213 protein-coding genes, 4 tRNA genes, 1 rRNA gene and 1 pseudogene (2 of these 219 running past the window's edge) are annotated in these 227,983 nt (G+C 59.2%); 92 read left to right on the plus strand and 127 right to left on the minus strand.

Annotated features, from left to right (window positions below; all coding sequences use genetic code 11):
- The 7 genes from ACA066_RS24455 to ACA066_RS24485 form a co-directional block, all read right to left on the minus strand.
- Positions 1-778 (minus strand): 16S ribosomal RNA (locus ACA066_RS24455) (it extends 759 nt beyond the left edge of the window).
- A 544-nt stretch (positions 779-1,322) separates the two neighbouring features.
- Positions 1,323-1,943: a protein-methionine-sulfoxide reductase heme-binding subunit MsrQ gene (gene msrQ, locus ACA066_RS24460; protein WP_497696959.1), complete on the minus strand. Its 621-nt coding sequence runs from the start codon at positions 1,941-1,943 to the stop codon at positions 1,323-1,325.
- Positions 1,943-2,956: a protein-methionine-sulfoxide reductase catalytic subunit MsrP gene (msrP, locus tag ACA066_RS24465; RefSeq protein WP_497696960.1), complete on the minus strand. Its 1,014-nt coding sequence runs from the start codon at positions 2,954-2,956 to the stop codon at positions 1,943-1,945. Before msrP ends, msrQ begins: the two co-directional genes overlap by 1 nt.
- Before the next feature lie 58 nt (positions 2,957-3,014).
- Positions 3,015-3,869, minus strand: coding sequence for a CDP-diacylglycerol--serine O-phosphatidyltransferase (gene pssA / locus ACA066_RS24470; protein ID WP_214378733.1), 855 nt, complete (start codon positions 3,867-3,869; stop codon positions 3,015-3,017).
- Positions 3,870-4,013: 144 nt separating this feature from the next.
- Positions 4,014-5,030 carry a ketol-acid reductoisomerase gene (ilvC, locus tag ACA066_RS24475; RefSeq protein WP_007948647.1) on the minus strand — a complete coding sequence of 339 codons (1,017 nt, stop codon included), beginning with the start codon at positions 5,028-5,030 and terminating at the stop codon, positions 4,014-4,016.
- Positions 5,031-5,078: 48 nt separating this feature from the next.
- The gene (gene ilvN / locus ACA066_RS24480; protein WP_003205610.1) at positions 5,079-5,570 is read right to left on the minus strand and encodes an acetolactate synthase small subunit; all 492 of its coding nucleotides are present in this window, start codon (positions 5,568-5,570) and stop codon (positions 5,079-5,081) included.
- A 2-nt stretch (positions 5,571-5,572) separates the two neighbouring features.
- Positions 5,573-7,297 (minus strand): acetolactate synthase 3 large subunit, encoded by a 1,725-nt coding sequence (locus tag ACA066_RS24485; RefSeq protein WP_497696961.1) that lies wholly within the window; start codon positions 7,295-7,297, stop codon positions 5,573-5,575.
- Positions 7,298-7,698: 401 nt separating this feature from the next.
- Between ACA066_RS24485 and ACA066_RS24490 the strand changes: the two genes are divergently transcribed.
- A complete protein-coding gene (locus ACA066_RS24490) occupies positions 7,699-8,121 on the plus strand; it encodes a DUF4124 domain-containing protein (RefSeq protein WP_497696962.1) in 423 nt (140 codons plus the stop codon).
- A 108-nt stretch (positions 8,122-8,229) separates the two neighbouring features.
- Here the strand turns inward: ACA066_RS24490 and ACA066_RS24495 are convergent, their stop codons facing one another.
- The 3 genes from ACA066_RS24495 to mrcB are packed head-to-tail and all read right to left on the minus strand — an operon-like array spanning position 8,230 to position 11,625.
- Positions 8,230-8,565 carry a YqcC family protein gene (locus ACA066_RS24495; protein ID WP_462007497.1) on the minus strand — a complete coding sequence of 112 codons (336 nt, stop codon included), beginning with the start codon at positions 8,563-8,565 and terminating at the stop codon, positions 8,230-8,232.
- Complete coding sequence (locus ACA066_RS24500; RefSeq protein WP_497696963.1) at positions 8,565-9,284, minus strand: tetratricopeptide repeat protein; 720 nt, start codon at positions 9,282-9,284, stop codon at positions 8,565-8,567. The genes ACA066_RS24495 and ACA066_RS24500 overlap by 1 nt, the downstream gene beginning before the upstream one ends.
- A gap of 16 nt (positions 9,285-9,300) precedes the next feature.
- Complete coding sequence (gene mrcB, locus ACA066_RS24505; protein WP_497696964.1) at positions 9,301-11,625, minus strand: penicillin-binding protein 1B; 2,325 nt, start codon at positions 11,623-11,625, stop codon at positions 9,301-9,303.
- Positions 11,626-11,742: 117 nt separating this feature from the next.
- Here mrcB and ACA066_RS24510 point away from each other — a divergent pair, with 117 nt between their 5' ends.
- The 3 genes from ACA066_RS24510 to ACA066_RS24520 all read left to right on the plus strand — a co-directional run bounded on the left by ACA066_RS24510 (position 11,743) and on the right by ACA066_RS24520 (position 14,252).
- On the plus strand, positions 11,743-13,299 hold the full coding sequence (locus ACA066_RS24510; RefSeq protein ID WP_497696965.1) for a bifunctional aminoglycoside phosphotransferase/ATP-binding protein: 1,557 nt from the start codon (positions 11,743-11,745) through the stop codon (positions 13,297-13,299).
- Positions 13,300-13,390: 91 nt separating this feature from the next.
- Complete coding sequence (locus ACA066_RS24515; RefSeq protein WP_497696966.1) at positions 13,391-13,735, plus strand: pentapeptide repeat-containing protein; 345 nt, start codon at positions 13,391-13,393, stop codon at positions 13,733-13,735.
- A gap of 244 nt (positions 13,736-13,979) precedes the next feature.
- Complete coding sequence (locus ACA066_RS24520) at positions 13,980-14,252, plus strand: TfoX/Sxy family protein (protein WP_007971093.1); 273 nt, start codon at positions 13,980-13,982, stop codon at positions 14,250-14,252.
- A gap of 322 nt (positions 14,253-14,574) precedes the next feature.
- Here the strand turns inward: ACA066_RS24520 and ACA066_RS24525 are convergent, their stop codons facing one another.
- Genes ACA066_RS24525 through ACA066_RS24540 form a run of 4 tightly spaced genes read right to left on the minus strand, consistent with a single transcriptional unit; the run spans position 14,575 to position 18,121 of the window.
- Positions 14,575-15,432, minus strand: a complete 858-nt coding sequence (locus ACA066_RS24525) for a ChaN family lipoprotein (RefSeq protein ID WP_497696967.1) — start codon at positions 15,430-15,432, stop codon at positions 14,575-14,577.
- Positions 15,433-15,450: 18 nt separating this feature from the next.
- Positions 15,451-16,218 carry a heme ABC transporter ATP-binding protein gene (locus ACA066_RS24530; protein ID WP_497696968.1) on the minus strand — a complete coding sequence of 256 codons (768 nt, stop codon included), beginning with the start codon at positions 16,216-16,218 and terminating at the stop codon, positions 15,451-15,453.
- Positions 16,218-17,201 (minus strand): FecCD family ABC transporter permease, encoded by a 984-nt coding sequence (locus ACA066_RS24535; protein ID WP_497699954.1) that lies wholly within the window; start codon positions 17,199-17,201, stop codon positions 16,218-16,220. The genes ACA066_RS24530 and ACA066_RS24535 overlap by 1 nt, the downstream gene beginning before the upstream one ends.
- 50 nt (positions 17,202-17,251) lie before the next feature.
- The gene (locus ACA066_RS24540; RefSeq protein WP_497696969.1) at positions 17,252-18,121 is read right to left on the minus strand and encodes a heme/hemin ABC transporter substrate-binding protein; all 870 of its coding nucleotides are present in this window, start codon (positions 18,119-18,121) and stop codon (positions 17,252-17,254) included.
- Positions 18,122-18,287: 166 nt separating this feature from the next.
- Between ACA066_RS24540 and ACA066_RS24545 the strand changes: the two genes are divergently transcribed.
- Positions 18,288-18,605 (plus strand): Rieske (2Fe-2S) protein, encoded by a 318-nt coding sequence (locus ACA066_RS24545; RefSeq protein ID WP_497696970.1) that lies wholly within the window; start codon positions 18,288-18,290, stop codon positions 18,603-18,605.
- On the opposite strand, the gene sfsA is transcribed toward ACA066_RS24545, so the two are convergent.
- Together sfsA and ACA066_RS24555 are read right to left on the minus strand one after the other, a co-directional pair.
- A complete protein-coding gene (sfsA, locus tag ACA066_RS24550) occupies positions 18,602-19,315 on the minus strand; it encodes a DNA/RNA nuclease SfsA (protein ID WP_497696971.1) in 714 nt (237 codons plus the stop codon). The genes ACA066_RS24545 and sfsA overlap by 4 nt on opposite strands.
- Positions 19,315-20,487, minus strand: a complete 1,173-nt coding sequence (locus ACA066_RS24555) for a pyridoxal phosphate-dependent aminotransferase (protein WP_497696972.1) — start codon at positions 20,485-20,487, stop codon at positions 19,315-19,317. Before ACA066_RS24555 ends, sfsA begins: the two co-directional genes overlap by 1 nt.
- A 334-nt stretch (positions 20,488-20,821) precedes the next feature.
- On the opposite strand from ACA066_RS24555, the gene dksA reads away from it, so the two are divergent.
- The 16 genes from dksA (at position 20,822) to ACA066_RS24635 (ending at position 41,896) form a co-directional block, all read left to right on the plus strand.
- Complete coding sequence (gene dksA, locus ACA066_RS24560; RefSeq protein WP_007902025.1) at positions 20,822-21,262, plus strand: RNA polymerase-binding protein DksA; 441 nt, start codon at positions 20,822-20,824, stop codon at positions 21,260-21,262.
- Between the two features lie 204 nt (positions 21,263-21,466).
- The gene (gene gluQRS, locus ACA066_RS24565; RefSeq protein WP_497696973.1) at positions 21,467-22,363 is read left to right on the plus strand and encodes a tRNA glutamyl-Q(34) synthetase GluQRS; all 897 of its coding nucleotides are present in this window, start codon (positions 21,467-21,469) and stop codon (positions 22,361-22,363) included.
- Positions 22,364-22,440: 77 nt separating this feature from the next.
- The gene (locus tag ACA066_RS24570) at positions 22,441-22,617 is read left to right on the plus strand and encodes a hypothetical protein (protein ID WP_003176118.1); all 177 of its coding nucleotides are present in this window, start codon (positions 22,441-22,443) and stop codon (positions 22,615-22,617) included.
- Entirely contained in the window at positions 22,601-25,555 is a 2,955-nt protein-coding gene (locus ACA066_RS24575) for a sensor histidine kinase (RefSeq protein WP_461990988.1), read from the plus strand. Before ACA066_RS24570 ends, ACA066_RS24575 begins: the two co-directional genes overlap by 17 nt.
- A 22-nt stretch (positions 25,556-25,577) precedes the next feature.
- Positions 25,578-27,014 (plus strand): sigma-54-dependent transcriptional regulator, encoded by a 1,437-nt coding sequence (locus ACA066_RS24580; protein WP_497696974.1) that lies wholly within the window; start codon positions 25,578-25,580, stop codon positions 27,012-27,014.
- Between the two features lie 798 nt (positions 27,015-27,812).
- On the plus strand, positions 27,813-29,213 hold the full coding sequence (locus ACA066_RS24585) for a polynucleotide adenylyltransferase PcnB (RefSeq protein WP_497696975.1): 1,401 nt from the start codon (positions 27,813-27,815) through the stop codon (positions 29,211-29,213).
- A gap of 3 nt (positions 29,214-29,216) precedes the next feature.
- Entirely contained in the window at positions 29,217-29,702 is a 486-nt protein-coding gene (gene folK, locus ACA066_RS24590; protein ID WP_497696976.1) for a 2-amino-4-hydroxy-6-hydroxymethyldihydropteridine diphosphokinase, read from the plus strand.
- A 441-nt stretch (positions 29,703-30,143) separates the two neighbouring features.
- The gene (panB, locus tag ACA066_RS24595; protein WP_497696977.1) at positions 30,144-30,944 is read left to right on the plus strand and encodes a 3-methyl-2-oxobutanoate hydroxymethyltransferase; all 801 of its coding nucleotides are present in this window, start codon (positions 30,144-30,146) and stop codon (positions 30,942-30,944) included.
- The gene (panC, locus tag ACA066_RS24600) at positions 30,941-31,801 is read left to right on the plus strand and encodes a pantoate--beta-alanine ligase (protein WP_497696978.1); all 861 of its coding nucleotides are present in this window, start codon (positions 30,941-30,943) and stop codon (positions 31,799-31,801) included. Before panB ends, panC begins: the two co-directional genes overlap by 4 nt.
- 195 nt (positions 31,802-31,996) lie before the next feature.
- Entirely contained in the window at positions 31,997-32,377 is a 381-nt protein-coding gene (gene panD / locus ACA066_RS24605) for an aspartate 1-decarboxylase (protein ID WP_084323050.1), read from the plus strand.
- Between the two features lie 220 nt (positions 32,378-32,597).
- Positions 32,598-34,262, plus strand: coding sequence for a glucose-6-phosphate isomerase (gene pgi / locus ACA066_RS24610; protein ID WP_497696979.1), 1,665 nt, complete (start codon positions 32,598-32,600; stop codon positions 34,260-34,262).
- A gap of 200 nt (positions 34,263-34,462) precedes the next feature.
- A complete protein-coding gene (gene acs, locus ACA066_RS24615; RefSeq protein WP_497696980.1) occupies positions 34,463-36,400 on the plus strand; it encodes an acetate--CoA ligase in 1,938 nt (645 codons plus the stop codon).
- Positions 36,401-36,561: 161 nt separating this feature from the next.
- The gene (locus tag ACA066_RS24620) at positions 36,562-37,431 is read left to right on the plus strand and encodes an oxygenase MpaB family protein (RefSeq protein ID WP_497696981.1); all 870 of its coding nucleotides are present in this window, start codon (positions 36,562-36,564) and stop codon (positions 37,429-37,431) included.
- Positions 37,432-37,538: 107 nt separating this feature from the next.
- The gene (locus ACA066_RS24625) at positions 37,539-38,555 is read left to right on the plus strand and encodes a class I SAM-dependent rRNA methyltransferase (protein WP_497696982.1); all 1,017 of its coding nucleotides are present in this window, start codon (positions 37,539-37,541) and stop codon (positions 38,553-38,555) included.
- Between the two features lie 93 nt (positions 38,556-38,648).
- Positions 38,649-41,600, plus strand: a complete 2,952-nt coding sequence (locus tag ACA066_RS24630) for a DUF748 domain-containing protein (RefSeq protein ID WP_497696983.1) — start codon at positions 38,649-38,651, stop codon at positions 41,598-41,600.
- A complete protein-coding gene (locus ACA066_RS24635; RefSeq protein WP_497699955.1) occupies positions 41,600-41,896 on the plus strand; it encodes a DUF2845 domain-containing protein in 297 nt (98 codons plus the stop codon). Before ACA066_RS24630 ends, ACA066_RS24635 begins: the two co-directional genes overlap by 1 nt.
- A 274-nt stretch (positions 41,897-42,170) precedes the next feature.
- On the opposite strand, the gene ACA066_RS24640 is transcribed toward ACA066_RS24635, so the two are convergent.
- Both ACA066_RS24640 and ACA066_RS24645 read right to left on the minus strand, forming a co-directional pair.
- On the minus strand, positions 42,171-42,527 hold the full coding sequence (locus ACA066_RS24640) for a BON domain-containing protein (protein WP_497696984.1): 357 nt from the start codon (positions 42,525-42,527) through the stop codon (positions 42,171-42,173).
- Positions 42,528-42,856: 329 nt separating this feature from the next.
- Positions 42,857-43,273, minus strand: coding sequence for a pilin (locus ACA066_RS24645; protein WP_497696985.1), 417 nt, complete (start codon positions 43,271-43,273; stop codon positions 42,857-42,859).
- 225 nt (positions 43,274-43,498) lie between these two features.
- Here ACA066_RS24645 and pilB point away from each other — a divergent pair, with 225 nt between their 5' ends.
- The 6 genes from pilB to ACA066_RS24675 all read left to right on the plus strand — a co-directional run bounded on the left by pilB (position 43,499) and on the right by ACA066_RS24675 (position 48,897).
- Entirely contained in the window at positions 43,499-45,199 is a 1,701-nt protein-coding gene (gene pilB / locus ACA066_RS24650) for a type IV-A pilus assembly ATPase PilB (protein WP_497696986.1), read from the plus strand.
- A 2-nt stretch (positions 45,200-45,201) separates the two neighbouring features.
- On the plus strand, positions 45,202-46,419 hold the full coding sequence (locus tag ACA066_RS24655; protein ID WP_497696987.1) for a type II secretion system F family protein: 1,218 nt from the start codon (positions 45,202-45,204) through the stop codon (positions 46,417-46,419).
- 1 nt (position 46,420) lies between these two features.
- A complete protein-coding gene (locus ACA066_RS24660) occupies positions 46,421-47,293 on the plus strand; it encodes a prepilin peptidase (RefSeq protein ID WP_497696988.1) in 873 nt (290 codons plus the stop codon).
- Entirely contained in the window at positions 47,290-47,913 is a 624-nt protein-coding gene (coaE, locus tag ACA066_RS24665) for a dephospho-CoA kinase (RefSeq protein WP_497696989.1), read from the plus strand. The genes ACA066_RS24660 and coaE overlap by 4 nt, the downstream gene beginning before the upstream one ends.
- Complete coding sequence (gene yacG, locus ACA066_RS24670) at positions 47,910-48,110, plus strand: DNA gyrase inhibitor YacG (RefSeq protein ID WP_060543361.1); 201 nt, start codon at positions 47,910-47,912, stop codon at positions 48,108-48,110. The genes coaE and yacG overlap by 4 nt, the downstream gene beginning before the upstream one ends.
- A 232-nt stretch (positions 48,111-48,342) precedes the next feature.
- Positions 48,343-48,897, plus strand: coding sequence for a magnesium transporter (locus ACA066_RS24675; protein ID WP_497696990.1), 555 nt, complete (start codon positions 48,343-48,345; stop codon positions 48,895-48,897).
- 51 nt (positions 48,898-48,948) lie between these two features.
- Here ACA066_RS24675 and ACA066_RS24680 read toward each other — a convergent pair whose 3' ends face one another.
- The 5 genes from ACA066_RS24680 to ACA066_RS24700 are packed head-to-tail and all read right to left on the minus strand — an operon-like array spanning position 48,949 to position 53,986.
- On the minus strand, positions 48,949-49,266 hold the full coding sequence (locus ACA066_RS24680; protein ID WP_497699956.1) for a cytochrome C oxidase subunit IV family protein: 318 nt from the start codon (positions 49,264-49,266) through the stop codon (positions 48,949-48,951).
- A gap of 13 nt (positions 49,267-49,279) precedes the next feature.
- Complete coding sequence (locus ACA066_RS24685) at positions 49,280-49,993, minus strand: heme-copper oxidase subunit III family protein (protein WP_497696991.1); 714 nt, start codon at positions 49,991-49,993, stop codon at positions 49,280-49,282.
- 6 nt (positions 49,994-49,999) lie between these two features.
- Positions 50,000-50,692 (minus strand): cytochrome c oxidase subunit 3, encoded by a 693-nt coding sequence (locus ACA066_RS24690; protein ID WP_497696992.1) that lies wholly within the window; start codon positions 50,690-50,692, stop codon positions 50,000-50,002.
- Positions 50,689-52,464 (minus strand): cytochrome c oxidase subunit I, encoded by a 1,776-nt coding sequence (gene ctaD / locus ACA066_RS24695; RefSeq protein ID WP_497696993.1) that lies wholly within the window; start codon positions 52,462-52,464, stop codon positions 50,689-50,691. The genes ACA066_RS24690 and ctaD overlap by 4 nt, the downstream gene beginning before the upstream one ends.
- Positions 52,465-52,513: 49 nt before the next feature.
- Positions 52,514-53,986, minus strand: coding sequence for a cytochrome c oxidase subunit II (locus ACA066_RS24700; protein ID WP_497696994.1), 1,473 nt, complete (start codon positions 53,984-53,986; stop codon positions 52,514-52,516).
- A 310-nt stretch (positions 53,987-54,296) separates the two neighbouring features.
- On the opposite strand from ACA066_RS24700, the gene ACA066_RS24705 reads away from it, so the two are divergent.
- The gene (locus ACA066_RS24705) at positions 54,297-54,632 is read left to right on the plus strand and encodes a hypothetical protein (protein WP_497696995.1); all 336 of its coding nucleotides are present in this window, start codon (positions 54,297-54,299) and stop codon (positions 54,630-54,632) included.
- A gap of 55 nt (positions 54,633-54,687) precedes the next feature.
- Here ACA066_RS24705 and ACA066_RS24710 read toward each other — a convergent pair whose 3' ends face one another.
- Positions 54,688-55,377 carry an energy-coupling factor ABC transporter permease gene (locus ACA066_RS24710; RefSeq protein ID WP_497696996.1) on the minus strand — a complete coding sequence of 230 codons (690 nt, stop codon included), beginning with the start codon at positions 55,375-55,377 and terminating at the stop codon, positions 54,688-54,690.
- An 870-nt stretch (positions 55,378-56,247) separates the two neighbouring features.
- Between ACA066_RS24710 and ACA066_RS24715 the strand changes: the two genes are divergently transcribed.
- Entirely contained in the window at positions 56,248-56,490 is a 243-nt protein-coding gene (locus ACA066_RS24715; protein ID WP_497696997.1) for a DUF2790 domain-containing protein, read from the plus strand.
- An 18-nt stretch (positions 56,491-56,508) separates the two neighbouring features.
- Here the strand turns inward: ACA066_RS24715 and ACA066_RS24720 are convergent, their stop codons facing one another.
- From ACA066_RS24720 to ACA066_RS24735, 4 genes are read right to left on the minus strand one after another with little or no spacing between them, the layout of a single operon-like run.
- Complete coding sequence (locus ACA066_RS24720; RefSeq protein ID WP_214378803.1) at positions 56,509-57,156, minus strand: methyl-accepting chemotaxis protein; 648 nt, start codon at positions 57,154-57,156, stop codon at positions 56,509-56,511.
- Entirely contained in the window at positions 57,153-58,421 is a 1,269-nt protein-coding gene (locus ACA066_RS24725) for an OprD family porin (protein ID WP_497696998.1), read from the minus strand. Before ACA066_RS24725 ends, ACA066_RS24720 begins: the two co-directional genes overlap by 4 nt.
- A 17-nt stretch (positions 58,422-58,438) precedes the next feature.
- Positions 58,439-59,644 carry a benzoate/H(+) symporter BenE family transporter gene (locus tag ACA066_RS24730; RefSeq protein WP_497696999.1) on the minus strand — a complete coding sequence of 402 codons (1,206 nt, stop codon included), beginning with the start codon at positions 59,642-59,644 and terminating at the stop codon, positions 58,439-58,441.
- Positions 59,641-61,008 (minus strand): aromatic acid/H+ symport family MFS transporter, encoded by a 1,368-nt coding sequence (locus ACA066_RS24735; protein WP_497697000.1) that lies wholly within the window; start codon positions 61,006-61,008, stop codon positions 59,641-59,643. The genes ACA066_RS24730 and ACA066_RS24735 overlap by 4 nt, the downstream gene beginning before the upstream one ends.
- A 231-nt stretch (positions 61,009-61,239) precedes the next feature.
- Here ACA066_RS24735 and ACA066_RS24740 point away from each other — a divergent pair, with 231 nt between their 5' ends.
- The 5 genes from ACA066_RS24740 (at position 61,240) to ACA066_RS24760 (ending at position 64,696) form a co-directional block, all read left to right on the plus strand.
- Positions 61,240-61,866: a DUF1780 domain-containing protein gene (locus ACA066_RS24740; RefSeq protein WP_214378809.1), complete on the plus strand. Its 627-nt coding sequence runs from the start codon at positions 61,240-61,242 to the stop codon at positions 61,864-61,866.
- Positions 61,863-62,390, plus strand: a complete 528-nt coding sequence (locus ACA066_RS24745; RefSeq protein WP_497697001.1) for an MOSC domain-containing protein — start codon at positions 61,863-61,865, stop codon at positions 62,388-62,390. Before ACA066_RS24740 ends, ACA066_RS24745 begins: the two co-directional genes overlap by 4 nt.
- Positions 62,391-62,444: 54 nt before the next feature.
- Positions 62,445-62,618, plus strand: coding sequence for a DUF3094 domain-containing protein (locus tag ACA066_RS24750; protein ID WP_032830895.1), 174 nt, complete (start codon positions 62,445-62,447; stop codon positions 62,616-62,618).
- Positions 62,619-62,678: 60 nt separating this feature from the next.
- Positions 62,679-63,977 (plus strand): NAD(P)/FAD-dependent oxidoreductase, encoded by a 1,299-nt coding sequence (locus ACA066_RS24755; protein WP_017340832.1) that lies wholly within the window; start codon positions 62,679-62,681, stop codon positions 63,975-63,977.
- A 320-nt stretch (positions 63,978-64,297) separates the two neighbouring features.
- Positions 64,298-64,696, plus strand: a complete 399-nt coding sequence (locus ACA066_RS24760; RefSeq protein WP_497697002.1) for an HvfA family oxazolone/thioamide-modified RiPP metallophore — start codon at positions 64,298-64,300, stop codon at positions 64,694-64,696.
- A gap of 81 nt (positions 64,697-64,777) precedes the next feature.
- Here the strand turns inward: ACA066_RS24760 and ACA066_RS24765 are convergent, their stop codons facing one another.
- The 20 genes and pseudogenes from ACA066_RS24765 to rluD all read right to left on the minus strand — a co-directional run bounded on the left by ACA066_RS24765 (position 64,778) and on the right by rluD (position 84,067).
- Positions 64,778-66,775, minus strand: coding sequence for a polysaccharide biosynthesis protein (locus ACA066_RS24765; protein ID WP_497697003.1), 1,998 nt, complete (start codon positions 66,773-66,775; stop codon positions 64,778-64,780).
- Positions 66,776-66,826: 51 nt separating this feature from the next.
- Positions 66,827-67,789 carry a UDP-glucose 4-epimerase family protein gene (locus ACA066_RS24770; protein WP_497697004.1) on the minus strand — a complete coding sequence of 321 codons (963 nt, stop codon included), beginning with the start codon at positions 67,787-67,789 and terminating at the stop codon, positions 66,827-66,829.
- A gap of 7 nt (positions 67,790-67,796) precedes the next feature.
- The gene (locus tag ACA066_RS24775) at positions 67,797-68,693 is read right to left on the minus strand and encodes a UDP-N-acetyl glucosamine 2-epimerase (RefSeq protein ID WP_497699957.1); all 897 of its coding nucleotides are present in this window, start codon (positions 68,691-68,693) and stop codon (positions 67,797-67,799) included.
- 71 nt (positions 68,694-68,764) lie between these two features.
- A pseudogene (gene wbpA, locus ACA066_RS24780) lies at positions 68,765-69,214 on the minus strand (UDP-N-acetyl-D-glucosamine 6-dehydrogenase); the annotation flags it as partial.
- A gap of 667 nt (positions 69,215-69,881) precedes the next feature.
- Positions 69,882-70,661: a cephalosporin hydroxylase family protein gene (locus ACA066_RS24785; RefSeq protein ID WP_497697005.1), complete on the minus strand. Its 780-nt coding sequence runs from the start codon at positions 70,659-70,661 to the stop codon at positions 69,882-69,884.
- Positions 70,662-70,672: 11 nt separating this feature from the next.
- Positions 70,673-71,458 carry a class I SAM-dependent methyltransferase gene (locus ACA066_RS24790; protein ID WP_497697006.1) on the minus strand — a complete coding sequence of 262 codons (786 nt, stop codon included), beginning with the start codon at positions 71,456-71,458 and terminating at the stop codon, positions 70,673-70,675.
- Entirely contained in the window at positions 71,455-72,690 is a 1,236-nt protein-coding gene (locus ACA066_RS24795; protein WP_497697007.1) for an NAD-dependent epimerase/dehydratase family protein, read from the minus strand. Before ACA066_RS24795 ends, ACA066_RS24790 begins: the two co-directional genes overlap by 4 nt.
- Positions 72,687-73,712 carry an ATP-grasp domain-containing protein gene (locus ACA066_RS24800; protein ID WP_497697008.1) on the minus strand — a complete coding sequence of 342 codons (1,026 nt, stop codon included), beginning with the start codon at positions 73,710-73,712 and terminating at the stop codon, positions 72,687-72,689. Before ACA066_RS24800 ends, ACA066_RS24795 begins: the two co-directional genes overlap by 4 nt.
- A complete protein-coding gene (locus ACA066_RS24805) occupies positions 73,705-74,820 on the minus strand; it encodes a DegT/DnrJ/EryC1/StrS family aminotransferase (protein WP_497697009.1) in 1,116 nt (371 codons plus the stop codon). Before ACA066_RS24805 ends, ACA066_RS24800 begins: the two co-directional genes overlap by 8 nt.
- The gene (locus ACA066_RS24810; RefSeq protein WP_497697010.1) at positions 74,817-76,040 is read right to left on the minus strand and encodes a class I SAM-dependent methyltransferase; all 1,224 of its coding nucleotides are present in this window, start codon (positions 76,038-76,040) and stop codon (positions 74,817-74,819) included. The genes ACA066_RS24805 and ACA066_RS24810 overlap by 4 nt, the downstream gene beginning before the upstream one ends.
- Positions 76,037-76,588: a dTDP-4-dehydrorhamnose 3,5-epimerase gene (gene rfbC, locus ACA066_RS24815; RefSeq protein WP_497697011.1), complete on the minus strand. Its 552-nt coding sequence runs from the start codon at positions 76,586-76,588 to the stop codon at positions 76,037-76,039. Before rfbC ends, ACA066_RS24810 begins: the two co-directional genes overlap by 4 nt.
- A complete protein-coding gene (rfbG, locus tag ACA066_RS24820; RefSeq protein WP_497697012.1) occupies positions 76,585-77,664 on the minus strand; it encodes a CDP-glucose 4,6-dehydratase in 1,080 nt (359 codons plus the stop codon). The genes rfbC and rfbG overlap by 4 nt, the downstream gene beginning before the upstream one ends.
- Entirely contained in the window at positions 77,661-78,431 is a 771-nt protein-coding gene (gene rfbF / locus ACA066_RS24825; RefSeq protein ID WP_497697013.1) for a glucose-1-phosphate cytidylyltransferase, read from the minus strand. The genes rfbG and rfbF overlap by 4 nt, the downstream gene beginning before the upstream one ends.
- A 451-nt stretch (positions 78,432-78,882) precedes the next feature.
- Positions 78,883-78,959, minus strand: a tRNA-Pro gene (locus tag ACA066_RS24830).
- 95 nt (positions 78,960-79,054) lie between these two features.
- A tRNA-Lys gene (locus ACA066_RS24835) sits at positions 79,055-79,130 on the minus strand.
- 5 nt (positions 79,131-79,135) lie between these two features.
- Positions 79,136-79,212 (minus strand) — tRNA-Pro (locus ACA066_RS24840).
- A 9-nt stretch (positions 79,213-79,221) separates the two neighbouring features.
- A tRNA-Asn gene (locus tag ACA066_RS24845) sits at positions 79,222-79,297 on the minus strand.
- 390 nt (positions 79,298-79,687) lie between these two features.
- Positions 79,688-82,252: an ATP-dependent chaperone ClpB gene (gene clpB / locus ACA066_RS24850; RefSeq protein ID WP_497697014.1), complete on the minus strand. Its 2,565-nt coding sequence runs from the start codon at positions 82,250-82,252 to the stop codon at positions 79,688-79,690.
- 130 nt (positions 82,253-82,382) lie between these two features.
- A complete protein-coding gene (gene pgeF, locus ACA066_RS24855; protein ID WP_497697015.1) occupies positions 82,383-83,108 on the minus strand; it encodes a peptidoglycan editing factor PgeF in 726 nt (241 codons plus the stop codon).
- Entirely contained in the window at positions 83,105-84,067 is a 963-nt protein-coding gene (gene rluD / locus ACA066_RS24860; RefSeq protein ID WP_497697016.1) for a 23S rRNA pseudouridine(1911/1915/1917) synthase RluD, read from the minus strand. Before rluD ends, pgeF begins: the two co-directional genes overlap by 4 nt.
- Positions 84,068-84,218: 151 nt before the next feature.
- Between rluD and ACA066_RS24865 the strand changes: the two genes are divergently transcribed.
- From ACA066_RS24865 to ACA066_RS24880, 4 genes are all read left to right on the plus strand, one after another.
- Positions 84,219-85,241, plus strand: a complete 1,023-nt coding sequence (locus tag ACA066_RS24865; RefSeq protein ID WP_497697017.1) for an outer membrane protein assembly factor BamD — start codon at positions 84,219-84,221, stop codon at positions 85,239-85,241.
- Positions 85,242-85,435: 194 nt separating this feature from the next.
- A complete protein-coding gene (locus ACA066_RS24870) occupies positions 85,436-85,669 on the plus strand; it encodes a PP0621 family protein (protein WP_084319472.1) in 234 nt (77 codons plus the stop codon).
- Complete coding sequence (locus ACA066_RS24875; RefSeq protein WP_497697018.1) at positions 85,659-87,248, plus strand: sensor histidine kinase; 1,590 nt, start codon at positions 85,659-85,661, stop codon at positions 87,246-87,248. Before ACA066_RS24870 ends, ACA066_RS24875 begins: the two co-directional genes overlap by 11 nt.
- Positions 87,245-88,585, plus strand: coding sequence for a sigma-54-dependent transcriptional regulator (locus tag ACA066_RS24880; protein WP_497697019.1), 1,341 nt, complete (start codon positions 87,245-87,247; stop codon positions 88,583-88,585). The genes ACA066_RS24875 and ACA066_RS24880 overlap by 4 nt, the downstream gene beginning before the upstream one ends.
- Before the next feature lie 103 nt (positions 88,586-88,688).
- Here ACA066_RS24880 and thiO read toward each other — a convergent pair whose 3' ends face one another.
- The 7 genes from thiO to ACA066_RS24915 are packed head-to-tail and all read right to left on the minus strand — an operon-like array spanning position 88,689 to position 95,476.
- Positions 88,689-89,789 carry a glycine oxidase ThiO gene (thiO, locus tag ACA066_RS24885; RefSeq protein ID WP_497697020.1) on the minus strand — a complete coding sequence of 367 codons (1,101 nt, stop codon included), beginning with the start codon at positions 89,787-89,789 and terminating at the stop codon, positions 88,689-88,691.
- A 56-nt stretch (positions 89,790-89,845) separates the two neighbouring features.
- A complete protein-coding gene (locus ACA066_RS24890) occupies positions 89,846-90,244 on the minus strand; it encodes a type IV pilin protein (RefSeq protein WP_497697021.1) in 399 nt (132 codons plus the stop codon).
- A 14-nt stretch (positions 90,245-90,258) separates the two neighbouring features.
- The gene (locus ACA066_RS24895; RefSeq protein WP_497697022.1) at positions 90,259-93,369 is read right to left on the minus strand and encodes a pilus assembly protein; all 3,111 of its coding nucleotides are present in this window, start codon (positions 93,367-93,369) and stop codon (positions 90,259-90,261) included.
- Positions 93,353-93,835, minus strand: a complete 483-nt coding sequence (locus tag ACA066_RS24900; protein WP_497697023.1) for a pilus assembly PilX family protein — start codon at positions 93,833-93,835, stop codon at positions 93,353-93,355. Before ACA066_RS24900 ends, ACA066_RS24895 begins: the two co-directional genes overlap by 17 nt.
- 11 nt (positions 93,836-93,846) lie before the next feature.
- Entirely contained in the window at positions 93,847-94,560 is a 714-nt protein-coding gene (locus tag ACA066_RS24905; RefSeq protein ID WP_497697024.1) for a PilW family protein, read from the minus strand.
- Positions 94,557-95,006, minus strand: coding sequence for a type IV pilus modification protein PilV (pilV, locus tag ACA066_RS24910; protein WP_497697025.1), 450 nt, complete (start codon positions 95,004-95,006; stop codon positions 94,557-94,559). Before pilV ends, ACA066_RS24905 begins: the two co-directional genes overlap by 4 nt.
- On the minus strand, positions 95,003-95,476 hold the full coding sequence (locus tag ACA066_RS24915; protein ID WP_497697026.1) for a GspH/FimT family pseudopilin: 474 nt from the start codon (positions 95,474-95,476) through the stop codon (positions 95,003-95,005). Before ACA066_RS24915 ends, pilV begins: the two co-directional genes overlap by 4 nt.
- Positions 95,477-95,607: 131 nt before the next feature.
- Between ACA066_RS24915 and ACA066_RS24920 the strand changes: the two genes are divergently transcribed.
- On the plus strand, positions 95,608-96,165 hold the full coding sequence (locus ACA066_RS24920; RefSeq protein WP_497697027.1) for a GspH/FimT family pseudopilin: 558 nt from the start codon (positions 95,608-95,610) through the stop codon (positions 96,163-96,165).
- Here ACA066_RS24920 and ispH read toward each other — a convergent pair.
- The 6 genes from ispH to murJ all read right to left on the minus strand — a co-directional run bounded on the left by ispH (position 96,134) and on the right by murJ (position 103,621).
- The gene (ispH, locus tag ACA066_RS24925) at positions 96,134-97,081 is read right to left on the minus strand and encodes a 4-hydroxy-3-methylbut-2-enyl diphosphate reductase (protein WP_084319493.1); all 948 of its coding nucleotides are present in this window, start codon (positions 97,079-97,081) and stop codon (positions 96,134-96,136) included. The two genes, ACA066_RS24920 and ispH, sit on opposite strands and share 32 nt — an antisense overlap.
- Before the next feature lie 139 nt (positions 97,082-97,220).
- Positions 97,221-97,658, minus strand: coding sequence for an FKBP-type peptidyl-prolyl cis-trans isomerase (gene fkpB / locus ACA066_RS24930; protein ID WP_010467538.1), 438 nt, complete (start codon positions 97,656-97,658; stop codon positions 97,221-97,223).
- Between the two features lie 7 nt (positions 97,659-97,665).
- Complete coding sequence (gene lspA, locus ACA066_RS24935) at positions 97,666-98,178, minus strand: signal peptidase II (protein ID WP_017340852.1); 513 nt, start codon at positions 98,176-98,178, stop codon at positions 97,666-97,668.
- Positions 98,171-101,002, minus strand: a complete 2,832-nt coding sequence (gene ileS, locus ACA066_RS24940) for an isoleucine--tRNA ligase (RefSeq protein ID WP_497697028.1) — start codon at positions 101,000-101,002, stop codon at positions 98,171-98,173. Before ileS ends, lspA begins: the two co-directional genes overlap by 8 nt.
- Positions 101,003-101,953: a bifunctional riboflavin kinase/FAD synthetase gene (ribF, locus tag ACA066_RS24945; RefSeq protein ID WP_497697029.1), complete on the minus strand. Its 951-nt coding sequence runs from the start codon at positions 101,951-101,953 to the stop codon at positions 101,003-101,005.
- 129 nt (positions 101,954-102,082) lie between these two features.
- On the minus strand, positions 102,083-103,621 hold the full coding sequence (murJ, locus tag ACA066_RS24950) for a murein biosynthesis integral membrane protein MurJ (RefSeq protein ID WP_497697030.1): 1,539 nt from the start codon (positions 103,619-103,621) through the stop codon (positions 102,083-102,085).
- 252 nt (positions 103,622-103,873) lie between these two features.
- Here murJ and rpsT point away from each other — a divergent pair, with 252 nt between their 5' ends.
- Positions 103,874-104,152, plus strand: a complete 279-nt coding sequence (gene rpsT, locus ACA066_RS24955; protein ID WP_008154937.1) for a 30S ribosomal protein S20 — start codon at positions 103,874-103,876, stop codon at positions 104,150-104,152.
- Positions 104,153-104,338: 186 nt separating this feature from the next.
- On the opposite strand, the gene ACA066_RS24960 is transcribed toward rpsT, so the two are convergent.
- The 5 genes from ACA066_RS24960 to rplU all read right to left on the minus strand — a co-directional run bounded on the left by ACA066_RS24960 (position 104,339) and on the right by rplU (position 108,219).
- The gene (locus tag ACA066_RS24960; RefSeq protein ID WP_497697031.1) at positions 104,339-104,803 is read right to left on the minus strand and encodes a CreA family protein; all 465 of its coding nucleotides are present in this window, start codon (positions 104,801-104,803) and stop codon (positions 104,339-104,341) included.
- Positions 104,804-104,815: 12 nt separating this feature from the next.
- Positions 104,816-105,934 (minus strand): glutamate 5-kinase, encoded by a 1,119-nt coding sequence (gene proB / locus ACA066_RS24965; RefSeq protein ID WP_497699958.1) that lies wholly within the window; start codon positions 105,932-105,934, stop codon positions 104,816-104,818.
- 242 nt (positions 105,935-106,176) lie between these two features.
- Positions 106,177-107,400: an Obg family GTPase CgtA gene (gene cgtA, locus ACA066_RS24970; protein ID WP_008037904.1), complete on the minus strand. Its 1,224-nt coding sequence runs from the start codon at positions 107,398-107,400 to the stop codon at positions 106,177-106,179.
- A gap of 193 nt (positions 107,401-107,593) precedes the next feature.
- Complete coding sequence (rpmA, locus tag ACA066_RS24975) at positions 107,594-107,869, minus strand: 50S ribosomal protein L27 (protein ID WP_017340859.1); 276 nt, start codon at positions 107,867-107,869, stop codon at positions 107,594-107,596.
- A 35-nt stretch (positions 107,870-107,904) separates the two neighbouring features.
- Complete coding sequence (gene rplU, locus ACA066_RS24980; protein WP_003176051.1) at positions 107,905-108,219, minus strand: 50S ribosomal protein L21; 315 nt, start codon at positions 108,217-108,219, stop codon at positions 107,905-107,907.
- 240 nt (positions 108,220-108,459) lie between these two features.
- Here rplU and ACA066_RS24985 point away from each other — a divergent pair, with 240 nt between their 5' ends.
- From ACA066_RS24985 to ACA066_RS24995, 3 genes are all read left to right on the plus strand, one after another.
- Positions 108,460-109,428 carry a polyprenyl synthetase family protein gene (locus tag ACA066_RS24985; RefSeq protein ID WP_497697032.1) on the plus strand — a complete coding sequence of 323 codons (969 nt, stop codon included), beginning with the start codon at positions 108,460-108,462 and terminating at the stop codon, positions 109,426-109,428.
- 191 nt (positions 109,429-109,619) lie between these two features.
- On the plus strand, positions 109,620-109,961 hold the full coding sequence (locus ACA066_RS24990; protein WP_064675813.1) for a zinc ribbon domain-containing protein YjdM: 342 nt from the start codon (positions 109,620-109,622) through the stop codon (positions 109,959-109,961).
- Positions 109,962-110,167: 206 nt separating this feature from the next.
- Positions 110,168-110,425 carry a PA4570 family protein gene (locus ACA066_RS24995; RefSeq protein ID WP_084319505.1) on the plus strand — a complete coding sequence of 86 codons (258 nt, stop codon included), beginning with the start codon at positions 110,168-110,170 and terminating at the stop codon, positions 110,423-110,425.
- Positions 110,426-110,557: 132 nt separating this feature from the next.
- Here ACA066_RS24995 and bamJ read toward each other — a convergent pair whose 3' ends face one another.
- The 3 genes from bamJ to ACA066_RS25010 form a co-directional block, all read right to left on the minus strand.
- Positions 110,558-111,175: a BamJ family beta-barrel-assembly machinery protein gene (gene bamJ / locus ACA066_RS25000; RefSeq protein ID WP_017340863.1), complete on the minus strand. Its 618-nt coding sequence runs from the start codon at positions 111,173-111,175 to the stop codon at positions 110,558-110,560.
- Positions 111,176-111,296: 121 nt separating this feature from the next.
- Positions 111,297-111,608, minus strand: a complete 312-nt coding sequence (locus ACA066_RS25005) for a DUF6482 family protein (protein WP_497697033.1) — start codon at positions 111,606-111,608, stop codon at positions 111,297-111,299.
- A gap of 225 nt (positions 111,609-111,833) precedes the next feature.
- A complete protein-coding gene (locus tag ACA066_RS25010; RefSeq protein ID WP_497697034.1) occupies positions 111,834-112,322 on the minus strand; it encodes a TIGR00645 family protein in 489 nt (162 codons plus the stop codon).
- Between the two features lie 159 nt (positions 112,323-112,481).
- On the opposite strand from ACA066_RS25010, the gene ACA066_RS25015 reads away from it, so the two are divergent.
- Complete coding sequence (locus ACA066_RS25015) at positions 112,482-114,311, plus strand: hypothetical protein (protein ID WP_497697035.1); 1,830 nt, start codon at positions 112,482-112,484, stop codon at positions 114,309-114,311.
- 5 nt (positions 114,312-114,316) lie between these two features.
- On the opposite strand, the gene ACA066_RS25020 is transcribed toward ACA066_RS25015, so the two are convergent.
- Together ACA066_RS25020 and ACA066_RS25025 are read right to left on the minus strand one after the other, a co-directional pair.
- Complete coding sequence (locus tag ACA066_RS25020) at positions 114,317-114,658, minus strand: PA4575 family protein (RefSeq protein ID WP_017340866.1); 342 nt, start codon at positions 114,656-114,658, stop codon at positions 114,317-114,319.
- 298 nt (positions 114,659-114,956) lie between these two features.
- On the minus strand, positions 114,957-117,395 hold the full coding sequence (locus ACA066_RS25025) for a Lon protease family protein (protein WP_497697036.1): 2,439 nt from the start codon (positions 117,393-117,395) through the stop codon (positions 114,957-114,959).
- A 276-nt stretch (positions 117,396-117,671) separates the two neighbouring features.
- Between ACA066_RS25025 and ACA066_RS25030 the strand changes: the two genes are divergently transcribed.
- The 4 genes from ACA066_RS25030 (at position 117,672) to ACA066_RS25045 (ending at position 121,367) form a co-directional block, all read left to right on the plus strand.
- Positions 117,672-118,160 (plus strand): DUF3015 domain-containing protein, encoded by a 489-nt coding sequence (locus ACA066_RS25030; RefSeq protein WP_017340868.1) that lies wholly within the window; start codon positions 117,672-117,674, stop codon positions 118,158-118,160.
- Between the two features lie 215 nt (positions 118,161-118,375).
- A complete protein-coding gene (locus tag ACA066_RS25035; protein WP_497697037.1) occupies positions 118,376-120,229 on the plus strand; it encodes an Lnb N-terminal periplasmic domain-containing protein in 1,854 nt (617 codons plus the stop codon).
- Positions 120,230-120,445: 216 nt separating this feature from the next.
- Positions 120,446-120,802 carry a hypothetical protein gene (locus tag ACA066_RS25040; protein ID WP_497697038.1) on the plus strand — a complete coding sequence of 119 codons (357 nt, stop codon included), beginning with the start codon at positions 120,446-120,448 and terminating at the stop codon, positions 120,800-120,802.
- A 70-nt stretch (positions 120,803-120,872) separates the two neighbouring features.
- A complete protein-coding gene (locus ACA066_RS25045; RefSeq protein WP_497697039.1) occupies positions 120,873-121,367 on the plus strand; it encodes a GreA/GreB family elongation factor in 495 nt (164 codons plus the stop codon).
- Between the two features lie 165 nt (positions 121,368-121,532).
- Here the strand turns inward: ACA066_RS25045 and ettA are convergent, their stop codons facing one another.
- Complete coding sequence (gene ettA / locus ACA066_RS25050) at positions 121,533-123,197, minus strand: energy-dependent translational throttle protein EttA (protein ID WP_497697040.1); 1,665 nt, start codon at positions 123,195-123,197, stop codon at positions 121,533-121,535.
- Positions 123,198-123,481: 284 nt separating this feature from the next.
- Here ettA and ACA066_RS25055 point away from each other — a divergent pair, with 284 nt between their 5' ends.
- Positions 123,482-127,330, plus strand: a complete 3,849-nt coding sequence (locus ACA066_RS25055) for an EAL domain-containing protein (protein WP_497697041.1) — start codon at positions 123,482-123,484, stop codon at positions 127,328-127,330.
- Between the two features lie 239 nt (positions 127,331-127,569).
- A complete protein-coding gene (gene glyA / locus ACA066_RS25060; protein ID WP_017340875.1) occupies positions 127,570-128,823 on the plus strand; it encodes a serine hydroxymethyltransferase in 1,254 nt (417 codons plus the stop codon).
- Positions 128,824-128,954: 131 nt separating this feature from the next.
- Here glyA and yjiA read toward each other — a convergent pair whose 3' ends face one another.
- From yjiA to ACA066_RS25075, 3 genes are all read right to left on the minus strand, one after another.
- The gene (gene yjiA / locus ACA066_RS25065; protein WP_497697042.1) at positions 128,955-129,926 is read right to left on the minus strand and encodes a GTPase; all 972 of its coding nucleotides are present in this window, start codon (positions 129,924-129,926) and stop codon (positions 128,955-128,957) included.
- A gap of 163 nt (positions 129,927-130,089) precedes the next feature.
- Positions 130,090-130,287 (minus strand): YbdD/YjiX family protein, encoded by a 198-nt coding sequence (locus ACA066_RS25070; RefSeq protein WP_007895266.1) that lies wholly within the window; start codon positions 130,285-130,287, stop codon positions 130,090-130,092.
- Between the two features lie 14 nt (positions 130,288-130,301).
- Complete coding sequence (locus ACA066_RS25075; RefSeq protein ID WP_449438783.1) at positions 130,302-132,368, minus strand: carbon starvation CstA family protein; 2,067 nt, start codon at positions 132,366-132,368, stop codon at positions 130,302-130,304.
- A 159-nt stretch (positions 132,369-132,527) separates the two neighbouring features.
- Here ACA066_RS25075 and ACA066_RS25080 point away from each other — a divergent pair, with 159 nt between their 5' ends.
- Positions 132,528-132,896: a PilZ domain-containing protein gene (locus ACA066_RS25080; protein WP_497697043.1), complete on the plus strand. Its 369-nt coding sequence runs from the start codon at positions 132,528-132,530 to the stop codon at positions 132,894-132,896.
- A gap of 97 nt (positions 132,897-132,993) precedes the next feature.
- On the opposite strand, the gene radA is transcribed toward ACA066_RS25080, so the two are convergent.
- Positions 132,994-134,361: a DNA repair protein RadA gene (radA, locus tag ACA066_RS25085; RefSeq protein WP_008040321.1), complete on the minus strand. Its 1,368-nt coding sequence runs from the start codon at positions 134,359-134,361 to the stop codon at positions 132,994-132,996.
- A 668-nt stretch (positions 134,362-135,029) separates the two neighbouring features.
- On the opposite strand from radA, the gene mscL reads away from it, so the two are divergent.
- The gene (gene mscL, locus ACA066_RS25090; RefSeq protein WP_497697044.1) at positions 135,030-135,446 is read left to right on the plus strand and encodes a large-conductance mechanosensitive channel protein MscL; all 417 of its coding nucleotides are present in this window, start codon (positions 135,030-135,032) and stop codon (positions 135,444-135,446) included.
- A gap of 41 nt (positions 135,447-135,487) precedes the next feature.
- Here the strand turns inward: mscL and ACA066_RS25095 are convergent, their stop codons facing one another.
- Positions 135,488-136,264, minus strand: coding sequence for a ferredoxin--NADP reductase (locus ACA066_RS25095; protein ID WP_497697045.1), 777 nt, complete (start codon positions 136,262-136,264; stop codon positions 135,488-135,490).
- 337 nt (positions 136,265-136,601) lie between these two features.
- On the opposite strand from ACA066_RS25095, the gene ACA066_RS25100 reads away from it, so the two are divergent.
- Both ACA066_RS25100 and ACA066_RS25105 read left to right on the plus strand, forming a co-directional pair.
- Positions 136,602-137,333, plus strand: a complete 732-nt coding sequence (locus ACA066_RS25100; protein WP_497699959.1) for a helix-turn-helix transcriptional regulator — start codon at positions 136,602-136,604, stop codon at positions 137,331-137,333.
- Positions 137,334-137,497: 164 nt separating this feature from the next.
- The gene (locus tag ACA066_RS25105; RefSeq protein ID WP_497697046.1) at positions 137,498-138,622 is read left to right on the plus strand and encodes a methyltransferase; all 1,125 of its coding nucleotides are present in this window, start codon (positions 137,498-137,500) and stop codon (positions 138,620-138,622) included.
- 76 nt (positions 138,623-138,698) lie between these two features.
- On the opposite strand, the gene ACA066_RS25110 is transcribed toward ACA066_RS25105, so the two are convergent.
- From ACA066_RS25110 to ACA066_RS25120, 3 genes are all read right to left on the minus strand, one after another.
- A complete protein-coding gene (locus tag ACA066_RS25110; RefSeq protein WP_461953138.1) occupies positions 138,699-138,866 on the minus strand; it encodes a DUF2474 domain-containing protein in 168 nt (55 codons plus the stop codon).
- 89 nt (positions 138,867-138,955) lie between these two features.
- The gene (cydB, locus tag ACA066_RS25115; protein WP_497697047.1) at positions 138,956-139,963 is read right to left on the minus strand and encodes a cytochrome d ubiquinol oxidase subunit II; all 1,008 of its coding nucleotides are present in this window, start codon (positions 139,961-139,963) and stop codon (positions 138,956-138,958) included.
- A 3-nt stretch (positions 139,964-139,966) separates the two neighbouring features.
- Positions 139,967-141,406 (minus strand): cytochrome ubiquinol oxidase subunit I, encoded by a 1,440-nt coding sequence (locus ACA066_RS25120; RefSeq protein ID WP_497697048.1) that lies wholly within the window; start codon positions 141,404-141,406, stop codon positions 139,967-139,969.
- A 408-nt stretch (positions 141,407-141,814) separates the two neighbouring features.
- Between ACA066_RS25120 and ACA066_RS25125 the strand changes: the two genes are divergently transcribed.
- Together ACA066_RS25125 and ACA066_RS25130 are read left to right on the plus strand one after the other, a co-directional pair.
- A complete protein-coding gene (locus ACA066_RS25125; protein ID WP_497697049.1) occupies positions 141,815-143,053 on the plus strand; it encodes an MFS transporter in 1,239 nt (412 codons plus the stop codon).
- Positions 143,054-143,151: 98 nt separating this feature from the next.
- Positions 143,152-143,439: a HigA family addiction module antitoxin gene (locus tag ACA066_RS25130; RefSeq protein ID WP_462007576.1), complete on the plus strand. Its 288-nt coding sequence runs from the start codon at positions 143,152-143,154 to the stop codon at positions 143,437-143,439.
- Positions 143,440-143,445: 6 nt separating this feature from the next.
- Here ACA066_RS25130 and ACA066_RS25135 read toward each other — a convergent pair whose 3' ends face one another.
- Positions 143,446-143,997 carry a DJ-1 family glyoxalase III gene (locus ACA066_RS25135; protein WP_497697050.1) on the minus strand — a complete coding sequence of 184 codons (552 nt, stop codon included), beginning with the start codon at positions 143,995-143,997 and terminating at the stop codon, positions 143,446-143,448.
- A 66-nt stretch (positions 143,998-144,063) separates the two neighbouring features.
- The gene (locus ACA066_RS25140) at positions 144,064-144,510 is read right to left on the minus strand and encodes a DUF4879 domain-containing protein (protein ID WP_497697051.1); all 447 of its coding nucleotides are present in this window, start codon (positions 144,508-144,510) and stop codon (positions 144,064-144,066) included.
- A 223-nt stretch (positions 144,511-144,733) separates the two neighbouring features.
- Between ACA066_RS25140 and ACA066_RS25145 the strand changes: the two genes are divergently transcribed.
- Positions 144,734-146,029, plus strand: a complete 1,296-nt coding sequence (locus ACA066_RS25145) for an NCS2 family permease (RefSeq protein WP_497697052.1) — start codon at positions 144,734-144,736, stop codon at positions 146,027-146,029.
- Entirely contained in the window at positions 146,026-147,105 is a 1,080-nt protein-coding gene (gene trmA, locus ACA066_RS25150; RefSeq protein WP_497697053.1) for a tRNA (uridine(54)-C5)-methyltransferase TrmA, read from the plus strand. The genes ACA066_RS25145 and trmA overlap by 4 nt, the downstream gene beginning before the upstream one ends.
- A 54-nt stretch (positions 147,106-147,159) precedes the next feature.
- Here trmA and ACA066_RS25155 read toward each other — a convergent pair whose 3' ends face one another.
- Positions 147,160-147,606 carry a DUF2442 domain-containing protein gene (locus ACA066_RS25155; protein WP_497697054.1) on the minus strand — a complete coding sequence of 149 codons (447 nt, stop codon included), beginning with the start codon at positions 147,604-147,606 and terminating at the stop codon, positions 147,160-147,162.
- The gene (locus ACA066_RS25160; protein ID WP_497697055.1) at positions 147,603-148,031 is read right to left on the minus strand and encodes a DUF4160 domain-containing protein; all 429 of its coding nucleotides are present in this window, start codon (positions 148,029-148,031) and stop codon (positions 147,603-147,605) included. The genes ACA066_RS25155 and ACA066_RS25160 overlap by 4 nt, the downstream gene beginning before the upstream one ends.
- Before the next feature lie 215 nt (positions 148,032-148,246).
- On the opposite strand from ACA066_RS25160, the gene ACA066_RS25165 reads away from it, so the two are divergent.
- From ACA066_RS25165 to ACA066_RS25175, 3 genes are all read left to right on the plus strand, one after another.
- On the plus strand, positions 148,247-149,158 hold the full coding sequence (locus ACA066_RS25165; RefSeq protein WP_497697056.1) for a LysR family transcriptional regulator: 912 nt from the start codon (positions 148,247-148,249) through the stop codon (positions 149,156-149,158).
- Positions 149,159-149,293: 135 nt separating this feature from the next.
- The gene (gene aroQ / locus ACA066_RS25170) at positions 149,294-149,734 is read left to right on the plus strand and encodes a type II 3-dehydroquinate dehydratase (RefSeq protein WP_497697057.1); all 441 of its coding nucleotides are present in this window, start codon (positions 149,294-149,296) and stop codon (positions 149,732-149,734) included.
- A 5-nt stretch (positions 149,735-149,739) separates the two neighbouring features.
- Positions 149,740-150,594 (plus strand): shikimate dehydrogenase, encoded by an 855-nt coding sequence (locus ACA066_RS25175; protein WP_497697058.1) that lies wholly within the window; start codon positions 149,740-149,742, stop codon positions 150,592-150,594.
- A 130-nt stretch (positions 150,595-150,724) separates the two neighbouring features.
- Here the strand turns inward: ACA066_RS25175 and ACA066_RS25180 are convergent, their stop codons facing one another.
- Positions 150,725-151,402 (minus strand): TetR/AcrR family transcriptional regulator, encoded by a 678-nt coding sequence (locus ACA066_RS25180; protein WP_497697059.1) that lies wholly within the window; start codon positions 151,400-151,402, stop codon positions 150,725-150,727.
- Between the two features lie 102 nt (positions 151,403-151,504).
- Positions 151,505-153,406 carry a 3-dehydroshikimate dehydratase QuiC gene (quiC, locus tag ACA066_RS25185; RefSeq protein WP_497697060.1) on the minus strand — a complete coding sequence of 634 codons (1,902 nt, stop codon included), beginning with the start codon at positions 153,404-153,406 and terminating at the stop codon, positions 151,505-151,507.
- A gap of 444 nt (positions 153,407-153,850) precedes the next feature.
- Between quiC and ACA066_RS25190 the strand changes: the two genes are divergently transcribed.
- On the plus strand, positions 153,851-155,152 hold the full coding sequence (locus ACA066_RS25190; protein ID WP_497697061.1) for an MFS transporter: 1,302 nt from the start codon (positions 153,851-153,853) through the stop codon (positions 155,150-155,152).
- 198 nt (positions 155,153-155,350) lie between these two features.
- On the opposite strand, the gene ACA066_RS25195 is transcribed toward ACA066_RS25190, so the two are convergent.
- Together ACA066_RS25195 and ACA066_RS25200 are read right to left on the minus strand one after the other, a co-directional pair.
- Positions 155,351-156,229 carry a DMT family transporter gene (locus ACA066_RS25195; RefSeq protein WP_497697062.1) on the minus strand — a complete coding sequence of 293 codons (879 nt, stop codon included), beginning with the start codon at positions 156,227-156,229 and terminating at the stop codon, positions 155,351-155,353.
- A gap of 129 nt (positions 156,230-156,358) precedes the next feature.
- Positions 156,359-157,135 carry an IclR family transcriptional regulator gene (locus tag ACA066_RS25200; RefSeq protein WP_497697063.1) on the minus strand — a complete coding sequence of 259 codons (777 nt, stop codon included), beginning with the start codon at positions 157,133-157,135 and terminating at the stop codon, positions 156,359-156,361.
- 254 nt (positions 157,136-157,389) lie between these two features.
- Here ACA066_RS25200 and ypfJ point away from each other — a divergent pair, with 254 nt between their 5' ends.
- Both ypfJ and ACA066_RS25210 read left to right on the plus strand, forming a co-directional pair.
- Positions 157,390-158,280, plus strand: a complete 891-nt coding sequence (gene ypfJ, locus ACA066_RS25205) for a KPN_02809 family neutral zinc metallopeptidase (protein ID WP_497697064.1) — start codon at positions 157,390-157,392, stop codon at positions 158,278-158,280.
- Entirely contained in the window at positions 158,281-159,240 is a 960-nt protein-coding gene (locus ACA066_RS25210; protein ID WP_497697065.1) for an alpha/beta hydrolase, read from the plus strand. It begins immediately after the preceding gene.
- A gap of 7 nt (positions 159,241-159,247) precedes the next feature.
- Here the strand turns inward: ACA066_RS25210 and ACA066_RS25215 are convergent, their stop codons facing one another.
- From ACA066_RS25215 to ACA066_RS25225, 3 genes are all read right to left on the minus strand, one after another.
- A complete protein-coding gene (locus tag ACA066_RS25215) occupies positions 159,248-159,841 on the minus strand; it encodes an HAD family hydrolase (protein WP_497697066.1) in 594 nt (197 codons plus the stop codon).
- A complete protein-coding gene (tesB, locus tag ACA066_RS25220) occupies positions 159,838-160,707 on the minus strand; it encodes an acyl-CoA thioesterase II (RefSeq protein ID WP_497697067.1) in 870 nt (289 codons plus the stop codon). The genes ACA066_RS25215 and tesB overlap by 4 nt, the downstream gene beginning before the upstream one ends.
- A gap of 106 nt (positions 160,708-160,813) precedes the next feature.
- Positions 160,814-161,383: a GNAT family N-acetyltransferase gene (locus tag ACA066_RS25225; RefSeq protein WP_497697068.1), complete on the minus strand. Its 570-nt coding sequence runs from the start codon at positions 161,381-161,383 to the stop codon at positions 160,814-160,816.
- A gap of 89 nt (positions 161,384-161,472) precedes the next feature.
- On the opposite strand from ACA066_RS25225, the gene ACA066_RS25230 reads away from it, so the two are divergent.
- Complete coding sequence (locus ACA066_RS25230; protein WP_497697069.1) at positions 161,473-162,393, plus strand: histone deacetylase family protein; 921 nt, start codon at positions 161,473-161,475, stop codon at positions 162,391-162,393.
- A gap of 286 nt (positions 162,394-162,679) precedes the next feature.
- Complete coding sequence (locus tag ACA066_RS25235) at positions 162,680-163,927, plus strand: TIGR03862 family flavoprotein (protein WP_497697070.1); 1,248 nt, start codon at positions 162,680-162,682, stop codon at positions 163,925-163,927.
- Positions 163,928-163,988: 61 nt separating this feature from the next.
- Here ACA066_RS25235 and rhlE1 read toward each other — a convergent pair whose 3' ends face one another.
- Together rhlE1 and yedA are read right to left on the minus strand one after the other, a co-directional pair.
- Positions 163,989-165,323 (minus strand): RNA helicase RhlE1, encoded by a 1,335-nt coding sequence (gene rhlE1 / locus ACA066_RS25240; protein WP_084319597.1) that lies wholly within the window; start codon positions 165,321-165,323, stop codon positions 163,989-163,991.
- Positions 165,324-165,401: 78 nt separating this feature from the next.
- The gene (gene yedA / locus ACA066_RS25245) at positions 165,402-166,328 is read right to left on the minus strand and encodes a drug/metabolite exporter YedA (RefSeq protein WP_497697071.1); all 927 of its coding nucleotides are present in this window, start codon (positions 166,326-166,328) and stop codon (positions 165,402-165,404) included.
- A gap of 164 nt (positions 166,329-166,492) precedes the next feature.
- Between yedA and ACA066_RS25250 the strand changes: the two genes are divergently transcribed.
- The gene (locus ACA066_RS25250) at positions 166,493-166,939 is read left to right on the plus strand and encodes an Lrp/AsnC family transcriptional regulator (protein ID WP_497697072.1); all 447 of its coding nucleotides are present in this window, start codon (positions 166,493-166,495) and stop codon (positions 166,937-166,939) included.
- Between the two features lie 89 nt (positions 166,940-167,028).
- Here the strand turns inward: ACA066_RS25250 and ACA066_RS25255 are convergent, their stop codons facing one another.
- The 4 genes from ACA066_RS25255 to ACA066_RS25270 form a co-directional block, all read right to left on the minus strand.
- The gene (locus ACA066_RS25255; protein ID WP_497697073.1) at positions 167,029-167,544 is read right to left on the minus strand and encodes a BRO-N domain-containing protein; all 516 of its coding nucleotides are present in this window, start codon (positions 167,542-167,544) and stop codon (positions 167,029-167,031) included.
- Between the two features lie 470 nt (positions 167,545-168,014).
- Positions 168,015-168,626, minus strand: coding sequence for a 3'-5' exonuclease (locus ACA066_RS25260; protein WP_497697074.1), 612 nt, complete (start codon positions 168,624-168,626; stop codon positions 168,015-168,017).
- Between the two features lie 22 nt (positions 168,627-168,648).
- A complete protein-coding gene (locus ACA066_RS25265; protein WP_064675757.1) occupies positions 168,649-169,128 on the minus strand; it encodes a LabA-like NYN domain-containing protein in 480 nt (159 codons plus the stop codon).
- Between the two features lie 139 nt (positions 169,129-169,267).
- Complete coding sequence (locus ACA066_RS25270) at positions 169,268-170,014, minus strand: DUF2076 domain-containing protein (RefSeq protein ID WP_497697075.1); 747 nt, start codon at positions 170,012-170,014, stop codon at positions 169,268-169,270.
- A gap of 178 nt (positions 170,015-170,192) precedes the next feature.
- Here ACA066_RS25270 and ACA066_RS25275 point away from each other — a divergent pair, with 178 nt between their 5' ends.
- A complete protein-coding gene (locus tag ACA066_RS25275) occupies positions 170,193-170,867 on the plus strand; it encodes a YciC family protein (RefSeq protein WP_497699960.1) in 675 nt (224 codons plus the stop codon).
- A gap of 67 nt (positions 170,868-170,934) precedes the next feature.
- A complete protein-coding gene (locus tag ACA066_RS25280) occupies positions 170,935-172,014 on the plus strand; it encodes an endonuclease/exonuclease/phosphatase family protein (RefSeq protein WP_497697076.1) in 1,080 nt (359 codons plus the stop codon).
- A 117-nt stretch (positions 172,015-172,131) separates the two neighbouring features.
- Here the strand turns inward: ACA066_RS25280 and ACA066_RS25285 are convergent, their stop codons facing one another.
- The 5 genes from ACA066_RS25285 to ACA066_RS25305 all read right to left on the minus strand — a co-directional run bounded on the left by ACA066_RS25285 (position 172,132) and on the right by ACA066_RS25305 (position 178,051).
- Positions 172,132-172,968, minus strand: a complete 837-nt coding sequence (locus ACA066_RS25285; RefSeq protein ID WP_497697077.1) for an ABC transporter ATP-binding protein — start codon at positions 172,966-172,968, stop codon at positions 172,132-172,134.
- On the minus strand, positions 172,956-173,759 hold the full coding sequence (locus ACA066_RS25290; RefSeq protein WP_033054201.1) for an ABC transporter permease: 804 nt from the start codon (positions 173,757-173,759) through the stop codon (positions 172,956-172,958). The genes ACA066_RS25285 and ACA066_RS25290 overlap by 13 nt, the downstream gene beginning before the upstream one ends.
- A 9-nt stretch (positions 173,760-173,768) precedes the next feature.
- Positions 173,769-174,755 (minus strand): ABC transporter substrate-binding protein, encoded by a 987-nt coding sequence (locus ACA066_RS25295; protein ID WP_497697078.1) that lies wholly within the window; start codon positions 174,753-174,755, stop codon positions 173,769-173,771.
- A gap of 400 nt (positions 174,756-175,155) precedes the next feature.
- Positions 175,156-176,526: an aspartate aminotransferase family protein gene (locus tag ACA066_RS25300; RefSeq protein WP_497697079.1), complete on the minus strand. Its 1,371-nt coding sequence runs from the start codon at positions 176,524-176,526 to the stop codon at positions 175,156-175,158.
- 31 nt (positions 176,527-176,557) lie between these two features.
- On the minus strand, positions 176,558-178,051 hold the full coding sequence (locus tag ACA066_RS25305; protein WP_497699961.1) for an aldehyde dehydrogenase: 1,494 nt from the start codon (positions 178,049-178,051) through the stop codon (positions 176,558-176,560).
- 226 nt (positions 178,052-178,277) lie between these two features.
- Here ACA066_RS25305 and ACA066_RS25310 point away from each other — a divergent pair, with 226 nt between their 5' ends.
- Entirely contained in the window at positions 178,278-179,198 is a 921-nt protein-coding gene (locus ACA066_RS25310; protein WP_497699962.1) for a LysR substrate-binding domain-containing protein, read from the plus strand.
- Positions 179,199-179,365: 167 nt separating this feature from the next.
- On the opposite strand, the gene hrpB is transcribed toward ACA066_RS25310, so the two are convergent.
- Positions 179,366-181,891: an ATP-dependent helicase HrpB gene (hrpB, locus tag ACA066_RS25315; protein WP_497697080.1), complete on the minus strand. Its 2,526-nt coding sequence runs from the start codon at positions 181,889-181,891 to the stop codon at positions 179,366-179,368.
- 363 nt (positions 181,892-182,254) lie between these two features.
- Between hrpB and pmcY the strand changes: the two genes are divergently transcribed.
- Both pmcY and ACA066_RS25325 read left to right on the plus strand, forming a co-directional pair.
- Positions 182,255-182,674: a periplasmic Zn2+ metallochaperone PmcY gene (pmcY, locus tag ACA066_RS25320; RefSeq protein WP_497697081.1), complete on the plus strand. Its 420-nt coding sequence runs from the start codon at positions 182,255-182,257 to the stop codon at positions 182,672-182,674.
- Positions 182,675-182,703: 29 nt separating this feature from the next.
- Entirely contained in the window at positions 182,704-183,597 is an 894-nt protein-coding gene (locus ACA066_RS25325) for a cation diffusion facilitator family transporter (RefSeq protein WP_497697082.1), read from the plus strand.
- 38 nt (positions 183,598-183,635) lie between these two features.
- On the opposite strand, the gene ACA066_RS25330 is transcribed toward ACA066_RS25325, so the two are convergent.
- Positions 183,636-184,646, minus strand: coding sequence for a DUF6515 family protein (locus ACA066_RS25330; RefSeq protein ID WP_497697083.1), 1,011 nt, complete (start codon positions 184,644-184,646; stop codon positions 183,636-183,638).
- Between the two features lie 436 nt (positions 184,647-185,082).
- On the opposite strand from ACA066_RS25330, the gene ACA066_RS25335 reads away from it, so the two are divergent.
- Positions 185,083-185,562, plus strand: a complete 480-nt coding sequence (locus ACA066_RS25335; protein ID WP_497460559.1) for an Lrp/AsnC family transcriptional regulator — start codon at positions 185,083-185,085, stop codon at positions 185,560-185,562.
- Between the two features lie 224 nt (positions 185,563-185,786).
- A complete protein-coding gene (locus ACA066_RS25340) occupies positions 185,787-185,996 on the plus strand; it encodes a DUF2788 domain-containing protein (RefSeq protein ID WP_462007603.1) in 210 nt (69 codons plus the stop codon).
- On the opposite strand, the gene ACA066_RS25345 is transcribed toward ACA066_RS25340, so the two are convergent.
- The 4 genes from ACA066_RS25345 to ACA066_RS25360 form a co-directional block, all read right to left on the minus strand.
- Entirely contained in the window at positions 185,991-186,626 is a 636-nt protein-coding gene (locus ACA066_RS25345) for a pseudouridine synthase (RefSeq protein ID WP_497697084.1), read from the minus strand. The genes ACA066_RS25340 and ACA066_RS25345 overlap by 6 nt on opposite strands.
- Before the next feature lie 71 nt (positions 186,627-186,697).
- Positions 186,698-188,197, minus strand: coding sequence for an AMP nucleosidase (gene amn, locus ACA066_RS25350; protein ID WP_253432414.1), 1,500 nt, complete (start codon positions 188,195-188,197; stop codon positions 186,698-186,700).
- Between the two features lie 182 nt (positions 188,198-188,379).
- Positions 188,380-190,026 carry an acyl-CoA dehydrogenase family protein gene (locus tag ACA066_RS25355; protein WP_497697085.1) on the minus strand — a complete coding sequence of 549 codons (1,647 nt, stop codon included), beginning with the start codon at positions 190,024-190,026 and terminating at the stop codon, positions 188,380-188,382.
- Between the two features lie 73 nt (positions 190,027-190,099).
- The gene (locus ACA066_RS25360) at positions 190,100-192,484 is read right to left on the minus strand and encodes a 7TM diverse intracellular signaling domain-containing protein (RefSeq protein ID WP_497697086.1); all 2,385 of its coding nucleotides are present in this window, start codon (positions 192,482-192,484) and stop codon (positions 190,100-190,102) included.
- A gap of 320 nt (positions 192,485-192,804) precedes the next feature.
- On the opposite strand from ACA066_RS25360, the gene ACA066_RS25365 reads away from it, so the two are divergent.
- The 4 genes from ACA066_RS25365 to ACA066_RS25380 all read left to right on the plus strand — a co-directional run bounded on the left by ACA066_RS25365 (position 192,805) and on the right by ACA066_RS25380 (position 196,353).
- The gene (locus ACA066_RS25365) at positions 192,805-193,602 is read left to right on the plus strand and encodes a hydroxymethylpyrimidine/phosphomethylpyrimidine kinase (RefSeq protein WP_497697087.1); all 798 of its coding nucleotides are present in this window, start codon (positions 192,805-192,807) and stop codon (positions 193,600-193,602) included.
- A 32-nt stretch (positions 193,603-193,634) separates the two neighbouring features.
- Positions 193,635-194,258 (plus strand): thiamine phosphate synthase, encoded by a 624-nt coding sequence (thiE, locus tag ACA066_RS25370; RefSeq protein WP_497697088.1) that lies wholly within the window; start codon positions 193,635-193,637, stop codon positions 194,256-194,258.
- A 32-nt stretch (positions 194,259-194,290) separates the two neighbouring features.
- Positions 194,291-195,574: a glutamate-1-semialdehyde 2,1-aminomutase gene (gene hemL / locus ACA066_RS25375; RefSeq protein ID WP_497697089.1), complete on the plus strand. Its 1,284-nt coding sequence runs from the start codon at positions 194,291-194,293 to the stop codon at positions 195,572-195,574.
- A gap of 224 nt (positions 195,575-195,798) precedes the next feature.
- The gene (locus tag ACA066_RS25380) at positions 195,799-196,353 is read left to right on the plus strand and encodes a tetratricopeptide repeat protein (RefSeq protein WP_017340980.1); all 555 of its coding nucleotides are present in this window, start codon (positions 195,799-195,801) and stop codon (positions 196,351-196,353) included.
- A gap of 181 nt (positions 196,354-196,534) precedes the next feature.
- Here ACA066_RS25380 and ACA066_RS25385 read toward each other — a convergent pair whose 3' ends face one another.
- Entirely contained in the window at positions 196,535-196,864 is a 330-nt protein-coding gene (locus tag ACA066_RS25385; protein WP_007894425.1) for a DUF1820 family protein, read from the minus strand.
- A 135-nt stretch (positions 196,865-196,999) separates the two neighbouring features.
- Between ACA066_RS25385 and miaB the strand changes: the two genes are divergently transcribed.
- The 5 genes from miaB (at position 197,000) to lnt (ending at position 202,392) form a co-directional block, all read left to right on the plus strand.
- On the plus strand, positions 197,000-198,325 hold the full coding sequence (gene miaB / locus ACA066_RS25390; protein WP_497697090.1) for a tRNA (N6-isopentenyl adenosine(37)-C2)-methylthiotransferase MiaB: 1,326 nt from the start codon (positions 197,000-197,002) through the stop codon (positions 198,323-198,325).
- 198 nt (positions 198,326-198,523) lie between these two features.
- Positions 198,524-199,528 carry a PhoH family protein gene (locus tag ACA066_RS25395; RefSeq protein ID WP_497697091.1) on the plus strand — a complete coding sequence of 335 codons (1,005 nt, stop codon included), beginning with the start codon at positions 198,524-198,526 and terminating at the stop codon, positions 199,526-199,528.
- Positions 199,521-200,015, plus strand: coding sequence for an rRNA maturation RNase YbeY (gene ybeY / locus ACA066_RS25400; RefSeq protein WP_497697092.1), 495 nt, complete (start codon positions 199,521-199,523; stop codon positions 200,013-200,015). The genes ACA066_RS25395 and ybeY overlap by 8 nt, the downstream gene beginning before the upstream one ends.
- Positions 200,016-200,020: 5 nt before the next feature.
- The gene (locus ACA066_RS25405) at positions 200,021-200,860 is read left to right on the plus strand and encodes a CorC family transporter (RefSeq protein WP_084319721.1); all 840 of its coding nucleotides are present in this window, start codon (positions 200,021-200,023) and stop codon (positions 200,858-200,860) included.
- Between the two features lie 8 nt (positions 200,861-200,868).
- Positions 200,869-202,392, plus strand: a complete 1,524-nt coding sequence (gene lnt / locus ACA066_RS25410; RefSeq protein ID WP_497697093.1) for an apolipoprotein N-acyltransferase — start codon at positions 200,869-200,871, stop codon at positions 202,390-202,392.
- Between the two features lie 148 nt (positions 202,393-202,540).
- Here lnt and ACA066_RS25415 read toward each other — a convergent pair whose 3' ends face one another.
- The gene (locus tag ACA066_RS25415; RefSeq protein ID WP_497697094.1) at positions 202,541-203,302 is read right to left on the minus strand and encodes a YdcF family protein; all 762 of its coding nucleotides are present in this window, start codon (positions 203,300-203,302) and stop codon (positions 202,541-202,543) included.
- 107 nt (positions 203,303-203,409) lie between these two features.
- Complete coding sequence (locus tag ACA066_RS25420) at positions 203,410-203,730, minus strand: hypothetical protein (RefSeq protein ID WP_497697095.1); 321 nt, start codon at positions 203,728-203,730, stop codon at positions 203,410-203,412.
- Between the two features lie 279 nt (positions 203,731-204,009).
- On the opposite strand from ACA066_RS25420, the gene leuS reads away from it, so the two are divergent.
- The 5 genes from leuS (at position 204,010) to ACA066_RS25445 (ending at position 210,181) form a co-directional block, all read left to right on the plus strand.
- The gene (gene leuS / locus ACA066_RS25425) at positions 204,010-206,616 is read left to right on the plus strand and encodes a leucine--tRNA ligase (RefSeq protein ID WP_497697096.1); all 2,607 of its coding nucleotides are present in this window, start codon (positions 204,010-204,012) and stop codon (positions 206,614-206,616) included.
- A gap of 87 nt (positions 206,617-206,703) precedes the next feature.
- On the plus strand, positions 206,704-207,309 hold the full coding sequence (locus ACA066_RS25430) for an LPS-assembly lipoprotein LptE (protein ID WP_497697097.1): 606 nt from the start codon (positions 206,704-206,706) through the stop codon (positions 207,307-207,309).
- 39 nt (positions 207,310-207,348) lie between these two features.
- Positions 207,349-208,386: a DNA polymerase III subunit delta gene (holA, locus tag ACA066_RS25435; protein WP_497697098.1), complete on the plus strand. Its 1,038-nt coding sequence runs from the start codon at positions 207,349-207,351 to the stop codon at positions 208,384-208,386.
- Between the two features lie 245 nt (positions 208,387-208,631).
- Positions 208,632-208,796: an alternative ribosome rescue factor ArfA gene (gene arfA, locus ACA066_RS25440; protein WP_461953080.1), complete on the plus strand. Its 165-nt coding sequence runs from the start codon at positions 208,632-208,634 to the stop codon at positions 208,794-208,796.
- Positions 208,797-208,858: 62 nt separating this feature from the next.
- Positions 208,859-210,181 carry a lytic murein transglycosylase gene (locus tag ACA066_RS25445; RefSeq protein WP_497697099.1) on the plus strand — a complete coding sequence of 441 codons (1,323 nt, stop codon included), beginning with the start codon at positions 208,859-208,861 and terminating at the stop codon, positions 210,179-210,181.
- A gap of 95 nt (positions 210,182-210,276) precedes the next feature.
- Here the strand turns inward: ACA066_RS25445 and ACA066_RS25450 are convergent, their stop codons facing one another.
- The 13 genes from ACA066_RS25450 to ACA066_RS25510 all read right to left on the minus strand — a co-directional run bounded on the left by ACA066_RS25450 (position 210,277) and on the right by ACA066_RS25510 (position 222,856).
- Positions 210,277-211,227, minus strand: coding sequence for a S66 peptidase family protein (locus ACA066_RS25450; RefSeq protein ID WP_497697100.1), 951 nt, complete (start codon positions 211,225-211,227; stop codon positions 210,277-210,279).
- 176 nt (positions 211,228-211,403) lie between these two features.
- The gene (gene lipA / locus ACA066_RS25455) at positions 211,404-212,426 is read right to left on the minus strand and encodes a lipoyl synthase (RefSeq protein ID WP_007946663.1); all 1,023 of its coding nucleotides are present in this window, start codon (positions 212,424-212,426) and stop codon (positions 211,404-211,406) included.
- A gap of 1 nt (position 212,427) precedes the next feature.
- Positions 212,428-213,075, minus strand: a complete 648-nt coding sequence (gene lipB, locus ACA066_RS25460) for a lipoyl(octanoyl) transferase LipB (RefSeq protein WP_157712737.1) — start codon at positions 213,073-213,075, stop codon at positions 212,428-212,430.
- On the minus strand, positions 213,075-213,350 hold the full coding sequence (locus ACA066_RS25465) for a DUF493 domain-containing protein (RefSeq protein ID WP_083375686.1): 276 nt from the start codon (positions 213,348-213,350) through the stop codon (positions 213,075-213,077). The genes lipB and ACA066_RS25465 overlap by 1 nt, the downstream gene beginning before the upstream one ends.
- An 80-nt stretch (positions 213,351-213,430) precedes the next feature.
- Positions 213,431-214,588, minus strand: a complete 1,158-nt coding sequence (locus tag ACA066_RS25470; RefSeq protein WP_497697101.1) for a D-alanyl-D-alanine carboxypeptidase family protein — start codon at positions 214,586-214,588, stop codon at positions 213,431-213,433.
- Positions 214,589-214,771: 183 nt separating this feature from the next.
- Positions 214,772-215,782 (minus strand): septal ring lytic transglycosylase RlpA family protein, encoded by a 1,011-nt coding sequence (locus tag ACA066_RS25475; RefSeq protein ID WP_497697102.1) that lies wholly within the window; start codon positions 215,780-215,782, stop codon positions 214,772-214,774.
- Positions 215,782-216,792: a lytic murein transglycosylase B gene (mltB, locus tag ACA066_RS25480; protein WP_497697103.1), complete on the minus strand. Its 1,011-nt coding sequence runs from the start codon at positions 216,790-216,792 to the stop codon at positions 215,782-215,784. Before mltB ends, ACA066_RS25475 begins: the two co-directional genes overlap by 1 nt.
- A 17-nt stretch (positions 216,793-216,809) precedes the next feature.
- Complete coding sequence (gene rodA, locus ACA066_RS25485; protein ID WP_497699963.1) at positions 216,810-217,913, minus strand: rod shape-determining protein RodA; 1,104 nt, start codon at positions 217,911-217,913, stop codon at positions 216,810-216,812.
- A 31-nt stretch (positions 217,914-217,944) separates the two neighbouring features.
- Positions 217,945-219,840, minus strand: coding sequence for a penicillin-binding protein 2 (mrdA, locus tag ACA066_RS25490; RefSeq protein ID WP_497697104.1), 1,896 nt, complete (start codon positions 219,838-219,840; stop codon positions 217,945-217,947).
- A 9-nt stretch (positions 219,841-219,849) separates the two neighbouring features.
- Positions 219,850-220,317, minus strand: coding sequence for a 23S rRNA (pseudouridine(1915)-N(3))-methyltransferase RlmH (rlmH, locus tag ACA066_RS25495; RefSeq protein WP_003185785.1), 468 nt, complete (start codon positions 220,315-220,317; stop codon positions 219,850-219,852).
- Between the two features lie 9 nt (positions 220,318-220,326).
- Positions 220,327-220,821, minus strand: coding sequence for a ribosome silencing factor (rsfS, locus tag ACA066_RS25500; RefSeq protein ID WP_461953072.1), 495 nt, complete (start codon positions 220,819-220,821; stop codon positions 220,327-220,329).
- Positions 220,822-220,893: 72 nt separating this feature from the next.
- Positions 220,894-221,583, minus strand: coding sequence for a nicotinate-nucleotide adenylyltransferase (gene nadD / locus ACA066_RS25505; protein ID WP_497697105.1), 690 nt, complete (start codon positions 221,581-221,583; stop codon positions 220,894-220,896).
- Between the two features lies 1 nt (position 221,584).
- Entirely contained in the window at positions 221,585-222,856 is a 1,272-nt protein-coding gene (locus ACA066_RS25510; protein WP_497697106.1) for a glutamate-5-semialdehyde dehydrogenase, read from the minus strand.
- A gap of 189 nt (positions 222,857-223,045) precedes the next feature.
- On the opposite strand from ACA066_RS25510, the gene ACA066_RS25515 reads away from it, so the two are divergent.
- Both ACA066_RS25515 and ACA066_RS25520 read left to right on the plus strand, forming a co-directional pair.
- On the plus strand, positions 223,046-223,744 hold the full coding sequence (locus ACA066_RS25515; RefSeq protein ID WP_497697107.1) for a DNA-3-methyladenine glycosylase: 699 nt from the start codon (positions 223,046-223,048) through the stop codon (positions 223,742-223,744).
- 189 nt (positions 223,745-223,933) lie between these two features.
- Positions 223,934-225,250 carry a bifunctional DedA family/phosphatase PAP2 family protein gene (locus tag ACA066_RS25520; protein WP_497697108.1) on the plus strand — a complete coding sequence of 439 codons (1,317 nt, stop codon included), beginning with the start codon at positions 223,934-223,936 and terminating at the stop codon, positions 225,248-225,250.
- Here ACA066_RS25520 and ACA066_RS25525 read toward each other — a convergent pair whose 3' ends face one another.
- The 3 genes from ACA066_RS25525 to ACA066_RS25535 are packed head-to-tail and all read right to left on the minus strand — an operon-like array spanning position 225,251 to position 226,927.
- Entirely contained in the window at positions 225,251-225,841 is a 591-nt protein-coding gene (locus tag ACA066_RS25525) for an LON peptidase substrate-binding domain-containing protein (protein ID WP_084319700.1), read from the minus strand. It abuts the gene before it with no gap.
- Positions 225,842-225,851: 10 nt separating this feature from the next.
- Entirely contained in the window at positions 225,852-226,568 is a 717-nt protein-coding gene (locus tag ACA066_RS25530; protein WP_497697109.1) for an LrgB family protein, read from the minus strand.
- The gene (locus ACA066_RS25535) at positions 226,565-226,927 is read right to left on the minus strand and encodes a CidA/LrgA family protein (RefSeq protein WP_145318709.1); all 363 of its coding nucleotides are present in this window, start codon (positions 226,925-226,927) and stop codon (positions 226,565-226,567) included. The genes ACA066_RS25530 and ACA066_RS25535 overlap by 4 nt, the downstream gene beginning before the upstream one ends.
- Before the next feature lie 183 nt (positions 226,928-227,110).
- Here ACA066_RS25535 and ACA066_RS25540 point away from each other — a divergent pair, with 183 nt between their 5' ends.
- The gene (locus ACA066_RS25540; protein ID WP_497697110.1) at positions 227,111-227,566 is read left to right on the plus strand and encodes a MaoC family dehydratase; all 456 of its coding nucleotides are present in this window, start codon (positions 227,111-227,113) and stop codon (positions 227,564-227,566) included.
- A gap of 102 nt (positions 227,567-227,668) precedes the next feature.
- Positions 227,669-227,983 carry the start of a C13 family peptidase gene (locus ACA066_RS25545; RefSeq protein ID WP_497697111.1) on the plus strand. Its footprint extends 1,404 nt past the window's final position, so only the first 315 of its 1,719 coding nucleotides appear in the window; its start codon is at positions 227,669-227,671; its stop codon lies beyond the right edge, outside the window.

Consider the following 227,983-nt stretch of genomic DNA (forward strand, 5'->3'; position numbering starts at 1 on the left):
TGTTTGCTCCCCACGCTTTCGCACCTCAGTGTCAGTATCAGTCCAGGTGGTCGCCTTCGCCACTGGTGTTCCTTCCTATATCTACGCATTTCACCGCTACACAGGAAATTCCACCACCCTCTACCATACTCTAGCTTGTCAGTTTTGAATGCAGTTCCCAGGTTGAGCCCGGGGATTTCACATCCAACTTAACAAACCACCTACGCGCGCTTTACGCCCAGTAATTCCGATTAACGCTTGCACCCTCTGTATTACCGCGGCTGCTGGCACAGAGTTAGCCGGTGCTTATTCTGTCGGTAACGTCAAAACAGCAAAGTATTAATTTACTGCCCTTCCTCCCAACTTAAAGTGCTTTACAATCCGAAGACCTTCTTCACACACGCGGCATGGCTGGATCAGGCTTTCGCCCATTGTCCAATATTCCCCACTGCTGCCTCCCGTAGGAGTCTGGACCGTGTCTCAGTTCCAGTGTGACTGATCATCCTCTCAGACCAGTTACGGATCGTCGCCTTGGTGAGCCATTACCTCACCAACTAGCTAATCCGACCTAGGCTCATCTGATAGCGCAAGGCCCGAAGGTCCCCTGCTTTCTCCCGTAGGACGTATGCGGTATTAGCGTCCGTTTCCGAGCGTTATCCCCCACTACCAGGCAGATTCCTAGGCATTACTCACCCGTCCGCCGCTCTCAAGAGAAGCAAGCTTCTCTCTACCGCTCGACTTGCATGTGTTAGGCCTGCCGCCAGCGTTCAATCTGAGCCATGATCAAACTCTTCAGTTCAAACATCTTTGGGTTTTTAAGAAACCCTAAACTTGGCTCAGCAATCGTTGGTTACATCTTTGATTTCTCGCGGAGTAACTTGTGATGCTGATAATCTTGTTGACTATCAGTCTGACTCCACAAGCACCCACACGAATTGCTTGATTCAGTTGTTAAAGAGCGATTGGTCAAGGACTTTCGTCTCAACCGAGGCGCGCATTCTACAGCGTCCTCTGTATCTGTCAAGCGGTTATTTTCAGAAGTTTTCAAAGTTTCCTTTGCAACTTCAACCACTTGCGCTTCCGATCTCTCGTTAGCGGGAGGCGAATTCTACAGCGTTGTTCGCTGCTGTCAACACCTCTTTTTCTCCGCTTTCGACCGAGAAGATCGAACCGTCAAAAGAGCCAAACAACACCGCTCTTTCAACTCCTTCGGGGCTTCGATGAACTGAAGTAACTCGCTGCCGAAAACCGCGTAACTCTTTGTTTACCAAGGAGTTTTCCGTTTCGACTGCGCCGGAAGTGGGGCGAATTATAGACTTCCAGAATCTGCCGTCAACCCTTAATTACGCTTTTCTTGCAGAAGATGGCTTTTTAGCGTTTAAACGTGGAATTCGACGGGTTACCGGGGGTAGGCGCAGCACTAATAGCAACACCCCTATAGAGGCATAAACCGCCCACTCCTTTAGATCGGCACGCACAATCCACAACATATGCAGCAGTCCGAGCCCGAGAACCACATAAACCAGCCGATGCAACTTCTTCCAGCGAGATCCCAAACGCCGCTGACTGTAGCGATTAGAGGTCAACGCCAACGCCAACAAACAAAGGAAGCCAAGCGCCCCGACAATAATGTAAGGACGTTTGCGCAATTCGACACCCATCTGGGACCAATCGAAACCGAGAATGAACGCCGTGTAACCGCTCAAATGCAAAACCACATAAGCGAAGCACCACAATCCCAGTTGCCGACGGACAGCAATCCACCCCGCCCAACCGGTAAGTTTCTGCAAAGGCGTCATGCTCAACGTAATAAGCAGCAGCACAAGCGTCCCCAGCCCTAACCGATCAACCAGTACCTTGCCCGGATCTGGCCCCAGCACATCCGCCCAGGCCTGATAGAGCCAAAGCAACGGCCATATCGCCGCCGCGATAAAGACCGCCACTCGCCACAACGGATATCGCATCAGTAATTCTTCCGCAGATCGAGCCCTGTATATAAAGAAGCGACTTCATCCGAGTAGCCGTTGAACATTTGTGTGTCGCGCACATTGGGCTTGAACAGACCGCTCGGCAAACGCCGCTCTCGGGCCTGGGTCCAGCGTGGATGATCGACAGTCGGGTTCACGTTCGCATAAAAGCCATACTCATCCGCGGCAATGCTTTGCCAGGTGGTTTTCGGCTGTTCGCTGACCAGGCTGATCCGCACGATGGATTTGATGCTCTTGAAGCCGTACTTCCACGGCACCACCAGGCGCAGAGGCGCGCCGTTCTGGTTAGGCAATTCGCGCCCATACATACCCACCGCAAGAATCGCCAACGGATTCATTGCCTCATCCAGGCGCAGCCCTTCTACATAAGGCCAGTCGATCAAGGCAAAACCAGAGCGCTGCCCCGGCATGCTCTTCGGATCCTGCAAGGTTTCGAAGCGAATGAACCTGGCCTTGGAGGTCGGCTCCACTTCCTTGAGCAAAGCCGATATGGGAAAACCGATCCACGGGATAACCATCGACCAGGCCTCCACGCAGCGAAGACGATAAATGCGCTCCTCCAACTGGTATGGCTTCATGAAGTCTTCCAGCGCATATCGACCCGGCTTGCCCACCTCCCCGTCCACCACCACGCTCCAGGGTTCAGTTTTCAGCGCGCCAGCGTTGGCCGCCGGATCACCTTTATCGGTGCCGAATTCATAGAAATTGTTGTAGTGGGTCGCATCCTTGAATGGCGTGATCGCTTCATCCTTGACGTTGACCGCCCCCCACTTGGTAGAAGGAAGTTTCTCGGCAAACCAGGAAGGCGCCTTGCCAGGTTCGACATCCGGATAGCGCGAGGCATCGTCCGCGCTGACCCAGCCCGGCAAGCTGCTTACAGCCAAACCGGCAACGGCAGCACCCAGCACATTTCGACGAGATAGATAGAGGGATTCAGGCGTGACATCCGACTCATGGCAGTCGGATGTCTTGGGGACTTTGATCAGCATGGCAACTCCGCAGCATTGGAGGACAGATGCACCAATAGACTGCGGAGTATGAGGGAAATTACGTGTTTTTGTGCCGACGAAGACGTAACAGATATTGAACCGGGCCCGATGCTGCGTAAGCGAGGAAAACCAGCAGCAGGATGCGCGGCGGATCACTGAATACGACGGCGAACACCAGCACGACAGCAAGGATCGCCACAAAAGGTACGCGCCCTTTCAGGTCCAGCTCCTTGAAGCTGTTGTACTTGATGTTACTGACCATCAGCATGCCCGCGGCCGCGACCATTAGCGCTACCAGGAAAGACATCTTGGAGCCCTGGATGCCGTAATCACTGAATGCCCAGACAATGCCTGCAACCACACCCGCTGCAGCCGGACTGGCCAAGCCGATGAAGTAACGCTTGTCAGCGGTGCCTACCTGGGTGTTGAAACGGGCCAGACGCAATGCAGCGCCAGCGACATAAATGAAGGCGACCATCCAGCCAACCTTGCCCATATCGCCCAAGGCCCAGCCAAATGCCAGCAGTGCCGGCGCGACACCGAAGGCGACCATATCGGACAGCGAGTCGTACTCGGCACCGAAGGCACTCTGGGTGTTGGTCATACGGGCAACGCGACCGTCGAGGCCGTCGAGCACCATGGCGACAAAAATGGCGATCGCGGCAAACGCAAAATACTTGCTCGCACCAATTGCGTCACCGGCACTCAGGGCGCTCTGGGCACTCATCGAATTGATGATGGAGTAGAACCCTGCGAACAGGTTCGCAGTGGTGAACAGATTCGGCAGAAGATAGATACCACGATGCCGGACTTTACGACCTTCAGCGTCATGCCCTTCTTCGATGTGCTCATCGATGGGCAGCAGGCTTTCGGCGTCAGAAGCCTGGTTTGGCTCTTCGGGACGTTCGCTCATGGACATTACCTTGCAACGGGGTGGAAAGTTTCGACAGGTGTCTGGGACGACGGTTCGGCCGCAAACGATGCAGCTTTATACCAGAACCGGCTCCCCAAACGAAAAAACGCGGCCTAGGCCGCGTTTTCCGTACAAGTGTGCGACTTAGTTTTTAGCTTTGTCGACGATCTTGTTGGCACCGATCCACGGCATCATGGAGCGCAGTTGCTCGCCGATGATTTCGATACCGTGAGCGGCGTTGTTACGACGCTTGGCGGTCATCGAAGGATAGCCGGTTGCGCCTTCGCTGATGAACATCTTGGCATATTCGCCGTCCTGAATACGTTTCAGGGCGTTGCGCATGGCCTGACGGGACTCGGCGTTGATCACTTCCGGACCGGTCACGTACTCGCCGTATTCAGCGTTGTTGGAGATCGAGTAGTTCATGTTGGCGATACCGCCTTCGTACATGAGGTCAACGATCAGCTTCAGTTCGTGCAGGCACTCGAAGTAGGCCATTTCCGGCGCGTAGCCAGCTTCAACCAGGGTTTCGAAACCGGCTTTCACCAGTTCAACGGTACCGCCGCACAGAACGGCTTGTTCGCCGAACAGGTCGGTTTCGGTCTCGTCCTTGAAGGTGGTTTCGATGATGCCGGTGCGACCGCCACCCACGCCAGCAGCGTAGGACAGTGCAACGTTTTTGGCGTTGCCGGAAGCATCCTGGTAGATAGCGATCAGGTCAGGGATACCGCCGCCCTTGACGAACTCGGAGCGTACGGTGTGGCCCGGTGCTTTCGGCGCGATCATGATCACGTCGAGGTCAGCGCGCGGAACAACCTGGTTGTAGTGGATAGCGAAACCGTGGGAGAAGGCCAGGGTGGCGCCTTTCTTGATGTTCGGCTCGATTTCGTTCTTGTACAGAGCGGACTGGAACTCGTCCGGGGTCAGGATCATGACCAGGTCGGCAGCCGCTACAGCGGAAGCAACGTCGGTCACTTTCAGGCCGTGAGCTTCGGCTTTGGCAACAGTCGCCGAACCTTTACGCAGGCCGACAGTGACATCAACGCCGGAGTCTTTCAGGTTGCACGCTTGAGCGTGGCCCTGGGAACCGTAACCGATGATGGCAACTTTCTTGCCCTGGATGATCGACAGGTCGCAGTCTTTTTCGTAATAAACTTTCATGAAATTCCCCTATATATCCAGGCCGTTCAGGCCATTCGCTAATTTGGTTTAGATGCTGAGTACTTTGTCGCCGCGAGCGATACCGGTTACGCCGCTACGGACGGTTTCCAGAATCGACGCGGTGCCGATGGACTGAATGAAGCTGTCGAGCTTGTCGCTGGTACCGGTCAATTGAACGGTATACACGCTAGCGCTGACATCGACGATCTGCCCACGGTAAATATCGGTGGTGCGCTTGATCTCGGCGCGCTGGGCGCCGGTGGCCTTGACCTTGACCAGCATCAGTTCGCGCTCGATGTGAGCACTTTCCGACAGGTCGACCAGTTTGACCACTTCAATCAGCTTGTTCAGGTTCTTGGTGATCTGCTCGATGATCTCATCGTGGCCCACCGTGGTCAGCGTCAGACGCGACAGGGTCGGGTCTTCCGTCGGCGCCACGGTCAGGCTTTCGATGTTGTAGTTGCGCTGCGAGAACAGGCCGACTACACGAGACAAAGCGCCGGGTTCGTTTTCCAGAAGCAAGGAAATAATGTGCCGCATGATTAAGTACGCTCCGTCTTGCTCAGCCACATATCGCGCATGGAGCCGTCTTTGATCTGCATCGGGTAGACGTGCTCGCTGGTGTCGACCGAAACATCGATGATCACCAGGCGGTCCTTCATGGCGAACGCCTCTTCCATCTTCGACTTCAAATCTTTCGATTCGATGATGCGCACGCCGACGTGACCATAGGCCTCGGCCAGCTTCACGAAGTCAGGCAGCGACTCCATATAGGAGTGCGAGTGACGGCTGCCGTAACTCATGTCTTGCCACTGGCGAACCATACCCAGAACACCGTTGTTCAGGATGACGATTTTTACCGGCAAACCGTATTGCAGGCAGGTCGACAATTCCTGAATGTTCATCTGGATACTGCCCTCGCCCGTTACGCAGGCGACGTCGGCATCCGGGAAGCTCAACTTGATGCCCATGGCCGCCGGAAAACCGAAGCCCATGGTGCCCAGGCCACCGGAGTTGATCCAGCGGTTCGGCTTGTTGAACTTGTAGTACTGCGCCGCGAACATTTGGTGCTGGCCCACGTCGGAGGCGACAAAGGCATCGCCCTTGGTCACTTCGCACAGGGTTTCGATCACGGTCTGCGGCTTGATGACACTGCCGTCGCCCTTGTCATAAGGGAACAAGCCGCGATCACCGCGCCATTCATCAACCTGCTTCCACCAACTGGCAACGGACTCCTTGTTCGGGGTCTCGCCGATTTCCTTGAGGATCGCGACCATTTCGGTCAGGACGCTCTCGACCGGACCAACGATTGGCACGTCGGCCTTGATGGTCTTGGAGATCGAAGCCGGGTCGATGTCGATGTGAATGATCTTTGCGTTCGGGCAGAACTTCGCCGGGCCGTTGATCACGCGGTCATCGAAACGCGCACCGACTGCCAGGATCACATCAGCATGGTGCATCGCCAGGTTAGCGGTGTAGCTACCGTGCATGCCGAGCATGCCGATGAACTGACGGTCGGTGCCAGGGTAGGCACCCAGCCCCATCAGGGTATTGGTCACTGGCAGGTTGAGCATCTTCGCCAATTCGGTCAGCGGCGCGGAGCCACCACCGAGAATCACGCCACCGCCTGCGTACATCACAGGACGCTTGGCCGCCAGGAGCATTTCGGCTGCCTTGCGGATTTGCCCGGAGTGGCCGCGAACGGCCGGGCTGTAGGAACGCAGCTTGGCTTTTTTCGGGAAGATGTATTCGTACTTCTCGGCCGGGTTGGTCATGTCTTTCGGGATATCGACAACGACCGGACCAGGACGACCGGATTGCGCCAGGTAGAACGCTTTCTTCATGACTTCCGGGATTTCCGAGGCGTGCTTGATCATGAAGCTGTGCTTCACGATTGGCCGGGAGATACCGATCATGTCGGTTTCCTGGAACGCATCGGTACCGACCATGGTGCTAGGCACCTGGCCGGAAATGACCACCATCGGAATGGAGTCCATGTAGGCCGTGGCAATACCGGTGATAGCGTTGGTCGCGCCCGGACCGGAAGTCACCAGCACCACGCCGGCTTTACCGGTGGCACGGGCATAGCCGTCAGCCATATGGGTCGCAGCCTGCTCGTGACGAACCAGGATGTGAGTCACTTCCGGTTCTTTGAACAGGGCATCGTAGACATGAAGAAGAGCACCACCCGGGTACCCGTAGATATATTTGACGCCTTCGTCACGCAAAAAGCGGACGAGCATCTCACCGCCAGATAAAAGCTCCACGTTGTTCACCTCTAAAACGCCAGAATACCGTCCACATAAAAGGGGGACGGGTCTTAATAGGTTTACTTCTCGGCAGAGCATGAGCGACGGTGGTCGCCGACTACGTCAGCACTGACTGAGCAAGTATTGGGATCGTCCCAAGTGTTGCGGGCCTTTCCCACCCAGCGCGAGGTAACGCGTTGCGGGTGTAACAGGTCGGCGCGGGTGTGCGCCTCATGATCTGCCGAGTGGGTCTGCTTCTGGCAGTCCCTCTACAGCGGACTTTGGATTCTTCTGTTTCGTCCCCTGCAAGTCAAGTCGTCAATGTGCTTTATTGAAGTAAGCACATGAGAAAGCAAGAAAAAACCGCGAAACAGCAACTGTGTTAGCTTCAATTGCGCAACCCAATACAAGGAAATGGCATGCGAACGTTTTTCCTGACCGCCAGCCTGCTGATCGGCATCAGCCCTGTGTCCATGGCCGCCCAGATATACAAATGGGTCGATGAGCAGGGCGTTACCCACTTCGATGCACAACCACCTCAGGGCCGGGAAGCCGCTACCGTGGTCACGCCCTCCCCCTCTGCGGGCAAGCCGGCTACGCTGCCAAGCAGTAATGCCATCGGCGATCAACAGGCCATCGACAAGACAGTGAAAAAACAGGTCGCCGAGCAGCAAGCCCAGCTGAAGGTGTTCTGTGAGCAGGCGCGGACGAACCTGGCTCAACTGCAGAACAATCCGCGACTGCGGGAGGATGTCGACGGTGAGATGCGCCGCCTGACTGACGAACAACGTCAGGAGCGCACCGCCGAAGCACAGCGACAGATCACCGAGAACTGCCAGTAATAACTTGTAGGAGCCGAGCTTGCTCGCGATAGCGGCGTAACAGTCAACAGATTTGTTGACTGTTACGCCGCTATCGCGAGCAAGCTCGGCTCCTACAGAACGGCGGGGTCAGCGGGAGGCGGTGATCAGCAGGTCGAACTCTTTGAGCAGTACCTGCAACTGCCGATCCTTGCCCTGAACATTGCGGGCGGCGAAGACCATTTCGGCCATCTCCTGAATGCCCGAGGCATTGGGCAGCGGTAAATCCTGCTCGAGGATTGTTTTCATGCGCGGCAGGAAAATCCATTGCAGCCACTGCTCAAAATCCAGCGTATCGACCGAAAAGGGCTCGACACTGGACAGCGCTTCGGCAGAGGGCGAGACATCGTCCCACCATCCCTGAACGCGCAACTCGCGTTCGATCAACAGCAACTGCTCGGCAATCTTTGGAAAGCGTGCGTCCATCACGACGAAACCTTGGCCTTCTGACGGGCCAGTGATGCACCTGCGGAATCACCCTGTTTCTCACGTGCCTGGCCGATCAATTCCCACAGGCTGGCCTGAAGCGCCGGACGACCATTGGCAAACGTCAGACCGCGACGAGCGAACTGTTCGGCTTGGGCAGCATCGCCTTGAGCCATTCGGACCTGAGCCAGACGATAAAGCACTTGCGGCTCACGCGGTGCGACACGTTGAGCGCGCTCGAGACTGGAAGAGGCACCGTTAAGGTCACCACCGGCCTGTTGCTGCTGAGCGGTGGTCAGCAATGCCAACACCGGGCCATCCAACTGTTCGTCGGCAGACAGGCCACCGGCGCTCGAAGAAGGAATCCCGCTCGGTGTCGACGGCATGCTGTAGCTGCCCTGATTGATCGGCGCCGACTGAACCGGCGAGGTGTCGATCGGGCCAGACGTAATCGGCGAAGTGCTGATCGGTGCCGAGGCAACTGCTCCGCCACCTGGCACCATCACCACGACGCCGGTGTCACCTTGCGGAATCGCTTGCGCCTGGGCTTGCACAGGACGCTTGGTCGTCGTCTGGCGATAACCGCCATTTGCCGAAACCCGTTCACTGTTGGAAACGGCGCTGCCGGAATCCACAACCGGGATCGAACCGCGCTGTACGCTGGAACAACCGCTGAGCAAAGCTACGGCGGTCACCGCTGGAATCAACCACTTGTTCACTTGAAACCCTCTTTGCTTAATTCATCCAGCCCTTGACCCAATCCATCACCGTTTCACCGTTAACAGGGCTTTCGCCACCGCACGCGGCGCCGGGAGGCGGTTCGCTGCCGCGAATATACGGCATCTGCACGGCGCCTGGGCAGTTGGCATCAGAGCCTTGTCCGGTATGCGAGTCGACCCAGGCCTGAACCACATTATCCGGCTGCGGCATGTCCAGCGGCAACGGATCGGCCTTGCGCATGAAACTGGTCCAGACCTGCAACGCACCGGTGGCACCGGTAAACGGTGTCTTGCCGTTGTCGTCGCGACCCAGCCACACCACCGCCAGCAAGTCCTGACTGAAACCGGCGAACCAGCTGTCTCGCGAATCGTTACTGGTACCTGTCTTGCCCGCCAGTGTCAGGGTTTTCGGCAACACGTTGTAAACCGAACTGCCGGTGCCTTCACGCATGACTCGCTGCATCGCGCTCTGGATCAGGTAGATAGAGGCCGGATCGAAACGCTGCTGAATCTGAAACGGATAACGCTTGAGCGGCTCACCTTCTGCCGTCAATACGCTACGAATTCCGCGCATTGGTGTGTTGAAGCCGCCATTGGCGAGCGTCTGGTACATGGTCGCCACTTCGATCGGGGTCATACCGCCAGCGCCTAGCAACATCGACGGGAATGCCGGGAACTCGCGAGTCACACCCAGGCGCGCGACGGTTTTCAGGACATTTGGCACGCCCACCGCCAACCCGAGACGCGCGGTCGACAGGTTGTAGGAATGCGCCAGGCCTTGATACAGGAAAACCGTGCCATGGGAACGCCGATCATAGTTCTGCGGTTTCCAGACCTGACCGTCCGCGCCTTTGACCGAGAAGGATTCGTCCGACAGCCAACTCGTCAACGAGTACTGGCTCGGCTTCTCGAGGGCTGTCAGATAAACCGCCGGTTTGATCAACGAGCCGATCGGTCGGACAGCATCCAGCGCCCGGTTGAAACCGGCGAAGCTCGCCTGACGACTGCCGATCATGGCCTGGACCTCACCGGTTTCCGGGTTGGTCACCACCATCGCGGCTTCAACATCATCGGAGCCTTTGCGTCCGGACAAACGCTTGAACGTATCGTTGACCGAAGCTTCCGCCTTCATCTGCAAAATAGGATCGAAACTGGTGAATATCCGCAAGCCTTCTTCGGTCAAGTCTTCATCGCGATAGTCTTCGCGCAACTGACGTTTAACCAGATCGATAAAACCAGGGAACGAGCTGTCGGCCAACTTGCCACGCGTCGTCACACCCAGCGGCATTTTCTTCGCAGCAGCGATCTGCTCGGCGGTGGCGACGCCTTGTTGCTCAAGTACATCGAGCACCAGGTTGCGCCGCTCGAGCGCCCGCTCCGGGTTGCGACGCGGGTTGTAATAGGACGGCCCCTTGACCATGCCCACCAGCATGGCGACTTGATGCAGTTTCAACTCAGACAATGGCTGACCGAAGAAGAACTGGCTGGCCAGACCGAAACCGTGCACCGCTCGCTGGCCATCCTGACCGACGAACACTTCATTGAGGTAAGCCTCAAGAATTTCTCGTTTGTCGTAATGCAGTTCGAGCAACATCGCCATCATGGCTTCGGTGAGTTTACGGGTCAGGCTGCGCTCGCTGGTCAGGTAGAAATTCTTGACCAATTGCTGTGTCAGCGTGCTACCGCCCTGGGTCATCTTGCCACCAGAGGTATTGACCCAGACGGCTCGGGCAATCGACTTCGGCGACACGCCCCAATGGCTATAGAAGTCCCGGTCTTCCACAGCGACCAGGGTTTCCAGCAGATATGGCGGGACCTGATCAAGCTTGATCAGAATGCGGTCTTCGAGATTTTTCGGGTAAATACCGCCGATCATCAGCGGCTCCAACCGCACCACCGACAACTTCGAACCGTTGGTCGCCGAAAGCTCGGCCACGTAATCGCCGGAAAACCGTACGCGCACGGGCTGGGCTTTTTCCAGGCCTTCATAAAACTGGAAGCCGCGGGTGTTCAAGTCGACGGTGTTGCCGTTGACCGCCGCCGCGCCGGGGCCGTTGCTGACGCTTTCGCGGCGATAGCCCAAGGCATCGAGCTCGGTGAGGAAATCATCCTTGCTCAGCTTCTGGCCGGTGAACAGTTCGAGCGGGCGCGCGTACACCTTGGCGGGAATGGTCCAGCGCTTGCCGGAAAACTTCTCCTGGACAATGGCATCGAGGTAAACCGCGAATCCGGCGAGCACGACGAGGCCAACCAGGCTGAGTTTAATAGCCCAGCCCAGCCAGGGGCTCAGGCCTCTGGAAGGTGGTTTTTTGGGGGTGCGGGAGGATCGAGTACGAGTCATGGCGGCGGATTATACGCACTTTATTAATACTCAACAGGAGCCCGCCGAGGTTTGCGTCGGGCGGACTTGCGGCCATAATGGCGACCGTGAATTTTCCCAGACTCTGAAGGAATGCCTGTGAGCCAGTCCCTGATCGCCGCCCTGCAAAACCCGGCCCTTTACCCGCATCCGGTAGACGGGTTCCAGGTCATCGAAACCCACATCTCCTGGGTGATTCTCACAGGCCCGTTTGCCTATAAAGTGAAGAAGCCGGTCAATTTCGGCTTCCTCGACTTCACCAGCCTGGAGGCTCGCGAGCATTTCTGTGGTGAAGAGCTGCGCCTGAACCAGCGTCTGACCAATGATTTGTATCTCGAAGTGTTGCCGATCACTGGCAGCGCTGAAGCACCACAATTCGGTGGCGACGGCCCAGTCGTCGATTACGCCCTGAAAATGCGTCAGTTCCCACAAAGCCAGTTGCTCAGCACGCTGCAGGCCAACGGCGAATTGACCACTGCGCACATCGACGAGATGGCCGCACAGATTGCACAGTTCCACCTCACCGCGCCAAAAGTGCCCGCCGAACACGAAGCCGGCACGCCGGAAAGCGTCATGGCGCCGGTTCGGCAGAACTTCGAACAGATCCGCCCGTTCCTGAGCGACAAGGCCGACCTGCTGCAACTCGACGCCCTGCAAGCCTGGGCCGAAAGCAGCTTCGAACGCCTCAAGCCACTGTTTGCCCAGCGTAAGGCCGAGGGGTTCATCCGCGAGTGCCACGGTGACATCCACCTGGGCAACGCCACCGTGATCGATGGCAAGGTCGTGATCTTCGACTGCATCGAGTTCAACGAACCGTTCCGTTTCACCGACGTCTACGCTGACACCGGCTTCCTGGCGATGGACCTTGAAGACCGCGGCCTGAAAAGCCTGGCCCGTCGCTTCATCAGCCAATACCTGGAGTTGACCGGCGATTACCAGGGCCTGGAACTGCTGAACTTCTATAAAGCCTACCGCGCACTGGTTCGCGCCAAGGTCAGCCTGTTCAGCATGCCGGCCGAAGCCGACCCGGTGCAGCGCGCCACCACCCTGCGCCAGTACCGCAACTACGCCAACCTGGCGGAAAGCTACAGCACCATTCCTTCGCGCTTCATGGCAATCACTCACGGCGTTTCCGCTGTCGGCAAAAGTCATGTGGCCATGCGTCTGGTGGAAGCGCTGGGCGCGATTCGCCTGCGCTCAGATGTAGAACGCAAACGCCTGTTCGGCGAGCAAACCGTCGCGAACGATCCGCAAGCCGGCATCTATAGCGCCGACGCCAGCGCCGCAACCTACACCCGCCTGCATGAAATCGCCGCCGTGATCCTGCGTGCCGGCTTCCCGGTCGTGGTCGATGCCACTTACCTCAAGCGCGATCAGCGTGATGGCGCGGCGAAAATCGCCGAAGCCACCGGCGCACCGTTCCTGATCCTTGATTGCAACGCGCCACAAGCGGTGATCGAAAGCTGGCTGGCCCTGCGTCAGGCCGACAAAAAGGATCCGTCCGACGCCAACCTGGCCGTTATCGCCGCTCAGCAAGCCAGTCGTGAAGCCCTGACGCCTGAGGAAATTCTGTGCAGCAAGCGCGTTCAGACCAATGAAAGCGGAACCCTCGACACCGTCGTTGCGCAAATTCGCCAACGCCTGCCGGGGCTTTAAGAAAGTATTTCAGCCGTGGAGCCTTCGCCGGCTTCACGGCTGTCAAATAGTGGCACTATACTGGCGTCATAAAACCAACAGGTGATGTGACATGAGCCAGCCCAAATTTCTCGACACCCCGCTTTTTGCCTTGCTGCACAAAGACGACATCACAGGTTTCAACAACGAACGTCCAAAAGACGGACCTATCGACATGGTCGGTGGTGATTTCCGAGGTCTGGACCTGCGTGAGCTGAACGCCGAGGGCGTCGACTTTACCGATGCCTACTTCCGTTCCGCCGACTTGCGCGGCATCGACTTCACTCATTCCAATCTTGAAGGGGCCAGCCTGGCCCACGCACAGATTTCCGGCGCCTACTTTCCGCCAGAACTGAGTGCCGACGAAATCCTGATGTCGATGAATTTCGGTACTCGCCTGCGTTATCGCACCCGTTAAAAACGACCGATAACTGACATGTCCAGCGCCCCCGCCCTGCGCTGGACTGTGGGCATTTTCAGCTTGAGAACCTGACGCCCTCCTGCCTGTTCCTACCGTGTTCGCGTATTTTTACGCCGCTCATCGGACTTGCCTCTTAGAAGCATTTGCTCCGAAACCGACCAAACAATCACGCTTTTCCTACTGATGGCTACACTCCTCAGAAGCTTGCCCACGCACCGTTCGGCCGTCGCAAGGAGGCTTGATGAATGATGAACTGCAGCACTTGAAGAATCTTGGCAAGACGTCGGCGCAATGGCTGCATGCCGTGGGCATCCACAGCGCCTCGGACTTGCGTCGCCTGGGGGCGGTGGATGCTTATCGGGCTGTGCGCACACGCGGGTTTCGGGCATCCAAGGTGTTGTTGTATGCGATCGAAGGCGCTTTGATGGACGTGCACTGGAACGACATTCCTGCCGAGCGCAAGGAAGCCCTGAATAAACAGCTGGAAGCGATCTCGTCACGCCACAAGAATTGAATGGGTACAGCCGCCATGTACTTGCTGAGCCACCAGGTTACGCAGAGCGCGCTAAAGAGCACGCCTTGAAACCCAGTGTTTACGGGGCTTTTCGGCGATCTGCAGATGAATTTCAAACAAATGAAAAATCAGCGGTTGACTTGATAATGAGAATCGATATGATTATCACAACTGGTCGCGAGACTGGTCGATATTTGAAAAGCCCTTGGTTCGGACTCTCAGATATCTCCTCATCAGGCTAATCACGGTTATTTGACCCGGCTCTTGCCGGGTCTTTTTTTGCCTGTTTGTAGGAGCCGGCGTGATGCCAGCTACATGCTCACTAATTGTCGTTGCTTAGGGTTTTGCGCATCTCTGCACAGTAATCCGGCGTCGGCGTGGCAGGTGTGTACCAGACGTAATCGGCCATCGCCGCCGTGACCTCACTGCCCTGCTGCGCCAGCATCAATACCGTTGGCGCTTCGGGCGCCCCCAGATCAAGCGCGTGAATCGGCACACCCACATCCTTGCGCGCGTGATAAGCGCCGGCAAACAGCAATGCCGGCGTGGGTGCCGCCAGCAGCCGCTCAGCCATGCGTCGGTCACGTTGCTGCTGTACCGCGAGCATCGCCGGCATTTGCGAGGCGGGTAGCAGGCCGCAATGGGAATCGCTGATCTGGGCCAGTAACTCAGCCTTCACCGGTGCGGTATTGGAGCGAGCGCCGCTCAATATCGGCGGTTGGGCGTAGAAAGCACGCACCTCGACGGTGTCCAGGTTGGCGGACAGCAGTGGATACGGTTGGGTCAGGGCGAAACGGATAATCGGTCCGTACAGGTTCCAGTCCCAGCCTGGCTCCCAGGCCAATGCACCGGGCAAATCGGCGGGCGGCGTCGAGGCATGACGAACATCATCGACGCGCTGTTGTTGATCCGGCGTGAGCATTTCCAACAGCAGACTGCCTTGCGGGCGCCGCTCTCCCAGCTCCTGCAATAACCAGCGTTGCAGTTCATGGTGATCGCGATTGTCATGCTGCTCCCCCACGATCAATCGCGAAGGCTTGGCCAACCGCAATACCAATTCCTGCGTCGTCAGCGCCTGGCCGGTGCGCGCGTCGCGAATCTCGCCGACGACCGGTGGCGGCGTCGAAACATGCTGGCAAGCACTAAGCATCAGCACAGCCAGAATCACCATGACGCGCATGCACTAACTCCCATCCAGTCAGCGGGCGATGATCAGCGGATGCCCGCGCTCCGGGTGCTGTTGCACCAGCACTTCCAGCCCGAATACTGCCTTGAGCGGCTCAGGACGCAACACCTGCTCGGGAGTGTCGAGCGCCACCGGGCGCCCGCCTTCGAGCAGTAACAGGCGATCACAATAACGCGCCGCCAGGTTCAGATCATGCAGGATCACCAACACGGACGCGCCGCGATCGGCGAACTCGCGCACCGCTTGCAATGTGGTGTGCTGGTGCAGCGGATCGAGCATCGAAGTCGGCTCATCAAGCAACAGCGTTTGCCCCGCTTCGCCCGGCCAGAGTTGCGCCAGCACCCGCGCCAGATGCACCCGCTGACGTTCGCCGCCGGACAACGCCAGATAGCTGCGACCACTCAGATGCACGGCATCGGCGGCCTGCAACGCGGCGGCGACGATTTCGTCGTCCCGGACCCGGCCGCTCTGATGGGGCAAACGGCCCATACCGACGACTTCCTCGACACGAAAGGCGAAGTCCAGGGTCGAGACTTGCGGCAACACCGCCAGACGCTTGGCTCGCTGTGCACCGGTCCAGTCACGCAACTCGCGTTCATGGAGCCACACGCTGCCATGATTCGCCGGCAACTCACCACACAAGGCACCCAGCAACGTACTTTTGCCGGCACCGTTTGGCCCCAGTACGCCGAGCACTTCCCCCGGATTGAGCTCAAGCGTGATGTCCGTCAGGACGATCTTGCGGCCCCGGAGGATTTGCAGATTTTGCGTTCGCAACATCAGGCACGCCCTCGGAGCAGTAAATAGAGGAAGAACGGAGCGCCGATAAACGCGGTGACGATTCCGATCGGCAGTTCGGCCGGTGCCAGCGCCAGTCGCGCCACCAGATCGGCGAACAACAGGAGACTGGCGCCCGCCAGCACCGAGGCTGGTAACAACACCCGATGATCGGGACCCGCCAGCAGACGCACCAGATGCGGCACCACCAACCCGACAAACCCGATCATCCCCGCCGCTGCCACCGCCGCGCCAACACCCAGCGCCGTGCAAAACACCAACTCGCGCTTGAGCCCTTCGACGTCGATGCCCAGGTGACCGGCCTCCGACTCGCCCAGCAACAACGCATTCAGGGCCTTGGCCCGACGCGGCAACCACAGCGCCACGCCGACACTGATCAGCAATAATGGCCAGAGTCGCGAATAGCTGGCGCCATTGAGACTGCCCAGGTTCCAGAAGGTCAGCGTGCGCAGGGTCGCGTCGTCCGCCAGATAGGTGAACAGTCCCACTGCCGAGCCTGCCAGCGCCGTCAATGCGATACCCGCCAAGAGCATGGTCGCGACATTGGTTTGCCCGTTACGCCGGCCCAGTCGATACACCAGCGCGGTCACGCCAAGGCCACCCAGAAACGCGCACAGCGATAACAGATAAGGCCCGAAGGATTCCGGCAAACCGCCAAATACGGAACCGCCGACAATCGCAATCGCCGCGCCTAATGCCGCGCCGCTGGAAACACCCACCAGGCCCGGATCGGCCAGCGGGTTGCGAAACAACCCCTGCATCGCCACGCCCGACAGCGCCAGTACTCCGCCCACCGCCAGCCCCAGCAAGGTACGCGGCAGGCGAATTTGTCCGAGGATCAGTTCGGCCTGCTCCAGCCCGTCAGGCGCAATGGGCAAGCCGATCATGCGCAACGCCGCACACAAGGTATCGAGCAACGGCAGGCTCACCGGCCCCAACGCCAATGACAGCCAGATCGCCAACAAACACAGGAGGCTCAGCCCTATGAACAGTGTTCGGGGTTTTACCAGAACGGTCATTGGGCGGCAGCGTCGGGGTAGAAGCCGTCACTGATTTTTTTCAACGCCTGCGGCAACCGCGGGCCGAGGCCACCCACCAGCAGCGTCGGATCAAGCTCCATGACGCGCCCGTCCTTGGCGGCGCGGGTCGAGGACAGAATCGGGTTTTCCTTGAACAACGCTGCACGCGCCGCTTCACCGGTCAGTGCGCGGTCGGCAAACACCAGCACTTCAGGATCAAGACTGATCAAGGATTCGTTGGAAAAAGGTTTGTAACCGGTGTGCGTCGCCAGATTGTGCCCGCCGGCCTTCTGGATCAACCAATCGGCAGCGGTATCCTTCCCGGCGATCAGCGGTTTGCCGCCCGCGTGACCGAGTAGCACCAGTACGCCGGGTGAAGGTTGTGTCAACTGCGCTTTGGTAACGCGAATCCTTTGCTGATCGAGTTGCTGTTGATAAGCCTCGAATAATTGCGCAGCCTTGTCTTCTGCGCCGAGCAACTTGCCCAACTGCTGCAAGTTACCCTGCAACGTCGGCAGATCCGGCCGGGCCGAGAACAGTTCGACTTGCACGCCCGCCGTACGAATCTGCGACAGCACCGGCGGCGGGCCCATTTCTTCGGTGCCGACCAGAATTTGCGGGCGTAAGCTCAGGATGCCTTCTGCCGACAACTGCCGCTGATAGCCGATGCTGGGCAACGCCTTGAGGGATTCCGGATGCTGGCTGGTGGTATCGACACCCACCAGTTTCGATTCGCCGCCCAGCGCACTGACCCACTCCGACAAGGCCCCGCCGGCGCTGACCCAGCGTGGCAACTCGGCCGCCGCGGCGTGGTGGCTGACGAGGAGTCCGACACACAGCGCGGCAACGCGGGTACTCAGGCGCATAAACAGCTTCCTTTAAAGGTTTTCCCAGGCATTGAAGTGGCAGGCCAAGTATCCTCGGCGTCCGGCACCTGGACCCGACGGGCAAGGCGGCCATTTGATAATTGTTTGCATTTGAACGTCAAGCTCGGACATATCCGGTCACGAGCCGACGGAGTTGAGGATAGACATGAAGTTTCTTTGCACAGGCTCTGAGCTGGCCGATTCCAGCAGCCGCGGTTTCGACCTCGACGGCCAGAAGCTCTTCGCCGTGCGCCGGGCCGGTCAGGTCTACGTTTACATCAACCGCTGCCCGCACCGTGGCGTCGGGCTGGAATGGACACCCGACCAGTTTCTCGACCCCAGCAACAGCCTGATCCAGTGCGCGACCCACGGCGCACTGTTCTTGATCGAAGACGGCGAGTGCGTCGCCGGCCCGTGCGCCGGGCAATCCCTGACCACCGTTGCAAGCCGCGAAGACGATCAAGGCATCTGGATCAATCTTTAACCGCCGAACACCACCTCCAGACGCCGGTCGACCACCATTTCTTCGTGGGTCAAGCGCACGCCGTAAGCCAACACCTCGACCCCGCACGCCACCGCTTCTCGCAAAGCGGCCGCGTAGGCCGAATCGATTTCCTCTGCAGGACGCACGGCATCGATGCCGGTGAGGTTCACGCAATACAACTGCACCGCGCGAATCCCGTCCCGCGCCAGATGCGCCAATTCCCGCAAATGCTTGGCACCGCGCTGGGTCACCGCATCGGGAAACGCCGCGACCGATGAGCCATCGAACCCCAGCGTGACGCTTTTGACTTCCACATACGCCGGCCCGCTCGGGTAATCGAGACGAAAGTCGATGCGACTGCTTTCCTGACCGTAGGCCACTTCACGCTTCAGCTCGGTGAACCCGTTGAGTTCGCTGATGACGCCAGCCCTGAGCGCCTCTTCGATCAAACCGTTGGCTCGGCCAGTGTTCACGCAAAACAGCCGACCCTGAGGGGTTTCGCCGACTTCCCAAGTGCCCGGCAACTTGCGCTTGGGATCGTTGGAACGACTGAACCACACCTGCCCGCCCTCGACCTGGCAATTGAGCATCGAACCGGTGTTCGGGCAGTGAATGGTCAACAACTCGCCGTGAACAGTTTCGATATCGGCGAGAAAACGCTTGTAACGTCGGATCAAGCGACCTTCTTCAAGGGGAGGATTGAACCGCATCAGCCTTGCCAGCTCTTCAAGCCGCGAGCGATGCGCTCGACCGCTTCCTGCAAGCGCGGAAGGCTTTGGGTGTAGGCAAAGCGCACGTGATGGCCAGCCTGATAACGCCCGAAGTCGAGGCCCGGCGTAATTGCCACATGTTCGGTTTCAAGGAAATGCCGACAGAACGCGAAGGCATCGCCGCCGAACTTGCCGATATCGGCATACAAGTAGAACGCACCTTCGGGTTCAACGGCGATGCCGAAACCCAACTCTCGCAGTGCGGGCAGCAGAAAATCCCGGCGCCGACCAAACTCGGCGCGACGCTCTTCAAGAATGGCGATGGTCGCAGGCTCGAAACAGGCCAGCGCCGCATATTGGGCCATGCTCGGGGCGCTGATGTAGAGGTTCTGTGCGAGTTTTTCCAGTTCGCCGACCGCCGCTTCCGGCGCCACCAGCCAACCGAGTCGCCAGCCGGTCATGCCGAAATACTTTGAAAAACTATTCAGCACGAAGGCGCTGTCATCGACTTCCAGCACGCTGGCGGCATCGGTGCCGTAGGTCAGGCCGTGATAGATCTCGTCCACCACCAGATGGCCATGCCGCGCTTTGATTGCAGTCGACAGCCCCGCCAATTCGTCGCGGGTGAGGATGGTCCCGGTCGGGTTGGCCGGCGACGCCACCAGCGCGCCGACGCTGTCGTGATCCCAATGACGCTCGAGCAGGTCCGGTGTCAGTTGATACCGCACCTCCGGACCGACAGGAACAAGCTGCGCCGCGCCTTCCACCAACCGCAGGAAATGCCGGTTGCACGGGTAGCCCGGGTCCGCCAGCAGCCAGTGTTTGCCCGGATCCACCAGCAAGGCGCTGGCCAGCAGCAACGCGCCGGAACCGCCGGGCGTGATGAGGATTCGCTGTGGGTCGATGTTTAAACCGTAACGCTGTTGATAGAAGCTTGAAATCGCCTCGCGCAGCTCAGGGATGCCGCGGGCGGCGGTATAACGGGTCTTCCCGGCAGTCAGTGCAGCCTGGCCGGCCTGGATGATCGGCTCGGCGGTGGTGAAGTCCGGTTCGCCGATTTCCAGGTGGATCACGTCGTGGCCGGCGGCTTGCAGTTCATTGGCCCGCGCCAGCAGCGCCATGACATGGAACGGTTCGATCGCGCGACTGCGGGCACTGTAGGACTGAGCCATTAGCCTTCCTTCAACGGGAAAAAAAACCGATTCTACCCAAGCGCAGGAACGAGCGAGAACCTAAAGCGGTCAGACGCGTTAAGACCCTGGCCACAAACGACTCATACGAGTGCGCAAGGTTTGACTAAAATCATTAATTGATCAGGTCTCCAGCACCACCAGACAAGGCTTTGCAATCATTTGCAAGCCCTTCGGGCCACTACCTCGACATCCGGGAGTAGCGCGGTCCGATTTGATCTGGTAAGTTCGCCCGCTTGCAGCCGCAGGGCCGGCAGGTGTCGGTGATGGAGCAATCCTGCGCAGATGGATTACAAGAGTAGAGGCGGTCCATTTCATGCCCACCCAAGCAAAGCAGCAAAACCAGTCGATCAGCGGCTTCGAACCCTACAAAGAAGTTAAGGGCGAGGAGTACATGGGCAAGCCCATGCGCGCTCACTTCACCAAGATCCTGAACAAGTGGAAACAGGACTTGATGCAGGAAGTCGACCGCACGGTTGATCACATGAAAGACGAAGCGGCCAACTTCCCTGACCCGGCAGACCGTGCCAGCCAGGAAGAAGAATTCAGCCTTGAATTGCGCGCCCGCGACCGTGAGCGCAAGTTGATCAAGAAGATCGACAAGACGCTGCAATTGATCGAAGACGAAGAATATGGCTGGTGCGAGTCCTGCGGCGTCGAGATCGGCGTCAAGCGACTGGAAGCCCGCCCTACCGCCGACATGTGCGTTGACTGCAAGACCCTGGCGGAAATCAAGGAAAAGCAAGTCGGCAAGTAATCTCGACTTGAACGAAGAACGGAGCGTGCGAACGCTCCGTTTTTGTTTCTGACATTCGCTGATACCTGCTGTGACTTTTCGATCGCCATCGCGAGCAAGCTCGGCTCCTACAGGAGATTGCGCCAGCCCTTGTAGGAGCCGAGCTTGCTCGCGATAGCGGCTTCAAGCGGTGCCCCACAGGACCAGACAAAGTACCATCTCGCCATGACTGCAATTACCCCCTCAGCCTACATCGGTCGCTTCGCCCCCACGCCAAGCGGCCATCTGCATTTCGGTTCGCTGGTCGCAGCGCTGGCTTCGTACCTCGACGCGCGCGCAGTAGGTGGTCGCTGGCTGATGCGCATGGAAGACCTCGATCCGCCACGGGAAGAACCCGGCGCGCAAGCCGCCATTCTCAAGGCGCTGGAAAGCTACGGTTTCGAGTGGGACGGCGAAATGGTCCGACAGAGCGACCGGCACGACGCCTACGCCGAAGTGCTCAATCGCCTGTTCAATCATGGCCTGGCCTACGCCTGCACCTGTTCGCGAAAACAGCTTGAGCCCTATCACGGCATTTATCCGGGCCTGTGCCGCAATGCCGGCCATGGCACTGAAGACGCCGCGATTCGCCTGCGTGTGCCCGAGCTGGAATACCACTTCATCGACCGCGTGCAAGGCGAATACCGCCAGCATCTGGGTCGGGATGTCGGTGATTTCGTGATCCGCCGCCGCGACGGGCTCTACGCCTATCAACTGGCCGTAGTGCTCGATGACGCCTGGCAGGGCATTACCGACATCGTCCGTGGCGCGGACTTGCTCGACTCCACGCCACGTCAGCTCTATCTGCAAGAACTGCTGGGTTTCTCGCAACCGCGCTATCTGCACATCCCGCTGATTACCCAGCCTGACGGCAACAAGCTCGGCAAGTCCTACCGTTCGCCGCCGCTGACCGAAGATCAGGCCACGCCTTTATTACTGCGTGCATTGCGTGCGCTCGGGCAGAATCCGGGCGCCGAACTGGCGTATGCCAGCCCACGTGAAGTGCTGAACTGGGGAATCGTCCACTGGGATGCACTGAAGATCCCGCGCACACTCACCTTGCCCGAAGCGCAACTACAGTGATCACACTTGCAGTGGCGCGCCCATCCGTTACCATCGCCGCACGTTTTCGGGCACGCGCATAAAAAAGAGAGGCCGGGATGTACATCTATCGCTTGGTCCTGCTCCTGGTAGTGGGGATTTACCTGTTCTCCCCGGCCATCATGGATTGGTGGATCGACGCCACTGGCGCCTGGTATCGCCCTTATCTGCTCTGGCTGATTCTGATCGTCGTGACCTTCATCCTGCAGAGCCAAAAAGATGCCGATGAGCTTTAGCCTGACCCAGATGATCCTGATCAGCGCCGCGTACCTGGCGGTGCTGTTCGGCGTAGCCTGGATCAGCGAACGGGGCATGATCCCCCGGGCGATCATTCGCCACCCGCTGACGTACACCCTGTCGCTGGGTGTTTACGCCAGTGCCTGGGCGTTTTACGGCACCGTGGGCCTGGCCTATCAGTACGGCTACGGTTTTCTCTCCAGCTACCTCGGAGTTTCCGGTGCATTTTTGCTGGCGCCGGTGTTGCTGTATCCGATCCTCAAAATTACTCGCACTTATCAACTGTCGTCGCTGGCCGACCTGTTCGCGTTCCGTTTCCGCAGCACCTGGGCCGGCGCACTGACCACGATATTCATGCTGATCGGCGTGCTGCCGTTGCTGGCATTGCAGATTCAGGCAGTGGCCGACTCCATCGGCATCCTCACCCGCGAACCGGTACAGCATCGCGTGGCCCTGAGCTTCTGCGCGCTGATTACGCTGTTCACGATTTTCTTTGGCTCGCGCCATATCGCCACGCGCGAGAAACACGAAGGGCTGGTGTTCGCGATTGCCTTTGAGTCGGTGATCAAGCTGATCGCGATTGGCGGCGTTGGCCTGTATGCGTTGTATGGTGTGTTCGACGGCCCGCAACAGCTGGAACTGTGGCTGCTGCAAAACCAGACCGCCCTCGCCGCTTTGCACACGCCGCTGCAGGAAGGTCCGTGGCGCACGCTGCTGCTGGTGTTCTTCGCGTCGGCGATCGTGATGCCGCACATGTACCACATGACGTTTACCGAAAACCTCAACCCGCGCTCGCTGGTCAGTGCGAGCTGGGGTCTGCCGTTGTTCCTGCTGCTGATGAGCCTGGCCGTGCCGCTCATTCTCTGGGCCGGGCTGAAACTCGGCGCCACCACCAATCCTGAATATTTCACGCTGGGCATCGGCATCGCCGCCAACAGCAAGGCTTTGGCGTTGCTGGCGTATGTCGGCGGGCTATCGGCAGCGAGCGGGCTGATCATCGTCACGACCCTGGCGCTGTCCGGGATGGCCCTGAACCACCTGGTTCTGCCGCTTTATCAGCCGCCGGCCGAAGGCAACATCTATCGCTGGCTGAAGTGGACCCGCCGGGCGCTGATCGTCGCGATCATCATGGCTGGCTACGGCTTCTATCTGCTGCTGGGCGCCGAACAAGATCTGGCCAACCTCGGCATCGTCGCCTTTGTGGCAACACTGCAGTTCCTGCCGGGCGTGCTGTCTGTCCTTTATTGGCCGACCGCCAACCGTCGCGGCTTCATCGCCGGTTTGCTGGCGGGGATTCTGGTGTGGCTGGTGACCATGCTGCTGCCGCTGGTCGGCAACCTGCAGGGGTTCTACATTCCGCTACTGAACATGATCTACGTGCTGGACGACACCAGTTGGCACATGGCCGCGATCGCCTCGCTGGCCGCCAACGTGCTGATGTTCACCCTGATTTCGCTGTTCACCAACGCCAGTCCCGAGGAGGCCAGCGCCGCCGAAGCCTGCGCCGTGGACAACGTGCGTCGCCCGCAACGCCGTGAATTGCACGCCGCCTCGCCTCAAGAGTTCGCCACGCAGCTCGCAAAACCATTGGGCGCCAAAGCTGCGCAGAAAGAAGTTGAACAAGCGCTGCGCGATCTCTATCTGCCGTTCGACGAGCGCCGGCCTTACGCCTTGCGCCGCTTGCGCGACCGGATCGAAGCCAACCTCTCGGGCCTGATGGGCCCAAGCGTGGCGCAAGACATGGTCGAGACCTTCCTGCCTTATAAGGCCGGCGGCGAAAACTACGTCACCGAAGACATCCACTTCATCGAAAGCCGCCTCGAGGACTACCACTCGCGCCTCACCGGTCTTGCCGCCGAACTCGATGCCCTGCGCCGTTATCACCGCCAGACCTTGCAGGAATTGCCGATGGGCGTCTGCTCGCTGGCCAAGGATCAGGAAATCCTCATGTGGAACAAAGCCATGGAGGAGCTGACCGGGATTGCCGCGCAGCGCGTGGTCGGTTCGCGCCTGAGCACCATTGCCGATCCGTGGAAAGAACTGCTGCAAGGCTTCATCAACCTGCCTGACGAACACTTGCACAAGCAACATCTGGCGCTCGATGGCCAGACCCGCTGGCTGAACCTGCACAAAGCCGCGATCGATGAACCGCTGGCGCCGGGTAACAGTGGCCTGGTGTTGCTGGTGGAAGACTTGACCGAAACGCAGATGCTCGAAGACAAACTGGTGCACTCCGAGCGCCTGGCCAGCATTGGCCGACTGGCCGCCGGCGTGGCCCATGAAATCGGCAACCCGATCACCGGCATCGCCTGTCTGGCGCAGAACCTGCGCGAAGAACGTGAAGACGATGGCGAGCTGAAGGAAATCAGCGGGCAGATCCTGGAGCAGACCAAACGCGTGTCGCGCATCGTTCAGTCGCTGATGAGTTTTGCCCACGCCGGCAGTCATCAGCACAACGACGAGCCCGTCTGTCTGGCCGAAGTGGCCCAGGACGCCATCGGTTTGCTGGCCCTGAACCGACGCAATTTCGAAGTGCAGTTCTACAACCTGTGCGACCCCGATCACTGGGTCGAAGGCGATCCGCAGCGCCTCGCCCAGGTACTGATCAATCTGCTCTCAAACGCCCGTGACGCCTCGCCTCCCGGCAGTGCGGTGCGGGTCAAAAGCGAAGCCGGCGAACACACGGTCGACCTGATCGTGGAGGATGAAGGCAGCGGTATTCCGAAGAACATCATGGACCGATTGTTCGAACCATTCTTCACCACCAAGGATCCTGGCGAAGGCACCGGTCTGGGCCTTGCACTGGTCTATTCCATCGTTGAAGAGCATTATGGACAAATCACCATCGACAGCCCGGCTGATGTTCAAAGCCAACGCGGCACCCGTATCCGGGTGACCTTGCCGCGTCATGTCGAAGCGACGTCCGCTGTGAACTGAGACCGTCGAGAGTATCGAATCAATGCCGCACATTTTGATCGTCGAAGACGAAACAATTATCCGCTCCGCCTTGCGCCGCCTGCTGGAACGTAACCAGTACCAGGTCAGCGAAGCCGGTTCAGTGCAGGAAGCACAAGAACGCTTCACCATTCCCACGTTCGACCTGATCGTCAGTGACCTGCGCCTGCCTGGCGCGCCGGGCACCGAGTTGATCAAACTCGGCCAGGGCACTCCGGTGCTGATCATGACCAGCTACGCCAGCCTGCGTTCGGCGGTCGACTCGATGAAGATGGGCGCGGTGGATTACATCGCCAAGCCTTTCGACCACGATGAAATGCTCCAGGCCGTCGCGCGCATCCTCCGTGACCGGCAATCGGTGCAGGCCAGCGGTGAACCTGCCGTCGGCAAAGCCGCCAATGGCGCGGCGAAACCGGGTATCGACAACAGTAACGGCGAAATCGGCATCATCGGCTCGTGCCCGCCGATGCAGGATCTGTACAGCAAAATCCGCAAAGTCGCGCCGACCGATTCCAATGTCCTGATCCAGGGCGAATCCGGCACCGGTAAGGAACTGGTGGCGCGCGCCCTGCACAACCTGTCCAAACGCGCCAAGGCACCGATGATTTCGGTGAACTGCGCAGCGATTCCGGAAAGCTTGATCGAGTCCGAACTGTTCGGCCACGAAAAAGGCGCGTTCACCGGCGCCAGCGCCGGACGTGCCGGTCTGGTGGAAGCGGCGGATGGCGGCACCTTGTTCCTCGATGAAATCGGCGAACTGCCGCTGGAAGCCCAGGCTCGCCTGCTGCGCGTGTTGCAGGAAGGCGAAATTCGCCGAGTGGGCTCGGTGCAGTCGCAGAAGGTCGATGTGCGTTTGATCGCCGCGACCCACCGCGACCTCAAGAGCCTGGCCAAGATCGGTCAGTTCCGTGAAGACTTGTATTACCGCCTCCACGTGATCGCCCTGAAACTGCCGGCACTGCGCGAGCGTGGCGCCGACGTGAATGAAATCGCCACTGCTTTCCTGGCGCGGCAGAGCGCGCGGGTCAACCGTACCGACCTGAAGTTCGCCCCGGACGCCGAGCAAGCGATTCGTCATTACTCCTGGCCGGGTAACGTGCGCGAACTGGAAAACGCGGTCGAGCGTGCGGTCATCCTGTGCGAAAGCCCGGAGATTTCCGCCGAGTTGCTGGGCATCGATATCGAGCTGAGCGGCCTGGAAGACGACGAGTTCATCGGCCTGCCCCCGCAACAGGGCAACGGCGCCGGCAACAATAATCATGAGCCGACCGAAGACCTGTCGCTGGAAGACTACTTCCAGCACTTCGTTCTCGAGCATCAGGACCACATGACCGAAACCGAGCTGGCACGCAAACTCGGGGTCAGCCGTAAATGCCTGTGGGAGCGTCGGCAGCGCCTGGGTATCCCGCGGCGCAAGACCGGGGTGGCCAGCGAGAGCTGAACGGGTAACACATGACTTTGTGAAAAAACTGTTACCTCAGCTTTTTCACGTAACAGAAGCCGGGGCTTACGGTAACGAAGCCCCGGTTTTTTTGGGCCTCGAAAAAGCCGACCAGGTGACCTAACCCCTTGTTTTGCTTGGTATCGCAAAAGTTGGCACGCCCCCTGCTATATGTTTGGTACAAGAACAATAACAAGCAATGCACAAGACAATAAAAATAAGACGAATCGACTCACGCACAATAAAAACAAGACGGCGAGAGGCGCAGCTAACTGATTCTTTTGGAGAGGCGTTGTATTTGGGGCTTGCCCCACGACCAGGCCGAGAACAACAAAAACTGTCTTGAGACAGAGCCTGAACTGGTTGGATCGCAAGATCACTGCAGCACAGCGACCAAAGCAATCCGTTTGCTCTTGGCTCCCGATTGGGAGGGTCATGAAGGAAAACTTCATGACGCGGGCACTCAACAAAAACAAGAAGCCCGAAACCAATAACAAAAATAGAACATGCAACTACTTCTTGGGGAGCTTCGGCTCCCCTTGTAGTTTCTGCGATTTGGAAATCCCCAAGCCCCTGCAGGAGCGAGCTTGCTCGCGAAAAACCTGAGGGCAAAGCGCTGGGTATCTGGTTTACGCGTTATCGTTCACGACCATCGCGAGCAAGCCCGCTCCTACAGTGTGCGGCTTACAGCTCATATCTGCTGTGTCCTACACCATCCCCCGACTAAATGCTAGAATCCCCGCCCATCATGCGGTCATTCTTCGTTATGGCCGAACATTCCTTCAAACAGTGCATCCCATGCTGAAGAAGCTGTTCCAGTCATTCCGTTCTCCCAAGCGTCATACGCAACACATCCGCAGCACGCCTGAAGTGCTTAACAGCGGCCAACATTCGCTGCAAAAGGCGCAGTTCAGCCGTTACGCGGTGAATATCGTCGAACGCCTGCAGAACGCCGGTTACCAGGCTTACCTGGTCGGCGGCTGTGTGCGTGACATGATGCTCGGCATCACGCCAAAAGATTTCGACGTTGCCACTAGCGCCACCCCTGAACAGGTTCGCGCCGAATTCCGCAATGCGCGGATCATCGGTCGTCGATTCAAACTGGTGCATATCCACTTTGGTCGCGAAATCATCGAAGTCGCGACCTTCCGCGCCAATCACCCGCAAAACGACGAAGAGGAAGACAGCAACCAGTCTTCCCGCAACGAAAGCGGGCGCATCCTGCGCGACAACGTCTACGGCACGCTGGAAGAAGACGCGCAACGCCGCGACTTCACCATCAACGCTCTGTACTACGATCCGGTCAGCGAACGTATTCTCGACTACGCCAACGGCGTACACGACATCCGCAATCACCTGATCCGACTGATTGGCGATCCGAAGCAACGCTACCAGGAAGACCCGGTGCGGATGCTGCGGGCCGTGCGTTTCGCCGCCAAGCTGAATTTCGGCATCGAAAAACACAGCGCCCTGCCGATCCGCGAGCTGGCGCCGATGCTGCGCGAGATCCCGTCGGCCCGGCTGTTCGAGGAAGTGCTCAAGCTGTTCCTCTCCGGCCACGCCGCGGACACGTTCGAGATGCTGGTCGACTTGCAGTTGTTCGATCCGCTGTTCCCGGCCAGTGCCGAGGCGCTGGAATACAACCCGACGTACACCCATACCCTGATCAGCGAAGCGCTGACCAACACCGATCTGCGGATCAAGCAGAACAAACCGGTGACCCCGGCGTTCCTGTTTGCCGCCCTGCTCTGGCCTGCCCTGCCGGCTCGCGTGTTGCGCTTGCAGGAACGCGGCATGCCGCCGATCCCGGCGATGCAGGAAGCGGCGCACGAGCTGATTGCCGAACAGTGCCAGCGCATTGCGATTCCAAAACGTTTCACCATGCCGATCCGCGAAATCTGGGACATGCAGGAACGTCTGCCGCGCCGCAGCGGCAAACGCGCCGACCTGTTGCTGGACAACCCGCGGTTCCGCGCCGGTTACGACTTCCTGCTGCTGCGCGAAAGCGCCGGCGAACAGACCGATGGCTTGGGTGAATGGTGGACGGACTATCAGGACGCCAACGACAGCGAGCGCCGCGACATGATCCGCGACCTCAGCGGCAAGGAAGATGGCTCCGGCGCACCACGCAAACGTCGTCGCAGTGGTGGCGCCAAGCGCAAACGCGCCGCCGGCGCACCGAGTGCTACGGGCGAGTAATCCATGGAACGCATCTACATCGGCATGGGCAGCAATCTGGCTGACCCCGCCGAACAATTGCGCAGCGCCGTCGAGGCGCTGGCGCAGCTGCCGCAAACCGAACTGGTCGGGGTTTCGGCGTTTTATCAAAGCGACTCGCTGCTGCCTGGCCAACCGCGTTACACCAACGCGGTCGCCGCCCTCGACAGCACGCTTGCCCCGCTGGCGCTGCTCGATGCGCTGCAAGCCATCGAGAACGGGCAGGGCCGCGAACGCCTGGAACGCTGGGGGCCGCGCACGCTGGATCTCGATATTCTGCTGTTCGGCGATCGACTGATCGATGAACCCCGCCTCAAGGTGCCTCACTACCATATGCAGGAACGCGCGTTCGTTCTTTATCCGCTGGCCGAGTTGGCGCCGGTGGATTTGCGTTTGGCGGATGGGCGCGCGCTTAGCGAATTGCTCGAGGCATGCCCGTTCGTCGGGCTGGAACGCCTCTCCCGAAATTGACAAAAATCCCCTGGGGGAGTGAGCCCCTGTGGCGAGGGGGCTTGCCCCCGTTCGGCTGCGAAGCAGTCGTGAAATCATTGCATTCGGTAAACCTGACACACCGGGTTTGCAGGTTTTAGGGCCGCTTCGCGACCCAACGGGGACAAGCCCCCTCGCACAGGAACTCGCTCCCACAGTTTTTTTGTGTCGGGCATAAGATCTGCGGCTGCTGAATCGCATCAGTTACTCCGGTAACACCCCATCCGTAACAACGCGGTAACACACGCAATTGACTTCCCGAGTTCTCCTCACGACTATAGGCGTCCCGCTGCCGCCAACGCGGCGTTGAAGGGCGCAATCCAGGCCTTAAAAGCACGACAACAGACCGTGCGCCTGTATTTAACGAAGAATCACGCGCGTTACTCGCAGTAGTTTCCACAGCGCCTGAATGAGGAACTTTTCATGCCAGCCATCACCCTGACCACTCTGCAAGGTCTCAAGCAAAAAGGTGAAAAAATCACCATGCTGACCTGCTATGACGCGACCTTCGCCCACGCCTGCAATGAGGCGGGTGTCGAAGTGCTGTTGGTGGGCGACTCCCTCGGCATGGTTTTGCAAGGTCACGACAGCACCCTGCCGGTGACCACTGCTGAAATGGCTTACCACGTCGCTGCCGTCAAACGCGGCAACACCGATGCGTTCATCCTTGCCGACCTGCCCTTCATGGCCTACGCCACCACTGAACAAGCCATGACCAACAGCGCCCTGTTGATGCAAGCCGGTGCGCACATGGTCAAGGTCGAAGGCGCGCTGTGGCTGGCGGACTCGATCCGTCTGCTGGCCGAGCGCGGCATCCCGGTGTGCGCGCACATGGGCCTGACGCCGCAATCCGTGAACATTCTGGGCGGTTACAAAGTCCAGGGCCGTAGCGAGAACCAGGCACGGCAGATGCGCGCAGACGCCATCGCCCTGGAACAGGCCGGTGCCGCCATGCTGCTGCTCGAGTGCGTACCGAGTGAACTGGCTCAGGAAATCACCCAAGCCGTGGGGATTCCGGTGATCGGCATCGGCGCCGGCAGCGGTACCGACGGCCAGGTCCTGGTGCTGCACGACATGCTCGGTCTGTCGATCACTGGCCGGGTGCCGAAATTCGTGAAGAACTTCATGAACGGCCAGACCAGCATTCACGCAGCCCTGACCGCTTACGTCACTGAAGTCAAAGCCGCCACGTTCCCTGGTATCGAACACGGATTCTCTGCATGAACACCGTAAAAACCGTACGCGAACTGCGGGCCGCCGTGGCCCGCGCCCGTAGTGAAGGCAAGCGCATTGCCTTCGTGCCGACCATGGGCAACCTGCACAGCGGTCACATCGCACTGATTACCAAAGCCAGCCAACGGGCGGATTTCGTGGTCGCGAGCATTTTCGTCAACCCGCTGCAATTCGGTGCCGGCGAAGACCTCGACAAGTACCCGCGCACCCTCGCGGCAGACCAGGAAAAACTGCTCCAGGCCGGTTGCCACTTGCTGTTCGCGCCGACCGTTGAAGAAATGTACCCCGACGGCATGGCCGGCCAGACTCGCGTCAGCGTTCCGCAACTGTCCGAAGGCCTGTGCGGTGCCAGCCGTCCGGGGCATTTCGAAGGTGTGGCGACGGTGGTCAGCAAACTCTTCAACATGGTTCAGCCCGACCTGGCGATCTTCGGTCAGAAAGACTTCCAGCAACTGGCGGTGATTCGCGCGCTGGTGCATGACCTGAACATGCCGATCCAGATCATCGGCGAGCCGACGGTCCGCGCGGCCGATGGCCTGGCTCTGTCGTCGCGAAATGGGTTTCTCAGTGAAGAACAGCGGGCGATTGCGCCGGTGGTGTATCGCACGCTGGCCTCGATTGCCGATGCCATTAAACAAGGTGAGCGCGATTATCCGGCGCTGATCGCGGCACAACAGCAGCAACTCGAAGTCGCAGGCCTGCGTACCGATTACCTGGAAATCCGGCATGCGCTCACATTGCGTCCGGCGACGGCGGAAGATCGGGACCTGGTGATTCTGGTGGCAGCTTTCCTCGGCACCACGCGGTTGATCGACAACCTGCACCTGAACCTCAACGCGCCCGCCTGAACACCGCAAAACCCTGTAGGAGCCGAGCTTGCTCGCGAAAGCGGTGTGTCATTCAGCATTGATGTCGACTGATCCACCGCTTTCGCGAGCAAGCTCGGCTCCTACAGGGTCCTGCGTTGCCTCGCCCCCTTATTGCCGCCCTTTAAGCCTTCGGGCAAACTGCCCGCCGTTCGATTCCGACCTGGGGAAACACTCATGCACGCCATCATGCTCAAGGCCAAGCTGCATCGCGCCGAAGTCACCCACGCAGTTCTCGATTACGAAGGTTCCTGCGCCATCGATGGCGAATGGCTGGACTTGTCCGGCATCCGTGAATACGAACAGATCCAGATCTACAACGTCGACAACGGCGAACGCTTCACCACCTACGCGATTCGTGGCGAAGCCGGCTCGCGCATGATTTCGGTCAACGGCGCAGCGGCGCACAAGGCCAAGGTCGGCGACCGTGTGATCATCTGCGCTTACGCTCACTACAGCGAAGCCGAGCTGCTCAACTTCAAGCCGCGCATGCTGTACATGGCGCCGGGTAACGAGTTGAGCCACACCAGCAATGCCATTCCGGTTCAGGTTGCCTGACCGAACCTTCTCTTCCGTTTGTCGGACCGTTCCCTGCTTGGTGTATAAAAAAGTACCGGGAACAGGTCAGACAAAGTCAAGACAGATCGCAGCGCGAGGTTTACTGTATTCGCCCTGTGCCATGAAATCGTGTCGACGCAGTTGACCGGACGCCCACCCACAGCGCTCCGGGATTTTTAGTGTTCAAAAGGCCGTTCAAGTAAAAAGGAAACCCGCAGCGATGGCGTACTACCGCACTCCTCACGACGTGACCGCTCTGCCCGCCTGGCAAGCGCTGAATGACCACCGCCAAGCCATGCAGGATTTCAGCATGCGCGAAGCCTTCAATGCCGACCCGCAGCGCTTTACTCAATTCACCCTCAGCAGCTGCGGCCTGTTTCTCGACTACTCGAAGAACCTGATTAACGCCGAGACCCGCAATCTGCTGGTGAACCTGGCCAACGAAGTCGATCTTCAGGGCGCGATCAAGTCGCTGTTCGAAGGCGAAATCGTCAACTCCTCCGAAGGTCGTCCGGCCTTGCACACCGCGCTGCGCCGTCCAGTGGGCGAAAAGCTCTCGGTCAACGGCGTCAACGTGATGCCGGAAGTGCACAAAGTCTTGAATCAGATCACCGACCTTGTGGGCCGCATCCACGACGGTCTGTGGCGCGGCTACACCGAGAAACCGATCACCGACGTGGTGAACATCGGCATCGGTGGTTCGTTCCTCGGCCCTGAACTGGTTTCCGAAGCGCTGTTGTCCTACGCCCAGAAAGGCGTGCGCTGCCATTACCTGGCGAACATCGACGGCAGCGAGTTCCACGAGCTGACCATGAAGCTGCGCGCCGAGACCACGCTGTTCATCGTTTCGTCGAAGTCCTTCAACACCCTCGAAACCCTGAAGAATGCCCAAGCCGCTCGCGCCTGGTACCTGGCCCAGGGCGGTTCGGAAGCCGAGTTGTACCGTCACTTCATCGCCGTCTCCAGCAACAACGCGGCGGCCGTGGCGTTCGGTATCCGCGAAGAAAACATCTTCCCGATGTGGGACTGGGTCGGCGGTCGTTACTCGCTGTGGTCGGCCATCGGTTTGCCGATTGCCCTGGCGATCGGCATGTCCAACTTCAAGGAACTGCTGTCCGGTGCCTACACCATGGACCAGCACTTCCAGAGCGCGCCGTTTGAACAGAACATGCCGGTGCTGCTGGCCTTGCTTGGCGTCTGGTACGGCAACTTCTGGGGCGCGCAAAGCCACGCGATCCTGCCGTACGACCACTACCTGCGTAACATCACCAAGCACTTGCAACAGCTGGACATGGAATCCAACGGCAAGAGCGTGCGTCAGGACGGCACGCCAGTGTCCACCGATACTGGCCCGGTGATCTGGGGCGGTGTGGGTTGCAACGGTCAGCACGCGTATCACCAGTTGCTGCACCAGGGCACCCAACTGATTCCGGCCGACTTCATCGTGCCGATCGTCAGCTTCAACCCGGTGTCGGATCACCACCAATGGCTGTACGCCAACTGCCTGTCGCAAAGCCAGGCACTGATGCTCGGCAAGACCCGCGCCGAGGCCGAAGCCGAGCTGCGTGACAAGGGCATGGCCGAAGCCGACGTGCAGAAACTCGCGCCGCACAAGGTGATCCCGGGCAACCGTCCGAGCAACACGCTGGTGGTCGAACGCATCAGCCCGCGTCGTCTCGGCGCACTGGTGGCGATGTACGAACACAAAGTCTTCGTGCAAAGCGTGGTCTGGGGCATCAACGCCTTCGACCAGTGGGGCGTGGAGCTGGGCAAAGAGCTGGGCAAAGGCGTCTACAACCGCCTGGTCGGCAGCGAAGAAACCCCGGCTGACGATGCGTCCACCCAAGGGCTGATCAACTACTTCCGCGGGCGTCACCGCGGTTAACACCAATCCCTTGTAGGAGCGAAGCTTGCTCGCGAAGGACGTTAACGAAAACGCGGGCTGTCTGGATGCGCGCGTTGTCCGGACGTTTTTCGCGAGCAAGCTTCGCTCCTACAGGGCGGTGTTTGTTCTCGGGTCTTGAACCCGCCTCCCACTCGGCGCATCTTTAGATCTTGTCGTGCAAACAAGAATAAGGAACCGTCATGTTCGATATCAGCACGTTCCCCAAAGCCGATGCCGTCCGCCGGGCTGCACAACTCAGTCAAGACGACTACAAGCGCCTGTACCGCCAGTCCATCGAACATCCCACTGAATTCTGGGCCGAGCAGGCTTCACGCTTTCTCGACTGGAGCAAACCGTGGGATACCGTCCAGCGCTATAACCTGAAAACCGGTGAAGCCAGCTGGTTTGCCGGCGGCAAGTTGAACGTCAGTTACAACTGCATCGACCGTCACCTGGAAAAACGTGGCGATCAGATCGCAATCATCTGGGAAGGCGACGACCCCGCCGAGTCCGCCCAGATCACCTACAAAAAACTGCATCACAACGTCTGCCGCCTGGCCAACGTACTCAAAAGCCGGGGCGTGAAGAAAGGCGACCGCGTGTGCATCTACATGCCGATGATCCCCGAAGCCGCCTACGCCATGCTCGCCTGCACGCGAATCGGCGCGGTGCATTCGGTGGTGTTTGGCGGGTTCTCCCCCGATTCTGTACGTGACCGGATACTCGACGCCGACTGCCGCACCGTGATCACCGCCGATGAAGGCGTGCGCGGCGGCAAATTCGTGCCACTCAAAGAGAAGGTCGACATGGCGCTGCAAAGTTGTCCGGACGTCAGCACCGTGATCGTGGTCGAGCGCACTCAGGGTGAGGTGAACTGGGTCGAAGGCCGCGACCTCTGGTATCACCAGGCCCTGCGCGACGTCAGCGACGATTGCCCGCCCGAGCCCATGGACGCCGAAGACCCGCTGTTCATCCTCTACACCTCCGGCAGCACCGGCAAACCCAAAGGCGTGCTGCACACCACCGGCGGTTACCTGCTGCAAGCGGCGATGACCTTCAAGTACGTGCTCGATTACCGCGACAACGAAGTCTTCTGGTGCACCGCCGATGTCGGCTGGGTCACCGGCCACAGTTACATCGTCTATGGGCCGCTGGCCAACGGCGCGACCACGCTGATCTTCGAAGGCGTGCCGAGTTACCCGAGCAGCTCACGCTTCTGGCAGGTCATCGACAAGCACCACGTGAACATCTTCTACACCGCCCCCACCGCGCTGCGTTCGCTGATGCGCGAAGGCCCCGAACCGTTGAAGGAAACGTCCCGGGCGAGCCTCAGATTACTCGGCAGCGTCGGTGAGCCGATCAACCCGGAAGCGTGGGACTGGTACTTCAATGCCGTCGGCGAGCAGCGTTGCCCGATCGTCGATACCTGGTGGCAGACCGAAACCGGCGGCATCATGCTCAGCCCGCTGGTCAGCGCGCAGCGGATCAAACCCGGCTGCGCCACGCAACCGATGTTCGGGGTGCAACCGGTGCTGCTCGACGAAGTGGGCAAGGAAATCAAAGGCGCCGGCAGCGGTGTGCTGGCGATCAAGTCCAGCTGGCCGGCGCAGATCCGCAGCGTCTACGGCGACCCGCAACGGATGGTCGATACCTACTTCAAACCCTATCCCGGTTACTACTTCACCGGCGACGGCGCACGGCGTGACGAGGACGGCGATTACTGGATCACCGGGCGCATCGACGACGTGATCAACGTTTCCGGCCACCGCATCGGCACCGCCGAAGTCGAAAGCGCCCTGGTGCTGCACGACAGCATCGCCGAGGCCGCCGTGGTCGGTTACCCTCACGACGTCAAAGGCCAGGGCATCTATGCCTTTGTCACGCCCATGAACGGCACCGAACCCACCGACGAACTGAAGAAAGAACTGCTGGCCCACGTCAGCAAGGAGATCGGCAGCTTCGCCAAACCAGACCTGATCCAGTGGGCACCGGCCTTGCCGAAAACCCGTTCGGGCAAGATCATGCGGCGGATTCTGCGCAAGATCGCCTGCAACGAGCTGGACAGCCTGGGCGACACGTCGACCCTGGCCGATCCAAGCGTGGTTCAGGACCTGGTCGATAAACGCCTGAATCAATAACGCACCACCCTTTGTAGGAGCGAGCTTGCTCGCGATGAACTCAAGCGCACCGCGTTTATTCGAGAAATACGCGTTATCGTTAACGTCCATCGCGAGCAGGCTCGCTCCCACAGGGGAGCATTACAGAATTTGCCGCGCATTTTTTTCGCCATTGAGTCGCCATGGAATTCATCCGCAGCCGCATCGAAACCCAGGTCATGAGCCTCTCCGGTCTGTCCCTCGGCAAGCTCGACCTGGAAAACCCCAAGGGCGACCCCGGCCTGTTCGGTCCCGATTCGGTGAGTTGGCAGGTTCACGGCGACTTCAGCAGCATGCTCATCGGCGGTATCAGCGCGCTGATGCTGCAAGCCCTGCACCCATTGGCGCTGGCCGGGGTCTGGGACCATTCCAATTTTCGCGAGGACATGCTCGGTCGCTTGCGCCGCACCGGGCAGTTCATTTCCGGCACCACGTTCGGCTCGCGCCAGGATGCGGACTGGCTGATCGAGAAAGTGCGCACCATCCACCTGCAAGTGACCGGCACCGCGCCGGATGGTCGGCCTTACGCCGCGAGTGATCCCGATCTGCTGACCTGGGTGCACGTGGCCGAGGTCAGCAATTTTCTCGCGGCGCATTTGCGTTACCGCAATCCGCACCTGTCTGCGGCTGATCAGGACCGTTACTACAATGAAATCGCCTTGGTCGCCGAACGACTCGGTGCTCGTGATGTGCCCCGTTCGCGACAGGAAATAGCCGATTACCTTGAGCGCATTCGTCCACAACTGCTGTGCGACGATCGCAGTCGCGAGGTGTTGCGACTGTTGTTGAACGCCCCGGCCCCCAGCCGTCTGGCCAAGCCGTTCGGCGGGTTGATGATGCAGGCCGGCATCGACTTGCTGCCGGACTGGGCGAGTAACATGCTGGGCGTGCGCCAGAGTCCGCTGCAACGCACGCTGATCCGCGCCAGCATCAACCGCAGCGCGCCGATGCTGCGCTGGGCCGTGCGTAATGGCTCGATGCATCGGGCGAAGCGGCGGATGGGGCTGAGCTGACGCTCAGAGCTGCAAGCTGCAAGCTTGAAGCTTGAAGCTTGAAGCTTGAAGCTCAGTAACTGCTAAACTCCCGCGCCAAATTCCCTCCCTCCTGCAAGGCGCCCAGCATGTCTTCCTTGAATCAGGCGCTGCGCGCCGCCCTCGATCATCGCCAGGACCTGCTTGCCGAACTGCACCAGCAAGGCACCGATTGCTATCGCCTGTTCCATGGCAGCCAGGAAGGCGCCGGCGGCCTGACCATTGACCGCTACGGCCCGCAACTGTTGGTCCAAAGCTTTCACCAGGCACTGGAGCGCGATGCTCTGCTGCAACTGCACGAAGCGATCAATCAACACCTGGGCTTCGAGACCCTGCTGGTCTACAACGACCGCTCCCGGGGCAACTCGCGCATCGACCGCGAAGACACCGTTTACCGCGCCGACGAAGCCGCCCTGCAAGACCTGGTCGGCCACGAATGGGGCCTGAACTACCGGGTCCGTGGCCGTCACGCCGGTCAGGACCCGCTGCTGTTCCTCGACCTGCGCAACACCCGCGGTTGGGTCAAGGAACACAGTAAGCACAAAAGCGTGCTGAACCTGTTTGCCTACACCTGTGGCGTCGGCCTGAGCGCTGCGGCCGGTGGCGCGAGCGAAGTGTGCAACCTGGACTTCGCCGAGGGCAATCTGGCGGTTGGCCGCGAAAACGGTCTGCTCAATCCGCAGTTGCCGACCATGCAGTTCATCCAGTCCGATTACTTCCCGGCCATTCGCCAACTCGCCGGTCTGCCCATCAGCCAGCGCCGTGGGCAGAAATTGCCGAGCTATCAACGCCTGGAACAACGTCAATACGACCTGGTGTTGCTGGACCCACCGGCCTGGGCCAAGAGCGCTTTCGGCACCGTCGACCTGCTGCGCGACTACCAGAGCCTGCTCAAACCCGCGCTGCTGACCACCGCCGACAATGGCGTGCTGATCTGCTGCAACAACCTGGCAAAAGTCAGCATGGACGACTGGCGCGATCAGGTTTTGCGTTGCGCCGAGAAAGCCGGGAGGCCGGTGCGCGAGTGGACGGTGATGAAACCGGGCGGCGATTTCCCGTCCATGGATCAACAGCCACCGCTGAAAACCCTGATCCTGCAACTCTGAAATCCAAAGAAACTTTCAGATAAATCCTATAACGCAGGCTGACTTCGGAACCGGATTCGCGTGCCATACTCCAACGCACTCCGATTCAGACAGATGAAGCCACGCATGCCCAAAGGATTGATCCGCGCTATTGGCGCCTTGTTGACTGCTCTGGCCCTCTACAGCCTGCTGGGGTTTCTGATTTTGCCGGGCATCGCATTGCGGGTTGCCAACCAGCAACTGGCCAACTACGCCACGACGCCCGCCACGATTCAGCGAATCGAACTCAACCCGTTCAGCCTTGAAGTCACGCTGTGGGGCCTGATCATCGGCGAGCCTGGCAAGGAACAGGTCGGCTTCGAACGCCTGTACGCCAACCTGCAGATCGACAGCCTGTGGACCAAAGCGCTGCATCTGTCGGATATCGAGCTGGACAAACCCAAGACCGAAATCCTCTTCGGCAAGGACGGTAAGTTCAATCTGCTCGGTCTGTTCAAAATCCCCGCCAGCGAACCGAACCCGGCCGACCCGAACGCCAAACCGTTTCCGCTACGCATAGAGCGGATCAAACTGGCTGACGGTGTCGTGCACTTCAAGGATGAACGTCCCAGCGAAGCCATCGAATTCCTCTACGACAAACTCGATTTCGAGCTGAAAAACCTAAGCACCCTGCCCGAAGACAGCGCCGACATGACCCTTGTGGCCATCGGCCCGAACGGTGGGCAGATCGACTGGACCGGCAATTTCAGCCTGATCCCGATCGCCTCCGAAGGTAAGCTGAAAGTCACCGACGGCCAGATGAAAGCCTTTTGGCCCTATGTACGCGACGCGCTGCCGCTGGTGCTGGAAAACGGCGTGCTGAACCTGAGCACCGACTACAAACTCAACCTGTCCAAGGAAACCGAACTGCTGCTGAGCAACGTCGCGGTCAGCGTCGCGCCCTTCGCCATCAACGCCCCGGACGGTCGCCCGCTGGCGAAACTCGCGCGACTGGACATCACCGACACCACGGTGGACCTGGCCAAACAGCAAGTGGTGGTTGGCAAGATCCGCAGCCAGAAACTGGAAACCTGGGCGGCGCTTGAAGCTGACGGCCAACTCGACTGGCAGAAGCTGTTCGCCAGCCAACCGTCCAAAGAAGCGGCCAAGGCCAAAGCCGAACCCGTCAGCACGCCAGCGGTAGCCGACTCGCCAAAAGCCCCTGCCGCGCCGAGCAAGCCCTGGCAGGTGTTGCTCAAAGACGTGCAACTGCGCGATTACCAGGTGCACCTGGCTGATCGAAAAGCGCAACCCGCCGTGATGCTGGACCTGAACCCGCTGAACCTGGACCTGCAGAATTTCGACAGCCTCAATGGCTCGCCTTTTACCCTCAAGCTCGACACTGGCGTGGGCAAGCAAGGCAAGATCACCGCCGATGGCGAGGTCAATCTGGCCCCGGTCAGCGCCAGACTCAACGTGCAGACCAAGGACATCGACCTGCGGGTTGCCCAGTCCTACATCAACCCGTTCATTCGCCTCGAACTGCGCAGCGGCATGCTCGGCAGCGACCTGGCGGTCAATCTGAAAAGCGCCGAGCCGTTGGCGCTCAGCGTGACAGGACGCGCGCAGATCGATCAGCTGCACACCCTCGACACCCTGAAAACCCGCGACTTCGTCAAGTGGCAGCAGGTGGTGGTCGAAGGCTTGAATTATCAGCACGGCGACAGCCTGTCGATCGACAGGATCAACCTGTTCCAGCCCTATGTGCGCTTCATGATCAACGATGACCGCACCACCAACGTCGATGACCTGCTGATCCCGCAGCCGCCCGACTCCGGTGCCAAAACGGCTGCCGCCAAACCGGCCGCCAGCAAGGACAAACCGCTGGGCATCCACATTGGCGGGATTGCCATCAATGACGGCTCGGCCAACTTTGCCGACTTCAGCCTGACCCCGAACTTCGCCACCGCCGTGCAACAGCTCAACGGTCAGATCGGCACCATCGACAGCCGTCAGGCGAAACCGGCGACCGTGGACATCAAAGGCAAGGTCGATCGTTATGCACCGGTGACCATCAAGGGCTCGGTCAATCCGTTCGACCCAATGGCCAGCCTCGACATCGCCACCAGTTTCAAACGGGTCGAGCTGACCACGCTGACGCCCTACTCCGGCAAGTTCGCCGGCTACCGTATCCGCAAGGGCCGGCTCAATCTCGACCTGCATTACCTGATCACCAAAGGTCAGCTCAAGGCTGAAAACAAAGTGGTGGTCGAGCAGTTGCAGCTCGGTGAAAAGGTCGACAGCCCGGACGCAGTCAGCCTGCCGTTGAAACTGGCGATTGCCCTGCTCAAGGACGTCGACGGCAAGATTTCCATCGAACTGCCGGTCACCGGCGACCTCAATAACCCACAGTTCAGCATCATGCCGATTGTCTGGCAGACCCTGCGCAACTTGATCGTCAAGGCCGCCGCCGCGCCGTTCAAAATGATCGGCGGACTGGTCAGTGGCGGTGGCTCGGAAGACCTGGGCACCGTGTCGTTCGCACCAGGTTCCAGCGACCTGAGCAAGGAGGCCGAGGGCTCGTTGGTCAAGCTGTCCCAGGCCCTCAAGGAACGTCCGGCCCTGCGCCTGGAAATCGAAGGCACGGCGGCGAAAAGCAGCGATGGCCCGTTGATCGCCGAGCAACGCCTGGAACGGGAATACCAGTACAACTACTACAAGATGCTCCAGCGTCGCGGCGACAAAGTGCCGGCACAGGCTTCGTTGCTGCAAGTACCGGACGGCGAGAAAGGCCCGCTGCTGGAAGGGATCTACCGCACTCGCCTGAAAACCCAGCCACCCGCCGAATGGAAGGATCTGGGCAAGGAAGAACGCACCGTGAAAATGCGCGCGGACGTGATCAAGTTCTGGAGTACCAGCGACGTGCTGTTGCGGCAACTGGGCCAGGATCGCGCCAGCAGCATCAAGGATTATCTGGTCGACAAGGGTCAGTTGGCCGATGACCGCGTGTATTTCATCGACGCCAGCCTCGGCGAAGCGGAAAGTGACGGTAAGGTGGTGACACCACTGCATCTGGACGCCGAATGATGATCAGACAATTGCTGTTCGGCCTGTCGCTGGCACTGGTGGCCAGTCAGGCTTCGGCCGCCGATACCTTGCGTTGCGGCAGTCAGTTGGTCAGCGTCGGGGACAGGTCCAGCGAGGTGCTGCAGAAGTGCGGTGAGCCGGTCAGTCGCGATCTGTTGGGCTACAAGCGCAGTGCCAATCGGCGGGAAGAATTCCAGGTCGAGGAATGGACCTACGGGCCCAGCGGCGGGATGTATCAGTACCTGCGGTTTGAAGGGAATCGGTTGAAGCAGATCACCAGCAAACGCGGTAATTAAGTAACGCGCAAATCCCTGTAGGAGCGAGCTCGCGATGGACTTGAAAGCGCCACGTTGATTCAGAAAGCACGCGTTATCGTTCGCCTCCATCGCGAGCAAGCTCGCTCCTACAGGTGTGGTGCTTTGCCCACAATAGAACAGGCCCCGAACACGAATGTCCGGGGCCTGTAATGGCCACATCCTTGTGGCCGTCGCATGAACTCTCAAGTGGCGGCAGACGTATGACTCGGCTCGTCTACCGCGTCTTCTCCCGGTCCAGGCGAGAAGTCTTGCCTTACTCGGCTTTCAGGCCGTCAGCGGAGACCGCTTTGACGCCTTTGATTTTCTTGGTGATGGCCACAGCAGTGTCTTTCTGAGCGTCAGTCACCGCGACGGTAGACGACAGGGATACTACACCTTTGTTGGTTTCGACTTTGATGTCGGTACCAGGAATGCCTTTTTCGGTCACCAGGTCAGCTTTGACTTTGGTGGTGATCCAAGTGTCAGAGGTTGCTTCTTTGGCTTCTGTCACTTCACCAGCAGCCAGCACCATTGGAGACTGGGTTGCCTGGGTGGTTTGAGCAAATGCTGCGTTGGCCATGGTCAGGGTCAGCGCGGTAGCAGTAGCGGCAGCGATAGCGAACTTCTTCATACGAGTAACTCCTGTTTTTTCATAAAGTCTGCTGCGTGTCTTGTCAGCAGGGTTACTGGGTATATTGCGAACGCTGTGCCAACGTTTAGATAGGAAATAAATCGATATAAATCAACAGGTTATACTAATTACCAAATTTCGGAATCATGCAAATTGCATGACTTTGAAGTTATGTACATGCAAGTTGCGGTTTTTGGCGTGGGCCTAAGGCCATGAATTTGCGGGGTTTTCTACGTCTCATTAAGCACCACGGCGAATTTGCCGTTTTCTCCCCAAAAAAAATGCCCCATCTCACGATGGGGCATTCTTCTACTTACACATCTGCAGCATTACGTTGCAGAGGCAGTGCAACCAGGCGGTGCGTAATCGGCAGTAACACCGGTTGCGCATGACCAGCCCGTTGTCGCGCTACGAGAAAGCGTAATAGTTTTACCTGCCACAGGTGCGGGTGCCTTCTGCAGTGTGCAAACAATGGTGCCGGCGCCGGACGCAACCGTACCGGTGACAGCGATTGCACAGTTCTGCGTAGTCGTACCGGCGCCTGCCAGTGTGGTGGGTTCTGCAGTGCCGGCATTCATCAGGTCTTCAAACGAAACCTTCAATGCTGCAATCTCCGCCAACCCCGCCGTCACTTTCGCCCGGGCCTGATATTTCGAGTATGCCGGCAACGCAAACGTCGCCAGAATCCCGATGATCGCCACGACGATCAGCAGTTCGATAAGCGTAAAACCTTTCTGAGTATTCATAGACAAGCTCCATGCATGAGTCGAAATCTCATGATCTGAACTAGCCGCAGCACAGCCCGTGCCAAGCCCTCGCCCCTGCGTCTTCAGGGGATAAAAGCGATGCACAGACCTTTCCTGCCCCCAGGATCCGCACTATCTGACACTTTTTGTCACCAGGGCAGCGCTGGTTTGGCTCCACCGGTTGACTAGGCTATAAGTCATGAACTGTCTGCGTCCGGTATCCCCATGAATGACATCGCCCTTAGCGGTCTGGCCAAGCAATTGGTCCTGGCCGAACTGCTCACTGACAAAAGCGCGCAACAGGCGTATCAGCAAGCCCAACGCCAGAAACTCTCCCTCGTCAGTTATCTGGTGCAGAACAAACTGGTGAAAAGTCGTCAGGTCGCCGAGATTGCCTCGGAGCATTTCGGCATGGCGCTGCTGGACCTCCACTGCCTGGACAAAGAGTCCCAACCCAAAGGACTGGTCAGCGAAAAACTGGTTCGCCAGCACCACGCCCTGCCCCTCTGGCGGCGCGGCAACAAGTTGTTCGTCGGGGTTTCCGACCCGACCAATCACCAGGCCATCAACGATATCCAGTTCAGCACCGGGCTGAACACCGAAGCCATCCTGGTGGAGGACGACAAGCTCAGCGATGCCATCGAGAAATTTTTCGACAGCCACAATACCGGCCTGGAAGACATGGCCGACGTCGACCTCGATGGTGTCGACATCGAGTCGATCGATGACCGCAACCAGGACGCCATCGCCGGGCAAGACGCCGACGACGCGCCGGTGGTGCGCTTTGTCCACAAGATGTTGCTCGACGCGATCAGGAGCGGCTCATCCGACCTGCACTTCGAACCCTACGAGAAAACCTATCGCGTGCGGATGCGCACCGACGGCATGCTGCGTGAAGTCGCCAAGCCACCGATTCAACTGGCCAACCGTATCGCCGCACGCCTGAAAGTCATGGCCAGCCTCGACATCTCCGAGCGGCGCAAACCGCAGGACGGGCGGATCAAGATGCGCCTGTCCAAGAGCAAGTCCATCGACTTCCGGGTCAATACCCTGCCGACCCTGTGGGGCGAAAAAGTGGTGATCCGGATCCTCGACCCGTCCAGCGCGCAAATGGGCATCGACGCCCTTGGCTACGAGCCGGACCAGAAAGACCTGTACATGGCCGCGTTGAAGCAGCCGCAAGGGATGATTCTGGTGACCGGCCCCACCGGTTCGGGCAAGACTGTGTCGCTCTATACCGGGCTGAATATCCTCAACACCGTGGACATCAACATCTCCACCGCCGAAGACCCGGTGGAGATCAACATGGAAGGCATCAACCAGGTCAACGTCAACCCCAAGCAGGGCCTGGGTTTTGCCCAGGCGCTGCGCTCGTTCCTGCGCCAGGACCCGGACGTGATCATGGTCGGCGAGATCCGTGACCTGGAAACCGCCGAAATTGCCATCAAGGCCGCCCAGACCGGTCACCTGGTGCTGTCGACCCTGCACACCAACAGCGCCGCGGAAACCCTGACCCGCCTGCACAACATGGGCATTCAGGGGTTCAACATCGCCACCTCGGTCAGTCTGATCATCGCCCAACGCCTGGCGCGCAAACTGTGCAGCCATTGCAAGAAACCCATCGACATTCCCCGCGAGGCATTGATCAAGGAAGGCTTCCCCGAGGAACGCATTGGCTCGTTCACGATCTATGAGCCGGTCGGTTGCGATCAGTGCAACGCTGGCTACAAGGGGCGCGTGGGGATTTATGAAGTGGTGAAGAACACACCAGACCTGCAACGGCTGATCATGGCCGAAGGCAATTCGCTGGAAATCGATATCCAGATGCGCAAGGACGGCTTCAACGACCTGCGTACTTCCGGGCTGATCAAGGCCATGCAAGGCATCACCAGCCTTGAAGAAATCAACCGGGTCACCAAGGACTGAACATGGCGGTCAAAGCAGCAAAAATCAGTGTGTACGCCTGGGAAGGCACCGATAAAAAAGGCACGAAAATGACCGGCGAACTCAGCGGTCAGAACCCGGCGTTGATCAAGGCGCAACTGCGCAAGCAAGGCATCAATCCCGGCAAGGTGCGCAAGAAATCCGCCTCGATTTTCAGTCTTGGCAAACGCATCAAGGCTCATGACATTGCCCTGTTCACCCGGCAGATGGCGACCATGATGAAAGCCGGGGTGCCGCTGTTGCAGTCGTTCGACATCATCGGCGAAGGCTTCGATAACCCGGCCATGCGCAAACTGGTGGACGATGTGAAACAGGAGGTCGCGGCGGGCAACAGTTTCGCCGCCGCCCTGCGTAAAAAACCGCAGTATTTCGATGAGCTCTACTGCAACCTGGTCGATGCCGGCGAGCAGGCCGGTGCACTGGACACCCTGTTGGAGCGCGTCGCGACCTACAAGGAAAAGAGCGAAAGCCTCAAAGCCAAGATCAAGAAGGCCATGACGTATCCGCTGGCCGTGGTGTTCGTCGCGATCATCGTCACCGGCATTCTGCTGGTCAAGGTGGTGCCGCAGTTCGAGTCGGTGTTCAAAGGATTCGGTGCCGAATTGCCGGCGTTCACCGTGATGGTCATCGGCCTGTCGCAGTTCATGCAGGACTGGTGGTGGGTGATGTTGGGCGCATTGATTGCGGCGATATTCGGTATGCGCCATGCCTTCAAGACATCGCAAGGCTTTCGGGACCGGACGGACACCTGGCTGCTGAAACTGCCGTTGATTGGCACCTTGATGTACAAGTCCGCCGTGGCCCGTTACGCCCGCACACTGTCGACCACCTTCGCCGCTGGCGTGCCGCTGGTCGAGGCGCTGGAATCGGTGGCGGGCGCGACCGGCAACATCGTGTTCAAACGTGCGGTGCTGCGCATCAAGCAGGATGTGTCGACGGGGATGCAACTGAACTTCTCCATGCGCACCTCCGGCATCTTTCCGAACATGGCGATCCAGATGACCGCCATCGGCGAAGAGTCCGGCGCACTGGATGACATGCTCGACAAGGTCGCGAGTTTCTATGAGGCCGAGGTCGACAATATGGTCGATAACCTCACCAGCCTGATGGAGCCGTTCATCATGGTGGTGCTGGGTGTTATCGTCGGCGGCCTGGTGGTTGCGATGTACCTGCCCATTTTCCAACTCGGCAATGCGATCTGACATGCCCTTGAACGAAATCCTGACCGTGTACCCGCTGGCGTTTGTCGTCATCGCATTGGTGGTCGGCTTGCTGGTCGGCAGCTTCCTCAACGTGGTGATCTGGCGCCTGCCGAAAATGCTTGCGCGCGAATGGCGATTGCAGGCCTACGACATTCTGGGCCTGCCCGGCGAAACACCGCAGCCGACCTACAACCTGATGCTGCCCCACTCCCAATGCCCGCACTGTGGGCACCGGATCCGCGCCTGGGAAAACATTCCGGTGCTCAGTTATGTGTTTTTACGTGGGCGCTGCTCAAGCTGCGCAACCCCCATCAGCAAACGCTATCCATTGACCGAACTGGCGTGCGGCCTGCTGTCAGCGTTCATCGCCTGGCATTTCGGTTTCGGTTGGCAGGCCGTGATGGTGCTGGTGTTGAGCTGGGGTTTGTTGGCCATGAGCCTGATCGACGCCGAGCATCAACTGTTGCCGGATGTACTGGTGCTGCCGCTGCTATGGCTGGGACTGATCGTCAATAGCTTCGAGTTGTTCGTGCCGTTGACTGAGGCACTGTGGGGCACAATTGCTGGCTACATGGCGCTGTGGTCGGTGTTCTGGCTGTTCAAGCTGATCACCGGCAAGGACGGCATCGGCCACGGCGATTTCAAGCTGTTGGCCATGCTGGGCGCCTGGGGTGGCTGGCAGATTTTGCCGCTGACCCTTCTGTTGTCGTCTCTGGTCGGTGCCGTTATCGGCGTTATTTTGCTGAGCCTGCGCAACGCGAAAACCTCGACGCCGATCCCCTTCGGTCCCTATCTGGCGATTGCCGGCTGGATTGCGTTGCTCTGGGGTGGTCAAATAACCGGCTTCTATTGGCAGTTTGTCGGTTTGAAATGAATACCCCTGTGGAAAAACCCTGGATTCTCGGCCTGACCGGTGGCATCGGCAGCGGCAAAAGCGCGGCCGCCCAGCACTTCATCGACCTGGGCGTGCACGTGGTCGATGCCGATCATGCAGCGCGTTGGGTGGTGGAGCCGGGCCGCCCGGCACTGGCGCAGATCGCCGAACATTTCGGCCCCGGCGTGTTGCAAGCCGATGGTCAACTGGATCGTGCGGCGTTGCGCAAACTGATCTTCGAAGTGCCTGAGCAACGCCTCTGGCTCGAGGCGCTTTTGCATCCGCTGATCGCCAGGGAAATCGCCGATCACTTGGGCAAGGCACAATCGACTTACGCGATTCTGGTTTCGCCGTTGCTGATCGAGTCCGGGCAGTACGCCATGACCCAGCGTGTGCTGGTGATCGATGCGCCCGAACGACTACAGATCGAACGCACCCTGCAGCGTGACCAGACCAGCGAACAACAGGTCCAGGCGATCCTCAAGGCGCAATCCAGCCGCCAGGATCGCGTGAGCCATGCCGACGATGTGGTGGTCAACGACCGCGACCTCGCCTGGCTGCACAGCGAGGTCGAACGCCTGCATCACTTTTACCTAACATTGCGTGGAGGCCAGTCATGAGCCAGATCCCAACCGTCGAATGCCCGACCTGCGGCGCCCCTGTCGAATGGAGCCCCGAGAGCAAATTCCGGCCGTTCTGCTCCGACCGTTGCAAACTGATCGACCTGGGTGCGTGGGCATCGGAAGAACACAAGATTCCAGTGGCCCCCGATGCCGAGGACGAGTTGTTCAGCGGCGATTTCGACCCGCGTCACTGATCCCGATCGCCAAGGGCGTGACTTGTGCCAGAAATCGACAAAATGAGTCAGGCCCTGACGCTGCTTTTTGGATCTTGACACTTCAAAACCTGCATGCTAGCGAGTGCTATACTTCTTTCGGGTTGCATGAAGAGTGCAACGTTCCCCACGGGTACCAATACCGACGGTAAATCTCGGTTAACGGCTGCTGGACAGAGGAGGTCTGCAGCAAACGCGAGATGGGAGGTGTGGCATGAATCGACACTATTACATCAGTGACAATCTCGACGATCTTGAATCCGTTGAAAATGAACTGGAAGCCAACGGCATCAATTCCGAACAAATTCATGTGCTCAGTGAACAAGTTGCTGATGTTGAGGAGCATCACCTTCACGAGGTCAACTCGCTGATGAAACAAGATGTCGTTCACTCTGGCGAGATTGGTGCAGTGATCGGTGTGCCACTCGCGGCGCTAATCCTTGCCGGCGCCTATTGGCTGGGTTGGACCGAATCCGCCGCAGGCTGGGTGCCGTTTATCTTCCTTGCCGTAGTTGTATTGGGTTTCTGCATCTGGGAAGGCGGCTTTTTTGGTATCCAGGTGCCGAACGCTCACTTCCGCAATTTCAAACAGATGGTAGATATGGGCAAACATGTCTTCTTCGTGGACGTTGAGCCGAACCAGGAATCGGTATTGGAACGGGTAATCGAACATCATCCAAGACTGACGACCGCCGGCACGGGAACGGCAGCTCCTCATTGGACAGTAGCCTGGCTGCACAGATGGCATCAGTTCAAGCGAACGATATAAGCCATTTATTGCGGGGTAGCTCCTGGAAGGTTAAGAATCTCCAGGAGTTTTCTATTGGCCGAAGAAAATGACCCGGCTGAGGAAAACATAGTCTGCCTCGGTGGCCATCAGTCCGATGAGCACCAGTAAACACAAGGGAGGCATCAATATGGCGTAGACCAAAGCCAACCGCTCCCAGGCCATATGCATGAAGATGGAGACAATCAAACCTGCCTTCAGCAACATGAAAGTGATAATCAGGGTCCACCGAAGGTAGCCCTGGAAGTGGAAATAGTCGACCAGATACGACAGCGTGCTGAGGACGAATAACAGCCCCCAGATTTTAAGGTACAAACTGATTGGATGTTGCTGACCCTGAGCATGCGCCATCATCAGTGCTCCTCTACCATAAATAGAAGAAAGCAAAAATAAACACCCACACCAAATCCACGAAGTGCCAGTAAAGCCCGGCTATCTCGACGTTTTGATAGTTTCCGGAGCGCTCATAATCTCCCCGCAATACTTTCATCGCCACAATGCTGAGGTAGATGGCGCCGATTGACACATGCAGTCCGTGGAAACCGGTAATCATGAAAAAACTGGCACCAAATTGCGCCGCCCCCATAGGGTTCCCCCAAGGACGTACCCCTTCAGCGATGAGCTTGCTCCATTCAAAAGCCTGCATGCCGACGAAGGCCACACCCAAGGCAGCGGTCGCCAGCATCAGGGCTGTTGTTTTCGCGCGATCACGGCGATAGGCGTAATTGACTGCCATGGCCATCGTGCCGCTGCTGCTGATCAGCACAAAGGTCATGATGGCGATCAGAATCAGCGGGATTTCTTTACCGCCGATCGTCAATGCGAATACTTCACTGGGGTTCGGCCAAGCGGTGGTGATGGTCATGCGTACCGACATGTAGCCGGTTAAAAAACAGGTGAATATAAAAGTATCGCTGAGCAGGAAGATCCACATCATCGCCTTGCCCCAGGAGACCTGCTTGAAGACCTCTCTATCCGAGGACCAGTCGCTGGCGATGCCTTGCCATCCTGGTACAGGCGGCGAGACTGTTGGATTGGATGAGCCGGACTCGCTGGGGGCTTGTGGATGCGATGCCATGGCTTTTCACCTCAGGCCGCAGAATCTGGCGATGGCTTCATAGGTTTGCGGCGTGCTGGCCAGCAGCGCGAACAGCACAAACCAAAGACCCAGCAAGTAATGCCAATAGATGGCACAGAGCTCTACGCTGGCGCTGAGTTGCGGCAACGGCACGCGATGCAGGAATTTAGCGACGATTATGCTCCAGGCTATCAGCCCGCCCAGCAGGTGGAGCCCATGCATGCCGGTCAACAGGTAGAAGAAACTGTTGGCCGGATTGCTGGCGACAAAGTAGCCCCAGGCGACAAACTGCTGCCAGACCCAGAGTTGGCCCACCAGAAAGGCAATGGCAAATACGCCCCCCAATTCAAAGCCAATGACCGTTGCGCCCAGTCGAGCCCGTCGGGCGGCCATGCGCGACCACTGCAGTGCGATGCAACTGAACACAAGAAAAGCCGAATTCAGCCAGAGTTGCCATGGATTGGCCAACGGCGCCAAGGGCTCTGTCAGGGGTAGCCAGTCGGCCATTTGTGACCGGGCGATAAAGGCGATCACGAAGAGAAAGAATAACGAGCTCACCACCGCCAGAAACAAGCGCAGGCCTGTTTTTGCGATTTGGTTTCTATTGGCACCCTCGGCGGACTGAATACCTTCAGGATCGCGATTCCAACTGCCACCGGGGTCAGCGCCGTCGGCGTTTCTCAATAAGAGTCTGTTCATGTTTTAACGTCCGCGATCCTGGTTCCGGCACTAAGTTGCCGCATCTGTTCCAGTTCCTCGGCGGAGACCGTTTGCGGAACGAAATCCTGTTCTATCCCCGGCACACTGTAGTCATAGGCCCAGCGATGCACGACCGGCAGTTTCTCTCCCCAGTTACCGTGTATCGGCGGGGTGTTCGGCGTTTGCCATTCCAGACTGGCCGCGCCCCAAGGGTTACTGCCTGCGGGCTTGCCTTTAAATACACTCCAGGCCAGGTTGAACAGGAACAGCAGTTGGGAAACGCCGACGATCAATGCGATCACCGTAATGAAGGCATTCAAATCTTGCGCCGACTGCGGAATGAACGCGTAGTTTTCATAGGCGTAGTAGCGGCGTGGCATGCCCTGAAAACCCAAATAGTGCATGGGAAAGAAGATGGCGTAGGTGCCCAGAAAAGTAATCCAGAAATGCAGCTTGCCCAGGGTGTCGTTCGTCATGCGGCCGGTGACTTTCGGGAACCAGTGATAAATGCCGCCGAACACCACCAGTACCGGCGCGACACCCATGACCATATGAAAATGGGCTACGACGAAATAGGTGTCCGAGAGCGGGATATCCACAATCACATTGCCGAGAAACAACCCGGTCAGACCGCCCACCAGGAAGGTGACGATAAAGGCCAGGGCAAACAGCATCGGCACGGTCAGATGGATGTCGCCCCGCCACAGGGTCAGGACCCAGTTGTAGACTTTCAGTGCGGTCGGCACCGCGATGATCAAGGTGGTGACGGCGAAGAAAAAGCCAAAGTAAGGGTTCATTCCACTGACATACATATGGTGCGCCCAGACCACAAAGCTGAGTACGCCAATCGCAATAATGGCCCACACCATCATTCGGTAGCCGAAGATATTTTTACGCGCATGCGTGCTGATCAGGTCGGAGACCAGACCAAACGCCGGAAGAGCAACGATGTAGACCTCTGGATGGCCGAAGAACCAGAACAGATGCTGGAACAATATCGGGCTGCCACCTTGGTGATCGAGCTGCTGCCCCAGCGAGATCATCGCCGGCATAAAGAAACTGGTGCCCAACAGTTTGTCGAACAGCATCATGACCGCGCTGACAAACAACGCCGGGAAAGCCAGCAAGGCCATGATCGAGGCAATGAAGATTCCCCATACGGAGAGCGGCATGCGAAACAATGTCATGCCCTGTGTACGTGCCTGCAACACCGTGGTTACGTAGTTCAACCCGCCCATGGTGGTGGCGACAATGAAAATCGCCAGAGAGACGAGCATCAATACGATGCCCCACTCGGTCCCCGGTGTCCCCTGAGTAATGGACTGGGGCGGATAGAGCGTCCAGCCCGAACCGGTGGGCCCCCCAGGGACAAAAAAACCGGCGAGCAACACCAGTACCGCTAGCAGGTAGAACCAGTAACTCAGCATGTTGACATAGGGGAAAACCATGTCACGGGCACCCACCATCAGCGGGATCAGATAGTTACCGAAGCCACCCAAAAACAAGGCCGTCAGTAAGTAAATGACCATGATCATGCCGTGCATGGTCATCGCCTGATAGTAAGCACTGGCGTCCATGAACGCCAAACTGCCGGGGAAGCCAATCTGCATGCGCATCAAGCCGGACAACACCACGGCGATAACGCCCACGAACAGAGCCGTCAAGGAATATTGAATGGCAATGACCTTGTGGTCCTGACTCCAGATGTATTTGGTCAGGAAACTTTTTGGTTCGTGCAGTGCTTCTGTTTCGGCTTGCTCCGCATAGGCCATCACGTCATCCTCCTGTCGAAGTTTCAGTGCATTCCTGGCTGCTTTACGGCTACTTTCCTGTCTCCGCCTTGCTCGATTCAGCATCGGCATTCGCTTTGGATTTGATAAAAGCGATCAGCGCGTCCAATTCCTTATCGCTCGGCGTCAAGGTCGGCATGAGGGCTGCATAGCCCTTGACGATTTTGGCACCGGGATCAAGAACCGATTCCTTTAAATAGCCCTCATCGGCCTTTATGCTCGTACCGTCGGCAAGGGTGACTGGACTGCCATACAGTCCCTGCCAGGTGGGGCCGACGCCCTTGTTGCCATCGACACTGTGGCAGGCCAGACAGCCGAGCGACTGGGCCACCTGTTGTCCCTGCGCCACCAGGTCCTCACCTGGACCCGACGCTCCGCTTGCAGGAATTTCATTGTCTTGCGGTGCACCACTCAGTGATTTGATCAAGGCGACGAGTGCACCCAGTTCATCGTCATTGAGAGTATAGGCCACCATGACCGGCGGGTAGCCCTGTACCAGGCGGGCCTGTGGATCGCGGATCGACTCTTTCAGGTAGGCCTCATCGACCTGCACGCTGGTGCCATCGGCAAGCTGTTCAGTGCGGCCGAACAGCCCCTTCCATCCCGGGCCGAGACTGGCCCTGCCATCCTGGCTATGGCAGGCACCGCAGCCGTATTTTTCGGCCAACTGGCGGCCTTTTTCCACGACGCTGCCTGAACTGGGTCTGGCAGCTGTCGTTAATGTCTGTGCAAAGGTCGGTTGGCTGTTGAGCCATTGATCGAAGGCGCCCTGCTCTTCCACGATCATCTGGCCGCGCATGTTGTAATGACCCAAGCCACAATACTCAGCGCAAAGGATTTCATATTTCCCGGTTTTAGTCGGTGTAAACCAGAAGTACGACACCATCCCTGGCACCATATCCATCTTGCTGCGAATTTGCGGGATATAGAAATTGTGCAATACATCTTTAGATCGCAGTAAAACTTTTACCGGCCGATCCAGCGGAAGTCTGATTTCATTATTGTTTACAAGCACGTCGTCCTGCCCGGCAGGATCCTTGGGATCCACACCGAAGGGGTTGGCGGAATCAACCAACTTGATTTCCGACTTGCCCAGCTTCCCGTCTTTGCCGGGGAAACGAAATGCCCACTGCCACTGCTGGGCGACCACTTCAAGTTCATAAGCGTCTTTCGGCACCCGGATGAAATCACTGTAAACAACCAGACCGGGCGCCAACATTGCGGCAATACCTATCGAGGTAACGACAATTAACCAAAACTCCAACTTTTTACTTTCTGGCTGGTAGTGCGCCCTGGCCCCCTCCTTGTGACGATAACGCATCACGGCGACTGCCATAAATACCGTGATGGCGATGAAAAATATGCCGCTAATGATCAGGGTGATGAACAGCGTGGTGTCTATTGACCCCCAGTTGGAAGCTGCCGGTGTTGCATGCCAAGGCGCAAGTATATGGAAGAGCACTGATGCAATAACGATTAGAATCAAGATAATTGCTATTGCCATTTTCTCTTCATCCTATTCCTGTTGCTCATTGGTCATGCGCAAGCATCGCCACGGACGTCCAGGCAGGGCAGACAAGTACCACCCGTGGTGGCAAGTCAGTAAAAAGTATAGTGCCATCGGGTTGGGCCGTGAGGTTGGCAAGCGAGACCCGGTTGCCAGCTATACTCAATCTCAGATTACGCATGGCAGAGATCGGCCAGAAGCGGCCCCAAAAGAACGAACCCTGCCTTTGCGTACCAGTCAGATAAGTGACGGCATTGAGAAGAGACAAGAGCTACAGAATCCAGCAGTCCACGACGGAGGTTTCGTTATGAGTGCCCTGACGATCGAAGGCTGGTGCAAAACCAGCCCCGACCAAAAATCCACCCCAATAGGTGAAATCCATTTTTACGTCGATGGCCCCCTTCATCTGCGCCTGGAGCAGGCTGAAGAACAGCTACAGAAGTCCCATGAGCGTGAAGCCATGGTTGATGTCGACATGAGCACCTTGGATTTGATCCTGCCAGAGGGCTACGAGCCCTTGTCCGACTGCCAAATGCGCGTCTATTTGCACCACGAGCGCGGTCAGTACCATTTGGTCGGGCACCGAGCGAGCGATGGTAGTTTGATCTATAGCAACGCGGTTTTGATTGATCAGCAGATTTAGGGAAACTCTGAAAAACGGAGAATGGGATCGTCAGATCTTACGGATTTGAAAGGGATCAGGATTTGGGATCGTCGTCCTTCCAGGGCGCCGACAGATAGCGCGTGCGGTTGAAGGTCTCCAGCCATTCGGGGCAGAACACCACCAGCGCACTGACTATCATGCCGTTGATGAACGCCTCTGGAAAAATGATCAACCACAAATAACCAACAAAATCCTCCAGCCAATAGGGCATGGCAAAACGCTCGTCGAACCACAACACCCACAGCGCCAGCAACAGGCACAGCAACGCCGACAGTGCCGCCGCAAAGAAACCGGAAACGAAGATATAGACAAAGGGATTACGCGGCTGCGCTCGCTCTACCAGGATCGCGCAGCACTCGGTGATCAGCACCGGCAACAGAATCAACAGCGCGCCATTCACCCCCATTGCGACCAGGTCCTGACGGCCGAGTAGCATCAGACCGGTTTGCGCCACCAGGCCACCGACGATCGCCAGCGGCCAGTCCAGCAGCAGGGTCACTGCGGTCATGCCGAGGAAGTGATAGGACACGCCGGTGTCGAAATCCCGTCGTACCAGCCACAGCATGAAGAGCGCGAATACTGTGCCGAATAACAGGTGCTGGCGGCGGCTGTCGCTGAACAGTTCGACCCACGGGGCTCGTGCGATGGCCCAGATCAGTGCCGGGACGTAGATCAGCCAGCCGACGGTGAGGGTTTCGGGGGACAGTAGCTCGGCGCCGATCATGGCTGGGTGGGCTCCGTTTTTTTTGCCGGGAGAGGATAGGATTTCAGTCTACACCGGGCTTTGAATGTGCTTCGTCTTTGCTTCGCAGGGGACGATTGGGGGCATATCCATTTCTGCGGTAACGGCGGCTTAAGGTTCCGCCCTTACGGCGGGTTACTTGGAAGAGCGCCAAGTAACCAAGCGCCTGCGCCCCTGACGTACGGCCTTCCGACGGGGCAGATCAAGATCAAAAGCCAGATCAAAAGCCAAAGCGAGGCGGCCTGATAGCCGACCTATTGTCCGTCGAGATCATCGGCGGTGAACACCCATGTCATGCCCGCCAAAAATCCCCTGTGGGAGCTAGCCTGCTAGCGATGGACGTCCAGACACCGCGTTCATTCAGACCGGACGCGTTATCGTTAACGTACATCGCTAGCAGGCTAGCTCCCACAGGGGGAATGCATACATCCGAAGAGCCAGGCCGGCCGGTAGGCCGCCTCGCGGTGCTGTGGCGGTAGTCGCCCCCTCGAGGGGCTTCGTTCCGGTTCTGCGCAGTGGGCAACCCGGCATGGATGCCGGGTTAGCCGCCCCCCGGCCATGGATGGCCGATGGCGGCGGGCCCACGGAGCAGGACCGGAACGAGGGCATGGCGAGCCTTAGCGAGGCACCGAACGAAAGGGGCAAAAGCGCTTGGTTACTTGGCGCTCTTCCAAGTAACCCGCCGTAAGGGCGGAACCAATAGTCGCCGTTGCCACAGAAACGGATATACACCCAATCAACCAGAGCGATTGTTACATTTCCTGCAAAGCTGAATCAGCCCCCGGCCCCTTTATCGATCCCAGCCAAGGACTAAACTTCAAAGCATCAGAACCAACCCCGGAACCGACAAAAATGAAAACCCTGACCACCCTGCTTCTGAGCCTCATAGCCACCTCCGCCATGGCCGCCACCAACGAGCCAGCCGCCACTCCATACAACCCGGCGCAACCGCTGGACATCGCCAAGGTGGTTTCAGTGTCAGACACCGCAACCGCCTGCGACGTCGTGCCGGCAACCATGGTCTACATCGATCATCAAGGCCAGACCCATAGCGTGACCTACCCAGTCATGGGCAACTGCACGAGCAGCCTGTAGTACCGGGCAACCCACGACTCACACGATCAGCCGTTTCGCCTGCAACGCCAAATCATGCAAGCCGGCCAAACGCGCCATGATCCGTTCGACCACCTCGACCCTGGCCACCGCACCGCTTTGCAATTCACCCATAGAGTGCAAAGCCACTCCAGCCTTTTCCAGACCCAGACGGGTTGACCCGGATAACTGCTGAAGCCCTTGGCGCGCCTGCTCCGCGGACTGTTCCAGCCCAGTGGCGATTTGCCGGATCTGCGCACTGGAGTCCGCCGCCTGACGCGAGAGATTGCGCACCTCATCGGCGACCACCGCAAACCCTCGGCCATGGCTGCCCGCCCTCGCTGCCTCAATCGCCGCGTTCAGCGCCAACAGGTTGGTCTGACGGGCAATGTCCTGGATGCTGCCGACAATCGCGCCGATGCGCATCGACTGACTGCCGAGCTCATCGAACACCTGATCCAGACGCTGCATGTAGAGGTTCAGATCCTCCAGCACACCGGCCGAAGACTGCATGCTCTGCGCACTCGCCTTGACCCGTTCCCCGGCCGTACGCGCCAGTTGATTGGCAAAACGCATGTCCTCCTCGGTTTGCAGCACCGACTCGGTCAATTGCTCCAGCTTGACCTGCAAGCCGATTTTGTAAGTGGGTTGTTCTTTTTCAGGGGTCATAGCAGCGTCCAGGTGTAACTGAGGATCAGTCGGTTTTCGTCGATATCACTGCGGTAGTTCGAGCGCGCCATCACATTACGCACACGAAGCCCGAGGCCCTTGAGGCTACCGCTCTGCAGCACATAGCCAAGATCAAGATCACGCTCGCGATCCTTCCCTTCGAACCCCTGCCCGGTGTCGACGTTGTTGCCAGAGATGTAGCGCACGGTGCTGGTCAGCCCCGGTACCCCCAACGCGGCGAAGTCGTAGTCGTAACGCGCCTGCCAGGAGCGCTCATCGGTGTAAGCAAACTCGTAGGTCGGCACCTCGTTGCCCAGCGGCGTGATGTTGGCAAAGACCCGCGGGAAAGCACTGTCACCGAACATCCCCTGATAACCGACATAAAACGTGTGGCCACCACGCTTGGCCGACAGCAGCGAGAAGAACGCCTGGTTATCGATATTGCCCAGCAGCTTCTTGCCGTCTTCGCGCGAATCGTAATAGCCAAGGTTGGCACCCAGGATCCAGTCGCCTGTCGGCTGGCTGTGCTTGAAGCCGAGAAAGCGCTGGTTGTAGATATCTTCCAGTTGCCCGAACCAGGCACTGACCGAGCTGCGTTTATCGTTGAAGGCATAATCGGCGCCGGCGAAATTGAAGCCATCGCTGCTGACCTGACGCTGCGGAACATGACCGAGCATGGCCTGCATCTTTTCGTCGCCGGCCTCGTTGCGCAGGCTGGTGGTACTCAAGTGGCCACCTTGCAGGGTCAGACCATTGATCTCATTGGAACTGATGCTTGCGCCCTGATAACTGGGCGGCAGCAGCCGGATATCGCTGAAAGCCAGCACCGGCAGATTGGGTTGCAACTCACCCACTTTCAGCTCGGTTTTGGAGTAACGCACCTTCAACGCCGCTTCGAGACGGCTGTAATCATTCGCCGCGCGCCCGTCATCCTTGACCGGCAGCAAACCGGTGTTGACCCGGTCCGGACTGCTGTCGAGTTTGAGGCCGAGCAAGCCGATCACGTCCACGCCAAAACCGACAGGGCCTTGGGTATAACCGGATTTGACGTTTAGGATGAAGCCCTGCGCCCACTCTTCGGCCTTCGACTGTTTGTTCGCCCCGACGATGTCGGAAAAGTCCCGGCTGAAGTAGTAATTGCGTGCTTGCAAGGTGGCCGTGGTGTCTTCGATAAAGCCGCCCTCGGCTGCCATTGCACCCGCGGAGAAACTCGAGACGACCGCCATGGACAACACTGAACCGGTTGCTGGAAAAATCTGTTTCATCGTTTTATCTCTTATTTTTATTGATCGACAGGTTGAAGAGCTTCAGCCGCCGCGCTTTCGCGACGGGCGTTTAACAACACATGGGTGACCATGCCGAAAATCAGCCCCCAAAAAGCCGCGGACAAACCCAACAGCGACATGCCTGACGCGGTGGTGAGAAAGGTCACCAACGCCGCTTCGCGATCACTCGGCACCGCCATGGCGCCGGCCAACGCCCCGGCAATCGCAGCGAACAGCGCCAGCCCGGCGAGCGCCGCGATCAGTTCTTTGGGGAACGCCGAAAACAGCGATACCAGGGTGGCGCCGAAGATCCCCAGCACCAGGTAACAGAGCCCGCCGACAACCCCGGCCACGTAGCGCCTGCCGGGATCTTCATGGGCCTCGCGGCCGGTACAAATGGCCGCGGTGATCGCGGCTAGATTCAGTCCGTGGCACCCGAACGGGGCCAACAACGCCGTGCCCAACGCGCTGCTGGAGATGATCGGCCCGGCCGGCGTGGCGTAACCGCTGGCGCGCAGCACGGCCATGCCGGGCACGAACTGGCCGGTCAGCGCCACCATCACCAGCGGCAACGCAATGTTCAGGGAGGCGCTCAGGCTGAACTCGGGCGTGATCCACACCGGCGTGGCCAAGCCGATCACCAACGCTTCGCTGTGCAAATCGCCGGCGAGAAAGGCAATCGAGCAGCCCACCAGCAGCACCATCAACACCGCATAACGCGGTATCAGCCGTTTGCAGATCAGGTACGTGGCAAACATCGCCAGCACCAGCAACGGCTTGCCCTGCAACGAGACGAACAACCCGGTGCCGAAACTGAACAGAATCCCCGCCAGCATCGCGGCCGCAATCGCCGCCGGAAGTTTGCCGATGATCCGGTCAAACGCCCCCGACACACCAACCAGGAAAATGATCAGGCTGCTGACCAGATACGCACCCACGGCCTCCGGCATGGAAATGCCCGGCAACAGCGCCACCAGCAACGCCGAACCCGGCGCCGACCACGCGATGATCACCGGCACGCGGTAACGCAGGCTCAAACTGATGCCGAGCACCGCGCTGCCAATTGAAATCGCCCAGACCCACGATGAAAGCACTTCCCGCGACAGCTGCGCGGTCTCGGCGGCCTGGAAAATAATCACCAACGGGCCTGCGTAGGAAATCACCGTGGCAATGAATCCGGCGACCGCCGCCGACAGGGAAAAGTCCCGAACCACCGCCCTCATGAAGCTTCGCCGACAGACCCGCCCGCCGTACCGTGGCGCAAGTCCGCCAACGCCTGTCGGGTGCTGCGTTGGCTGCTGATGGCGAACACAGTCATGGCAATCGCGGCTACCGCACCAGGCAAGGCGAACGCCATGAAGTTGAGTTGCAGGGGCAGGCTGATCCCGAGCAAGGCACCACCCAGCAGGGGACCGACAATCGCGCCGTTGCGCCCGATGCCCGAGGCCCAGCCCAAACCGGTAGAGCGAATGGTCATGGAGTAGAACTGCGCGGCGCAGGCGTACAGCAGAATCTGCGAGCCGATGGTGGTGGCGCCGGCAATAGCGATCAGCAGGTACAACACTTGCATCGGGCTGTTGTAACCCAACAAAGTGATCGACACCGCCGCCAGGGCGAAGAACACCGCCAACACCCGCGGCAGGTTCAGCTTGTCACCCAGAACGCCGCCGCCAACCGCGCCGAAAATGGCGCCGAAGTTGAGCACCAACAGGAACGACAGGCTCGAACCCAGGCTGTAACCAGCGTTGGCCATCAGCTTCGGCAGCCACGAACTCAAGGCGTAGACCATCAGCAGGCAGCAGAAAAACGCCAGCCACAGCATCAGCGTGCGCAGTGCCCGACCTTCGCGAAACAGTTGCAGCACGGGCGTGCCGGTGCCCTTCACTTCGCTCATGTGCAGCTGATCGCTGGTTTGCGCGATGTACGCCGGATCGACCCGCTGGAGAATCGTGCGCGCTTCTTCATTGCGTCCCTGACGCAGCATGAAACCCACCGACTCGGGCAGGAAGTACATGATCAGCGGCAACAACACCAACGGCAGCACCGCGACGTAAAACACCGACTGCCAGCCGAAGCTCGGGATCAGCACGATGCCCATCCCCGCCGAGAGCATGCCGCCCACGGAGTAACCGCTGAACATGATCGCCACCAGCGTGCTGCGGATTTTCTTCGGCGCGTACTCGTTCATCAGCGCAACGACATTAGGCATCACCCCGCCGATGCCAAGCCCGGCGATGAACCGGCAGATTCCAAACTCGGTGGGATTACGGGCGAAACCGTTGAGGACGGTAAAGCCGCTGAAGAGCATCACGCAGATCGTGATGGCTTTCTTGCGGCCGATCCTGTCCGAGAGCGGGCCGAAGAACAGCGCGCCGAACATCATTCCGAACAGCGCGTAACTTCCCAGTGCGCCGGCCTGCAAGGGACTGAGCCCCCACTCTTTCATCAGCATCGGTAGCACGACCCCGTAGATCACCAGGTCGTAACCGTCGAAGATGATGATCAGGGCACACCAGAACAGCACCATCCAGTGAAAGCGGTTGAATCGTGCGTTATCGATAACCTCATGTACGTCAATCTTGCGCATGGCATTTATCTCTTGTTGTTTTTATAAAAGTCTCGGTAAAGCGGCTAACGTCCCGTAAAGCCGAGGGTAAAGTTGCCAGGCGCGGGGAAATATCCGCTTTGCGCAGATCGCTATCCGTTTTGTGCAAGGCCCTGAAACGGGCGCAGGATGAGGAAATGTCGTGGCAGGCTTTTGCTCTTCTCCGACAAACTGTCTTCTTTGCGATCGCATTTGAACGCTAAGCTTGGGCCTATGGATGACTCAGATTATTTACGCCTGCTGACCATTGCGGCCGAGCAGGCCAACGCGTTCCTCTCCAATGCCCGCAAATGGGAGCGTGAGCGTTGGGTGTGCCAGCGCCTGCTGCAAGGCCTGAACATTCCTTACCGCGTCGACGAATTCGCCCCCGCCGGAGAGCCGCCGGACGTGCTGTTTCGCGATGCGAATTTCGAAGTGTTTTTCGTGCTCGACGAGGGCCGACGCCTCAATGATGAGTGGCGCGATGAGCTGCAGCGGCGACGCAGTGCGTTTTCCCTGAGTTCGCTGGTGCGCCGTGAGGCCAAGCCCAGACGCATTCCGGCCAATGAATTCCTGCTGAGACTGGCGCCGACCTTGCGAAAAAAAGCACACAACTACAAAGAACGCGGCATGGACCTGGGCGAGCTGGACATCATCGCCTTCGCCAGCCTCAAGCGCGAAGTGCTCGACCTCAACAGCCATTTCCCACCGCCCACCGAATACTTGCGTCAGGGCTGGCGCTCGTTGTCGCTGGTCGGTCCGACATTCGCTCGCGTGCTGTTCGCCCATCCGGATGCACCGGACTTTCTGCGCAGCAACCTGGGGCGCAGCATCCTCTTCGATGTCGGGATCAGCTTGTGAGCCCATTGCAGGAACTGATCGCTGAAGTCCCGCAAATTGGCCGTGTTCGCTGGATTGGCGTGCGCCCCGAACCTCACGTGCCGATGATCGAACTGGAGGCCGTAGAGGCGCGACTTGAGGCCGGGTTGACCGGTGATCGCGCTCGCCCTGGCGTACGCAACGCGCGGCAGGTCACGCTGATTCAGTGGGAACATCTGTCGGTGATCAGTTCGTTGATGGGCCGGCCAGACGATAATCCTGTGTTGCCTAATGAGTTGCGACGCAACCTCGTTATCAGCGGTATCAACCTGTTCAGCCTCAAGGGCCGTCGCTTCAGGATCGGCCAGGCGATTTTCGAAACCACCGGTTGGTGCCAGCCCTGCGCACGCCTGCAAAACAACCTTGGCCCTGGAACCTTTCAGGCCGTTCGCGGACATGGCGGAATCACCGCACGAGTGTTACAAAGTGGAATCATTCGGCTGGACGATACAGTCAGCGTCGAGCCGATTCCGGCCAGCGGCTATGCTCCGTTCAACGTGGGGTAAAAACCCCTGTAGCTTCTACACATTCAGCAACGTCTACCCCTGACGAGGCCCGATATGACCAGCCGCCTGAACCCCGACGACCAGAAGCATGTCGAAGAGTACCTGCACCTGTCCCAGCACCGAGTCGAGCGCCGGCCTTTCCGGCCGTGGATGCTCCTGGTGGTGGTGTTGGCAGTGACCATTGGCCTGGGCCTGTTGAGCCGACTTATCAGTTACCTGACGCTATGAGCTGCTTCGCGCTCGCTCGGGTAATTGCACCGATTTCTTTTAGCCTTGCGAGATATCCCCATGACTCATCGTATTGTCATCGTTGGCGGCGGCGCCGGCGGTCTGGAGTTGGCTACCCGTCTGGGTAAGACTCTGGGCAAGCGCGGCACGGCCAGTGTGATGCTGGTCGACGCGAACCTGACCCACATCTGGAAACCGCTGTTGCACGAAGTGGCGGCCGGGTCGCTGAACTCTTCCGAAGACGAACTCAACTATGTTGCCCAGGCGAAATGGAACCACTTCGAGTTTCAGCTGGGTCGCATGAGCGGGCTTGATCGCGCGCAGAAGAAAATCCAGCTGGCGGCCACTTACGATGAAGCCGGCCTGGAATTGGTGCCGGCGCGTGAAGTGCCTTACGACTCGCTGGTGATCGCCGTCGGCAGCACCACCAACGACTTCGGCACCCAGGGCGCGGCGCAGCATTGCCTGTTCCTCGACACCCGTAAACAGGCCGAGCGTTTCCACCAGCAACTGCTCAACCATTATTTGCGCGCTCACGCCGGGCAAACGGATGTGGTGCAGCAGATCAGCGTAGCGATCGTCGGCGCCGGCGCCACGGGCGTCGAACTGGCCGCCGAACTGCACAACGCTGCGCATGAACTGGCGGCTTATGGTCTGGACCGGATCAAACCGGAGAACATGCACATCACCCTGATCGAGGCCGGCCCACGGGTACTGCCAGCGTTGCCGGAACGGATTGGCGGCCCTGTGCATAAAACCCTGGAGAAACTCGGGGTCAACGTTATGACCAATGCGGCCGTCAGTGAAGTGACCGCCGATAGCTTGATCACCGCCGACGGCAAAGTGATCAACGCCAGCCTCAAGGTCTGGGCCGCCGGCATTCGTGCGCCGGGTTTCCTCAAGGACATCGACGGTCTGGAAACCAATCGCATCAACCAGCTGCAAGTGCTGCCGACCCTGCAAACCACCCGCGATGAAAACATTTTTGCCTTCGGTGACTGCGCCGCTTGCCCGCAGCCGGGCACCGATCGCAATGTGCCGCCGCGCGCCCAGGCTGCGCATCAGCAGGCATCGTTGCTGGCCAAGTCGTTGAAGCTGCGGATCGAAGGCAAGCCGTTGCCTGTGTACAAGTACACCGACTACGGCTCGCTGATTTCGCTGTCGCGTTTTTCGGCTGTGGGTAACTTGATGGGCAACCTGACCGGTAGCGTGATGCTCGAGGGCTGGCTGGCGCGGATGTTTTATGTGTCGCTGTACCGCATGCACCAGATGGCGCTGTATGGCGCGTTTCGTACGGCGATGTTGATGTTGGGCAGCAAGATCGGGCGCGGGACTGAGCCGCGCCTGAAGCTGCATTAACACCCATCCACTGTGGGAGCGAGCCTGCTCGCGATAGCGGTCTGACATTCAGCACATTTGTTGAATGTGAATCCCTCATCGCGAGCAGGCTCGCTCCCACATTTTTTAATCATCAATCTGGAGATCTGTGTCTCACTGTATCTCCCCTCGCGATTTCGCCCCTTCGCTTACAAACTCCCCCCTTGCGCGACACAGTAGCGATACACCCCACCCGCTAAATGGCCACATCCGAGCAAGGCGCCCCGCCGGCTACGGTTATCGCCGCACTTACGTGGCGTCCTTTATCGAACGGTTGTGTCGTGCAACCCAGGAGATTTGAAATGTCCCGTACCACCAAAAACACTATCGGTTTGCTCGGTGCTGTCCTTGCTGGCGGCATGATGTTGACCGGCTCCGCTTTCGCTTCGCAGCATTTGACCCAGGGCTACCTGCTGGCCTCGGCCGAACAGGTGGTGAAAACCCCTGAAGGCAAATGTGGCGAAGGCAAGTGTGGCGATGCGTCGATGGCAAAAACCGACACCGATGGTGACGGCAAGGTGTCCCGCGCTGAATTCCAGAAAGTTGCGCCGAAGTCCAACTTCGACAAGATCGACACCAACCACGACGGCTTCATCGACGAGCAAGAGGCTTACGACAACGTGAAAGCCAACTTCGAAGCCAACGGCAAAAAAATGCCAAAAGGCCTGTTCGAGCATCTGAAAGACCAGGACGGCGCCTAAGCCCAGAAAAAAGCCGCGCTTCTCGATCGAGAAGCGCGGCTTTTTTTCGTCTGGCGGATTTACACCCAGCCTCCGTATCCGTCAAACGTCGTCGGAACAACCCGACTTCTGACGGCGCTCGTGTATCAGGTCGACAATGTGGCATTCGGGTTCGTAGCCGTTGACCGTATCGCGCAACAGCGTGCGAACTTGCACATAGTCATCCTCTGCAACGGCCTTCAACAGCGCTGAAATCGCCTGTTTGAAGTCTTCCCACGGAAGATGCTCTTCGTCGGCGCGCATGATCATCGCGTGTTCGGTCGGGGACACGTTGTCACCGATCAGCAACTCCTCATAGAGCTTTTCGCCTCGGCGCAGACCAGTAAACTCGATCGCAATGTCCCCGTTCGGTCGCTCTTCGCTACGCAGGGAAAGGCCGGACAGGTGGACCATCTTTTCCGCCAGGTCGGCGATCTTCACTGGTTGCCCCATGTCGAGCACGAACACGTCGCCACCCTGACCCATCGAGCCCGCCTGGATCACCAGTTGAGCGGCCTCGGGAATGGTCATGAAATAGCGGGTCATGTTCGGATGGGTCACCGTAATCGGCCCGCCATTCTTGATTTGCTCGCGAAACAGCGGGATCACCGAACCGGACGAGCCCAGCACATTGCCGAAACGCACCATGGTAAACCGGGTCGCGTTGGCGCAAGACGTCGTGAAGTGCTCGCCCAGCAGCAGCGGATTGGACTCACGGCTCAATGCCTGCAGTGTCATCTCGGCCAGTCGCTTGGTGCATCCCATGACATTGGTCGGTCGCACCGCCTTGTCGGTGGAGATCAGCACGAAATGCTCGACCCCCGCCTGCACGGCCGCCTGCGCGGTCTGCAAGGTTCCGAGGACATTATTCAGCACGCCTTCGGCAACGTTATGCTCGACGATCGGTACATGCTTATAGGCAGCGGCGTGATAGACCGTCTTCACGTTCCAGGTGCGCATCACATCCAGCAGACGCTGGCTGTTGCGAATCGAACCGAGGATCGGCACCAGCTCCAGGCTCAGCCCCTCGCTTTGGATCAATCTCTCCAACTCGCTATGAATGCTGTAGAGATTGAACTCACTGTGTTCGAACAGAATCAGCGCCGTCGGTTTGCTGGTGAGGATTTGCCGGCACAGCTCGGAACCAATGGAACCGCCCGCCCCCGTCACCATGACCACCTGCCCACGGATACAGCGTTCGAAAAGAGCCTGCTGCGCCGCAACCGAGTCTCGCCCGAGCAGGTCGATAATATCGACTTCCTGCAGATCGCTGACACTGACCCGGCCATTGGCCAGATCCATAAACCCCGGAATCGTCCGCACATGCACTGGATAAGGCTCAAGCGCTGCGAGGATCTCGCGCCGTCTGGCGCGCGACGCCGACGGAATGGCCAGCAAGACTTCGGTTGCGCCGGTGTCTTCGATCAGCCCTTCGATATCCGCAGACGGGTAGACCTTGAGCCCGGCGATCACCCGACTGGCAATGCCCGCGTCATCATCGATAAAAGCGACCGGACGCATCGCCTTTTCCATGCGCAGTGCTGCCACCAACTGATTGCCTGCCGCCCCGCCACCATAGATGGCGACCTTGGTGGCGTCATCGTCCTGGCGCAGGAAAGGAACATGCTGTCCGGCGAGAAACCAGTCGCCTAGAAAATACTGGCGCATGAACAAGCGCAGGCCACCGACCATCAACAAACTCAGCCACCAGTAATTGACGATCAGCGAGCGTGGTACCAGTACGTCAGGGCGGTACAAATAGACGTAGACCGTCAACAGCAGCGCCGACAAGGTCACGGCCTTGAAGATACTGAGCAAGGCATCATTGCCGAAATAACGCATCACCGCGCGATACAGGCCGAGGTTGATAAAGATGGGGATTGCAATGACCGGCGCAGCCGCGAACAGCCACGCATAATCCCCGAAAGGATTCACTGGTTGTTCAATACCCAGACGCACGACAAATGCCAGCCAGAGCGCCACCCAGACCAGCACAATATCAATCAGCAACTGCAAGACGCGCTTATAGCTACGCGGCAGATTCAATAAACGCTCACGCATTACACGATTTCCCTTCGCTCGACTTACTGCCTGCAATCCACCCTCTCCCTGTCACACTCGCGGCTCCAGAAAGTCTTTCGCGGTCTTTGCCAACGCCCCATCCACGCTGACTGCCGGGGTCCACTCGAGCAACGCTTTGGTTTTCTTGATATCGACCTGCAACGACCCGCAGAGTCGCTGGGACAGTGCCTTTTTCCCCAGCAGTTGCGCAGTGCCGCTCAACAGCCACATCGGCAATGGCAGCAAACGCGCTGGCCGGCCCAAAGCCCGGGCCATACGTCGCAGCAGATCGCTGGTGGACAGGTCCTCGTCGTCACTCACCAGGAAAACCTGGTTGGCAGCGGCGCGATGATGGATGCAGGTCACGATCAGGTCGACCAGATTGTCCAGGGCCACCAGGCTGCGCTTGTTGTTAATGGCTCCCAGCGGCAATGGCACGCCTTTATTGAGCCAACCCATCATGCTGCGAAAGTTGGCCTTCACCCCAGGGCCATAGACCAGCACCGGACGAATGATCACCACTTCCATCCCGGTTTTCGCCGCCAGTGTCTGCAAGGCCTGCTCGGCCTCCAGCTTGGAGACGCCATAAGGGTCCAGCGGAGCAGGCTGATCATCGGCCGTATAAGGACGACCGGGCGGCGTGCCCTCACCGTTGACCTTGATCGAACTCAGGTAGATGAAACGCCGGACACCGGACTGGGCTGCTTGCTCCGCCAGACGTAACGTCCCCTGCACATTGGCCCGGCGAAAGGCGGCCAGCGGATCAGCTTCGCTTTCGTTCATGACATGCACGCGGGCAGCACAATGGATAACGACGTCGACGCTCTCAAGCGGCACCTGCCAGTCGGTGTCCGGCTCAAGTCCGGATACCTGACAGACTTCCAGGCGAGGCGAGGACTGCGGCGGTAACTGTCGATAGACAGCACGCACTGCAAAATGAGGATCAGTCAGCAGACGAGCCTGAACCGCAGACCCGACAAAGCCGCTGGCCCCCGTCAAAAGGACTCGCATCATAGTGGGCTCAAGCCTTGCTCCACACCGTGCGATTGATGTAGTCGGTGTAGCTCAGGACCACACGAACCACCTGCAGCGAAACCGGTCCGCCTTGATAATCCGGCACCACTGGCACCTTACGCTGCTCGCGAGAATGCTGGCTGGTCACCACCCGCACCGCATCCATCACGGAGCCGCGCTTCAGGCCGCTCATGATCAGCGTCCCTTCATCCATCCCCTCGGGACGCTCATGAGCGTTGCGCAGGGTGACGGCAGGCAGGTTCAGCAAGGACGCTTCTTCGGTAATGGTGCCGCTGTCGGAAAGCACACAGAACGCCGACATCTGCAGCTTGATGTAGTCCAGCAGACCGAAAGGTTTGACGAAGCGGATCAACGGGTGATCGAGGGATTCACCCAAGGCTTCCAGACGCTTACGCGTACGCGGGTGAGTCGAAACGATCAACGGGAAACCATATTGATCGGCCAGGGCCCGCAAGGTATCCAGCAAATCGCGCAGGTTGTCCGGCGTGTCGACGTTTTCCTCGCGATGGATACTGACGATGAAGAACTTGTCCTGCTCGAGGCCACTGCGCGTCAGCACATCGGACAGCTCGATCTTGGGCATGTAGTGCTCGAGGACTTCCTGCATGTGCGAGCCGGTCTTGATGATCGTTTCAGGGCGAATACCCTCGGCGATCAGGTAACGGCGAGCATGCTCGGTCAACACCATGTTGATGTCGCTGAGGTGATCCAGCACCTTGCGGTTCAGCTCTTCAGGCACCCGCTGATCGAAGCAGCGGTTACCCGCCTCCATATGGAACACCGGGATCTTGCGACGCTTGGCGGAGATCACCGCGAGGCAGGACAGTTGAAGGATCCGCGCTGCAGCCTTTACGCCAATGGCGGCGACGTACGCGAAATCGATCTGCTGAACGATGCAATGAAAGGCATGGACGGCGTTATCCACCTCGCCGCCATGTGGTTGCTGCACTCCTTCAAGCCGCCTTCCTGAACGCGCGGAAGCAGTTCTTCTTCCGTAGTCCCCGGATAGGTGGTGCTCTCCAGAGAGACAACCTGCCCTTCGCGCAAATAAGGTTTGATCGCTTCCGTGGTGTTGATCACGAAGCTCATGTCCGGTTCACGGTACTTGTTCAGAGGGGTTGGAACACACAGGATCAGGGCGTCGCATTCGCTGGCGCGCTGGAAATCAGTGGTGGCCTCGAAGCCGCTTTGACGGGCGCTCTGAATTTTCCCGGCAGGGATATGCTCGATATAGCTTTGTCCGTCATTCAACCGGGAGACTTTAGCCTCATCGATATCGATGCCCAGCACACGAAAGCCAATAGCGTTGTAACGCAACATCAGAGGCAGACCGACATAACCCAGCCCTACGATACCAATTAGAGCCTCTCTGCTTTTGAACTTGCCAACACTCGCCTGCTTCATGTCCGACATCAGGTAAAACTCCCATTAACTAATTCTTAAGCAATTAGCACTGCAACTAATCGGGAATAACTGCCCGTTATTGAAGCTTTCTTCGCGTATTGTCTTGCCATTTCCGGGTAAGCAGTCACATCTTGGTTGGCCTGGTCCGAATAGCCTTCCATGCATTACCGACCGCGGGGTCCGAGGCCTTGGATTGCTCGGCAGGGTCCCCCCTAAGCCTCGCAACCGAAAAAGCGCATTATGCCAGTTTTCTCCCGGCACGGCTTTAAAGCAATTGATGTCTCGCAGGTGTTCAGACCAACAAACACGCCAGTGTCACATCGTATCCCCCACGCCATTTCCCCCCTACGCCCCCTCCCCCGCGCGACACAGTAGAGATACACCCTGCCCTCCTGGCTTCGGTCAACACCGCATTTACGTGGCTGAGTTTTTTGAGCGATATACCTCGATGGCGACGGAAAGGCTTCCCGCACCGGGATACAAGAGGTGCTTGAGACAGGCCGCGAATATCCAACAGGTGACGATCAACTCGACACGCCACCTGAGCTTGCCCCTTCAACGGCACTGGCGATCACTTGATTGCGCTCATGATCTGATGGACTGATTGGATATCAGAGATCCCAATCGTCGCAATGGTGAAGTGTGTCGGCGCACGGCCGACACATTGTCAGTTTACTTTTTTCAAATACCCGTCAGGTGCTACAGAAATCAACAGCTTGTTATCTATTTGCTTATCAATTGTAAAGTCGGTGTGCGACTTCAAATATTCGTAAACTGCAGTCTTAGGGCTGTTACCTGGCCCCCACGGACGGTCTTGCACCAGACCCGCAGGCAAGTCTTCAATGAGCGTATCAAATACCACACAGTAGCTATCAACGCTGACCAAATCCGCATAGGCCTCAAGTTCAGCCAGCACGTGATCATGGGTATGATTAGAGTCCAGGCAAACCAGAACACGCTTGTAGCCTTTAGCGTATTCACGGACTTTAGTAACGGTATCCAGATCGATGCTGGAGCCTTGGATCATATCGATCATGTGAGACAACGGATGCGCTTTGATTGCATCAGCGTTGTGCTGGCGAATGTCGATATCAATACCGAGCACACGGCGCTTGCTAGCCCGCGGATCAAGGCTCTTGCCTTGTTCAACCGCCTCGCAATAGTCGAGCATTGCCAGCATGGAAGCGCTAAAGATCAATGACCCGCCGTGGGCGATGCCGGTTTCAATGATCAGATCCGGTTTAATTTCCCAGATCAGCTCCTGCATCGCATGAAGATCCTGCGGATACTGAATTACCGGCCGACCGAACCAGGAGAAATTATAAGTATATCCAAGCTTATTGGTTTCTCGAGACCAAATTCGAGACAGTGCCTGCACATCCTTATCATCACCAAGCGCTTGAATGTTTTGTGATACTTGCTTCTTGAATTCTTCTACTGGGTTCATCACATCACCAATTATTTTGTAATGCAGGCATAAATAATATTACAGTCTTCCGGATGCTGTTTGCCTAGCTCATAACACGCGCGGCAAAACTCAGCCTTCCAATCTTTTTTCTCCGCCCCTACACGGCCCCAACCAAATCCGCCCTCTTCCCACAGACCGTTCTTCAGAAACCAGTCGATTTGTGGAGTAGAAAGCATTTTATAAAAAACACCTCCCGTAGCAGAAACCTTGAGCCCGGCAGCAGCAACATCGGCACACAGCGTATCGAGGGTGTAGGAGCGTCGATGACCTACGACATTTATATCGAATGGAGAAAGCTCTTCACATTCGTTCAACGTGCCCATCAAGACCGCAAGACGTCTATTAACAGCTCGGGCATTTGGAACATGTACAAGCAAGACCCCATCGTCAGTCAATAAAGAAGCTGCTTTTTTCAGAACAGCAATAGGATCGACGACGTGCTCGAGGATATTAATCATCGTGATAGTGCTGAATCGCTCCGATGTTTCGAAGTCCTCAATCAGCGCTTCGTGGAATTCTGCTTCTGGAAGGTTTTCTTTCGCCAACGCCAAATGCTTGCTGGACGCATCAACGCCTACTACTCTTTTGAAGTGCGGGGCGAGCACCTTGGTTAATATTGCATCTCCACACGGAAGGTCCAGAAGGCTATCGCCAGTAGCATGCTCCAGGCATGCCAGAGCCTGGTAGTAACCCAGCACGCTATTGTAATCGCTGAAAACCTGCGAGCGGGCCCAAGGGAAGTTTTCCTGCAGTTCTTTCTCATCCGCCGACATCATCTGATTTTACCTTTCTCAAATTCAATAATATTCATGACACCCGAATTCAGATCAACCTGAGGCTTCCATCCAAAAGTATTAAAAGCTTTTGAAGAGTCCATTGATATGCAGGCAGTATCCGAATCGATTAGCGTACTGGAAATCAGACTACTGCTACCCAGTATCCCCGAGATCAGAGTGGCGATTTCGACGGTTTCCGTCAGCACACCAGTTCCTAAATTGAAAGTTTCCTTAGTATCGGATTTTACGACCTGTACTATTGCTGAAACCAGATCTTCGACACACATCAAATCCAGGGCGGGATTACCGTTCCTGTAGCGATGCGTCACGATAGGTTCGTTCCTCAGGGCCTTATTGATAAAGTTATATATAAACTTCGGCTTATCTGCATGAACCCCATAAACCGGCCCGGACCTCAAAATCGAGCATTTTAAGCCTTGATTTTTTTTACTGTGCTCCAGAAGTGCTTCCGCAAGGTATTTTGAGTCCCCGTACGGACCTTTCGAAAACAGTGGCAACGACTCATCAGCAGTAACGTTACCTCGATAACCGGAGTACACCTCCCACCCGGACAAATAGATGAGGCGTACATCACGGCTCAGACATACATCAATGACATTTCGCAACATCGTCATCGTCGAACCAAAAGCAACATTCGATGTATAAATTCGCGGATTTGCCAAGTGGACAATGCAGTCGGCCCCACTTTCGCCTACCAGTAAATCAAGCTGCGTACTGCCACTTTCCAAATTAATCAAATCACGCGATGGAGCGACAACGGTGAAATCCTGCTCAAGCATTGGCAACAGTGACCGACCAATAAATCCGCCACCACCGGTTACCAAAACAGAGCGTTTTGCTTCATTACCATGTTTACTTTTCGTGCCTAGCGCCGCTCTTACAGCCATAAGAGGCTCTAACTTTATTTCTTTTTCACCTGTTGAATCTTGAACTTTTCTTACTGCCTGCTCTAAAGAGATCCCCTCATATACAGAGAGCACTCCCGCCGCAATAGCATTACTACGGGAAATTCCATAGTCGCAGCAAATGACCGTTTTTTTCCCAGAACGCAGGGACTCAACCCCTTGCTCAATTTTAAGGCGAACACTTTCTGCACGATTACCCGCTTTATCAACCAAATCGCGAACATCGATAATATTGATATCCGGCGTATTTTGAACCGCCAGTGCCGGCGCCGTTCCGAGCGATGCAGTGATCCAACGAATACTCATTTCAAATGCTCAACAGGGACGAATCTCTCCGTCAGACTCCGCAGATACCAACCGGGTGTAATTTTCGGCTGATGCGCTGGCGCACCTGTCGAAATCGACTTGATAAACAGGTCCACCTCGTTAAAGCCCGCCATCGCACGCAAGTACGTCGACGCTGAAAACCGCGGGTTTATCTCAAATGGAATGAACACCCCATCCTTGATTCGCCCCTGAATGTTGATCGGCCCCCGGCTAGACACCGCCTCGGCGATCGCTTCTGCTTGCCGGCACACGTCAGCAAACTCATCGATATAGCCTTGGGAGTACCCACTGGAGATCAACCCACCCCGCCCTCTGTAAGCGACTGACAGTTTTGCATCCATCGCTCGACGCAATGCGATTGATCCGATTGTTTGGCCGCTCGGCAGAGTCAGTACACCTACGGTAAACTCCCCGCCGTCATCATCTATGTACTCTTGCGCCAGCGGGACACTTCCACTGCGGCGAATAAAATCCGCATAGACCATTGCTTCATCAGTGCTAACGGCAAAAAAAACTGAGGCACTTCCTCCAGAACCGGTCGCTGGTTTGACGATGCAAGGCAAACCGACCCCTTCAACATCACGCGCAGACTCTATCGCGCGGGTTTTCGGGATGGGGATGTTTGCCTGGGACAGCAACTTGAACGTCTCATCCTTGTCGGAAAAGCTCGCGATGACCTCAGGCGAGTTGCTGAGCAAATGAATGCCAGCGTCCTCAAGCTGCTTCGCTGCGGCACCGAGAAGAACCATAGGTTGCTCGCCACCAGGTAGAAGCCAGGTAGAACCGCTGTCTTTACAGGCCTCAATGACATCGGCAATGTAATGCTCACGCTTGACGTGAAAGGTTTTTTTGAACCCGGATTCATACAAGCCATACGCCGTGGTGGATATATCGCAGCCATAGGCTTCATAGCCACCTGCCAGCGACAAACATTTGAGCAATTCGGTGCCAAGTGATGCGCCACCTACTCCAGCGATCATGACTTTCTGCAGGTCACTCATATTGTTTCAACCGCTGAATAATGACATTCACAATGACGTCTTGCTGTTCCTGGGTAAGGTCATGATAACTAGGAAGGTTGATGGCCCTCTCAGGTATAGCCCACGAAAATTTATTCTCTTTTCGATCATCAAACATAGGTAAACTGGACAGTGGGCTAAAGAACACTCGCGCATCTACCTGTTGAGCGGCCAGTTCTTTTTGCAATATTTCACAGGTCAATCCAGTTTCAGGCGAAAACACTGCTGTGGGCATCCATGCGCCAATTACTATGCCTTCTGGCTCTGGATTCAACGCCACGCCCGAATAAGGCTGAAGTTTCTGCCGATAGTAATCCATGACTTCTTTTTTACGGCGTATAAGGTCGTCGATTCGTTCGATTTGCGCACAGCCGATCGCAGCTTGAATATTCGACATCTTGTATTTGAAACCAACCATGTCCGGCCAGAACTGCTTGGTCTGCCCTCTCGCCCTGCCGTGGTTTGAAAGTGTCAGTACTTTTTCGTAAAGAGCGGCGTCGTTAGTGACAAACATGCCGCCTTCGCCCGTCGTAAGGGTCTTGGTGCCATGGAAAGAAAAGCTGCCAAAAGTCCCCATGCTACCGGCCCGCTTGCCGTGATACTGAGAACCGATCGCTTCAGCCGCATCCTCGATAACGGGAATGCCATGGCGCTCGCCGATTTCCAGCAAACGGTCCATATCGCAGAGATTGCCGTACAGGTGCACCGCGACAATGGCTTTGGTTTTAGGGGTGATGGCTGATTCCACTTGCTCGGGATCAATGCACCAGGTATCAGGAAGAATATCGACGAATACCGGAGTAGCGCCCAGGTGTTCGACAGGAGAAACGGTGGCGATCCAATTGGTGTCCGCCATGATCACTTCGTCGCCCGGCCCTATGCCCAAGGCGGCCATGCCCATGTGCAGGGCACCCGTACAGCTCGAGGTAGCAATCGCATATTCAACGCCAAGGTGGGCCTTGAATGCATTCTCGAAACGCACGATGTACTCGTAGCATTTGTCGCCCCAACCGTTTCTGGCCGCGTCAGTGGCGTACTCGACTTCCAGTTCGGTAATCGAAGGCTTGGTGTAGAAAATCCGCTCGCTCATTTGACCTCCAGTGCGGGAACAGCCGTAACAAACTGTCCACCCCACTTTCTGACGTAGCTGTGATGACCGATCACTTCATCGGCGATGTTCCAGGGCAGAATCACCACGGTATCGGGTTGAGTTTCTTTCAGCTTCTGCGGCGAGTAGACCGGGATATGACTCCCGGGAAGGTATTTACCTTGCTTGGACGGCGCTGCATCACACACATAGGCCAAGAGATCCGGTTTGACGCCTGCATAGTTCAACAGCGTGTTGCCCTTGGCAGCGGCACCATATGCAACTACCTGTTTGCCCGCGCGCTTCTGCTCGATCAGGAAACTGAGCAGGCCATTCTTGACTTCATCGGCCAGCACTTGAAAACCTTGATAGATCTTCAGATCCTGCAACCCGAACTGCAACTCCGCGTCCAGAAGACGAGCGACGCCAGGGCTGTCACTGCGACCATCCTCAACATGACAGCCATGCACGCGCAAGCTACCACCATGGGTCGGCAACTCTTCTACCTCACTGATCCGCAAACCAGCCTGGGCAAAGATTTGATTTACCGTGTAAAGCGACAAATAGGAAAAGTGCTCGTGGTATACGGTGTCGAACTGGGTGTGCTGGATCAGACGCATGAGGTGCGGAAACTCAAGGGTGATGGTTCCCCCAGGTTTCAAAGCCGCTTTCAGACCACGAGTGAAATCGTTGATATCCGGCACATGGGCAAAAACGTTGTTGCCGGCAATCAAATCAGCTTGGCGTCCCTCGGTCGCCAGCCGCTTGCCCAGTTCTTCACCGAAAAACTCACGCAACACCGGGATACCGATTTCCTCCGCAGCAGCGGCCGTGCTGGCGGTCGGTTCAATCCCAAGACATGGGATATCTGCGGCCAAAAAATTCTTCAGCAGGTAACCATCGTTCGAAGCCACTTCGATCACAAAGCTGTCAGCTCCGAGCCCCAAGCGTTCGATCATGGTCCGCGAATAAACAGCGGCATGCTTGAGCCAACTGGTCGAAGTGGACGAGAAGTAGGCGTAATCCTTGGAAAAGAACAGGTCTGCCTGAGCGTAATCTTCGGTCTGTACCAACCAGCAGTTCTCGCACACTTTCAATTTGAGCGGAAAGTAGATTTCCGGCGAGCTCAACTCCGCTTCGCTGAGGTACGAATTGGAGGGCGGAGCAAAACCCAGATCCAGAAAAGTGTGCTGCAGCGGCTCAGAGCAGTGGCGACATTTCATACATGAAGTCCGGCGAATTCGTTAGATAGCAAAGCGTGATTCTTGTCGCGCTCGGAAAGATCGGAGACAGGCAATGGCCAGGTGATTCCCAGTCGAGGGTCATCATAACGTACCCCCCCTTCAGCCGTCGGCTCATACAAAGCTGTGTGCAGGTAGAGCAACTCGCTCTCGGCTTCGAGCACTTGAAAACCGTGCGCGCAGCCTTGAGGAATCACTAACATGCGACCGGTTTGCGGGCTCAGCTCTTCAGCATGCCAGCGCAAAAATGTCGGAGAGTCTGCACGCAGATCGACGACCACATCCCATACCCGGCCTTTCAGGCAACGGACCATTTTCATCTCCGCATGGGGGGCATGCTGAAAATGCAGCCCCCGCACGGCGCCAATGGTCGAGGTACGAGAATGGTTGATCTGCACGATATGTTGAGTACCCAAAACGTCAGCCAGGCTTTTTTCGCAGAACAAACGACTGAATGCGCCACGGTGGTCCTGGTAAGGCTGCGTTTCAACCACTACGGCGCCATTTATCGCTGTAGGTCGGATATTCATGAATCAATCCAGACACAGCCGACTTGAACTGCCGCAGTGATGTACCTCGCCAGTTGCTCACGAGTGATCGCCTGACCTGTGGAGGACTGGTGACGGTACCAGTCAGCCGTCATTTCCAGGCTTTGCTCCAGACTCCAGACCGGCTGCCAACCCAGGCGAGCCTTCGCCTGTGCGCAGTCGAGGTACAGCAGATTGGCTTCGTGCGGCTGCGGTACGGATGTGGTATGCCAAGCGAGTTCCGGCCAATACACCTGCAAGCCTGTTAACACCTCTGCAACCGTACGGTTGTCTTGCGGCGCAGGACCAAAATTCCACCCGCCCTCAATCGCCTTATCGAGCATCAGAAGACGCTGGCCGAGCAATAGGTAGCCGGACAGGCATTCGAGTACATGCTGCCAAGGTCGGGTGGATTGAGGAGAACGGATTTCCAGGGATTCGCTGGCCTTGACAGCCCTGACCAGGTCGGGGATCAGACGATCCTCGGACCAATCACCCCCGCCGATGACATTACCGGCACGTGCCGAGGCGATCAGCGGCGCACCTTCAGTGCTCCAGAATGCCTTGCGATAGCTGTCGACTACCAGTTCGCTGGCCGCTTTGGATGCACTGTAAGGGTCATGACCACCGAGGCGATCATTTTCACGATACCCCCAAGGCCACTCGTTGTTGGCGTAGACCTTGTCCGTCGTGATGACAATGACCGCCCGCACACTGGGCGTATGCCGGCAGGCCTCAAGCACATTGGCAGTCCCCATCACGTTGGTCGACCAGCTTTCCAGGGGATCGCGATAGGAGCGACGCACCAGCGCCTGAGCAGCAAGGTGAAAAACGATTTCCGGCTCCGCTTTCTCGAATGCATCCCGAACCACCGCCGGATCGCGAATGTCACCGCGCAGATCAACTGCCGGGATACTCAACAGGTCCCAGTGAGCCAGAGTACTTTCAGGCGTCAGACCGAGACCGGTCACTTGCGCGCCGAGCTCGCAAAGCCAGGTCGCCAACCAACTGCCTTTGAAGCCCGTATGCCCGGTGAGCAGAACCTTACGGCCCCGATAGAGATCGCCGAACTGCTTCATGCCCAGCGCTTCCAGGGTGCATTACCTTTGCCCCACAAATCTTCGAGGTGATTTTTATCCCGCAAGGTATCCATCGCCTGCCAAAAGCCACTGTGTTGATAAGCCATGAGGTTTCCCTCATCAGCCAATCGCATCAGTGGCTCGGTTTCCCAGCTGGATTGATCATCAGCGATGTAATCAATGACGGAAGGATTGAGCACAAAGTAGCCGCCATTGATCCAGGCGCCATCACCCGCGGGCTTCTCCTGGAAGCTGTTGACCTGGCTGCCCTGCATATTCAAAGCGCCATATCTTCCCGGCGGCTGAATAGCCGTCACGGTGGCAAGCTTGCCGTGAGCGTGGTGAAAATCGATTAACTCGCGGATATTCACATCCGATACGCCATCACCATAGGTAAAACAGAATGGCTCTTCGCCCAGATGCTCACGGACTCGCTTGAGCCGCCCTCCGGTCAAGGTGTCCTCGCCGGTATTGACCAGCGTGACGCGCCAAGGCTCAACGTAGCGCTGATGAACTTCCATGGTGTTATTGGACATGTCAAACGTGACATCGGACATGTGCAGGAAATAGTTGGCGAAGTACTCCTTGATCACATAGCCCTTGTAACCACAGCAAATCACGAAATCATTGATTCCGTAAGAAGAGTAGAGCTTCATAATGTGCCAGAGAATCGGCTTGCCACCGATTTCGATCATCGGCTTGGGACGCAAATGGGACTCTTCAGAAATACGCGTGCCAAGCCCACCCGCCAGAATTACCGCCTTCATGGGAAACCTTACCTGCAAATGTCTATGGAAACCGCTCAATTAATCCGAGGGACGCGGCAGCAACCCTTATTGCACGAGCGCTACAGACGAATTGGCAGACCGGGAGGTTTTAGCATGACCCCGATGCATTGAACAGACCGTCATCCTTGGCACAATCTTGATTTCAAATGCAAAAAAGTTTTCACGGATCCCGGGAAACATAGAAAACAGAACGCCGGTTTGATTGATGATGTTCGCGCGAGCAAACACATCCAACAAACCGGCGTTCTTATGCGCGGTACAGGATTGACTGGCCGCTAACCAAGCGCTGGTGACGGTGTACTTGATGAAGGTTTAATTCAAAACGCTTGGGACGCCGAACCCGGCTTGGAGATGGAAAAGGCGTAAAGCCTATGCAGGACGGGACAGGAACCAAAAAAAAGGCGTCCTATTGGACGCCTTTTTCTATGTATGGTCGGGGTAAGGGGATTCGAACTCCTGACATCCTGCTCCCAAAGCAGGCGCGCTACCGGACTGCGCTATACCCCGGTAAAAAAAAGGCACCTTTGAAAGGCGCCTTCTTCGATCAGCGCTTTTGGCCTCTGATCTTAAGATTCGATTCCAGCGCTAACTGGTTTCAAAAATGGTGGGTCGTGTGGGATTCGAACCTACGACCAATTGGTTAAAAGCCAACTGCTCTACCAACTGAGCTAACGACCCAAAAATGGTCGGGGTAAGGGGATTCGAACTCCTGACATCCTGCTCCCAAAGCAGGCGCGCTACCGGACTGCGCTATACCCCGGTTTGAAATTGGCTCCGTGACCAGGACTCGAACCTGGGACCCAATGATTAACAGTCATTTGCTCTACCGACTGAGCTATCACGGAACTACATATTTCAATTTACAACTGTGAAGCTTGCTTCACCTCTTCGACCCGTTCGCATCGCTGCGTTCGTGTGTCTGAGGCGCGCTATTCTACAATCTTAAGCACCTCTGTCAACCCCTTAAATTGCTTTCAAGTTAATGATTTGCAACTTATTTCAGATTCCTGCTTGGGGAGCGGAAACCCTTCGGGGTGACTTACTGCGGGGCGCACTTTACAAGCCTTTTCCTTTCAGTTCAACAACCTGACGAAAAAAAGGCCTCGCAATGCGAGGCCTCTTGTTGGAGCGAGCTTGCTCGCGAAAAAAGTCGGAACAACGCGTTCATCCAGACAGCGCGCGTTATCGTTGACGTCCATCGCGAGCAAGCTCGCTCCTACAGTCGTAAAAGTGGATCAGGCGAAGACGATTTCGTCGTTTTCCACCACACCTTTGGCGGTATCGCCGGGCATGAAACGACCCGACAGAATCAGCTGCGCCAGCGGGTTTTCGATCCAGCGCTGGATCGCTCGTTTGAGCGGCCGCGCGCCGTACACCGGGTCGTAACCGACAGCGATCAGCTTATCCATGGCCTCAGGGCTGAGTTCCAGCCTCAGTTCCCGCTCGGTCAGGCGACTGCGCAGACGACCCAACTGGATCTCGGTAATGCCCGCGATTTGATCCCGAGCCAATGGCTCGAAGATCACCACTTCGTCGACCCGGTTGATGAACTCCGGCCGGAAATGCGTGGAAATCGCATCCATCACCGCCGCGCGCTGAGCCTCACGATCACCGACCAGCTCCTGGATCTGTACCGAACCCAGGTTGGAGGTCATGACGATCACGGTGTTCTTGAAATCCACCGTGCGGCCATGGCTGTCGGTCAAGCGGCCATCTTCCAGCACTTGCAGCAAGATGTTGAAGACGTCCGGGTGGGCCTTCTCGACCTCATCCAGCAGGATCACCGAATAAGGCTTGCGACGCACCGCCTCGGTCAGGTAACCGCCCTCCTCGTAACCCACGTAGCCTGGTGGCGCACCGATTAGGCGAGCCACGGAATGTTTCTCCATGAACTCGGACATGTCGATCCGCACCATGGCCTCTTCGGTATCAAAGAGGAACTCGGCCAACGCCTTGCACAGCTCGGTTTTACCGACACCGGTCGGGCCGAGGAACATGAACGAACCGCTTGGACGATTCGGGTCGGACAACCCGGCCCGCGAACGCCGCACTGCGTTGGAAACCGCGATCACCGCTTCGTCCTGACCGATCACACGTTGGTGCAACAGGCTTTCCATCTTCATCAGCTTGTCGCGCTCGCCTTCGAGCATTTTCGACACCGGAATGCCGGTCCATTTCGACACGACTTCAGCGATCTCTTCTTCGGTCACTTTGCTGCGCAGCAACTGGTTTTCGCTTTTGCCATGCTGGTCGACCATTTGCAGGCTGCGCTCCAGGTCCGGGATCACCCCGTATTGCAGCTCGGCCATGCGGTTGAGGTCGCCTTTACGACGGGCTGCTTCCAGTTCCTGACGGGACTGTTCGATTTTCTGCTGGATCTGCGCAGAACCCTGAACTTCGGCTTTTTCCGAATTCCAGATTTCTTCGAGGTCCGAATACTCGCGCTCGAGACGAACGATTTCTTCCTGGAGTTTTTCCAGGCGCTTGATCGCCGCTTCGTCGCTTTCTTTCTTCAGCGCCTGGGATTCCACCTTGAGCTGAATCAGACGACGCTCGAGACGGTCCAGCACTTCCGGCTTGGAATCGATCTCCATGCGGATGCGGCTGGCGGCTTCGTCGATCAGGTCGATGGCCTTGTCCGGCAACTGACGATCCGTAATGTAGCGATGGCTCAGTTTGGCCGCGGCGATGATCGCGCCGTCGGTGATCGCCACTTTATGGTGAACTTCATAGCGTTCTTTCAGGCCACGCAGAATGGCGATGGTGTCTTCTTCGCTCGGTTCGTCCACCAGCACTTTCTGGAAGCGCCGCTCGAGGGCCGCGTCCTTCTCTATATATTGGCGGTACTCGTTGAGCGTGGTCGCGCCGACGCAGTGCAATTCACCACGGGCCAATGCAGGCTTGAGCATGTTGCCCGCGTCCATCGAACCTTCGCCTTTACCGGCGCCGACCATGGTGTGCAATTCGTCGATGAACAGAATGATCTGCCCTTCCTGCTTCGACAGTTCGTTGAGCAGGGATTTCAGGCGTTCTTCGAACTCGCCCCGGTACTTGGCACCGGCAATCAGTGCCCCCATGTCCAGGGACAACAGGCGTTTGCCTTTCAGGCCGTCCGGCACTTCGCCGTTGATGATGCGCTGGGCCAGGCCTTCGGCGATGGCGGTTTTACCCACGCCAGGTTCACCGATCAGCACCGGGTTGTTTTTGGTGCGGCGTTGCAGCACCTGAATGGTCCGGCGAATTTCGTCGTCACGGCCGATCACCGGATCGAGCTTGCCGTCTTCGGCGCGCTTGGTCAGGTCGACGGTGTATTTATCCAGCGCCTGACGCGACTCTTCGTGGTTGGCGTCATTGACCGCCTCGCCACCACGCAGGTTGTTGATCGCGTTTTCCAGGGCTTTCTTGCTCACGCCCTGGCCGAGCAACAATTTGCCGAGCTTGCTGTTCTCGTCCATGGCGGCGAGCAACACCAACTCACTGGAAATAAACTGATCGCCCTTCTGTTGGGCCAGACGATCGGCCTGGTTGAGCAGGCGCGCCAGATCCTGCGACATGTTGACGTCGCCGGTCGGATTCTGGATTTTTGGTAGCTGGTCGAGCTCTTTGGTCAGCTCTTTACGCAGGCTGTTGACGTCGAAACCGACCTGCATCAGCAGGGGCTTGATCGAACCGCCCTGCTGTTCAAGCATGGCTTGCATCAAGTGCGCCGGTTCAATGCCGGGATGATCAAGGCCGACAGCCAGCGATTGGGCGTCGGATAGAGCTAACTGCAATTTGCTGGTTAAACGATCTATACGCATGGGTCACCTTCCTTTTGAGCAGGCCGGACCTATAAAACATCCTGAATGAAGAAACCTGCCAGATACCGTTATAGATGCGGTCGATTCTGGGAGTTTCAAGCGTCGATCAGTTGATGCAGATCAGAGAAGTCTAGCGCTCTAACCAAACAAGGGAGGTGAACCGACCGGTGCGTGGGCTGCGGCGGTAAGAAAAGAAGCGCGGATCGGTCACAGTGCAGAAACCGCCACCATAGACGGCGGTGACACCGCGAGCAGCCAGACGCAAGCGCGCGAGCTCATAGATGTCGGCCATGAATTTGCCAGCGTTTTGGCTTGGCACGAAGGCCCTGGCGGCTTCTGGCAATTGCTGGACGAAGGTTTCGCGCACTTCCGGGCCGACTTCAAAGGCTTGCGGGCCAATGGCCGGACCGAGCCAGACCAGCACTTCTTCTGGTGGCACGGCCAACGTGTCGAGCGTCGCTTCGAGCACACCTGCCGCCAGCCCGCGCCAACCGGCATGGGCGGCTGCGACGCGAGTGCCGGCACGGTCGCAGAACAATGCTGGCAAACAATCCGCCGTCATCGCCGCGCAGGCAATGCCGGGCGTTGCCGTCCAACTGGCGTCGGCGGTGGCCACAAGGCTTGGGTCCGCGTGAGCCACGACAATGCCATGAACCTGCTTTAACCAGGCCGGCTGAATAGAGAAATGATCAGTGAGGCGGCGGCGGTTTTCGGCAACAGCTTCGGGGCTGTCGTCGACGTGATCGCCGAGGTTGAGGCTGTCGAACGGCGCCAGACTGACGCCGCCCGCACGGGTGGTCACACAGGCTTTCACCCCGGCAGGCGCAGGCCAGTCGGGAATCAGCCAGTCACTCATCCGATGAACGCCTCGCGGTCTTGCTTGAGCAATGTCAGCAACCAGACGAAATCGTCCGGCAGTGGCGATTCCCAGCTCATGCGTATACCAGTGGTCGGGTGATCCAGCTCCAGGAACCGCGCATGCAAGGCCTGACGCGGGAAGGTCTTCAAGGAATCGACCATGGTCTGGCTGGCGGCCGGCGGAATACGGAAACGACCGCCGTAGGCAGGATCTCCGACCAACGGGAAGTTGATGTAAGACATGTGCACCCGAATCTGGTGCGTACGACCGGTTTCCAGTTTCACCCGCACGTGAGTGTGGGAGCGGAAACGCTCGAGCACGCGGTAATGGCTGACGGCTTGCTTGCCACCTTCCATCACGGCCATGCGCTGGCGTTGCTGGCCGTGACGACCGATCGGCGCATTGATCTTGCCGCCCGCCGTCACCACACCGATCACGATGCACTCGTAGATACGGCTGACGCTGCGGCTCTGCAACTGTGTAACCAGCTGCGTCTGCGCCTGAATGGTCTTGGCCACCACCATCAGACCGGTGGTGTCCTTGTCCAGGCGATGCACGATACCGGCGCGGGGCACATTGACGATGTCCGGCACGTGGTGCAGCAAGGCGTTGAGCAAGGTGCCATCAGCGTGACCGGCGGCAGGATGCACCACCAGGCCCGCAGGCTTGTTGATCACGAGGATGTCGTCGTCTTCATAGACGATGTCCAGCTCGATGTCCTGAGCGATCCATTCGCCCTGAGCTTCCTGCTCGGCAGTCAGCTCAAGAATGGCGCCACCGTGAACGATGTCTCGCGGGCGGATTACCGCCCCATCCACAGTCAGGCGGCCGTCTTTGATCCAGGCGGAAAGGCGCGAGCGCGAGTGCTCAGCGAATAATTGTGCGGCGACTTGATCGAGGCGTTGGCCGCCCAATTCGGACGGCACCTCTGCGCGAAGTTCAATTTTATCGGACATGCTCGGACTAGGCGTCGGCACAGCCTTTGGTTTCGGCTGCGCGCTTGTGGTTAAATACGGCGTCTTTTGCCCCGAGGCTATTCAACGGGGCGCTCATCATAACAGGACGGCCCCGCCCAAGACAGCGGCCGTCATAGGGACGCAAGCCGCCATGCAAGTGAAACACCTGCTGCTGATCGCCATCCTCGCATTGACCGCTGCTTGCTCATCGAAGGAAGTCGTAGACGAAAACCTTAGCGAAGTCGAGCTGTACCAGCAGGCTCAGACCGACCTGGACAACAATAGCTACACCGCCGCCACAGCCAAGCTGAAGGCGCTGGAGTCGCGTTATCCGTTCGGTCGCTACGCCGATCAGGCTCAACTCGAGCTCATCTACGCCAACTACAAGAACACCGAGCCCGAGGCTGCGAAGTCTGCCGCCGAGCGTTTCATTCGTTTGCACCCACAGCATCCGAACGTGGATTACGCCTATTACCTCAAGGGTCTGACCTCTTTCGACCAGGATGTCGGCCTGCTGTCGCGTTTCCTGCCGCTGGACATGACCAAGCGTGACCCGGGCGCTGCCCGCGACTCCTACAACGAGTTCGCCCAGCTGACCAGCCGCTTCCCGAACAGCCGCTACTCGCCGGACGCCAAGCAGCGCATGATTTACCTGCGCAACCTGCTGGCGGCCTACGAGATTCACGTCGCCGACTATTACCTGACCCGTCAGGCCTACGTCGCTGCCGCGAACCGTGGTCGTTACGTCGTGGAAAACTTCCAGGAAACCCCATCGGTCGGTGACGGTCTGGCGATAATGACCGAGGCTTACCAGCGTCTGCACCTGGACGACCTGGCCAACACCAGCCTGGAAACCCTGAAGCTGAACTACCCGAACCACCCAACCTTGGTGGACGGTCAGTTCGTGCCGTCGGTGGATGAAGCCGACAACCGTTCGTGGTTGAGCAAGGCCACCCTGGGCCTGATCGAATCCCGTCCACCGCTGCCGCCGGGCGAAACCCGCGCCAACCAGGACGTGCAGAGACAATTCCGGGACGCCAAAGACGCGATTCCGAACGATCTCAAGCCTAAAGATGAGAATGGCGACGTGATCGAAGAAGAGGAACACGAAGCGGAAGGCAACAACAGCGACCGCTCGTGGTTCAGCTACATGACCTTCGGCGTGTTCGACTGACGGATGGAGACCCTGTAGGAGCGAGCTTGCTCGCGAAAAAACGTCCAGACGACGCGTTCATTCAGACAGCACGCGTCATCGTTGACGTCCTTCGCGAGCAAGCTCGCTCCTACAGAGAGTTGACTGCGATTACGCTGTGCGCTGACGATGTCCTTGGCTAAACTGCAGAATCACTCGTCATAAAGCAGCTCACCATGCTTCGTTTATTGTTCTGGATCGCCCTGATTGCCGCCGCGGTATGGTTCTGGCGCAAGTTCAAGGCTCAACCTTCTGTGCCCAAGTCCTCTGCCGAACTGGAAGCTGCGCCCATGGTCCGTTGCGCCCATTGTGGCGTCCACCTGCCCCGCGACCGCGCGCTAAACCTTCAACAACAGTGGTATTGCAGCCAGGCTCACCTCGAGCAAGGCCCGGGCACCAGTGATCGCTGAGACGTCCAGTCCCGGCAACAAACAGGCCCAGCGACTGCTGCGCCTTTATCATCTCTACCGCTTAAGTGTCGGCATCACCTTGGTGCTGCTGATCTCCAGCAACCTCGACAACCAGTTGCTGACATACTCCAATGACGACCTGTTGCGTAGTGGCAGCTGGTTGTACCTGGCCCTGAACATTCTGCTGGTGGTCTTCCTTGAGAACACCCGCCGTCCGGCGCAACTGTTCAGTCTGGCACTGATTGATGTCCTGCTGCTGTGCGGCCTGTTCTATGCCGCCGGTGGTGTTGCCAGCGCCATCGGCAACCTGCTGATCGTCTCGGTGGCCATCAGCAATGCCTTGTTGCGAAGTCGTATCGGCCTGCTGATTGCCGCCGTCGGCGCACTCGGCATCGTCGGGCTAAGTTTTCTCCTGAGCTTCAGCCATCCCGCCACCCCTAACGATTACCTGCAAGTCGGTACGCTCGGTGCGCTGTGTTTTGCCGCGGCATTGCTGGTGCAAGGGCTGATCCAGCGTGTGGAAGTCAGCGAAACCCTTGCCGAGCAACGGGCCAGTGAAGTCGTGGGCCTTGAAGCCCTTAATGCGCTGATCCTGCAGCGCATGCGCACCGGCATCCTGGTGCTGGACGACCAGCGGCGGGTGCAACTGGCCAATCACAGCGCCCAGGCCCTGCTGGGCCGGGACAACCTCGAAGGCCAACGGATCGATGACTGCTCACCCCCTCTCGTCGAGCGCCTGCAATTGTGGCTGAACAACCCGACGCTGCGCCCCCAAAGCCTGAAAGTCACCAGCAGCGGCCTGGAACTGCAACCGAGCTTCATTGCCCTGGACCAAAGCCCACACCACCAAACCCTGGTTTTTCTCGAAGACCTCGCGCAAATCGCCCAACAGGCTCAACAACTGAAACTCGCCGCCCTTGGCCGTCTGACTGCCGGGATCGCCCACGAAATACGCAATCCACTGGGCGCCATTAGTCACGCCGCGCAGCTATTGCAGGAATCCGAGGAACTGAACGGCGCGGACCGACGTCTGACCCAGATTATTCAAGATCACTCTCAGCGTATGAATCGGGTTATCGAAAACGTCCTGCAACTGTCCCGCCGCCAGCAAACCGTGCCGCAACGGCTCGATTTGAAGCCGTGGCTGGAACAGTTCGTCGCCGATGTCCGGGAAAGGGCGATCGAGCGCCAGCAGATTCACCTGCGTATCGGTTCAGGCGACTTCAAAACCCTGATGGACCCGAACCAGCTGACCCAGATTCTCGACAACCTGCTGCGCAATGCCTGGCGCCACAGCGCTCAAACCCATGATCAGGCGCAGGTCTGGCTTGATCTGTTCATCGACTCCGACACCCAGCTGCCGATCATCGAGGTGCTGGACGATGGCGCCGGCGTAGCGCCGGATCAGCAGGTGCATCTGTTCGAACCGTTCTTCACCACCAGCGCCCAAGGCACAGGACTGGGGCTTTATCTGTCCCGTGAACTGTGCGAAAGCAACCAGGCCCGCCTAGACTTTAAACCACGCCAAGGCGGCGGCTGCTTTCGCATCACCTTTGCTCACGGACGGAAACAAAGTTGAACACGAGCCCACAGCAAAAAGTCCTGATCGTCGACGACGAACCGGATATCCGCGAACTCCTGGAAATCACCCTGGGACGAATGAAACTCGACACCTTCAGCGCCCGCAACCTTGGCGAAGCCCAGGCCTTGTTGAAGCGCGAAACGTTTGACCTGTGCCTGACCGACATGCGCCTGCCGGACGGCACCGGCCTTGAGCTGGTGCAACACATTCAGCAACGCTATCCCCAACTTCCGGTGGCCATGATCACCGCTTATGGCAACCTGGAAACGGCGATCAACGCTCTCAAGGCCGGTGCTTTCGACTTCCTGACCAAACCGGTGGACCTCGCCCGCCTGCGCGAACTGGTCACCAGTGCACTGCGCATGCCCGCGCCGGGCGCCACCGTCGATCGTCGTTTGCTGGGCGACTCGTTGCCCATGCGCAATTTGCGTAAACAAATCGACAAGCTGGCCCGCAGTCAGGCACCGGTGTACATCAGCGGCGAGTCCGGCAGCGGCAAGGAATTGGTCGCGCGGCTGATCCATGAGCAAGGGTCGCGCGCCAACCAGCCGTTTATCCCGGTGAACTGCGGGGCAATCCCGTCGGAACTGATGGAGAGCGAATTTTTCGGGCATCGCAAAGGCAGTTTCAGCGGCGCCATCGAAGACAAACCCGGGCTGTTCCAGGCAGCCCATGGCGGCACGCTGTTCCTCGACGAAGTGGCTGATTTACCGCTGGCGATGCAAGTCAAACTGTTGCGGGCGATTCAGGAAAAAGCCGTTCGCAGCGTGGGCGGACAGCAGGAAACCGTGGTCGATGTGCGCATCCTCTGCGCCACCCACAAAGACCTCGCCGCCGAAGTCGCCGCCGAACGCTTTCGCCAGGATTTGTACTACCGGCTCAACGTCATCGAACTACGGGTTCCGCCCTTGCGCGAACGCCGTGATGACATCGAATCGTTGGCCACTCATGTCCTCAAACGTCTGGCAGCCGGCAGCGGCCAGCCCGCCACGAAACTCCACCCGCAAGCGCTTGAAGCGCTGAAAAGCTATCGCTTTCCGGGCAACGTGCGGGAACTGGAGAACATGCTCGAACGGGCTCACACCTTGTGCGAAAACAAACAGATCGAAGCCAGCGATCTGCGACTGACCGAAGGCAACTGCACCGCAGACAGTGGGGGGGGACAGGACCTGACGCAGATCGACAATCTGGAGGACTATCTGGATAACGTCGAACGCAAACTCATCCTCCAGGCCCTGGAGGAAACCCGCTGGAACCGCACGGCGGCGGCTCAGCGGTTGAATTTGTCGTTTCGGTCGATGCGTTACAGGCTGAAGAAATTCGGGTTGGATTGAGGGCCCAATCGCGAGCAGGATCGCTCCCACAGGGTTTTGTGTGAACTCTGTGGGAGCGAGCCTGCTCGCGAAGGCAATCTACTCGACGACAAATATCCCGTGGTCAGATCCGCCCGGCCGGCGCATATGGCGCCGGATCAATAATCGGCGCCCTGCCCAACATCACATCCGCAAACAACTGGCACGACGCCGGCGCCAGCACCAAACCGTTGCGGTAATGCCCGCAGTTGAGCCATAACCCCTCGAACCCCGGCACCCGGCCAATGTAGGGAATCCCCTCCGGCGAACCCGGTCGCAGCCCGGCCCAGTGCCCGACCACCTCGGCCTCAGCCAACTCTGGAATCAGCTCTACCGCAGAGGCCTTCAGGCTCTCCAGCGCAGACCCGGTCGGTGTCTTGTCGAAACCTTCATGCTCTAGCGTACTGCCAATCAGAATGTGGCCATCCCGGCGAGGAATTGCATAACGCCCCTTGGCTAGCACCATGCTCGGCAGGAAGTCTGCGGCGCACTTGTACAGGATCATTTGCCCTTTCACAGGCTCGACCGGCAGTTCCAGCCCAAGGCTTTTGAGCAAACCACCGCTCCAGGCGCCAGCAGTCAGCACCACTTGATCACCGTGGATAGCGCCCGTCGAAGTCTGTACGCCGACAACGTGATCGCCTTCACGGATAAACCCGCTGACCTCGCACTGCTCGTGAATCGTCACGTTCGGCAGCGCCAGCAAAGCAGCCTTGAGGGATTTCACCAACCGCGGATTGCGCACATTGGCCACGTCGGCCATGTAGATCGCCCGGGAGAAACCGGCGCCCAGTACCGGCACGGCATCGTGCGCCGCCGAGATATCCACAGCCCGCAGCGGACGGTTTTCCCGCTCGGCCCAGGCCAGCGCCTCGGCCTCATCATCCAGATCCAGCCAGTACAGACCGGTGGTGTGCACCTCGGGATCAACTCCGGTCGCGGCAAACAGCCGCTCGCCCAGCTGTGGATAAAAATCTTGGGACCAGTGGGCGAGCGCGGTGACCGCCGGGTTGTAGCGCCATGGGTAAAGCGGGGAAACAATGCCGCCACCGGCCCAGGACGATTCCTGACCGACATTCGAACGGTCCAGCAGCACAACGCTCTGTACTTCGGACGCGAGATTGAACGCCGTCAGCAGGCCAATCACACCGCCGCCGACAATCACCACTTGCTGTTGCATGGCCATGTTCCGATCCAAACGTTAAATAGACAGAGGGCGCAAAAGGCGCCCGAAAAAGAAACTCAGCGCCCCCAGCAATCCTTGGTGGTCAGCCCGGTCTTTGCTCCGACCATGCTTCTGACACCCGTATTGGTGATGGTGAAATCGCCACACTTGTCAGTGGCCATGCTGCCGGCCTTGCGTGCAGCGGTCAGCAGGAAGGTCTGGTCGGTCACTGTCGGGGTGATGGTGTAGTAGTCATTGCCGGCGCTCAGGCCGGAGACACCGGTATAGACATTACTCTTCGAGTAAAACCGTTCGAGAATTTGCGCCTGCTCGGAGAGCAGCCCGGCCACTTCAGCCCGGCGCCCCTTCTTCACGTATTCGGTGAGGCTCGGGTAGCCAATGGTGATGATGATCCCGATGATCGCAATCACGATCATGATTTCGATCAGGGTAAAACCTCGGTTGGATCTGCGCATGCCTCAACTCTCACTTACTGAATTTGTCGCCACATGATGCGACGGCTGCCGCCACCGCCCTTTTCGGTCAGCTTGGTCACCGTTGCACCGGTATCGGTCACGATCTTGCCGGTTCCGCCGTTGGTAACGGCGGTCAGGAACGGCATCCCGCCAGTGAAAATCACCCCGCTGGATATAGTGTCCGCGCTGTCGACCACGCCGTCGTTATTAGTATCGAGCACCGCGTAGTTGAGCATCTTACCGCTGAACGCATCCAGTTCGACCAGTTTGCCGGTGCCGAAACTGGCACAAGGATCCGTAGTGTCGACATTGGCTGTGGTAAATACGATTCGCCCCAGCACCAGGGACGCCTGGCTGATCACCCGCTCACCGGTCAGTACGTTGTTGTAGACCAGTGGCAGGAACCAGCCCTTCTCCGCCGGATAGGTCACTTCGTTCTGGCTGGTGGTGATGAATTGCCCCGAGCTTCCCGAGAACACGCCTGTCACCGATTGAATCTGCAAACTGGACGTGGTGATCTGTCCGGAACCGCCGTTCGCGTCCCACACCGCATAGAACGCCTGCAGATCCTTGTTGGTCTTGTCGACCGTCTCGTTGAACTTGCCGGTGCCGAAAAACACCACCTTACCGCCCAGTGGATTGTCTGCCAGCAACGGCTGCGCGGTGATCGGCTGGGTGGCGCCGCCCGCCGTTGTGAACAACGGTTTTCCGGAAAACGCCACGCCCCAGGTGTCGGTGGTGGTGCCGCTCAAATCAAACTTCCATAACCGTCCTTTCAGGTCTCCACCATAGGCAGCCTGCACCACATTCTGTGAGTTGACCTTGAGCTCCACCGAAGACAGGCCATTGGTGGTTTCCGTGCTGTCGATGACGATTTTCTTGATCAGTGACCCATCGCGAATATCGACCACATACAATGCCGCCACTCCCGAATTGCTGCCATAGCCATTGGAAATGAACGCCGCCCAACGACCATCGGCCAAGCGTGCCACTTCCGGACGGGCATAGGCATAACCCAGATCATTGAAAACGTTCGCCGTATTGGCCGTGGCGGGTGCACTGAACTCCCACAACGCCTTCGTCACGTTACCGGCCGAAGCGTCAAACAGCTGCAGCGCGTAAAAGGTCTTGCCACCCGCCCCTGTCCCGCCGATCGCCAGGGTTTTCCAGGCGCTGTTGAGTTGTGCATCGAATACACCAACCTGCCCATCGACCAGAAACTTGTGGCTGACGCCGTTGATGTAGGCGGTATCGGCGATGAAACGCAACGATGGCAGTACGCTGGAAGGCATGTAGGCATAGCGCCTCGCGCCGTTACCCGAGTTGATGACGCTGACAAAACCGTCGTTGGCGTTGACCACCAGACTGGCGTTCATGTTGGTGGCTTTGGTAGCCAGATAGGTGCTGTAGCTGGTGTCACTCACCAGATCGGATGCTGTTTTGTCCGTCGGCGACGCCAGCACCAGAGGCGAGTTGATAATATCGCCGAGCAATACGCTACGTACTTTCAACCCCGTCTTGTTGGTGCCCTTGCTCCACTCCACCAGGTCGCTGCCGGTGATACCAGTGGGTAGCCCTTGACTCAACACCGTTTGCTGCGCCGGGGCGAAATTGGTGTAAGCCAGGGTGACGGGAGCATTGCTCACGGTGTTCCACGACTGGTAAACAGGCGCCGTTGCACCGGGTACGATGGCCGTGTCAGTGGTCCAGAGCACCGAGGCGGTATTGACCGCGCCAGTGGCAGTGAACCCGTAGGATTTGATGGTCCCGCGCCAGTCCTTGGGGTCGTAGCTGGTCTGGTAGTAAGCGGAACCGACCCCGACGATTGAGCTGCTGGTGGTGCCGCTGCCCCCTGAGCCGGCTTTCGACGTGATGTCGCTCAGGGCGGATGCCAGCGCGGTGTTGAGGCCGACGCTGTCTGTTGCCTGATAATACTTGCCCTGCCCGTATCTGGCGGCGTCCGACAACATCTGATTCGCGGCAGTGAAGCCGACGGTGTAGGTGTTCATGTTCTGCGTGGGGAAATCTGTGGCGTTCCAGTTCTTGCCGGCGGCGTCGGTACCGGTGGTGCGCATGTCGATGTCGAAGGCGAATTTGGCAATGTCGTCCAGGTACAACGTATCACCCTCGCCATCACCGGAGAGGTTGTCGCCATCGTTCGCGCTGATGCCGTCCCAGTTCGGCAAACGGCTGCCACCGAGCGGGTCGTTGGTCGGGAAGGTCCGGTCAAACGTAGGCAGGCCATCGGTGATCACCACGCCGTAGTTTTTCTGGCAGCGATACTGGATCGGGCTGGTGTAAGTGGTGGGCGTCGAATTGTAGTACGGCGCCATGCCGCGCATATACCGCGTGATTTCGTAATAGGTTTCCGCCAACGGGGTATTGGCGATTGCACTCAAACCATCTATCGACGAAATCAGGTTGTCGAAGTTGGTTTGCGCCTGACCCTGGGTGGTGCTCCCGCCAGCCGATAGATCACTGACAGCGCGGGCGACAAACCCACCGGGGCCGGAATTACTGCCCGTGGGCGGGTTGAAGGTCGCAAGCCCGATACGCAGCGCGCGATTACTGGTCACCAGATTAGTAGAAACGTCCTTCGCTACGTTCATTCGGTAATCATTGGGGATGGCACCCGTGCCAGTGGTGAAGTCCCTGCTCGAACCCGTCACCAGACTCACCAGATAAGACAGATAGTCAGCCGTATAACGCGTGTTCTCATTGCCCACCGGGTCGGGCAGCTTCAGGCATACCGATGACAGCCCCAAAAACCCCCGATAGAAACCGTACCAGTTGCCGTTGGTGGAGCAACCGCCGCGAGTAAGGCTCGACAAGGCAATATTGGTATCGCTCATGTCAAGAAACTGACCGCTCTGACACGAGCCGTTCGCAGTGCAATTCGCAATTTGTGCACGGTTGACTGTCGGATCGAAATCCGGCGCCCAAATGATGTTGTTCATGCTTCCCGAATCATCGATCAGCAGCATCACGTTTGGCGGCACCGCCGCAGCGCTCAGCAAGGGCGAGTCCGAGGGCGTGAACGCGTACGCAGGGGCTGACAGGTACAGACCCAATGCAGCGCCAGTCAGCAACCGCCAGATCCCTGAGCACCTATTGGTACTTGGCATAAATGCTCTCCACCACACTGCGAACGTTATTGCCGACGATGGCCACTGCCGTGACCCGATAAAGCGTCGCAGGGGTGTTGCTTGGCACGTTCACGGCATTCAACGTGGTGCCGATGTTCTGCACTCCGTAGAAACCGTTGGCGGCGGCGATCCAGGTGACACCCGAAGTGGAATTGAGACCGGCAGCCGTGATAGTCGATGACTCGGCGGGCGGCAAACATTGATTGCCGCTGCAAACCGGCAACGCATAAGTACTCAGTTGCACCGTACTTTCGCCGATGCGCAATGCAGCTTCGGCAATCTGGAACGACTGATTGCGCAGGGTCACGCTGGTGGCCATTTTTTCCTGCAGGGTAGCGTTCTGCATCGATGAAATGCCGATCAGTGTCAGCAACAGAAGGAACACCAGGCTGACTAGCAGCGCCATGCCACGCTGAGCGTAAGAGTTCACGGGAGAATAATTCATCGGCCCTCCCCTCATGGCAGGCGGTTGCGCAATGCCGCAACCACGTTGAAGGTTTGCTCGCGAACGCGACTGTTCGGATCTCTCAGCGTCAGCGTCAGGCGCACGCTACGGATTCGCGCAGGGTCGGACGGGTTGGGGCTGTAACTGGAAGCGGCTGTATCGGTGGCCGACGCAGCGAGGCCGAAGCTCACGTCGAATTTGCTGACGTTGTCGACGAGCACTGCCTGAGTCGGCGTCCCGATGCCGCTGCCCATCGTCAATTGCCCGTTCTTGAGGCTGTAAATCAGCCGCCGAATCGGAAACGCCAACTGTCCCGTCGCAGGATCCTGTTTGTTGGAATAAGCCGTCGCCGTGTTGCGGCAATCGGAAACCACCGTCCAGGTCGGCGTGCCGCCGCCCGCTCCCACATCGGCTGTCACCAGGGTCAGCTTGAGATTGGCATTGTCCCAACTGATCGGCGCTACCTGACTGAGATAGAAGCTTCCTCCCGCGCTCGCATCGGTAATCGTCCCCAGACAACCGAACATCCCCACCATGCGGATTTCCTGAATCATCTTGCTCAGAACGAAACGCGCATCTTCCTGCATGTTCGCCGCCGCGTTCTGACTGACGTAGGTGTTCTTGGCCGCGATAAAAACCTGCGCCACGCCGAGTACCACGACCAGGCTCAACGCCAGGGCGATCAGCATTTCGATCAGGCCGAAACCTCGATTGAGCCGGTTCATGGTGTCGACACCGGATCGACAGCGGCGCGACTGGTCAGCACGAAGCTGCGGCGGGAGTTGGCGATACTGGCAGCCCGCGAGTCGTCCCAGGTGATGGTGATGGTGTAAACCCGCTGATTAAGGGTGACGCTGCCTGTGGCGGTGCTGCCGAGGAAATTGATGATGTTGGAGGTGAAGTCGTACAGGTCCTGATCCCGAGCGACATTCAGGTTGCCCGATGTCGGCGGCGTGACCGTGTAATCGGCGCCGGAGTTGGCGCGGATGCGGTCCATCATGTCGTAGGCGATAAAACTTGCCTGGCTGGTCATGCGCGAGCTGTCGGTGTACTTCAGCGCATTGAGCTGAAACGCCGCCGCCCCCAACAGGCCCACGCTCAGAATCAACAACGCCACCAAGACCTCGATCAGCGTCATGCCTTCCTGTGCACGCTTGCTCCATCCCCTCATCCGCAACTTCCACCCAATAGAATTCGTCCGTTCAAACACACATTCAGCGTCCTGCTTTGCGCCCCCAGTACATAGCTGATCACCACCGCCGTGGACGGTGCCGACAGACCACCCAGATTGTTGAAATCGATGGCGGTCACTCCTGAGGTTAGCGTCAGAGTCGCGCCGCTGCTCATCGCTGGAACAACCCGCAATACATTGGCCGGCGTGCCAGTACTGTCGTAGACCGCCAATTCCCCGGTCCAGACGCTACCGCCGGCCGTTGGACGCACCCGGGTGGTAATGCCCCGGTCGATGGCTTCAAGCCTGGCGAAATTCAACGCGCGCTGCAGGTCGCCGATCTCTGTGTCGGCCTTGGTGCCTTGCACCGAACGGGTAAACGCCGGCACCGCCAGGGTGATCAGAATCAGAAAGACCGCGAGCGCGACCAGCAACTCGATCAGCGTGAAACCTTTTGTACGATGATCCATAGGTGCCCTCCGTTGCCGTCGGCTATACCTGCTGTTACACGCTAGAACATTCGACCGACAGATGTTCGGTTGTTTTGCTATTACTCGCGCAAGGATTGCGCGGCCTACCGCATTCCAGGGAGGGAGATTTCATGCGCCAGCAGGGTTTCAGTCTGGTTGAACTGCTTATGGGACTGATGATTGTCGGGATTGTTCTGCATTTGGTCAGTCCGGCGTTCGCAGCGCTTACGGAATCGAACCATCGCGAAGTAGCAGCGGAGTCGTTGATCAGCGGTATACGCAATGCCAGGACTGCGGCACTCACCCATAACCAGAATGTCGTGATCCATGGCATCAATGGAGACTGGAGTCAGGGCTGGCGGATTATTTTGGACATCAGTGGCAAAGGCCCTGAAGACAGTAGCAATCCACTGTTGATCGAGCACGCAAGTGACGCCGGTGTGCCGATTATCGGCAATTGGAGTGTTAACCGTTTTGTACGTTTCAGCCGTCTAGGCGAACCATTGATGCCGGGTAAGGCCTTTCAAGCGGGGACATTGCATATTTGCGCGGCTCGCGAACCGGTCAGCCACCTGCAGGTGGTCCTGGCCCGCTCCGGCCGCGTGCGCCTGAACAACCAGAAGGCTGAACAAGCGCTGTGTGCAGAGGACAAGAAGGTTAAAGCAAAGAGCGGACGCGTAACTCTTTAGGCATGGAGAACGTGATGTTCTCCTCGCGACCGGCCAGCTCATCGGCACCGGTAGCGCCCCAGGCTTGCAACTGCTGGATCACGCCACGCACCAGTACTTCCGGTGCAGACGCGCCTGCGGTAATGCCGATGCGCTCGACACCGTCGAACCAGCTCTTTTGCAGGTCTTCGGCACCGTCGATCAAGTAGGCAGGGGTGGCCATGCGTTCTGCCAGCTCACGCAAGCGATTGGAGTTGGAGCTGTTCGGGCTGCCGACCACCAATACCACGTCACATTCATCGGCCAGTGTCTTGACTGCGTCCTGACGGTTTTGCGTGGCGTAGCAGATGTCGTCCTTGCGCGGACCACCGATCGCCGGAAAGCGCGTACGCAGGGCGTCGATGACGCGGCTGGTATCGTCCATGGACAGGGTAGTCTGGGTGACGAATGCCAGTTTTTCGGGATTGTGTACCTGCAACGCGGCAACGTCTTTCTCATCTTCAACCAGATAGATCGCGCCACCATTGCTGCCATCGTACTGGCCCATGGTGCCTTCGACTTCCGGGTGACCGGCGTGGCCGATCAGAATGCATTCACGGCCATCGCGGCTGTAACGCGCAACTTCGATGTGCACCTTGGTCACCAGCGGGCACGTCGCGTCGAACACTTTGAGGCCACGGCCGGCGGCTTCGGTGCGTACAGCCTGGGAAACGCCGTGGGCACTGAAGATCACGATGACGTCGTCGGGCACCTGATCCAGTTCCTCAACGAAGATCGCGCCGCGAGCACGCAGGTCTTCGACGACGAATTTGTTGTGCACCACTTCGTGGCGAACATAGATCGGCGGCCCGAAGACTTCCAGGGCGCGGTTGACGATTTCGATTGCCCGGTCCACACCGGCGCAGAAGCCACGGGGGTTGGCGAGTTTGATTTGCATGCTGTGCCTCGTGTCTTGCCCTGTAGGAGCGAGCTTGCTCGCGATGGGCGCGAACGATAACGCGTTCTTTCTGGATGAACGCGGTGCCCTTGAGTCCATCGCGAGCAAGCTCGCTCCTACAAAAAGCCGGTTGGTTCAGTTACAGCGATTTGACGCTGATGATCTCGACGTCAAAGGTCAATGTCTTGCCAGCCAGCGGATGGTTGAAGTCGATGGTCACTTGCTCGTCATCGAACTCTTTCACAACGCCAGGCAGCTCAGTATTGGCCGCATCGTTGAAGATCACCAGCAAACCCGGTGACAGTTCCATATCCTTGAACTGCGAGCGCGGGATGATCTGCACGTTTTGCGGGTTCGGCTGGCCGAACGCGTTTTCCGGCTGAATCGTCAGCGTACGCTTGTCGCCCGCCTTGAAGCCGAACAGGGCCGCTTCGAAACCTGGCAACAGGTTGCCGTCACCGACCTGGAAGGTCGCCGGGGCTTTGTCGAAGGTACTGTCGACCGTATCGCCGTTCTCCAGGCGCAGTGCAAAGTGCAAGGTGACTTCCGTGTTCTGGCGGATGCGTTGCTCAGCCAATACCTGTTCAGTCATGAACGGCTTCTCCGGTTTTCTTTGATTTGAACATGTCCAGCGCCAGCATCACCGCACCAACAGTAATCGCACTGTCGGCAAAGTTGAACGCCGGGAAGTACCAGCGGTTCTGCCAATGCACCAGAATGAAATCGATCACATGGCCCAGGGCAATGCGGTCATACAGATTGCCCAGCGCGCCACCGAGCACCAGGGCCAGCGCAATGGCCAGCCAGGTTTCGTTGCGCCCCAGACGCTTGAGCCACACCACCAGCACCGCACTGACCACGACCGCGATCAGGGCAAACAACCAGCGCTGCCAGCCCGAGCTGTCGGCCAGGAAGCTGAACGCCGCGCCGGTGTTGTAGGCCAGGGTCCAGCTGAAGTAATCGGGGATCACCACGATCTGCTGGTACATCTTCAGCGAGCCTTCAAAGTAGAACTTGCTGGCCTGGTCGATGACCAGGACCAGCAAACTCAACCAGAGCCAGCCCAGCCGTCCGAAACGGCCAATGGCATTAGGCATAGTGACGAACCTCGCCTGCGCCGCTGATGTTGTCGACGCAACGACCGCAGATTTCCGGATGCTCCGGGTTCACGCCGACGTCTTCACGGCAGTGCCAGCAACGGGCGCACTTAGGGAAGGCCGACTTGACGATTTTCAACTTCAGGCCGCTGACTTCGGTGACCACTGCATCGGCCGGAGCCTGTACGAACGGTGCAACGCTGGCGGTCGAGGTGATCAGGACGAAGCGCAGTTCGTTGCTCAGCTTGGCCAGGTCGGCGCTCAGCGCCTCTTCGGCGAACAGCGTCACTTCGGCTTGCAGGTTGCCACCGACGGCCTTGGCCGCGCGCTGGATTTCCATTTCCTTGTTCACAGCGACCTTCACCGCCATGATCCGCTCCCAGTAGGCGCGGCCCAGCTCGACGTTTTCCGGCAGTTCGGTCAGGCCTTCGTACCAGGTGTTGAGCATCACCGATTCATTACGCTCGCCCGGCAGGTATTCCCACAGTTCGTCGGCGGTGAACGCGAGGATCGGCGCGATCCAGCGCACCAGCGCTTCGGAGATGTGGTACAGCGCGGTTTGCGCCGAACGGCGGGCCTTGCTGTTGGCGCCAGTGGTGTACTGACGGTCCTTGATGATGTCGAGGTAGAAACCGCCCAGCTCCTGCACGCAGAAGTTGTGGATCTTGGAGTAGACGTTCCAGAAGCGGTATTCGCCATAGTGCTCTTGCAGCTCGCGTTGCAGCAGCAGCGTGCGGTCCACGGCCCAACGGTCCAGCGCGAGCATTTCTTCGGCCGGCAGGATGTCGGTGGCCGGGTTGAAACCGGTCAGGTTGGAGAGCAGGAAGCGCGCGGTGTTACGGATCCGCCGGTAAGCGTCCGCACTGCGCTGCAGGATCTGCTCGGAAACCGCCATTTCACCCGAGTAATCGGTAGAAGCGACCCACAGACGCATGATATCGGCGCCCAGGGTGTCGTTGACCTTTTGCGGCGCGATCACGTTGCCCAACGATTTGGACATTTTGCGACCGGACTCATCCACGGTGAAGCCGTGGGTCAGCAGCTCGCGGTACGGCGCGTGATTGTCGATGGCGCAACCGGTCAGCAGCGACGAGTGGAACCAGCCACGGTGTTGGTCCGAGCCTTCCAGGTACAGGTCGGCGCGCGGGCCGGTCTCGTGGCCCATCGGGTGCGAACCGCGCAGGACGTGCCAGTGCGTGGTGCCCGAATCGAACCAGACGTCCAGGGTGTCGCTGATCTTGTCGTACTGCGGCGCTTCGTCACCGAGCAACTCGGCAGCATCCATCTTGAACCAGGCTTCGATGCCTTCGACTTCGACACGCTTGGCCACTTCTTCCATCAGCTCGGCGGTACGCGGGTGCAGTTCGCCGCTTTCCTTGTTCAGGAAGAACGGGATCGGTACGCCCCAGTTGCGCTGACGGGAGATGCACCAGTCCGGACGGTTGGCGATCATCGAGTGCAGGCGCGCCTGGCCCCAGGCTGGAACGAACTTGGTGTCTTCGATGGCTTTGATCGCCCGCTTGCGCAGGGTTTCGCCGGTCGCAGGCTCTTTGTCCATGCCGATGAACCACTGCGCGGTGGCGCGATAGATCAACGGGGTCTTGTGACGCCAGCAGTGCATGTAGCTGTGTTCGATGATGGTGGTGTGCAGCAGCGCACCGACTTCGGTCAGTTTGTCGACGATGGCCGGGTTGGCTTTCCAGATGAACTGGCCGCCGAAGAACTCCAGCGACGGTACGTAAACGCCGTTGCTTTGTACCGGATTGATGATGTCATCGTTGACCATGCCGTATTTCTTGCAGGTCACGAAGTCGTCTACGCCGTAGGCCGGCGAGGAGTGAACCACACCGGTGCCGGCGCCCAGTTCAACGTAGTCGGCCAGGTAAACCGGCGACAGGCGATCGTAGAACGGGTGACGGAAGTTGATCAGTTCCAGCGCTTTACCGGTGGTGGTCGCGATGACCGAGCCTTCCAGGCTGTAACGAGCCAGGCAGGATTCGACCAGCTCTTCAGCCAATACCAGCAGTTTGTCGCCGACGTCGACCAGGGCGTAGTTGAATTCCGGGTGAACGTTCAGTGCCTGGTTGGCCGGGATGGTCCACGGGGTGGTGGTCCAGATAACGATCGAAGCCGGTTTGCCCAGCGACGGCAGACCGAAAGCGGCAGCCAGTTTGGCTTCATCGGCAATCGGGAACGCCACGTCGATGGTCGAAGACTTTTTGTTCTCGTACTCGACTTCCGCTTCAGCCAGGGCCGAACCGCAGTCGAAGCACCAGTTCACAGGCTTGAGGCCCTTGAACACGAAACCGCCCTTGACGATTTCGGCGAGTGCGCGGATTTCACCGGCCTCGTTCTTGAAATCCATGGTCTTGTACGGGTTGGCGAAGTCGCCCAACACGCCCAGACGGATGAATTCGGACTTCTGGCCTTCGATCTGCTCGGTGGCGTAGGCACGGCACAGCTCGCGGGTCTTGTCCGCGCCCAGGTTCTTGCCGTGGGTCACTTCGACTTTGTGCTCGATCGGCAGACCGTGGCAGTCCCAGCCGGGAACATAAGGCGCGTCGAAACCCGACAGGGTCTTCGAGCGGATGATCATGTCCTTGAGGATCTTGTTCAGCGCATGACCGATGTGAATCGTGCCGTTGGCGTACGGAGGACCGTCGTGAAGTACGAACTTCGGACGATCCTTGCCAATCTCGCGCAACTTACCGTACAGGCCAATGCTGTCCCAGCGCTGCAGAATCTGCGGTTCGCGCTGAGGCAGGCCGGCCTTCATTGGGAAGGCGGTGTCCGGAAGGTTTAGCGTGGCTTTATAGTCGGTCATTTATGGCTCTTCATTAGCGATTGGCGCTAGGTGCGACAGGGCACGGGCGGCGGCGACATCCGCATTGATCGCCGTCTTAAGCGCCTCCAGAGAGGCGAAACGCTGCTCTTCACGCAGCTTGTGGTGGAAAACCACCGTCAAACGCCGGTCATACAGATCGCCGGCAAAATCTAAAAGATGCACTTCGAGGTGGGCCTTGCCATCCCCTTGGACCGTTGGCCGCACGCCGATGTTGGCGACGCCTGGCCAGGTCTTGCCGTCGATGTCGATGTCGACCAGGTAAACCCCGGACAACGGAACACGACGGCGCTTGAGTTGAATGTTGGCGGTTGGCGTACCCAGTTGGCGCGCCAGCTTCTGGCCGTGCAACACACGCCCGGTAATCTGGAACGGACGACCGAGCAGGCGTTCGGCCAAGGCAAAATCTGCAGCGGCCAGGGCATTTCGCACCTGGGTGCTGCTGACGCGAATACCGTCCAGCTCAACGGTTTGCGCCGCTTCGACGGTGAACCCTTGCATGACGCCGGCCTGTTGCAGGAAATCGAAATCCCCTACCCGGTCACAGCCGAAGCGGAAGTCGTCACCGACCTCCAGGTGCTGCACGCCGAGGCCGTCCACCAGAATGGTATCGACGAACTCGCTGGCGCTGAGCTTGCTCAGGCGCTGGTTGAAGGCCAGGCACAGAACCCGGTCGACACCTTCGTCAGCCAGCAGCTGCAGCTTGTCTCGCAGACGGGCCAGACGGGCCGGTGCCGTGTCCGGGGCGAAAAATTCCCGCGGCTGCGGCTCGAAAATCACCACGCAGCTGGGCACGCTCAACTCGAGCGCTCGCTCACGCAGCCTCGCCAGGATAGCCTGGTGGCCACGGTGAACACCGTCAAAGTTGCCAATAGTGGCGACACAGCCCCGATGCTGGGGGCGCAGGTTGTGGAGGCCTCGAACCAGCTGCATAACGCGCTTCTTGCTCATAAAGTGGTCGATTATAACCACACCCGGCGGCCGACGACAGACAACACCGTATCCCAAAGTGATCGAGCCGACAAAACTGCCCGCCCGCCCGTGTTTATCGAGGCAAAACCCTCAGCTCAGCGCCTTGCGATTGAAGTCGCGCAAACGGAAGCCCATCAACAGCAACATGCCGAAATACGAGACTACACCAGCACCCACCAGAGCCCCCAGACGCAGGAACCGCTCCAGCATGTGCCCCTGATCCCAGGCCGGCATAAAGTGCATCCCGACCAGCAACACCGCGGACATTACCAACACCGCGATCACCAGCTTGGCGCCAAACTTCGCCCAGCCCGGTTGTGGCTGGTACATCTGCTGCTTGCGCAGTTGATAGAACAGCAGCCCCGCGTTAAGGCAGGCACCGGCGCTGATCGCCAGCGCCAGCCCGGCGTGGGCCAGCGGACCGATCAGCACCAGGTTGAACAGCTGCGTAACGATCAACGTAAAAATCGCGATTTTTACCGGCGTGCGGATGTTTTGTTGCGCATAAAAGCCCGGCGCCAGCACTTTGATCACGATAATCCCGAGCAACCCGACCGAATAAGCGATCAGCGCCCGTTGAGTCATGGACGCGTCGAAGGCGTTGAACTGGCCGTACTGGAACAGCGAAACCGTCAGCGGTTCAGCCAGAATCCCCAGCGCCAGCGAGCACGGCAACACCAGCATGAAGCACAGGCGCAGGCCCCAATCGAGAATCCGCGAATACTCGGCGCGATCCTTGCTGGCGTAGGTCTTGGCCAGGGTCGGCAGCAGAATCGTGCCCAACGCCACGCCCAGCACCCCGGATGGCAATTCCATCAAACGGTCGGCGTAATACATCCACGACACGGAACCGGCGACCAGGAACGACGCAAAAATGGTGTTGATGATCAGCGAAATCTGGCTCACCGAAACGCCGAGAATCGCCGGCAGCATTTGTTTCATGACCCGCCAGACGCCGCTGTCGCGCAGGTTCAGACGCGGCAGCACCAGCATGCCGATTTTTTTCAGGTGCGGCAGTTGATAAAGCAATTGCGCCAGGCCGCCAGCCAGCACCGCCCAGCCCAGGGCCATGACCGGTGGATCGAAGTACGGCGTCAGGAACACCGAAAAGATGATCATGCTGACGTTGAGCAAGGTCGGCACGAAGGCCGGCACCGAGAAGCGGTTATAGGTGTTGAGGATCGCCCCGGCCAGTGAAGACAGGGAGATCAGCAATATATAAGGAAAGGTCACCCGCAACAGGCTGGACGTCAGCTCGAACTTTTCCGGCGTGTCGGTAAAACCTGGCGCGGTCGCCCAGATCACCCATGGCGCCGCGAGCATGCCCAGTGCGGTGACCAGCGCCAGTACCAGCGTCAGCAGACCGGAGACGTAGGCAATAAAAGTGCGCGTCGCCTCCTCGCCCTTCTGGCTTTTATATTCGGCAAGAATCGGCACGAACGCCTGGGAAAAGGCCCCTTCGGCGAAGATCCGGCGCAGCAGATTGGGCAGCTTGAAGGCGATGAAGAAGGCGTCGGTCGCCATTCCCGCGCCAAATGTGCGTGCAATGAGGGTGTCACGGACGAACCCCAGAATCCGGGAAAGCATCGTGATAGAGCTGACGGCGGCCAACGATTTGAGCAGATTCATTGAAAGAGTTTGTGCCTGTCGATAAACAGCAGGCGAACAACGCGCCCACTTATGCGATACTCCGCGCCGCAGCAGCACAGAGCCAAAGCTCGCGAGTTTACAGGTCAAGCGCCGGAAATAAATATCCCGCCTCTTTATACCTACCACTTAGCGGAACGTCTCAACCGCCCTTGACAAGACATCAACTCATCGGCATGATTCGCGGCCTATTTTGTTTGCTATTTCCTAAAAAGTCTTTCGAGGAGCTCGACGGTGGCCAACACACCTTCCGCCAAAAAACGTGCAAAACAGGCTGAGAAGCGTCGCAGCCACAACGCCAGCCTGCGTTCCATGGTTCGTACCTACATCAAGAATGTAGTTAAAGCCATCGACGCAAAAGACGCTGAAAAAGCTCAAGCTGCTTACGTTCTGGCCGTGCCAGTTATCGACCGTATGGCCGATAAAGGCATCATCCACAAGAACAAGGCTGCTCGCCATAAGAGCCGCCTGAACGGTCACGTCAAGGCTCTGAACCTTGCTGTTGCCGCATAAGCGATAAGCTTGTTGAAAAACCGACCCCAGGGTCGGTTTTTTATTGCCTGTCATTTAGTGAACGCGCCGCAAAAAAAATGTGGGAGCGAGCCTGCTCGCGATAGCGGACTTTCAGCCAACAGAGATGTTGAATGTAAGTCACTCATCGCGAGCAGGCTCGCTCCCACAATTTGGATTTGCGTCAGGTTATTGGGCGTGCGCCCACGGCAAAATCGGAATCGCCGTCACCGCATTCTGCGGACTGCCTTCGATCAAGCGATCGCTGTACACCAGATACACCAGCGTATTGCGCCTCTTGTCGAGGAAGCGCACCACCTGCATGGTCTTGAACACCAGCGATGTACGCTCCTTGAACACTTCTTCGCCATCCTTCAACTCGCCTTTGAAGTTGATCGGCCCCACCTGACGACAAGCGATGGACGCTTCAGCGCGATCCTCAGCCAAACCCAGACCACCCTTCACGCCGCCCGTCTTGGCTCGCGACAGGTAGCAGGTCACGCCCTCGACCTTCGGATCATCAAATGCTTCGACCACGATGCGGTCATTCGGGCCGACGAACTTGAACACCGTCGACACTTGGCCAATTTCCTCGGCCGAGGCCAGCAGCGGCATTGCCAACAGCAGACCCAGCAATCCATTTGTCACACGCATTCGGGTATTCCTTCAGACCAGGATCAGGTTATCGCGGTGAACCAGTTCCGGCTCCGCCATGTAACCCAGCAGACCGACAATCGCCTCAGACGACTGACCGATGATTTTCTGCGCTTCCAGCGCGCTGTAGTTGGCCAGGCCACGGGCGATCTCACGACCGTCCGGCGCCACGCAAACCACCATTTCGCCGCGACGGAAACTGCCCTGGACCAGCTTGACGCCGACCGGCAACAGGCTTTTGTTGCCTCGGGACAACGCCGTCACCGCACCTGCATCCAGCACCAGCGTGCCGCGGGTTTGCAAATGACCGGCCAACCATTGTTTGCGCGCCGCCAGCATGCCGCGCTCGGGCGACAGTAAGGTGCCGATACGCTCGCCGGCCTTCAGGCGATCCAGCACACGTTCGAGGCGCCCGCCAACGATGATGGTGTGCGCACCGGAACGCGCCGCCAGGCGCGCTGCGCGCAACTTGGTTTGCATGCCGCCGCGACCCAACGCACCGCCAGTACCACCTGCCACGGCGTCCAGCGCCGGGTCATCGGCACGCGCTTCGTAGATCAGCTTGGCATCGGGGTTGTTGCGCGGATCTGCGTCGAACATGCCGTCGCGATCCGTCAGGATCACCAGCAAATCAGCCTCGACCAGGTTGGCCACCAGCGCCGCCAGCGTGTCGTTGTCGCCGAAACGGATTTCATCCGTCACCACAGTGTCGTTTTCGTTGATCACCGGGATCACTTTCAACTCGACCAAGGCACGCAAGGTGCTGCGGGCGTTCAGATAGCGCTTGCGATCGGACAGGTCGTCGTGCGTCAGGAGAATCTGCGCGGTGTGCCGACCATACTCGGCGAAGCTCGATTCCCAGGCCTGAACCAGGCCCATCTGACCGATGGCGGCAGCGGCCTGCAGCTCGTGCATCGCACTGGGTCGTACGGTCCAGCCCAGACGGCTCATGCCCGCTGCCACCGCCCCGGAGGACACCAGCACCAGCTCAACGCCCGCTTCATGCAAGGCCACCATCTGTTCGACCCAGACACCCATTGCCGCGCGATCCAGGCCCTTGCCGTCCGCCGTCAGCAAAGCGCTGCCGATTTTCACGACCCAACGCTGCGCACCTGTCACTTTGCTCCGCATCATCTTCAACCTTAGCTTGAGGACAGCGCGACCCAGCGCTGCCCGTAACGTTATTCGTGACTACCGATTTCCAGATACCAAAACGCCGCTCGATTGAGCGGCGCCTAGTGAGCCGGCGTGCCAGCGATGATAACACCGCCTGTAGGAGCGAGCTTGCTCGCGAAGGGCGCCAACGATGACGCGCGCTTACTGAATCAACGCGGCGCTCTTAAGCCTTTCGCGAACAAGCTCGCTCCTACAGATCAGTCGCGCACGTAAATGATTTCCGGACCGTCCTCATCATCCACGTCTTCTTCGTCCCAATCATCGTCGCCGATGTCATGGACCGACTTCACGCCGCTGCGACGCAGGGCACGCTGGTCGTCCAGGGCCTGCAGCTGAGCACGGGCTTCGTCTTCGATGCGCTGATCGAGTTCGGCCAGCTCTTCCTTGTAAGCCGGGTCGTTCGCCAGGCGATCGGCACGATCTTCCATGTAACGCATGATGTCGTGGCACAGACGCTCGGTGCCCAACTTGGAAATGGCGGAGATCACGTAAACCGGACCGGTCCACTCCAGGCGATCGACGATTTCCTTGACGCGAGCATCGTGCTCTTCTTCAAGGATCTGGTCGCACTTGTTCAGCACCAGCCAACGATCACGCTCAGCCAGAGACGGACTGAACTTGGTCAGCTCGCTGACGATCACTTCAGCAGCGTCCGGGGCGCTGGTGTCGTCGAGCGGCGCCATGTCCACGAGGTGCAGCAGCAAACGGGTACGCGACAAGTGCTTGAGGAAGCGAATCCCCAAGCCTGCGCCATCGGAAGCGCCTTCGATCAGACCCGGAATGTCCGCGACCACAAAGCTCTTCCAGCGATCGACGCTGACCACGCCCAGGTTCGGTACCAGCGTGGTGAACGGGTAGTCGGCGACTTTCGGCTTGGCAGCCGACACCGAACGAATGAAGGTACTTTTGCCAGCATTCGGCAAGCCCAGCAGGCCGACGTCCGCCAACACCTTCATTTCCAGCTTCAGATCACGCGCCTCACCCGGCTTACCCGGAGTGGTCTGACGCGGAGCGCGGTTGGTACTGGATTTGAAACGGGTGTTGCCCAGACCGTGCCAGCCGCCGTGAGCCACCAGCAGTTTCTGACCAGCCTTGGTCAGGTCGCCGATCACTTCTTGAGTGGCGGCGTCGATGACGGTTGTGCCGACCGGAACACGCAGTACCAGCTCTTCACCTTTCTTGCCGGTGCAGTCGGTGCTGCCGCCGTTGGAACCGCGCTCGGCATCGAAGTGCCGGGTGTAACGGTAGTCCACCAGGGTGTTGAGGTTTTCGTCGGCGATCATGTAGACCGAACCGCCATCACCACCGTCGCCGCCGTTCGGGCCGCCGTTTTCGATGAATTTCTCGCGACGGAAGCTCATGCAACCGTTGCCGCCGTCACCGGCCTTTACTCGAATCGATACTTCATCAACAAACTTCATAACAAAACGCCTCTCGCCATACGGACGAGCCGAAAAAATCTAGACATAAGACTCTTGCAAAAATGAGCGCAGCGACCTCAATCAACGACCGCAAATCCAGCGCTGGAGCCCATTACAAACAGCTTTGCAAGAGACTCACCCCACAAACGAAAAAGCCCCGTCGCAAGACAGGGCTTTTCCAGCAACCACGTAATTATGCCGCGACGACTTCAGTCTTCGGGACAATGCTTACGTAACGACGACCAAAGGCGCCTTTTACTTCGAACTTGATCACGCCGTCGATTTTAGCGAACAGAGTGTGATCTTTACCCATGCCAACACCGTAACCGGCGTGGAATTGGGTGCCGCGCTGACGCACGATGATGTTGCCCGGAATGATAACCTGGCCGCCATACATCTTCACGCCAAGGCGTTTGGCTTCTGAGTCGCGACCGTTACGGGTACTACCACCAGCTTTTTTGTGTGCCATGAGTTCAATTCTCCTAGTGAGGAATTAGGCTGAAATTAAGCCTGAATACCGGTGATTTTGATCTCGGTGTACCACTGGCGGTGGCCCATACGCTTCATGTGGTGCTTACGACGACGGAACTTGATGATGCGGACTTTATCGTGACGACCTTGGGAGATCACTTCAGCCACAACGGTAGCGCCAGCAACAACTGGAGCGCCGATATTCACGTCATCGCCATTGGCGACCAACAGAACGCGATCAAAAGTTACGGATTCGCCGGTAGCGATTTCCAGTTTTTCAATCTTCAGGTATTCACCTGGGGCGACTTTGTACTGCTTGCCACCAGTAACGATTACTGCGTACGACATGGTATTTCTCCGATAATCCTGCTCACCCAGCTCTTTATAAGAAGAGGTATTGGCTGGCATGGCTGCATAAGGCTGGAAGGCCTGTTTGCAATTGCGTAAGGCAGGTGCTGCCCAGGAAGTTCAGGGTGCGCGATTGTACGCAAGCTGCCGGAGCGATGCAAGAGGCCGTCCATTGCGCCTTGACACCCGCCGACGTGGGTCCTAGCATGCCGCGCAACCCTTCTGGAGCAACTGTCGCTGATGCAACCCCAAGCTTTCTACCGCGCGGTGGCGGACGATTTTAGCGCCGTCGACGGCATCATCAAGAAGCAGCTGACTTCCCGAGTGCCGCTGGTATCGAAAATCGGCGACTACATTACTTCGGCTGGCGGTAAACGCCTGCGTCCTTTATTAGTCCTGCTGTGTGGCAAGGCCCTTGGCCGCGAAGGCGACGACCTGCGCCTGCTGGCCGCGACCATCGAGTTCCTGCACACCGCCACCTTGCTGCACGACGACGTGGTCGACATGTCCGGCATGCGCCGTGGCCGCTCGACCGCCAATGCCATGTGGGGTAATGCACCAAGCGTGCTGGTGGGCGACTTCCTGTATTCGCGCTCCTTCGAAATGATGGTCGAACTGGGCTCCATGCCAGTGATGAAGATCCTTTCGCAAGCCACGCGCATCATCGCCGAAGGCGAAGTGTTGCAGCTGTCGAAGGTCCGCGACGCCAGCACCACCGAAGAAACCTACATGGAAGTCATCCGCGGCAAGACCGCGATGCTCTTCGAAGCGTCGACCCACAGTGCTGCGGCGCTGTGTGAGGCGACGCCGGAACAGGCCGAAGCCCTGCGCACCTTTGGTGACCATCTGGGCGTGGCCTTCCAACTGGTCGACGACCTGCTGGACTACAAGGGCGACGCAGAAACCCTGGGCAAGAACGTCGGCGACGATCTGGCCGAAGGCAAGCCGACCCTGCCACTGATCTACACCATGCGCGAAGGTACGCCGGAACAGGCGGCACTGGTGCGCAAGGCGATCCAGAAAGGCGGCATCGAGAATTTGGAAAGCATTCGCGAGGCCGTTGAAGCATCCGGCTCCCTTGAGTACACCGCGCAACTGGCCCGCGACTATGTGGCCCGAGCGATTAAATGCCTCGACGCGCTGCCTGCCAGCGAATACCGCGATGCGTTGGTGGAATTGAGTGAGTTTGCGGTAGCTCGCACGCACTAATCCCGCCCGCCCCTTGTAGGAGCGAGCTTGCTCGCGAAGGAATCAAGAGCGCCGCGTTCATTCTGCATGAACGCGTTATCGTTGACGTCCATCGCGAGCAAGCTCGCTCCTACAAATGGGCACGTGCGCGCCTCGCAACAAAACCCTATACAATGTGCGCTTTTTAGCGATCCTGAATCCAAGGAGCCTTAGTGAGCACGTTGCCACCCTGCCCGAAATGCAATTCCGAATACACCTACGAAGACGGCGCTCAGCTGATCTGCCCCGAGTGCGCCCACGAGTGGTCTGCCGGCGGCGAAGCTGAAGCCGCGTCCGATGACACCGTGAAAAAGGATTCGGTAGGCAATGTCCTGCAGGACGGCGACACCATCACCGTGATCAAGGACCTCAAGGTCAAAGGCACGTCGCTGGTGGTCAAGGTTGGCACCAAGGTCAAGAACATCCGCCTGTGCGATGGCGACCACGACATCGACTGCAAGATCGACGGCATCGGGCCGATGAAGCTCAAATCCGAGTTCGTCAGAAAAGTCTGATCCCGCTGTCTTCCATCCCACGCCCTGCGTGGGATGGTGCTTCGCCCTCCCCCGCTTCACCCAGCATTTCCTCGCAATAGCCAAACGCCAGCCGTTTTGACCTTACGCAATCTTTACCCGGAAAAAATCACAAACCGCCAATAGACCCTTGCTATTTGATGAATAGGAATTATTCTCATTGAAACCAATCAATGGAGATGAGACCCATGACTTATTTGATCGATGCCTGGCTGGACCGCCCACACCCTTACCTCAGGATCCTGCATCGGGAAACCGGGGAAGTCTGCGCGGTGCTTGAAGAAGAAGCCTTGAACGAGCTGCAGGATCAGGGTGATCTGGACGTCAACGGCCTGAGTTCCAGCGAGCCGGTGGTGCTCAAGGAACTGGTACGCAATCTGTTTCTGTTCTGCTATGCCCGGGCGTTGCGCCCGACAAGCGATCTGAACCATAAGATCGAAGTATGAAAAACGCCGTCAATCACTGTAGGAGCGAGCTTGCTCGCGAAGAACTCAAAGACACCGCGTTCATTCAGAATGGCCGCGTTATCGTTGACGCCCATCGCGAGCAAGCTCGCTCCTACAGGTGATCAGCAGGTATTACAGAACGTCGAGCAGCTCGACGTCGAATACCAGTACGCTGTGCGGCGGAATGCTGCCAACGCCTTGAGCGCCGTAAGCCAGTTCGCTCGGCACGTACAGGCGCCATTTGCTGCCGGCGTTCATCAGTTGCAGGGCTTCGGTCCAGCCAGCGATCACGCCGCCAACCGGGAATTCTGCTGGCTGACCACGATCGTAGGAGCTGTCGAACACAGTGCCGTCGATCAGGGTGCCGTGGTAGTGAGTACGCACGGTGTCTTCACGGGATGGCTTGGCGCCTTCGCCGGCAGTCAGCACTTCGAATTGCAGACCGGAAGCCAGGGTAGTGATGCCATCGCGCTTGGCGTTTTCAGCCAGGAAGGCCAGGCCTTCGCCAGCTGCTGCTTCAGCTTTGGCAGCTGCTTCGGCCTGCATGATTTCGCGGATAACCTTGAAGCTCGCGGACATTTCTTCCTGACCCACACGGCTTGGCTTGCCGGCGAAAGCGTCGGTCAGACCTGCCAGGATCGCGTCCAGGCTAACGCCCGGTGGCGGGTTGTCGCGCAGTTGGTCGCCCAGCTGACGGCCAATACCGTAGCTGACGCGGGTTTCGTCGGTGGACAGATTTACTTCGGACATGACACTGCTCCGCTGTGCGGACGGCCCTGGACTTTGCCGTGCGTGCACAGCGCGTCCCGGAGCGCCCGGAACCAAAAGGGCCAGCAGACTAGCACAGATGTCGTTGCGCTGATGAGGGGCGTCAGTGTCGCCAGGCAGTACCGACGTTGATCGGCACCTTCAGACTTTCCTCTGCATTCGCAACCAGCCCGCACATTTCATCATGAACCGAGGTGTGCACAAGGTTGAACGGCAAGGTGGGAAAGGCATGAAGCACTTCACGCGCGTGCTCGACTGAACGCAGGTGAACGGCTTGGCCCTTGGCATCATTCAAGGGGTACGCAGAACCATGCATGCGCGCCTCCAGCAGGTAGATACCGCCTTCCATGGAGATCAGGTTCAGCTCATCGACTTTCCCGGCGATGGCATAAGCACGTAACTCTTCGAAGTTCATGGAACGCACCTCACACAGTGGCGAGACAACATCCTTACAGGGATAGGCCTCAGCGCATCAAAGTACAAGCCATAAACGACACCGCCCGTCTGTTTCACAAGACCTTGTAGGAGCGAGCGGTGCGGCGATCCGACTTGCCCGCGAAGGCTGTGTGTCAGTCAACATCCATGTTGACTGAGAGGACGCCTTCGCGGGCAAGCCTCGCTCCTACAGGGGCCGTGCGTGTCAGTGCTTGGTGAGTTTGTCCAGGTAACCCATGGCAAAAGCCGACACCACGAAAGTCATGTGAATGACCACGTACCACTTCAAATGCTCGGGATCGACATTTTTGGCGTCCATGAAGATCCGCAACAGATGGATCGACGAAATCGCCACGATGGACGCCGCGACCTTCATCTTCAACGACGACGAATCCATGGTGCCCAGCCAGTTGAGCTTTTCCTTGTTGTCGTCGATGTCCAGTTGAGAGACGAAGTTCTCGTAACCGGAAATCATCACCATCACCAGCAAACCGCCCACCAGTGCCATGTCGATCAGCGACAGCAGCACCAGGATCAGGTCCGATTCAGCCATCGAAAACACGTTGGGAATGACGTGGAAGACTTCCTGGAAGAATTTCAGCGCCAATGCCAGCAGACCGAGGGACAGGCCGAAGTAGATCGGCGCCAACAGCCAGCGGGAGGCGTACATTGCATTTTCGATAAAGCGTTCCATTGAATCTCACACCTGGGCTGGAAATCGCCGCGAGTATACCAGCCCCCCGTTACAGCCAGAAACAGTCGGGAAATCCGCAACCTGCACGTGTGTCACAAGGTTTTTCTGCTAGTGTCCAAACCATTGACAGCTCAGCGACAGCTGACAGGAAGACGGGAAATGGATGTGCGATTGCCTTTAATGAGCGCCGGGGTTTGTCTGGTCCTGCTGATGAGTGGCTGCTCACCCGGCGATGACAAACGTCAGGTCAGCCTCGAGGAAAAGACCGCGCAGTTCGAGAAAGCTCTGGATGCCATTCAGGACCCGAAACTCAAGGATGCCGTGGCCGAACTGGGTGGCTCGCTGCTGTTGCTCGAACGTGCACAACTCAAACTCGACAGCAAACCCGTGGCCACCGAGTACGGCGAAGACGTCCTTGCGGTGCTCAAGCACTATCCCACGCCCCAGGCTCTGGTCGACACGTACATCAACGGCCTCATTGTGCTGCACAAGGATTCCAGCTCCGATTACCTGACCGACCTGCAACCGGTGTTCCCCTTCAACTTCGACATTCCGGCCGCGTTCCTCTTTCCCCATGGGCTGGAATGGCAGTCGGTAACCCTGAGCAACAAACGCGTGATCCCGTTCCAGCCGGAATGGTCGGAAACCGACCCCGGCATTCAGCTAAGCCCGTCGAGCTCCAATTTGACCAACCCCGATGACCTGACAGTGACTTATCCGTTCATCGATGGCCTGGACGTCGAAAACAAGCACCAGCCGCAGCCGGTCAGCCTGCAGGGCAAGGTGGAAGTCATCGCGCCACGCAGGCTTTATAGTTTCGACCTGACGAAAAAGGACGTTGGCCAGACCCGCACCAACGACAACCTCAGCGTCACCTTGCTGAAACTGACCAACAACTACGCCGAGATCGAATTCAACAACAGCGCACCGCTGGCGCCCGAGGTCGGCGAAACGCCACTCAACCCGCTGATCGTCCAGGCCAGGGACGCCACCGGGCAATTTCTTTCGCGCTCCGGTTCGATCAACGAAACCGCCGCGCAAATTGCCTTCTTTCAAAAACAGCTCGAAAAAATGCAGCAACAAAAGGCCTGGAGCGAGACGTTCGAAAAACAACTCTACGAAGAGCAGCGCGCCTTTGAGAAGCAACAAAAAAACCATTACTCCAAGGTGTATTTCAACGGGCCGATCGAGACCCTTGAAGTCAGCCTGCTCGACTTCTCGGCGGCCACGGTCACACGCAAGGACCTGGATTTGCCAGTCCGTCGCTTCGACCAGCACACCACTGAAAAAACCATCCAGCCACTGACCTTGCCGGTGGTGGTGTACGACGATCAGGCTCCGACCTGGCTCAAAGGTGCGACGCTGACTGAGGAACAACTGAAAAAGAGCGTCAGCATCCGTCAATCGATCGAGGACCCGAGCGCCGCGCGCATTGAGTTCGATCACACCCGAAGTTTCAACGATGAGCTGCTGGGCACATCCTTCAACCCCGGCGATAGCCCGGTCAGCTTCTTTACCGAGGACAGCAGCGGTAAACGCGATGAGCCGATCGAGCTACCGCCGGAGGCGTATCAGATCGATCCCCTGCGCGGCATCATCACTTACGATCTGAACCTGTTTGCGCAAACGCCGGCCTACGCGGTGGGCTCCATGCCGCTGTTCCTGGCGACGGTCGACAAGCAGTCACTCGATGCCCACCAACTGCCCAAAGGCCTGGAATTGAAAGGCAATGCGCTGGTGGTTGATCTGAAGCTGTTTCCCGCCCAGGACTGGCGCTTTTTCGCCAGGGACGATAGCGGTCACTACCTCAAGGAGATTCTTTCGGTCATTCACGACGCGAGCGCAGAAGGCCCGGCGTTATTCGGCGTGCATTACTTCTATGGCCAGCCCACTCGTCTGGAAACCTATCAGCGAACCGATCTCACCACCGTGCAATATGGTTTCGAGGTCAAGCTCGACAAGGCTGATACGTCCAGCCTTGACCAGTAGCCCTCTCAATGGTCGGGGCGAAACTCGAAGCCGCCCAGGTTGCGGCAACGGCCGCCATTGATTTCCCGCAGCTGGGCTTGCAGGTGCAGGCACCAGATTTGTGGATCGTCGGCCAGCTCGTAGCCGTGCAGGGTCAGGCTTTCAACAATGGTGTCGAGGATTGATTCAGCCACGAAGGGGCCATGAAACGGGCCCTGGGCCTTGATGGCTGACGGTTGTTCGCCGGCCATTCCGGCGGCAAACAGCAAGGTCCACATGCCCGTATCGCCAGCCAATGGCTTGATGGCGCATTCGATACGAGTCACAAGACCCAAGCATTGACGGGTGAGGCAGAGGTTGCGCGACATGGCGGCGACCCTCGGTAGATCCGGTATTCAGCTCCCACGGGAGAACTGTCTCGATCCAGTGATTACTGTCGATGTCCTTGAGCTCAGAATAGAAGAAAAGTCTGACCAGCACGTCAACTGAGACCAGAAGGCGCCGAATGGTCATTGTGTGAATGTTGACGTCAGAGTGATGGCACTTTTGATCACCCCTAAAACCCGTAGGAGCCGAGCTTGCTCGCGATAGCGGACTTTCAGTCAACAGAGATGTTGATTGAAAGTCAGTCATCGCGAGCAAGCTCGGCTCCTACAGGGGTTTGTGTCAGGCGGGCTTGGCCTCGACCAGCGCTTCCTGCGCAGCTTCCTTTTCGGCTTCTTTCAGGTCTTCTTCGCTGATCATTTCCGCAATCACCCGCAAGCGTTCCACCACCCGCGCATTCACGCTGCCTTCAGGGAACTCGCCATTCTCATCCGGCGCACCGGCAGGCTCGCCGACCAACAGGCTCAACGCCTCATCGGCCTGACGCACCGCGTAGACATGGAATTGCCCCGCGCGCACCGCCGCCAACACCTTCTCGTCCAGCATCAGCGTGGCCACGTTGGCGTGAGGAATGATCGCCCCTTGCTCACCGGTCAGCCCGCGGGCTTCGCAGAGGCGGAAGAAGCCTTCGATCTTCTCGTTGACCCCGCCCACCGCCTGCACTTCACCGAACTGGTTGATCGAACCGGTGATCGCAAAGCACTGCTTGAGCGGCGTTTTCGACAAGGCCGAAATCAACGTGCACGCCTCACCCAGCGACGCACTGTCGCCATCGACGTAACCGTAGGACTGCTCCAGTGCGATGCTCGCGGAAATCGCCAGCGGGAATTCCTGGGCGTAACGGCTGCCCAGATACCCGGTGAGGATCATCACGCCTTTGGAGTGAATCGGCTGGCCGAGGTTAACTTCGCGCTCAATGTCGACGATGCCGCTGCCGCCCGGATACACCGTGGCGGAAATCCGCGCCGGCACACCGAACGCCGAGTCACCGACCTCCAGCACCGTCAGCCCGTTGCACTTGCCGACCGCCGCGCCATCGGTGTCGATCAGGATGATCCCGGCCAGCATGTCATCGAGAATCCGCGCCGAAACGCGCCCGGTGCGGGTGGCCTTGGCCTTGAGCGCACGCTCGATGTGCCCGGCGTCGGTCATTTCGTCGCCCGCGAGGTGACGAATGAAATCCGCCTCGCTGACCAGTTGGAACAGGTCACCGATCCGCGCCGACAAACGTCCCTGATGCTCAGCCAGACGCGCACTGTACGTCGCCACACGTGCCACAGCATCGGCGGTCAGCGGCGCCATACCCTCTTCAGAGGTGCGGGTTTTCAGTAACTGGGCGAACTGTTCCAGGCTCTCATCGACCATCGGGATGTCTTCGTCGAAATCCACCAGAACGCGGAACATCTCCTGGAAGTCCGGATCGAGGTCTTGCAGCGTGTAATACAGCTGACGTGCGCCGATGATGACGACTTTGACCTGCAACGGGATGTGCTGCGGTGTCAGGGTAACGGTGGCGAAACGGCCCATCTCGCCGAGTGGCGATTCCATTTTCAGCTTGCGCGATTGCAGGGCGCGCTTGAGCGCATCCCACACGAACGGCTCGCTGAGCATTTTTTCCGCTTCGAGAATCAGGAAACCGCCGTTGGCACGGTGCAGCGCGCCCGGTCGCAGTTGACGATAAGTCGTGAAGAGCGCGCCCTGATCGGTGCTGTATTCGATGCGGCCAAACAGGTTTTCGTAGGTCGGGTGCGGTTCGAACACCACCGGCGCACCGCCGCTGGCCGAATGACCGACCACCAGGCTTGGCGCGTATTGCTCTTCCAGCATCTTGCGGGCAACGGCATCGACCTTGCTGTCGTCCACCAGTTGCTCGACCACGGTTTTCAGCAGATAAACCTGCATCGCCTGCAGGTAACCGCACACCGCCGCGTTCTCGGCGTATTTCTCCGACAGCGGCGACAACAACGGTTGCAAGGCCAGGGTGATGGTTTCTTCGTTGAGGTGGCGCAGTTGATTGCTCGACTCACGCTTCCATTGCGGCAGGCTGGCAAGCTCTTCGTTCAGGCGCTCTTCCAGACCGGAAATGTCTTCGTGAAAACGCTCGCGATCGGCTTCCGGCAACTGGGCGAATTCCGCTTCATCCAATGCCTTGCCTTCACTCATCGGGGTAAACGCGATGTTGCTGGCATCGCGGTAAAGCGCGACTTCTTTCTCCAGCGCCAGGCGCTCGATGATGTCCAGCGCCTTGTCGTAGCGCTGGTTGAAAGCGCGGTCGATGGCGCTTTTCTTCTGCTGGTAGGACGGGTGTTCGAACACAGCCGGAAAAGTCGCCAGCAGGTTGTCGATCAGCGCGTTGATATCACCGATGAACGCGCCGGCGGTGCCCGAGGGCAATTCCAGGGCACGGGGTTCGCGGGGCTCATCGAAATTATTGACGTAGACCCAGTCCGCCGGGGTTTGCAGGCGTTTGCCTTCGGCCTTCAGGTAGCGTTTGACGAACGAAAACCGGCCGGTACCGGGCTCGCCCATGACGAATACGTTGTAACCGGGGCGTGGCATGGCCACACCGAACTGCAAGGCTTCGACCGCACGTTCCTGGCCAAGCACACCGCGGAAGGGCTCCAGATCATTGGTGGTAGAGAAGCTGAACTGTTCAGCGGAAAACGGACGGGTCAGCGCTTCGGGCGCTAGACGCAAGCTGGCAGCAACAGGATCAGGCATCGGGCTTCCTTACATCAGGCGGGGCAGATAGCGGCATTCTGGCGCTGCCCATACCCCACTGGCAAGGCGCGCCTTTAGCCAAAGCATAGCTAAACGGTTATCCCTACGCCGACCGGGTCTAAATCAACGTTTTCAACGAATATTTAGCAAAAAGTCACGGAACCCTTGGAACGTGCCTAAACTCCAAACTGCGCGGCTGGAACAATAACCGGCCCACTGGCGCCAGATCGGGCCAGACCCCTTGTCCATTGGTATGCACATAAAGAGAACAAAGCTATGAAACGGATTCTTCTCGGTACTCTCTTCACCGCTGTATCCCTCAATGCCATGGCTCAGGCGCCAGGCGGCCCGGATTGCGGTTGGGGCAACATGCTGTTCGAAGGTCAGCGTGGCACCCCGGCTCACTTCCTGGCATCCACCACCAACGGCACTTCCGGCAACGCAACCTTCGGTATGACCTCCGGTACCAACGGTTGCTCGACTAATGCGTCGCTGACCTATGGCGGCAAATCCTGGATTGCCATGAATGGCATGATGAACGAGCTGTCCGAAGACATGGCCAAGGGTCAGGGCGAAGCGCTGACCACTTACGCCGTGGTACTGGGCGTGGCGCCGGAAGACCGTGCGCACTTCGCCGCCGTCACTCATGAGCACTTCCAGCAGATCTTCAGCAAGGCTGACGTGACCGCTGACGACGTGCATACCAACACCCTGGCCGTTCTGAAGAGCGATCCGCGTCTGGCCAAGTACGCCACTCAAGCTTAAGCTCGACCCGCCCGCTCCTTTCGGGGAGCGGGCTTTATTTTTTGGACCTGCCCCTCTTTCGGCCATATCGTCCAACTGTAGGAGCCGGCTTGCTGGCGATGGCATCAACGCGGTTGTCCAGATAAACCGCGGCGCTGCCATCGCCAGCAAGCCGGCTCCTACAAGGACGGATCTTCCGTACGGGTCTTTATTTTTTTCGACTTAAGTTGCCCACTATGCTCAAACGCCTTGCCTGGCTGGCGCTCTGTGTCTGCGCCCCGCTGTCCGCCGCGCCACACATCGACAATCAACGTTTGCAGCAACTGGCCAATGACCCCTTCTGGATTTCCCTCGGTCATTACGAAACCGCCAAACTGGGCGGCTGGCGCAGCTATGTCAGCGACAGGAAGTTCTTTCTGGCGCCCGACGGTAATGAACATCCCGACCGTGAACTGGCCGCCACCGTGCAAGCGCTCTATGCCCCAGCCAGTGCCGGCGAGCAACACGCGCAATGTGTCTACCCGGCGCGTACTCGCTGGCTGAAAGCACAACTCAATCTGACCGATCTGCCGACACTGGACTGCGCCGAATTCAAGCAATGGTTCAAGGATGTCTCGCCCCACAGCGCGGTGATGATTTTCCCGGCGGCGTATCTGAACAGCCCGTCATCGATGTTCGGCCACACCCTGCTGCGCATCGATCAGGCGGGTGTGCAGAGCGACAAGACGGCGCTGCTCAGCTATGCGATCAACTTCGGCGCCTACATCGAAGGCTCGGACAACAGCATCCTCTACGCCTGGAAAGGCTTGATGGGCGGCTATCCGGGCCTGTTTGCGCTGGTGCCGTACCAGGAAAAACTCTCGGAATACCGCAGTCTCGAGAACCGTGACCTGTGGGAATACCGACTGAACCTGACGCAGCAAGAAACCGAGCGCATGGTCGAGCATGTCTGGGAGCTCAAGCAGATCCAGTTCGACTATTTCTTCTTCGACGAAAACTGCTCCTATCGCCTGCTGGAGCTTTTGCAGGTAGCGCGCCCGAGCTTGCGCCTGACCGAACAATTCCCGCTGACCGCGATTCCAACCGACACCGTCAAAGCCGTGAAAGAAGCCGGTCTGGTGGAGTCGATTCAGTATCGTCCGTCCCGCGAGCGTGAGCTGCTGAGCCGCGCCGAGCCGCTGACCGATGAAGAACAGCAGTGGGTGCTGAAAGTCAGCGCCGACCAGAAACAGTTGCAGGAACCGGCGTTCAAGGCGCAACCCCGCGCGCGCCAGGCGCTGATCATCGACGCGGCTTACCGGCTCGAACGCTACCGCGCCAACGGCCAGGAGCGCGACCCGCAACGGGCGCAACGCAGTTTCGAATTGCTGCGGGCGATCAACCAGAACCCGCCCCCCGAGCTGGACATTCCGCAACCCGGCCTGCCAGAGGACGGTCATGAATCCCGCACCTGGCAAGCCGGCATCGGCACCCGGGGCGACAAGGCGTTTGGTGAATATGGCCTGCGCATGGCGTATCACGACCTCAACGACAACTCGGAAAGCTTTCCCCTCGGCGCGCAGATTGAAATCCTGCAGATGAAACTACGCCAGTACGAAGGCAATCAATGGCAGTTGCAGCAACTGGACCTGGCGACCATTCGCTCCCTGACGCCGCGCAACGAGCTACTGCAACCGCTCTCGTGGCAAGTCACCGGAGGCCTTGAGCGGGTGCCGGGCAAACATGACGATGAAACCCTGGTCAGCCACGTCAACGGCGGTGGCGGCGGCACCTGGCAGTTGAGCGAGGACATGCTCGGGTTTGCCTTGGGCACGGTGCGCGTCGAGCACAACAATGACTTCGCCGGTTTCATCGCGCCGGCGGCAGGTTTCAACAGTGGCGTGCTGTGGAAGAACCCGCTGGGCAACTTCAGCCTGGAGGCCAAAGGCGATTTCTTCACCAATGGTGAAGTGCGTCGTAGCGTGAGTCTGAACCAGCAGTGGGAATTGTCGCGCAATCTCGGTTTACGCTTGAGCGCCCAGCGTGAATTCAGCCACCTCGCCTCCCCGGAAAACGAAGTGATGCTTGAGGTGAAGTGGTATCACTACTGACTCAGAACCACCGCTGTTCCCCTGTGGGAGCGAGCCTGCTCGCGATGGCGGCGTAACAGGCAACATGGATGTTGAATGTTATTGCCTCATCGCGAGCAGGCTCGCTCCCACAAGGGATAGTCGGTCTCAACGGATTAATCACACCGCTTTCACAATCACCTCACGAATCCACTCCTAGACTTCACCTATAGGCCGTCACACGGCCGGGAGTCCAAGATGTGGCGTTGCGTGGGTGTAGTGGTTTTGTTGATGTTAATCGCGGGCTGCCAGACGACCCACGAAGACCTGATTGCCAAGGGCTATCCACCGGCCTTCGCCGACGGCTTCGACGACGGCTGCAGCAGTGGCCGACAAGCCGCCGGGGCGATCACCGGTGAGTTTCGCAAGAACGTGCCGCGTTATCTCAAGGACAGGCAATACGCCGAAGGCTGGAGCGATGGCTTCCGCCAATGCCAGGCCATGCGCGAAAGCGAAGACCGCGAGGACTATCGCAGCCACCATTGGGACGAGCGTGAAAGAGCCTGGCAGCAGCAGAAAGACCAGGACGCCGCCCGTGCGTTTCGCTCGCAATGAGTCGCTTCCAGACATCCGTCGAAACTAAAAGACAGTGACCATGGCCCAAACCCTATAACGGGAGAAAACCATGAGTCGCGCCTTCGTCAATGAAGATAACGCTGCTGCGCAAGCCGATCAGCCAGTCGAACGGCAGGTCAGCGCGCAGCCCAACTACGTCACGCCTGCTGGTCTGGCGCAGCTTCAGGCGAAAGTCGCCGAGGTGCAAAACCTGCTCAATGAACAGAGTGCGAAGGGTGAAGTGGCGGACAAACAGCGCCAGGCCGACCTTGAGCGCGACTGGCGGTATTTCAATCAGCGCCTGCAAAGCGCTCAGTTAGTCGTACCGGCCTCCTCGACCAACAAAGTGCAGATCGGCGCCTGGGTAACCTTTGCCGATGAACAGGGCAACGAACAGCGCGTGCAGTTGGTGGGCGAGGATCAGGCGAATGCCGCGAGCGGGCTGATCAATTGGGGCTCGCCGCTGGGGCGGGCATTGTTGGGCGTACAGGTGGGCGATGAAGTGGTGTGGAAGCGGCCTGTGGGGGATTTGGTGATTGAGGTTCTGAGCGTAGAGATCGAGTGATCTTTAGGCCGCCATCGCTAGCAGGCTAGCTCCCACAGTGGATTTGTGTCGATCACATAACCCCTGTGGGAGCTAGCCTGCTAGCGATGGCCGCACCACGGTGTCACAGAAAGCAAAAAAAACGGAGCCCCCGAGGGCTCCGTTTTTCATGCAACCAACCTGAAATCAGGCCAGTTTCTTGTGCCGTACCCGATGCGGCTGGGCAGCCGCTTCGCCGAGGCGTTTTTTACGATCGGCTTCGTACTCGGAGTAGTTGCCTTCGAAGAACACCGCTTGCGAGTCGTCTTCGTACGCCAGGATGTGGGTCGCGACGCGGTCAAGGAACCACCGATCGTGAGAGATCACAATGGCGGCGCCCGGGAAGTCCAGCAGGGCTTCTTCCAGGGAACGCAGGGTTTCAACGTCGAGGTCGTTGGACGGTTCGTCGAGCAGCAGGACGTTGCCGCCCTCCTTCAGGGTCAGGGCCAGGTGCAAGCGACCGCGCTCACCACCGGACAGGTCCTTGACGAACTTCTGCTGATCGCCGCCCTTGAAGTTGAAGCGACCGACGTAGGTACGCGACGGAATCTCGTAGTTGCCGATGCGGATCTGGTCCGAACCGTCGGAGATTTGCTGGAACACGGTCTTGCTGCCGTCCAGGTCTTCGCGGCTTTGGTCGACGCAGGCCAGTTGCACGGTTTCGCCGACTTCGATGCTGCCCGAATCCGGAGTCTCCTTGCCCATCAGCATGCGGAACAAGGTCGATTTACCGGCACCGTTACCGCCGATCACGCCAACAATGGCGCCTTTCGGCATCGAGAACGACAGGTTGTCGATCAAAACGCGATCGCCGTAGCCCTTGGTGACGTTCTTGAACTCGATGACCTTGTCACCCAAACGCGGACCGGCCGGGATGTAGATCTCGTTGGTTTCGCTGCGCTTCTGGAATTCCTGCGATTGCATTTCTTCGAAGCGTTGCAGACGAGCCTTGGATTTGGACTGGCGGGCCTTGGCGCCTTTGCGCACCCACTCCAGTTCTTCCTTCATGGCTTTTTCGTGAGCCGACTGCTGCTTGGATTCGGCAGCCAGACGGTCGGACTTGGCTTCGAGCCAACCCGAATAGTTGCCCTCGTAAGGGATACCGGCGCCGCGGTCGAGCTCGAGGATCCAGCCAGCAACGTTGTCCAGGAAGTAACGGTCGTGCGTGATCGCTACCACGGTACCCGGGAAGTCGTGCAGGAAATGCTCCAGCCAGGCGACGGAATCGGCGTCCAGGTGGTTAGTCGGTTCGTCGAGCAGCAGCATGTCGGGGGCGGACAGCAGCAGGCGGCACAGGGCCACACGACGCTTTTCACCACCGGAGAGGAATTCGACCTTGGCGTCCCATGCCGGCAGGCGCAACGCATCGGCGGCGACTTCCAGTTGGCGATCCAGGTTGTGACCGTCGCTGGCTTGCAGGATGGCTTCGAGCTTGGCCTGTTCGGCGGCCAGTTTGTCGAAGTCGGCATCTTCATCAGCGTAAGCCGCGTAGACCTCATCCAGGCGCGCCTGGGCGTTCTTGATCACGCTGACCGCTTCCTCGACCACTTCACGCACGGTTTTGGTCGGGTCCAGGATCGGCTCTTGCGGCAGGTAGCCGATGTTCAGGTCCGGCATCGGACGGGCTTCGCCGTCGAACTCGGTGTCGACGCCGGCCATGATTTTCAGCAGCGTGGATTTACCCGAACCGTTAAGGCCGAGCACGCCGATCTTGGCGCCGGGGAAGAAGGACAGCGAAATGTTTTTCAGGATTTCCCGCTTCGGCGGAACAACTTTGCCCAGCCGATGCATGGTGAAGACGTATTGAGCCATGGAGAACCTTGGGTCAGTGACAGAGAATGATTGGAGCGCAGGCGATGCCCGGCCAGACCGTGCGCGTCGTCCGACTGATAGCTATCAATACGTGCGCGCTGAAAAAGTCTGATTCTAGGAGCTGGAACGCTCCCGCGTAACCGGCAAAGCTACCTGAATGACGAGAGGCAGTCCAGCCGGGAGGGACTGGCACTTTGCCACAACTCAAGGCATGCTAGCCGCCCTCCGGGCGTCCGGCTTATAGTGCACGTCGCGCCAGTCCAGCCAAACCGCAGGATTACAGTTTGTCCAATGTCACTCCGCCCCTGATCCCCCGTGCACCGACTGTTGCGCCCGGCTCCCCCCTGCGCGGAACCTTGAAGGGCGCGCTGGCGACACTGGTGTTGCTGCTGCTCGCCCTGCTGTTCTGGCAACTGCTGGATCAACTGCGCGAAACCCAGAAAAACCAGCGTCAGTACACCATCGACTACACCGCCGATCTGGCCGCGCAAGTCAGCCTGAACATGTCGCTCAACGCACAGATCGCCCTCAACCTGCTACCGATCGTCGAACAGCCACAAAGCGCCGACGAACAGCAGGAGCTACTGCGCAAACTGCAAAAATCCCTGCCCGACCTGCTCAGCCTCGCGCTGTTGAGTCCCTCCGGCAAAATCCTCAGTGACAGCGCCGCCGACAGCGAAGACGCTGACTACCTCGCCGAGCTGGTTCGTCACAGCCGTGCCCAGGCCCACTATTTCAGCAACTCCGATAACGGTTCGATGGTGCACTTGCTGCTGCATCAAGCCAGCGGCAGCACGCGTGGCTACTGGGTTCTTCGTCTGAAGCCGAGCTTTTTCTCGTCACTGACCAAACAGAACGAGACCGGTATCCGTCCGCTGTGGCTGGTGGAAAACCGTTTCAATCACCAGGTCATCAGCCGCGATGAATCGCTGCCCTTGGCCAAGCCGAGCGAACTGACCGAAGACGATGTGGCCAACAGCGTGCTCACGGTTCCCCTGAGCAGCAGCGACTGGCAATTGCGCGGCTTATTCGACCGCAAGCGCGTGATTGAAGAATTGTTACCGGCGTTCATCGGCAAATGCCTGTTGGGGCTGGCGCTCTCCCTGCTGCCGCTGATTGCCCTGCTGAACATGCGCCGCCGTCAGCGCCAGGTGACTGAAGGTCGTCGGCGTTATAAGGATATTTTCGAAGGTACCGGCGTGGCGCTGTGTGTACTTGACGTGTCGGGACTCAAGCATGCGTTCGACAAAGCCCGGTTGCACAGCAGCGAACAACTGCGCGGCTGGCTGGAATCTGCGGAGCAACGGCATCAATTGCTGCAGGAACTGCGCATCACCGAGGTCAACCAGGTTGCCCTGCAACTGCTCAACGTCAACACCTGCGAACAAGCCTGGAAACTGCTGATCGACGCCAATCCGCTGGACGGCACTGCCATCGGCAATCAAGTGCTCGACGCGGTGCTCAACCAGCAGAAACAGCTTGAGCTGGAGATAAAACTCCCGGACGCCAATGGTCGCGACCAGCACTTGTGGCTGGTGCTGCGCCTGCCGGAAGACCAGGATGACTATAAAGCGGTGATCCTGAGCATCAACGACATCACCAGCCGCAAGCTCATCGAACTGTCGCTGCTCGAGCGTGAAGGATTCTGGTCCGATGTGGTGCGCACGGTGCCGGACCATCTGTACGTGCAGGACGTGATCAGCCTGCGCATGATCTTCAGCAACCACCACCTGGGCCAGACACTCGGCTACAACCGCACCGAACTGCACCAGATGGGCGAGTACTTCTGGGAAATCCTCCTGCACCCCGAAGATGCCGACTACTACCACCGTTCGCGCCAGACCCAGCGTCACGCGGGCTACACCCAATTGCTGCAATGCCAACTGCGCTTCCGTCATCGGGACGGCCAATGGCGGCGTTTCGACATTCGTGAGCAGGCGCTGGCGCGGGACAAGCATAACCAGGTCACGCGGATCATCGGTGTGGCCAAGGACATCACCGAGCAGATCGAAGCCAGCGAGTCCCTGCGCGACAGCGAGCAGCGTTACCGGATGCTCGCCGAAAGCATCAGCGACGTGATCTTTTCCACCGACAGCAAGCTCTCGCTCAACTACGTCAGCCCGTCGGTGCAGGCCGTGCTGGGCTACGACACCGACTGGATCTTCCAGAACGGCTGGCAGACGATCATTGCCAACCCTCAGCAATTGTCCGGCATTTACGCCCTGATGGACCGCGTCAGCAAGGCGCTGGACAAACCCGAGCAACTGGCGCTGCTGCGCAGTCAGGTGCAAACCCAGCTGTTCCTCTTCGATTGCCTGCGGGCCGACGGGCGCAAGATTCCTATCGAGCTGCGTCTGGTGCTGGTCTGGGATGAACACGGCGCCTTCGAAGGCGTGCTCGGCGTCGGTCGCGACATCAGCCAGCAACGCCGCGCCGAGAAAGACCTGCGCATGGCGGCCACGGTATTCGAACACTCGACCTCGGCGATCCTGATCACCGACCCGGCGGGCTACATTGTCCAGGCCAACGAAGCGTTCAGTCGCGTGAGCGGCTACGCGGTGGAGCAAGTGCTCGACCAGTTGCCGAACATGCTGACCGTCGACGAGCAGCAGGAAGCGCATTTGCGCTATGTGCTCAAGCAACTGAATCAGCACAGCACCTGGGAAGGCGAAGTCTGGCTCAAGCGGCGCAATGGCGAGCATTACCCGGCGTGGGTCGGCATCACGGCGGTGCTCGACGACGAAGGCGATCTGGCCAGTTACGTGTGCTTCTTCAGCGACATCAGCGAGCGCAAGGCCAGCGAACAACGGATTCACCGCCTCGCCTATTACGACGCCCTGACCCACCTGCCCAATCGCACGCTGTTCCAGGATCGCCTGCACACCGCGCTGCAATCGGCGGAACGGCAGAAGTCCTGGGTGGTGCTGATGTTCCTCGACCTGGACCGTTTCAAGCCGATCAACGACTCCCTGGGCCACGCCGCCGGCGATCGCATGCTCAAGGAAATGGCCACGCGCCTGCTCGGTTGCGTCGATGACGACGACACTGTGGCACGCATGGGTGGCGACGAATTCACCTTGCTGCTGCAACCACGCATCAACCGGGAAATCGCCCTGAACCGGGCGATTCACGTGGCGGAGCAGATCCTCGCCAGCCTGGTGACGCCGTTCGTGCTCGAAGGCCGCGAGTTTTTCGTCACCGCCAGTATCGGCATCGCCCTGAGTCCACAGGACGGGAACGAACTCAGTCAGTTGATGAAGAACGCCGACACCGCGATGTACCACGCCAAGGAACGCGGCAAGAACAATTTCCAGTTCTATCAGGCCGACATGAACGCCAGCGCCCTGGAGCGTCTGGAGCTGGAAAGCGACTTGCGCCACGCCCTGGAGCAAAACGAATTCGTTCTGTACTACCAGCCGCAGTTCAGCGGCGACGGCAAGCGCCTGACCGGCGCCGAAGCTTTATTGCGCTGGCGCCATCCGCGTCGAGGACTGGTGCCGCCGGGGGATTTCATTCCCGTGCTCGAAGAGCTCGGGCTGGTGGTAGATGTCGGCGACTGGGTGATCAGCGAGGCCTGCCGTCAGCTCAAGACCTGGCATCAGGCCAAGGTGCGGGTGCCGAAGGTGTCGGTGAACATCTCCGCGCGGCAGTTCTCCGATGGCCAGCTCGGCACGCGGATCGCCACCATCCTCAAGGAAACCGGCCTGCCGCCGGCATGCCTGGAGCTGGAACTGACCGAAAGTATTTTGATGCGCGAAGTCAGCGAAGCCATGCAGATTCTCGCCGGGCTGAAAAATCTGGGGCTGAGCATTGCCGTCGATGACTTCGGCACGGGTTACTCGTCGCTGAACTACCTCAAGCAATTCCCGATCGATGTGCTGAAAATCGACCGCACCTTTGTCGACGGGTTGCCATCAGGCGAACAGGACGCGCAGATTGCCCGGGCGATCATCGCCATGGCGCACAGCCTCAATCTGGCGGTGATTGCTGAAGGCGTGGAAACCCATGAGCAGCTGGACTTCCTGCGTGAGCATGGTTGCGATGAGGTTCAGGGGTATCTGTTCGGGCGTCCGATGCCAGCGGGTCAGTTTGAGGGACAGTTCAGTAATGATGCGTTGTTCATGTTCGACTGAGATTTTGTAGGGAGGCCATCGCCAGCAGGCTGGCTCCCACAGGAATTGATGTCGATCAGGGAACTTGCAGGTTATCGCAATTACTGTGGGAGCCAGCCTGCTGGCGATTGGGCCGGCATGATCACCGCTGATCCCGTCATGAAGCCCACTTGTCTGCGACATGATGTCCTTTCATATGCCATCTAAAACCCATTGGGTTAGAATGCCCCCCTTTTCTGCCCCGATCCTTGAGGACCGCCATGTTCAGCCGTGATTTGACTATTGCCAAGTACGACGCCGATCTCTTTGCCGCCATGGAGCAAGAAGCTCAGCGCCAGGAAGAGCACATTGAGCTGATCGCTTCGGAAAACTACACCAGCCCTGCGGTGATGGAAGCTCAAGGCTCGGTACTGACCAACAAGTACGCCGAAGGTTACCCGGGCAAGCGCTACTACGGTGGTTGCGAGTTCGTCGACATTGTCGAGCAGCTTGCAATTGATCGCGCCAAGGAGCTGTTCGGCGCCGATTACGCCAACGTTCAGCCGCACGCCGGTTCGCAAGCCAACAGCGCCGTTTACCTGGCTCTGCTGCAAGCAGGCGACACCATCCTGGGCATGAGCCTGGCCCATGGCGGTCACCTGACCCACGGTGCCAGCGTTTCCTCCTCCGGCAAGCTGTACAACGCCGTTCAGTACGGCATCGACGCCAATGGCCTGATCGACTACGACGAAGTCGAGCGTCTGGCGGTTGAGCACAAGCCGAAAATGATCGTGGCCGGTTTCTCTGCCTACTCGCAGATCCTGGACTTCCCGCGCTTCCGCGAAATCGCTGACAAGGTTGGCGCCTACCTGTTCGTCGACATGGCCCACGTGGCCGGTCTGGTCGCCGCTGGCGTCTACCCGAACCCGGTTCCTTTCGCTGACGTCGTGACCACCACCACCCACAAGACCCTGCGCGGTCCACGTGGCGGTTTGATCCTGGCGCGCGCCAACGCCGACATCGAGAAGAAGCTGAACTCCGCAGTATTCCCGGGCGCCCAGGGTGGCCCGCTGGAGCACGTGATCGCCGCTAAAGCGATCTGCTTCAAGGAAGCGCTGCAGCCTGAGTTCAAGGCTTACCAGCAACAAGTGGTGAAAAACGCCCAGGCCATGGCCAGCGTGTTCATCGAGCGCGGTTTTGACGTGGTTTCCGGCGGTACTGAAAACCACTTGTTCCTGCTGTCGCTGATCAAGCAGGAAATCTCCGGTAAAGACGCTGACGCCGCTCTGGGCAAAGCGTTCATCACCGTGAACAAGAACTCCGTGCCAAACGACCCGCGCTCCCCGTTCGTTACTTCCGGTCTGCGCTTCGGCACTCCGGCTGTGACCACTCGTGGCTTCAAGGAAGCTGAGTGCAAAGAGCTGGCCGGCTGGATCTGCGACATCCTGGCTGACCTGAACAACGAAGCGGTGATCGACGCCGTTCGTGAGAAGGTCAAGGCCATCTGCAAGAAGCTGCCGGTGTACGGCGCTTAATTGCACCGTTAGATCCGCAGCATGAAAACCGGCCAGCGATGGCCGGTTTTTTTTCGTCTTGAATTTGTAGGAGCGAGCGGGCGGCGTTCCGACTTGCCCGCGAAGGCGTCATCACTGACGAATGAAATAATTCAATCCGCCGCTACCCGCGCAAACCCTTCCCGAATCTTCTCTTCCGGCAAATCATCGGCAATAAACACGATCACGCTTTCACGCGCCTCGCCGTCCGCCCATTCAGTATCCCAATCGAATCCGTACAACTTCAGGACACCCTGAAACACCATTCGCCGCGGCTCGCCAAGGATGTTCAGCACGCCTTTGTAGCGCAGCAGCTGCTTGCCATGATCTTCCAGCAGTTCGTTCATGAACTCGCTGAGCTTGTCGATATCCAGCGGCTTGTCAGTGCGCAGCACCAGGCTGGAAATGCGGTCGATGGAAGGCGCCTTGCTGACCGGGCGCAAACTCACGCCGCCACCAAGGTCGGCATTGAGATTGAAACCACGCACGTCGAGCAATTCGGCCAGGTCGATCTTGCCGTGGTCGACCACGCGGATGGGCGCGCGACGGTTGATGCGGGTCAGGCGTTCGCTTAACGCGGTGAAGGTTGGCTCGTCCACCAGATCGCGCTTGCTCACCAGCAAGCGGTCGGCGAAACCGATCTGCGCCTGGGCGATGGTTTGGGTCAGATGAGTGTCGGCGTGCGCCGCGTCGACCAGGGTGATGATGCCATCGAGGATGTAACGCTCACGCAGTTCTTCGTCGATGAAAAAGGTTTGCGCCACGGGTGCCGGATCGGCCAGGCCGGTGCACTCGATCACCAGACGGTCGAAGGCGATTTCACCGCTGTCCAGGCGTTCGAGCAGCAGGTACAGCGCCTTGGTCAGGTCGGTGTGGATCGTGCAGCAGACGCAGCCGTTGGACAGCGTCATCACCTGCACCGGCTCATCACCCAACAGCTGGGTGTCGATGCCGGCGTCGCTGAATTCGTTTTCGATCACGGCGATTTTCAGGCCATGCTCGGCTTTGAGCAGGTGGCGCAGCAACGTGGTCTTGCCGGCGCCGAGGAAGCCGCTGAGGATTGTTACTGGAATGGGAGAGGACAAACTGGATCTCCTGACTCACAAAATTAAAGTATCAACACAAAATAAATGTGGGAGCTAGCCTGCTAGCGATGGCGGACTGTCAATCAACAGTGATGTTGAATGTTCAGCCGCCATCGCTAGCAGGCTAGCTCCCACAGGGATTGCTGCTAATCCGACAACCGGATCAACAGCACTTCGGCCCACCCTTGCCACCGTAACGGGCTTCCTGACGTTCCCGGAAGAACATCTCATAACTCATCACCGGTTTGTCCGGGTGTTTGGTCTGCATGTGCTCGACGTAGTTGTCGTAGTCGGGCATGCCGACCATCAGGCGCGCGGCCTGACCGAGGTATTTACCGAGGCGACTCAGGTCATTGAACATCGTGCATTCCTCGATTACGCATCCGGCAGCGCCTGGAACGGTGCTTCTTTATCCGTACGCTCCTTGGTGCCCCAGGCGGAAATACCGACCTTGAGCGCATAGAACAGGATACTGAAGACCACAAACAGGAACAGCGCCGTCAGCGTTGCGTTGGTGTAGGCGTTGAAGATCACGTGTTGCATCTGAGTGATGTCCTTGGCCGGAGCGAGGATCTGACCGTTGGCCAGCGCATCGCTGTATTTCTTCGCCAGCGACAGGAAGCCGATCGCCGGGTTGGCGTCGAACAGCTTGATGAAGCCGGCCGTGGTGGTGCAGATCAGCAGCCATACTGCCGGCAGCATCGTGACCCAGACATAGCGTTGACGTTTCATTTTGATCAGCACGACGGTGCCGAGCATCAGCGCGATACCGGCTAGCATCTGGTTGGAGATACCGAACAGCGGCCACAAGGTGTTGATGCCGCCCAGCGGATCGATCACTCCCTGGTACAGCAACCAGCCCCACATCGCCACACAACCGGCGGTCGCGATCAGGTTGGCCGTCCAGGATTCGGTGCGTTTCAGCGCCGGTACGAAGGAGCCAAGCAAATCCTGGAGCATGAAGCGTCCGGCACGGGTGCCGGCGTCCACCGCAGTCAGGATGAACAGCGCTTCGAACAGGATCGCAAAGTGGTACCAGAACGCCATGGTGTTTTCACCGGGCAGGACACTGTGCAGGATCTGCGCGATACCGACCGCCAGGGTCGGCGCACCGCCGGCACGGGCGAGGATGGTGGTTTCACCGATGTCCTTGGCCACCGCTTGCAGCGCTTCCGGGGTGATTGCAAAACCCCAGCTGCTGACAGTTTGCGCCACAGCCACCACGTCACCGCCGACGACAGCGGCAGGGCTGTTCATGGCGAAATACACACCAGGCTCGATCACCGACGCGGCAACCATCGCCATGATGGCCACGAAGGATTCCATCAGCATGGCGCCGTAACCGATGTAACGGGCGTTGACCTCGTTATCCAGCAGTTTCGGCGTGGTGCCGGAGGAGATCAGCGCATGGAAACCCGAGACCGCACCACAGGCGATGGTGATGAACAGGAACGGGAACAGACCGCCCTTCCACACCGGGCCGGTGCCATCGACGAACTGGGTCAATGCAGGCATCTTCAGCTCTGGCATGGTGATCAGGATGCCGATCGCCAGGGCCACGATGGTGCCGATTTTCAGGAACGTCGACAGGTAGTCACGCGGCGCCAGGATCAGCCAGACCGGTAACGAGGCGGCCACGAAACCGTAACCGACCAGCATCCACGTAATCTGAACGCCATTGAAGGTGAACGCCTTGGCCCACACCGGATCGGCGGCAATCTGCCCGCCCAGCCAGATCGACCCCAGCAGCAGCAATACGCCGACCACGGAGATTTCACCGATGCGGCCAGGGCGGATATAGCGCATGTAGATGCCCATGAACATTGCGATCGGGATGGTCGCCATCACCGTGAAAATGCCCCACGGGCTTTCGGCCAGGGCTTTGACCACGATCAACGCCAGCACCGCGAGGATGATGATCATGATCAGGAAGCAGCCAAACAGCGCGATGGTGCCGGGGATGCGGCCCATTTCTTCACGGACCATATCGCCCAGGGAGCGGCCATTGCGGCGGGTGGACATGAACAGGACCATGAAGTCCTGAACCGCTCCGGCCAGCACCACGCCGGCAATCAGCCACAGCGTGCCGGGCAGATAGCCCATCTGCGCCGCCAGAACCGGACCGACCAGTGGCCCCGCGCCAGCGATGGCCGCGAAGTGGTGACCGAACAGGATGTGTTTGTTGGTAGGGACGTAGTCCAGACCATCATTGTTGAGCACGGCGGGGGTGGCCCGTCGCGAATCGAGTTGCATCACATTGTTAGCGATGAACAGACTGTAGTAACGGTACGCAACCAGATAAATGGCCACGGCAGCGACCACAATCCATAAGGCGTTGATCGCCTCGCCTCGGCGCAATGCCACTACGCCAAGGGCGCACGCTCCTACGATTGCCAGCAGCAGCCAGGGTAGGTGGCGTAGCAGGCTATTATTATTTTTCATTTTATGATTCCAGCCAGGGTGGACAAGAAAGACAGCCACCCCGAGTTTAGCGCTCCTGACGGTAAAGGCCATAGCCCGACATTGGTCGAGACGCTTGTGCTGGCTGGCAGGCTTTGACAATGCGGGTCTATAGTCAGCGGACATTCAGAGGATTGCGCCATGAGCGAACACCCTGCCGATCGCCGCCGCTTCAAACGTATTGAGTTCGATGCCCGAACCGAGCTGAGCCAAGGGGAGTTCATCTGGCCGGTGAAGCTGATTGACCTGTCGCTCAAGGGGCTGCTAATCGAGAAGCCAGAGCCGTGGTTGGGTAATCCAGACTGGCATTTCCTGGTTGATATTCATTTGAACGAAGACGTCGAGATCAAGATGGATGTGATGTTGACCCACGATGACCATGGCCAGCTCGGGTTCGTCTGCAAACACATCAGCCTGGAATCCATTGAGCGCCTGCGGCGGTTGATAGAACTCAACCTAGGCGATCCGCAGGAACTGGAGCGCGAATTGGGCGCACTTATAGAAGTGTGAACCTTACTTGTAGGAGCCGGCTTGCTGGCGATTGCGGCACACACGAACGCGCGTGAACTTCAATCGCCAGCAAGCCGGCTCCTACATGGGATTGTGTTTATTCGAAGAGTGCGTCGAGGGCCTGCTCCAGACGCGTCACGGCAATAATCTGCAACCCCGGCGGCGCCTCTTTCGGCGCGTTGCCCTTGGGCACGATGGCCCGTTTGAAGCCGTGCTTGGCGGCTTCTTTTAAACGCTCCTGACCGCTGGGCACCGGGCGCACCTCGCCAGACAAACCGACTTCGCCGAACACCAGCAGATCATGGGGCAATGGCCGGTTGCGCAAACTGGACATGACCGCCGCCATCAGCGCCAGGTCGGAAGCGGTTTCCAACACCTTCACGCCACCCACCACGTTGAGGAACACGTCTTGATCGTGGGTCGGAATGCCACCGTGACGGTGTAACACTGCCAGCAACATTGCCAGACGATTCTGATCCAGCCCCAGTGTGACCCGGCGCGGGTTGGCCAAATGGCTGTCATCCACCAACGCCTGGACTTCTACCAGCATCGGTCGGGTCCCTTCCCACGTTGCCATGACCACACTGCCCGGTACTTCTTCCTGAGCACGAGTCAGAAAAATCGCCGACGGATTGGAGACCTCCTTCAGCCCCTTGTCGGTCATGCCGAACACGCCCAGTTCGTTGACCGCACCGAAACGGTTTTTCACCGCCCGCAGCAAACGCAAACGACCATCGGATTCGCCCTCGAAATACAGCACGGTGTCGACCATGTGCTCAAGCACTCGCGGCCCGGCCAATGCCCCCTCTTTCGTCACGTGGCCGACCAGGAAAATCGCCGTACCGCTCTGCTTGGCGTAGCGCACCAGCAATGCCGCGCTCTCCCGAACCTGGGACACGCCGCCCGGTGCCGATTGCAGTTGTTCGGTGAAGATCGTCTGAATCGAGTCGATCACCATGACCTTGGGCTTTTCGACCCGGGCAGTGGCGATGATGGTTTCGATGCAGGTTTCGGTCATGACGCGCAGTTGATCCTGCGGTAATCCCAGACGCCGGGCGCGCATGGCCACCTGTTGCTGGGACTCTTCGCCGGTGACATACAGTGCTGGCATGCTTTTGGCGAGGTTGCACAAGGTTTGCAACAGGATGGTTGATTTGCCGATGCCGGGGTCACCGCCGATCAGCACCACCGAGCCGTCCACCAGACCACCACCCAAGACCCGATCCAGCTCGCTGGAGGCGGTGGAAAAGCGCGGGATTTCTTCGACACTGACTTCCGCCAGGGTCTTGATCTGCGCCTGTTGGCCGGTCCAGCCGGTGCGACCGCTGGGGGCCGCAGCACCGCCGCTCTCGACCATGGTTTCGGTCAAGGTGTTCCAGGCCCCGCACTCGCCGCACTGGCCGGCCCACTTGGGGAACGTTGAGCCGCACTCGGTGCAGCCGTACATGCGTTTGGCCTTGGCCATCTGAACTCCCGGCAAAAAACGCGATGATAGCTCAGCTGGACTGAATCGGCGCGAAGCCGTTCGCCCAATGAAACTTCAGCAGTAATTTATTCGATTGTCAGAAACATAACCTTCGAGTGACAGCCCCACAGAATTTGTACAACTTTTCGCATCGACAGTCCAAACCAGATCTGGATCGGACCAATCAATAACAAACAAAAGCTGTACAAGCCTTTTATATCTCGACAAGAGAACGTACAACATTACTTCCACAAGTAATTTCCAACAAAAACACACCAACTTACTGGCAATCTAATAGCACGCACAAATTGCCCACCCCCGAGATCTATACATTCAAACTAATAATGTAAAAGTCCTGAACCCTATTGTTCCTTGCAACAAGCCCAATACTGCATTCGCTGCGCCCCTCACAAACTATCAAGCGCCCCTCAATTGCGGTAAGCAGAGGCGAATGAGTGACGGACAGAGTGCGCTGGCGCTGATAGAGCCTGCCCCCCAGAGTGATCGGGTCAGTACGGAAAATCGCTCAGGAATGATGGCGTTTTGTAAACTTTTTCCCGAGGACCCGGTCGATAGCAGGCGAATGCTGTAAGCAGTTGTTTCGGGCGAGAAGTCTTTGACTGATTTACACTGCGTTACCAACCTCATCTGTAACAAGGAAATAGCCTATGGGCGTGATAAGTGAGTTCAAGGCCTTCGCGGTCAAGGGTAATGTGGTCGACATGGCCGTCGGCATCATCATCGGCGCCGCCTTCGGCAAGATCGTTTCGTCGTTTGTCGGCGACGTGGTGATGCCGCCAATCGGCCTGTTGATCGGTGGGGTGGATTTCAGTGACCTGGTCATTACGCTCAAGGCAGCCAACGGGGATATCCCCGCGGTGGTGCTGGCGTACGGCAAATTCATCCAGAGCATGATCGACTTCATCATCGTCGCGTTCGCAATCTTCATGGGCGTCAAAGCCATCAACCGCTTGAAGCGCGAAGAGGCCGTTACGCCAACACTGCCGCCTGTTCCAACCAAGGAAGAAGAGCTGCTGAGCGAGATTCGCGATCTGCTGAAGGCCCAGAACAATCGGCCTGAGTGACGTGATGCATTCAAGAACGGCGCCTTCGGGGCGCCGTTTTTTTACCAGTAGTTTTCCACCGCGACGTGTCCGGGGCGCCGGCTGAGGCTCAAGTGCATGCCGCGCTGTTTAAGCAGTTTGCGCGTGTCATCGATCATCTGCGGATTGCCGCAGAGCATGACCCGCGAATGCTCGGCCGTCAGCTCCACACCCGCCACCCGTTCAAGTTCGCCATTTTCTATCAGCGTCGTGATCCGGCCATTCAAGGCGCCCGGATGCTCCTCGCGTGTGACGGTGGCGATGAATTGCAGCTTGTGTGCGTACTCGGCCAGATAGTCGCGTTGCGCCAACCCCGAGATCAGCTCCTGATAAGCCAGCTCCCTGGCTTCACGCACGCTGTAGACCAAGATGATTCTTTCGAATTTCTCCCAGACTTCGAAGTCCTGCAGGATCGACAAAAACGGCGCCACGCCGGTGCCTGTGGATAACAACCAGAGATCACGTCCGTCAGCAAAACGGTCAAGCGTCAGGTAACCAAAGGCCTGACGGTCGACCAGCAGCGTATCCCACTCGCCCAACCGACTCAGCTCACTGGTGAACTCGCCGCCCGGCACTACAATGGAAAAGAACTCGAGGAATTCGTCATAGGGTGAAGAGACCATGGAATAGGCACGCCACACCGTGCTGCCATCGGCCTTGGTAACCCCCAGCCGGGCGAACTGCCCGGCACGAAAGCGAAAGCCCGGATCCCGAGTCGTGCGCAGAGTGAACAGGTTCGGGGTCAACCGCTGGACGTCGAGCAGGGTCTGGCGTGTGAATTTTTCTGCGCTGGCGGTCATGGGGCGCTCCATTGGACAGGTGGCTCCAGTGTCCCGCAAAACATGCGAATTAAACACTGACGGTTTGTAGTGCTTTTAATACGCTTTCAAACACACCCATCGCCAGAAAACATTAACTTTACTGACCATTCGGTTAATTCACGCGATTCACATTAAAGCTGTCATTCAATGCTCATCCTATCTACACCTACATTATTAGAACCAGATATTTAGTTTTTAACCCGCTAACAAAGCCAAAAAGTCTCACCATACATGTAGGATTCATCCTACACTCGTTGCGTGCTGGATCTCGGGTCCAATTAGCACCCCAGAGAAGACTGGATAATGGAGATACATGATGGAACGGTGGAAGGAGTCACAACTTACCCAACTGTCGTACACGACCGACATAGAGAACGCGTACCGGATTGCACTTGGATTTGCGAAAAACATCGGGTTTAAATTTTTCGCCTTTTCAACTACTTATCAAACGAAAAACAACCAGGTCAATACTATCCGGCGCAACAATTATCCTGCCGACTGGAACAACGAATATGAACAAAAGAATCTGAGATCAATAGATCCCGTAGTAGCCCATTGCAATCAATCCATGTTGCCAATTCTGTGGAGCGAAAACCTTTTCTCCAAGGTTCCTTCACTGTGGGAGGCCCTTGTAGCGCAAGGTTTGGAGCATGGCTGGTCACAATCGTTTCACGACGAAGAGAGTGGCCTGTGCAGCATTTTGAGCCTGGCCAGGAGCCATTGTCCGATCACGGCAATGGAGCTGTATGAAAATCTTGGCTTCTCAGTGTTCATGTGCAGTCATCTCCATGCGTTGGTCGCACAATCGCTGCCCAAGAGATCGGCGAAACCGACAACCCCGCATCTATCGCCCCGGGAAATCGACGTTCTGGAACTGGCGGCAGCCGGCAAGACGGCAGAAGAAAGCGCGAGAATTCTTAATCTGAGCGCACGAACCATCCATTTCCACATTCAAAGTTCGATCGATAAACTCGGGGTCAGCAACAAGATTGCGGCCATTATCGCCGCCCTCAAGGCTGGCTACCTCAACCGCACCTCGATCCGTTGACCGGTTAAAACCTGCGAGTAATCCAAAAGAAAAAAACGTACCATCTGCGACGCCTCCAGAGTGTTGACGTGTGAACCTTCACGACGCAGTACACTTGGACGGTCTCGCCCGCTACAACGCCCCTGGGCCGCGGGAAACCCGTTGATTACCCAGAGCCCCGCCCCATGCCTTTGCTCGAAACACCCTTCGCCCGCCTCGACCTGATCCGCCAGCCCGAACAGCAGAACGAACCGCTGCAAGCGTTTGATGCCGCCGACGAATACCTGCTCAATCATCTGGCCGAACAGCAACCGAGCGCGAACACCCGTGTGCTGGTGCTCAATGACAGCTTCGGCGCATTGGCCGCCAGCCTGGCAGGCAAGGTTCAGGTGACCACCAGCGGTGATTCGTTCCTGGCCTTCCAGGGCCTGGAAAAGAACCTGATCCGCAACGGCCAGGCATTTGATACCGTGCCGAGCGTACCTGCCAGCGAAGCAGTCACCGGCCCGTTTGACCGGGTGCTGATCCGGGTACCGAAAACCCTGGCCTTGCTGGAGGAGCAACTGATCCGCCTGCAAAACCAGCTGGCACCCGGCGCCCAGGTGATTGCCGGTGCCATGATCAAGCATCTGCCTCGTGCCGCCGGGGATTTGCTGGAACGCTATATCGGTCCGGTGCAAGCATCATTGGCGGTGAAAAAGGCCCGGTTGTTGATCGCAACGGCCGAAGCCAAAGCTCCCGCGACGTCCCCCTACCCGACCCGCTATCGACTCGACACACCGTCCATCGAACTGCTCAACCACGCCAACGTGTTTTGCCGGGAAGGCCTGGACATCGGCACGCGGGCGTTTCTGCCGCACTTGCCGACGAACCTCGGCGCGGCGCGGGTCGCCGATCTCGGTTGCGGCAACGGTGTACTGGCCATCGCCAATGCCCTGCTAAATCCCGAGGCGCACTACACGCTGGTGGACGAGTCCTTCATGGCTGTGCAATCGGCCGCGGAAAACTGGCGCGCAGCGCTGGGTGATCGAGACGTGATTGTGCGTCCCGGTGACGGTTTGGCCGGGCAGGAACCACAATCATTGGACGTGGTGCTGTGCAACCCGCCGTTTCATCAGCAGCAAGTGGTGGGTGACTTTCTGGCCTGGCGGATGTTCCAGCAAGCCCGGGAAGCGCTGGTGGTGGGCGGCGCGCTGTATATCGTCGGCAATCGTCATCTGGGTTACCACAGCAAGCTGGCGCGGTTGTTCCGTGGTGTTGAACAAGTGGCGGCCACACCGAAATTCGTGATCCTTAAAGCCCGAAAATAATTCCGGGCAAAAAAACCCTCCAGCGCAGGAGGGTTGCAAATCCGTGCCGCAAGGCATCGGGATGGGATCTTGCGAATCAGTGCGTCGACAGGCCTGCGGCATTCATGAACATGCGCATCAGGCTCGCGACGATGAACAGCGCCACCACGCTGCCGGTCCAGATCATCGCCAGCCAGCCGAGTCGCTGCCACAACGGTTTTTTCTCTGCTGCTTCGATTTCCTGCAAAGTGTGTTTGGTGGTCATTGCTTTCTACCCTCTCGTTAAGATTGATGGTGTCTGTTCTGACGCCATCGCGAGCAAGCTCGGCTCCTACAGGTTCGGTGTAATGGCGGCTAGTGGTAGCCATCTTCGTGGGTGACCTTGCCGCGGAACACGTAGTAGCTCCAGAAGGTGTAACCCAGGATGAACGGGATGATGAACAGTGTTCCCACCAGCATGAAACCCTGACTCTGCGGCGGTGCGGCGGCGTCCCAGATCGAGATCGACGGCGGCACGATGTTCGGCCACAGGCTGATGCCCAGACCGCTGTAACCGAGGAAGATCAGCACCAGTGTCAGCAGGAACGGCGTGTAGTTCGCATTGCGGGCCACGGCGCGAATAAGGCCGTACATGGTCACCAGCACCAGAATCGGCACCGGCAGGAACCAGAACAGATTCGGCAGCGTGAACCAGCGCGCGGCGATCTCGGCATGAGCCAGCGGCGTCCAGATGCTGACGATGCCGATCACTGCCAACACCACGAAGGCCAGCGGCCGCGCCAGGTCATGCATCTGCTTCTGCAACTTGCCTTCGGTTTTCATGATCAGCCAGGTGCAACCAAGCAACGCATAAGCCACCACCAGTGCGACACCGCAGAACATCGTAAATGGCGTCAACCAGTCCAGTGAACCACCGGCGAACTGACGGTTGACCACCGGCAATCCATCAATGAACGCACCCAGGGCCACGCCCTGGAAGAACGTCGCGGCGATCGAACCACCGATGAACGCTTTATCCCAGAGGTGGCGTTTGTCGTCCTTGGCCTTGAAGCGAAACTCGAACGCCACACCGCGGAAGATCAGCCCGATCAACATGAAAATCAGCGGCAGGTACAGCGCCGAGAGCACCACCGAATACGCCAGCGGAAAGGCGCCGAACAACGCCGCGCCCCCCAGAACCAGCCAGGTTTCATTGCCGTCCCACACCGGTGCGACGGTGTTCATCATCACGTCACGGTCGGTCTTGCCCGGGATGAACGGAAAGAGAATCCCGATCCCCAGGTCGAAACCGTCCATGACCACGTACATCATGATGCCGAAGATGATGATCACGGCCCAGATCAGCGGAAGATCAATACCCATGATTCAAATCTCCTTTTGCAGGCTGGGGTCGTGGTCGGTATCGGCGGAATCGTCGGCGGCGGATAGCGGACGGGCCGGCGTACGTTTCTTGCCTGGACCGCCATCGGGCGTTTCCGCGCCTTCGTCGATCTTCGGCCCTTTGCGCACCAGACGCATCATGTACCCCAGGCCGGCCCCGAACAGCGCGAAATAGACCACAACGAACAGGATCAGCGTGATGCTCATCTGCATGAAGCTGTGATTGGACGACGCGTCTGCCGTGCGCATCAAACCGTAGACCACCCACGGCTGGCGACCGATTTCAGTGGTAAACCAACCGGCGAGGATCGCGATCAGGCCGGACGGCCCCATCCACAACGCCAGGTACAGAAACGGTCGCGAGGTGTACAGCTTGTCGCGCTTGCGCAGCCACAGGCTCCACAAACCGGTGAAGATCATCAGCATGCCCAAGCCGACCATGATCCGGAACGACCAGAAAACGATGGTCGAATTCGGCCGGTCTTCAGGCGGGAACTCCTTGAGCGCCGGCACCTGCTTGTCCAGCGAGTGCGTGAGGATCAGGCTGCCCAGGTACGGGATTTCAACGGCAAATTTAGTTTTCTCAGCTTTCATGTCCGGCCAACCGAACAGGATCAGCGGAGTCGGTTCATCGCCGTGGTTTTCCCAGTGGCCTTCGATCGCCGCGATTTTCGCCGGTTGGTGCTTCAACGTGTTGAGGCCGTGGAAGTCACCGATGACCGCCTGAATCGGCGCCACGATCAGGGCCATCCACATGGCCATCGAGAGCATGGTGCGGATCGCCGGGTTGTCCTTGCCGCGCAGTAAATGCCAGGCCGCCGATGAACCGACGAAGAACGCCGTCGCCACGAACGCAGCCGTTGCCATGTGCATCAGGCGGTACGGGAACGACGGATTGAAGATCACCGCCAGCCAGTCGGTTGGAATGACCTGGCCGTTGATGATTTCGTAGCCCTGCGGGGTCTGCATCCAGCTGTTGGAGGCGAGAATCCAGAAGGTCGAGATCAGCGTGCCGATGGCGACCATGACCGTGGCGAAAAAGTGCAGGTTGCGCCCGACCTTGTTCCAGCCGAACAGCATGACCCCAAGGAACCCGGCTTCGAGGAAGAAGGCCGTCAGTACTTCATACGTCAGCAACGGCCCGGTCACGGAACCGGCGAAGTCCGAGAATCGGCTCCAGTTGGTGCCGAACTGATAGGCCATGACCAGCCCGGAGACCACGCCCATGCCGAAGTTGACAGCAAAGATCTTCGACCAGAAGTGGTACAGGTCGCGGTAGGTATCGTTGTGGGTTTTCAGCCACAAGCCTTCGAGTACCGCCAGGTAACTCGCCAGACCGATGGTGATGGCCGGGAACAGGATGTGGAACGAGATGGTGAACGCGAACTGAATTCGGGCGAGATCAAGCGCCTCCAAACCGAACATAAGTCTTCCTCTGTCAGGTAATACCGGCTGAAGGCTGCGGCCTGCACCCACTGCCCCCATGGATATGGAGTGTGGCGAATTTGAATTCGTTCTTCTTTTACCAACATCACACGTAGGGAATCTGGCCATGTGGCCGCCGGATCAATTCCAGAAAGGTTTTGATCTGGATCAAGCATGGCTGAAAGAGTAGTCCGGTTTTTGGTGATGGACGGTGTGGTCTTTTGCCGCGTGACAGGTTGTCTCATAGGTCAGGCATTCCGATAAATCCCCTCAGCACGGGCTCGCCCCCACAGGGGGATTTGCGCGTTTTCCGGATCGGTGTCTAGCTAATGAATTTCCCGCCCTTGCAACTTCTGGTTACAGGTTGGTGATAATCTCGAGCCTCCCCTCGCTCAAGATTTGCCTGAGATGCCCAGCCAAGCGCCCTTGCTGTTACGTCATCACCGCCCTTTCATCGCGTTCTGGCTGGCTCGGGTGTTTACCGCCAGCGGCTTTCAGATGCTCACTGTCGCCATCGGCTGGAACCTGTATCAGCTGACTGGCAACGTGCTGGATCTGGGACTGGTCGGCCTGGTGGAATTTGCCCCGCGGGTGCTGTTCATGTTGCACACCGGGCATGTCGCCGATCGCTATGACCGCCGCAAAGTCGCGGCCATCTGTCAGTCACTGCAGGCGTTGATTGCGCTGACGTTGGCGATTGGCGGCGCCACCGGCCACGTCACCCGGGAAATGATCTTCATCCTGGCGTTTCTGCTCGGCGCCGCGCGCTCCTTCGAGATGCCGACCACCCAGGCGCTGCTGCCCAGCATCGTTCCCTCTGCGTTGTTCCCCCGCGCCGTCGCCGCCGCACAGTCGGCGCAACAATCGGCAACCATCGTCGCCCCGGCCCTCGGTGGTTTGCTATATGCCTTCGGCAGCGTCTGGGTCTACGGGCCGACCGTGATCCTTTATGTGATCGCCTGCCTGTTGATGCTCAACCTGCCCGCCCGGCAAACGCCACTGAACAAAGGCAAGGCGACCCTGGATTCGCTGCTGGCGGGTATCCGTTTCATTCGCAGCCGTCCGGACATTCTCGGCGCAATTTCCCTCGATCTGTTTGCCGTTCTGTTGGGTGGCGCGACGGCGTTGCTGCCGGTGTTCGCCAAGGACATTCTGCTGACCGGGCCGTGGGGGCTGGGCCTGCTGCGTTCCGCTCCAGCAGTCGGTGCGTTACTGATGTCGCTTTGGCTGGCGCGTTTCTCGGTGGATCGCAAGGTCGGTCGGGTGATGTTTACCGCTGTGGGTGTGTTTGGCGTCGCGACCATCGCGTTCGGTCTTTCGACCTCGTTCTGGTTCTCACTGGCCGTGCTGGTGGTGTTGGGCGCGGCAGACATGATCAGCATGGTGATCCGCGCGTCCTTCGTTCAGCTGGAAACACCGGATGAAATGCGCGGCCGGGTCAGCGCTGTAAACGGCCTGTTCATCGGCGCTTCGAATCAGTTGGGCGAGTTCGAATCCGGCCTCACCGCCCACTGGTTTGGCACCGTGCCGGCGGTGGTCATGGGCGGCATCGGCACGCTGGTGGTGACCGGGGTGTGGATCAAGCTATTCCCGACGTTGGCCAACCGTGATCGCATGCATGTGCCGGCGGAGGAAGCCAGGGTTTGAAGCAGGGGTAGAGCACAAATTTGCCGACCGTGTGCAATACATAAATAGTGCATTGAGTGTAATGTAACGCCTTACACTCGACTCATGAAAGGCAGGACATGCCCTTGCACAACCCGCCACACCCTGGCGAAACACTTTTACTGGACGTATTGCCCGAGCTGGGCATCAGCGTGACGGAACTGGCCCGGCACTTGGGATTCGCGCGCCCGCATCTTTCGCGGGTGCTGCATGGCCACGCGCCGATCAGTCCGGACCTGGCGGTTCGTCTGGAGCGGGCCGGGATTGGTAAGGCGCGGATGTGGCTAGGGGTTCAGACCGACTACGATCTCTGGCAAGCAGAGCACCGGGAGCAACCGGTCATCAAACCCCTTGCTGTTCACGCCTGACACCTTCTAAACCACCAATTCCCTCACCACCGTCGCCCGAGTGGCCTTGCCGCAGAGCTGTTCAACCAGCGTCAGAGCAAACTCCAGTGCGTCCCCCGAACCTTGCGCAGTAACGCAATTACCGTCGACCACCACGGGTTGATCGACGAAGTTGCAGCCCAACAGCTGATGACTGGCCGAAGGCAGGCAAGTCATGCGCCGCTGACGCAAGACACCAAAGGACTGCAACGCCAGCGCCGGGGCTTCGGCGATGCCAGCGAACAGGCGACCTGCCGCCGCCTGATCCTTGATCAATTGTTGCAAGGGTTGATGGGCAGCCAGATGCTGCGCACCGACTGCGCCGCCGGGCAGTGCGATCAAATCAAACGGCTGGGCCAGCAAATCCACCAGCATCGCATCGGCCGTCACTCGGGTGCCGCGGGCACAGGTGAGCATGCGCCGCCCCTCGATGCTCGCCACCACCACTTCGACCTTGGCGCGGCGCAGTACATCGATCAGCGTCACGGTTTGCAGGTCATCGATGCCCTCGGCGAGGGTAATCAGAGCTCTAAAGGTCATGGGCGCGGTCCACAGGATGATCTTTAAAGCGTAGTCAGCTTTCCTGACCCTTGTTCGAGCCGGCCGTTACTTGATGTAAAGCTGCGTCGACATCGTGTTGCCCGGCGCGTTGATGGACGTGTTGCTGAAGGTGAAGGTGCCTTCCTGCTTGCCGGCCAGATCGAACACATACAGATAGCCGACAGTTTTTCTGCCGACGGTGCAATCGGTCAGGTTGCCGTTATCAAACGCACACACCGGGGTCCGGGTGCCGTTCACTTCAAAGCCGTCCAGTCCGACATGCGCCGCGCGGCCGTAGCCGACTTCCAGCACGTAGATCTTGATGTTCGGCCCGCTGTGATCACAGCGTGTTTTCTCCTGCCCCTCGCCAATGTCTTCAAAACCACAGGCTGGCGACTCGACCTTGAGCACCTTGACCTGGCTCAACGGCGCCGCCGAAGCAGCCGAGGCGGTTTGCGCCCCCAGCGACAAGGCAAATAATGTTCCGAATACGCTAAGCAGACGCTTTTTCATGCAATCCCCATGTCCCCCCAAAACCAGCGCGCAGTATGGCGCACTTGGCTTTAACGCAAAACATCGACGACGATCACAGCCATAAGCAGCCACAAGCCCACGCTGCTGGTATGATGCGCGGCTTTTTCCGACCCACAGAAAATTCCCAGGCGCCTGCAGTGGTCTGTGCTTTGCTGTTGAGGTCGATACATTCACGGCGCCGATCGCGCCACGGGGAGCAGACATGCTGGAAAGGCTGTTTCAACTCAAGGCACACAACACCAACGTGCGGACCGAGATTCTTGCGGGCGTCACGACCTTCCTGGCCATGGCCTACATTCTGTTCGTCAACCCGAGCATCCTCGGCGAGACCGGCATGGACAAGGGCGCGGTGTTTGTCGCGACCTGCCTGGCCGCCGCCATCGGCTCCACGACTATGGGCCTGATCGCCAACTACCCGATCGCCCTCGCACCGGGTATGGGCCTGAACGCCTTCTTTACCTACACCGTGGTCCTGCACATGGGCCACACCTGGCAAGTGGCGCTGGGGGCGGTGTTCATCTCGGCAGTGTGCTTCTTCCTGCTGTCGATCTTCCGCATCCGTGAATGGATCATCAACAGCATCCCGCTGCCGCTGCGTTCGGCGATTGCTGCCGGTATCGGCCTGTTCCTGGCGCTGATCGCCCTGCACAACGCCGGCATCGTGGTCAGCAATCCGGCGACCATGGTCGGCCTCGGTGACCTGAAACAACCGGCACCGATCCTCGCAACGCTTGGCTTCGCCCTGATCGTTGCCCTCGAGGCTCTGGCCGTACGCGGTGCGGTGCTGATCGGGATTCTGGTCGTGACCATCGCCTCGATTGCCCTGGGTTTCACCCCGTTCGGCGGCGTGATGTCGATGCCGCCTTCGCTGGCGCCGACCTTCCTGCAACTGGATATCAAGGGTGCACTGGACATCGGTCTGGTCAGCGTGATCTTCGCCTTCCTGTTCGTCGACCTGTTCGACAACTCCGGCACCCTGATTGGCGTCGCCAAGCGCGCCGGCCTGATGGGCAAGGACGGCCACATGCCGAAAATGGGCCGCGCCCTGATCGCCGACAGCACCGCGGCGATGGCCGGTTCGTTGCTGGGTACGTCGACGACCACCAGCTACATCGAATCCGCAGCCGGCGTGAGTGCCGGTGGCCGCACCGGTCTGACGGCCGTTGTGGTGGCGATTCTGTTCCTGCTGGCGCTGTTCTTCTCGCCACTGGCCGCCAGCGTTCCGGCATTCGCCACGGCACCGGCACTGCTGTTCGTCGCGGTACTGATGACTTCCGGCCTGGCCGAAATAGACTGGGACGACATCACCGTTGCCGCACCGGTCGTGATCACTGCGCTGGCCATGCCGTTCACTTATTCCATCGCCAACGGCATCGCCTTCGGTTTCATTTCCTGGACCGCGATCAAGTTGCTGTCCGGTCGCGGCCGTGAGCTGAACTCGGCACTGGTGATTCTGTCGATTCTGTTCGTGATCAAGTTGGGTTGGTTCAACGCATGACTTTTGATTCCCAGGCTTACACCGTTCAGCTCGAAGAAAAGGTCTCGCGCCTGCGTGACCTGCTGGCCCCGTTCGATGCACCTGAGCCAGCCGTGTTCGACTCGCCGCTGAAAAACTTCCGCCTGCGTGCCGAATTCCGCCTGTGGCGTGAAGCCGGCGAGCGTCACTACGCGATGTTTTCCCAGGAAGACAAACGCACGCCGATCCTGATCGACGAGTTTCCAATTGCCAGCCTGCGCATCAATGAATTGATGCCACAGCTGAAAGCAGCGTGGCAAGCGAGTGCAGCCCTGAGTCACAAGCTGTTTCAGGTGGAGTTCCTGACCACCCTGGCCGGCGATGCGATGATTACCCTGTGCTATCACCGCCCGCTGGATCAACACTGGCACACGGCTGCCACGAAACTGGCGGCAGACCTGAACGTCAGCGTGATCGGCCGCTCGAAAGGCAAACGCGAAGTGATCGGCCATGATTACGTGGTCGAGAAACTGGAAGTCGGCGGCCGCACCTTCAGCTACCGCCAGCCCGAAGGCGCGTTCACCCAGCCCAACGGCACCGTGAACCAGAAGATGCTCAACTGGGCTTACGACGCCCTCGGCAATCGTCCGGACGATTTGCTGGAACTGTATTGCGGCAACGGTAACTTCACCCTGCCGCTCGCGACCCGCGTGCGCAAAGTGCTGGCCACCGAGATCAGCAAGACCTCAGTCAACGCGGCACTGAGCAACCTGAGCGAAAATGCTGTGGATAACGTCACGCTGGTGCGTTTGTCCGCCGAAGAGCTGACCGAAGCCCTGAACGAGGTCCGCCCGTTCCGTCGCCTGCACGGCATCGACCTCAAGAGCTATGAATTCGGAAGCGTCTTCGTCGACCCGCCTCGCGCCGGCATGGACCCGGACACCTGCGAGCTGACCCGGCGTTTCGACAATATCCTGTACATTTCCTGCAACCCGGAAACCCTGGCGGCCAACATCGCCCAACTGCACGACACCCACCTTATTACTCAATGCGCGATGTTCGACCAGTTCCCATGGACCCACCACATGGAATCCGGGGTGTTGTTGACCCGGCGTTGATTGCAGCCGTCCGATACAAAACAGCCGTCAAAACGACGGCTTTTTTGTGCGCGCTCAAACGGGGACGTCCGGCTTGCGCGGGCGCCCACCCTTGCGGCCATTGGCCCGCGCTGCCTCGGCCTTGGCCGCGCTGCTTTGGCGACCATTGCGCGAAGCGATGACCGAGGCGGCCATGTCCATCAGCGGCTTGCTCGCAGAAATCATCCCGGCGATGGACACATGCAGATCCTTGCCCTCATGGCACAGGGCGGTTCCGGAAAAGCCGACTTTCAGGTCGGCGAAATCCGCGACATCGAAATCATCGAATTCCGGATAGTGCTCTACGGGTAGCAGCACGCCACTGCCATCAATGAAACTGACTGCCAGACATGGCTCCAGAAAGGTCACGGCCGTCGCCTGCAAACCGCTTTTGTGGCGCACTTGCCCTCGCCGGATGGCTTCATCCAACACGGCCTCACTCACGGGCCGATCGGCCAGCATTCCTGCCTCTATCGTTTTCATAGTTTTATCTCCACGCCCTCCGAAGCGCCAAACAGCGCCAGCAAGGTCTTGTTCGTATCGGGCTCATAGCAAGCCGAGCAAATCATGTCAGTCGTACTCGCAATCCTTTTCACCACCAGGACTTCGCTGGTCTGCCAGTCCCATATCTGATGATCGAGGCAGACCGTGTGCAGCTTTTCCCACCAGATCGTGCGAGCACGACGCAAGTGGGCGGGTTGTCTGAGTGCGTGACGCAGGCCTTCCAGCACGGCTATTGGTGGCCGGTTGGAATGAGGAACCACATCCCACAGCTCGACACCGTTGTGCCAGAAGCTGAATTTGAAGCGTGCGCTCCAGGCTCCGGCGTCCACATGCGCGTGCGGCGGACAGTGCTCATCGCGCAACATGATCACCATTGAAAGCCCTTTGTAGCTGAACAATTTCATACTAACCCATCCGTTAGGTTATTGAGTCTCATGACTCGCCATTCCTTGATCAATCCGATGACCGGTGCTGGCCTGCATTCAGTCACCCGAATTTGAGGCTAGCGCTTGAAGTCGTCCCGGGAGCGGCAATCAGAGGCAAAAATGGTAAGCAATCCTTTCACCAATTTGATAAACACTGCGTCAGGCCCTTCATTTGATCCCCGGTGTAATCAATCATGCAGCGAACATTCGACGATCTTCAGCTCGGCAGCATTGAGCTGTTTTGCCTCGCCGCCGAAGCAGGCAGCTTTACCGCCGCGGCACTGGTGGCTGGCGTAACGCCCGCCGCGGTGAGCCGTTCGGTGTCGCGCATGGAAGAGCGCCTGGGCGTGCGGTTGTTTGCGCGCACCACTCGCAGCGTCAAACTGACCGACAGCGGGCGCCGGTATTACGAAGAATGTCGTCAGGCGCTGGCGCAATTGGTCGAGGCCCAACGCGAAGTGATGGGCCAGCAGCAGGAGCCTTCCGGCACACTGCGCATCAGTATTCCCACAACGTATGCCCATCACCGGATCCTGCCGTTGCTACCGGCGTTTCGGGAGCGATTTCCGCAGGTGAAAGTCGAGTCGCACATCAGTAATCGCAACATCGATTTCGTCGGCGAAGGCTATGACCTGGCCATTCGCGTGCGGGCGATTCCGGATTCCGGCCTGATCGCCCGCCAGCTTGAGGACGCGGAACTGGTGATGATTGCCAGTCCTGGTTACCTGAAGCGGGCGGGCACTCCGCAAACCCTGGACGACCTCAAGCAGCACGAATGCATCCAGTACGATTTGCCCAGCAGCGGTCGGCGGATTGCCTGGTTGTTCAATGACGATGGCGTGCAGCGCGAGATTCTCGCCGAGGGCAATTTCAGTTGTTCCGACGACGTTCTGGGCGGTGTGACCCTCGCCAAACATGGGGCGGGTCTATTCCAGACCTATCGTTTCATTGTCGAAAACGAACTGGCCAATGGCTCTCTGGTAGAAATCCTCAAGCCTTATGGCGGACGTTCGCGGCCGTTCACCCTGCTCTATCCGCAAAGTCGCCATATGCCACTTCGGCTACGGGCGTTTATCGATTTTCTGGTTGAGCATTTGCCACGCTAAAAAAGAAACCGTCCGATCACCGCACACAACAGCCCGACGCCGTGCCACTTCAATTGACCAAATTAACCATCTAGTACAATTTATCTCCACAGGCTGAACCTCAGCCAATTCCAAAATAATAAGTGGAGAGACCCGATGCCCCCTATCGTTCTGGTGCTCAACGGCCCGAACCTGAACCTGCTTGGCACCCGTGAACCGGCGACTTACGGTCACGAAACCCTGGCAGACATCTCAGCGTTGTGCGGGCGTGCCGCCGAAGAGTTCGGCCTGGCAGTAGAGTTTCGCCAGACCAACCATGAAGGCGAATTGCTCGACTGGATTCACGCCGCCCGCGGCCGTTGCGCCGGGATTGTCATCAACCCGGCCGCCTGGACCCACACCTCGGTTGCCATTCGCGATGCCCTGGTCGCCTGCGAACTGCCGGTGATCGAAGTCCACCTGTCGAACGTCCATGCCCGCGAACCCTTTCGCCACCACTCCTTCGTTTCGGCCATTGCCACCGCGGTGATGGCCGGTTTCGGCAGCCACGGCTATCGCCTGGCGCTTGAACATTTCAGCCTGTGCTTGAAGGGGTGAACGCCGTGACTCAGAACAACGCTGTACTGGCCGGGCTGATCGGTGCCGGCATTCAGGCGTCCCGTACTCCCGCACTGCATGAGCATGAAGGCGATGCCCAGGGTTTGCGTTATCTCTACCGCCTGATTGACCTCGACCAGCTCAAACTCGACAGCAATGCCCTGCCCGACTTGCTGATGGCGGCCGAGCAGATGAGTTTCACCGGCCTGAACATTACTTTTCCGTGCAAGCAGACGATCATCCCGCTGCTCGACGAATTGTCGCCGGAAGCCCGCGGCATCGGCGCGGTGAACACGGTGGTGTTGAAGGACGGTAAACGCATCGGCCACAACACCGATTGCCTGGGTTTTGCCGAAGGTTTTCGGCGTGGTCTGCAGGGCGTTGCCGTTGACCGTGTCGTCCAGATGGGCGCCGGAGGGGCCGGTGCGGCGGTGGCCCACGCGTTATTGAGCGAAGGCGTACGACTGCTGAGCATTTTCGATGTGGACAACAGTCGCGCCGAGGCGCTGGCGAACAACCTTAATCAGCATTTCGGCGCTGGCCGAGCGGTGGCGGGTCATGATCTGCCGGGCACGCTGGCTCAGGCCGACGGACTGGTCAACACCACGCCCATGGGCATGAAAAAACTGCCGGGCATGCCGGTGCCGCTGGAGTTGCTTCGGGCACAGTTGTGGGTGGCGGAGATCGTTTACTTTCCGCTGGAAACCGAACTGCTGCGCAACGCCCGCGCCTTGGGTTGCCGGACGCTGGATGGCGGCAACATGGCGGTGTTTCAGGCGGTGAAGGCGTTTGAATTGTTCAGCGGCGTGGTGCCGGATGCGCAGCGGATGCTGGCGCATTTTCAGAGCATGAATGGTTGAAGAGCTTCGCGGATAGATGTGGCGAGGGGGCTTGCCCCCGTTGGGCTGCGAAGCAGACCTGAAAACATTTGCGACTGCTCCGCAGTCGAACGGGACGGTGCGGCGATCCGACAAGCCCCCTCGCCACAGGTCAGGCCTGCAGGTATCGCAAGACCGACTCGCAAATCATCTCCCGATGACGCTGCTTGATGCTTTCATCCGGCAGGTCGATCTGAAAAATCTCACCAAACGTATGACGGTTCGACACGCGATAGAAACAGAACGAGCTGATCAGCAGATGCACATCCAACGGATCAAGCCCCGCCCGGAACACACCCTCTTCAGCCCCGCGCCGCAAAATCACGCCCAATGAATCAAGAATGGTGTTGTTCATCGCCTTGATCGCATCGGAACGCTTCACGAATTCCGCGTTGTGAATGTTCTCGATGCTGACGATGCGCACGAAATCGACATTGCGATCATGGTGATCGAAGGTGAACTCCACCAGCCGCCGAATCGCCTCCACCGGCGCCAGTTCGGCCAGGTGCAGGCGGTTTTCGGTGTTGCGAATATCGCCGTAGAGTTTCTCAAGCACCTCGATGTAGAGCTGTTCCTTACTGCCGAAGTAGTAATAGATCATGCGTTTGGAGGTGTGAATGCGCTCGGCGATCGCATCGACGCGAGCACCGGAAAGCCCCTGCTGGACGAACTCGACAATGGCTTCTTGCAGAATGTTCTCGCGGGTCTTTTCCGGGTTGTTCTTGCGACTCTTGCGCGGCTCGGCCATGGGTTCGTCGGGCGCTACAGAGAGTTCTGAGGTTATTGTCATTGCGGGCTCACGGCCATCACTGCACAGGCTGGCGATTATGAGCCGCGCCGCACAGTGAAGGAAGCCGCGCGGCAGCGGTTTAACCTCGCGTTTACCAAATTCCTACAACTTGGCCTGACGAGTGGCACCGCTGCGGGATTTGGCCATGGCCGCCAGTCGCACCGCCACGTTGGCCGCGCCGTAACCGGCGTAGCCATTCTTGCGCTGGATGATTTCAAAGAAAAACCGCCCTTCGAACGGCTCCGTGTAAACGTGGAACAGCTCACCACCCTGGGCATCACGGTCGTAGAGCACGTTGTAATAGGCGAGCTCACTGAGGAATTCATCATCGAAATCGAACCGCGCAGCCAGGTCGTCGTAATAATTGAGCGGGATATCCAGCAGCGGAACGCCCGCCTCCTTGGCGCGGCTGACTTCGGCAAAGATATCGTCGCAATCAAACGCAATGTGATGCACGCCAGAGCCGCGATAACTCGACAGTGCGTGTGAGATCGCGGTGTTGCGGTTCTCGGAAATGTTCAACGGCAAGCGGATCGAACTGTCGCGACTTCGCAGCGCCCGGCTCTTCACCAGACCGTAGGGGTCCGGCAGTACCACTTCGTCGTCGGCTTCGAAATCCAGCAAGCTCTTGTAGAACAGCACCCAACTGTCGAGGCTGTCGGCCGGCAACGCCATGGCCATGTGGTCGATGCGCTTGAGGCCACCGCTGGCCACGGCGGCCGGTTGCAGATTGAAGTCGGTGCCATAGACGTCGGCGTCCTGGTCCACCAGATAAATCAGACTGCCATCCGGCGCACGTACCGCCGCCAACTCCAGCTCATTGGGGCCGACCAGTCCGCGATACGGCTGACCTTTGTAAGCCACCGCCCGGGCCAACGCGCTGGCGCTGTCGTTGACCCGCACGGCGGTGGCGCACAGCGACGGGCCGTGTGCCTCGAAGAAACTGTGACCAAACGAGTACGGCTCGGAATTGAGGATCAGGTTGATGTCGCCCTGACGCATCAGGCTCACGCTTTTGGAGCGGTGCTGGCCGGCCTTGACGAAACCCAGCCGCTCCAGCCAATGAGAAAGCTTGGCGCCAAGGCTTTCGTCCACGGCGAATTCGAGAAACTCGATGCCGTTGTATTCGCTGGCCTCGGGTGTCTCAAACAAAATATCGGCATTCACCGTTGGTTGGGTTTCCTGCGCCAGCCGTTCGCGGGTTTTCTCTTCCAGGTACAGCAACGAACGCAAGCCGTCGGCGGCGTTGGCCCGTGGCGGCGCGGCGCGGAAGCCATCGTTGAAAATTTCCAGCGACAACGGCCCGGTGTAGCCACTCTTGATGATCGGCGCGAGAAACCCCGGCAAGTCGAATTCGCCCTGGCCCGGAAAACAGCGGAAATGCCGGCTCCACTCCAGCACGTCCATGGCCAGGATCGGCGCGTCGGCCATTTGCAGAAAGAAGATCTTGTCGCCGGGAATCTCAGCGATGGCACTCGGATCGCCCTTGAGCGACAGCGTGTGAAAACTGTCCAGCAACACACCGAGGCTCGGGTGGTCAGCCTGTCGAACGATGTTCCACACCTGTTGCCAGGTGTTCACATGCCGACCCCAGGCCAACGCTTCGTAACCGATTCGCAGGTCGCGCGCCCCGGCGCGTTCGGCCAGCAGGCGCAAGTCGTCGACGAGGATTTGTTCATCACCGATGGCGTCGGCCGAGGCGTTGCTGCACACCAGCACCAGGTCGGTGCCCAGTTCCTGCATCAGGTCGAATTTGCGCTCGGCCCGTTCCAGGTTGCGTGGCAGGCGATCGCGGCGGCAGCCTTCGAAATCCCGGAACGGCTGGAACAGTGTGATGGCGATCCCGAGATCGGCGCACATCTGTCTGATTTCCCGTGGGCTACCGTCATAGTAGAGAAGGTCGTTTTCGAAAATCTCCACCCCGTCGAAACCGGCGGCGGCAATGGCTTCGAGTTTTTCCGGCAGGGTGCCGCTCAAGGACACGGTGGCAATGGAACGCTGCATATTTCGACTCCCGGTGGTGGAGGCTGTCTTGTTGTGGGCATGGCTACGCTTTCGCTTTATGTAGGAGCGAGCTTGCTCGCGATGGACTCAAGAGCGCCGCGTTTAGCCAGAAAACACGCGTAATCCTTAAGACCATCGCGAGCAAGCTCGCTCCTACACGGAACAGCGTTCGTCCCATGGACCGCGTTTTTCTTGACGTGAATTATTGGCTGCAAGATCCTGCACAGCAATTCAAAGTGTACTACCCGGTTAGTTTTGCGTGCGATTATCGAACACTATGGCCCTTGGCGAATTGACGATTTTTCGTCCTCTGCCCACCATCGGCTACACATTGAGTCCGGTCACACACATCGGTCTCGGTGACCCAAGACCCAGAACACCACATAAAAATAATCGGTGGCCTACATGACTCCTTCCCAAAGCTCTCCCGTGGAGCGTTCCTCCATGACTCCTGCCACTGGCGGCATCGGCGACAAGATCCGCGGCGCCATGGCCGTCGGCAAAACCCGTTGGGGCATGCTGGCGCTGGTGTTTTTCGCCACCACCCTGAACTACATCGACCGCGCCGCACTGGGCGTGATGCAGCCCATTCTTGCCAAGGAAATGAGCTGGACGGCGATGGATTACGCCAACATCAACTTCTGGTTTCAGGTGGGCTACGCCATCGGTTTCGTGCTGCAAGGCCGGTTGATCGACAGGGTCGGCGTGAAGCGCGTGTTCTTCTGCGCGGTGCTGCTCTGGAGCCTGGCAACCGGTGCCCATGGCCTGGCAACCTCGGCGCTCGGTTTCATGGTCTGCCGCTTTATCCTCGGATTGACTGAAGCCGCGAACTACCCGGCTTGCGTGAAGACCACGCGGTTGTGGTTCCCGGCCGGCGAGCGCGCCGTGGCCACCGGCATCTTCAACGCCGGCACCAACGTCGGGGCGATGTTCACGCCGATGCTGTTGCCGCTGATCCTGCACGTGTGGGGCTGGCAAGCCGCGTTTCTGTGCATGGCGTCACTGGGTGGCATCTGGTTGCTGTTCTGGGGCTTGAAGTACTTCAACCCGGAAGATCACCCGAGCGTTAAACAGTCGGAACTGGATTACATCCAGAAGGACGTCGAACCGGAACAGACCCGCGTACCGTTCACCCGAATCCTGCGCATGCGCGGCACCTGGGCCTTCGCCCTCGCCTACTCGATGACGGCGCCGGTGTTCTGGTTCTACCTGTACTGGCTGCCACCGTTCCTCAATCAGCAATATAACCTGGGGATCAACGTGACCCAGATGGGTATTCCGCTGATCATCATCTACCTCACGGCCGACTTTGGCAGCGTCGGCGGCGGCATCCTTTCCTCGTTCCTGATCGGCCGCGGGATCAACCCGATCAAGGCGCGACTGATGTCCATGTTCCTGTTCGCCTGCTGCATCATCGGCGTGATCATGGCGGCCGGTTCAAGCAGTCTGTGGGTCGCGGTATTCGCCATCTCCCTGGCCATCGGCGCTCACCAGGCCTGGACCGCGAACATCTGGAGCCTGGTGATGGACTACACACCTAAACACATGATGAGTACGGTGTTCGGTTTCGGCGGCATGTGCGCCGCCATCGGCGGGATGTTCATGACCCAGTTGGTCGGCCATATTCTGACGGTCACCAACAACAACTACACCGTGCTGTTCACCCTGATTCCGGCGATGTACTTCATCGCACTGATCTGGATGTACTTCATGGCGCCGCGCAAGATTCCGACCGTTACTGAGTAAAGCTCGACGCAATACCCCTGTGGGAGCAAGCCCTTGTGGCGAGGGGACTTGTCCCCGTTGGACTGCGCAGCAGTCCCAAAATCTGAATTCTCGGTGTACCAGATACAACTTGAATTCAGAGATTGGGGCCGCTTCGCGACCCAACGGGGACAAGTCCCCTCGCCACAAAGGCTCGCTCCCACAGTTCGTTCACCGTTTTTACCGACGGCTTTGCTGCCACGCTGCCGCCAACCCGCTGCAGCAAATCACCGCAATCCCGACCACCGTGGTCAGGGTCGGCGTGTGGGAAAACAGCAACCAGCCCAACAAACCGGCAAACACAATCTGGCAGTAACCGAACGGCGCCAGCAGCGCAGGCGCGGCGTGACGGAATGCCTGGGTCAGAAACAGATGCGCCGTCATCCCGCAGGCGCCCAGCGCCACCATCATCAATCCATGCCCAACGCTTGGCACTTGCCAGAAGAACGGCACCAACGCGCTCATCACCAGGGTGTTACACAGGCCGGCAAAGAAGTTGCTGGTGGTCGGGCTGTCGATCTCACTGAGCTTGCGGGTGAGCAACTGGTAAAAGCAGAAAAACAGCGCCGAGCAGAGCGGCAGCAGAACCGCTGGCGTGAACAGATCGCCACCGGGGTGGACGATGATCAACACGCCGACAAATCCGCAAATCACCGCGATCCATTGGCCGCGGGTGACGCGCTCACGCAGCAGCGGCACCGACAGTGCAGTCACCAGAACCGGTGCAAGAAAGTTGACCGCCGTGGCTTCGGCCAACGGGATGTATTGCAAGCCAGTGGTGAAAAACAGACTGGTGCCCAGCAGGCATAACGCCCTCAGCAACTGCAGCCATGGCCGTTTAGTGCGTAGGACGCGCAACCCGGATTGCGGCAGAAAAATCCCGGCCATCAATAACGTGTGAACCACATAACGGGCCCAGACCACCATGACAATCGGGTAGAACCCCGAAAGGTATTTCGACAAGGCGTCGTGGCTGGAGAAGAGGAAGGTGGCGACGACGATCAGCAGAATCCCTTTGAAGGGTTGGTTTACGCCGGAGAGCGGGGTGCTGACAGTCATGGGTTGCCCTTATGCCTCGCGAATTCAATTAAATTTAGAACTTGGTTCCAGATTCTTACATAGCCGCAGCGTAAAACCGGGCGAATAGCGCACACAATTTGCATCAGCACCGCTTGATTGCACCGACCGTTAATTGAAGAACTCAGACGCCAGGCTCGCTGCAGACAATTCCTCGGTAAATGTCAGCAATAGCGGGGCCAACTCGTGAAGGCGCGCCCCCGGCATCCGCGCACTTGGACCGGCAATGCTCAGTACGCCAATCACTCGCCCATCGGTTGGGTGCCGTACGACTGCCGCAATCGCTGAAGTGCCCACCGCCGAACTCTCCTCGACCCAGGCGTAACCTTGCTCCCGCGCCAGCCGCAGCCGTTCCAGTAATTCAATGTTGGACCGCGGTGCGTTCGGTCCCAGATCTTTCGGCCGGTCGCCACTCTGGCGCTCCACCAGCGACAAGGCCTCGGCGTCACTCATGCAGGCCAGCCACGCATGGCCCGAAGCCGTATAAAACAGCGGTGCGTCGCGGCCCATGTCCGGGTCGTAACGCAACCCCGAACGGGCGCCCTGGGATTTGGCGATCCAGATCTGCCGCTCACCTTCGATGACCCCAAGACGCACCAGTTCCCCGGTTTCCCGGGCCAGACGATCCAGCACGGGCTGAACGATATCGGCGCCGCTACCCGCCAGGTAACGAAAACCCATCGCTACCAGCTTGGTTGACAAGTGATACCGCTGATTCTCCGGATTCTGCCGCACATAACCCAACCGAATCAGCTCCGCGAGCAAACGGTGGGTTGCGCTTTTAGGGATGTCCAGTTGCTCCGCGAGCATCTGCATTGGCAAACCGCGAGGATCACGGGTGAGGCTTTCGAGCACATTGAAGACACGTTCGATCTGACTGCCGGCCATGGGAGGTTCCGAATTCGATTTGCCCTGATTCTAGAAGACGAACCGGGCAATGAGAAATCTGGAACTCGAGGTTCGTAGAGACGCAGACATTCGACTGTTTGATAAAAACCCGTCCCCTGAGGGAATTCGATGGGTTATCCATGTTCCTACAGCCTGCAAGCTACCAGCCAGCGAGTGAAAGACGGACGACCGGACTGGCGCCGCTCTCACTCACCAGCAACACTCATCCCCACGGACAATCAGAGGATTCCCACATGCTATGGAAAAAAGGCCGACGCAGCGACAACGTGGTCGATGCCCGTGGTGATGATGTCGGCGGTGGCGGCGGGATGCGCTTTGGTGGCGGCAAGGGCCTGAGCCTGACGGCGATCATCCTGATTGTCGGGATCGGCTGGATCACCGGCCAGGACCCGTTGCAGATCCTCGGGCAGCTGACCGGTCAAATGACCGAGCAATCGGCACCGGCCCCGACGCAAACCCGCAAGGCACCGCCGGCCAATGATGAAGGGGCGGAGTTCGTACGCTCCATCCTCGGTGACACCGAAGACACCTGGGGCCAGATTTTTCAGCAGGCCGGTCGGCAGTACAAGAACCCGACCCTGGTGCTGTTCAGCAACCGGGTGAATTCGGCATGCGGTTTGGCGACATCAGCGACCGGTCCGTTCTATTGCCCGGCGGACCAGAAGGTCTACCTGGACATGGCTTTCTTCCAGGAGATGTCGCAACGCTTTTCCGCCGCGGGTGACTTCGCTCAGGCCTACGTGATCGCTCACGAAGTCGGACACCATGTTCAGACATTGCTCGGCGTCTCGGCGAAAATTCAGACCGCCCGCCAGCAAGGCCGGCAAATGGAAGGCGACGGTGGTTTGCTGGTGCGCCAGGAACTGCAAGCGGATTGCCTGGCCGGTGTCTGGGCCAACAACGCGCAGCAGCGCCTGAACTGGCTGGAACCGGGCGACATCGAAGAAGCCTTGAATGCCGCCAACGCCATCGGCGACGACCGCTTGCAACAGCAAGGTCAGGGTCGCGTGGTGCCGGACTCGTTTACCCATGGCACGTCGGCGCAAAGAGTGCGCTGGTTCAAAACCGGATTTGCGCAAGGCCAGGTGGGCCAGTGCGATACCTTTGCGGCGAAAACCCTATAGATGAATAAGTGGCTGTTGGTTCTGTTGTTCACCTGTGCAAATACCCAGGCTGCCGAGCAGGGGGTCAAGGAGATCAGCCCCGGACGGTTGTTGTTGAAAGAAGGTGAGATGGCGGTGGGCATCGGCCCGGCGCCGGCGAAAATCGAGCGTGTGCTAATCATCATCCATGGTCGTTTGCGCAATGCTGAAACCTACCGCCAGAGCGCCGAGCGCGCGACGGAGCAGGCCGGGCAAAGCGCGAACACGCTGGTGATTGCTCCGCAATTTCTCAATGAAACCGACGTGGCACTCCATCCCGTGGCCGACACCGTGTTGCGCTGGCAGGGCAACGACTGGATGGCCGGCGGCGTATCCACCGCTCCGTTTGCTCTGAGTTCCTACGCTGCTCTCGACCAGATCATCGCCCGGCTCGGCGATCGTCGACAGTTTCCAGATGTGAAAGATGTCGTCATCGCGGGCCACTCGGGCGGTGCTCAGGTGGTTCAGCGTTATGCGTTGTTGAGTCACGATCAACCGGAGCTCAAGGCCGCTGGCGTGCACGTGCGTTATGTCATCGCCAACCCGTCTTCTTACGCGTATTTCGATGAGCGACGGCCGGTGGCTTTCAGTCACGCCCGCTGCCCGGACTTCAATCGCTGGAAGTACGGCCTGAGCGATCTGCCGGCTTATGCCGAAGGACAAACGCCCGCGCAACTGGAGGAAAACTACGTCCAGCGTGACATCGTTTATCTACTGGGGCAGCAGGACATCGACCCGAATCACCCGGCGCTGGATAAAAGCTGTGAAGCGCAGGCCCAGGGTGCTTATCGATTGATTCGCGGGCGCAGTTTTTTTGATTTTTTAAAGCGCAGCCATCCGCAAGGATTGAATCAGCAACTGATCGAAGTGCCCGGGGTTGGGCATAACGGGGATGGGATGTTTACGTCGCCGGAGGGGCAGAAGGTTTTGTTTGGTCAGTGATGACGCCTCAAGCCAACAACATTTCCCGCAACACCCCACAATCCGCCGCATGCCAATCCGCCAACTCCGGCCACGGGTTATCCGGCAGATTCACCAACACCGTCCGCGTTCCCGCCGCCCGCCCGCAATCCAGATCAAACCGGTAATCACCGACCATCACCATCTCGCTCGCCGGCACGTTCCACGCCTCGGCCAGCTTCAACAAACCACCGGGATGCGGCTTGGGTGGCGCTTCGTCACGCCCCAACACATCCTCCACCGCGAAGCAGTCCGCCAGGCCGATGGCCTCCAGCGTCACGTGCGCCAGTTCACGCGCATTGCGCGTAAGAATGCCCAGACGATAACCGCGCCCTGCCAACTCACGCACCAACTCGACGGCACCCGGCGCCGGTTTCGAACCCAGCGCCAGATCCCGCTCATGCTCCAGCAACCACGCGTGTTTGGCCGCGGCTTCATCGGCCGGCAGCGCTGCGAGGTGGGTCAGAATGTCGTCTTCGGCCGGGATCGCCAATGCCACGCGAATCGCCGCGAAATCATGAACGGCCACCGTCAGGGTGCCGTCCATGTCGAACACCCAGTGCCGCACCTCGGCCAGGCTCATGCCCAATCCTTGCGATGACGGATCAGGCCTTCCTGAGTGACCGACGCCACCAGTTGCCCGGCGCGATTGAACACGCTGCCACGGCTGAACCCACGGGAATTGCCGGCCCACGGGCTGTCCATCGCGTACAACAACCAGTCATCGGCACGCAGGTCCGCGTGGAACCACAGGGCGTGATCGAGGCTGGCGACCTGCATGTCTTTCTGCCAGACCGACTTGCCGTGCGGCTGCATCGACGTGGTCAGCAGACCGAAATCCGAGGCGTAGGCCAGCAGGTATTTGTGCAGCGCCGGGGTATCGGCCAGGGCACCGTCTGCACGAAACCAGACGTACTTGACCGGATCGGACGGCTGCGGGTTGTAGGGATCTTTCTCGGTGACCGGTCGGAATTCGATCGGTTTCGGGCACAGCAATTTTTCACGCATGTGCTCGGGAATCAGGTGGGCGCGCTGCTGGGTCAGTTCCAGCTCCGACGGCAGGTTTTCCGGGCCGACCACCACCGGCATCTCGGCCTGGTGCTCGAAGCCTTTTTCGTCGTACTGGAACGAGGCGCTGCAGGTGAAGATCGGGTTGCCCTTCTGGATGGCCGTCACCCGGCGCGTGCTGAAACTGCCGCCGTCGCGCACCCGGTCCACCTGATACACCACGGGCAACGCGGAATCGCCCGGACGCAGAAAATAACCGTGCATCGAATGCACATGGCGCGCGGCTTCGACCGTCTGACTGGCCGCCGACAGGGACTGACCGATCACCTGACCGCCGAACAACTGACGAAAACCCAGGTCCTGACTGCGGCCACGGAACAGGTTTTCTTCGATCGGTTCCAGGGTTAGCAAGTCGACCAGATCATCCAACACTTGGCTCATTCAGACTCTCCTCACACAACGCTATGCCGCGCAGGCTTGGCTGCGGCGGTCGATTCAGGTTCTGGCCGGGGCCATCATTGGGGCCATTGTAAACGTCCGGGCCGGCTTATCCATGCAAGGTTTGCAGCCATTGTTCACGGGTAATGCGGTACAGCACATGGTGACGCAGGGGATGATCGGCCGCGAGCTTCGGGTGCTCGAAGTCATCGGCTGAATCATGGTGCATGCCGATCGCCTGCATGACTTTCTGCGAAGGCAGATTGGTTTCACTGGTAAAGGACACCACTTCTTTCAGCGCCAGCCGGTCAAACCCGCAACGTAGAGCGGTCCATGCCGCTTCACTGGCATAGCCCAGGCCCCAATGCTCGCGGGCCAGACGCCAACCGATTTCGATGGCAGGCGTAAACGGCGCGTCGAAACCGACCACACCCAACCCGGTAAAACCGATGAACGCGCCGGTATCCTTGCGCTCCAGCGCCCACAGGCCGAAACCATGCTCGGCAAAATGCCCGCGAACGCGCCCGATCAACGAAGCACTGTCCAGCCGACTCAAGGGCGCCGGAAAATAGCGCATCACCTGCGGATCGGCGCACATCGCCGCAAACGCCGGCAAATCCTCATCACGCCACTGCCGTAACAGCAGTCGCGCGCTCTCGAGTTCCAGTATCGGCTCCATCGTCGACTTCCCCTTTCCATGCCGCAAGTCTACATCGCTGGTAGGATCGTTCACTCACTCCTACCTGCCGTACTTGATAAAAGCCCGCCATGTCGCTGCCACTGATCTACCACGAAGACTACAGCCCCGAGTTCCCGGCGGATCACCGCTTCCCGATGGACAAGTTTCGCCTGCTGCGCGACCACCTGGTGGCCAGCGGCCTGACCCGGGACGCTGACCTGCTGCGCCCGGAACTCTGCCCGCCGGAGATTCTCGCCCTCGCCCATGACGCTGCTTATATCGAACGCTACATGAGCGGCGAGTTGTCCCGCGAAGACCAGCGGCGCCTCGGCTTGCCGTGGAGCGAAGCACTGGCCCGGCGTACGGTGCGGGCGGTCGGCGGTTCGTTGCTGGCGGCGGAACAGGCGCTGGAACATGGATTGGCCTGTCACCTGGCGGGTGGCACGCATCATGCGCATTACGACTACCCGGCGGGGTTCTGCATCTTCAATGACCTGGCGGTGATCAGCCATTACCTGCTGGAAAGCGGGCGCGTGAATCGGGTGCTGATCTTCGATTGCGACGTGCATCAGGGCGACGGGACTGCACGGATCCTGCACAACACCCCGGAAGCGGTGACTGTTTCCCTGCACTGCGAGAAGAACTTTCCTGCACGCAAAGCCGAAAGTGACTGGGACATCCCGTTGCCCAAAGGGATGGGCGATGCCGATTACCTGAAGGTGGTGGACGACGCGCTGAATTATCTGCTGCCGCTCTACCAGCCGGATCTCGTGTTGTACGACGCCGGTGTCGATGTACATAAGGATGACGCACTCGGTTATCTGAAGCTGACAGACGAAGGCGTGGCTGCGCGGGATGAAAGCGTCATGCGCCATTGTCTGGGGCGGGATATTCCGGTGGTTGGGGTGATTGGCGGAGGGTACAGCAAGGACCGCAAGGCGTTGGCGCGACGTCATGGCATCCTGCATCACAGCGCGCAGCGGGTCTGGACGTCATCAGGTTGTCATTGAGGCGTGAGTCTTTACCCACAATGCCTGTGGAACTGCCTGTGGATAACCTGAGCGAAAGCGCCTACAGGCCATGCGGTACTTAGCGTACAACTCGGTGGTTGTTTTTTAACCACCTTCAAAAACACCAACAATCCCCTGTGGGAGCGAGACCGGCTTGCCGGCGATGAGGCCTCCACATCCAACATCGATGTCGACTGACCCGACGCCATCGCGAGCAGGCTCGCTCCCACAGGTATCTGTGCTGGTAGAATGCCCGGCTTCATTCCGCCAAACCGCAGCGCATTCCATGACCCGATCCTCCACCGCCCTCCCCCCTCACGTCGCCATCATCGGTGGTGGCCCCGCCGGCCTGATGGCCGCCGAAGTGTTGAGCCAGGCCGGAATCAAGGTCGACCTGTACGACGGCATGCCTTCGGTGGGACGAAAATTCCTGCTGGCCGGGGTCGGCGGCATGAACATCACCCATTCCGAAGCCTATCCGGCCTTTCTCTCACGTTACGCCGAACGCGCACCGCAGATTGCACCGCTGCTGCGTGCCTTTGGTGCCGAGGCGCTGTGCCAGTGGATTCATGATCTGGGCATCGAAACCTTCGTCGGCAGCTCCGGCCGGGTGTTTCCGACCGACATGAAAGCCGCGCCCCTGTTGCGCGCCTGGCTCAAACGGTTGCGGGATGCCGGCGTAGTTATCCACACCCGCCACCGTTGGCTGGGCTGGGACGACAACGGTGGATTGCTCATCGGAAGTCCCGACGGTGTAAAAACCATTCAACCCGACGCCACTTTGCTGGCCCTCGGCGGTGGCAGTTGGTCGCGTCTCGGTTCGGACGGCGCGTGGATGCTGCCACTGGAGCAACGCGGCGTAGGACTTATGCCTTTGCAACCGAGCAATTGCGGCTTTGAGGTGCAGGCCTGGAGCGAATTGATGGTCAGCAAATTCGCCGGCGCTCCGCTGAAAAACATCGCCATCGGGCTCAACGACGATGTTCCGCGGCTCGGGGAATGTGTGATTACCGCCACCGGCATTGAAGGCAGTTTGATCTACGCGTTGTCGGCTCCAATCCGAGAAGCCATCAATCAACATGGCTCGGCGACGATTCATCTCGACCTGCTGCCCGGCAGGCCTGTGGATAAAGTACAGGCTGCACTGAGCAAACCGCGCGGTTCACGTTCCATGTCCAAGCATCTGCACAGCCAGCTCGGGATTGATGGCGTGAAAGCGGCGTTGCTGCGCGAACTGACGCCGGCAGAATGCTTCGCCGATCCGGCATTACTGGCCAAAGCGATCAAGGCGTTGCCACTGACTTTGGTGAAAACCCGCCCACTGGATGAGGCCATCAGCAGCGCCGGTGGTGTGATGTTCGAGTCGATGGATGAACGCTTGATGCTCAAGCAACTGCCTGGCGTGTTTTGCGCGGGGGAAATGCTGGATTGGGAAGCGCCGACGGGGGGCTATTTGCTGACCGCGTGTTTCGCCAGTGGGCGAGCGGCGGGGTTGGGGATGGTGGAGTGGCTCAGGAGCAGCGGCAAGCTTTAAGCCGCAAGCTGCAAGCCGCGTCTAACTTGCCGCTTGTAGCTTGCAGCTTACAGCTGCTCCTTTACGGCTTCCGCTTCCGCGGCCCAGTATTGAACACCGGCACTTTGCGCACAGGCTTGATCGAAGGCTCCGGCGCCGAAGCATCCCCGCTCTCGACCCATTTACCCAAATTGCGTTTACCGCCACTGGATGTCTTTGGCTTCTTCGGTTTTTTCGGCTTCTTCACCACCTGGCCGCTGGCATCGGTATCCGGCACGCGGTGCTCAGGTTCGAAGTCATGTTCCACCTGACGAGGCAGCGTCTGACGCGTCAACGTCTCAATGGCCGACAGCAGATTCACTTCATCCGCGCAAACCAGCGAAATAGCCTGCCCGGTGGCACCCGCACGACCGGTACGACCGATGCGGTGGATGTAGTCCTCCGCCACGATCGGCAGATCGAAATTGACCACCAACGGCAGATCTTCGATATCCAGACCACGGGCAGCAACGTCAGTGGCGACCAGAATCTGCACTTCACTGGCCTTGAACCGGTCCAGCGCACGCTGACGAGTCGCCTGCGGTTTGTCGCCATGGATACCGTCGGCATTGATCCCCAGGCCCTGGAGTTTTTCCACCAGCGCGTCCACGCCGTTGCGGGTCTTGGCGAACACCAGCACCTGCTTCCACTTGCCCTTGCGCAGCAAGTGGATGAACAGCTCCGGCTTGCGCTTCTTGTCCACCGTCACCACCCACTGTTTAACGGTGTTGGCTGCAACGTTGCGCGGGCTGACTTCGATACTCAGCGGATCGTTGAGCATTTGCCCGGCCAGCAGGCGAATCGCATCGGAGAAGGTCGCGGAGAACAGCAGTGTCTGACGTTTCTTCGGCAGCACACGGTAAATGTTCCCCAGCTCCTCGGAAAAGCCCAGATCGAGCATGCGATCGGCTTCGTCCAGCACCAGGGTTTGCAGCTGGTTGAACTTCAGCGCGTTCTGGCGGAACAGGTCGAGCAAACGGCCCGGCGTCGCCACCAACAGGTCGACGCCTTTGCGCAGCTTCATCATTTGCGGGTTGATGCTGACGCCGCCGTACACCGCGTAAGTGCTCAACGGCAGGTTCTCGGCGTACTGACGCACGGCTTCGTGAACCTGTTCCGCCAGTTCGCGGGTCGGCACCAGGATCAGCGCGCGCACCGAGTTGGCGGTGACTTTCGGCCCTTCCATGGCCAGCAATTGCAGCAGCGGCAGCGCGAAACCGGCGGTCTTGCCGGTGCCGGTCTGGGCGGCGGCCATCAGGTCGCGACCGGCCAGCACCGCCGGAATGGCTTGCGCCTGAACCGGCGTCGGGGTCTGGTAGCCGAGCGTCTCGAGAGAGCGCAGCAAGGGTTCGATCAGGCCAAGGGAGGCGAAAGTCATGGGATTACCGTAGGAAAATTCAGCGCGGGTTGTTCAATGCAAGTGTGCAAAACAAGATGCAATGGCGCGCAGTTTACCCTAATTCACGCTCGATTCTGTCTGCACCACGGCAGCAGTTCGTTGCGGTGCCCGGCGCCACTGCGGCAAACCGATCAACACCACGGCACTGATGATCACCAGCATGGCCAGCGCTTCTTCGATACCGATGGTCTCGCCGACAAACACAATCCCCAGCAACACCGCCACCGCCGGGTTGACGTAGGCATAACTGGTGGCCGCCGCCGGACGCACGTTTTTCAACAGGTACATGTAAGCGTTGAAGGCAATGATCGAACCGAAGAAAGTCAGATAGGCCAGCGCCGCCCAACCTTCAATAGGCGGCATGGCTTCCAGATGTTCACCACTCAGGGCACTGCCGATCAGCAGCGCCACGCCACCCACCAGCATTTCCACGGCACTGGCCATCGCGCCCTGGGGCAGCGGCAAGTGTTTGCTCCACACCGAACCGAACGCCCACGCCGCCGCCGCGAAGATCAGCAATGCTGCACCCAACGGGCTCGATTGCAGGTTGGAACCGAGGTTGAGCATCGCGATGCCGATCAGACCGAGCACAATCCCGGCCCATTCGAGACGGGTATTACGCGCGCCCCAGAAATATCCACAGAGCAAGGTAAACAACGGCACCGTCGCCACCGCCAATGCGGCAACGCCGGAAGCGACACCCATGTGTTCCGCCACACTGACCCCGCCGTTACCGCACGCCAACAGCAAAATCCCGATGATCCCCGCCGCTTTCCACTGCGCCCAGGTCGGGGCCGGCGCCCCGCGCCAGCGCAAGAACCCGTACATCAAGGTCCCGGCGATGACGAAGCGAATACCGGCGAGCAGCAAGGGCGGCCAATACTCCACGCCGATACGAATCACCAGGTAAGTCGAGCCCCAAATCACGTACAAGGCGAAAAAGGCAGCAATCAACGGCAAGGGAAAACGGCGCAGGCCAGGCATGGGGCAGCTCGCAGGCAAGGACATATGAACAGCTATTCTAGAAAGGCCAACGGCGGAAAATAAGTTACAAAACCTGTTTATAGCGCCGGTACACTTTTCAAATCACGGAGATCAGCGCTATAAACCGTGTTTTCGAAAGTCAGTCATTTTTCAGGAATCCGACCATGGACAAATACGACCGCATGCTCCTCAGCGCCCTGCTGGAAAACGGTCGCGCGTCCTACGCCGACCTCGCGCGCAAGGTCAACCTGTCCGCCCCGGCCGTGGCCGAACGCGTAGCCAAACTCGAGGCCAGCGGGGTGATTACCGGTTACCAGGCGAAAGTCGACATGGCCAAGCTAGGCTTGCCCATCCAGTGCGTCATCGAACTGCGCCTCAACCAGCATGGCAACCAGAAGGCCTACGACGACTTGATCAAAATCCCGCAACTGACTGAATGCCATCGGGTGACGGGGGATCCGTGCGTGATCATGCAGGCGGCGGTCGGCTCGATGCCGGAACTGGAAGAGCTGATCAACCGGATTGCCAAGTTCGGGTTCAGCAAGACGTCGATTGTGTTGTCGAGTGCGATAGAGAAGCGGGTGCCGTTGGGGCATATCGAAGGGAAATAGTGAGTCGACGGACGCCTTCGCGGGCAAGCCTCGCTCCTACAGATACGATGAAATCCTGTAGGAGCGAGGCTTGCCCGCGAAGCGATCTATCAAACGCCGCTGTAACCTGCTGACAACACACTCGGCATATCCCGCAGCCGAACCCAAGGTTCTTTGCGCCAATGCAGCAGCCGCAGCGTTCCGCCGGCCCATTCCATCGCCCGCATATGCGGCGCTTGAGTCGAAACGGGTCCCGACTCTTCCCGCAACATCGGCACCACATGGTGGGTCAACCAACGCCGCAAATGGCGGTTTTCCGGGCAGTAGTGATAGACCAGCATCGCGTACACGCCTGACTCACTGAGCATCAAGGTTTCTTGCGCGTCATCGCTTCCGGACAAGCGCATCATCCGCCGCTGATCCGCATCGAGCTTGAGCGCGTATCTGCCGTTTATGTCCACACCCATTAACCGGCCGATATCTCGGGCGCAGAACCACGCCTCGGCATGCAGTAACAATGCGCGCAGCTGGATGTGGTGACGGATGAAGGTTTTGGGGGTGAAGTGAGCTGCGCTCGTTGCTGATTGCGCAGAGTCTTCGGGGGGATTGGGGGTAACTTTGACCATGGTGCTTCTCCGAACGAGGATTGAAGCGGCCAGCATCACTTGCAGGTAATGGGTGGCAGCTGTGTGCAGGTCTGCAAGACCGAGTCGTTCGGTAACCCCGGCAGACCCGAAGGTCTCCCGCACACAGCCACCATAAATCGATGGTCACTAAGTGAAGCGACGCGATTATAGGTGTGCCGATAGGCGCCAAACAAATTTTCGGCGGGCTTGCAGTCCCGGTCGCTGAATTGTCAGCGACGTCCAAGAGGTTATCGATGCCGCAAAAGGGGGGCAAGACGGACAATCCTTAAGTTTCGGTAGGATCAATCGTCGAATTTGAGGCGTGGTTAAACACAAGAACAACATCAGCCCCCCCTGTAGGAGCGAGCTTGCTCGCGATGGTCGTTAACGATAACGCGTGTTTACTGGCTAAACGCGGCGCTCTTGAGACCATCGCGAGCAAGCTCGCTCCTACAGGGGTTATGTGCGATTCAAAATCCGCGATGGCGCTTGAGATGCTCATTGATCTTCGCCGCCGGCACTTTCTGCAGGCTGACCAGCAGATCATGGGACAACTCCCGCAACCCATGCTTCTGCCGCAACTCCTGCGCCAGATGCGCCGTCAGGTTGGCCGCCATCTCGGCGTCAGCCATGGCCCGGTGAGCTTTACCGGTGTCAGGCAATTTGGCGAAAGTAGTGAGGGTGCCGAGTTTGTGATTCGGCGCAGCGGGCATGAGGCGGCGGGCGAGTAACAGCGAGCAGGCAAAGTTCTGCAACCGCGTGCGTTTGATCCGCCCCAGTTCAAAGTCCCAGAACTTCTGGTCGAACGCAGCGTTGTGGGCCAGCAGCGGTGTGATGCCGACGAATTCGTTGACCTCGTTCATCACCTGCTCGGCCGATGGCGCGGTGCGCAGCATGGCGTTGCTGATGCCGGTGAGTTGTTCGATGAAGGCCGGGACGCGTACGCCGGCGTTCATCAGGCTCTGGTAACGCTCGACGATGCGCCCCTGTTCAAGGATCACCACGGCGATTTCCGTGGCCCGGCAGCTGCTGCTCGGGGAAATCCCGGTGGTTTCAAAGTCGATGACTGCTATGCGTTCCAAACCTGTTTCAACTCCGTAAAAATCAATTCTTTAGCAGCAGCGCGCCTTCGATAGGCACGTAGCGGCTGGCGGCGCGGATCAGCGAGTTGGCCGTCAGGCCCGGCACGCCGTAGGCCACGGCTTGCACGCCGTGCTTGGCGATGATGCGCTCCAGCAGCATGTCGAAATCACCGTCGCCGGAGGCGAGCACCACTTCGTCGACGTGGTCTGCCGCGTCCATGATGTCGAGGGTGATGCCCACGTCCCAGTCGCCCTTGGCCGAGCCGTCGCTGCGTTGGATGTAGGGTTTGAGCTTCACGGTGAAGCCGAGGTTGCGCAGGATCTGCTGGAACTGCTGCTGCTTGCTGTCACCACGATCGATCGCGTAGGCATAGGCCTCGACGATCTCGCCCTGTTTGCTGATATCAGCCCACAGCGCGGCGTAGTTGAAGTGGCAACCATAGGCCTGACGCACGGTGTAATAGAGGTTTTGAACATCGGCGAACACTGCAATTTTTTTCACCGCACATCCTCTCGGCGCTAAAGCGCGCAGGCTGAATCAGGCACCAGGCCCGAAAAGTTGCCCAGTATGCCAGCCTGAAGGATTGTTCCGCGAATATTCGGCCCTGTGGCGAGGGAGCTTGCTCCCTCGCCACATGGGGTCAGACGAAGGAATCGTCGTCGCCGCCGAAGAACGATGAGCTGTCATCGCTGTAGTCGGCGTCGGTAAAGCCGCCCTGATCACCGGAGTTGTCAGCCACACGCTGATCGTCGCCCCAACCGTTGTCACCGCTCTGATCGTTGACCTGAGCCGGCTCTTCCTTGATCACTTCAACCACTTCCGGCTGCTGGTTTTGGTGGAACAGGCTGCTGATGCCCTGTGCCAGCATCACGCCACCCGCCACACCGGCGGCGGTTTTCAGCGCGCCACCGAGGAAACCGCCACCGACAGGCTGCTGTTGCGGCGCGTAGTTCTGCTGCGGTGGCGGCGCACCGAAGTTCTGCTGTGGCGGCTGCGAGTTGAGCGACTGCCGCCCCGGCTCACGCCAGCCACCATTGGATGGCGGTGCACTTTGGGCTGGCGCGTCACGGGAGCTGCCGCCGAAAATACTCGACAGGAAACCACCGCCACTCGGCGCCGGAGCCGCCGTCTGCGCCTTGGCCGATTGCAGTTCAGCCTGCAATTGCTGGACTTGCTGAGCCAGTTGCTTGTTCTGTGCATCGAGGCTCTTGATCGCTGCCTCTTGCACCAGAATCGCCTGGGTCATGAAGTAGCCCGCCGCGGGTTGGCGAGTCAGGTGTTCCTTGATCCGCGCCTCGGCCTGGGCGTCGCGCGGGGCTGAATCCGTTTCGGCCTGTTGCAGCCGGGAAAACAGTCCATCGATCAGGGTTTGTTCTTCGCTGTTCATGGCGACCTCGTAGATTGCCGGGAATATCGTTGCCCTTGTCCACTGTGGATAAGGTGCTCCTCCGTAATGGAGGCTGATACAGGATGTTTCAATGACCTTTACCGAACGTTTACGTTTGCGCCCCAAAGCGCTGCATCGGTTAAAGTGGGCCACTGCTTTCAACCTGCGATACCGACTGATGAATTCGTTCGATGTACTGCGTGACTCTCTGTATTTCTTCAAGCGCAATCTGAGCCAGATCGTGCGGCTGTGCCTGCCGCTGGTGATCGTCGAAGCGCTGCTGCAACAAGTGGTCGATCACTCGACCGAGCCGGACAGTTTTCCGGGCATCAGCGTGATTGTCGGTTTGCTGGTCTATCCGCTGTACACCGCCGCGTTGATCCTGTTTCTCGACGCGCGCAGCCGGGGTGAATCGCCGCGCAACCGTGACCTGCTGTCGAGGTCCGCGTATCTATGGCCGCGCTTCGCCCTGCTCACTGCGCTCAATACCTTGCTGATCCTGATCGGCCTGTCGTTGTATTTCCTGCCGGGCATCTGGCTGATGGTGACCCTCGCGTTCGGCGAGTACCTGCTGGTGCTGCGCGGCCTGGCGCCACTGGCTGCGATGAAGGAAAGCCTGCGCCTGACCCGCGGCCATTTCCTGCGCATCCTGGTGTGCATTTTGTGTGTGATGGGGCCATTGTGGTTGCTCAAGGGCTTGACCCTGGAGGTTTACCCGGAGCCGCAGAACCCGGTGATTTCCTTGCTGATCGACAGCGCTCACAGCTTTTTGCAGCTGTTCACCAGCGTGGTGTTGTTCCGTTTGTTCATGCTGATCAGCGACGTTCCCGAGAAAATCGACCGGCCGCTCTGACCGTGGGCTTCGGCGCAGCTCTCGGTTATGCTCGGGGCCATCTTTTGCAACGCTGATAAGCCGAGCCATGACCCGTCTACTGCGCTACACACTGCTGGGCCTGGTGATTGCAATCGGCCTGATTGCCCTGCTGATCTACAGCCTGACCTGGCGCCCCGAGGCCAGGGAAACGCTGCCGGTCGTTTGCAACGCCCAGGCGCCGACACTGGCGCCCGGCCAGGCCCTGAAAGTGATGACCTGGAACGTTCAGTACCTGGCGGGTAAACGCTACGTGTTCTGGAATGACCTGGCTGCCGGCAACGACGAAAAACCGACCACCGAGGACATGGCCTTCAGCCTCGACGAAGTGGCGCGGGTGATTCGCGACGAGCAACCGGATGTGGTGCTGCTGCAGGAGCTTGATGACGGCGCCAAGGCCACCGATTACCAGAACCAGTTCAAACTGCTCCAGGAACGCCTCGCCGACCTCTATCCGTGCAGCGCAACCGCTTTCGACTGGAAGGCTGATTTCGTGCCGCAGCCGCACATCTTCGGCAGCGTCGGCCGGCAACTGGCGACCCTCAGCCGCTACCAGATCGAACACGCCGAACGCCTGCAACTGCCGACCCCGCCGGCCAACTTCATCAGCCGCCAGTTCAAACCGAAAAACGCTTTGCTGGTGACGTATCTGCCGTTGAGCGACGGCGGTCAGATCGCGGTGCTCAACGCGCATCTGGACCGCGTCCTTCAACCCGACGACACGCTGCAAGCCCAGGTGACCGCCGTCGCCAAGGTCCTCGACAGGTTCGAAAGTCGAGGCACACCCTGGTTGATCGGTGGGGACTTCAACCTGTTGCCGCTGGGGCAATATCGACGCCTGCCCACGGAACAACGCACGCCCTACTCCGCCGACAGCGCATTGCATGTGTTGTGGGACAAGTACCCGATGATCCCGACCAACAATGAAGCCAGTGGAATCGATCGGGCGCGGTGGCTGACGCATTACCCGAACGACCCGGGGTTGAACGGCCCGGACCGGACCGTCGACTACCTGTTTTACAGCCCGCGGATCAAGCGGGTCGAGGCGATGGTGCGGCAGGACGATACCTTGCGGATCTCCGATCATTTGCCGGTGATTGCGCGGTTCCTCCTGCCGGCTGCGCCTTGACGAATACAACCTGTAGGAGCCGAGCTTGCTCGCGATGAGGCCGGTACATTCGACATTGATGTCGACCGACACACCGCTATCGCGAGCAAGCTCGGCTCCTACAGGGATCGGGCAGGCTCAATGCTCCTCTTCCAGCTCGTCGTGAAGTAAGCCGAAAATATTGCGTTTCATCTCGATGAACGAGCGCTCCATGACCATGTCCAGCGTCCGTGGGCGTTCGATCGGCACGTCCAGAATCTGTTTGATCCGCCCAGGCCTGGCGCCCATCACGTAAACGCGGTCGCCCAGTAGAATCGCCTCGTCGATATCGTGGGTCACGAACAGCACGGTCTTCTTGCTGTTGCCCCAGACCCGCAACAACAGTTGCTGCATTTGCAGGCGCGTCTGGCTGTCGAGGGCGCCGAAGGGTTCGTCCATCAACAGGATTTGCGGATCATTGGCCAGTGCGCGGGCAATCGCCACGCGCTGCATCATCCCGCCAGACAGTTGCTTGGCGTAGTTGTCGGCGAACCCTGTCAGGCCCACTTCATTAACGTAGTAATCGACAATTTCCTTGCGCTGCGCCGCCGCCATGCCACGACGCTTGAGGCCGAACTCGACGTTCTGCCGCACCGTCAGCCACGGGAACAGCGTATAGCTCTGGAACACCATGCCGCGATCCGCGCCGGGGCCCTGCACTTGCTGACCACCGACATAGATCTCGCCTTCCGTGGGCTCGTTCAGGCCGGCAGTGAGGTACAGCAAACTCGACTTGCCGCAACCCGACGGCCCGACAAGCACAGCGAACTGTTGATCCGGGACTTCGAATGAAACCTGATCCAGCGCGGTGAACATTCCGCCGTCGGGCTTCTGGTAACGCAGGCTGACCTTGTCCACTTGCAGACGTGGCGCGGCGTGCGCCGGGGCAGCCATCGGGGTGACGAAACGCGGGTTGACGGCAGTTACTGAGCCCATGCGGCAATCCTCAGACGAAGGAAACGGAACAGTTGATCGGTGACCAGGCCCAACAGGCCGATGATCGCGATGGCGAGGAAAATCACATCCACCTGAAAGCCGCGCATGGCTTTAAGGCTCAAGTAACCCAAACCGCTCGAAGCCGCGACCAGCTCGGCGACCACCAGGTAAGTCCAGGCCCAGCCCATGGTCACGCGCAAGGTGTCGAGCACACCCGGCAAAGAGGCCGGCGCGATCACATGCAGCACCGCATCGCGACGGTTCGAGCCCAAGGTATAAGACGCATTGATCAAGTCCTTGGAGATGCCTTTGGACACGTCCGCGATCATCACCAGTTGCTGGAAAAACACGCCGAAGATGATCACCGAGACCCGCTGCTCCAGACCGATGCCGATCCACAAAATGAACAGCGGCACGAACGAGGTCACCGGCAAGTAACGGATGAAATTCACCATCGGCTCGAGGAACGCCTGAACGATGCGAAAGCTGCCCATCAGCAACCCCAGCGGCACCGCCACCAGCGACGACACAATGAAACCGACCATCACCACTTCGACGCTGGCCCACACGTGCTGGCCAAGCGTGCCGTCGCGGCTCAGGCGCACGGCGGCTTCGACCACCGCGCCCGGTGTCGGCAGGAACATGCCCGGCACCACGCCGCCATACGACAACCCGGCCCACAGGCCAACCAACAACACCCAGGCCAGGCCGCTTGCGCTCCAGATCACCGACACCGGCAGGCCGGTCTTGGGCGTGATGCAGCGGCTCAGCCATGAATTGCGCTTGAACATGCGAACCTCCTACAGCGGGGTGACGAAGCGGTTGTCGATCAGGTCGTCATTGCTGACGTTGTAGGGTTTGCCCTGCAATTCACTGGCGGTTTCATTGGCCAGTTTGATCAGCGGTTCGCTGTCGCCCGGCTTACCCGGCGAGCCCAGGAGCTTTTCGCTCATGGCCTGATCGTAGAAACGCACGCCTTGCGCGGCAGCTTCCAGTTCCTTCGGATCGGCGAGGTAACCACCGACGCCCTTGGCCATGATTTTGTAGGCTTCCTGCGGATGGTCCTTGGTGTATTGCACCGCTTTGTACAGACCGGCGACCAACGCCTTGACGTCTTCCGGTTGCTTCTCGATGACCGTGCAGTTGAGCGCGACCACGTCGACGATCACCCCCGGCGTGCTACTGCTGTCGATCAGCACCTTGCCCTGCTGCTTGCTGCGCACCATCGACAGGTGCGGTTCCCAGGTCACGGCGGCCGGTACGCGACCGGCGATGAACGCGGTGGCGGCATCGTCGGCCGTCATGTTCTGCACGGTGATGTCGCTCATGCTCATGCCGTGTTTTTTCAGCAAGTACGACAGCCAGAACTGCGAGGTGGAACCTTCGTTTACCGCCACCGCTTTGCCTTTCAATTCCTGCAGACTCTTGACGTCCTTGCCTACCAGAACACCGTCGCCACCATGGCTGTCATCCAGTGCAGCGACAGCCTTGAAGCAGAATTGCGGACGATACTTGAGCACTTCGTCGATGGTCGACGCCGACCCGGACAATTCGCCCGAGGCTTGCGCGGCCATGTACATCGAGGCTTCTTCGACGACGGGCAATTCGACGGTCAGACCGTTTTCCTTGAAGTAGCCCAGGTCCTGGGCCAGGTAGAGCGTGCCGTAACCGACCCATGTGGTGTGGCCGATAGAAAGGGTGCCGGCCTGGGCGCTGGTAGCGACCGTGGCGGCAATGGCGGTGACCGCCAGTGGATGAGCAACGCGGGTAAGCAAGGACTTGATCATGGAGCACTCCCAAAGCTGTTGATTTAGTTTTGTCATGGGCAGTACGGCCAGCGGCCTTTGGAGAAGAGCTGCCACGGGTGGTCTCTGATGGACCTTGTTGTGGGCAGCGTTCGGCTGACTGGCCAGGTCGATGTTGGACCCAGGTGGGGATTAGGAAAATTAGGAAATATGTCGAGGGGAGTGATGAAAAAACTGGGTAGCGTGCGCGGTAAAAGGGCGGGGTTGGCGGGGGTGCACGGGGTGGGTGCAAAAGGTTAGAAGTGTGTTGAATGGGCTAACGCAATCGCGGGCAAGCCTTGCTCCTACAGGGTTTGTGTCGGCCGCAAAATTTGCGTTCAACACATCACCTGTAGGAGCAAGGCTTGCCCGCGATTAAGGTCCGAAGGACCTTCCTGCGATATCAGAGCCGACCGTATTCCTGAGCCGTACGATCGACCGCTTTCAAGGTCTTGCCGACGAGTTCATCAACCTCCTCCCGACTGGCAATCAACGCCGGCGCCATGATCATCCGCCCCAGCGTCGAACGAATGATCACCCCTTCCTCAAAGCCAATCGTGCGGCAGCGCCACGCAATGTCGTTCTCGTTGGCAAAGCGCTTGCGGCTGGTTTTATCCTCGGCCAACTGCAACGCCGCAACCATCCCGACGCCCTGGATATCCCCCACCAACGGGTGATTGCCAAACACCTCGCGCAAGCACTTTTGCAGGTACGGTCCGATGTCTTCCTTGACCCGCGTCACCACGCCTTCATCACGCAACGCCTTGAGGTTGGCGATGGCCACCGCTGCCGCCACCGGGTGCCCGGAGTACGTCAGGCCGTGGGCAAACACCCCGCCCTGCTCCACCAGCACCTGCGCCATTTTCTTCGACAGAATCAGCCCCCCCATGGGGATGTAGCCGGAGGTCAGACCCTTGGCGATCGACAGCGTGTCCGGCTCGAAACCGAAGTGTTCGTGGGCGAACCATTCGCCGGTGCGACCGAAGCCGCCAATCACTTCGTCAGCACACAACAGCACGTCGTATTTGCGGCAGATCCGCTGAATTTCCGGCCAGTAACTTTCTGGCGGGAAGATCATCCCGCCCGCGCCCTGGAACGGTTCGGCAATAAACCCGGCGACCCTGTCCGCGCCGAGTTCGAGAATCTTCGCTTCCAGTTGCTGCGCCGCCCGCAAGCCAAATTCGGCCGGGGTCAGGTTGCCGTCGTGGGCGAAGAAGTACGGCTCGTCGATGTGCTCGATGTCCGGCAGCATGCCGCCCATTTCATGCATGAACTTCATGCCGCCGAGCGCCGTCGCCGCCAGCGTCGAACCGTGGTAACCGTTCCAGCGACCGATCATGACTTTCTTCTCGGGCTTGCCGAGGATCGTCCAGTAACGACGCACGGTGCGGATCAGCACCTCGTTGGCTTCGGAGCCGGAGTTGGTGTAGATCGCGTGGCTGTAGTGCCCCGGCAACAGACTGAACAACAGCTCCGACAGCTCGATCACCTGCGGGTGGGTGGTGTGGAAAAACATGTTGTAGTACGGCAGCTGCTCAAGCTGTTGCGTCGCCGCAGCGGCCAGGTCCTTGCGCCCGTAACCGAGGTTGGTGCACCACAACCCGGACATGCCGTCGAGGTAACGCCGACCATCGTTGTCCCACAGGTGCAGGCGCTCGCCACGGACCATCACCCGCGGTCCTTCGTCATTGAGCGCCTTCTGATCGACGAATGCATGGATGTGATGCGCCGCGTCGGCGGCCTGGTAGTCGCGGGTTTCACGTGGTGTGGTCATCGCCAGTTCTCCGTTTTGTTGTTAGCGGCTGTTATGAGCGCAGCTGAAACCAGGTGGTCTTCAACTGGGTGTATTTATCGAATGAGTGCAGCGACAGGTCTCGGCCGAAACCGGACTGCTTGCCGCCGCCGAACGGCACGGTCACGTCGAGCGCATCGACGCTGTTCACCGACACCGTGCCCGCGCGCAACTGCCGCGCCACGCGGTGGGCGCGATTGAGGTCGTCGGTCCACAGCGAGGCGGCCAGACCGTAGACGCTGTCGTTCGCCAGTTGCAAGGCGTGTGCCTCGTCGTCGAAGGCTGTGACCGCCAGCACCGGGCCGAACACTTCATCGCGAAACAGCGGCATGTCCGGGCTCACGTTAGTGAAAATCGTTGGCTGGATGAAGTTGTCGGAGCCATTGAAGATCGACTGCCGACCGCCACACACTTTGGTCGCGCCCTGGCGTTCGGCCTGCTCGATGAACTTCATGATGCGCGCGGTCTGACGGCTGTCGACGATCGCCCCGGCGCTGCTCGACGGGTCCAGCGGATCACCCGGCAACCAGCGTTCGGCCTGCGCCTTGAGACGCTCGACGAACTCGTCATGGATCGAACGCTGCACCAGCAATCGTGAGTTGGCCGAACACACTTCACCCTGATTGAAGAAGATCCCGAACGCGGCTTTTTCCGCCGCCAGATCCAGTTCCTGACAATCGGCGAACACCAGGTTGGCGCTCTTGCCGCCGCACTCCAGCCACACCTGTTTCAGGTTCGATTGCGCGGAATACTGCATGAAATATTTGCCGACTTCGGTGGAGCCAGTGAACACCAGGCAATCGACGTCCGGGTGTAAACCGAGGGCTTTGCCGGTTTGTTCGCCGAGGCCCGGCAGCACGTTCAGCACGCCCGCCGGCAGCCCGGCTTCCAGTGCGAGTTCAGCCAGACGCAGGGCGGAGAACGGTGATTGCTCGGCGGGTTTGAGGATCACCGAATTGCCGGCCGCCAGCGCTGGCGCGAGTTTCCACGCGGCCATGTCCAGCGGGAAGTTCCACGGCACCACAGCGGCGACCACGCCCAGCGCTTCGCGGGTGATGGTTGCCAACACGTTTTGTGCGCTCGGCGCGATCTGGTCGTAGAGTTTGTCGAGGCTTTCGGCGTACCAGCGAAACACCCCGGCAGCGCCCGGCACGTCGATGTTGTAGGCGTCCATCACCGGTTTGCCCATGTTCAGCGAATCCAGCAGTGCCAGTTCTTCGCGGTGGCTCATGATTAGATCGGCCAGACGCAGCAGCACCTGCTTGCGCTCAGCCGGCGAACGCGCCGCCCAGGCGCCGGCCTCGAACACCTGCCGCGCATTTCGCACCGCCGCGTTCACTTCTTCATCGCCGCACGCGGTCACGTTGGCCAGGCATAGGCCGGTGGCCGGGTTGATCGCGGCGAAGGTCTGGCCCGACTGCGCCGAACGGGGTTTACCGTCGATCACGGCCTGGTCGGGAAACGGCAGCGAAGCGGCTTTTTTTTGCCAGTATGCAAGCTCGAACACGTTCAGATGCTCCATGGGCTTTTCTTGTGTCTGGATGGTGGCCCAGGCCCGTGTCGAGGAAAAATAGTAAAAATGTCTTCGCAGACCATGAAAAAACTGGGCAGCCCATCTCCACGGTTGCGCGGTATGTGGTTATTGTTCAGGCACAACAACACCCGTCGTCAGAACGGATGCAGTCGGCGCAAAAATTGCCTGGATGTCGAGTCCATCCACCCCGAGGTTTGCCGTGGCTGCCTACAACCTGCGTCAATTGAAATACTTCATCACCACCGTCGAATGCGGCAGCGTCGCCGAGGCATCGCGCAAGCTGTACATCGCTCAGCCGGCGATCTCCACGGCGATCAAAGGCCTGGAAGACAGCTTCGGCGTGCAACTGCTGATCCGTCATCACGCCCAGGGCGTGTCCCTGACCCCCAGCGGTGCGCGCTTCTACCGCAAGGCCCAGGAACTGTTGCGCATGGCCAAGGAGTTCGAACAGAACGCCCTCGCCGACAACGACGTGGTGGCCGGGCAAATCGACATCGGCTGCTTCGAAACCGTCGCGCCGCTGTACCTGCCGCAATTGATTGCCGGGTTCTCGGCGCTGTACCCAGGCGTGAAAATCCGCATCCGCGACGGCGAGCAACAAGAGCTGGTACAAGGCCTGACCTCGGGCACCTTCGACCTGGCGATCCTCTATGAACACGACCTCGACGCCACCATCGAAACCGAACCCTTGATGCCGGCGCAGCGGCCTTATGCACTGCTGCCGGCGGATCATCGCTTTGCCCAGCTCAAGCAAGTGTCGCTGCGGGATCTGTGTCTGGAGCCGATGATTCTGCTGGACGTGCAACCGAGCCGGACCTACTTCGTCAGCCTGTTCGAAGAGCTTGGCCTTACGCCACACATCGCCTTCAGCTCACCGTCGATCGAGATGGTCCGGGGCATGGTCGGCCAAGGGTTCGGCTTCTCGATCCTGGTCACCCGCCCGCACTCGGAATGCACCTACGACGGCCAGAAAGTGGTGTGCGTGGACATCGTCGAAGACGTCACCGGTTCAGGGCTGGTGGCGGCGTGGCTCAAACGTGGGCAACTGACCAAACCGGCGCAGTTGTTTGCGGATTACTGCCGGGAGCAGCTCACCGCCAAGGCCACAACAAAAATCTGAGCCAGGTGAAACTGTGGCGAGGGGGTTTACCCCCGTTCGGCTGCGCAGCAGTCGTAAAACCATTGCATGCGGTGTGCCTGACCAACCGCAGTGGCTGATTTTGGGGCGGCTTCGCCACCCAACGGGGGTAAACCCCCTCGCCACAGGTTTGTGTTCAGCCTTAGAGATTATTTGCGGGGTTTGATCCGCGCGGTTGCCTCCGCAACCAACGGATCATCCGGCCAATAATGCTTCGGATACCGCCCCTTCAAATCCTTCTTCACCTCGGCATACGTGCTGCGCCAGAAGTTCGCCAGATCCTGCGTCACCTGCACCGGCCGCCGCGCCGGCGACAACAGATGCAACTTCACCACCTGCCGCCCACCGGCGATACGCGGCGTTTCGGCCAGGCCGAACAACTCCTGCAAACGCACCGCCAGAATCGGCGGCTGCTCACTGTAATCCAGCCGGATCGACGACCCCGACGGCACGCTCAAATGATGCGGCGCCAGCTCATCCAGCCGCTGCGGCAACGGCCACGGCAGCAGGTTGTGAACGATGCTCGACAAGTCCAGATTGGCAAAATGACTGAGCCGCGAGACCTTCCCCAGATACGGCATCAACCAGTGCTCGAGGCTTTTGAGCAGCGCAGCATCACTGACATCCGGCCACTCACTCTGATCCTTGCTATCAAGGTCCAACTGCCGCAACAACGCGACCCGCGCCTGCCACTGACGCAACTCCGGCGTCCATGGCAACAGCTCCAGCCCCTTGCGCCGCACCAGATTCACCAGATTCACCAGCGCCTGACTGCGCGCGGTTTCATCTAACCCGGTCAACGGTTCTCGACTGAGGATCAACTCCCCGACCTTGCGCTGACGCTCGGCGCGCAACACGCCTTCGCGCTCGTCCCAATCCAGCTGATCGACCACGCGTACTTGCTCGGCCAATACCGAATTGAACAACGCCGGATCGAAATCCGCCGCCAGATAAATCCGTTCCTCACGCTGGCCCTGACGACTGCCCAGATCGGCGATCACCAGCCAAGGTTGTTTCATCAAACTGTCGGCTTCGGCGAACAACGCGGCGCGACCGTTGGCCAGGCGATATTCCGCACCGCCCGCACGACGTTGCTGGGCGACACGATCGGGATAGGCCAGCGCCAACAGTGCGCCGAGCCAACGCGGATGATCCGGGTCGCCGACCGGCTCCGACGGTTTGCCGCGCAGGTAACCGCGATACTGACGCGCCAGTTGCCGAGCCCGTTGCACGCTGCCCTGAGCACCGCGCGCGGCACGTTCTTCGCCGGACAGCAGCACCAATCGACTGTGCAAATCGGCGCCGGCACCGCGCAAGATATCCCGCTCGCCGAGCAGTGCCGCGACGTCACACGCCATGTCCGCCAAGCCAAGCGCCTGACCGCGCAGCAACAAATGTGCGATGCGCGGATGCGCTGGCAGTTCGGCCATGGCCTGACCGTGACGGGTCAGCGCTTCACCGTCCAGTGCCCCCAGACGATCAAGCAAGTCCTGAGCCTGGGCATAAGCGGCGGCGGGTGGCACGTCGAGCCACACCAATTGCCCCGGCGATACGCCCCAGCGACCGAGTTGCAGTGCCAGGCCCGAGAGGTCCGCCGATAAAATCTCCGCACTGGCGTAGGCCGCCAGTTGTTCGTGTTGATCCTGCGACCACAAGCGATAACACACACCCGGCTCCAGCCGCCCTGCCCGGCCGGCGCGCTGAGTGGCGCTGGCGCGGGAGATGCGTTGCGTGTCGAGGCGAGTCATGCCGCTGCCTGGATCGAAACGCGGCACCCGTGCCAACCCGGCATCGATCACCACGCGCACGCCGTCGATGGTCAGGCTGGTCTCGGCGATGTTGGTCGCCAGCACCACTTTGCGAAAGCCTGCCGGCGCCGGGTCGATCGCGGCGCGTTGCGCGGCCAGGTCCAGTTCACCGTGCAACGGACAGAGCAACACCTGCGTGCTCTCGCCCAGCGCATCGGCCAGTTGTTGATGCACCCGGCGGATTTCCGCTTGCCCCGGCAGAAACACCAGAAGGCTTCCGGTTTCGTCGTTCAAGGCTTCAAGGATGGTCTGCACCAGACGCGGTTCGATGAATTCACCGGGCTGGAACGGCCGCCCCCAGCGCATCGCCACCGGGTACATGCGGCCCTCACTGCGCAGGATCGGCGCGTCGTCGAGCAGCCCGGCCAGGCGTTCACCTTCCAGCGTTGCCGACATCAACAGGATTTTCAGCGGTTGATCGTCACGGAACAGCTCCCGGCCATTCAGGCTCAGGGCCAGCGCCAGATCGGCGTCGAGACTGCGTTCATGAAATTCGTCGAAGATCAGTAGACCCACGCCTTCCAGCGCCGGGTCGTCCTGCAAGCGTCGGGTGAGGATGCCTTCGGTGACCACTTCGATACGGGTGTTGGGGCCGACTTTGCTGTCCAGCCGAATGCGATAGCCGACGGTTTCGCCGACCTTTTCACCCAGCTCACTGGCCAACCGCTCCGCTGCCGCACGCGCAGCCAACCGGCGCGGTTCGAGCATCAGAATGGTCTGCCCGGCCAGCCACGGCTCGTTGAGCAGGGCCAATGGCACACGTGTGGTTTTACCGGCGCCGGGCGGTGCTTCGAGCACGGCTTCGTGGCGTGTAGCCAAGGCTTCACGCAGCGCGGGTAAAACTTCATCAATCGGCAAAGAAATCATGCTGGCTCCCCAGGGCGTGCCCACAGTAAATTGCGAGTCGCGTTGAAGCTGTGGGCGTGCCAGGCAAGGCGTGGGGCGCAGGTAAGGGTCGTTTCCTTACCAAGTCCCGCAACGCAGCATGGCGCGTCCACAGCTTCAGCCCGGAGGGCCGAACCCCGATCAAATTCATCAGCCGTTACGCGTGGTCGATCTGGAAAAAACAACTTCAGTACTCAACTATTCCAGGAAGGGGTGAGACGCGGCCGCAATTTACTGTGGGCACGCCCTGCCGGGCCGAGTATAACGGCGAACTGCTCGGCGTTAGTCGCGGTCCTAATTCATATCGACGACGCTTCGTTTTCCAGATGACTCAGGAGTTTTCATATGCGTGTTCCCTTTCGCCTGATTGGCGGTGTATTGGTTGCAACCCTGCTGACCCAAGTAACGGCTTGCGGATCTATTTTCTACCCTGACCGCCGCGGGCAGATTGACGGCAAGATCGACCCGGCCATCGCGGCGCTGGATGCCGTGGGCCTGCTGTTCTACATCATCCCCGGCCTGATCGCGTTTGCGGTCGACTTCGCCACCGGCGCGATCTACTACGCGCCCGGCGAAACCGCGCAGGTGGCACCGGAAAAACTCAAGGAAGCCATTGGCGCCGACGGCAAGGTCGATAACCACAAGTTGCAGACTATTCTGGAAACCGAACTGGGCCGCAGCTTCCCGCTGGACGACCCACGCCTGATTCAACACAAGGGCAGCACTCAGCAACTGGCGATGCTCGGCCTGCAACCAGCCGCGTAATCCGTGCACATAAAGGAATCACCGCACTTATGATTTCCAGCTCCAAACACGCCCGGCTGCTGCGGCTGGCGACCCGTGCCTCGGTGGCGGTGGCGTGCACATTGATCGTCGCCAAAGCCATCGCCTGGTGGTTGAGCGGTTCGGTGAGCATGCTCGCCGGGCTGACCGATTCCACCCTCGACGGCGTCACGGCGCTGCTCAACCTGCTGGCGGTGCATTACGCGTTACGCCCCGCCGACGACGATCACCGTTACGGTCATGGCAAAGCCGAGTCGCTGGCGGGCATGGCGCAGGCGTTGTTCATTGGCGCCAGTGCCGTGCTGATTGCGTTGCAGGCGTTTGATCGGCTCAAACATCCGGAACCGGTAGGTGCTCCGTGGCTCAGCATCGGGATCATCGTTTTTTCTCTGGTGCTCACGTTGGCCCTGTTGATGTTGCAACATCGAGTGGTCAAGGCCACCGGCTCGAGCGCAGTGCGCGCCGACTCCCTGCATTACCGTTCTGACCTGCTGCTCAACGGCAGCATTCTGGTTGCGCTGGTGCTGGCCAGCTTTGGTTGGCATCAGGTGGATCCGTGGTTCGGATTGGGGATCGCCGCGTACATTCTCTGGAGCGCCATTCAAATCGCCCGGGAAAGTTTTACGGTGTTGATGGATGAAGAGCTGCCGCCGGATGTCAGTCAGCATATGCTCGAACTGGCGTGCAGCGTACCGGGCGTGCTGGGCGCGCATGACCTGCGCACGCGGGTTTCCGGCAACCAGTGGTTCGTGCAACTGCATCTGGAACTGCCGGGCGAGCTGACCCTGTCAGTTGCCCACGGCATCAGCGATCAGGCGGCGGATGCCATTCACGCCGCTTACCCACGGGCCGAAGTGCTGGTGCACGCCGACCCGATTAGAGCAGCTTCAAGCAGCAAGCTTTAAGCGGCAAGTTGCTTGTAGCTTGTAGCTTGTAGCTGCCCCTACTCAAGCCGATACCCGCGACTGCTCAGGCAGTTGCCTTGGGCCTGGCGGTAGGCTTGTACCACCGACGGGGCCGGTTGGTAGGTGGCCGTGCGCGGATCGAAACCACTTTGCTGCACCGCGTATTGATAGCACTCGTACCCGTCCTGATTGACCTGCTGAGGCGACTGGCCGTTGGCCGGATACGCCACCACGTCATAACCATTGCTGACCGGTTGCGGCTGCGGTTGCACAGGCGGCTCGACCACCACGTAATCCTGAGTACTTTCCTGGTAGGCGTAGTACGAACCGGCCGCGAGGAACAACAGCGCGCCCCCGATCCACACTTCACGGGCGTAATCCGGCAGGTAGCCGACGCGAATCCCGCGCGGCGGCTGCACCACCACATATCGTGGGCCTAGCGGTCGGTACCAGTAGCCGCCGGAGTAGAAATAATCCTGGCCCCGATACGGCACGCGGTAGTCACGATCCGGGAAGCGATCGATCACATGACCCGGACGATACTGCGGGCCGGGGCCCCAGCCGTTGCCGCGTCCGTCGGGACGACCGGCCCAGTGATGGTCATCAGGACGCGGGCCGTTGTTCTGCCAGTGCTGATTGTTGTCATTGCGCCGCGGTACATCCTGGTAGTAACCACGCTGTGGCTGTTGGGTCTGGCGCACGGTATCGGGCCGCCCCTGGATCGGCAGGTCGTTGGCCGGCAATTGTGGTGGCGGCGGTGGCGGCCGAACAGGATTGTTGAAGTCGCGAGGCTGACTGTATTGCGACTGACCGCCATCGCGCGGCTGGGCGTTGGGCTCGAACTGGCGACTGTTGTCGCCACGAATGATGTCGTTATTCTGCGGGCGCGGTTGATTGTTGCCGCCATGGCCCTGGTTGTTGCCCTGGTGGCCATCTCCACGTTGCCCGTTGTCCGGGCCACGGTTCTGCGGCTCGTCGGCCAGCGATTGCGCAGTGACACTGATACACAGCAAACCAACACCGGCCAAACGCCAGATGCGCGACTTCATGCTTTTCCTCACTGCGGGTTAGGGCCTGTACGTAAGACTGGGAAAGCACAAGCCGGTTCTGCAACAGGTTATCAGTCGCGCAACTTATTTATTGAGGGGTCGGCGATAAATTGCGGGCAAAAGAAAAGGGAGACCCGTCGGCCTCCCTTTGAGAACTTCGTCCGTGCTCGACGCTTTTGACGTCGGCTCACCTCACGCCGTCTTCTGGACAGTGTGTAGCTCGGGGGCCGGCACATCCCCGGTGGGGGTGGCGGCCGCGGCTGGCCGGATTGGGCGAGCCGCTGTGGACTGTTTGTCCGAGCAGTGATTCTGGTGATAAGAATAGGCCGCAGGCATCGGCAGAGGATTGCGAAGATTGCTCAAATAAACATGACTTGCGCAATTTTTAACCATGGATAGATAATCTGCCGCAATTGAGATGACAAAGGCCTGACTGATGAGCAAACTCGACCGATACGACCTGAGCATTTTGGCGGAATTGCAGCGCGACGCGCGCATCTCCAACCAGGAGCTGGCCGAACGCATCGGCCTGTCGCCTTCACCTTGCTCGCGCCGGGTCAAGCAACTGGAAGACGACGGCTACATCTCCCGCCAAGTGGCGCTGCTGGACCGTAAGATGCTCGGCTTGAGCCTGACTGCCTATGTGCTGATCGGCATGGACCGACACACACCGGAGCGGTTCGAGAACTTCGAAGCGGCGATTCGCACGTTGCCGCAAGTGCTGGAATGCAGCCTGGTGACGGGCATGGATGCGGACTATCAGCTCAAAGTGGTGGTGCCGGACATGGATCACTATCAGAAATTGCTGCTGGGACATCTGACGCGGATTGATGGGGTGACGAGTGTGCGGTCGAGTTTTGTGTTGAATCAGGTGCTCAATAGCACCGAGTTGCCGCTGACTCATCTGCGTAACTGACACGCTTACCTGTAGGAGCGAGCTTGCTCGCGATGGACGTTAACGATAACGCGTGCCTCCTGATTAAACGCGCCGCCCTTAAGTCCATCGCGAGCAAGCTCGCTCCTACAGATTAGGACTGGGCGACGAATAGCTGCGACACACAGTCGCAGGTCAATGCCGCTCCGATCCTCCCTGCCGTATACTCCAGCGCCTTTTAGCCCCGCCCGCGCTGGAGATGTCCGATGGATCCTGCAGTATTCGAAGAGTGGATGATGACCGGACTGGTCAGCATTCTGATCATTTTCATGGGTTTCATCGTCTGGGACCTGGCGAAAAAATCCAAGGCCGGGCGCTTTGGCTCGTTCATCCTGTTCTTCGTGCTGGGGCTAGGCGTGGCAGCATTCGTGGTCAAAAGCGTGGTTATCGGCATGATCGAGACCGGCACTTTATAACCGCGCCGGCACTTCCTTCCACTGGCCCTGATCGAGCCCTTCGATCGACCAGTCACCGATCCTGACCCGCACCAACCGCAACGTCGGCAAGCCGACCGCCGCGGTCATGCGCCGGACCTGACGGTTACGCCCCTCGCGAATCACCAGCTCCAGCCAGCGGGTCGGCACGCTTTTGCGAAAACGTACCGGCGGATTGCGTGGCCATAATTGAGGCTCTTCAAGTTGTCGCGCCTCGGCGGGCAAGGTCATGCCGTCGTTCAGTTCGACACCCTCGCGCAAACGCTGCAACTGCTCAGCGCTCGGTTCGCCCTCCACTTGCACCCAATAGGTCTTGGCCAGTTTGTGTTTGGGATCGGCAATCCGCGCCTGAAGCTGGCCGTCGTTGGTCAGCAGCAGCAAGCCTTCACTGTCACGGTCCAGCCGTCCTGCCGGGTAAATCCCGGGAATCTCGATGTAGTCCTTGAGCGTCGCCCGCCCTTCGCCGTCGCTGAATTGCGTCAGCACATCGAAGGGTTTGTTGAACAGGATCAGCTTCGGCTCTGCCGGTGGCGCTTTGGCGACACGGCGCGGGGCTGATGGCGGGTTGTTCGCGCCAGGACGGCGAGACACGGGGCGTGGAGGACGAGACATGGGAAAGGGAACATCTAACGGTCAGGGGTGCTAATGCTAGTGCCCTGACCGCCAAATGACCATGACAACTGTTACCGGAACGGCGGTTCGTCGAAGCTGCGCAACTTGCGCGAGTGCAACGAGTTGAGTTCGGTGCGCAACAGATCCACCGCCTCGATACCGATCTTCAAGTGCTGGCTGACCGCACGCTCATAGAAGGCGTTGGCCGAACCCGGCAGCTTGATTTCGCTGTGCAGCGGTTTGTCCGAGACGCAGAGCAACGTGCCATACGGCACTCGCAAGCGATAACCTTGTGCGGCGATGGTGCCGCTTTCCATGTCCACCGCCACGGCGCGGGACAGGTTGATCAGCGGACGCTCCTGGGCCCAGCGCAACTCCCAGTTACGGTCGTCGTAGGTCAGCACGGTGCCGGTGCGCAGGCGTTTTTTCAGCTCGTCGCCCTTCTCGCCGGTGATGTTGGCGGCCGCTTGCTGCAACGCCATCTGCACCTCGGCCAGGGCCGGAATCGGAATGTTTGGCGGCACGACCCGGTCGAGAATCCCGTCGCGACGCATGTAGGCGTGAGCCAGCACGTAATCGCCAATGGTCTGCGACTGACGCAGGCCGCCGCAGTGACCGATCATCAGCCAGCAATGCGGACGCAGCACAGCCAAATGGTCGGTAATGTTCTTGGCGTTGGACGGGCCGACGCCGATGTTCACCAGGGTCACGCCATGACCGTCACTGGCGATCAGGTGATAGGCCGGCATTTGATAGCGATGCCAAACCACACCGGCCGCAATCGCCGAGGCTTCGCCGTGGTCCATGCTCTTTTCAATGATCACGTTGCCCGGCAGAACCATGCGCACGAAACGCGGATCGCTGCGCAACTGCTCCAGGCCATGGACGATGAACTGGTCGACGTAGCGGTGGTAGTTGGTCAGCAGAATCCACGGCTGCACATGGCGCCAGTCGCTGCCGGTGTAATGCACCAGGCGGCGCAGGGAGAAATCCACCCGCGCGGCATCGAACAGGGCCAGCGGCAGCGGATCGGTGTTTTCCCAATCGTACAAACCGTCAGCGATGCCATCGGTGGCGGCGGACAGGTCGGTGCTCGGGAACACCCGCGCCAGCACGGCAGCGGTCACGCCGGAGCCGGCCAGTTCATCGCCCTGCTCGACCACGTAGGGGTAAGGAATGTTCTGCTGGCTGATGCCGACTTCCACGGTCACGGTGAAGTCGTGCATCAGGGGAACCAGCTGTTCCAGCAGGTATTTGCGGAAGGCGGCCGGGTGAGTGACGGTGACGCTGTAGGTCCCCGGCAACTGAACCTTGGCGTAGGCGCGCGTGGTCTGTGGGACTTCGCCTTGGCAGTGGTAGGTCAGACGCAGTTCAGGATAACGAAACATCGCACGCTGTTCGGCGTCCGGCTCAATACGATCCTTGAGGTAACGCTTGAGCGCCTGGTTCAGCGCGGTGGTGGCACGATTGTGCAAGAGCGCAAGCCGGTCCACGGCTTGCTCGGCGGTTTGAACGATAATAAAAGCTTCGGTCACGATCAGCATCCTGTGTTCTGACTTGCAGGTCTTCATCTTGCCTGCATCGTCGCTTCACGGGAACAGTGGCGTGTTGATACATAAATCCCGAACCCACCACAGATCCAATGTGGGAGCGAGCCTGCTCGCGATAGCGGTGTGACAGGCAACTGCAATGTTGAATGTTAAATCGCTATCGCCGGCAAGCCGGTCTCGCTCCCACAGGGGTTTTGTGTCGTTTATAGAAGCGGGGTCGAGCGGGCGACGATCGCTTCCACCTCCAATCCCCGTGGCAACGCGCCATACACGCGGCCGGCCGAACCGAGGCGGCTGGCAATGAAGGCATCGCTGACCGCCGAGTTGCCAGCCTCCAGCAACAGCTTGGCCTGCAGCCCCAAGGCGATGTCTTCGGTGAGCTGGCGGGCACGATACTGAATGTCGCTGGTGTCCTTGAAAGCTGCCTGCAATTGGCTGATGTGCGCCGCCAGGCGTTTATCGCCATGACCATCGCCCAACTCGCTGAACAGCACATCGAGCACACCCGGTTCTTTCGACAGCGCCCGCAGCACGTCCAGGCATTGCACGTTGCCAGAACCTTCCCACGTCGAATTGACCGGTGCCTCACGGTACAAACGCGGCAGGATGCTGTCTTCGACATAACCCGCGCCGCCCATGCATTCGGCGGCCTCGTTTATCATGGCGGGCGCGCGCTTGCAGATCCAGTATTTGCCCACCGCCGTTACCAGGCGCGCGAATTTCGCTTCATGCTCATCGCCCAGATGATCCAGCGCCTTGCCCATGCGCAGGCTCAACGCCAAGGCCGCTTCGCTTTCCAACGCGAGATCGGCAAGCACGTTCTGCATCAACGGTTGTTCGCTGAGCAGCTTGCCGCCGACCATGCGGTGAGCGCAGTGATGGCTGGCCTGCGTCAACGCCTGGCGCATCAGCGAGCTGGAACCGACCATGCAATCGAAGCGGGTCATGGCCACCATTTCGATGATGGTCGGAACGCCGCGCCCTTCTTCGCCGACCATCCACGCCAGCGCACCGCGGAATTCGACTTCGCTGGACGCGTTCGAGCAATTACCGAGCTTGTTCTTCAGACGCTGGATGTAAAACTGATTGCGCGTGTCGTCCGGGCGATGACGCGGCAACAGGAAACAGGTCAAACCCTTGTCGGTCTGTGCCAGGGTCAGGAAGGCATCGCACATCGGTGCGGAACAGAACCACTTGTGGCCCACCAGTTCGTAGGCCTGACCGGGACCGCTGGCGCCGATCGGATACGCCTTGGTGGTGTTGGCCCGCACATCGGTGCCGCCCTGTTTCTCAGTCATGGCCATGCCGATGGTGACGCCGGCCTTGTGCGCCATGCCGACGTTGCGCGGGTCGTATTCGGTGGCGAGGATTTTCGGCAGCCACTGCTTGGCCAGGTCCGCTTGCACGCGCATCGCCGGGACGCTGGCGAAAGTCATGGTCAGCGGGCAACCGCTGCCGGCTTCGGCCTGGCTATGCAGGTAGGTCATGGAGGCGCGGGCGACGTGGGCGCCGGATTGCGGATGTGCCCAGGGCAGCGAGGTCAGCCCGTGTTCGATCGCAGTGCGCATCAGCTCATGATAAGCCGGGTGAAACTCCACCAGATCGATGCGATGACCATAACGGTCGTGACTGCTGAACACCGGCTTGTTCTGGTTGGCCAGAAACCCCGCCTCCATCAGCGGCCCACCGGCCAGTGCGCCATAAGCGTCGATCCGCGATTCGGCCCAACCGGCCCCGAAACGCCGCGACCACTCCTGCAACGGCAAATCGATGCGATACAGGTTGGCACCGTCCAGCGACGGTGGCTGGTTGGTAACTTCGTGGGTTTCGGCGAACTGATGCAGGTTCATGACGGGGCTCCTTTGGTCAGCCAAGGAATTCAGTTAATCACTGCCCCGAGGCCGAACAAAGTGGCATATCCGCCTAACTGTCGGCGCTTTCGCCTTGTTTTGGACAGAGCACCCGACGATACAGCGCAGCCTGCAAGTCTTCGAACTTCACCGGCTTGCTCAGGTGATCAATCAAGGCACCCGTCGGGCAGCGTTCCCGATCAGCGCTCAGGGCAATCATGAACACCGGCAATTGCTCGCAGCCCGGCAAGGCGCGGATCTGGCAGCACAGCGATACGCCATCCAGCGACGGCAACTGACCATCGAGCAGCACGGCGTCGAATGCTTCACGCTGCAAGAGATCCAGCGCGGCCACGCCATTGTCGGCCGTTCGCACCCGGAACCCGAGCTTGAGCAACATGCCGCGCATCACCAGCTGATTGATGCTGTTTTCATCCACCAGCAACACGGTGCAGTCCTGCGGCAGACGCAGACGCGGGAATTCCCGCGTCATCATGGGCGTTGAGACTCGCTCTACCACGGGCAACTCAAACTCGACGTCGAGCTGGAAGCGACTCCCGCGACCGGGCTCGGATCGGTGAGTCAGATGCCCGCCAAGCAAGTCGACCAGTTGCCGACAGATCGCCAGGCCAACGCCCAGACCGCCATATTCCCGGGTCATCGAGCCGTCGAGCTGGAAAAAGCGCTGGTACAGCGTCGCCTCGCCCAAATCGGTGAAGCCGATGCCGGTGTCGATCACTGCAAAGGACAGTGCCAGCCCGTCGGGGCCTAAGGGTTTACCCGTGACCCGCAACGCCACGCCGCCCACACGGGTGAACTTGATCGCGTTGTCCAGCAGGCATTCCAGGCATTGCGCCAACTTGATGTTGTCGCCGTGCAAACGGTCCGGCAGGCCTGGCGTGACGTCAACCTTGAAGTCAAGTGACTTGCCTGACGCATTGCCTTCGAACTGCACGCGCAGGGCATCGACCACGCTGCGCAAACTGAAGGTGGACGCATTAGCCTTGAGCTTGCCGGCCTGCAATTCGGTCAGGGTGAGGATACCGTTGACCATGCGCATCATGTCTCGCGCCGAACCGGCGGCCGTTTGCTGGTATTGCTCCAGTTCCGGGTCCATCTCGACGGTTTGCATCAGCTCCAGCGAACCGATCACACCGTTCATGGGTGTGCGCAATTCGTGGGTCAACGTGGCGAGGAATTCATCCTTGAGCTTGTTACTGTGCGCCAGTTGCTGGTTGAGCACTTCGAGCTTTTGACCGGCATCGAACAAGGTCTGCGCCTGTTGCTCACGCATGGCGTTGATGCGGTCGGCCAGGGCCAGGGACAACAGCGCCACTTCGATGGCCGAGCCGATCTGGCTGGAATACATGGTCAGGAACACGTTCGGCAGGTAACCCAACACCATCAGCGTGTTGACGACGCCGCCAAGCAAAAACGCCGACCAGGCGATGATGAAATAACGTGCCACCCGCAGGCCGCGCCACCAGGCGAAAATCCCCGCGGCGAAAATCACCACGGTGAACGTCAGCGCCAGGGCCGTCGCCAGACGCAGGGCCAAGGCGTAACTGGTCATTAACGACAAGCCGACCACCACCGCCCCGAACGCAATCAACGCCAGCAGCAAGCGATCGAGCCAGCGGTTGAGGGTGGCCGTCTGCAGGAAGCTGCGGGCGAACTGGCTGCCGAACAGCCCCGCACAACCAATGAAGAACGGCGTCGCAGCATTGGCCCACCAGGGATCGTTCGGCCAGAAATACTGCACGGCCGCGCCGTTCACCGACAGTTGATACAGACCGAACGAGGCAATGTAGAAGATGTAATAGAGGTAGCTGGTGTCGCGCACGCTGAGGTAAATGAACAGGTTGTAGACCAGCATCCCCAACAACACGCCGTAAATCAGGCCCAGCACGTAGAGCCGCACCGGCTGTTCTTCAAGGAATGCCGTGCTCGACCACAACGTGACTGGCGCCTGGATCGACCCTTCGCTCTGCAGGCGCAGGTACAGGGTTTGCGTTTGACTCGGGGTGAAGTTCAGATCGAACAAATAGTTGTTCTGGCGAATCTCGCGACTGTCGAACGGCAAGGCATCGCCGGTCTGGCGGGCGAATTGATAGGCTCCCGCAGCATCGGGCAAATACAGATCAAGATGATCGAGGGGCGGATAGGCCAGCTCCAGCAGCCAGGTCCGTTGCACGGAGGGATTGGTCGGGCGGTAATGCAGGTCGATTTTCAGCCAGAACACCGAACGCGAGTAACCGGCGTTGAGAGTGGCCTTATCGTGGGGTTTGAAGTTTCCGGCAGCGGCTTGCGCACGGACATCATCAATGGTCGCCTGACCATCGGCATCTTCGAACACTTGCAGGGTTCGGCCCAGGGGCAGGCTTTGAGTGAATTCATCGAATTCGACTGCGCTCGCCATGAGGGGCAAGCAAAACAGCAATATCAGCAAATAGCGCATTTAAGCCCCAGCGTAGCCTGTCCGGTTATCTCAGGAAGCCCCTCATTCCCTTTGAGTAGACGTAAAACCGGTATTACCTGCTATTGGTTTGGATCCACTCTAGCATAGCCGTTGATGGCCATTGAACACCATTGAAACATTTCCTGTAAAGGCTCTAGTACGGGCATTACAGCGTGCATTGGGTTAGAGCTGTTTGCTCGGTCAGGCTACGAATATGCATCGGCTGCCGGCCGCATTCCTGTAGCAGCCGACCGCAGGCTTCAGCTGCTACAAAGTTCGTGCCATGACTCGTCGGTCGACTGGTGGTAAGCTCGCGCACCATGAATATCTACAGCTCTCGCCCCGTTGTCCTCTGTCTCTCCGGCCACGACCCAAGTGGTGGCGCCGGCTTGCAGGCAGATATCGAAGCCCTGCTCGCTCAGGGTTGTCATGCGGCCCCGGCCGTCACCGCCCTGACCGTGCAAGACACGGTCAACGTCACTGACTTTCGCGTCCTCGACCGTGAGTGGGTGTTGGCCCAGGCCAATGCCGTGCTCAACGACTCCGAAGTCGCTGCGGTGAAACTGGGCATGCTCGGTTCCCTGGAAATGGTCGACACCGTGGTCGAACTGCTTCAGGCACACCCGCACTTGCCGATGGTCTGCGACCCTGTGCTGCGCGCCGGTGGCGGCGGACGACTGGGCAAGGATGAAGTCGGTTACGCCATGCGCGAACGTCTCCTGCCGCTGGCAATCATTGCCACCCCTAACCTTCCCGAAGCCCGCATCCTCGCCGAACTGCCCGAAGGCACCGCGGACGAGTGCGCTGAAAAACTCCTGCCGTACGTCAAACACCTGTTGATCACCGGTGGCCATGGCGACGAACACGAAATTCATAATCGTTTGTACAGCCGCGACGGTAGCCGCAAAACCTTTACCTGCCAGCGCCTGCCCGGCAGCTATCATGGGTCCGGTTGCACCTTGGCCAGCGCCTTGGCCGGTCGACTGGCCTTGGGTGAAAACCTCGCCAGCGCCGTGCAGACCGCGCTTGACTACACTTGGCGGACCCTGCGAGATGCCGAGCAGCTGGGCAAAGGCCAGTTCGTACCACGCCGCCTGCCGCTGGATTTCTGTTCGTAACCTTCTATGCGTAAAGCGGAGAGGCTTGTCCGATGAAACTACGTGGCCTGTATGCCATTACCGACAGTCAGTTACTGGCCGGTAAATTTCTTTCGTATGTAAAAGCGGCGCTGGACGGCGGCGTTACTCTGCTGCAATACCGCGACAAAAGTAGTGACGATGCCCGGCGTCTGCGCGAGGCCGAATCCCTGCGCAGCTTGTGCGAACTCTACAAGACCCAGCTGATCATCAACGATGACTACGAACTGGCTGCACGCCTTGGTGTCGGTTTGCACCTGGGCCAGACCGATGGGCCACTGATGCCGGTTCGTGCACTGCTCGGTCGTCAGGCGATCATCGGTTCGACTTGCCATGCGCAGCTCGAACTCGCCGAACAAGCGGCCAAGGAAGGCGCCAGTTATGTCGCCTTCGGCCGCTTCTTCAACTCCAACACCAAACCCGGCGCACCGACCTGCAGCCTCGAACTGCTCGACCAGGCCCGCAGCAAATTGCACCTGCCGATCTGCGCGATCGGCGGCATCACCCTGGAAAACGCCGTCCCGCTGGTGGCCCACGGGGTCGATCTGCTGGCGGTGGTCCACGGCCTGTTTGGCGCCGAGAGCACGACCGAAGTGACGCGCCGTGCCCGCGCATTCAACGCCCTGCTTTCTATTTAAGTAGCTTAAAAGTCTGATTTGAGAGCCCGATCATGTCTCGTTCCGAAACGCTGTTTGCCAATGCCCAGAAACACATTCCCGGTGGCGTGAACTCGCCTGTTCGCGCGTTCAAGAGCGTTGGCGGCACGCCTCTGTTTTTCAAACACGCTGAAGGCGCCTACGTCACCGACGAAGACGACAAGCGTTATGTGGACTACGTCGGCTCCTGGGGCCCGATGATCCTGGGCCACAGCCATCCGGACGTGCTGGACGCGGTGCGCAAACAGCTGGAACACGGCTTGTCGTACGGTGCCCCGACCGAAATGGAAACCGAGATGGCCGATCTGGTCTGCTCGATCGTGCCGTCGATGGAAATGGTGCGCATGGTCAGCTCCGGCACCGAAGCGACCATGAGCGCGATTCGCCTGGCCCGTGGTTTCACCGGCCGCGACAGCATCATCAAGTTCGAAGGCTGCTACCACGGTCACTCCGACAGCCTGCTGGTCAAGGCCGGTTCCGGCGCATTGACCCAAGGCGTGCCGAGCTCGGCCGGCGTACCGGCGTCCTTCGCCAAACATACCCTGACCCTGCCGTTCAACGACATCGACGCCGTGGCAACCATGCTCGCCGAAGTCGGTCAGGACGTGGCTTGCATCATCGTCGAGCCAGTGGCCGGCAACATGAACTGCGTACCGCCGGCGCCGGGCTTCCTCGAAGGCCTGCGGACCTTGTGCGACAACCACGGCGTGGTGCTGATTTTCGACGAAGTGATGACCGGTTTCCGCGTCGCCCTCGGCGGTGCTCAAGCGCATTACGGCGTCACGCCAGACCTGACCACGTTCGGCAAGATCATCGGTGGCGGCATGCCGGTTGGCTGCTTCGGCGGCAAACGCGCAATCATGTCGCACATCGCGCCACTGGGCCCGGTTTATCAGGCAGGCACCTTGTCGGGTAACCCGCTGGCGATGGCGGCCGGTCTCACGACGTTGCGCCTGATCAGCCGCCCTGGCTTCCACGCAGAACTGAGCGACTACACCAGCCGTCTGCTCGATGGCCTGCAACAGCGCGCCGACGCCGCCGGCATTCCGTTCGTGACCACGCAAGCCGGTGGCATGTTCGGCCTGTACTTCAGCGGCGCCGACGACATCGTCACGTTTGATGATGTGATGGCCAGCGACGCGAAGCTGTTCGGCCGCTTCTTCCACTTGATGCTCGAAGGCGGCGTGTACCTGGCGCCGAGTGCATTCGAAGCCGGCTTCACTTCGATTGCCCACGGCGAAGCCGAGTTGAAACTGACGCTGGATGCCGCCGAGCGCGCATTTGCCGCACTGAAATAATGCTGAGACGCTGACGTTGGCGATTGCCGGCGTCAGCTTTTACCTACATTCCAGCGTCTTTTCTTACTCATCTGCCGATAATCCCCCGTAAACCGGGCGATATATTCCCCGCGCAGCAGAAAAACGAGTAAAGACTTTGTAAGGTTGGCCCTGCTTATTTCATAATGCGCGCTTATTGGATCCCTCGATGGGTCCGCGCGCCCCTCAGAGGTAAGTCGATTCCCATGAACCGCACCGGCCGCGCCCTTGCATTGGGCTGCCTGTTGCTCCTTCAGCCCCTGCTCGCGCTCGCACAAGCAGGCGGCAACTCGTTGTTAATCCCAGCGATGGGTCGCTGCACCCTCAATACCCAGCCGCAAGACCTGGAACAGGCGCTCGCCGCCTGCCAGAAAGCGTCGGATGACGGGGATGCGCAAGCACAATACGAGTTGGGTGAGTTCTACTACGACGGCAAAAACACCCCGCGCGACCTCAAGAAAGCCCTGGACTACTTCGAAAAGGCCTCGCTGCAAGGCCACGCCCAGGCGCAATTCAAACTCGGCACCATGTTCTTCCACGGCGAAGGCGTACCGGCCAATAACGTTCAGGCGTATATCGTGCTGAAAATGGCGGCGGTCAATGGTGCGGAAGAAGCGCTGGATACAGCGGACGAAGTCGCCGAGAAGATGCCTCGCGAAGAACTTGAGGTAGCGACTCAGGTGCTTGGGCAAATCTTCCGCAAGTACCTGATGGAATTGCAGAGCGCCGATGGGCGTACGCCTTTTTCTCCACTGCCCTGAGTACAACACGGGCCCCTGTGGCGAGGGAGCTTGCTCCCGCTCGACTGCGAAGCAGTCGTAAAGTCAGACGATGCGGTGAATCAGAAAAACGGTGCTTGCAGGGTTTAGGGCCGCTTCGCGCCCCTGCGGGAGCAAGCTCCCTCGCCACAAAAAGCCCAGTTCATCTCAAAGACCTTCCTGCTTACTTCTCAGGCATCGGCATCGGAAACGGCATGACATTGCCGACCGCGCCGCGGGCTTCGCTGATTTTCGGCGTGCCGAGACGCTCGACTTCGTCGATGCGCACGATCGAATGCATCGGCACAAAACTGCGCACGACACCTTCGAACTGAGCCTTGAGCTTCTCTTCGCTCGGATCGACGACCACTTGCGTGCGCTCGCCAAAGACGAACTCTTCCACTTCCAGGAAGCCCCACAGATCACTTTGATAGATCTGCTTGGCGTACATTTCGTACACCTGGCCCTGATTGAGGAAAATCACCTTGTAGATTGGAGCTTCACGTTTGGTCATGGTGGGCGAGCAACACATCGGGGGATAAAAATGAGGGCGCGAACTATAGCATAGCCACCGGACGCACAGCGGTAGGAACCTCGGGACATGTTCCCTATAATGCGCGGTTCTTTGAATCACGTGATGACTGTATCCATGGCCAAGAAGCTTTACATCGAAACCCACGGTTGCCAGATGAACGAGTACGACAGCTCGCGCATGGTCGATCTGCTGGGCGAACATCAGGCTCTGGAAGTCACCGCCCGCGCTGAAGATGCCGACGTGATCCTTCTCAACACCTGTTCGATCCGCGAACGCGCCCAGGACCGGGTGTATTCCCAGCTCGGCCGCTGGCGCGAACTGAAACTGGCGAACCCGGAGATGGTGATTGCCGTCGGCGGTTGCGTCGCCAGTCAGGAAGGCGCCGCCATCCGCGATCGCGCCCCGTATGTCGATGTGGTCTTCGGTCCGCAAACCCTGCACCGCCTGCCGGAAATGATCGACGCCGCCCGCGCCACCAAATTGCCGCAAGTGGACGTCTCGTTCCCGGAAATCGAAAAATTCGACCATTTGCCGGAGCCGCGCATCGATGGCCCGAGCGCCTACGTGTCGGTCATGGAAGGTTGCAGCAAGTACTGCACGTTCTGCGTGGTGCCCTACACCCGCGGCGAAGAAGTCAGCCGACCGTTCGATGACGTGATTGCCGAAATCATCCACCTCGCTGAAAACGGCGTGCGTGAAGTGACGCTGCTGGGCCAGAACGTCAACGGCTATCGCGGCACCACCCACGACGGTCGCCTGGCGGATCTGGCCGAGTTGATTCGTGTCGTCGCGGCTGTCGATGGCATTGATCGGATTCGCTACACCACGTCCCATCCGCTCGAATTCTCCGACAGCCTGATCCAGGCTCACGCCGAAGTGCCGGAGTTGGTGAAGCACCTGCACTTGCCGGTGCAATCCGGTTCGGACCGCATTCTTGCGGCGATGAAGCGCAACCACACCGCGCTGGAATACAAATCCAAACTGCGCAAGCTGCGCGCCGCCGTGCCAGGGATCTGCATCAGTTCGGACTTTATCGTCGGCTTCCCCGGCGAGACCGAAAAAGACTTCGAACAAACAATGAAGCTGATCGAAGACGTCGGTTTCGACTTCTCCTATTCGTTTGTCTACAGCCAGCGTCCGGGCACGCCGGCGGCCGACCTGGCCGACGAAACGCCGGAAGAGCTGAAAAAAGAACGCTTGAATGCCCTGCAACATCGCCTGAACCAGCAAGGTTTCGAGATCAGCCGACAAATGGTCGGTTCGATCCAGCGGATTCTGGTCACCGATTACTCGAAAAAAGACCCCGGCGAGCTGCAAGGCCGGACCGAGAATAACCGGATCGTCAACTTCCGCTGCGACAATCCGACCCTGATCGGCCAGTTTGCCGATGTGCACATCGATGCGGCGCAGCCGCACTCGCTGCGGGGCTCGCTGGTGTAGGAGCGAGCTTGCTCGCGATGGTCGTCAACGATGACGCGTGCATCCTGAATGAACGCGGGCATTCAAGCCCTTCGCGAGCAAGCTCGCTCCTACAGAGTCATGGTCTGCCACATTGCCCAGCATAAGAGCTTTCGCACCCGCGCCACTGGCGTTATCCTTGATTTCATCTTAATTGCCCCAGGGCGGCTAAATACGACCTTGAACGCACCCATAGAACCACATCGTTTCATCCTCGAGCCCTTTGAGGCTCGCCGCTTCGCCAATCTGTGCGGGATGTTCGACGAGCATCTGCGCTTGATCGAGCAACGCCTGACCATCGAGATCCGCAACCGCGGAAACCAGTTCGAGCTGATCGGCGACCCCAAACACACCACCTCCGCGGAAAGCCTCCTGCGCCGCCTGTACCGGGAAACCAAGGGTACCGAGCTGTCGCCGGACATGGTTCACCTGTTCCTGCAGGAATCGGCCGTCGAAGAGCTGGACAATGTTTCCCCGTCCGAACCCTCCGTGGCCCTGCGTACCAAGAAAGGCATGATTCGCCCTCGTGGCTTGAATCAGTTGCGCTACGTGAAGGAAATCCTCGGTAACGACATCAACTTCGGCATCGGCCCGGCCGGTACCGGCAAGACCTATCTGGCCGTTGCCTGCGCGGTAGACGCGCTGGAGCGCGAGCAGATTCGCCGCATCCTGCTGGTTCGTCCGGCGGTTGAAGCAGGCGAAAAACTCGGTTTTCTGCCGGGCGACCTGTCGCAAAAGATCGACCCGTACCTGCGCCCGCTCTACGACGCGCTCTACGAAATGCTCGGCTTCGAATACGTCGCCAAGCTGATCGAGCGCCAGGTGATCGAAGTCGCGCCGCTGGCCTACATGCGCGGTCGCACGCTGAACAACAGCTTCATCATTCTCGACGAAAGCCAGAACACCACCGTCGAGCAGATGAAAATGTTCCTGACCCGGATAGGCTTCGGCTCCACTGCGGTCATCACCGGTGACATCACCCAGGTCGACCTGCCGAAAGGCACCAAATCCGGGCTGCACCATGTGATCGAAGTGCTGAAAGACGTGCCGGGCATCAGCTTCACCCATTTCATGCCCAAGGACGTTGTGCGCCATCCACTGGTGCAGCGGATCGTCGAAGCCTATGAGCGCTTCGAGAATCGCGTGGCAGACGAAACACCAAAGGACAGTCGCCGCGATGCTTGAGCTTGATCTGCAACTCGCTACCGAAGCGCCCGCCCCCAGCGAAGCCGAGTTCCGCCAATGGTGCGAACTGGCCTTGCGCCAGCGCACCGCCGACTCCGAAATGACCATTCGCCTGGTCGACGAAGCCGAAGGCCGCGAGCTGAACCACACCTGGCGGCAGAAGGACTACGCCACCAATGTGCTGTCGTTTCCGGCCGATGTGCCTGACGAGTTTCTCGATATCCCGTTGCTGGGCGATCTGGTGATCTGCGTGGCGGTGGTCGAGCGCGAAGCCGCTGAACAAGGCAAGGAACTCAAGGCCCACTGGGCGCATCTGGTGATTCACGGCTGCTTGCATTTGCTGGGTTACGACCATATAGATGACGACGAAGCCGAAGAAATGGAAGCGCTGGAACGAACGTTGCTTGCGGAATTGGGCTATCCCGACCCGTACGCGGACGACGAAATCGAAACATCCACTATCGTGACAACAAAGGATTCAGAGTAATCGCTATGAGCGAAGATCGATCGAGCAACGGGCAGAAGTCTTGGCTGGGTAAGCTCACCCAGGCTTTTGCCCACGAGCCGAAGAACCGTCAGGAGCTGCTGGAGCTTCTGCGCGATGCACACCAAAACAAGTTGCTGGACAGCGAAGCGCTGGCCATCGTCGAAGGCGCCATCCAGGTTGCGGACCTGCAAGTACGGGACATCATGGTCCCGCGCTCGCAGATGATCAGCATCAAGGCGACCCAGACACCCCGCGAGTTTTTACCAGCCGTGGTCGACTCGGCCCACTCCCGTTACCCGGTCATTGGCGAAAGCCACGATGACGTGATGGGCGTGTTGCTGGCCAAGGACTTGCTGCCGTTGATCCTCAGGGAGAACGGCGACAGCTTCAACATCAAGGACCTGCTGCGCCCGGCCACCTTCGTGCCCGAGTCCAAGCGCCTGAATGTGCTGCTGCGCGAGTTCCGCGCCAACCACAACCACATGGCCATCGTTATCGATGAGTACGGCGGTGTGGCGGGTCTGGTGACCATCGAAGACGTGCTCGAACAGATCGTCGGCGACATCGAAGACGAGCACGACGTCGAGGAAGACAGCTACATCAAGCCACTGCCCAGCGGTGATTTCCTGGTCAAGGCCCTGACGCCGATCGAGAACTTCAACGAATTTTTCGACAGCGAGTTCTCCAACGACGAGTTCGACACCGTTGGCGGCCTGGTGATGAGTGCGTTCGGGCACTTGCCGAAACGCAACGAAATAACCGAAATCGGCCCGTATCGCTTCCGCATCCTGAACGCCGACAGCCGTCGGATTCACTTGCTGCGCCTGACACCTATCGCCCGTTAAGGATTGACATGCTCCGCGTAACCCGCCCCGGCTGGCCCGGTAACCTGCTGGCCGTGGCGGCCGGTGCAATCACCACCCTGGCCCTGGCGCCGTTCGATATCTGGCCGTTGGCGTTGCTGGCGGTCGGCTTTTTTTACGCCGGTTTACGTGAGCTGAGCCCCCGCCAGGCCCTGGGCCGCGGCTGGTGCTTCGGTTTCGGCCTGTTTGGCGCCGGCACCAGCTGGATCTACTACAGCATCCACAACTTTGGCGGCGCTTCAGTGTTGCTGGCCGGGTTCCTGATGCTGCTCTTCACCGCGGCGATTGCCTGGTTCTTCGCACTGCCGGCCTGGATCTGGGCGCGCTGGTTGCGTCGCAACGAAGCACCGCTGGCCGATGCCATGGCGTTCGCAGCGCTGTGGGTAGGCCAGGAAGCCTTTCGGGGCTGGTTCCTCACCGGTTTCCCGTGGCTTTACTCCGGTTACAGCCAGCTCGACGGCCCATTGGCCGGCCTCGCACCCGTGGGCGGAATGTGGCTGGTGTCCTTCACCCTGGCCTTGACCGCCGCGCTGATCTACAACGCTTCGCGCCTGATCAAGACGGGTCGCAAAGCCTTTATTGCGGCGGGTGTGCTGCTGTTGGTCGGCCCTTGGATCGCCGGCATCGCGCTCAAAGGCCATGCCTGGACCAGCCCGGCGGGCGCACCGCTGAGCGTCGCGGCAATTCAGGGCAATATCGAACAAAGCATGAAGTGGGACCCGGCGCAGCTCAACGCGCAGCTGGCGCTGTACCGCGACATGAGCTTCAGCTCCAAGCGTGTCGACCTGCTGATCTGGCCGGAAACCGCGATCCCGGTGCTCAAGGAGTCTGCCCAGGGCTACCTGGACATGATGGGCAAATTCGCTTCCGAGCGGGATTCGGCAATGATTACCGGCGTCCCCATCCGCGAAGTCGTCCGTCACGAAAAGCGTTTCTTCAACGGCATCACTATCGTCGGCGAAGGCGACGGCACTTACCTCAAGCAGAAGCTGGTGCCGTTCGGCGAATACGTGCCATTGCAGGATGTGCTGCGCGGCCTGATCGCCTTCTTCGACCTGCCGATGTCGGACTTTGCCCGTGGCCCCGCTGATCAGGCGATGCTGCAAGCCAAGGGCTATCAAATTGCGCCGTACATCTGCTACGAAGTGGTTTACCCGGAGTTTGCCGCCAGCCTCGCGGCTCGCAGCGATCTGTTGCTGACCATCAGCAACGACACCTGGTTCGGCACCTCCATCGGGCCGTTGCAACACTTGCAGATGGCACAGATGCGCGCGCTTGAGGCCGGCCGCTGGATGATCCGCGCCACCAACAACGGCGTGACCGGCCTGATCAACCCCTTCGGCCAGATCACCACGCAGATCCCGCAGTTCGAACGCGGCATCCTGTACGGCGAAGTGGTGCCGATGCATAACCTGACGCCTTACCTGCAGTGGCGTTCGTGGCCGCTGATCATTGTCTGCGTGTTGTTGTTTGGCTGGGCGTTGGTGGCCAACCGGATGGCAAAAACCGTCTGAGACTGGCGGGCTTTTGTGGCGAGGGGCTTGCCCCCGTTCGACTGCGCAGCAGTCGTAAATCCGACCACCGCGTTTCAACTGTCACACCGTATGCGCTGATTTCAGGGCTGCTTCGCAGCCCAACGGGGGCAAGCCCCCTCGCCACAGGTCAGCGATAGAACAATGAATACCCGATCTGCCCCACCGCTTCATTCAGCAACTGCCCGCTCTGCCAGATCGACTTGAACTCAGGCATCCAGCCACCCAATGGCCGGGCATTGTCCACGCCTAGAAAACCCACCGGCGCGGGCACCACCTCAAATCCTGCCTTCTGGAAACTCCAGACCGCCCGCGGCATATGCCAGGCCTGAGTCACGACCACAACACGCTTGATCCCTTGTGGCAGCAACACCTCGGCACTGAACTGCGCATTTTCCCAAGTCGTACGGCTACGCCCTTCCTGCCAACGCACGGTTACGCCAGAGTCTTCGAACATCGAATCCGCCATCAATTTGGCTTCGGTGGGCGGCGTGCCGAAATGCAGGCCGCCACTGGTTAGGATCGGCAGGCCGGAGGCCTTGGCCAGCCGCGCGGCATAACGCTGACGCCCCAGACCCACACCGGTCGGCTGGTCATCGCCCCAAGCCAGGTCACCCCGCTCACGCCCAGACCCCAGCACAACGATCGCATCAGCGCGCTGACTCAGGGTCGCCCATTCGGCGCGATCCAGCGCCGGCTCCCGTTCCAGCGCCTTGGCGCTCCATTGCACCACCACCGGCAAACTCATCAGCCAGAACCCGCCGAACCCCAGCGTAAAGCACACGCCCGCAAGGCGCGGCCTTGAGCGGCGAAACCACCAGGCAAGCGCCAGCAACAGCAATAAAATGCCGGGCGGCAGCAGAAGTTGTTTTACAAAGTAACGAAAAGGCATCGAGCATCTCCTGAAGATGCCCGAAGCCTAAGTGGGTTGACGCAATGCGACAACAAATGCGGAAGGACTATGCTTCAAAAAACCATACGTCATGGCTTCAAGTGCCTTTACTTGAATTGCAGAGACCGGACCTTTACCGCGTCCCTGCCCGGTACCTTGTCCTTGAGCCAGATGATCTTGGCCGAACGTGGTGCGTCGAGTTGCTTCACTGCTTCTGACAAGCATCCGTGTGTTTCACGTTCACTGCGGTCCAGATACGCCTTGACCAGTGCAAATTCTGCGGGGCTCAGGCCACGCAACTCCAGCTCAAGGGGGCGTTCATCGCGCAACCGGCCAGCGGTTTTTGCCGCGTCCAGGGCCATTCCCAGACGATCGATCAGTCTTTCGTACAGCTCCGGCTTCGTAACTTTTTGCTGTGAATCAACCATCCCTCACCTCATTGAAGATAAGACTCGCTCCCCATTTAGAGCTTAGCTTCCATGAACAAACCGGCTGAACGCCGCGACCAACGGCCCTCGCAGCCATTTCGGCAAGACGCGCGGCAGTAATCAGGGTTTCCCTCGGTAGAGTGCGGTCATGTATGCTACGGCGCTTCCTGTAACTCCACTTCCAGCTCGCTTGGGCACCGCAACGCCGATTTGGCGTGATCACCGTCCAGCGCCGCATTGAAGAGGATTAGGCCACCCCTATTCAGTTCAAAAGTAGCCATGCACGAACAATATCAGCCCCGTGAAATCGAAGCCGCCGCCCAGTCGTTCTGGGACGAGCAAAAGTCCTTTGAAGTCAGTGAACAGCCAGGCAAGGAGACTTTCTACTGCCTGTCGATGTTCCCTTACCCCAGCGGCAAGCTACACATGGGGCACGTGCGCAACTACACCATCGGCGACGTGATCTCCCGCTATCAACGCATGCAAGGCAAGAACGTCCTGCAACCCATGGGTTGGGACGCCTTCGGCATGCCGGCGGAAAACGCCGCGATGAAGAACAACGTAGCGCCCGCCAAGTGGACCTACGAAAACATCGCCTACATGAAAACCCAGCTGCGCAGCCTGGGCCTGGCGGTGGACTGGTCCCGCGAAGTGACCACCTGCAAGCCGGATTACTACCGCTGGGAACAATGGCTGTTCACTCGCCTGTTCGAAAAAGGCGTGATTTACAAGAAAAGCGGCACCGTGAACTGGGACCCGGTCGACCAGACCGTTCTGGCCAACGAGCAGGTGATCGACGGTCGCGGCTGGCGTTCCGGCGCGCTGATCGAAAAGCGCGAAATCCCGATGTACTACTTCAAGATCACCGCTTACGCGGATGAGCTGCTGGAGAGCCTCGACGAGCTGACCGGCTGGCCTGAACAGGTCAAGACCATGCAGCGCAACTGGATCGGCAAATCCCGTGGCATGGAAGTGCAGTTCCCGTACAACGTCGACTCCATCGGCGAAACCGGTGCACTCAAAGTCTTCACCACCCGTCCGGACACCCTGATGGGCGCGACCTACGTTGCCGTGGCCGCCGAACACCACCTGGCCACCCTGGCCGCACAGAACAACCCTGAGCTGCAGGCGTTCATCGCTGAATGCAAGGGCGGCAGCGTCGCCGAAGCCGACGTCGCCACTCAAGAGAAAAAAGGCCTGCCGACCTCGCTGTTCGTCGAGCACCCGCTGACCGGTGAGAAACTCCCGGTGTGGGTCGCCAACTACGTGCTGATGCATTACGGCGATGGCGCGGTGATGGCTGTACCGGCTCACGACGAGCGTGATTTCGAGTTCGCCACCAAGTACAACCTGCCGATCAAATCCGTGGTGTGCACAAGCGCAGGTGATACCAACCCGGCGCCGTGGCAGGACGCCTACGGCGAACACGGCACGCTGATCAACTCCGGCGAGTTCGACGGCCTCGATTTCGCAGGTGCGTTCGACGCCATTGAAGTCGCGCTGCTCAAGAAGAACCTCGGCGCCTCGCGCACCCAGTTCCGCCTGCGCGACTGGGGCATCAGCCGTCAGCGTTACTGGGGCTGCCCGATCCCGATCATCCACTGCAACACCTGCGGTGACGTGCCCGTCCCGGAAGATCAGCTGCCAGTGGTGTTGCCGGAAGACGTGGTACCGGACGGCGCAGGTTCGCCATTGGCGCGCATGCCCGAGTTCTACGAGTGCAGTTGCCCGAAATGCGGCGCACCGGCCAAGCGTGAAACCGACACCATGGACACCTTTGTCGAGTCCTCGTGGTACTACGCCCGATACGCCTCGCCGCACTATGAAGGTGGCCTGGTGGAAAAATCGGCGGCCGACCATTGGTTGCCGGTGGATCAATACATCGGCGGTATCGAACACGCGATTCTTCACCTGCTGTACGCGCGCTTCTTCCACAAGCTGATGCGCGACGAAGGTTTGGTGAGTTCCAACGAGCCGTTCAAGAACCTGCTGACCCAGGGCATGGTGATCGCCGAGACTTACTATCGTCGCGAAGCCAACGGCGCTTACACCTGGTTCAACCCGGCGGACGTCGAACTCGAACGCGACAGCAAGGCCAAGGTCATCAGCGCCAAGCTGATCGCAGACGGCCTGCCGGTGGAAATCGGCGGCACCGAGAAGATGGCCAAGTCAAAGAACAACGGCGTCGACCCTCAGTCGATGATTGACCAGTTCGGCGCGGACACCTGCCGCCTGTTCATGATGTTCGCCTCGCCACCCGACATGAGCGCGGAATGGTCCGACTCCGGAGTCGAAGGCTCGCACCGCTTCCTCAAGCGCGTCTGGCGTCTGGCTCAGGCCCACGTCACTCAGGGCCTGCCGGGCAAACTGGACGTCGCCAGCCTGAACGACGAGCAGAAAGCCATTCGCCGTTCGATTCACCTGGCCATCAAGCAGGCCAGCCACGACGTCGGCCAGAACCACAAATTCAACACCGCCATCGCCCAGGTGATGACGCTGATGAACGTGCTGGAAAAAGCCGCGCAAGGCACCGAACAGGATCGCGCACTGGTTCATGAAGGTCTGGAAGCCGTGACGTTGCTGCTGGCTCCGATCACCCCGCACATCAGCCACGAGCTGTGGCATCAACTGGGTCACGCAGACCCGGTGATCGACGCCGGCTGGCCGGTGGTGGACGAAACCGCGCTGGTGCAGGACAGCCTGACGCTGGTCATCCAGGTCAACGGCAAGCTGCGCGGCCAGATCGAAATGCCGGCCACCGCGACTCGCGAAGAAGTCGAAGCCGCTGCCCGTGTCAACGAGAACGTGCTGCGTTTCGTCGATGGCCTGACTATTCGTAAAGTGATCGTAGTGCCCGGGAAACTGGTCAATATCGTCGCCAGCTAATTGGATCAGGCGCCAGGCAAGCCTGGCGCCGAGTAAAACCTTTCGGGCCGCACGGTCGGCCCACATGGTTTCAAGGGGAGCAACAAGATGATCAAACGCAATTTGCTGGTGATGGGCCTTGCGGTCCTGTTGAGCGCCTGCGGTTTCCAGCTGCGCGGCACTGGCACCTATGAACTCGCCTTCAAGGAACTCGACCTGAGTGCACGCAACTCCTACGGCGAAACCGTGACCATGATGCGTCAGTTGCTGGAAAGCAGCGGTGTCAATATTCACACGGGCGCGCCTTACAAACTGGTGCTGGCCGATGAACAGGAAAGCCAGCGCATCCTCAGTTATGCAGGCGCTGGTCGTACTGGCGAGTACCAAGTGACCACGGTACTCAACTACGATATCCGTGGTGAGCACAACCTGCCCCTGCTGAGCGACAAGCTCGAAGTGCAGAAAGTCTTTATCCACGACGGCAACAACCTGGTGGGTTCCGACCAGGAAGCCACCGATGCTCGCCGGGAGATCCGTCGCGAACTGGTACAACGCATGATGCTGCGCTTGCAGCAACTGTCCCCGGCTCAGCTGGATCAGCTGCAACAGACTGCTGAAGCCAAAGCCAAGGCTGAAGCCACAGCACTGGAAGCCGCGCAGAAGGCTGAAGCGGAAACGCCGCGTCAGTCGCCCATCGAAATCCCGCAGCAGTAAGACTTACGGGGCGCTCAGGCGCCCCGTTCGCCCTCTCTTATGAAACTCGCCCCTGCCCAACTCGCCAAACACTTGCAAGGTGCTCTCGCGCCGGTCTACGTCATCAGTGGCGATGACCCGTTGCTGTGCCAGGAAGCCTCTGACGCCATTCGTGCAGCCGCTCGCCAACAGGGCTTCGACGAGCGCCAGGTGTTCGCCGCCGACGCCAGTTTCGACTGGGGAACGTTGCTGCAAGCCGGCGCAAGCATGTCGTTGTTCGCTGAAAAACGCCTGTTGGAGCTGCGTCTGCCGTCCGGCAAACCCGGTGACAAAGGGGCGGCCGCGTTCATCGAGTACTGCTCGCGACCGGCTGAAGACACCATCTTGCTGATCAGCCTGCCGAAACTCGATGGCAGTGCGCAGAAAACCAAGTGGGGCAAGGCGCTGGTCGAAGGCCAGCACACTCAGTTCGTGCAAATCTGGCCGGTGGATGCCAACCAGTTGCCGAGCTGGATCCGCCAGCGGTTGTCCCAGGCCGGGCTCTCCGCCAGCCAGGACGCCGTCGAGTTGATCGCCGCGCGCGTCGAAGGCAACCTGCTGGCCGCCGCCCAGGAAATCGAAAAACTCAAGCTGATGGCCGAAGGCGGTCAGATCACCGTCGAGACCGTGCAAGCAGCCGTGGCCGACAGTGCGCGCTTCGATGTCTTCGGCTTGACCGATGCGATTCTCAACGGTGAAGCAGCGCATGCCCTGCGCATGCTCGAAGGCTTGCGCGGTGAAGGGGTCGAACCGCCGGTGATTCTCTGGGCCCTGGCCCGTGAACTGCGTCTGCTGGCCAATATTTCCCTGCAATACAGTCAGGGCGTGCCGCTGGACAAAGCCTTCAGCTCTGCCCGACCACCGGTCTGGGACAAGCGCAAACCGCTGATGAGCAAAGCCCTGCAACGCTACTCGGCGCAACGCTGGGCGCAGTTGTTGCTGGAAGCGCAGCGCATTGATGCGCAGATCAAAGGCCAGGCCGCGGGTTCGCCGTGGATGAGTTTGAGTCGGTTGTCGCTGTTGATGGCGGGCCAACGATTGTCGTTGCCCGCCGAGTAAGGCTTTCGCACACATCACGCCCATTCCATGTAGGAGCAGCCGGTCGACGCTCGATTGCTCGCGATGGACGGCAACGATGACACGGGCAACCTGAAAGCCAGCGGTGCCCTTGAGTTCTTCGCGAGCAAGCTCGCTCCTACAGGGAAGACGTCCGAAAGGTCCTACGCAATGTGGGGTCTAGACAGAATCTAAACTTCGGCAGATCATTTCCCCCCGCAAAACCCACTCAATCGAGAGATCCGATCATGAGCAAAAAGCCATCCAGGAATGGCCACAACAAGGCCAAATCCATCATCGCCCAGCCACTGTTCCGCAGCCGTCAGGAACGAGCCGGCAAGGGCAAAGGCAGCTACCGCCGCGAAGCCTTCCAGTCTGACAACTGGGAGGCTTCTTACTTTCTGGCGGCCTGAAAGGCAAGCCAGCGCTCAACATGTTAAGGTCTGCACCTGATTCGTACTCCCTGGACCCGTGCATGCCCTTTTGTATTTCCCGTCGTTGGCACCTGCGCCAATTGATAGCTGCCTCCAGCCTCGTTCTGCTTGTCGCCTGCGCGGAAAAACCGACCGCCGCCGACGCCCAACCGCTTCAGACCCTTCCCGTCGCGACAGCCCCTGCGATGATCCCGCCCGTGGTGCCGACCGGAGAAAATCTCGACATCCAGCCAACCCAGACCTTCGCCGAATGGCAGGCGGGTTTCCGCAAGGATGCGCTGGCCGCCGGCATCCGCGCCGACCTGTTTGATCGCGCCTTCGCCAATGTCAGCTTGGACACCAGCGTGATCCGTGCCGACCGCAGCCAGCCGGAATTTTCCCGCCCGGTGTGGGAATACCTCGACGGTGCCCTGTCGCCGCTGCGTGTGCGCAAAGGCCAGGCGCTGGTCAACCAGTACGCGGACATCCTGCAAAACATCGAGCAGCGCTACGGCGTCGATCGTCAGGCACTCGTCGCGGTGTGGGGCATGGAAAGTAACTTCGGTCAGTTCCAGGGTAGCAAGTCGGTGATCAACTCCCTGGCGACCCTGGCCTATGAAGGCCGGCGCCCAGGCTTCGCCCATGCGCAATTGATCGCGGCCCTGCAGATCCTGCAACAGGGCGATATCGAGCCGGAGCAGATGCTCGGCTCCTGGGCCGGCGCCATGGGCCAGACCCAGTTCATCCCGACCACCTACAACACCCATGCCGTGGATTTCGATGGCGACGGTCGCCGCGACATCTGGGGCAGCTCCGCCGACGCCCTGGCCTCGACCGCGCACTACCTGCAAAGCTCTGGCTGGCAAAAAGGTCAGCCGTGGGGCTTTGAAGTTCAGCTACCGGGCAGCTTCAACTACGTGTTGGCCGATGGCACGATCCGCAAGAGTGTCGCCGAATGGCGGCAACTGGGCGTGACGCTGCCTAACGGCGGACAGGTTCCAGCAGGCTCAGAACACCTGTCCGCGGCGCTGTTGCTGCCAGCGGGTTATCGCGGCCCGGCGTTCCTGGTGCTCGACAACTTCCGTGCGATCCTCAAGTACAACAACTCCTCGTCCTATGCGCTGGCCGTCAGTTTGTTGTCCGAGCGCTTCAACGGCGCGGGCCTGATCAACGGCACATGGCCCAAGGATGACTTGCCGCTGAGCCGTACCGAGCGGATCGAGCTGCAAAATCTGCTGAGCGCCCAGAAATACGATGCGGGCACCGCCGACGGCATCATTGGTGCCAACACCCGTAAAGCGATCCGCAGTGCGCAGCAGTCGTTTGGCTGGCCGGCGGATGGGTATCCGACGCACAAGTTGCTCGAAGGTCTGCGTAACCGTTAAAAAGCTTCGCGGGCAAGCCTCGCTCCTACAGGGGAAATCTAAAGCCTGTAGGAGCGAGGCTTGCCCGCGAAGACTGACTACCAGGCGATGAAAATCTAGCGCCTGACCACCACATCCTGCTCCAACACCAACTCCTTGTTCCCCGCATCCAGCCTCACCAGCGCCCCCATCGGCAACGTCAGGTTCGGATCGCAATGCCCGCTGCACCACCCCGACAGCACCGGTATCCGATACGGTTCAAAGGTCTGCTTGAGCAATCGCTCCAGCGCAACCTTATCCACCCCGGCCACATCTCCCACCAGAACCCCACGCAACTTGCCCAGCGTGCCGGCCAGACGCAGTTGAGTCAGCAGCCGATCAATCCGATACAACGGCTCGTTAATGTCTTCAATAAACAGAATGACGCCTTCGGCATCCATCTCATAAGGCGTGCTCATGGTCGCGGCAATCATCGCCAGATTGCCTCCCAGCAAGCGCCCGTGAGCGATGCCAGGCTCGATGGTGGTCAACGGGTAGGCCACCGGGTGCGTCAACACACTGCCCGCCTTCACCTGCCCTCTGAGCATGTTGAAAAACGAAGCCTCGGTAGGCTTTTGCTTATCACCCAACAGATCAGCATTGAGCAACGGACCATGAAAGGTCACGAACCCCGCATAACGGCTGATCGCCAAGTGCAGCGCAGTGATGTCGCTGTAGCCGATAAACGGCTTGGCGTTGTTTTGCAGCAACTCGAAATCGATGCGGTCGAGCAAACGCGGTGTGCCGTAACCGCCGCGCAGACAAATGATTGCATCGACCTCGCTGTCCGCAAACGCTGCGTGCAGGTCATTGAGCCGCACATCGTCACTGCCGGCCAGATAGCCATCCTGCTGATACACACCGGGGAAAATCCGCAACGCGTAACCGCGCGCGCGCATCCAGGTGATGGCCTTATCGGTGTCCAGTGCTGCGGGACCAGCAGGCGCGATCACGCCGATCAGCCCTTCCCGGGGCAAGGCCGGCACCGGCGTATGTGGAAACAGTGTGTGAGTCGGTCGAACGGTCATCCATGAATCTCCCTGCGCGGAATCTTCAGCACACAGTAATCAGGAACGGGGACAAACAGAAGAGGGTCAGTCGCCCCGCAGGTTGCAGGAAAAAACGCTGATCGCCGTAGGCAAGGCGAAAAAATGCCCGCAAGGCTGGAAAGCCGTGCGGGCATTTTGTTTTTCTCACCGAGTGATCAGGACGACATCAGCTCGGCTTTAACCAGCTTCGCCTGCTCGTCGGCGTGGTACGAAGAACGTACCAACGGGCCGGAAGCGACGTTCTTGAAGCCCATTTTGTAACCTTCCTCGGCGAACCAGGCGAAGGTGTCCGGGTGCACGAAACGCTGCACCGGCAAGTGGCTGCGGGAAGGTTGCAGGTACTGGCCCAGGGTCAGCATGTCGATGTCGTGTTCGCGCATGCGCTTCATGACTTCGATGACTTCTTCGTCGGTCTCGCCCAGGCCCAGCATCAGGCCGGATTTGGTCGGAATGTGCGGCATCATCTGCTTGAAGCGTTGCAGCAGGGTCAGCGACCACTGGTAGTCCGAACCCGGACGCGCAGCCTTGTACAGGCGCGGCACGGTTTCCAGGTTGTGGTTGAACACATCCGGCGGCTCGGCGGCGGTGATTTCCAGCGCGACGTCCATGCGGCCACGGTAGTCCGGGACCAGGGTTTCGAGCTGCACGTTCGGCGACAGCTTGCGGATCTCGCGGATGCAGTCGGCAAAGTGCTGGGCACCGCCGTCACGCAAGTCGTCGCGGTCAACTGAGGTGATCACAACGTATTTCAGTTTCAGGTCGGCAATGGCGATGGCCAGGCTTTCCGGCTCATTCACGTCCAGTGGTTTCGGACGGCCGTGGCCAACGTCGCAGAACGGGCAGCGACGGGTGCAGATGTCACCCATGATCATGAACGTCGCGGTGCCGCCGGAGAAGCACTCGCCCAGGTTCGGGCAGGACGCTTCTTCGCACACGCTATGCAGCTTGTGTTTGCGCAGCAGGGCCTTGATGCGGTCGACTTCCGGGGAAACCGGGATGCGCACGCGGATCCAGTCGGGTTTCTTCGGCAGTTCGGTGGTCGGGATGATCTTCACCGGGATGCGTGCAACCTTCTCGGCGCCGCGCAGCTTGACGCCGGCTTCTACCTTGGCACGCGGGGCCGGACGCTCTGTGACATCCAGCGTCGGGATCATGGTTTGCACTGCATCAGTAGTCATATCAGTCGATTCCGCCCGTTAGGGTCGTCTGCTCAGCATAGTCGAGGTGTTTGACGAGCTGCGCGCGCAGCCGGGCACTTACCTCGGCAAATTCAATCGATCCTGCGTGATCGCTCAGCTGGGTCATCGCCAGCCCGGCGTAGCCGCAGGGATTAATCCGTCGAAACGGTTCCAGGTCCATGTCCACGTTCAGGGCCAGGCCATGAAAGGAACAACCGTGGCGGATCCGCAGACCCAGGGAAGCGATTTTCGCCCCGTCGACGTAGACACCCGGCGCATCCGGCTTGGCCGCGGCAGTGACGCCGTAACTGGCCAGCAACTCGATCAGGCAATGTTCCATGCGGGTGACCAGGTCACGCACGCCGAAACCGAGCTTGCGTACATCGAGCAACAGGTAGGCCACCAACTGACCGGGACCGTGATAAGTCACCTGACCACCGCGATCGACCTGCACCACCGGAATATCTCCCGGCAGCAGCAGGTGCTCGGCCTTGCCGGCCTGCCCCTGGGTGAACACCGGCGGGTGTTCCACCAGCCAGATCTCGTCCGCGGCATCGCTGCCGCGTTCGTTGGTGAAGCGCTGCATGGCATGCCAGACCGGCTCGTAAGCCATCTGGCCGAGCTCGCGAAAGCCCAGCGTGCCAGACATCACAGCACCATGTGCACGAAACCGGTAGCCCGCAGTTCGCTGTTGATGTCGTACAGCTGGTCTTGACCGGTGGCGATAATGTGCAGCTGGATGGTGGTGTACTTGCCGTTGCTGCTTTGGCGTTCGTCCACTTTCTCATCGTTGATCGTCGCGTGTTTCTTGACGATATCGATGATCTTTTGCTTGATGTCCACAATGGTGTCGCCGATCACTTTGATCGGGTAATCATTGGAAGGGAATTCGATCTTTGGCGCCTTTACTTCGGTGTCTGTCATGGCGTAACGGCCTCGTAAGCCGTGGCAACGGACATGGCCCCGCTCCGGACTGGAGCGGGGCCATGAGAGTCCACACTAATTCAGTTGAACAAGCCGTAGAAGAATAGACGGATGCTATCCCACATGCGGCGGAAGATACCACCCTCGTCGACCGCGTCCAGGGCGATCAGGTCAGCGCTGTGCACCACCTTATCGTCCAGTTTCACTTCGACTTTACCGATCACGTCGCCCTTGGCGATTGGCGCAACCAGTTGCGGGTTCATGGTCATGCTGGCGGCGAGCTTTTTCAGCTGGCCTTTTGGCAGGGTCATGGTCAGGTCTTCAGCCAGGCCGGCCTTGACTTGATTGGTGCTGCCTTTCCAGACAGGGGCCTGAGCCAGCTCGGCGCCTTTCTGATAGAAGGTCTGGGTTTCGAAGAAACGGAAACCGTAAGTCAGCAGCTTCTGGGTTTCCGATGCACGAGCCACTTCGCTGTTGGTGCCGAACACCACGGCGATCAGGCGCATGCCATCACGTACGGCCGAAGACACCATGCAGTAGCCGGCTTCGTCGGTGTGGCCGGTTTTCAGACCGTCGACGGTCTTGTCGCGCCACAGCAGCAGGTTGCGGTTAGGTTGCTTGATGCCGTTCCAGAAGAACTCTTTCTGCGAGTAGATCGCGTAGTGAGCCGGGTCTTCGTGGATGATTGCGCGAGCCAGCAAAGCCATGTCGTGAGCCGACGAGTAGTGCTCAGGGTTCGGCAGACCGGTCGGGTTCATGAAGTGGCTGTTGGTCATGCCCAGGTCGGCCACGGTTTTGTTCATCATGTCGGCGAAGGCGTCTTCGCTGCCGGCGATGTGCTCGGAGAGCGCAACACTGGCGTCGTTGCCCGACTGAATGATGATGCCGTGCAGCAAGTCGCTGACCGTCACCTGCGTGCCGACCTTGATGAACATCCGCGAACCACCGGTACGCCAGGCGTTTTCGCTGACGGTCACCGGATCGTTTTCGCCGATCTGGCCACGACGGATTTCCAGGGTCGCGATGTACGCGGTCATCAGCTTGGTCAGGCTGGCAGGCGGCAGACGCTGGTCACCGTTGTTCTCGACCAGCACGTTGCCGCTGCTGGCATCCATGAGCACATAGGCTTTGGCGGCCAGTTGTGGCGGCGACGGCATCATCTCGACCGCGAAAGCGGCAGGCGAGAGGAGCAGCGGGACTAGAAGGCACAGGCGTTTGGCAAAGGTGGTGATGTTCATCCGTCTCTCGAAATCGCTAATGGAAACTGCCCGAAGGCAAAACTAATCTAGATGGCCTTCTAACGGGCCATCGCGTGTTCAGTCGTTCACTCAGAACCCTTGCCGGGCTTTTGTTCTTCAACGAGCCAACAACCAGGTTCACCCCCCGAAACTGCAAGTGAACCGTCAATCAAGTACTACGTATTACTCGGCGGTGACCACGCTCGGCGAGCCGAGATTGGCCAGGCGCACGCTGTTCTGCACTTGCTGGATTTCACCCGGCGAGCCGATCGGCCCCAGGCGTACCCGATGCAGTGTCTGTTGATTGCGCACGATCGAGCTGATGAACACCGGAGCGCTCACCATCCCGCTGAGCTTCGATCTCAGGAGTTCTGCAGCGTCCGGGTTGGCGAACGCGCCCACCTGCAGATACTGGCCAGAGGCTGGTACAGAAGCGTTTTTTTTTGCATCGATCTGCACGGGCACGACGGCCGCGGCGTGTTGCTGCGGCGGTGGCGTCCATTGTTCGACCGTGCCGGCCGAAGCGGTAATCGTCGGCGCGGTATTTTGCGCGACTTGCGGCTCGTTGAGCATCAAAGGCGCCGGACGGCCTTTGGCGGCCCACCATTGCTGAGGATCGATGCCTTCAACCTTGACTCGCGCAGTGCCGGTTTCGGCATAGCCGAGTTTTTTCGCGGCGGCGTAGGACAAGTCGATGATGCGGTCGGAGTAGAACGGGCCACGGTCGTTGACCCGCAGGACCACGGTCTTGTTATTGTCCAGGTTGGTCACCCGAACGTAACTTGGCAGTGGCAAGGTCTTGTGGGCGGCACTCATGCCATACAGGTCATACACCTCGCCGTTGGCGGTGTTCTGGCCGTGGAACTTGGTGCCATACCAGGACGCCGTGCCCGAGGCGACGTAGGTCTTGGATTCCTGCAGCGGGAAGTAAGTCTTGCCCAGCACGGTGTACGGGTTGGCCTTGTAAGGGCCGGTGTGCAGGGTCGGCGTGGCATCCGGGATGCGCGATACGTCGACGTCCCACCACGGTGCGCCATCTTTGTGGGCGCGGTTGATGTCCAGCCCCGGCGCCGAGCGCACGGCGGTGGAAGACTTCTGTGTCGGCGAGCGGCTGGTCGAACAACTGGCGACCAGCACCGCCAACGCGGCGAATGCCATCAGCTTCAGGGGTTTATTCATAGGCAATGCCCGCATTACTTGACGCCCCGTGCTTGGACCAGCTGTTCAGACAGTTGATGTACCGCCATGGCGTACATCACGCTGCGGTTATAACGCGTGATTGCGTAAAAATTCGTCAGGCCCATCCAGTATTCAGGGCCATTGTCACCTTCCAGGCGGAATGCCGTGACCGGCATATCATCGCGCAGCGCATCATGACTTGACCACCCCAGCGCCCGCAACTCCCCGACGGTTTTAGTCGGCTCGATGCCGGCGGTCAAACCTTCGTCGACCTGCCCGCCACGCACATCGGCGCGGCTGACCACAGGCTCACCGGCCACCCAGCCGTGACGTTTGAAATAACTGGCGACGCTACCGATGGCATCGTCGGGATTGGTCCAGATATTAATGTGGCCGTCACCGTCGAAATCCACTGCATAGGCGCGGAAGCTGCTCGGCATGAACTGCGGCAAGCCCATCGCCCCGGCGTAGGAGCCCTTGAGAGTCAGCGGATCGACCTGTTCTTCCCGGGCCAGCAGCAGGAATTCACGCAATTCCTTGCGGAAGAATTCAGCACGGGGAGGATAGTCAAAACCCAGGGTCGACAAGGCGTCGATTACCCGGTAATTGCCGGTATTGCGGCCAAAAAAGGTCTCAACGCCGATGATCGAGACAATCACCTGGGCCGGCACACCGTATTCCTGCTCGGCACGGGCCAGTACCGCCTCGTGCTGCCGCCAGAAATCCACACCACGGGCGATGCGGGCGTCGGTGATGAACATCGGGCGATACTCGTTCCACTGCTTCACCCGCTCGGCGGGTTTCGAGATCGCGTCCAGAATCGCCTTCTTGCGCTCGGCTTCGCGGAACACGCCCATCAGCTGTTCACCGGCAAAGCCGTAGTCGCGGGTCATTTCACCGACGAATTCGGCCACCTGGGGTGTGCCTTCGTAATCGCCGGCCAACGCGTCCTGCGCGATGCCAAGGATGCTTACCAGGCTGACCCATGGCGCATTTCGAGTCGCCCAGCCACGCATTACTTGCATTGAAATCTTCACCTTATTCAAACTTGTGCGATCCACTTGCGATGGGTATGGATCGACATCAAAACCCCAAACCCTGACAGCAGCGTTACCAGCGAAGTTCCTCCGTAGCTAATGAACGGCAACGGCACCCCTACAACCGGCAACAGGCCACTGACCATACCGATGTTGACGAAAACGTAAACAAAAAACGTCATGGTGAGGGCGCCCGCAAGCAATTTGCCGAACAATGTCTGGGCCTGGGCGGTAATCACCAGCCCGCGGCCGATCAACAGCAAGTAAATCAGCAGCAGCGCGCAGATGCCGACCAGGCCGAACTCCTCGCCCATGACCGCAATAATGAAGTCGGTGTGGCTTTCCGGCAGGAAGTCCAGGTGCGACTGGGTACCCAGCAGCCAGCCTTTGCCGAAGACGCCACCGGAGCCGATGGCCGCTTTCGACTGGATGATGTTCCAGCCGGTGCCCAGCGGATCGCTTTCCGGGTCGAGGAACGTCAGGATTCGCTGCTTCTGGTAGTCGTGCATGATGAAGAACCACATCCCCACGGCCACCGGCACGGCCGCGGCCAGCACGCTGAGAATCCAGCGCCAGCGCAGGCCACCCATGAACAGCACGAACGCACCGCCCGCGAGAATCAGCAACGAAGTACCGAGGTCGGGCTGGCGCACGATCAGAATGAACGGCAAACCAATCAGAAACAGACTGACGCCCACATGCTTGAGCTGCGGCGGCAAGGTGCGTTTGGACAAGTACCAGGCGATGGTCGCCGGCATCAGGATCTTCATGAACTCCGAAGGCTGGAAGCGGATCACCCCCGGAATGTTGATCCAGCGCGTGGCGCCCATGGCGTTGTGGCCCATGACGTCCACCACCACCAGCAACAGCACGCCGAGCACATAACCGACCGGCACCCAGCGGGCCATGAAGCGCGGCTCGAACTGCGCAATCACGATCATCGACACCAGGCCGATGCCGAACGAGGTGGCTTGCTTGGCCAGCAGATCCCAGCTCTTGCCGCTGGCCGAATACAGCACGAACAGGCTACCGGCGGCGAGAGTCAGCAGCAGGATCAACAACGGGCCGTCGATGTGCATGCGTTGCAACAGCGTCGCACGGCGACGCATCACATCCTCACTGGAAAGGATGCGATCGAAATTACTCTTCACGGGCCGTAGCCTCCGCACTGATTGGGCTGGCGTATTCGGCTTTCAGTCGGCCGTCCTGGTCCAGGAGCCAGGCGTCCATGACTTGACGCACCACCGGCGCGGCGACGCCGGAACCGGACTCGCCGTTCTCGACCATCACCGACACCACGATTTGCGGGTTGTCGGCCGGCGCGAAGCCGACGAACAAGGCGTGGTCGCGGTGGCGCTCCTGAACCTTGGAGCGGTCGTACTTCTCACCCTGCTTGATCGCGACCACCTGGGCCGTACCACTTTTGCCGGCGATCCGGTATTGCGCGCCGATCGAAGCCTTGCGCGCCGTACCGCGGGCACCGTGCATTACCTGCTGCATGCCGTGGTTGACCTTGGTCCAGTCGGACGGATCGCGCAGGACAATGTCCGGCATCGGATTTTCATCCTTCGGCCGCTCGCCTTCGACGGTCTTGGCCAGGTGCGGGCGGTTCCACACGCCTTTGTTGGCCACCAGCGCCGTGGCCTGGGCCAACTGCAACGGAGTCGATTGCATGTAGCCCTGGCCGATCCCGAGAATCAGTGTTTCGCCCGGGTACCACGCCTGACGACGGGTCGCACGCTTCCACTCACGAGACGGCATCAACCCCGGCGACTCTTCGAACATGTCCAGGGAGACCTTCTGGCCGATACCGAACTTGCCCATGTACGCCGACAGCCGATCGATCCCCAGCTTGTGCGCCAGGTCATAGAAATAGGTGTCGTTGGACCGCATGATCGCCGTGTCCAGGTCCACGTAACCGTCGCCGGTACGGTTCCAGTTGCGGTATTTGTGATCGTAATTGGGCAGCATGTAGTAACCGGGGTCGAAGACCCGGGTCGATGCGGTGACCACGCCCGAATCCAGACCGGCAATCGCCACCGCCGGCTTGATGGTCGAACCCGGCGGGTACAAACCACGCAGCACGCGGTTGAACAGCGGCCGGTCGATAGAGTCGCGCAACTCGGAATAGGCTTTGAAGCTGATACCGGTGACGAACAGGTTGGGGTCGAAACTCGGCTGACTGACCATTGCCAGCACTTCACCGGTTTTCGGGTCCAGCGCCACCACTGCGCCACGGCGACCACCGAGCGCAGCTTCGGCGGCTTCCTGCAATTTGATGTCCAGGCTCAGGACGATGTCCTTGCCGGGAATCGGATCGGTACGCTTGAGCACACGCAATACGCGGCCCCGAGCGTTGGTCTCGACTTCTTCGTAACCCACCTGACCGTGCAGTTCGGGCTCGTAGAAACGTTCGATGCCGGTCTTGCCGATGTGGTGGGTGCCGCTGTAATTGACCGGATCGAGGGATTTCAGCTCTTTCTCGTTGATCCGCCCCATGTAACCCACCGAGTGCGCAAAGTGCGCGCCCTGCGGGTAATGCCGCACCAGTTGCGCAACCACTTCAACACCCGGCAAGCGGAACTGGTTCACGGCGATACGGGCGATCTGTTCTTCGGTCAGCTCGAACAGGATCGGCACTGGCTCGAATGGCCGACGCCCCTGCCGCATGCGTTTCTCGAAGATCACCCGATCCTCGGGCGTCATCTCCAGCACTTCGACGATCACATCGAGCACTTGCTGCCAGTCGCCGGAACGCTCGCGGGTCATGCTCAGGCTGAAGCTCGGCCGGTTGTCGGCCACCACCACGCCATTGCGGTCGAAGATCAGCCCACGGGTCGGCGGAATCGGCTGCACGTGGACGCGGTTGTTTTCCGACAGGGTCGAGTGGTATTCGTACTGGATCACCTGCAGGAAATACAGCCGCGCGATCAGCACGCCGAACAGCGCCACCACCGCAATTGCCCCGAACACGACGCGGCCACGCACCAGACGGGCGTCTTTTTCGTGGTCCTTGATGCGGATCGGCTGGGGCATGAGGCAGAACTACTTGTGGTAAGGGTGGCCGGACAGAACTGTCCAGGCACGGTACAGCTGTTCGCCGATCAGAATCCGCACCAGCGGGTGCGGCAACGTCAATGGCGACAACGACCAGCGCTGATCGGCCCGCGCACAGACTTCCGGCGCCAGCCCTTCGGGGCCGCCGACCATGAAATTCACCGTGCGCGAGTCGAGCCGCCAGCGATCGAGTTCAACCGCCAACTGCTCGGTGCTCCAGGGCTTGCCGTGGACTTCGAGGGTCACAATACGCTCGTTCGGCCCGACCTTGGCCAGCATGGCTTCGCCTTCCTGACGGATGAAGCGTGCCACGTCGGCGTTTTTGCCACGGGTGTTGAGCGGTATTTCCACCAGTTCCAGCGCCAGCTCGGACGGAAGACGCTTGGCATATTCATGCCAGCCTTCTTCCACCCATTTGGGCATGCGTGAACCGACGGCGATCAGTCGCAGTCGCACAGCGGTCCCTTATTGCTGGTCTTTGTTGAGCTTGGTGAAATGCTCATGGGTGTTTTCCGGGCTGTGATGCGCAGCGCTGGCCGAACGGCTCTGCTCTGCACCGGCCCACAGGCGCTCCAGGTCGTAGAACTGGCGAGCCGAGGCGGTCATCATGTGCACGATGACGTCGTCCATATCCAGCAGGACCCAGTCGCTGTCGCCCTTGCCTTCTTCACCCAGCGGCTTGACGCCCTGGGCTTTGACGGCTTCGCGAACCTTGTCCAGCATCGCGCCGATCTGGCGGTTGGACGTACCGGTGGCGATGATCATGAAGTCAGTGATGCTCTGCTTTTCACGAACGTCGATGACCTGAATGTCCTGGGCCTTGACGTCTTCCAGGGCTGCTACGGCAACCTTGACCAGCTCTTCGCCAGCCAGCTCAGGGCCGGTTGGAGCTTCTACTGGCAGGGGGGCGCTCTTGAATGTGCCTTTGCGCTTTACTTTAGCTACGTCTTTGTCAGTCATATAAAACTCGTTTTGCTCGTATGTTCGGGCGCTTCGCTACACGCATTCACGTGCCTTGAAGCGCACCCTTTTTCAGTTCGACGCACGGTAGAGTCCGTGCGCATCGATGTAGGCCAGGACCGCGTCGGGCACCAGGAAACGTACCGACTTACCGCTGGCCAGCAGTTGACGGATCTGGGTGGCGGATACCGCGAGCGGTGTCTGCCAGACGAATGCAATCTGTCCGCTCGGCCCTTTGAGGGCCAGCGGGTCGCTCACCGAGCGCGCTGCCAGCAGGTTGCGCAAGGCATCCGGCGGTTCGCTGTCGGCATCCGGGCGTTGCAGCACCAGGATGTGGCAATGCTGGAGCAACTCTTCCCAGCGGTGCCAAGTGGGCAGGCCGCAAAATGCGTCCCAGCCCAAAAGTAGAAAAACCTGGTCTTCAGCGGCCAGTTCGGCACGCATCAGTTCCAGGGTATCGATGGTGTAGGACGGTTTGTCCCGCTGCAATTCGCGGGCGTCCACCACCAACGGTGCCACACCGGCCACCGCGCACTTGACCATCGCCAGACGGTCCTTCGCCGACACCTGCGGCGTGCCACGATGAGGCGGCCTGGCACTGGGTGTCAGGCGCAACTCATCGAGCGCCAGCGATTCGGCGACTTCCAGCGCACCGCGCAAATGGCCGATGTGCACCGGGTCGAACGTCCCGCCCAGCATGCCGATACGTCGAGGCGCAGGTTCGCTGGCGGTGACCGGGCCCGATGGTTTCAGGTCGCCCAAGTCAGACCGACGCCTGGCCGCGCAACTGGCCATCACCGACCACAATGTACTTCTCGCAGGTCAGACCTTCGAGACCCACCGGGCCACGGGCGTGCAGCTTATCAGTAGAAATGCCAATCTCGGCACCCAATCCGTATTCGAAACCATCGGCGAAGCACGTCGGGGTATTGATCATCACCGACGCCGAATCGACTTCCGCGACGAAACGCCGGGTGTCCGCCAGGTTTTCGCTGACGATCGAATCGGTGTGATGGGAGCCGTACTTATTGATGTGCTCGATGGCCTGGTCCAGCCCGTCGACCACACGGATCGAGAGGATCGGCGCCAGGTATTCGGTGTTCCAGTCTTCTTCAGTAGCTACCGCGGCATCGATGATCGCCCGAGTGCGTTCGCAACCACGCAGTTCAACGCCTTTTTCGCGGAACTGTGCAGCCATCGATGGCAGGAAATCCTTGGCAACGGTTTGATCCACCAGCAGCGTTTCCATCGCGCCGCAGATGCCATAACGGTAAGTCTTGGCGTTGAAGGCGATGCGCTGGGCTTTCGGCAGATCGGCGTGGGCACTGACGTAAACGTGGCAGATGCCGTCCAGATGTTTGATGACCGGAACGCGCGCGTCACGACTGATGCGCTCGATCAGGCCACGGCCGCCGCGGGGCACGATGACGTCGACGTATTCAGGCATGGTGATCAGCGCGCCCACGGCGGCGCGGTCAGTGGTTTCGACCACTTGAACCACGGCGGCCGGCAGATCGGCTTCGGCCAGACCGCGCTGGATGCAGGCAGCAATGGCACGGTTGGAATGAATCGCTTCGGAACCGCCGCGCAGGATGGTCGCATTGCCGGACTTGAGGCACAGGCTGGCGGCATCGATGGTCACGTTGGGCCGGGATTCGTAGATGATTCCGATCACGCCCAACGGCACGCGCATCTTGCCGACCTGAATCCCCGACGGACGGAAGCTCATGTCGCGAATGGCGCCGACCGGGTCCGGCAACGCTGCTACCTGACGCAAACCGACGATCATGCCGTCGATGCGTTCCGGGGTCAGCGCCAGACGTTCCAGCAGCGCAGGCTCCAGACCATTGGCGCGACCCGCAGCCAGATCCCGCTCATTGGCTGCCGTCAGCTCGGCACGTGCGGCGTCCAGCGCATTGGCAGCCGCCTGCAAGGCGCGGTTTTTCTGCGCGGTGCTGGCACGGCCGATGATGCGCGACGCTTCGCGGGCGGCGCGACCCAGGCGGGTCATGTAGTCGAGAACGGACTCAGTCATGGTCTGTGGTGGTCTTTGCTAAGGTCTTGGTAAAGAGTAAAGCGGCAGATTATAGCTGTCGCGTCCCCCGACTAACAGCGGTGACGGGCGGATGGTCGAAATGGAGGGCAATTTGCCGACGTTCAGCCGGGATTAAGCTGCAAATTGTTATCATCACGACTCAATCAGCCCTGATAAACACCGTTCATCATGACCAACCTGACTGTTCGTGCGTCCGCCGCGAGCCTGCCCAAGGGCCTCCCGGACGCGTTTTTCGACCGAGACGCCCAGACACTGGCCCGGGATTTACTCGGAAAAGTCATCCGTCATCGGGTCGGCGACTTGTGGCTCAGTGCCCGGATCATCGAGACCGAAGCCTATTACTTCGAAGAAAAAGGCAGCCATGCCTCTCTCGGCTACACAGAAAAGCGTAAGGCTTTATTTCTGGATGGCGGCCACATCTATATGTATTACGCCCGGGGCGGCGACTCCCTGAACTTCAGCGCTCAAGGTCCGGGCAATGCGGTGTTGATCAAATCCGCGTATCCGTGGGTCGATGAGTTGAGCGGGCCGGCGAGCCTCGCGCAGATGCTATTGAACAATCCAGATGCCCAGGGCCGGCCTCGTCCTTCGCAAAAGCTTTGTGCCGGGCAAACGCTGTTGTGCAAGGCGCTGGGTTTGAAGGTGCCGGTCTGGGACGCCAAGCGCTTCGATCATGAAGTGCTGCTGGTGGAGGACGTTGGCCCGGCGCCTGGCCATATCATTCAAACCACGCGCCTGGGCATTCCCCATGGGCGTGACGAACACTTGATGTACCGCTTCGTCGACGCGGCTTACGCGCCGTATTGCACGCGGAACCCGCTGCGGCGGGGGCAGGTCGAAGGTCGCGATTATTTTTTGCTGTCCTGAACAATGTTAAGCCTCCTGTAGGAGCGAGCTTGCTCGCGATGGTCTTCAGAACGCCGCGCTTATCCAGACAACAGGCGTTATCGTTGACGACCATCGCGAGCAAGCTCGCTCCTACAGTGGGACGGAAGTGTTTTGAAGATTGTGTTCGTCCCTCGAGGGCGATTGTAAAAATTCAATGGAGTTGTTTTTATGGGCCCATGGCTCGATAGCGTGACCGGATGGTTGGCGGCAAATCCGCAGTGGCTGGCCGCGGCAGTTTTCAGTGTGGCCTTCGTGGAATGCCTGGCGATTGCCGGACTGATCGTACCCGGCACGGTGTTGCTGTTTGCCGTCGCGGTGCTGGCCGGTAGCGGCGCGCTGTCGTTGAGCGAAACATTGTTGCTGGGATTCGTCGCCGGCGTGCTGGGCGATATCGTTTCCTACTTTGTGGGGCGACATTTCCATCAGAACATCCGGCGCCTGCCCGGCCTGCGCCACCATCCGGAATGGATCGCTGGCGCCGAGGCCTACTTCCAGCGCTATGGCATTGCCAGTCTTTTGGTCGGGCGTTTCATCGGGCCGTTGCGGCCCATGCTGCCGATGGTTGCCGGGATGTTCGACATGCCCTTCCCGCGCTTCGTCGCTGTCAGCCTGCTGGCCGCGGCCGGCTGGAGCGTCGCCTACCTGCTGCCGGGCTGGGCCACGGGCGCAGCGATTCGTTTGCCGTTGCCGGAAGGTTTCTGGCCTGAAGCCGGGATCGTCGCCGGCAGCATCGCGGTGATGCTGGGCTTGAGCGCAACCAGCAGCCTGCGCCGTCATCGCAAAGCGACAATACTGATCAGCGGCATGAGTTTTCTGATCCTGGCGGGACTGTTTATCGGCTACCCGCACCTGACCGCCCTCGATCAGGGTGTGATGACGCTGGTGCAGGAGCACCGCAGCCCGACGCTCGATGAAGTCGCCGTCACCTTCACGCTGATCGGTGAGTTCCGCAACATGCTGCTGTTCAGCGCCCTGCTGACCGTGTTGCTGCTGCTGGCCCGGCAATGGCGGCAGGCGGTTTTCGCGGGCAGCACCCTGCTCGTCACCGCGCTCGGCAACACCTTCACCAAACAGTTTTTCGCCCGCGTGCGGCCGGAAGTATTAAGTGATCCGCTAGTGAGCTACAGCATGCCCAGCGGCCACGCGTCGGGCTCCTTCGCGCTGTTTCTGACACTCGCCGTTCTGGCCGGACGAGGGCAACCGCCGCGAATGCGCCTGACCTGGTTGCTGGTGGGTTGCCTGCCGGCGCTGGCGATTGCGTTGTCACGCGTCTATCTGGGCGCGCACTGGCCAACGGATGTGCTGGCCGGCGCCATGCTGGCGGCGTGTGTCTGTGCGGCGAGCCTGGGGTTGAGTCAGCGCCAGACACCACTCAATGCCATGCCACCCAGGATCTGGTGGCTGGTGTTGCCCGCACTGGTGGCGTTGTTCGGATTATTTGCGTTGCGGCATTTACCGCATGCGATGGTGAGATACGCCTACTGATCAGGCAAACAACTCACCCTGCAACTCATCCAGCAGCGCCTGAATCGCATCCAGTCGCTGCTGTGGATCGTCGAGTTGCAGCAGATCGATCTTGTCCACTTCGGCGAACGGCAACAGGTAGGCCAACTGATTGGCCAGTGATTGCTGCCCGGTCGCTTCAGTGCCCATGTTCAGCGCTTCGACCATCGGGTGTTCGGCCAGGGCCTTGAGCAGCGCAACGAGGTCGGCGTCCTCGTCCTGCAACGGTTGCTCGGGCTCGTCTTCGAGCCACTCGACCTCGGCGACGGTCAACTGATCGCGCTGAACCTCAGTACGCAACACGTGAAAACGCCGTCCGCCCTGCACCCGAATGCCCAGCAGACCGTTGTCCTGCTGCTTGAAGTCGGTAATCAGCGCTTCACAGCCGACCAGCGCGTAGCCCGCCGGAGCGATGCCGACTTCTTCGCCATCAAGAATGCACACCACGCCGAAACCGCCGCCCTGTTTCATGCAGCGGCTGATCATGTCCAGGTAGCGCGCCTCGAAGATCTGCAAGTCGAGGATGCAGCCAGGAAACAGCACCGTGTTCAGCGGGAAAAGCGGCAAGCTCATAGACATTTCCTTACACCACCATCGACACCGCCAACGGCAGGAACACCGCCGTGGCCACGCCCATCAGACTCATTGCCAGCGCCGCGAAGGCGCCGCATTCTTCACTTTCCTGCATCGCCACTGCCGTGCCGACCGCATGGGCGGTCATGCCCAGCGCCATACCGCGCGCCTCGGGGCTGTGGACGCCGAGCCGGTTCAGCAGGCTCGGCCCAAAGATCGCCCCGATCACGCCGGTAATCAATACGAACACCGCCGCCAGCGCCGCGACACCACCAATCTGCTCGGCCACCAGCATGGCAATCGGCGAGGTCACCGACTTCGGCGCCATGGTCATCAGGATCATGTGTTCGGCACCGAACGACCAGCCCAGCAACACGCCCATGCCGGTGGCGACGACACCGCCTATCACCAGCGTAGTAAATATCGGCCAGAACAACTGCCGGATCCGCCGCAGATTGAGGTAAAGCGGCACAGCCAGCGCGACCGTGGCCGGGCCGAGCAAAATGCTGAGGATCTCGGTGCTCTTGCGGTACTCGGCGTACGTCAGGCCGCAGCCCACCAAAACGCCAATCACCAGCAACATGGAGACCAGCACCGGCTGCAGAAAGATCCAGCGGGTTTTCTCGAACGCCGCCAGCACCAGCTGATAAGCGCCGAGGGTGATGCCGATGCCGAACAACGGATGATGAATCACCGACGCCCAGGCGCCTTGCCAGTCAACAATCATTGCGAGTCCTCGCGGTGCGCGTGGCGCTTGACCATGCGCTGCATCAGCACACCGGCGAAGGCCATGGACAACAGCAGCGACAACACCAGCGCACCCACAATGGCCCAGAAGTCCGCGGCAATGTCCTTGGCGTAAACCATCACGCCCACGGCCGGAGGCACCAGCAGCAACGGCAGGTAACGCAGCAGGCTGCTCGCGGCGAGGTTCAGCGGTTCGCCCACCTGACCACGACAGATCAGGTACACCAGCAGAAGCAGCAGGCCGATAATCGGCCCCGGCAGCACCGGCAAAAACAAATGGTTGATGGCTGTACCCAGCAATTGGAACAACACCAGCCAGGTCAGGCCACGTAACAACATCCGTCCTCTCCCCTGCAGATTCGCGCCCGGCATTATAAGCATGCCGACGCTATGAACCGGCATTCGCAAAAAGCATGGACAGTTGACCGGAGCAATTTGCCATGTTGATCTAAAGTGGTAATTCGGGAGGTCAAATCCCCCCACCTTAAAACTATAAAATCGATGAACCCAAGGAGAGTCTCAATGCCCTATGTTCCCGTTGCAGAGCTCAAAGATTATGTTGGCAAGGAACTTGGACGTTCCGCATGGCTTACCATCGATCAGGACCGCATTAACCTGTTCGCCGAAGCCACGGGGGATTATCAGTTCATCCACGTAGACCCGATCAAAGCCGCGCAAACGCCATTTGGCAGCACCATTGCGCACGGCTTCCTGTCGCTGTCGCTGATCCCCAAACTGATGGAAGGCATCCTCATCCTGCCTGAAGGCTTGAAGATGGTGGTCAATTACGGCCTCGACAGCGTGCGGTTCATTCAGCCGGTCAAGGTCGATTCGAAAGTGCGACTCAAGATCGATCTGACCGAAGTCACCGAGAAGAAACCCGGCCAATGGCTGCTCAAAGCCACCGCCACGCTCGAAATCGAAGGTTCGGACAAACCGGCCTATATCGCCGAGCCATTGTCACTCTGCTTCGTGTAAACCCTCCCGGATGCGAAGCAGCTCACGCTGTTTCGCGACCTCTCTCTATTTAAGGTCATAGAGCTGCGGCATACTCGGTCGCCTAATTGCCCGGATCCCGCTATGCGCCCACTTGCACTTCTCGCACTGACCCTATTGCTCACCGCGTGCGGTGACGGCGAATCGCTGTTGCCTCCCGACGCCCGCCTGCCGGACGGCGGACGCTATCGCGGTGACCTGGTCAACGGATTGCTTCAAGGCCAGGGTCGCGTCGATTACCCGAACGGCAGCTGGTACGCCGGCAGTTTCGACAAGGGCCAATGGCATGGCCCGGGCGAATGGCACGGCAGCAACGGCGAAGTGTATCGCGGCAATTTCAACCTGGGGCTGTTCGACGGCCAGGGCACGCTGACCACCAGCGGCAGCAGCTACACCGGT

It is taken from the genome of Pseudomonas sp. LBUM1651 (assembly GCF_059716135.1).

Bases quoted from the DNA above. Each gene is read 5' to 3' on its own strand.
- ACA066_RS24515 (WP_497696966.1), top strand. From the start codon at position 13,391: ATGAGCCAGCCCAAATTTCTCGACACCCCGCTTTTTGCCTTGCTGCAC.
- ACA066_RS25535 (WP_145318709.1), bottom strand. From the start codon at position 226,927: ATGTTGTTACGTGGCCTGACCTGGCTGGTGTTGTTCCAATTGCTGGGT.
- rluD (WP_497697016.1), bottom strand. From the start codon at position 84,067: ATGTCCGATAAAATTGAACTTCGCGCAGAGGTGCCGTCCGAATTGGGC.
- ACA066_RS25530 (WP_497697109.1), bottom strand. From the start codon at position 226,568: ATGATTGTTGACTGGCAAGGCGCCTGGGCGTCGGTGATTCATCATCCG.
- ACA066_RS25200 (WP_497697063.1), bottom strand. From the start codon at position 157,135: ATGGCCGGCAGTCAGATCGAACGTGTCTTCAATGTGCTCGAAAGCCTC.
- ACA066_RS25450 (WP_497697100.1), bottom strand. From the start codon at position 211,227: ATGACCGTTCGACCGACTCACACACTGTTTCCACATACGCCGGTGCCG.
- ACA066_RS24730 (WP_497696999.1), bottom strand. From the start codon at position 59,644: ATGAGGGCGGTGGTTCGGGACTTTTCCCTGTCGGCGGCGGTCGCCGGA.
- ACA066_RS25325 (WP_497697082.1), top strand. From the start codon at position 182,704: ATGATTTCCAGCTCCAAACACGCCCGGCTGCTGCGGCTGGCGACCCGT.
- ACA066_RS25010 (WP_497697034.1), bottom strand. From the start codon at position 112,322: ATGGAACGCTTTATCGAAAATGCAATGTACGCCTCCCGCTGGCTGTTG.
- ACA066_RS25405 (WP_084319721.1), top strand. From the start codon at position 200,021: ATGAGCGAAGATCGATCGAGCAACGGGCAGAAGTCTTGGCTGGGTAAG.
- ACA066_RS24685 (WP_497696991.1), bottom strand. From the start codon at position 49,993: ATGGCATCGCATCCACAAGCCCCCAGCGAGTCCGGCTCATCCAATCCA.
- ACA066_RS25285 (WP_497697077.1), bottom strand. From the start codon at position 172,968: ATGGGCTCAGTAACTGCCGTCAACCCGCGTTTCGTCACCCCGATGGCT.
- ACA066_RS24760 (WP_497697002.1), top strand. From the start codon at position 64,298: ATGTCCCGTACCACCAAAAACACTATCGGTTTGCTCGGTGCTGTCCTT.
- ACA066_RS24585 (WP_497696975.1), top strand. From the start codon at position 27,813: ATGCTGAAGAAGCTGTTCCAGTCATTCCGTTCTCCCAAGCGTCATACG.
- cgtA (WP_008037904.1), bottom strand. From the start codon at position 107,400: ATGAAGTTTGTTGATGAAGTATCGATTCGAGTAAAGGCCGGTGACGGC.
- ACA066_RS25330 (WP_497697083.1), bottom strand. From the start codon at position 184,646: ATGAAGTCGCGCATCTGGCGTTTGGCCGGTGTTGGTTTGCTGTGTATC.
- ispH (WP_084319493.1), bottom strand. From the start codon at position 97,081: ATGCAAATCAAACTCGCCAACCCCCGTGGCTTCTGCGCCGGTGTGGAC.
- rhlE1 (WP_084319597.1), bottom strand. From the start codon at position 165,323: ATGACTTTCGCCTCCCTTGGCCTGATCGAACCCTTGCTGCGCTCTCTC.
- glyA (WP_017340875.1), top strand. From the start codon at position 127,570: ATGTTCAGCCGTGATTTGACTATTGCCAAGTACGACGCCGATCTCTTT.
- hemL (WP_497697089.1), top strand. From the start codon at position 194,291: ATGTCTCGTTCCGAAACGCTGTTTGCCAATGCCCAGAAACACATTCCC.
- ACA066_RS25025 (WP_497697036.1), bottom strand. From the start codon at position 117,395: ATGCCTGATCCTGTTGCTGCCAGCTTGCGTCTAGCGCCCGAAGCGCTG.
- rfbF (WP_497697013.1), bottom strand. From the start codon at position 78,431: ATGAAGGCGGTAATTCTGGCGGGTGGGCTTGGCACGCGTATTTCTGAA.
- ACA066_RS24545 (WP_497696970.1), top strand. From the start codon at position 18,288: ATGAAGTTTCTTTGCACAGGCTCTGAGCTGGCCGATTCCAGCAGCCGC.
- ACA066_RS25110 (WP_461953138.1), bottom strand. From the start codon at position 138,866: ATGACCACCAAACACACTTTGCAGGAAATCGAAGCAGCAGAGAAAAAA.
- ACA066_RS25080 (WP_497697043.1), top strand. From the start codon at position 132,528: ATGAGCGAACACCCTGCCGATCGCCGCCGCTTCAAACGTATTGAGTTC.
- ACA066_RS24530 (WP_497696968.1), bottom strand. From the start codon at position 16,218: ATGTTGCGAACGCAAAATCTGCAAATCCTCCGGGGCCGCAAGATCGTC.
- ACA066_RS24710 (WP_497696996.1), bottom strand. From the start codon at position 55,377: ATGATCGGCGCCGAGCTACTGTCCCCCGAAACCCTCACCGTCGGCTGG.
- ACA066_RS25255 (WP_497697073.1), bottom strand. From the start codon at position 167,544: ATGGTCAAAGTTACCCCCAATCCCCCCGAAGACTCTGCGCAATCAGCA.
- ACA066_RS25360 (WP_497697086.1), bottom strand. From the start codon at position 192,484: ATGCGCTATTTGCTGATATTGCTGTTTTGCTTGCCCCTCATGGCGAGC.
- ACA066_RS24810 (WP_497697010.1), bottom strand. From the start codon at position 76,040: ATGAAATGTCGCCACTGCTCTGAGCCGCTGCAGCACACTTTTCTGGAT.
- ACA066_RS25270 (WP_497697075.1), bottom strand. From the start codon at position 170,014: ATGAACAGCGAAGAACAAACCCTGATCGATGGACTGTTTTCCCGGCTG.
- ACA066_RS25160 (WP_497697055.1), bottom strand. From the start codon at position 148,031: ATGAAATTGTTCAGCTACAAAGGGCTTTCAATGGTGATCATGTTGCGC.
- ACA066_RS25355 (WP_497697085.1), bottom strand. From the start codon at position 190,026: ATGAACCTGCATCAGTTCGCCGAAACCCACGAAGTTACCAACCAGCCA.
- quiC (WP_497697060.1), bottom strand. From the start codon at position 153,406: ATGCAGCGTTCCATTGCCACCGTGTCCTTGAGCGGCACCCTGCCGGAA.
- ACA066_RS24700 (WP_497696994.1), bottom strand. From the start codon at position 53,986: ATGGCAATAGCAATTATCTTGATTCTAATCGTTATTGCATCAGTGCTC.
- ACA066_RS25030 (WP_017340868.1), top strand. From the start codon at position 117,672: ATGAAACGGATTCTTCTCGGTACTCTCTTCACCGCTGTATCCCTCAAT.
- ACA066_RS25420 (WP_497697095.1), bottom strand. From the start codon at position 203,730: ATGGTTGATTCACAGCAAAAAGTTACGAAGCCGGAGCTGTACGAAAGA.
- aroQ (WP_497697057.1), top strand. From the start codon at position 149,294: ATGCCCCCTATCGTTCTGGTGCTCAACGGCCCGAACCTGAACCTGCTT.
- ctaD (WP_497696993.1), bottom strand. From the start codon at position 52,464: ATGGCCTATGCGGAGCAAGCCGAAACAGAAGCACTGCACGAACCAAAA.
- ACA066_RS24690 (WP_497696992.1), bottom strand. From the start codon at position 50,692: ATGAACAGACTCTTATTGAGAAACGCCGACGGCGCTGACCCCGGTGGC.
- ettA (WP_497697040.1), bottom strand. From the start codon at position 123,197: ATGGCTCAATACGTCTTCACCATGCATCGGCTGGGCAAAGTTGTTCCG.
- yacG (WP_060543361.1), top strand. From the start codon at position 47,910: ATGAGCCAGATCCCAACCGTCGAATGCCCGACCTGCGGCGCCCCTGTC.
- ACA066_RS24900 (WP_497697023.1), bottom strand. From the start codon at position 93,835: ATGAATTATTCTCCCGTGAACTCTTACGCTCAGCGTGGCATGGCGCTG.
- ACA066_RS25210 (WP_497697065.1), top strand. From the start codon at position 158,281: ATGAATAAGTGGCTGTTGGTTCTGTTGTTCACCTGTGCAAATACCCAG.
- rfbC (WP_497697011.1), bottom strand. From the start codon at position 76,588: ATGAATATCCGACCTACAGCGATAAATGGCGCCGTAGTGGTTGAAACG.
- ACA066_RS24755 (WP_017340832.1), top strand. From the start codon at position 62,679: ATGACTCATCGTATTGTCATCGTTGGCGGCGGCGCCGGCGGTCTGGAG.
- hrpB (WP_497697080.1), bottom strand. From the start codon at position 181,891: ATGATTTCTTTGCCGATTGATGAAGTTTTACCCGCGCTGCGTGAAGCC.
- ACA066_RS25465 (WP_083375686.1), bottom strand. From the start codon at position 213,350: ATGACAGACACCGAAGTAAAGGCGCCAAAGATCGAATTCCCTTCCAAT.
- ACA066_RS25430 (WP_497697097.1), top strand. From the start codon at position 206,704: ATGATCAAACGCAATTTGCTGGTGATGGGCCTTGCGGTCCTGTTGAGC.
- ACA066_RS25250 (WP_497697072.1), top strand. From the start codon at position 166,493: ATGGACAAATACGACCGCATGCTCCTCAGCGCCCTGCTGGAAAACGGT.
- ACA066_RS24795 (WP_497697007.1), bottom strand. From the start codon at position 72,690: ATGAGTATTCGTTGGATCACTGCATCGCTCGGAACGGCGCCGGCACTG.
- ACA066_RS25365 (WP_497697087.1), top strand. From the start codon at position 192,805: ATGAATATCTACAGCTCTCGCCCCGTTGTCCTCTGTCTCTCCGGCCAC.
- leuS (WP_497697096.1), top strand. From the start codon at position 204,010: ATGCACGAACAATATCAGCCCCGTGAAATCGAAGCCGCCGCCCAGTCG.
- msrP (WP_497696960.1), bottom strand. From the start codon at position 2,956: ATGCTGATCAAAGTCCCCAAGACATCCGACTGCCATGAGTCGGATGTC.
- ACA066_RS24995 (WP_084319505.1), top strand. From the start codon at position 110,168: ATGACTTATTTGATCGATGCCTGGCTGGACCGCCCACACCCTTACCTC.
- ACA066_RS25345 (WP_497697084.1), bottom strand. From the start codon at position 186,626: ATGTCTCGTCCTCCACGCCCCGTGTCTCGCCGTCCTGGCGCGAACAAC.
- ACA066_RS25415 (WP_497697094.1), bottom strand. From the start codon at position 203,302: ATGCCTTTTCGTTACTTTGTAAAACAACTTCTGCTGCCGCCCGGCATT.
- panD (WP_084323050.1), top strand. From the start codon at position 31,997: ATGCACGCCATCATGCTCAAGGCCAAGCTGCATCGCGCCGAAGTCACC.
- yedA (WP_497697071.1), bottom strand. From the start codon at position 166,328: ATGCCTGGCCTGCGCCGTTTTCCCTTGCCGTTGATTGCTGCCTTTTTC.
- ACA066_RS24985 (WP_497697032.1), top strand. From the start codon at position 108,460: ATGCAACCCCAAGCTTTCTACCGCGCGGTGGCGGACGATTTTAGCGCC.
- gluQRS (WP_497696973.1), top strand. From the start codon at position 21,467: ATGACTGCAATTACCCCCTCAGCCTACATCGGTCGCTTCGCCCCCACG.
- ACA066_RS25475 (WP_497697102.1), bottom strand. From the start codon at position 215,782: ATGCGGGCATTGCCTATGAATAAACCCCTGAAGCTGATGGCATTCGCC.
- sfsA (WP_497696971.1), bottom strand. From the start codon at position 19,315: ATGCGGTTCAATCCTCCCCTTGAAGAAGGTCGCTTGATCCGACGTTAC.
- ACA066_RS24660 (WP_497696988.1), top strand. From the start codon at position 46,421: ATGCCCTTGAACGAAATCCTGACCGTGTACCCGCTGGCGTTTGTCGTC.
- ACA066_RS24625 (WP_497696982.1), top strand. From the start codon at position 37,539: ATGTCTTCCTTGAATCAGGCGCTGCGCGCCGCCCTCGATCATCGCCAG.
- ACA066_RS24735 (WP_497697000.1), bottom strand. From the start codon at position 61,008: ATGCGCAAGATTGACGTACATGAGGTTATCGATAACGCACGATTCAAC.
- ACA066_RS24705 (WP_497696995.1), top strand. From the start codon at position 54,297: ATGAGTGCCCTGACGATCGAAGGCTGGTGCAAAACCAGCCCCGACCAA.
- ACA066_RS25470 (WP_497697101.1), bottom strand. From the start codon at position 214,588: ATGAACATCACCACCTTTGCCAAACGCCTGTGCCTTCTAGTCCCGCTG.
- ACA066_RS25130 (WP_462007576.1), top strand. From the start codon at position 143,152: ATGCCCTTGCACAACCCGCCACACCCTGGCGAAACACTTTTACTGGAC.
- ACA066_RS24630 (WP_497696983.1), top strand. From the start codon at position 38,649: ATGAAGCCACGCATGCCCAAAGGATTGATCCGCGCTATTGGCGCCTTG.
- mrdA (WP_497697104.1), bottom strand. From the start codon at position 219,840: ATGCCCCAGCCGATCCGCATCAAGGACCACGAAAAAGACGCCCGTCTG.
- ACA066_RS25230 (WP_497697069.1), top strand. From the start codon at position 161,473: ATGTCGCTGCCACTGATCTACCACGAAGACTACAGCCCCGAGTTCCCG.
- ypfJ (WP_497697064.1), top strand. From the start codon at position 157,390: ATGCTATGGAAAAAAGGCCGACGCAGCGACAACGTGGTCGATGCCCGT.
- mltB (WP_497697103.1), bottom strand. From the start codon at position 216,792: ATGCAAGTAATGCGTGGCTGGGCGACTCGAAATGCGCCATGGGTCAGC.
- radA (WP_008040321.1), bottom strand. From the start codon at position 134,361: ATGGCCAAGGCCAAACGCATGTACGGCTGCACCGAGTGCGGCTCAACG.
- arfA (WP_461953080.1), top strand. From the start codon at position 208,632: ATGAGCAAAAAGCCATCCAGGAATGGCCACAACAAGGCCAAATCCATC.
- pssA (WP_214378733.1), bottom strand. From the start codon at position 3,869: ATGAGCGAACGTCCCGAAGAGCCAAACCAGGCTTCTGACGCCGAAAGC.
- ACA066_RS24805 (WP_497697009.1), bottom strand. From the start codon at position 74,820: ATGAGCGAGCGGATTTTCTACACCAAGCCTTCGATTACCGAACTGGAA.
- ACA066_RS25015 (WP_497697035.1), top strand. From the start codon at position 112,482: ATGGATGTGCGATTGCCTTTAATGAGCGCCGGGGTTTGTCTGGTCCTG.
- clpB (WP_497697014.1), bottom strand. From the start codon at position 82,252: ATGCGTATAGATCGTTTAACCAGCAAATTGCAGTTAGCTCTATCCGAC.
- ACA066_RS25380 (WP_017340980.1), top strand. From the start codon at position 195,799: ATGAACCGCACCGGCCGCGCCCTTGCATTGGGCTGCCTGTTGCTCCTT.
- holA (WP_497697098.1), top strand. From the start codon at position 207,349: ATGAAACTCGCCCCTGCCCAACTCGCCAAACACTTGCAAGGTGCTCTC.
- ilvN (WP_003205610.1), bottom strand. From the start codon at position 5,570: ATGCGGCACATTATTTCCTTGCTTCTGGAAAACGAACCCGGCGCTTTG.
- pgi (WP_497696979.1), top strand. From the start codon at position 32,598: ATGGCGTACTACCGCACTCCTCACGACGTGACCGCTCTGCCCGCCTGG.
- pilV (WP_497697025.1), bottom strand. From the start codon at position 95,006: ATGAGGGGATGGAGCAAGCGTGCACAGGAAGGCATGACGCTGATCGAG.
- ACA066_RS25125 (WP_497697049.1), top strand. From the start codon at position 141,815: ATGCCCAGCCAAGCGCCCTTGCTGTTACGTCATCACCGCCCTTTCATC.
- ACA066_RS24790 (WP_497697006.1), bottom strand. From the start codon at position 71,458: ATGATGTCGGCGGATGAGAAAGAACTGCAGGAAAACTTCCCTTGGGCC.
- ACA066_RS24785 (WP_497697005.1), bottom strand. From the start codon at position 70,661: ATGAACCCAGTAGAAGAATTCAAGAAGCAAGTATCACAAAACATTCAA.
- ACA066_RS25120 (WP_497697048.1), bottom strand. From the start codon at position 141,406: ATGTTCGGTTTGGAGGCGCTTGATCTCGCCCGAATTCAGTTCGCGTTC.
- ACA066_RS24905 (WP_497697024.1), bottom strand. From the start codon at position 94,560: ATGAACCGGCTCAATCGAGGTTTCGGCCTGATCGAAATGCTGATCGCC.
- trmA (WP_497697053.1), top strand. From the start codon at position 146,026: ATGACTTTTGATTCCCAGGCTTACACCGTTCAGCTCGAAGAAAAGGTC.
- pmcY (WP_497697081.1), top strand. From the start codon at position 182,255: ATGCGTGTTCCCTTTCGCCTGATTGGCGGTGTATTGGTTGCAACCCTG.
- mrcB (WP_497696964.1), bottom strand. From the start codon at position 11,625: ATGACTCGTACTCGATCCTCCCGCACCCCCAAAAAACCACCTTCCAGA.
- ACA066_RS24675 (WP_497696990.1), top strand. From the start codon at position 48,343: ATGAATCGACACTATTACATCAGTGACAATCTCGACGATCTTGAATCC.
- bamJ (WP_017340863.1), bottom strand. From the start codon at position 111,175: ATGTCCGAAGTAAATCTGTCCACCGACGAAACCCGCGTCAGCTACGGT.
- ACA066_RS24555 (WP_497696972.1), bottom strand. From the start codon at position 20,487: ATGGCTCAGTCCTACAGTGCCCGCAGTCGCGCGATCGAACCGTTCCAT.
- ACA066_RS25005 (WP_497697033.1), bottom strand. From the start codon at position 111,608: ATGAACTTCGAAGAGTTACGTGCTTATGCCATCGCCGGGAAAGTCGAT.
- ACA066_RS25075 (WP_449438783.1), bottom strand. From the start codon at position 132,368: ATGAAAAATAATAATAGCCTGCTACGCCACCTACCCTGGCTGCTGCTG.
- ACA066_RS24640 (WP_497696984.1), bottom strand. From the start codon at position 42,527: ATGAAGAAGTTCGCTATCGCTGCCGCTACTGCTACCGCGCTGACCCTG.
- ACA066_RS24635 (WP_497699955.1), top strand. From the start codon at position 41,600: ATGATCAGACAATTGCTGTTCGGCCTGTCGCTGGCACTGGTGGCCAGT.
- rodA (WP_497699963.1), bottom strand. From the start codon at position 217,913: ATGCGTCGCCGTGCGACGCTGTTGCAACGCATGCACATCGACGGCCCG.
- ACA066_RS24495 (WP_462007497.1), bottom strand. From the start codon at position 8,565: ATGGACGCACGCTTTCCAAAGATTGCCGAGCAGTTGCTGTTGATCGAA.
- ACA066_RS24620 (WP_497696981.1), top strand. From the start codon at position 36,562: ATGGAATTCATCCGCAGCCGCATCGAAACCCAGGTCATGAGCCTCTCC.
- ACA066_RS25515 (WP_497697107.1), top strand. From the start codon at position 223,046: ATGACCAACCTGACTGTTCGTGCGTCCGCCGCGAGCCTGCCCAAGGGC.
- ACA066_RS25165 (WP_497697056.1), top strand. From the start codon at position 148,247: ATGCAGCGAACATTCGACGATCTTCAGCTCGGCAGCATTGAGCTGTTT.
- ACA066_RS25520 (WP_497697108.1), top strand. From the start codon at position 223,934: ATGGGCCCATGGCTCGATAGCGTGACCGGATGGTTGGCGGCAAATCCG.
- ACA066_RS25100 (WP_497699959.1), top strand. From the start codon at position 136,602: ATGGAACGGTGGAAGGAGTCACAACTTACCCAACTGTCGTACACGACC.
- ACA066_RS25095 (WP_497697045.1), bottom strand. From the start codon at position 136,264: ATGACCGCCAGCGCAGAAAAATTCACACGCCAGACCCTGCTCGACGTC.
- folK (WP_497696976.1), top strand. From the start codon at position 29,217: ATGGAACGCATCTACATCGGCATGGGCAGCAATCTGGCTGACCCCGCC.
- ACA066_RS24525 (WP_497696967.1), bottom strand. From the start codon at position 15,432: ATGCGCGTCATGGTGATTCTGGCTGTGCTGATGCTTAGTGCTTGCCAG.
- ACA066_RS24800 (WP_497697008.1), bottom strand. From the start codon at position 73,712: ATGAGTGACCTGCAGAAAGTCATGATCGCTGGAGTAGGTGGCGCATCA.
- ACA066_RS25335 (WP_497460559.1), top strand. From the start codon at position 185,083: ATGAGCAAACTCGACCGATACGACCTGAGCATTTTGGCGGAATTGCAG.
- lipA (WP_007946663.1), bottom strand. From the start codon at position 212,426: ATGACTACTGATGCAGTGCAAACCATGATCCCGACGCTGGATGTCACA.
- panB (WP_497696977.1), top strand. From the start codon at position 30,144: ATGCCAGCCATCACCCTGACCACTCTGCAAGGTCTCAAGCAAAAAGGT.
- ACA066_RS24715 (WP_497696997.1), top strand. From the start codon at position 56,248: ATGAAAACCCTGACCACCCTGCTTCTGAGCCTCATAGCCACCTCCGCC.
- ACA066_RS24680 (WP_497699956.1), bottom strand. From the start codon at position 49,266: ATGGCGCATGCTCAGGGTCAGCAACATCCAATCAGTTTGTACCTTAAA.
- ACA066_RS25525 (WP_084319700.1), bottom strand. From the start codon at position 225,841: ATGAGCTTGCCGCTTTTCCCGCTGAACACGGTGCTGTTTCCTGGCTGC.
- lipB (WP_157712737.1), bottom strand. From the start codon at position 213,075: ATGTCTGGCACGCTGGGCTTTCGCGAGCTCGGCCAGATGGCTTACGAG.
- ACA066_RS24490 (WP_497696962.1), top strand. From the start codon at position 7,699: ATGCGAACGTTTTTCCTGACCGCCAGCCTGCTGATCGGCATCAGCCCT.
- panC (WP_497696978.1), top strand. From the start codon at position 30,941: ATGAACACCGTAAAAACCGTACGCGAACTGCGGGCCGCCGTGGCCCGC.
- ACA066_RS25070 (WP_007895266.1), bottom strand. From the start codon at position 130,287: ATGTTCAATGACCTGAGTCGCCTCGGTAAATACCTCGGTCAGGCCGCG.
- dksA (WP_007902025.1), top strand. From the start codon at position 20,822: ATGCCCACCCAAGCAAAGCAGCAAAACCAGTCGATCAGCGGCTTCGAA.
- proB (WP_497699958.1), bottom strand. From the start codon at position 105,934: ATGCGGAGCAAAGTGACAGGTGCGCAGCGTTGGGTCGTGAAAATCGGC.
- ACA066_RS25145 (WP_497697052.1), top strand. From the start codon at position 144,734: ATGCTGGAAAGGCTGTTTCAACTCAAGGCACACAACACCAACGTGCGG.
- ACA066_RS25040 (WP_497697038.1), top strand. From the start codon at position 120,446: ATGTGGCGTTGCGTGGGTGTAGTGGTTTTGTTGATGTTAATCGCGGGC.
- cydB (WP_497697047.1), bottom strand. From the start codon at position 139,963: ATGGGTATTGATCTTCCGCTGATCTGGGCCGTGATCATCATCTTCGGC.
- pgeF (WP_497697015.1), bottom strand. From the start codon at position 83,108: ATGAGTGACTGGCTGATTCCCGACTGGCCTGCGCCTGCCGGGGTGAAA.
- ACA066_RS25155 (WP_497697054.1), bottom strand. From the start codon at position 147,606: ATGAAAACGATAGAGGCAGGAATGCTGGCCGATCGGCCCGTGAGTGAG.
- ACA066_RS24570 (WP_003176118.1), top strand. From the start codon at position 22,441: ATGTACATCTATCGCTTGGTCCTGCTCCTGGTAGTGGGGATTTACCTG.
- ACA066_RS25215 (WP_497697066.1), bottom strand. From the start codon at position 159,841: ATGAGCCTGGCCGAGGTGCGGCACTGGGTGTTCGACATGGACGGCACC.
- rfbG (WP_497697012.1), bottom strand. From the start codon at position 77,664: ATGAAGCAGTTCGGCGATCTCTATCGGGGCCGTAAGGTTCTGCTCACC.
- ybeY (WP_497697092.1), top strand. From the start codon at position 199,521: ATGCTTGAGCTTGATCTGCAACTCGCTACCGAAGCGCCCGCCCCCAGC.
- ACA066_RS25105 (WP_497697046.1), top strand. From the start codon at position 137,498: ATGCCTTTGCTCGAAACACCCTTCGCCCGCCTCGACCTGATCCGCCAG.
- ACA066_RS25190 (WP_497697061.1), top strand. From the start codon at position 153,851: ATGACTCCTGCCACTGGCGGCATCGGCGACAAGATCCGCGGCGCCATG.
- rpmA (WP_017340859.1), bottom strand. From the start codon at position 107,869: ATGGCACACAAAAAAGCTGGTGGTAGTACCCGTAACGGTCGCGACTCA.
- ACA066_RS24750 (WP_032830895.1), top strand. From the start codon at position 62,445: ATGACCAGCCGCCTGAACCCCGACGACCAGAAGCATGTCGAAGAGTAC.
- ACA066_RS25340 (WP_462007603.1), top strand. From the start codon at position 185,787: ATGGATCCTGCAGTATTCGAAGAGTGGATGATGACCGGACTGGTCAGC.
- ACA066_RS24765 (WP_497697003.1), bottom strand. From the start codon at position 66,775: ATGCGTGAGCGTTTATTGAATCTGCCGCGTAGCTATAAGCGCGTCTTG.
- ACA066_RS25510 (WP_497697106.1), bottom strand. From the start codon at position 222,856: ATGACTGAGTCCGTTCTCGACTACATGACCCGCCTGGGTCGCGCCGCC.
- ACA066_RS25540 (WP_497697110.1), top strand. From the start codon at position 227,111: ATGCCCTATGTTCCCGTTGCAGAGCTCAAAGATTATGTTGGCAAGGAA.
- ACA066_RS25045 (WP_497697039.1), top strand. From the start codon at position 120,873: ATGAGTCGCGCCTTCGTCAATGAAGATAACGCTGCTGCGCAAGCCGAT.
- ribF (WP_497697029.1), bottom strand. From the start codon at position 101,953: ATGCAGCTGGTTCGAGGCCTCCACAACCTGCGCCCCCAGCATCGGGGC.
- ACA066_RS24915 (WP_497697026.1), bottom strand. From the start codon at position 95,476: ATGGATCATCGTACAAAAGGTTTCACGCTGATCGAGTTGCTGGTCGCG.
- ACA066_RS24540 (WP_497696969.1), bottom strand. From the start codon at position 18,121: ATGCGCCTGAGTACCCGCGTTGCCGCGCTGTGTGTCGGACTCCTCGTC.
- ACA066_RS24770 (WP_497697004.1), bottom strand. From the start codon at position 67,789: ATGATGCGAGTCCTTTTGACGGGGGCCAGCGGCTTTGTCGGGTCTGCG.
- ACA066_RS24740 (WP_214378809.1), top strand. From the start codon at position 61,240: ATGGATGACTCAGATTATTTACGCCTGCTGACCATTGCGGCCGAGCAG.
- ACA066_RS24520 (WP_007971093.1), top strand. From the start codon at position 13,980: ATGAATGATGAACTGCAGCACTTGAAGAATCTTGGCAAGACGTCGGCG.
- ACA066_RS24870 (WP_084319472.1), top strand. From the start codon at position 85,436: ATGCTTCGTTTATTGTTCTGGATCGCCCTGATTGCCGCCGCGGTATGG.
- ACA066_RS24580 (WP_497696974.1), top strand. From the start codon at position 25,578: ATGCCGCACATTTTGATCGTCGAAGACGAAACAATTATCCGCTCCGCC.
- ilvC (WP_007948647.1), bottom strand. From the start codon at position 5,030: ATGAAAGTTTATTACGAAAAAGACTGCGACCTGTCGATCATCCAGGGC.
- amn (WP_253432414.1), bottom strand. From the start codon at position 188,197: ATGAAGACCTGCAAGTCAGAACACAGGATGCTGATCGTGACCGAAGCT.
- mscL (WP_497697044.1), top strand. From the start codon at position 135,030: ATGGGCGTGATAAGTGAGTTCAAGGCCTTCGCGGTCAAGGGTAATGTG.
- ACA066_RS25140 (WP_497697051.1), bottom strand. From the start codon at position 144,510: ATGAAAAAGCGTCTGCTTAGCGTATTCGGAACATTATTTGCCTTGTCG.
- ACA066_RS25385 (WP_007894425.1), bottom strand. From the start codon at position 196,864: ATGACCAAACGTGAAGCTCCAATCTACAAGGTGATTTTCCTCAATCAG.
- ACA066_RS25180 (WP_497697059.1), bottom strand. From the start codon at position 151,402: ATGACAATAACCTCAGAACTCTCTGTAGCGCCCGACGAACCCATGGCC.
- ACA066_RS25445 (WP_497697099.1), top strand. From the start codon at position 208,859: ATGCCCTTTTGTATTTCCCGTCGTTGGCACCTGCGCCAATTGATAGCT.
- ileS (WP_497697028.1), bottom strand. From the start codon at position 101,002: ATGACCGACTATAAAGCCACGCTAAACCTTCCGGACACCGCCTTCCCA.
- ACA066_RS25020 (WP_017340866.1), bottom strand. From the start codon at position 114,658: ATGTCGCGCAACCTCTGCCTCACCCGTCAATGCTTGGGTCTTGTGACT.
- ACA066_RS24720 (WP_214378803.1), bottom strand. From the start codon at position 57,156: ATGACCCCTGAAAAAGAACAACCCACTTACAAAATCGGCTTGCAGGTC.
- ACA066_RS24645 (WP_497696985.1), bottom strand. From the start codon at position 43,273: ATGAATACTCAGAAAGGTTTTACGCTTATCGAACTGCTGATCGTCGTG.
- ACA066_RS24890 (WP_497697021.1), bottom strand. From the start codon at position 90,244: ATGCGCAGATCCAACCGAGGTTTTACCCTGATCGAAATCATGATCGTG.
- ACA066_RS25275 (WP_497699960.1), top strand. From the start codon at position 170,193: ATGAATTCGTTCGATGTACTGCGTGACTCTCTGTATTTCTTCAAGCGC.
- ACA066_RS24575 (WP_461990988.1), top strand. From the start codon at position 22,601: ATGCCGATGAGCTTTAGCCTGACCCAGATGATCCTGATCAGCGCCGCG.
- ACA066_RS25225 (WP_497697068.1), bottom strand. From the start codon at position 161,383: ATGGAGCCGATACTGGAACTCGAGAGCGCGCGACTGCTGTTACGGCAG.
- ACA066_RS25195 (WP_497697062.1), bottom strand. From the start codon at position 156,229: ATGACTGTCAGCACCCCGCTCTCCGGCGTAAACCAACCCTTCAAAGGG.
- miaB (WP_497697090.1), top strand. From the start codon at position 197,000: ATGGCCAAGAAGCTTTACATCGAAACCCACGGTTGCCAGATGAACGAG.
- ACA066_RS25295 (WP_497697078.1), bottom strand. From the start codon at position 174,755: ATGATCAAGTCCTTGCTTACCCGCGTTGCTCATCCACTGGCGGTCACC.
- ACA066_RS24865 (WP_497697017.1), top strand. From the start codon at position 84,219: ATGCAAGTGAAACACCTGCTGCTGATCGCCATCCTCGCATTGACCGCT.
- ACA066_RS25280 (WP_497697076.1), top strand. From the start codon at position 170,935: ATGACCCGTCTACTGCGCTACACACTGCTGGGCCTGGTGATTGCAATC.
- thiE (WP_497697088.1), top strand. From the start codon at position 193,635: ATGAAACTACGTGGCCTGTATGCCATTACCGACAGTCAGTTACTGGCC.
- pilB (WP_497696986.1), top strand. From the start codon at position 43,499: ATGAATGACATCGCCCTTAGCGGTCTGGCCAAGCAATTGGTCCTGGCC.
- ACA066_RS25235 (WP_497697070.1), top strand. From the start codon at position 162,680: ATGACCCGATCCTCCACCGCCCTCCCCCCTCACGTCGCCATCATCGGT.
- ACA066_RS24725 (WP_497696998.1), bottom strand. From the start codon at position 58,421: ATGAAACAGATTTTTCCAGCAACCGGTTCAGTGTTGTCCATGGCGGTC.
- ACA066_RS25290 (WP_033054201.1), bottom strand. From the start codon at position 173,759: ATGTTCAAGCGCAATTCATGGCTGAGCCGCTGCATCACGCCCAAGACC.
- tesB (WP_497697067.1), bottom strand. From the start codon at position 160,707: ATGAGCCAAGTGTTGGATGATCTGGTCGACTTGCTAACCCTGGAACCG.
- rsfS (WP_461953072.1), bottom strand. From the start codon at position 220,821: ATGACTGACAAAGACGTAGCTAAAGTAAAGCGCAAAGGCACATTCAAG.
- ACA066_RS25135 (WP_497697050.1), bottom strand. From the start codon at position 143,997: ATGACCTTTAGAGCTCTGATTACCCTCGCCGAGGGCATCGATGACCTG.
- ACA066_RS24920 (WP_497697027.1), top strand. From the start codon at position 95,608: ATGCGCCAGCAGGGTTTCAGTCTGGTTGAACTGCTTATGGGACTGATG.
- coaE (WP_497696989.1), top strand. From the start codon at position 47,290: ATGAATACCCCTGTGGAAAAACCCTGGATTCTCGGCCTGACCGGTGGC.
- ACA066_RS24895 (WP_497697022.1), bottom strand. From the start codon at position 93,369: ATGCCAAGTACCAATAGGTGCTCAGGGATCTGGCGGTTGCTGACTGGC.
- thiO (WP_497697020.1), bottom strand. From the start codon at position 89,789: ATGGCCATGCAACAGCAAGTGGTGATTGTCGGCGGCGGTGTGATTGGC.
- lspA (WP_017340852.1), bottom strand. From the start codon at position 98,178: ATGCCTAATGCCATTGGCCGTTTCGGACGGCTGGGCTGGCTCTGGTTG.
- msrQ (WP_497696959.1), bottom strand. From the start codon at position 1,943: ATGCGATATCCGTTGTGGCGAGTGGCGGTCTTTATCGCGGCGGCGATA.
- acs (WP_497696980.1), top strand. From the start codon at position 34,463: ATGTTCGATATCAGCACGTTCCCCAAAGCCGATGCCGTCCGCCGGGCT.
- lnt (WP_497697093.1), top strand. From the start codon at position 200,869: ATGCTCCGCGTAACCCGCCCCGGCTGGCCCGGTAACCTGCTGGCCGTG.
- ACA066_RS24655 (WP_497696987.1), top strand. From the start codon at position 45,202: ATGGCGGTCAAAGCAGCAAAAATCAGTGTGTACGCCTGGGAAGGCACC.
- ACA066_RS24960 (WP_497697031.1), bottom strand. From the start codon at position 104,803: ATGCGTGTGACAAATGGATTGCTGGGTCTGCTGTTGGCAATGCCGCTG.
- rplU (WP_003176051.1), bottom strand. From the start codon at position 108,219: ATGTCGTACGCAGTAATCGTTACTGGTGGCAAGCAGTACAAAGTCGCC.
- murJ (WP_497697030.1), bottom strand. From the start codon at position 103,621: ATGAATCTGCTCAAATCGTTGGCCGCCGTCAGCTCTATCACGATGCTT.
- ACA066_RS25300 (WP_497697079.1), bottom strand. From the start codon at position 176,526: ATGACCACACCACGTGAAACCCGCGACTACCAGGCCGCCGACGCGGCG.
- ACA066_RS25035 (WP_497697037.1), top strand. From the start codon at position 118,376: ATGCTCAAACGCCTTGCCTGGCTGGCGCTCTGTGTCTGCGCCCCGCTG.